Below are 230,686 nucleotides of genomic sequence, written 5' to 3' on the forward strand. Positions count from 1 at the left end.
GGGGGGGGGGGGGGGGAGGGGGTGGGGGAGGGGACTATCCCTTGCTTGGGGGGGGGGCGGGCGGGGAGGGGCCCGCGTCCCCCCCCCCCCCCCCCCCCCCCCCCCGCGGTGGTCGTGCTTCAGAGCCCCTGGGTGCTGGAGATGTCCGGGGCGACCACGCCAGAGCCGGCGCCGGGCATCGGCGGGGCATCCTCGCCCCACTGACCGGCGTCATCGACCATATCCAGAGCGCCCGCGGCGCGGTCGGGGCCCCTCACGTCCGCGGTGTCCGCTCCCTGAGGCGGGCTGATCGCGGCGATGACAGCCCCGGCGGCGAGAGAGGCAACGGCCAGTACGCTTCGCTTCTTCATACCGGGGTCAACTCCCCCACGCTCATAAGGGCACGGTCTGGCCCCCGACATCACTACAGCGGACGTCTAGGGTTCCGGTCCAGGACAGGGGTTGACGGAGCCTACGCTGTGCGGATGTTGCTCTACGCCCCCGCGGCACTCCTCTTTCTCGTCTTCTGCGTGCGCGTGGTGCGCGAGCGCAGGAAGTTCAGCAATGCCGTGATCCTGGGCCTCGCCGGGCTCTGTGCACTCGCGGCCTGGCTGTTCCAACTGGTCAGGTCCGGCTCGGCGTCGGGTCAGGCCGTGGCGTGGGCGCTGGTGGTCCTCGGCGCACTGAGCATCCTCGTGCTGACGTGCTTCCTGTTCTCCAACGGCCTGCAGATGGTGCGCAAGGAAGGCCGGAGCCCGACCAACCTGCTTTCGCTGGTCGCGGCGTTGGCGATCCTGTCGGTCGTGGCGCTGGTGGTCATGGCCGTGGTCGTACGGACTCCGGTGTGGATCGGGGTGGGAACGGCGGCCGGTGGCCTTGCCGCCTATCTCGCGTTCCTGTTCCTCTGCTTCGTCTGTTACGCATTCCTCTACGGGCGGCAGCGGGTGCGCCGCAAGGCCGACTTCGTGGTCGTACTCGGCTCGGGGCTCGTCGGTGGGTCCACCGTGCCGCCCCTCCTGGCCAGTCGCCTCAGGCGGGCGCAGTCGGTGCACGCGCGCCTGGCCGAGCGGGGCGATGCGCCGGTCCTCATCACCTCGGGGGGCCAGGGGCCGGACGAGGATCTGCCGGAGTCCCACGCGATGGCCGACGATCTGATCGCCCACGGGTTCCCCGCCGCCCTGATCGATCGGGAGGACCGCTCGACCACGACCGAGGAGAATCTGCGGTTCAGCAAGGCGATCATGGAGAAGACGAAGCCGGACTACCGGTGCGTCATCGTCACGAACAACTACCACGCCTTCCGTGCCGCCCTCACCGCCCGGCGGACCGGGATCAAGGGCCAGGTGGTGGGTTCGCCCACGGCCGCGTACTTCTGGCCCACCGCGACGATCCGCGAGTTCGCCGCTGTCCTCGTCGCCTACAAGCGGACCAACGCGGCCATCTGCCTGCTGCTCGTACTCGGCGGGGTGCTCGCCTGGTGGGCGCAGCGCAACGGCTCCGGGTGACCCGCTTCCGCAGGCCGGGCGGCCAGGGCTACGAGCGACGGCGGGGCTTGCCCCGCTTCGCCGCCTTCGGTGCGCCTCCGGAACCGCCGCGCGCGTTCTTGCCCGACTTTCCGGTGGGCTTGCCCGTCTTCGCTGCGGGCTTGCCCGTCGTCGGCTTCCGACGAGGGGCCCCCTTGTCGGGGCTCTTGCGCTTCGACTGGTCCGATGCCGACGCGGCCGCGGGAGTCTGGGAGCGGCCGCGGGAGCTGTTGACGGTGCGCCCGCGCACGATCCCGATGAAGTCCTCCACCAGGTCCGTGGTGGCGTCCTCCGGCCAGGACAGCGCGACCCGCGACTCGGGGGCGTCCGTGAGCGGCCGGTAGGTGAGGTCCTTGCGGTGGTGCAGACGGGCGAGCGACTGGGGGACGGCGAGGACCCCGATGCCCGCCGCCACCAGCTCGACGGCGTCCGGCGTCGTCGCGGGGCGCTCGTTCGCCGGCTGTCCGGGCAGCTTCTCCCACGCGAGGGTGTCGTCGAGGGGGTGCAGGATGATCTCGTCCGCCAGATCCTCGGCGGTCACTTCGTCGACCGCCGCGATCACGTGGTCCTTGGGGATCACCACGACCGTCGTCTCGGTGTAGAGGGGGATCGCACTGAGGTCCGTACGGTCGACGGGGAGCCGTACGAAACCGGCGTCGGCGCCGCCGCCGCGCAGGAGGTCGAAAGCCTCGCCCGGGTCCACGGCCACGAGGGTCAGCGGCACGTCGGGCAGCCGCTCGTTCCAGATCCGCACCCACTTGGTGGGTGTCACCCCCGGGACGTACGCGAGCCTGAAAGAAGGGGTCACCTGCGAGTCCGTCACTCCGCCAGGTTACCGGTCGTGGTCGGCGGTAGCTCACACGCTCGATACCCTGGGGAGCATGACGTCGCACCAGACCGCCCAGACCATGAAGCCCGCGACCGCGGCGAAGAAGCTGGGTGTGTACCTCGAGGCCACCCCCGCCGAGTTCCAGGAGGGTGTTGTCTCGCGCACCGAGCTGAACGCCCTGCAGACCGAGCCGCCCGAGTGGCTCCAGGAGCTGCGGCGCACCGGACCGCACCCCCGGCCGGTCGTCGCGTCGAAGCTCGGCGTGTCCATCGCCGGTCTCGCGCGTGGCGGGGTCACGGAGGCCCTCACCACGGAGCAGATCGAAGCGATCAAGACCGACAACCCGGAGTGGCTGCAGAAGGAGCGCGCCACCCAGGCCGAGGTCCGCAAGGAGACGGTACGCATCAAGGAGAAGAACGCCGCGGAGCAGGAGCGCCGGTCGCGTTCCTGACCTCACCCGGACTCCGAGCCCCCGGACACTGACGCGGTCAGCCCGGGGGTTCAGTCATGCCGCGCCGCGCCGCACCCCGCCCCGCCCCGGTGTCCGGACCCCGTGGCGGGCGCCGTCGGGGTTCCTGCGATGCTGATGGCGTGGTCCTCACCCCCGCAGTGCCGGAACCGATATCCGCCGATCCGCCCACTTCCACGGAGAACCCGCTGCTCACGCAGTCGTGGCTGGACCTTGCCTTCGTGCACTGGGCCGTGGACCCCGCGGATGTCGCGCCGCTCCTTCCGGCCGGTACGGTTCCCGATCTTCACGACGGGGTGACCTATGTGGGTCTTGTCGCGTTTCGCATGCACCGGGTCGGCTGGTTCCGGCTGCCGGGCGTCCCGTACCTGGGCACGTTTCCCGAGACCAACGTCCGCCTGTACTCGGTGGACGCCCATGGGCGCCGCGGCGTCGTCTTCCGCTCCCTCGACGCCTCTCGTCTGATCCCGGTGGCGGTCGCGCGCGGCGCCTTCCGGTTGCCGTACCAGTGGTCGCGGATGAGCATTCGACACAGCGGCGACACCGTCACGTACACCAGTGCGCGGCGCTGGCCGGGGCCGCGGGGCGCGCACAGCCGCATCGCCGTCCGGGTGGGCGAGCGGGTCGAGGAGCCCACCGATTTCGAGCACTTCCTGACGGCCCGCTGGGGCATGCACAACACGTTCTTCGGACGGCAGATGTTCCTGCCGAACGCGCATCCGCGGTGGCCGCTGCACCGGGCCGACCTGATCGAGTGCGACGAGGACCTGGTCGCGGCCGCGGGACTGCCGCGGCCGGTCGGTGACCCGGTGAGCGTGCTGTACTCGCCAGGTGTACCGGTCCGCTTCGGGCGCCCTGCCCGGCCCGGCGGCATCCCGACTCCCTGACGCCGGCCTTGGGGCGCGGCGACAACCTCCTTTACCGCAGGCCGAGTTCACTCACGGACCCGTGGCGCAGCGCCGGGTCCGCGGGGAGAAAAGGTGCGGCCGAGCCCGTCGCCCGGCCCTATGCTGAGCGGCCGACGCGGCTGCTCACCGCTTCAGCTCCCGGGAAGAGGACGCGCTGACCGCGTTTGCCGCGCAGCAAGCCCATGGCACGCCGTCATCGGTGGGCTCCCGGCTCGCGCGGATCGCGCAGGACACCGGCGCCGACGAACTGATGCTGGTCACGCCGGTCCATGACCTCGCCGATCGCGTGCGGTCGTTCGCGTTGGTACGTGAACTCTGCACGGCGCCCCGTGGAAAGGGGGCCGAGAAGGACGGACAAGCGCCGCAGTCTGATCGCGACTGCGGCGCTTGACGGTTGCCGGCCACCGGCCGGGGACTTGCTAGGCGGCGTGGAAGCCGGTGGTTCCCTTGCGGCGTCCGGCGTCCGCGTCGTGATGGATCGGCTCGCCCGTCCCGGTCAGCGGGGCCCCCGTCCCGCCCCTGCGCGCCGCGATGATCTCGGCCGCGATGGACAGGGCAGTCTCCTCCGGGGTGCGGGCCCCGAGGTCGAGACCGATCGGGGAGTGCAGACGGGCCAACTCCTCGTCGGTGACGCCGACTTCCCGCAGGCGTGCGTTGCGGTCCTCGTGGGTGCGGCGTGAGCCCATCGCGCCGACGAACGCGACCGGGAGCCGCAGGGCCACCTCGAGGAGCGGGATGTCGAACTTGGCGTCATGGGTGAGGACGGCAAGGACCGTGCGGCCGTCGGTCGCGGTGTCCCGGAGGTAGCGGTGCGGCCAGTCGACCACGATGTCATCGGCCTCGGGGAAGCGGGCCTTCGTGGCGAAGACCGGACGGGCGTCGCACACGGTCACGTGGTAGCCGAGGAACTTGCCCGTGCGTACCAGGGCCGCGGCGAAGTCGATCGCACCGAAGACGATCATGCGGGGCGGGGGCACGCACGACTCGACGAAGAGTGTCAGGGGCTCCCCGCAGCGCGATCCGCTCTCCGAGACGTCGAACTCGCCGGTGCGGCCCGCGTCCAGCATCGCGCGGGTCTCGCCGACCACCGTACGGTCGAGGTCGGGATGTTCGTCCAGGCCTCCTTCGTACGAGCCGTCGGGGTGGACGAGCACGACCCTGCCGAGGAGTTCGGCCGGGCCCCGGGCGACGCGGGCGATCGCCGCCGCGTCGCCGCGGGCGGCGGCCGAGAGCGCCGCCGTGAAGACCTGCCTGCCCGGCGCGTCCGCGCCGAGCGGCGTGACCAGGACCTCGATTACGCCGCCGCAGGTCAGACCGACGGCGAAGGCGTCCTCGTCGCTGTAGCCGAACCGCTCGCGCACGGTCGCGCCGTCCTGGAGGGCCTGCACGCACAGGTCGTACACCGCGCCCTCCACACAGCCGCCGGAGACCGAACCGATGACCGTGCCCTCGCTGTCGACGGCGAGGGCGGCGCCGGGCGGGCGCGGCGCGCTGCCGCCCACCGTCACGACGGTGGCGACGGCGAAGTCCCGGCCCTCCTGGACCCAGCGGTTCAGTGCTTCGGCGATGTCAAGCACCCGGGGCTCCTCCCGCGTTCAGGACACGGTCGGGGCGGATGGGCAGTTGGCGGTGGCGTACGCCGGTCGCGTGCCAGACCGCGTTGGCGATCGCCGCGGCGGCCCCCACGATGCCGATCTCGCCGATGCCCTTGATGCCGACCGGGTCGTCCGCGTCCGTGTCCTCCACCCAGTCCGCCTCGATGACCGGCACGTCGGCGTTGGCGGCGAAGTGGTAGCCGGCGAAGTCGGCGCCCACGTGGCCGCCCGTCGCCTGGTCGCGGTGGGCCTCCTCGTGCAGGGCCATGGACAGGCCCCAGGTCATGCCGCCGACGAACTGGCTGCGCGCGGTCAGGGGGTTGATGATGCGGCCCGCCGCGAAGATGCCGAGCATGCGCCGCACCCGCACTTCTCCGGTGGTGACGTCGACGGCCACCTCCGCGAACTGCGCGCCGAAGGAGTGACGTTCCTTCTGCGCGAGTGCTCCGACGGCCGCGCTGGTGTCGGACCGTACGGTGATTCCCTGCGGCGGGATGTCGCCGCCCAGGGCGAGTTGTTCCCGCAGGTCGGCCACCGCTGTCCTGACGGCCCAGCCCCAGGAGCGGGTACCCATCGAGCCGCCGGAGATCGCCGCCGGACCGAAGTCGCTGTCGCCGATGCGCACCCGGACGCGGTCCTGGGGAACTTCGAGGGCTTCCGCGGCGATCAGGGTCAGCGCGGTGCGTGCTCCCGTCCCGACGTCCGCCGCGTTGATCCGCACCGTGAAGGTGCCGTCGGCCTCCGCCGTCGCGGCCGCGGTGGACGGCGCGACGATCACCGGGAAGGTGGCGGCCGCCGTGCCGGTGCCGAGCAGCCAGCGCCCCTCGCGCCGCAGGCCGGGGCGCGGATCCCGGTCGGCCCAGCCGAACCTGCGGGCGCCCTCCTGGAAGGCGGACAGCAGATTGCGGCTGGCGAAGGGCAGCCCGGAGACGGGGCCCACGTCCGGTTCGTTGCGGGCGCGCAGCGCGATCGGGTCCACACCGCACCGCTCGGCGAGTTCGTCGAGCGCGGATTCCAGGGCGAACGAACCCGGCGCCTCGCCGGGAGCGCGCATGTAGGTCGGCGTGGGCACGTCGAGGCGCACCACGCGGTTGACGCTGCGGTGGGCGTCGGAGGCGTACATGGGGCGTCCGAACCCGGCGCTCGCCTCGACGAACTCGTGGACCGTCGAGGTGAGGCTGTGCCCCTGGTGGTCGACGGCGCGCAGCCGCCCGTCGGCGTCGGCGCCGAGCCTGACGCGCTGGGCGGTGGGGCTGCGGTAGCCGGTGAGCGTGAACAGCTGGCGACGGCTGAGGACGACCCGGACGGGGCGGTCGAGCATTGTCGCCGCCATCACGGCGAGGATCTGGTGGACGCGTACGCCCTTGGATCCGAAGGCGCCGCCGATGTGCTCGGACCGTACCCGTACCGATGCGGGGTCGAGCGAGAACAGTTTGGCCAGTTCGTCCGCGACCCAGGTGCTGCCCTGGTTGGAGTCGACGACTTCGAGGCGTCCGTTGTCCCAGCGCGCCATCGCGGCGTGCGGTTCCATCGAGCCGTGGTGTTCTTCGGGGGTGGTGTACTCCTGGTCCACGACGTGCGTGGACGCGGCTAGCTCGGCCTCCAGGTCGCCCTTCTCCACCAGGTGGCCGTCGCCGTCCGGCGTGTACGTGCCGGGGTGCTCGGCGGAGAACGCGACGTCGTGCGGCTCCTCCTCGTACCGCACCACCACCGCCTCGGCGGCCTCCCTGGCCTGCTCGGAGGTCTCGGCGACGACGAGCGCCACCGGCCAGCCGACGAAGGGCACCCGGTCGTGCTGGAAGACCTCCACGATCGGGTCGGGGACGCCGAGCATGCCGACGTAGTCCCCGTCGACGCGCGGCGCGTTGCCGTGGTGCAGGACGGCCAGGACACCGGGCATCGCGCGCACGGGGTCCGACTCGACCGCAAGGACCCGGCCGCGGGCGATGGTGGACAACACCAGCCAGCCGTGGGCGAGTTCGGCGAAGGGGATCTCGCCCGCGTACCGGGCCGCGCCGGTGACCTTGTCCAGGCCCTCCACGCGGGTGTACGAAGCGCCGGCGGCGCTCGTCGCCCCGGTGGACGCGGTCGTCGTGGTCTGCGCCGTCATCGGGTCGCCTCCTCGGTGAGCTCGGTCAGCAGGGCGACGACGAGGTTGCGCATCAGCGTCACCTTGTAGCCGTTGTCGGGCAGCGTCCTGGCGGCGGCGAGTTCGGCGTCCGCGGCGGCGGCGAACGCCTCGGCGGTCGCGGGACCGCCGGTCAGGACCCGCTCGGCCTCGCGGGCGCGCCACGGCCGGGACGCCACCGCGCCGAAGGCCAGGCGCACTTCGCGTACGACACCGTCCTGGACGTCGAGCGCCGCGGCGATCGAGCCGATGGCGAAGGCGTACGACGCGCGCTCGCGCACCTTGCGGTAGCGGGAGTGGAGGGCGACCGGGGCCGGCGGCAGGGTGATGCCGGTGATGAGCGCGCCGGGCGGCAGCGCGGTCTCCAGGTGCGGGGTGCTGCCGACGGACAAGTAGAAGTCGGCGAGCGGCAGTTCGCCGGTGCCCTGCGCCGTCTCGTACGAGATGACGGCGTCGAAGGCGGCGAGCGCCACGCCCATGTCGGAGGGGTGGACGGCCACGCAGTGCTCGGTGGCGCCGAGGATGGCGTGGTTGTGGTGTTCGCCCTCGACGGCGGGGCAACCGCTGCCGGGGGCGCGTTTGTTGCAGGGTTTGGACAGGTCGGCGAAGTACCCGCAGCGGGTGCGCTGGAGCAGGTTGCCGCCCACGGTGGCCATGTTGCGCAGCTGGCCCGAGGCGCCGGCCAGGACGGCTTCCGCCAACGCGGGGTAGCGGCGCCGCACTTCGGGGTCGGCGGCGAGATCGCTGTTGGTGACGGTCGCGCCGATCCGCAGCCCGCCGTCGTCCGTGGTCTCTATCCGGTCGAGAGGCAGCTCGCGTACGTCGATGAGCAGTCCGGGCCGCTCCACGCCGGTCTTCATCAGGTCGACGAGGTTCGTGCCGCCGCCCAGGACGCGCGCGTCGGGATCGGTGCCGAGCAGCGCGACCGTGCCGGGGATGTCGAGCGCCCGCTGGTAACCGAATTCCCTCATGCCACGGCCTCCGTACCCTTGTTCTCGGCGGCCGCCGCCTGCGCGACCGCCTGGACGATCGACACATACGCGCCGCAGCGGCACAGGTTGCCGCTCATGCGTTCCCTGATCTCGTCGGCGCTCAGCTCGGGAACGCCCGCTTCGGGCCGTACGTCCGTGGTCGCGGCGCTCGGCCAGCCCGCCGCGTGTTCCTCGATGACCGCGATGGCCGAACAGACCTGTCCCGGCGTGCAGTAGCCGCACTGGTAGCCGTCGAGATCGAGGAACGCCTGCTGTACCGGGTGCAGTTGGTCTCCCTGTGCCACACCTTCGATGGTGGTGATCTCGCGCCCCTCGGAGGCAACGGCGAGTTGCAGGCAGGAGACGGCACGGCGCCCGTCGATCAGCACCGTGCAGGCGCCGCACTGTCCTTGGTCACAGCCCTTCTTGGTGCCGGTCAGATCGAGGCGCTCGCGCAGGGCGTCGAGCAGGGTGGTGCGGTGGTCGACGGGCAGCGTGTGCTTTTCGCCGTTGATGTTCAGCGTGATGGCGCTGGACGTCGATGGGGCCACGATCAGCCTTCTTTCGCTTCTGTCATCTTGTGTCAGCTTGAGTCAGCTCGTGTCACGTAAAGGCGGGATCGTCGCGTGAGGCGGTCCCGACGGAGGCTCCGGGAGGTGGTGGCGCTGTGCGTAAGGGGGGTCTGCCGGTATGGTGACCCTAAGCGGACAGCTGTCCGTTAGCTTCAAAACTTAACGGACACCTGTCCGCTTAGCAAGAGTGGCCCGGGCCGCGATTCTCGGGAGGAGGACGAGTGCACCAGAAGAAGGACGCACAACTGCGCTCGGACGCACAACGGAATCGCGAGCGCATCCTGGAAGTGGCACTGACCGAACTGACGCGCTCGGCGGACGCCCCGCTCAGCGCGATCGCCAAGAAGGCGTGCGTCGGGCAGGGGACGTTCTACCGCAACTTCCCCAACCGTGAGGCCCTCGTCCTCGAGGTCTACCGCTACGAGGTCCAGCAGGTCGCCGACACCGCCTGTCAGCTCCTGGAGACCCGCCCGCCGGACCAGGCCCTGCGGGAGTGGATGGACCGCCTCGCCCAGTACGCCATGGCCAAGGCGGGCCTCGCCGACGCGATGCGCAAGGCCACCAGCACCCTGGGCACGCTTGCCGGGGTGGGCCACGGGCCGGTGACCTCGGCGGTCACGCTCCTCCTGAAGGCGAACGAGGAGGCGGGCACCATCCGGCCCGGCGTCACCCCCGACGACTTCCTGCTCGCCATCGCGGGTCTCTGGCAGATCGACCCGCACGGCGACTGGCAGACGCGCTCCGGACGCCTCCTCGACCTGGTCATGGCCGGACTGCGCGCAGGAGCGCCGCGCTGACACCTGCCGCGGCCAACAGGATCACGAAGGCGGCCATCAGCGCCGTGGTGTAGCCGTGCACGGAGGCCGCCGCGCGGGTGGCATCCGCGGTGGACGCCAGGTACGACGCGCCCGCGCCGGCCGCGACCGTGTTCAGCAGGGCGGTACCGAGCGCGGCGCCCAGTTGCTGGGAGGCGTTGTAGGCCGCCGCCGCGGCTCCGATGTCGTGCGGGGGCAGGCCCGCGGTGGCCAGGCTCGCGGTGGGCGGCAGGACGCAGCCGAGGCCGAGGCCGGTCAGGACCAGCGCGGGCACCAGATACAGGCCGAAGACATCCGTGCTCTGCGATGTCAGGCGAGTCAGCAGGAACATCCCCGCCGCCGCGGCAAGCAGCCCCGGCACGATCAGCGCGGCGGGCCTGACCCGAGCGTGCAGCCTCCCGGCGATGAGCGTCGCGCCGACCAGCGCGGCCAGCGCGTTGATGATCAGCGTCAGGCCCGCCTCGACGGGCGAGTAACCGAGGACCGTCTGCGTGTAGTAGCTCATGAACAGGTAGAAGCCGAACATCGCGACGAACAACAGGGTGACGGAGAGAAACGCCCCGGCGCGGGCGCGATGGTCGAGCACGCGCATCGGAAGCAGGGGCCGCGGCGCCCGGAACTCGACGGCGGCGAACGCGGCCAGCAGCAGGACACCGCCCACGAGCAGGACGAGGACCTTCGCCGAACTCCAGCCGAGCGGCTCGGCCTCGTTGAAGGCGTACACGATCGCGGCGAAGCCCGCCGCGCTGAGCAGGGCGCCCGCGACATCGAGCCGCCCCTCGCCCCGGACCGGCCGGTCCCGCGGCACGAACGTCGCGCCGAGCACGGCGAGCAGGGCCACGGGCACGTTGACGTAGAGGCACCAGCGCCAGCCTGCGTACTCGGTGAGCAGTCCCCCGGCGACCAGGCCGACCGCCGATCCGGCGGCCCCCACCGCGGCGAACACGCCGAAGGCCCGGCCGCGTTCGCCCGGCTCGGTGAAGGTGATCGTCAGCAGGGAGAGGCCCGCGGGTGCGAGGCCCGCGGCGAACACCCCTTGCAGGGCGCGCGCCCCGAACAGCATCTCGGGTTCACGGCCGCCCCGCCGAGCGCGGACGCGGCGGCGAAGCCCACGAGCCCGATGAGGAACGTACGCCGGTGGCCCAGCGCGCTGCTGACCCTCCCGCCGATGAGCAAGAGCCCGCCGAAGGCGAGCGCGTACGCGGTGATCGCCCACTGCCGGCTCGCGTCGGACATGCCGAGTGCGCTCTGCGCGGAGGGGAGCGCGATGTTCACGATGGTTCCGTCGAGGACCACGAGGAGCTGGGCCGCGCTCACCGCGAGCAGCGTCCACCAGCGCCGTCGGGAGGGGGTGAGGCTCCCGCCTGTTTCCTGGGTGTCAGGGGCGTCCGCGCACGGCTTCGCCCCGGTCAGTTCGTCATCCGCTGGATTCATGACTTCAAGTGTTTCGTTGAAGTCGCCCCGGAGACTTTGCCCCTCTTCCTGTCGGCTGCCCCGGCGTATCACGCTGTGAACCCTCAAGCCCCGGTTGTATCCCGACGTGACAGAATCTCCGCCTGAATAGCGGCGATGAGGGTGTGAGCGCAGTGAGACGGCGGACCAGGACCGGCACATGGGACCGCTTTGTGGCCTCGGACCCGGGGCTCCTGCGGTTGATGGCGGGGCTGCGGACGGTCGGTGCGATCGCGCTCACGCTCGTCGTCCTCGCGCTGTTCGGCACCGACGTCACCCACATGGTCGCGGGCGCCATGACCGCGATGGTCTCCACCTTCGCCATCAAGGAGAAGGAGGTGCGCGGGCAGGCGATCACACTCGCACTCGGGCTGCCCGTCGCGATCACGGCGATCTCCCTGGGGGCGCTGCTGCACGACCAGGTCGTCGCGGGTGACATCTTCTTCATCGCGCTGATCTTCGGTGCCGTCTACAGCCGCCGGTTCGGCGACAGGGGCACCGCACTCGGCCTGATCGGCTTTCAGGTCTACTTCGTCTCCCTGTTCGTGGGCGCAACGGCGTCCGCCCTGCCCAGCCTGTGCCTGGCCCTTGCCGTCGCCTTCGTGTGCAGCGCCGTCGTACGGTTCGCCGTCGTGCCGGAGACGCCGGGGCGTGATCTGGGGCGGCTGCGCGTCGCCTTCAGAGCGCGGCTCGCGCAGCTGGTGGCCACGCAGATCGAGCTTCTCGACGCCTCGCCCGAGCAGTTGGAGAAGGTCCTCACCGACCTGCGGCGCGGCACCTCCCGACTGCACGAGACCGCCCTGATGATCCAGGGCCGCCTCGAGGAGGGCACCCCCGACTCGGCCACGGCGACCCTCGTCCAACGCCGCGTGGCGGACGCGGAGATCGCCGCCGAACGCCTCGGCGTACTCCTCCTGAACGCCCGTAGCGCCGAACGCGCGGACACCCTCACCCTCCATCTGCCGTACGCCCCCGTACCGGCGACGGGGACGCGCATCCGTGCCGAGGACGACGCCACGGTCACCCTGCGCCGCGACCTGAACGCGCTGCACCTGCTGGTCGGCCGCCCGGTCGCCGACGACCGGGGCACTGCCCTGGCCCACGTACGCAACCGGCTGCTCGGCTACCGCGACGAGGACAACCTGCCGCGGGCCTCGACGGCCGTCCAGGACGTCTTCCGCGGCATCGGTGAGGCGGCCCGAGCCGTCCTCGGCCTGCGGATCGCCCTCGACGGTCCCCAGGACGAGTCCGACGACTCACCGGCGACGACCCGCTCCCGCGAGGAGTTCGACGCCGAGGACATCGCGATCGCCGGCGCCGAGGAGATTGCCGAACCCGAGGAGGACGACCGCACCGGGCTGCGGCGCCCCACCACCCGGGCCGCGTTCCAGGTCGCGGTGGGCTCGACCCTGGCCATCATCGGCGGCGAGTTCCTCTCCACCCAGCGCTGGTACTGGGCGGTGCTGACCTGCTGGGTGGTTTTCCTCAACACCGCCTCCACGGGCGAGATCCTGGTTAAGGGCTACCGGCGTCTCCTGGGCACGGTCCTCGGAGTGGTCGCAGGTGTGGCGCTCGCGGGTCTGGTCGGCAACCACACCTGGGTCGCGTTCGCGCTTGTCCTGCTCTTCATCTTCGCGATGTTCTTCACCGCACCCCTGTCGTACGCGCTCATGTCCTTCTTCGTCACGGCGATGCTGGGCCTGCTCTATACCCTCCTGAACACCTACAGCCTCGCCGTGCTCTGGCTGCGCATCGAGGAGACCGCGCTCGGGGCCGCCTGCGGCATCATCGCGGCGGTCCTCGTCCTGCCGGTGCACACCGACCGCCGCACCGACGACCTCCTGAACACGGTCCTGACCCGCCTCGCCGACGTCATCTCCGCCTCGGTCGAACAGCTCAGCGGCGGCCCGGCGGCCGATCTCCTGGACAAGGCGCGGGACCTGGACACCGCACTCGACGATCTGCGCGCCTCCATCCAGCCGCTCACCCACCCGATCACCCCGCTGCGCGGCCGCCGCAGGACCGCACGCTATCTGGTGGCGCTCCTGGAGACCTGCGCCTATCACGCCCGTTCCCTGGCGGCCACGGCCGAGCTCGTGCCGTACAGCAAGAACGTCGCGGCCGACCCGCGGCTCGAACGCGCCGGCCTGCGCATCGCCCACAACATCGAGGTCATCGCCGGGTACGTGGCGGACGACAAGGCCACCGGCGAGGTCGAGTCGGGCGCCAGCATCGCCTCGATGCTGGAGGCAGAGGGGTCCGGCGCCCCGCGTTCGGGCACCGTCACCTACCGCGTGCTGCGCCATCTGCAACGCCTGGACGAAGGCGTGGTGGGCCTCGCCCGGCCGCTGGATGTGCCGGTGGCGGGGCGGGGCACCTCGGCGGCGAAGGCCTCGCGGGTCTGACCCGGCGCAAGGACGCTCGTCCGTCAGCCGCGGTTCAGTCCAGCAGTTGCGTACGCAGACGGTCGATCAGGGAGTCGTCGACGCCGAGTTGCTTGACCGCGTAGTCGCGCACCGAGCCGTGGGCGGTGGTCAGGTCGGCGAGGAAGAGGCGCATGATCTCTTCCGGGGCGCGCCCATATCCGGGCCAGTTCAGGGGCCGGTCCGGATGGCCCGCCTTCCAGTCCGCGATCAGCCGGTCGGTGGCCAGTTCGGTGAGGGCGAAGTCCACGGCGATGACGTCCTCTTCGACGCCGAGCAGCGCGAGGACGAGCGCCGCCAGGAGCCCGGTGCGGTCCTTGCCCGATGCGCAGTGGAAGACCTGCGGTCCATCGCCACGAGCAATGACCTCCAGTGCCTGGCGGAGTTCCTCGGCGCCGTCGAGGGCGACCTCCGCGTACCGGTCGGCGAGATAGCGCCAGGGGTCGAGGCCGGGGTCGATCTCCGCCTGGTCGTACGGGCGGTGCTCCACGCTGAGGTTGACGTAGGCGAGCCCCTCGGTCTCGGGGACCCGCCCCTTGGCCTCGATCTCCCACGGGTAGCGCAGGTCGATCACGGTGCGGACGCCCAGCGAGAGGAAGAGGTCCCAGTCGGCGCCCCGCAGCTTGGCGAGCGAGTCGGAGCGGTACAGGCGACCCCAGCGCAGCATGCGCCCGTCAGAGGTCCGATAACCGCCCAGATCCCGGAAGTTGTGCAGGCGCTCGAAGTCTATGTGTCGTCTCACCGTCGGGATACTACGTCGTGGAGTTCGAGGGGAACCGGCGCCGGAAGGGGCTCGGCGGGGGCGGTGCGATCGGCGCGGAACGAGTCGAGGAGGTAGGCGACGAACCGCCGGGACGCGGCCAGGGCCGCCTCGGTGGAGTCCGCGGTGATGCCGCTGTTGGCCATGAGGATGAGCGGGAGGTCGGCTGGGTGGAAGTCGGCACGCAGTCGGCCGGCGGCCTTCGCACGGAGCACCAGTTGCTCGAAGCCGCGCTCGGCGCGCCGGCGTTCCCGAGCGAAATCCAGGACGTCCGGGAAGGCCGTCATGAACGCCGCGGTGAATCCGCGGTCGATCACGTGCATGGCGCACACCTTCTCGATGACCGTACGGAATCCGTGCCAGGGGTCGGGGTCCGCGAGGGCGTCGTCGACGGCGGACACGCACGCTTCGAGCTGGTCCGCGAAGACCTCCGTGACCAGGGAGTCCCGCGTGGGAAAGCGGCGGTAGAGCGTGGCCACCCCGACACCGGCGCGGCGGGCGATGGCGGCGATCGGCACGTCGAGGCCACGCGCGGCGAACAGTTCACGGGCGGCTTCGAGGACGCGCCGGCGATTGCGGAGCGCGTCCGCGCGCAGCCCCGCCCCGGCGGCCGGTGCGAGGTCCTCCGCGGCCGGTGCGAGGCCCGCCCCCGGCCGCATCCGAGACGAATCAGCAGGCATGTTTCTCACATTAGCTCAAGTGGACGACCCTCTCCGTTTAGCGGGTTAGCGTCGCTGACAGTGGCACCGAACGGCGTTGAAACCACGACGGGGACAGGAGAACGATGAGTGACATGCGCGCGGCTCTGTACGACAGGTACGGCTCGCCGGAGGTGCTGTACGAAGGGACGGTGCCGAAGCCGGTCGCGGGCCCCGGTGAGGTGCTGGTCCGCGTCCATGCCGCCAGCGTGAACGGCGGCGAGCTGACGGGCCGGGCGGGGAAGGTTCGGCTGGTGACGGGGCTCGCCGGGCGGGGTTTCCCCAAGCGTACCGGGATCGACTTCGCCGGTGAGGTGGCGGCCCTCGGTTCCCCCATGTCCGCTCTGGCGCCGGGTGACCGGGTGTGGGGCGCCTTGGCACGGTCCCAAGGCTTCGGCTCCGCCGCGGAGTTCGTGGTCGTGCGACCTCGCCAACTGGCCCTCGCGCCGGCCGGCCTCGATCTGGTCCAGGCCGCGGCCCTGCCCGGCGTCGGCACGACGGCGATCACTGCGCTGCGGGACAAGGCCCGGCTGGCGGCGGGCGAGCGGCTGTTGGTTCGCGGCGCCAGCGGCGGCGTCGGAAGTGCGGCCGTCCAGCTGGGGCGGGCGTACGGCGCCCATGTCACGGCGCTCGCGGGGGCCAAGAGGCTCGACTTCGTGCGGGACCTCGGAGCCGACGATGCCTTCGACTACGCGACCACCGACGCGGCCGGCCTCGGCCCCTTCGATGTCGTGCTCGACACGGTCGGCACGGAGCTCGGCGCGTACCGGCGACTGCTGGCGCCGGGAGGGCGCATGGTGTCGATCGCCTTCGACGCGAGTCGTATGGCTGCCTCGCTCTCGTACATCGTCGGGTCCGCGGTGTTCGGTCCGCGACGTGTGCGGTTCTTCAGCGGCAACCCCGGCCATCAACTCCTGGCGGAACTGACCCGGTTGACCGAGGGTGGGGCTATCCGGCCCGTCGTGGACACGGTGTACCCGCTGGCCGACATCGCCGGGGCGCACCGCGCGCTGGAGGCGGGCGGGATCCGCGGCAAGCTCGTGGTCGACGTCAGATCTTCGCAGGCGGTGAGTTCGGGCTGAGGGTTCGCGGCGTGGGCAGGTTCACCAGCAGGAATGCCGCCGCCTCCCGCACGGGCGCGGGGGCGTCGACCCTGCCGGCCACCAGGTGAGTCGCCGTGCGTCCGAGTGTCTGGGTCGTCCGTACGGAGCCGATGTGGGCAGCATGTGGAGCAAGCGCGGCCATGAGGTCCTCGGCCTCCCTCCAGGCTCCGGCCCGCGCCAGGGCGGAGAGGAGCTGCGCGGTGAAGAGGTTCCGGTAGGCGGGTCCGGGCGCGGTGGCCGCCTCGTGCAGGAGGGGGATGGCCTGGTCCCATCTGTGCAGCCTGGCCAGTACCCAGCCCCGGTGGCCGACCAGTTCGGTCCGGTCGATCCACCAGGCCCAGGGCGGATCGTGGCGCGAGACGCCGTCCAGGAACCGGCTGCGGGCGCGGGCCATCAGGTCCATGGATGCACGGCGGCCGCCGAGCATGGCGATCGCGTGCGCCCGGCGGATCAGGACGAGACTGCTGACCCTGGCGGGGAGCGCTCGGGCGCCCGGCACACGGTCCGCGCTCTCCAGGGCGGTGCGCGGCTCTCCCGTGTGGGCCAGGAGCATGCTGTCGTTCAGCAGCACGAACCGTGCCGTCCAGCGGTCGCCGCAGAGCTCCGCCAGGCCCAGCGCCCGTACGTTCATCCGGTGTGCCGCGCGGTAGAAGCCCGCGTCGAAGAGGATCCACCCGATGACCTCGCACAGCTCGGCGATGGCAGCGAGCGTGTCACTGTTCCGCGTACGCAGGCTTCCGGGATCAGCGGACAGCTCCGGGACGCGCCGCAGGGCCTCGCGCACGGCGGGCATCGCTGAGGTGGCCCCGGACGTGGCGTCGAGGGCCACGAGTCGCTCGATGGTGCGCAGGGCCGAGGAGATCACCCCGCAATGATCACGCATACGCGTACACATACACCGACGCGGTCACCGGTCAGCGATATACCTCGGCGGTGTGCGAGCGGCCCACATCGCGGACGACTTCCAGACCGAGTACGCGGTCGAGGTGGGCGAACGTCTCGAACTTGGCGCCGCCCGGCACGTCTTCGGCCGTCTCCAGAGCGCCGAGGAGCCTCAGCACGGCCGGGGTGTCGAGACCGTTGTCCAGGGAGGCCCGGGCCCTGTCGACGAAGTCGGCGGGCATCGCCTTGGACGGCTCATCCGCCCAAGCGGCCACGGACTTACGCCAGTTGGCCAGCTTCGCGACGGCGGCGTCGACGGCCTGCTCCGATACGTCGACGGGCTCGTGGTGCGGGCGGCCGAGCAGGAGCAGCCGCAGGGCGAGGGCGTCCTGGCCCGCCTCCTGGTCCGCGTCCGCCTTTGGGGACGCGCCGCCCGGCGTCACGGCCTCGCCGACATGGAGCGACAGGCCTACGGCGCCTTCGTACGTGCGGCTGGTGAGGTGCACGGTCGGCGGGCCGCCGAGAGCCTCGGTGAGCTCGTCGACGGTGCCGTGGGCGTCGGCCGGACGGATACCGGCGGCGTCGGCCGCCGCTGACGGCGGGCAGGTCCACCCGACCAGGACGGTCCGGCCGCGCAGCTCGGCGACTCGGGCCAGCACGTCCGCGACGAGGAGCACGCGCAGACCGGTCAGGTCGTCCGGGTCGTCGGCCGACTGCGCATGGGCGCACATCCGCAGCGGTCCGAACCCGGCCAGATCATCAACGATGCTCAGCACACCTCAGAGACTAGGCGTACGGCTCTCCGAAGGCACCCGGCAGGAGTCGCCGGGCAGGAGTTGCCGAGCAGGCAGTGGCTCCCCGCCCGGCCGCTCCCACCCGGCCACTCCGGACCGGATGCTCTCCCCCTAGGCCGGTCCGACCCCGCCCGTGCAGGCCGCACCGGGCTCGGGGGTCTGCGCCCCCTGGACGTATTTGTCCAGGAACTGCTCCACCCGCGAGTCGGATGCCTTGTCCACGGTGAGCTGGCGGCCCCACGCCGTGAGCGTGAGGGCCCCCTTCTGCTCCTTGACCGGGCTCATCAGCGTGTAGGGCGTCGTGCTGACCTTCTGGCTCAGCGTCTTGATGTCTCCGGACGCCGCCTTGTCGCTGTACGTGATCCAGACGGCGCCATGCTCCAGGGAGTGGACGGCGTTCTCCTCGGCCAGCGGCTTGTCGTACACGTTTCCCTGGCAGTTGGCCCACGCCTGGCTGTGATCGCCGCCCGCCGGCGGGGTCATCGGGTAGTCGACGTCCTTCTCGACGTGGTTGCGCCCGAGCTTCTTCGCGTCCCACTCTTTCTCCCCCTTGACGGGGGCCTGCGCGACAGCTTCTTCCTTGTCCTGCTTCTCCGACGCGTCGAGCAGGACGTACGAGCCGAATCCGGCGAGCCCGGTCAGTACGGCCACGCCCGCGGTGACGGCGATGACACGACTGCGGCGCTCTCGCGCCAGCTCGGCGCGGCGCAGCTCTTGTATGCGGGCCTTGCGTGCGGCGGTGGTCGCGGACTTCTTGCCTGTCTTGGAGGTGCCCATGTCCGGCTACGTCCTTGTCCCCGCCGTGCCCGGGGCACGGCGGTGGTGGCGGTGATGGTGTGAGGTGATCGGCACGAGCGCGCCGGAGCCGGGTCCGATGCCGGACGGGGTCCGCGGCGCGTTGATTCGGCCTACGTCCTCTGCACCTGCAGGACGTGGAGACTCGGAGCATGGCGGTGAACAGGCGCCTGCCGCGCGGGATGTACGTCGACCGGAGCCGCGGGCAGTCCGGCCTCCCCCAGCGTCGACGGCACCAATGGTTCGGGGGCCGGAAGCGCGATCCCCGCGGTGTGCGCGGCGGAGGCACACCGCTCGCCGGGCGGGCAACCGTGTCCCACGGAGGATTCCTCGGCGGCGGGGGCGGGGCTCCCGCCTGTGGTGGTGGGCGCGGCGGCGAGGGTGACCACATCACGGTCGGCCGCCTCGTCGTGATGTGCGGCGGAAGCGAAGCACACGCACAGGACGGCCAGCAGGGTCGCCAGGCCGATCACGGACACGACGCAGCGCGCGGCGTTCCGCCGTCCCCCGCACACCATGTCCCGCAGCCCTGACGCCATGGGCGCAGATAGTAGCCGCTGCCGGATCAGCTCCGGGGCGTAGGGCGGTAACGCGCAACCTCTGCGTGCGCCCCGCCCGGGGTCCGAGGTGAGCCCGCGGGATCGGCGTACTTCACCGCGTCGCTCGACTTCAGCCCTACCTGCTGCAGGGCATGCTCAGCGGCCAACGCCCCATCCGCACACCAACCTCGCGACTCACACCCCGTGATGCGCGAGCGCCGTATGGGGATCCGAACCTCCGGGCTCCACCGCCGGGTCCGCATGGACCAGCGCCGCGGTCAGCTTCGGCACCGCGTGCAGCAAGGCGTGCTCCGCGTCGACCGCCACCTCGTGTGCCTCCCGCACCGACAGCTCGCCGTCCACCACGACCGCCACCTCCGCGCGCAGGCTGTGGCCGATCCAGCGAAGGCGCAGCTCGCCCACGCCCCGTACACCAGGGACAGTCAGGAGCGCCTCCTCCGCCGCGTCGACCAGGGCCGGGTCCACGGCGTCCATCACCCGGCGGAACACCTCGCGCGCCGCGTCCCGCAGGACGAGCAGGATCGCCAGGGTGATCAGCAGGCCAACGATAGGGTCGGCGAGCCGCCAGCCCAGAGCGGCGCCGCCCGCGCTCAACAGGACGGCCAGCGAGGTGAATCCGTCCGTACGGGCGTGCAGACCGTCGGCCACCAGGGCGGCCGAGCCGATCTCGCGGCCGACGCGGATCCGGTAGCGGGCGACCCATTCGTTGCCGATGAAGCCGATGACCGCGGCGGCGGCCACCACCCAAAGGTGCTGCAAGGTACGGGGGTTGAGCATCCGGTCCACCGCCGCCCAGGCCGCGAAGGCCGCCGACGCCGCGATCGTCAGGAGGATGACGATGCCCGCGAGATCTTCCGCGCGTCCGTACCCGTAGGTGAAGCGGCGGGTGGCGGCGCGGCGGCCCAGGACGAAGGCGATGCCGAGCGGGACCGCGGTCAACGCGTCCGCCGCGTTGTGCACGGTGTCGCCAAGGAGCGCGACCGAACCGGTGAGCACGACGATCACTGCCTGGGCCGCAGCCGTCACCCCCAGAACCGCCAGCGAGATCCACAGCGCGCGCATGCCACGCGCGGACGATTCCAGCGCCGTGTCGACCTTGTCGGCTGCCTCGTGCGAGTGCGGCTTCACCAGGTGCACGAGCTTGTGCCGCCACCGAGCCGACCGGGCCGCACCACCGCGGCCATGCTGGCGATGAACGTGTCCGTGCTGCTCACCGACGTGTCCGTGCTGCTCACTCACGTGTACGGCCTTCCGACGCGGGACGGAGAGTGGACACCGCGAGGCGCCCGAGCCCATTATGTGCGTATGAGCGCACGCATGCACCTATCACCTGCGCACGATGCGCACCCGCAAGATCCGGGCGCCGAGCACTACACCCACGCGGCCGAGGTGCTTGGCCTCCTGGCGGACCGCACCCGCCTGGCCCTGCTGCACACCCTCGGCAAGGGCGAGGCGGACGTCACGACGCTGACCACCGCGTGCGGCGCGGCCCGCCCGGCGGTCAGCCAGCACCTGGCCCGACTGCGCCTCGCCGGACTCGTCTCCGTACGCAAGGAAGGGCGACGCATGGTCTACGGACCGCCCGACGGGCACCTGCGCCGCGTGGTCGACGAGGTCCTGAACCTCGCCGACCACCACCTCAGCGGTTCGGCCACCCACGACTGAGCCACGACTGAGCCGGAGTCAGGCGTAGGTGCGCCTGCCGCGCCGGTGGGCGATCTCCCCCAGCACGATGTCCAGGGCGAGAAACGCCGCCAGCGGGATGCCGAGCAGCGGCACGAAGTAGCCGAGCACGGCGATCGCCGCCATCAGCGGGACCAGGACGTACGCCGGAACGTGTCGCCACGCCCCGCGCGGCAGCGGACGCCCGAACGAGTTCCCGCGCCCGCGCTGCCACCACATGCGGTACCCCCACACGATCATCAGGATCAAGCAGAGGGCGAGCGCGACGAGGGCGATCTGGTTGGCGAGCCCGAAGAGCGTGCCGGTGTGCGCGTCGATGCCCCAGCGGGTCAGCTTGGCGAGCACGGGGTAGTCGGCGAACCGCAGCACCTCGGTCACCTCGCCGCTCGCGGGATCGATCGCGACGGAGTCCTGCTTCTCGGGCCAACTGCGCTGGATCTGCCGGACGACGTACGCGGACGACTCGTCGGCGGGCGGTACGACCTCCACCGGGTTGGAGAGCCCCTCGGCACGGGCCGCCTTCAGGACGGCATCGAGCCCCACCCCCTCGGCGGCGCCTCCCGAGCCCGATCCGCCGTGCCCGGCGTGCTCTCCGCCGCCCCCGGCGGTCGCCGTGAGCGCCGGTGTCGTCTGCCCGATGGCCTCACGCAGGTCGCTGACGCTCTGGCCCGCGTACGCCGACCAGGTCAGCCCCGTCGCCGACAGGAAGATCAGCCCGGCGGCGGCCCACAGGCCCACCGAGCCGTGCAGCGAGAGCGTGCGGCGACGGCCGGTGGCCCCGCGCAGCTTGCGCTGGGAGCGGCGGCGCGCGAACCACAGCACCAGACCGCCGCCCGCGATGACCCACAGCCAGCTGGCGGCGAGTTCGCTGTAGAGCCGGCCGGTCTCGCCCAGGTGCAGATCGCGGTGGAGCTCGTCGATCCAGGTGCGCAGCGGCAGAGCGCCGGTGGAGCCGTACTGCTCCAGGGCGCCGCGCACTTCGCCGTTGTAGGGGTTCACGAACACGGCGAGGGTGTGGTCGGCGTCCACGCCCGGGGTTCCGGCCAGCAGGACGCGGGTCGTGGCGCCGTCCTCGGGCGAGGGCCGCACCGCGCTGACCGTGCCCTCGGGATGCGCCTTGCGGGCTGCGGCCACCTGTTTCGATATCGGCAGCTCTGTCTTGTTCTCGCCGACGGGGACGCGCAGTTCGTGGGAGTACACGATCTTCTCGGCCTGGTAGGAGCAGGCGTACAAGAGTCCCGTGGTGGCGGCGACGAGCAGGAAGGGCGCGATGAGCACCCCGGCGTAGAAGTGCAGTCGCAGCACGAGCGGACGCAGCGACGCCCATCCGGACCGTCCTGCGGAGGGCGGTGCTGCCCCCTGGGTCTCCTGCCCGTCGTCCGGGGCGAGGAGTGTGGGTTCGGCGGACATGAGCTGCTCTCCTGGCTGAGGGTGGCGCGATTCGGCCGTAGTGGGCCGGTGCAGGAGTCGGTCGGCGGGGTGGAGTAGTTCCCGGCGATACGCGGGAGTTGCGTGATGCGCGCCACACGCGCAGGGGGACGCGGCGAGTCGGGAGCCGGTGGGCCGCCGTGCGCCGCGATCGGCGTGCACAGCGACTGGCGTGCGTCACGGTTGCCGTGTGCCGCGATTGGCCTGCGCCGCGCCCTTCGCCGACGGCAAGGGCGGGAGCAGCGTCGAGAGTCCGGGCGTCCTCAGGACCGGCCCCCCCCGACCGGGACCCCTCCACACTGCCCGTTGGAGACACGATGCTCCAGACACGCGAGTTGTTCGACAGCCTTGCCTCTCGTGCCGACCACCTCGACAACCAGACCCTGGCCACCGCCGTCGACACCCTCTCGGCGTGCGAACTGGCCGTCACCGCCTGCGCGGTCGGCATGCTCGCCGAGAAGGCGGCCGACGACCTGCGGGCCGCCATAAACCGCGACCTGAACTGCGCCGACGTGGCCGCCGCCACGCGGCTTGTCCTGACGCGCGGCACGGACGCACATCCCGCGCTCCTGATGGCCCAGTTGGAGGCGTGCGCGATCGCGTGCGAGCAGAGCCACGAGTTGTGCGCTCAGCACGCGCCGCGGCACGAGCACTGCCGCCTCTGCTCGGAGGCCACCGACAGCGCGGCATCGGCGTGTCACGGAGGTCCTGCGGAGCCTGCGGGCCTGACCCGACCCTGGCCCGGCCGGGAAGCCGCGTCCGCGAGCGGATCCGGGGGCACGCGCGCGGTTCGCCCCGCGGTCCTGGATCCGGCAAAATGCCCGGATGGACTATGAGTTCTGGAACGACATCCACACCCGCGGCGGCATCCCCGCGGTCAAGGGCGCACTGGAAGAGCTGGCCGAGCGCGGTTCCGCCGAGGACGTGGACGCAGCGATGGAGCTGGCCTGCCAGGTCATCGCCGACGACACCGCCCGCCTCCAGGCCCGCGCGGATCAGGCCGAGGCGCGACTGCGGATGCTGACCGACGAGGCACGTGAGGTGGAACGGCAGGTCGACGCGCACGCCGTGGCCGAGGGGTCCGCCGAGGCATCGGGGCGCGCGGAACGAGACTGACCGCCGCCGGGCGCCGGTCGGCTGAGCCTGAGAGCGGGAGGTGACGGCGTTCACCCGGATGTGGTCCTGTCCCCCGCTCCGCCCCTTCGCCACCCTCATCGACGAGGTCCAACAGGCAGGCTTCCGCGTGGAGTCCGTACGGGACATGACCGCGAACTCGGCGCCGTGCGGCGAGCTCATGCGCGTGCTCTACGAGGACCGGCGCAACGAGATCGAGGAGCGGTTCGGAAAGGAGGCCCGGCCTACACTGATCCGCTCATGGCCCCCTACCGCTCCTTCTGCCGCGACCACATGGACTACTACCTGCTCGTCGTGCGCGCGCCCGGGGCCTGACGCGCGGTCCCACACGATCCGCCGGCCCGCGTGGGGCCGGCGGATCCGCGCGTCACCTCACGGTCACCGTGACGACCGGCGAGACGGTGGCGCCGCTCGCGACGCGCAGTTCGTTCTTGCCCTTGAGGCCGAGCTTGACGCGCAAGCCGTAGCTCCCGGACTGGTTGGTGACCGTGTCGGCCGGCAGGGCCTTCCACGCCCCGTGCTGCTTCTGCTGCAGGGTCACCTTGCTGCCTGCCTTCAGCCCGGTGGCCTTGCCCATGATCCGCAGCTCCTGCCACGCGCGGACATGGGAGACGGACGCCTTCGCCGTCAGCGAGGCCGCGACGGGCGTGGCCGCGGCAGGCTGGGCCGGGACGGGCTCGGCCGCCGCGGGCTGCGCCGGCCGGGGCTCCGGGTCGGCACCTGCGGCGAGCGCGGCGGTCGTGGGAATCAACAGGACCGACCCGACGAGAGCGGAGACGGCGGTGGTACGCAGAAGGCTGCGACGGTTGTTTCGCATGGCGGCAGTGATCCCCTTGGCTGTCGGTCGGTACGCGTTCCTCGTCGTGCGACGAGCCGCACAATGAGGAACATAAACGTATGCACCCGACATTGCGATCACCCGGAGAGCGCGTAACGGAATCCGGCAGAATCAGCCACAGTGCCGCAACTGCCCGCACGGCCCCCGGCGTTGCCTCTCGGCCTCGCGGTCCGGGTCACCGCCGGACCAGGTAGGCGTGGGTCGCCGCCGCGGAACTCACCAAGTCGGTCACCCGGTAGCCGTCGATGCCGTCGCCGACGTTGTCGAGCAGCCGCTCGCCCCTGCCGACCAGCAGCGGCACGACGACCATGCAGTTCGTCGATCAGCCGCGCGCGCAGGTACTGCTGCACGAGGGCCGAACCGCCTCCGATGCGTACGTCCCGCCGCCGCCTCGAAGGCCCGTGCGAGGACCGCCTCGACAGGCTCGTCAGTGAAGTGGAAGGTGGCCCCGCCCTCCATCGTGAGCGAGGGCCGCAGGTGATGGGTGTGCACGAACACGTCCTGGTGGTAGGGCGGATTCCCTCCCCATCGGCCCCGCCACGACTCGTCCTGCCATGGCCCGCGCTGCGGTCCGAACATGTTGCGGCCCATGATCGTGGCGCCGATGTTCTCCTCGCTGCGCTCGATGCAGTCGACGTCGATCCCCGTCTTGCCTGCGGCGCGATCGCGCATCGCGGCGACCATCCAGTCGTGCAGCCCCATCAGATCTCCGGCTGAACGCTCTTGCCGGTCCGGCCTCGCATGAGTTCGATGAGTGAGGGGCCCCCGCGCAAGCACCAGAGCGCGATGACGGGGTCGCAGATGGCGCAGCCCAGCGACGAGTCGTGGGCGAAGGGGATGATCGGGGTGCCCTTCAAATGGTGGACCAGGTCCCATGCGGTGTGGAGCAGCCAGCCTATGCCGATGAAGGTCCAGGACTCCAGGCCGCGGTAGGCGCAGTAGGTGACGGCGGCGGTGAACACGAACTCCCAGCCACCGAGGCCGCCGCCGCTGAGGTAGGCCGCTCCCGCACCGGCCACCATGATCGCGTTGAAGCGGCGCCGGTGCGGTTCGCGGATCAGGGACATCACGAGGGCGTAGATGACGCCGATCAGGATCGGTGCGACGTACGGCATGACCTGCATGACCTGCATGGAGTTCCTTCGGGTGGCGGTGCGCGTCCCGGTCGTCGCCGGGATCTCGGGATCTCGGGATCACCGCCGAAGTTATCCGGGTCCGCGACCGCCTCCCAGTGGCATTAGTGACTGGATTCGACGGAATAGCGCCAGCCGCGGTGACACTTACCCTCTCGAACCATCACCGCCCCGCGCTCTCGCCGTGGCGCGCCTCCTCGGCGGCCAGGACCGACTCGATCCCGTGCCGCCTTTCGCCCAGTACACGACGGCTGTTGGCGGCTTCCGCAGCCGGTCCGAAGTAATCCGCGGCACGCCGCGCTGCCACCGCCGCCGCGGTGTCGGCGGTCACGAGATCGGCGTTGATGGCCGTGGCCGCCGTCATGCCGGCGGCTGCGGACACCATGACTCCCGCCACCAGGTCGGTGACGTTACCCGCCGCCCATACCCCCGCGACGCCCGTGAACCCGGCCGCGTCCGACTCCACGTAACTCCCCACGCCCATCGGGTGCTCGACCTTCGTCAGGCCGAGTTCCGCGAGCACCGAGCCGCGCGCCTCGAACCGCGGCGCCACGGCGAGAGCCCGTACCGCAATGCGCCTGCCCGAGGTCAGTCGTACGCCGGAGAGCCGGTCGTCCTCGACATCGAGGCCGGCCACCTCACCGTCGACCACCGCGATACCACGGGCGGCCAGTTGCTCCCACTGCTCCTCGGTCAGCTCGGGCGCGGTGTGCAGGAACAGCGTCACGTCCGACGACCACTGCCGGAACAGCAGTGCCTGGTGCGTCGCCATCGGGCCGGTCGCCAGGACGCCGATCGGCTCGTCGCGCACCTCCCAGCCGTGGCAGTAGGGACAGTGCAGGACGTCACGGCCCCACCGCTCGCGTACGCCGTTGACATCAGGCAGTTCATCGACGAGCCCCGTCGTCACCAGCAACCGCCGCGCGCGATGGCTGCGCCCGCCGGCGGTCTCCACGACGAAGCGCTCGCCGACTCGCCGGACTCGCGTCACCAGGTCCGACACGATCCGCCCGCCGTACCCCGCGACCTCCTCCCGGCCGGTCCGCAGCAGTTCTTCGGGCGCGAGGCCCTCGCTGGTGAGGAATCCGTGCACCCCGTCGGCGGGGGCGTTACGCGGCTCCCCGGAGTCCACCACCAGCACGGACCGCCTGGCCCGGGCCAGGGTCAGCGCTGCGGAGAGCCCGGCCGCGCCACCTCCGACCACCAGCACGTCCACGTCCACGTCCACGTCAGCTTGCATGTCAGTTTCCACGTCAGCGATGTCTCGCTCATGCGTCTCAGTCATGCCGACACCGTGCGCCCGACCACCACGGAACGGCAAGCTTCCTTGCCGTTCCAGCAAAGTTGCCGCATCGTCGGGCAACGATGCCCGCTGGCCCCCAGTGGATGATCGAATAACGGTGGCGGGCGACGCGGTCGCGGCAGCAGCATGTTCTCGACGCGCTTCCGAACGTGAGGATCCATGCCTGTGATCTCCTTCGCCCCTGAGACCGGCGTCTGGCTGCTCCGCACCCCGCGCACGTCCTACGCCCTCCGCATCGACGAGACGGGAGCTCCCTGCCATCTCGCGTGGGGCCCGCGGCTGACCTTGGCGCAGGCAAATGAACTCGCCGCTGCCCCGGCCCCGCCCGCCAGCAGTTTCGAGGGGCGGCCACCGGTCGGCGAGGAACTGCCCGTCGACGGCGGGGCGCGGTACGGGACCCCCTCGCTACAGGTGCGCTTCGCCGACGGCACCCGCGCCTTCGAGTGGGAGGCGTCGGGCCACCGCGTACAGGAGCCCGCTCCGGGATCCTCGGAACTTGCCCTGGAGTTCCGCGACCGCCACCACCCCCTGGAGGTCACCCTCCACTACCGCGTTCACGACGACAGCGACGTCATCGAGCGCTGGTGCGTGCTGCGCAACACCGGGGAGGAGACCATGGCGCTGCTGCGCGCCGACTCCGCCGCGTGGACCCTGCCTGCCAGGGACGACTACCGGCTCAGCCATGTCACGGGCCAGTGGTCCGCCGAGACCCAACTGCACCGGGACCGTCTGCCGTTCGGCGAAACGGTGCTGACCAGCCGCAGGGGCATCACCAGCCATCACGCGAACCCCCTGGTGATGCTCGACGCGGGCGAGGCGACCGAGGACCACGGCCAGGTCTGGAGCTCGGCCCTGGCCTGGAGCGGGAGTTGGCGCGTCACCGTACAGCGCACTCCCGACGGCAGGGCGGGATTCACCGGCGGCTCCGGACACGAGGGCCTGACCCAACCTCTGGCTCCCGGCGAGGAGTTCACCACGCCACGGCACGCAGGCCTGTACACGGACGGCGGCTTCGGCGCGACGAGCCGCGCCTGGCACGCGTACGTACGCGCCCATGTGCTGCCCCACCCAGATGAGATACGTCCGGTGCTCTACAACTCCTGGGAGGCCACCGGATTCGACGTCGACGAGACCGGCCAGCTGGCCCTGGCGACTCGCGCGGCGGCGCTCGGCGCGGAGCTCTACGTCATGGACGACGGCTGGTTCGGCGCGCGCCGCGACGAGACCGCGGGGCTCGGCGACTGGACGCCGTCGCCGGACCGCTTCCCACGCGGCCTCACGCCCCTGGTGGACGAGGTGCACCGGCTCGGGATGCGCTTCGGGCTGTGGGTGGAGCCCGAGATGGTCAACCCGGACAGTGATCTCCACCGCCGCCACCCTGACTGGGTGTTGCACTTCCCGCACCGCGCCCGCACCGAGCTGCGCAACCAGTTGGTGCTCAACTTCGCCCGCCGTGACGTCGCGGAGTGGGCCTACGGCTGGCTGACCCGCCTGGTGGGCGAGCACGGGATCGACTTCCTCAAGTGGGACATGAACCGGCCGTTCACGGAGGCGGGTTGGCCGGGCGGCGCGAATGGCGCGGACGGCGCGGAGCGCGTCTGGACCACGTACGTCCACCACCTCTACGAGGCCATCGACCGCCTCCGCGCCGACCACCCCGGCCTGCGGATCGAGGCGTGCAGCGGCGGTGGAGGCCGGGTCGACCTGGGGATGCTGTCCCGCACCGACCAGACGTGGACGTCGGACAACACCGACGCGGCGGACCGTGTCCTCATCCAGCACGGCTACGGCCAGATCTACCCGGCCGGGACGATGGCCGCCTGGGTGACCGATGTCCCCAACCAGCTGACCGCCCGTTCGGTGCCGCTCCGCTACCGCTTCCACGTCGCCATGGCCGGGGTCCTCGGCCTCGGCGGCGACCTCACCCGCTGGTCCGAGGACGAACTGGCCGAAGGGGCACGCCTGGTGGCCCAGTACAAACGCGTACGGCACCTGGTCCAGCACGGGACGCTCCACCGGCCACGCGGCCCGGTCGACGACGGCCCGACCGCGGTCCAGTACACGGCGACGAACGCCGACGAAACCCTGCTCCTGATCTGGCGCCGCGCCCCACGCCACGGCACAACGAGCCCACCCCTGCGCCTCGCCGGCCTGGCCCCCTCAGCCCACTACCGCGACACCCACACCGGCGCGGTGCATTCCGCGGCGGTCCTGAGCGACTACGGACTACGGCCCGAGCTGCCACAGGGTGATTGGGCGAGTGCGGCGGTGCACTTGGTGCGGGTTCCCTGACGAGGCCTTGGCTAAGGGCTGTCCCGTGAATGATCTCTGATGCCTCGGGCGTGGTGGGCCGCCGTGCTGCACGCTTGCCTATCCGGCGAGTGCGAGGTTGTACATCCTGGCAATACCGAACATGGCGTGGTGGAGCGGTCAGCTGCGTTATCCACGCCGGCTGCGTAGCCGTGATCACAGCAGTCACGGCTGCATGATTTCAAACACCGCCCTCGCCGTTGGAGATTGGCGTGCGGGTCAAGGTGCCAGCGCTGTGGCCACCCGAGCCAAGTGGTCAACTGGCAGGGCGAAGAGGTTGGTGGGGTTGCGGAAGGAGTATTCGCCATCGTTCACGGAGAATCCGTGCCCGGCTACCGTCCAGTGCGCGGGGCCGGGGACCCCTTGATCCTCCAGAAGAGCAGAGGCGAGGGTCTCGGGGTCTTCCACGCTCGTACGGGCGCGTAGCGCACCCGCCAGGCGGCCAACAGCCTCGTCAGGGACTGCATCGTCGCCGAACGCAGGCAGCAGGAGCAACAAACGGGAGTGGGGATCGGTGGTGCTGCCGCCGGGCAGCATGTTGTCCGCAGCTGCCACGACCTCGGGCCAGGACAGGCCCGGGCCCATGAAGTGCCCGTCATCCCGGGCGAGGATCTCGGCCTGGCCCCAGTCGGGGTGGTGGAGGAGGTAGTCGGTTCCGGTATCGTCCGCGACAGTCCGGTAGACCACGTGAAGACGGTGATCAGCAGCGAGCGGAACCGTGAATGCCGGCCACTCGGCTCGCTCCCAGAGCTGCCGCTGGAAGTCTCCGGCCGCGTCATAGTCCCCGCCAAACAGCAGTTCCTCCGCCTCCTCCCTCTGGATACACGAGGAGAGATGCCCCAGCCAGAAGAGCGGCTCGTCCAGGAGCCTGGCCTGGTACGTGAGGGGGCCACCGTCGTAACCCGCTATCCGGGCAGGCTGCAGGTCTGCACTGTTCATCACAAGGACATCATGCCGCCCTGGCTCCGCGCCCTTGAGGCCGGGCGCACCAGCCGATCATCGCGGGACAGCCCTTGGCCTCGACGTACGAGAGGGCGGACCATTCGCCGACCACGACGCCGACATCTCGGCGGGGCGATGGTCGGTCTTGCCGCTCACGTCAGGTCCGATCGCGCTCCACTCTGCCCTCGGGATCCACGGATCCGGACGGGCCAGCGTCTCCGTCAACGGCAGCCCGTCCCTCGCCGCAGCGACCTCACGCACCCGCAGTTCGGCACGCGTGCGCGGACGGTACTTGGGCTCCTTACCGCACCCGCAGGCCTCGCGCCCTTCGTACCGCAGCCCTGCGTCCAGGACCGCGGCCACGACCGACCATCCGCGGACATCGCGCCTGCGCGGCGGAGCGAAGTCGTGACCGGCACACACAAGGGGTCGGTCGCAGCTCGGGCACGGGTGCTGTTTCGGCGAGTTCGCATGCCGCTTGAAGCTGACACGACACGATGGACACGCGTAGTGCAGCTTGTAATAGGTCATCGCGTAGAAGCACACGAAGTGATCCTATTAAACGGCGGCAATTTTTTCGGGGCCGGTGTCGACCACGGGGTGAGTCGCTCATCGGAAACTCCCCGAAGGAGACGTTCCCATGAACATCCCCCGCTCCCCCATACCCGCCGGAGCACGACTGCGAGCCCGCGTACGGAGTTCGGTGCGCGCCAGGCGCCTTGCGTCAAACCCCGCCTACAAGGCGGCAGTTCAGGCGGCGGGCACCACCCCGCTGTCCACTGGTTCGCGGTACTCGACTCCAACGCGGGCGGCCGCGGCGAGGGGTACGTCGCGGACGGCACCCTGTGCAGCGCGGGCGACCGCAGCCCGTACGACTTCGCCCCGTACAACGCCACCCGCACCGACTGGCCCGTCACCCATCTCACGGGCGGCGCCACCATCGAGATGAATTACAGCAACTGGGCGCACCATCCGGGCGCGTTCAAGGTGTACGTCACCAAGGACGGCTACAACCCGGAACAGCCGCTGGGCTGGTCCGACCTGGAGAACGGCTTCTTCTCCTGCTCGGACGTGGTCTTCGACGGGGGCAACGGCGAGGTCACCGGACTGACCGGTGGCGAACGGTCCGGTGCCTCGGTGACCGCGCTCGGCGCCGGCAGGGGGAACACCAAGCAGGCCGAGGCGGCGCACCAGGCCCACGAGGAGCATGGCACCCCTGAAGGAGAGGACGGACACTCCTCGGCAGGGTCCCGCTCCGCGACCGACGCCACCCCGGACATCGAGAACGCCGCCTCCGGATCTCGCACGAACACGGAGCGGTAAGTGGCGAGGGGTGAGTAGTGAGTGATGAGCCGGAGCGTCTCGCCCGCAGCGTGAATTTCTGCCCAACCGCGCCTTACGGCGAATTGTCGCGCCCCGAATGAGCAAGCAAACTCCGCTGGCCAGCGGCCACTTGCGCCAATTGCTCCGCGAATCAGCGCACCCACCCACCACACACCGCATTACAACCAACCTCAAACCCCGTCGGTCACACGTAATTGCAAGGACCACGTATGCCTCACGGAGGTTTTGTCATGCCCTCTCACCTCAGCCGCCACCGGGTCATCCGCACAGCGTCGGCGGTGACGCTGGCTCTCGGAACGGGGCTGGCCGCGCCCTTCCTCCTGGCGGGCACCGCGGCTGCCGCGACATCGGAAGCGACGGCCGCGTTCGGCGCGAGCGATCACGCGATCGTCTACACCGCTGCCACCGGTCAGACCAACAAGGTCACGGTCACGGCGTCCATATCCGAAGGCTCCGAAGAGATCACCTACGTGATCGACGACGCCGTTGCGATCAAGGCGGGAGAAGGCTGCTCCTATCCCGACAGCGCGGACCGCACCAGCGTCTCCTGCACGGTCGCAACCCTGGAGACCCAGGACCCGTACGCCACCTTGAAGTTGAGCCTGGGCGACGGCGACGACACCTTCGCCTACGACAACACCACCGACCAGACGTACTACTTCGCTTCGGCGGACCTGGGAGGCGGCAAGGACACCGCGACCCACACCGGCAGCGTCGACGGCAACTCCGTCATCGGAGGAACGGGCGACGACGACCTGACCGTCGGTGAGGCCGGGGTGGTTCTCGGCGGTGACGGCAGCGACACCCTCCACGCCGCGGGCGGCAGCGTCGCGCAGGGCGGCAACCACAACGACACGATCTACTCGGAAGGCGACGAAGGCGCCGTCGACGGCGGCGCGGGCAACGACGTGATCCAGGGCGGTGCGGAGAGGCAGAACCTGTCCGGCGGCGACGGCAACGACACGATCCGCGCCGGAGCCGGCGACGACTTCGTTTACGGCGGCAAGGGCAACGACGTTCTGTACGGCGACAGCGGCAACGACACGATGTACGGAAACAGCGGCGACGACCAGCTGTACGGCGGCGTCGGCCAGGACACACTCTCCGGTGGTCCCGGCAGGAACGTCGTCCACCAGGACTGACACTTCTCGCCGTCGGCAGGGCACTGCGCCATCGACCGCGCCCAGTGCCCTGCCACGTCCACTTGGGTCTATGACAACGTCGAGGCGGTTTCCGTGTTTGTGGTGGTGATGCGCTCGACCGCTTGGCGCGTCAGCTCGCGACCGCGCGACGCACCGTTGCCGCCGCCACTCCCGCCATCGCAGTCGTTGCCGCCGTCGCCGCTGTCGACTCCGTCCAAGGCCCGGTGCAGCGTGAGCCCCTCGATGAGCGCGTCGAGCTGCCGGGCGGTGTCGGGATCGAAGTGCCGTTCCAGCAGGCGCCGACTGCCCCGCATCCACGCCCGAGTCAGCTCCCGGTACTCCGGGCGCCGGGCAGCGAGGGTGTAGAGCTCCTGCGTGAGGATCAGGTCGCGCCGAGGCCCCTCCGAAAGTGCGTGGATAAGGTCGGTGACAGCCTCACGTGCCTGCTCGGGGCTGTCCGCGTGGTCCAAGTGCCGTTCGAAGAGGGCCACGATGTGGTCGGCGAAGAGCGTGAAGGCTTCGCGGAGCAGGTCATCGATGCCGGTGAAGTGGTACGTCATCGAGCCGAGCGGAACAGCGGCACGCGTGGCGATCTTGCGGTGGGAGACACCGGCGACGCCTTCGTCGGCGATGTGATCGAGAGTGGCGGCGAGGATGCGCTCGCGACGCCGGGGGTCCGCGTGTCCGGTGGCCATCGCGACGCCTCCTAGAGGCTTCGGACGGGCCGGACGGGCCGGGCCGGGTTCCCGACGGCGATTACGTCGGCGGGTACGTCCTTCGTGACCACCGCACCGGCACCGATGACGCTGTTGTCCCCGATCGTCACGCCGGGGCAGACGATGACGCCACCGCCGAGCCAGACGTTGTCCCCGATGGTGATGGGGAGCGCGGCCTCCAGCTTGTCGCGCCGCGGCTGCGGCTCCACGGGGTGGGTGGGGGTGAGGAGTTGGACGTTGGGGCCGATCTGACAGTCCTCACCGATGGTGATCCGGGCGACGTCCAGTGCGGTGAGGTGATAGTTGACGAAGGTGCGAGCACCGATGGAGATGTTGCTGCCGTAGTCGACGTACAGCGGCGGCCGCACTTCCACCCCCTCGCCGACCGAGGCGAGGAGTTCGGCCAGGACCGCCCGCGCTTCGCCCGCGTCCTCGAGGAACACGGACTGATAGCGGGCGGCGAGCCGCATGGCGTGCTCTTGCCTGCGAGCGATGTCCGGGTCGTCGGCGATGTAGAGGTCGCCCGCGAGCATGCGTTCCAGGTTGCTGCGCGGGTCGTCCGCGAAGTAATCCGTATCCGTCGGCATGCGTACGATCGTACACTCCGGAAGGTACGGACGTACGCTCCCAATTCCCTTGGCAGCTCATGGGGTTGCCCGTGCGGGGTACTCGGTAGCGGCTGCGGTTTCCGTCGATTCCGAGGAGGTACGTTCCATGCGCGCCTTCAAGCGCTGGCTCGACCAAAGTCTGGCCGCACAGGCAGCCATGGTCTTCGTGCTGGGAGTGGGGATCACCGCTCTGTTCCGCCTGGACGAGCATCCGGTCGTGTGGATCGTCCAGAGCATGCTCTACACCGCCGTCGCGATGACGGTCGTGGCCGTACAGCGCCGCAAGGCCGGCCGGGCCGCCGGTACCGACGCTCGCGGGGTCGCCGAACTCAGCCGCAAGATCCGCCATCGCGAGGTACCGAGCGAACCCCAGGAGCAGGCTTCCATGAGGCGGCTCGTCGCCCAGCAGTTGGGGCAGATGGAACGGGCCCGCAAGTGGCTGCCGTACTGGCTGGGCTCCATGGTGTTCATCGCCGTCGGCATGCTGGCCCTCGGGGCGGCCACCGGCTCGTTGACCACTCCCCTGATAGTCGCGGTCGGCCTGATCGGGTTCTGTGGCTGGGTCGTCTGGATGCGTCGCCGCTCCATCGACCGCTTTCGCTACATGCGCTCCTCTCTGCAGAGCTAGGGCGCGGGCGGCGCCCCCTCTCGCAGAGCGATGGGCCGGGTCCGGGTCCGGGGTCGGGAGTGGGGGCGGGCGTCGGCGGCGAAACCCTCTGGGATAACGTCCCTCTCCTTTGCTCGAGTTGCTTGGGACAAACTGCTTTGCGCAGGTGAGAGGGATGTCGTGCACGTCGTGCAGATGCAGGTACGTGGGCGGGGCGCCCGTCGGTGGATCGCCTTCGGGGCGATCGCGTTCGGAACGCTGTTCACCGTCATCGGGTTGATCCTGGCGGGGGTGTCCATCTCGTTCCTGGCGGATGCCGAGCGGGCCAAGGGCACGGTGGTGGCGCTGGAGTGGCGCAGCGACAGCAGCGGCACGTCCCACAAGAACCGGGGGAATGACGAGCCTGCGGCGTACCCGGTGGTCGAGTTCACCGCGGCGGACGGCACGCCGAGGAAGTTCCAGAGCTCGACGGGCTCCAACCCTACGTCGTACGACCGAGGTGAGCAGGTCGAGGTGCTGTACCGCGCCGACGACCCCGAGGACGCACGGATCAACGGATTCGTCTCGCTTTGGCTGCTGCCGCTGATCTTCGGCGGGGTCGGCTTCGTGATCGCGGGGATCGGAACGGCCGTCGCGGTGGCGGGGCGAAGGCGTCCGTAGCGCGGTCGGACGCCTCTGAGTCACTCAGGCCCTCAGGCTTTCACGCCGCAATGCCGCAACGCCGCGCGATCGCCTTTAGGCGTTCCAGTTCGCGTCCGGCCGCCGCGGGGTGGGCGAGGTCCAGGGCCATCGCGGCGCGGGCGCTGATGTAGAGGATGTCCTGGCGGGTGGCGTCGTCGAGGCCGGGGGCAGCCATGAGGTTGCGGCTCGTGACGCTGAGGAAGAGGCCAACGTGGTCGAGGCGGTCCCGCAGGCGCAGAGGAAGCACCTGCCTCAGCGTGTCCTTCGCGTAGTCGCGCGTCTGCCGGTCCGCCTCACAAGGGCGAGGCCGCGAAGGAGCCCAGGGAAGGGCGGCTTCGCGGGCGTCGTCGTACATGTCCGCCACCAGGGCTCGTGCGGCGGCGAGGTCGCCTTCCGTGGCCGAGGCGCGGGCCGAGTCCAGCATGGAGCACAGTCGGGCACGAACCTGGGGATCCTCCTCAGTCCGGGCGTCCAGATATCCGGACCACACATCGAACGCCTTGCTCAACTCGGCGTCCAGCATGACCTCGTACGCGTCCGGCACTCTGCCGCCTCTCCGATCGGGCCACCTCGGTGTGGGCGGCAGCGGTCACGATAGGACGGATGGCGGCTGCATCGCCCGTGAATTATTCGGCCCGCCCGCTCGGTCACCTGCCCCTCGGCCACTTTCCTTCTGAGCGGCGGGGCGGTGAGGTGGCCAAGCGGGTGAGGCGACAACAAAGCAGCGGCACGGAAAGTGAAATCGCCCACCGGTGCGAATACTTGCTGATTGTGCGATCCATTGCCGCACATGCCCTAACGCGTATTCGATTCCGCCCCGTGAGCGCTCTGCGCTGCGAATCTTTCATCCGCCCGAGCAGATTCCCTGCCCCCGACGCCATGAGTAAACTATGCCGGAAACCGGCAGGTGCTTGCCGGAAACCGTCTTCGCATCTCCGCTAGCCGACTGTTCGGCCGGAAAAGACCGAAGGCGAGATCCCTGACCGCTTCCTCCGCCCCCCATTCGTTTTCGTAGCCCCGCAACGCGGGGCAGATCATGCGGAAAGGTTCCACTCGCACCTGGCACGAGGCTGACCCGCCACGGCTGAGGGTGCGGGTCCTGGCGGCCATGGACGGCAGTGACACGCTCACCTTCGAACTGGCCGGTGAACTCGATGTGCTCAGCGTCAACATGCTGTGCGATCTGGCCATCACCCACGTGGAGGATGGCCACCGGCATTTACACCTGGATGCGAGAGACGTGGCCTGGTGTGACAACGGCAGCCTCTACATGCTTCTCGGTCTGCGGCATGCGCTGGAGACCGCCCGGGGTAGCCTCGGCTTGATCGCCATCAGCGCCCCCGTCGAACAAGTGATCATGCGCAACGAGCACAGCCTGCACCTGCATCTGCACCCTCGACACGCTCCGCCATGCTGCCACGCCGCCGCGATCCTTCACGTGTGGTAGTTGCGGGCGTGGAGAGGCCGGCTGTTGCACTGCTGAGGAGACGCACATGAGCACTCCGCCCTCCGCTGCGGGCGCTCCCCGGCTGGAGCGACGGTTCGGAGTGGGCGACGCGGTGGTGATCGGCCTCGGATCGATGATCGGGGCGGGAATCTTCGCCGCGTTCGCTCCGGCTGCCCGCGCCGCGGGCTCGGGCCTGCTCGTCGGCCTCGCCATCGCTGCGGTGGTCGCGTACTGCAACGCCACCTCATCGGCACGGCTCGCGGCCCGTTACCCCGCCTCCGGAGGGACCTACGTCTACGGCCGCGAACGGCTCGGCGAGTTCTGGGGCTACCTCGCCGGGTGGGGATTCGTCATCGGCAAGACCGCCTCCTGTGCGGCCATGGCCCTCACCGTCGGCGCCTACGCCTGGCCCGGTCATGAACGTCCCGTCGCGATCGCCGCCGTGGTGGCACTGACCGCCGTCAACTACGCGGGAATCCAGAGGACCGTCTGGCTGACCCGCGGCGTCGTCGCCCTCGTCCTCGCGGTCCTCGCCGCGGTCGTCGTCGCCTCCTACGCGAGTGGCGCAGCCGATGCCGGCCGCTTGGAGCTGGGCGGGGACGCCGGTGTGGGTGGCGTGCTGGAGGCTGCCGGACTGTTGTTCTTCGCCTTCGCCGGTTACGCGCGCATCGCCACCCTCGGCGAGGAGGTGCGTGATCCGCGGCGCACCATTCCCCGCGCCATCCCCCTCGCCCTGGGCATCACCCTCTCGGTGTACGTCGCGGTCGCCGCCGCCGTCCTGGCCGTACTCGGCCCCGGCGGCCTTGCCGAGACCACCGCCCCGCTCACGGACACGGTGCGCGCGGCGGGGGTGCCCGAACTGGCGCCGTTGGTGCGTGTCGGCGCCGCCGTCGCCGCGCTCGGCTCCCTGCTCGCGCTGATCCTCGGCATCTCGCGCACCACGCTGGCGATGGCCCGCGACCATCATCTGCCGCACGCACTGGCGGCCGTCCACCCGCGGTTCCACGTTCCCCACCGGGCCGAACTCGCCGTCGGTGCGGTCGTGGTGGCCCTCGTGGCGTTCGCCGACCTGCGGGGAGCGATCGGCTTCTCCTCCTTCGGGGTACTCGCGTACTACGCCATCGCCAACGCCGCCGCCTGGACCCTGCCACTCTCCGAAGGCCGCCCGCCTCGCGCCGTCCCCGCCATCGGCCTGGCCGGCTGCCTGCTCCTCGCCCTCAGCCTCCCGCTCTGCTCGGTCATCTCCGGCGCCGTCGTCCTGGCGCTCGGGGCGGTCGCCTACTTCGTACGCCGGAGGATCGCGGGTCACGGGACGCGCTGACCGACGCTGAAGTACACAGCCGGGCGGGAATCGAACCGGTCAGCCGGCGCGTCCGGTGCGGCGGGCGCGGTCGGCGCGGGACAAGACCAGCGAGCGCGTCACCGCCCTCGGCGGCCGCCTGCGCGCGGAACCGCGTGCCGGGGGGCGGCTTCACCGTCCGCGCCGAACTCCACGTGGCGAGGATTTCATGATCCGTGTACTGCTTGCCGACGACTGCCCTTGCCGGGCAGAACCGAAAGGCTCTGGCCGGCCATGCTCGGGTCAGTGCTGCCCGGGTTCGCAGCAGCGCGGGGGGAGCGGCCCGACGATCCCAGGTGCCGGCCCGTCGCCCGGCGAAAATCGCGTGCCGTCAAGATCTGCGCGCGTTATCCTCGACCCTATGAACGTCACCGGCCTCTTCACCACCGCGACCGCGCGAGCGCCCAGCTCGCCGGTTGCCGCCGCCTGACGTACCTCCCCTTTCCACCGGCGACCGGACACGGTCCGCCGGTGGTTTTTCCGTGGCCCTACCGCCCCGGCTCCTGTGGCGGACCCGATGTCCGGCGCCTCCCCCCGCTGCACACGCGAAGGAGCCACTCATGAGCATCGACGGAATGACCACCGAGGACGTCGTCCGTACATTCGTCGACTACTACGAGGAGCGCGACCACCGCCGGATCACCGGCTCGACGCTGATGCCCCCGCCCGGCGATCCGGTGTTGTTCACCACCTCCGGCATGCATCCCCTCACGCCCTTCCTGGAGGGGCAGCCGCATCCGCTCGGCAGGCGGCTCGTCAACGTGCAGCGCTGCCTGCGGACCACGGACCTGGACGAGGTCGGTGACTCCACCCATCTGACCGTCTTCGAGATGCTCGGCACGTGGTCACTCGGCGACTACGAAGGGCAGCAGAGCCTTGACTGGGGATATGACCTGCTGACCGACGGGTTCGGCATCGACCCGCGGTTCCTGCACGCCACCGCCTTCGGCGGGGACGACCAGGTCGGGCCCGACATCGACTCCCTCACCCTGTGGCAGGACCGCGGAGTTCCGGTGGAGCTCACCGTCGAGGACAACTGGTGGTCGAACGGACCTACCGGCCCGTGCGGTCCCGACTCGGAGATCTTTCTGTGGACCGGCGACACCCCGCCCGAGTCCACGCCGACGGGTGACGACCGCTGGGTGGAGGTGTGGAACCACGTGATGATGCGCCACCGTCGGCTCGTCGACGGGTCACTCGTACCGCTCCCCCAACGCAACATCGACACCGGGCTCGGCCTTGATCGGCTGGCCTCGCTCCTTCAGGGAAAGACCTCGGTGTTCGAGTGTGACCTCTTCGACCCCTGGCGCGGTATCGTGCCGGGCCTGTGGCAGTTGGACGGGACATCACTGCGGGTGGTCTGCGACCACCTCCGCTCGGCCATGGTGGTGATCGGCGACGGGGTACGCCCCGCCAACACCGGCCGCGGCTACGTGCTGCGCCGACTCGTACGGCGTGCACTGACCGTGCTGTGGCGGGACGACCACTTGCGCCAGTTGGGAGATCTGCCACGCGAGTTGGTGGTGCACACCCTCGATCACTTCCGTCAGGACGTGGACCCGGGCGACGTGCACCGCGTGCTGGTCGAGGAGGAGCGGCGGTTCCGGCAGCTCCTGGAGCGGGGGCGGCAGGTACTGGCCCGGCCACGGTTTCGCGGCCCGCTCGGCGAGGAGGACTTCCACTACCTCCATGACACCCACGGTCTGCCGCGTGATCTGATCCTGGCCTTGCGCGAGGGGTGACGGGGGCCGGTCACGCGAGGGGTGACGTGGTCCGGTCAGGGGGCCACGCGGGTGCGGGCCTCGCGCCTGGGCGCAGGCCCTACGCGTGCGGCTCGCGCCGCTGGTCGGCCACCGTCCGCAACACCTCGACCAGGGCGGCCACCGCCGGGCGCCGTTCGGCGGACGCGCGGCACACCACGACGATGTTCCGCTCGACCCGCTCGCGCAGCCGCACCACGTCGAAGCGCGAGGCGCGCAGGCCGAGCATCAGCTCGGTCACCGTGCTCACGCCGATGCCCGCCTCGACGAGCGCCAGGGTCGCCGCGGTGTCGGTGACCTCGTGCCGCACGTCGGGTTCGAGGCCCGCGCGGCGGCACGCCGTGCGGATCGCTCTGCCGTAGTAGCTGTCGGCCGACGGCAGGATCCACGCCAGGTCCCGGGTGTCGGCGAGGGCGGCGCGCTCTCGGCCGTCCAACCAGCCGGCGGGCACCGCGAGGGCGAAGCGCTCGCGGTAGAGACGGGTCACGCGCAGGGCGGCGTCGCGCGGGATGGGCACGTCCGGGTAGTCGAGGCCGAGCGCCAGGTCGACGCCTCCCGAGGCGACGGCGTCGTACACCTCGTCCACGTCCATGTCGCGGCTGTGCACGACGAGTTCGGGGTGGGCCGCGTGCACCTGGCGCAGGGCCGGCGGCAGGATCTCGGCCGCGGCCGTGGCGAACAGGCCGACCAGCAGGGTGCCGCAGACCACACCGCTACCGCGCTCCAACTCCTCGACGGCTTCGGCCTCCGCGGCCAGGATCCGCTCGGCGTGCCGGGCCAGCGTGGCCCCGGCGTCGGTCAGCTCCACCCGGCGGCCCGCCCGGCGCAGCAGCGGCGTGCCCGCGGCCCTCTCCAGTGCGGCGATCTGCTGGGATACGCCGCCCGGGGTGTAGCCGAGGGCGTGCGCGACGGCGGTGATGGTGCCGCGCCGGGTCAGCTCGACCAGGGAGCGCAGCTGGGAACTCGTCCAGTCCATGAGGCGACCGTACAGAGACCGTCAAAGATCAGGAGCAGCATCTGTTCATGGACGTCAACGGTGGGGTTGCGTCACGATGGCGGGCAGCCGGCTGATCGGCGCCCCGTACGTCACTGAGTTTCTGCGCACGTTACTGACGGCCATGCCACGCCCGCGAACTGACGCCCCCTCACGTCATTCCCTCCGGGCGCCGGCCTCTGGAAAGGATCGGCCTCACGTGTCTCACTCACCGCGCCCGTCTTCCGCACCCCGCCCGTCCTCCGTACCCCGGCCCTCCACCACTCCCGCCTTCCGCTCCCTCCCGTCGACCGCCGATGTGGTGATCGTCGGCGGTGGCGTGATGGGCGCCTCCATCGCCTTCCATCTCGCCGAGGCGGGCGTGCGGGACATCCTCGTCGTCGAACGCGGCGAGCTCGCCTGTGGCAGCTCCGGCAAACCCATCGGCGGCGTGCGCGCCCACTTCTCCGACCCACTCAACATCGAGCTCGGCCGCCGGAGTCTGCGCGCCTATCAGGACTTCCCGCACCGGCCCGGCGCGGACATCCGGCTCGACACCGTGGGCTATCTTTTCCTGCTCACCAGCGAGCGCCAGGTCACGGAGTTCACCGAGAGCGTGCGGCTCCAGAACAGTCTGGGCGTGCCGAGCCGCATGATCGACGCCGACGAGGCCCGGCGTCTCTGCCCGTATCTGAGCACCGACGGCCTCATGGCCGCCGTGCACTCCCCCAACGACGGACACGCCCGCCCCGGCCTGGTCGTGCACGGCTACGCCGAGGCGGCGACCCGGGCGGGTGTCCGCCTCGCCACGCACACGCGCGTCACCGGCATGGACACCACCGGCGACCGCGTCAGTAGCGTGCACACCGATCGCGGCCATGTCGCCTGTTCCACCGTGATCTGCGCGGCGGGCGCGTGGTCCGCGCAGATCGGCGCCATGGTCGGCGTGGACCTGCCGGTGCGGCCCGTCCGCCGCCAACTCGCCTTCACTAAACGGCTGTCACCGACCGCCCCGCGCATCCCCTTCACCATCGACTTCACGTCGTCGGCGTACTTCCACAACAGCGACGACGGCCTGCTCCTCGGCCTCGCGGACCCCCGCCAGGCCGACGGTTTCGACACCACCTGGACCCCGGAGTGGCTCGACCTGTTCCGCGACGTCGTACGCCGGCGCGCCCCGGCCCTCGCCACCATGCCGACCGTCGGCGGCTGGGCGGGCCTCTACGAAGTCACACCCGACCACAACGCCTTGATCGGACGCTCCGGCGAACTCCCCAACTTCCTTTACGCCACCGGGTTCTCGGGGCACGGCTTCCTCCAGGCACCGGCGGTCGGCGAGATCGCACGCGACCTGCATCTGGGTCGTGAGCCATGCGTCGACATCGCGCCGATGAGCGCCGACCGCTTCCGGGCCGGGTCCGCGCCCCGCCCCGAGGCCCACGTCGTGTGAGCCACGCGCCTTTCGTACCCGCACCCGAACCCGGTCCCGCACACCCGCACCCGACAGTTCGAAAGGCAGACCTTCCATGATCAGCCAGTGGCAGTTGCGTGCCGCTTTCGCCGCGCGGCTCTCGGAGATGTACGGGCGTGAAGTCCCGGCCTACAACACGCTCGTGGACGTCTCGCGCGAAGTGAACGAGGACACGCTGCGCGCGCAGGGTGCCGATGGCGAACGGCTCGGCTCCATCAGCCGGGTCACCGCGGAGCGGCACGGCGCCATCCGCGTGGGGACCCCCTCCGAACTGCGCGAGGTGGCCCGGGTGTTCGGTGCGCTCGGCATGCGTCCGGTCGGCTTCTACGACCTGCGGGAGTCGGCTGCGAGTGCGGTGCCGGTCGTGTCGACGGCCTTTCGTCCGGTGGACGCCGGGGAGTTGGCGCGTAATCCCTTCCGGGTCTTCACCTCGTTGCTCACGACCGCGGACCCGCGCTTCTTCGATGCCGGACTGCGCTCCCGCCTTGAGACCTTCCTCGCCGGGCGCGAGCTCTTCCCGCCGGAGCTGCTCGCCCTGGCGGACCGGGCCGAGGCGGAGTGCGAACTGCCTGAGGCGGACGCCGCCCGTTTCCTCCATCTCGCGGTCAGGGCCTTCGAGTTGTCGGCCGAGCCGATCGACTCGGCCTGGTACGAGGAGCTGGAGAGGGTGTCGGCGGTCGCCGCGGACATCGGGGGCGTCCGCTCCACCCACATCAACCACCTCACCCCGCGCGTCCTGGACATCGACGAGCTGTACCGACGGATGACCGGCCGCGGGATCGAGATGATCGACGCCATCCAGGGTCCGCCCGGCTGGAAGGGGCCCGACCTGCTGCTGCGCCAGACGTCCTTCCGCGCCCTCGCCGAACCGCGTGCCCTGCGCCAGCCCGACGGCAGCGTCATCAGCGGCGCCCTGCGGGTGCGGTTCGGCGAGGTCGAGGCCCGCGGCATCGCTCTCACCCCGGCGGGCCGCGCGCTCTACGACCGCCTGCTCACCCTGGTCGACGACGAGACCGCCCGGCGTCCAGCGGCCGACCGCGCCGAAGTGGCCCGCAGCCTGTGGACCACACATGTGCCATCCACCGAGCGTGAGCTCGCCGCGCAAGGACTGGCCTACTTCACTTACCACGCCACGCCCGACCACCCGCGAAACGGTACGCAACCTCCCACCACCATCGGCGAGTTGGAGAGTCGAGGCTGGGTGCGGGCGGAACCCATCGTCTACGAGGACTTCCTGCCGCGTTCCGCCGCGGGCATCTTCCAGTCCAACCTCAGCGGAGAGGGCTCCCGGAACACCGGGCAGCAGGGCGCCGCGTACGACAGCGATTGGCTGTCCGGTGCCATCGCCCGCGAGGTTCTGGACCCGTACGCCCTGTACGCGCGTCAGCGGAGCCTCTCGATCGCCCAGGTGGGACGCGAACTGGCCATCAACATCGACGACACGCCCCGCTGAGACCGTCGTCCTCACCCCCACACCACACCACACCACACCACACCCAGGGAGCGTCATGACCGGGACCACCGCCCTGCCCACCACCGACGACCTGCGTACCCGTGCCCGCGCGAGCCTGCGGCGCGTCGGCGTGAACGTCCCGGAGGGCGGCGACTTCCAGGCGCGTACGCGCATCACGGGCGAGGGCCTCTTCGGCCTGACCGCGTCGACCCCCGCCGACGCGGAGGGTGCCGTCGCCGCCGCCCGCGAGGCGTTCCTCGTCTGGCGCACCACACCGGCCCCGCGCCGAGGTGAACTCGTGCGTCGCTTGGGTGAGTTGCTGCGCGACCACAAGAGCGATCTGGCCGACCTCATCACGATCGAGGCGGGCAAGATCCGCTCCGAGGCGCTCGGTGAGGTCCAGGAGATGATCGACATCTGTGACTTCGCGGTCGGACTCTCGCGTCAGCTCTACGGCCGCACCATCGCCTCCGAACGGCCCGGCCACCGGCTCGCCGAGACGTGGCATCCGCTGGGCGTGGTCGGAGTGATCTCCGCGTTCAACTTCCCCGCCGCGGTCTGGTCGTGGAACACCGCGGTGGCGTTGGCCTGCGGCGACACCGTGGTCTGGAAGCCTTCCGAGCTGACCCCGCTGATCTCGCTGGCCTGCGACCGACTGCTGGCGCGGGCCGCGGAGGAGACCGGCGCCCCCGCCGATGTGCACCGGCTCCTGCTCGGCGACCGTACGGTGGGCGCGCGGCTCGTCGACGACCCGCGCGTCGCGCTCGTCAGCGCCACCGGGTCCACCCGCATGGGCCGCGAGGTCGGCCCGCGCGTGGCGGCACGGTTCGGGCGCAGCCTGCTGGAACTCGGCGGCAACAACGCCGCGGTGGTGACGCCGTCGGCCGACCTCGACCTGGCGGTGCGGGGCATCGTCTTCGCCGCGGCGGGTACGGCGGGCCAGCGGTGCACCACGCTGCGCCGTCTCATCGTCCACCGCGACATCGCAGACCCCCTCGTCGCGCGCCTGACGGCCGCGTACACCAAGCTGCCGATCGGTGACCCGTTCGCCGAGAGCACTCTGGTCGGCCCGCTCATTTCCCCCGCCGCCCTCGACGGCATGCAGGACGCGCTGACCCGTGTACAGGCGCAAGGAGGCAAGATCCTCGCCGGCGGCAACCGGCGTCTGGCGGACGCGGCGCCGCTGGCCGCCTACGCCGAGCCGGTCCTCGTCCGTGTCGACGAGCAGACCGACGTCGTACGCGAGGAGACCTTCGCGCCCATCCTGTACGTGCTCACGTACGACACCCTGAAGGAGGCCATCGCGCTGCACAACGATGTGCCGCAGGGGTTGTCCTCCAGCATCTTCACCCGCGACCAGCAGGAGGCCGAGCTCTTCCTCTCCTGCGAGGGCTCCGACTGCGGAATCGCCAACGTCAACATCGGCACGTCCGGCGCCGAGATCGGGGGTGCGTTCGGCGGCGAGAAGGAGACGGGCGGCGGCCGCGAGTCAGGCTCCGACGCCTGGCGGGCATACATGCGTCCGGCCACCAACACCATCAACTACTCAGGGCAGCTGGCCCTGGCGCAGAACGTCAGCTTCCTCTGAGAGGAGCGTCAAGCGAGCCACCCCTCAACGCTTCGGTAGCGGCCAAGACCCACGGCGGTGAACTCATCCTCACCGCCGGCCGCCACTGCGCCCAGCCGTCGCAGCGCCTGGGAGATGGGGCTGCCGGGCGGGCTGAAGCGGCGGAACCCGTGGTCAGGGAGCGAAAGTGATGCCGGCGGAGATCGGAAGGTGGTCGCTGCCCGTGGTGGGCAGGGTCCGGATCTGGGTGACCGTCGCCGCGCGGGTCATGACGTGGTCGATCCGGGAGACGGGGAAGGAGGCCGGCCAGCTGAAGGCGAAGTCCCGCCCCGTCGAGTCCAGGCGTGTGGTGACCGGGTGCAGGCCGCGGTCGTCCGTCGTGCCGTTGAGGTCGCCCAGCAGGATCACCTTCTCCAGTTTCTCGGCGGCCAGCGCGGCGCCCAGCAGGCCCGCGCTCTCGTCCCGGCGCCCGGAACTGAAGCCGTGCCACTGGACACGCACCGAGGGCAGGTGGGCGACGTACACCGCGACAGCACCCCACCGCGTACGCGCCGTCGCCCGTACCCCGCGGTTCCAGCCCTTCCCGACGCCCTCCGGCCTGATGTCCACCGCCCTGACGTCCGTCAGCGGATGCTTCGACCAGAGTCCGACCGTGCCCCGCACGGCCCGGTGCGGATATTTCGGCGCCAGTTCCCTCTCGTACACCGGCAGCGCGGCCGGCGTCACCTCCTCCAGGGCGATCAGATCCGGCCCGGCGTCGCTCAGGGCACGTGCGGTGCCCGCGGGGTCGGCGTTCACGTCGCTGACGTTGTGCTGGACGGCCTTGATGTCGTGCGCGCCGCCGCCCCCGGCAGCCGCGCGCCCGCCGAAGAGCGTCCCCCACGCGGCCACGGGCAGCAGCAGGGCCACCAGCGCCAGGGCGGAGCGGCGCAGCAGGGCCAGGACCAGCAGGAGGGGAACGGTCAGGCCGAGCCACGGCAGGAACGTCTCCAGGAGGCTGCCGATGCGGCCGACGGTGTTGGGCACCGCCGAGTGGAAGACCAGCACGGCGGCGGTCAGGACGGCCAGCACGGCGAGAATCCGGCCGCGCGCCCAGGGCGACCGGCCCGTCGCGGCCTCTCCCCACCGCAGCCAGTCACCGCGCCCCAGCCTCCGCCGCGGGTGCGTACTCTCCGGCGCCGCCCCGCTGTCCACTCGCTCCACTCGGCTCCCCTGTCTCCCCCGCTCCCCGGCCGTGAGCGAAGCGTGGCTGGTAGGACGCCACCATCGGGTGATCAGGTTCCCGCCGCCGGATGCGGCCCACGCGGGCAAGGGGAACACTGGGGGACGCATGGCCGTACGGCGCGTACGCACGCGCCCGCGTCCGCATCGCACCCCGTACACCCGCACCCGCACCCGCGTCAGCGCTCCGTTGAAGGGATCTCCCGTGGCCGACCTCTACGCCCTCGTCGGCGAGCACCTCGAAAAGGCCCGCACCGCCGCACACGGGCGCAGCGCGGAGCTGCTCCTGCACGACGGTCCCCTGCGGCAGAGCCTGATCGTGCTCACCACCGGCACCGAGCTGAGCGAGCACGACACTCCCACGGCCGCGACCCTGTTCGTCCTGCGCGGCCGGGTCGGGCTCACCACGGGGAGCGACACCCTCGAACTGGGCGAGGGTGAGTTCGCGCCCATCCCGCACGAGCGCCACGGCCTGACCGCCCTTGACGACTCGGCCGTCGTGCTGACGGCCGTCACCGAGGTCTGAGCAGGCGGCAGCCAGGGGCCGCCGGGGGCAGTCGCGCTCACACGGCCTTGAGCCACTCCTCTACGGCGACGACCTCCGCCCACTGCGGGAAGACCTTGCCGATCAGGACTTCGTGCACCTCGGGGTCCAGGTCGAGGCAGGCGTCCGACAGGACGGTGAGTCCGAGGTCGTGGTCGTTGGCGTGACACGCGGTGTGCAGCACCACCCCGCTGGTGGCGATGCCGGTGAGGACGAGGTGGTCGATGTCGCGCGCCCTGAGCACCAGGTCCAGGTCACTGCCCGAGAACGCGCTCCCGCGCCGCTTGGTGATCACGGTGTCGCCCGGCTGCGGCGCGATGTCGGGGTGGATTTCGGTGCCGGGCCCGCCTTCTGCGTGCAGGCCCGCCCGTACCACTGCGGTGAGTGCCTTGTTGCGGGAGCTGACGCCCGACTGTCCCGGCCGTAACGCGATGGCCACGTAGATCACGGGGATGTCCGCCGCGCGGGCGCCGTCGATCGCCCGGCGCAGACGCGGCAGATACCCCGAGCCGTCGTCGGCGAGGTCCACGATCTCGCGCTGGACGTCCATCACGAGGAGAGCATTGTTCGCCATGCCAGAAGTCCCTTCCGCTCTTACGGCCGCGCCGCCACGGCGTCGACCTCGAACAGCATTCCCGGCAGCGCGAGCGAGGCCACACCGCTCAGCGTCTGCGCGGGAAGCCGGTCACCGAAGCGGGTGTGCAGTGCCTTGCCCAGGATCTCCAGCTTCTCCAGGTCGTGGGCGACGATGAACGTGCCGAGCCGGACCACGTGCTCGTATCCGAGGCCGACCCCCTCCAGGGCCGACGACAGCCTGTCGAAGGCGAGGTCCACCTGCGTGGCGAAGTCGCCGGGCACCGGGGCGCCGGTGGCGTCGGAGGCGTACTGGCCGCCGATGAAGACCAGTTCGCCGGGCGCCGACACGGCATGGCTGTAGCCGAACGGCGTCGGGTCGTGGAGGGTGGCGGGGTTCGTGATGGTGCGCTGATCGGTCGTCATGTCTGATCGAACTCCGGTGGGGGCCCGCCCATTCCGCCGGAACGCAGGCAATGCGCGCCCGGTGCGATCATTGCGCGTGATGAATGCCGAGAAAGAGTGTGCCGAGCGGGAGCCCGCGGGGGACGGGTGGCCGGACGCACCGGGTGACACCGCCCTCACGATCAAGGTCCCCGAGGCCGACCCGCTGGTCAGGGCGGGGGTCCCGGCCCATGTGACGGTGCTCTACCCCTTCGTGCACGAGAGCCGTCTCGACGCCAAGGCCCGCCGCGATCTCGCCGCTCTCTTCGCCGGGCACGACGCCTTCACCCTGACCTTCGCCGAGTTCGCCCGCTACCCCGGCGTGCTCTACCTCGACCCCTGGCCGCACGCCCCGGTCACAGCCCTCACCAAGGACCTCACCGGGCGCTGGCCGGAAGCCGTGCCCTACCGGGGGATATTCGACCCGCCGCTCGCCCCGCACCTGACGGTCGCGAACAACGAGGGCCCCGCGACCCAGGACGCCGCCTACGACGCCTTGCAGGCCGAACTGGAGCCCCTGTTGCCGCTGAGCTGCCACGTCCAGGCGGTCCACCTCATCGTCTTCGACGGCACACGCTGGCGGGACCGCGCCGAGTACCGCCTCGGCCGCTGCCAGGGGCACCCGCCATGGACGACTACCCGCTGCCAAGGAGAAGGTCCTGGCCTGAGCGGCGGAACGGGCCGTTGACCGGCGCTACGCCTGCCGGCCCCCCACGCGCACGGGAAGCTTCTGCACGCTGTTGCCCACGAAGGAGGCGTGCCGGGGCAGTTCGGGCTCCGGGACGGCCAGGTCGAGGTCAGGGAAGCGGCCGAAGAGCTGCTGCAGGGCGATGGTGGCCTCCATGCGAGCCAGCGGGGCGCCCATGCAGAAGTGCGCGCCGTGGCCGAGGGACAGGTGCCGGGTGGACGTGTTGTCGCGGGTGATGTCGAAGCGGTCGGCGTCGGGGCCGTGTGCCTGCTTGTCGCGGCCCGCCGCGGAGTAGCCGGCCAGCACCGGGGTGCCCTGGGGGATGACGGTGCCGTCGAGCGTGAGGTCCCGGGTCGGGTACCGGAAGGGGAAGTAGCTGACGGGGCTGTCCCAGCGCAGGGTCTCCTCCACCACGTCCGCCCAGCTCACCTTGCCGGCCTGGGCAAGGGCGAGCTGCTCAGGGTGGGTGCACAGGGCGCGTACGGCGTTGGTGATCAGGTTCAGCGTGGTCTCGTGCCCGGCGATGATCGTGAGCATCAGGGTGCCGAGCAGTTCGTGCGGGCTGAGCCGGTCGCCGTTCTCCTCGCGGGCCGCGATCAGGGCGGTGGTCAGGTCGTCGCCCGGGTTCGCGGCGCGTGCCGCGGCGACCGCGCCGAGCACCTCCACCATTTCCTTGTTGGCCGCCATCGCCTCCTGGGGGCCGATGTCGGTGGCGACGATCTGGTTCGACAGGTGGTGCAGACGGTCGTGGTATTCGGCGTCCACGCCCAGGAGTTCGCAGATGACGCCCATCGGCAGGGGCAGCGCGAAGTGCTTGCGCAGGTCCGCCACGCCGTCGCCCTCGGCGGCGGCGCGGTCCAGGCCGTCGAGCAGCTCGGTCGTCAGGGCCATGATCCGCGGCTGCAGCTCCGCCACCCTGCGGGCGGTGAACGCCTTGCCCATCAGGGAGCGCAGCCTGCGGTGGTCGGTGCCGTCGGCGGTGGTCATGCCCTGCACCGTCGCGAACGTCTTCAGCGGCCAGCCGTCGGGTATCTCCCCGGCCTGCAACGCGGCGAAGTGCGCGGCGTTCTTGGCGACGTCGGGGTGCGCGAGGAATTCCTTGAGCGCGTCGTGGCCGAGGACCGCCATGCCCTGTACGTCACCGGGCAGCACCACCGGTGCGACGGCGCCGCGGGCGAGCAGCCGGGCGTTGTCCGCGTGCGGGCAGCCGCCGGAGGGGTCGAAGCGGTGCGGCTGGCTTGCTGCGGCGTCGGTGTTCACCGGTGACGTGTTCAACGGGCTCTCCTGGTCCGGGGGCGGGCTGCTGCGGGGCTTGCGGGGTGTCCGGTCAGAGCACGGCGTGCGGCTCCGGCGACGGGGCGGGGTGCTGCGACAGGACCGGGGCGGTGAAGCGGACCGGCAGCGAGGCGAGTCCCTTGCTCCAGGGCGACTTGATCCACTCCAGGTCGGCCTGCGGGATGGCCAGTTCGAGGTCGGGCAGCCGGTGGCGGATCGTGTCCACGGCGGTACGGGTGATGAGCCGGGCCGGGTCCTGGGCGGGGCAGATGTGCGGGCCCGCGCCGAAGGCCAGGTGCGAGCGGTTGCCCACGACCGGGGTGCCGTCGTCCGGCAGGATCAGCGGGTCCGCGTTGGCACCGGCCAGGCCGAGGATGAGCATGTCGCCGGTGCGGATGGACTGCCCGCCGAAGGTCATGTCGCGGGTGGCGTAGCGGGCGGGGAAGTTCTGCGTGGGCGGGAAGCGCCACAGGACCAGGTCCAGTGCGTCGTCCACGCTGAGGTGGCCGCCGGTCAGCGACGAGCGGAACTGCGGGTCGCAGAGCAGGATGCGCAGGGTGGTGGCGATCCAGTTGACGGTGGTCTGGTTGCCCGCGACGAACATGACCACGAGGTTGTGCAGGACCTCTTCGTCGGTGAGCCGGGCCGGGTGGTGCAGCAGGGCCGAGGTGATGTCGTTGCCGCGGCGGCGCCGCTTCTCCTCGATCAGCTGGAGCAGGATCGCGCCCATGCGCTTGCTGGCGTCGGCGGAAGCGCTGGTGGCGGCGACCGTTCCGGCGACGGCCTCCACCAACTGTCGCCCTGTCTGGTCGTCCACGCCGAGCAGTGCGGTGATGACGCGCATCGGCAGCTTGCGGGCGTAGTCGGCGACCAGGTCGGCCTCGCTGCGTTCCGCGAACGACACGATCACCTGCTCGGCCTCGGCCCGTACGGTGCGCCGCAGTTCGTGGCCGTTGATCCCGGCGAGCGCGGCGGAGACGGCGGCGCGCATCCTGCGGTGCTGCTGTCCGTCGGCGAACAGCAGGGCGGGGCGCCAGCCGACCATGGGCAGGATCGGTGAGTCGGCGGGCACCCGGCCTTCCCGCAGCAGGCTCCAGCGGCGCGGATCGTGCGAGAAGTCCTGCTCGTCGCGGGTGAGTTGGAGCAGTTCGCGGTGGCCGATGACGAGCCAGGCGTCCACGCCGGGGGCGATGGACACGGGCGCCACCGGCCCGTGGGCGCCGCGCAGTTGCTCGTACAGGGCGGACATGGCGTCGCCGTCGAGGTGCGGTCCGTAGAGCGCGGTCGCCGGTGCCGGGGCTCCGGCGACCGGGCAGCGGGTCGGCGGCAGCCCGGCCGCGGCGTGGGGCGAGGTCATGAGGTCTCCGTGGCGATGTGGATGAGGTGCTGGACGAGGGCGATCAGCGCCCGGACCGAGGACGAGGGGTCGCGTGCGTCGCAGGTCACCACGGGGGTGCCGGGGAGCAGGTCGAGGGCCGAGCGCAGGTCGTCCACGCTGTGCTGGGGGCTGCCGGGGAAGATGTTGACGGCCACCGCGAAGGGCAGTCCGAGATCCTCCAGGTTGCCCAGGGCGTCGAAGGACGCCTCCAGGTCCCGCGTGTCCACCAGGGCCAGAGCGCCGAGCGCGCCCTTGGCCAGGTCCCGCCACGCGGGCAGGAAGCGCTGCTGTCCGGGGGTGCCGAACAGGTAGAGCACCAGCTCCCCGTCGATGGTCATCCGGCCGAAGTCCAGGGCCACGGTCGTGGTCGTCTTGCCGCCGGCCACGACGGTGTCCACCCGAGCGCCGGCCTGGGTCATGACGGCCTCGGTGGACAGGGGTTTGATCTCCGAGACGGTGCCGATCAGGGTGGTCTTGCCGACCCCGAGCGGTCCGACGACCAGGATCTTGGCGGCGCCCGCGACGCTGGAGGTGAGGTACTTCCCGGCCCCGGGCCCGGACCCGGTGGCGGCCTCGGCGGCCTCGGCGGAGCCAGGCGGTCGCGGGGCTCCGGGCGCGGGGGACGGCGCGTCAGAGGCGGCTTTCGAGACCATGGAGGACCTTTCTGAGCATGGTCACATCGGTGTATTCGGCCGGGGGCACCGGCGGGCGGGTCACGATGAGCCCCCATTCGAGGAGATCGCAGAGCAACGCCTGGACGACCGAGGGAGGCTGGCCGATGTGGGCGGCAACCTCGGCCACCGAGAGGAGCCCCTGGCAGTGCGCCAGGATGGTCTGGTGCTCGGGCTGGAGCGACGCCGGGAACGCCGCGTCCGTCGCCATCACCAGGGACTCCCAGGCCAGCGCCTCGGTGTCGGCGGCCGCCCGTCCGCGAGTGATCACGTACGGGCGGATCGCCGAGGCCGTCGGCTCCTCCGGCCGGGGGTCCGTCATGACGCCGCGGTGGCCGGATCCCGCGGCTGGCTGCTCAGGTGCGAGCCGATCTTCACCACGAGCAGCTGCATCTGCTGGGCCACCAGACCGACATCAGCCTGCAGGTCGGTGGCGACCCCCAGGTGCGCGCCGACACCGGCGTGGGTGAACAGCACGAACCCGTGGTCGGACTCCAGCATCAACTGCCGTACGCCCGCGCCGGAACCGAAGAGCAGCGAGGTCGTGGACCGGCCCGTCATGGTCATCGCCGCGCAGGCCGCGGAGAGGGACTCGGCTTCGGCGAGGCTCAGCTCGGACACCGGGCCCGAGAGGTTCTCGGCGGACGCGTGTCCGAGCCGCAGCCCGTCCTCGGACACCACCACGCTGTGCCGGACCCCGGGGATCTCGATCAGCGGGCGCAGCATCCAGCCCAGGTCGGGAAGGGGGGTGATGATTCCGGTCACTGCCGGCCTCCGTCATGCTCGTCAGGGGTGGGGGATTGGGTCGTTGGGGCCGCCTCACGCGGCGCCTGCTGTTCCGCGTCGAGGGCCGCGCGGCCACGCAGCGAACCGGACACCACGCTGGCGATCGACGCGCGTGCCGCCTCCGGTGTCCAAGGGGGCGCGGGCGGTCCCGGAGGTACCTGGTGGTGCTCCGGGACCGGCAGGCGGTGAGCTCCCGTGGCCGGCTGGCGGCGGTTGCGGCGCTTGGGCAGACCGGCCGGCGTCTCGCGCTCGGGAGGTACGGCCGGTGCGCTCCGAACGGGCAGCTCCGCCTGCTCGGCGGGGTCGTGCTGTTCGTGCGGCTCTTGCCGGGCGTGCTTCGCGTGCTGGGCGGGCTGGGCTTCGGCGAACTCGGCCGGCGGTCCGCCGGGGGCCGTCGGCTGCTGTGCGGAAACGGGAACGGGGGCGGGCTCCGGCTCGGCGGCCTGCTGCGGCGTCTGGCCGCCGAGGCGATGAGATCCGGTGAGCTGCGAAGGGGGCTCGGTCAGCAGGCGGAACGGCACGAACGTCACTGCACGCGTGCCGCCGTAGGCCGAGGCCCCGCTCAGTTCCACGTTGAAGCCGAGCTCCCGGCTCCAGCGGCCCACGCAGGCAAGGCCGAGGCGCGGCACCGCGCCGAGCCGTGCCAGGTCCTGGTCGTCGCGGAGTTGGCCCATCGCCCGGTGCAGGACGTCCGGGGGCATCCCGAGTCCGGCGTCGTCGATCTCCAGGACCGCGCCGGCTCCCACCTCGCGGATGGTGACGACGACTTGGGAGCGCGAGGGGGAGAACACCGTGGCGTTCTCCAGGAGTTCGGCGATGGCGTGCATCAGCCCTTCGACCGCGGGCGGCACGGCGTACAGCGTCTGGCCGCCGTGCACCTCGATCCGGCTGTACTCCACGATCCGCGACTGTGCGCCGCGTACGCAGTCGTAGAGCGAGACCGGCCGTGTCTCCCTGCGGGCGGGCCAGATCCCGCACATCACGAGGAGCGTCTGGGCCTTGCGGGTCATCTGCGCGGCCGCGTGATCGGCCTTCATCACCTCGCCCATGAGGTGCGGGTCGTCGATGGAGCGCTCGACCCGGTCGAGGACCTGCTGCTGCACGGTGGCCATCGCGTGCATGGTGCGTGCGACGGACTCGAAGGCGGCCTGCACCGAGTCGCGCAGACCGCGCTCGCGGCGCACCGCCTCGTCCGACCCGAGTGCGACGGCCACCGCGGACAGAGCCCGCGAGAACTCCTCACCGGTCTCCGTCGGCGGTGCCAACGGCCCCGGCACACCTTCCAGCCGCTGCCCGGCGCGCACGCGCTCCGCGATCGCCGGGAGCCGCACACCGGCGAGGTGCGCGACCTCGGCCTCCCGGGCCGCGGCAAGCCGCTCCTGGCCGGCCCGGTCGGCGCGCTCGGCCGACAACTGCCGGACGAGCACGAGGACCCAGGCGAGCAGCAGCACCGCGACCGCGGCACAGCCACCGGCAAGGACCTGCCGCCACTCCGCCGCGGCGTCCAGTGCGGCGAGCACCGCTCCCGCCACGGCGAGGATCACGGCCATCAGCCAGACCACGGCCTCGCGTCCCACGGACCCGCGCTTGAGACGGCTCACCACGGCCTGCTTGCCCCGGCAATCCTGCACACCTTCACCACGACGAACGAACCCTCCCCGAACGCACCGAACTCCCTTACGAATGGGGAGCGAGGCGATCTTAGGTCAACTCGGCGTTTTTTGGCTGGCCGTTGAGGAAGCCGGGCTTCCGGCGCCCGGGTTCCTGCCGGGGCCCGGCCGGAATTACCGCTTGGTAAGGGGGCAGTGGGCGAGCAGAGCCACCGGGTCGGCGGTGTCCGGGCGCGGGACGGTGCGGCTGGTCGGGGGGTGCGTGCCCCGGCCGGTCCAGTCCTCCATCGCCTCGAACGCCGAGCGGTGGCAGGGCACCAGGGGCCGCAGTCTGTCGGGGTAGGTGTCGACGAGCGAATCGACGTGTGTGCCGTCCTCGATGCGGTAGTAGCGGAACAGGTCGCCCCGGCCGGCGTCGCGCACCATCTTCGCGTAGACGTCCGAGTCCTTGCTGATGGGCAACTGGACGTCGAGGGTGCCGTGCACGGTGATCAGCGGCTTGCCGATGCGTCCGGTCAGGGCGATCTTCCGCACGGCCTCGCGCACTTCCCGTGGCCGGGTCGCGTACGCGTAGTCGGCGTCGCACGCCGGTGTCCCCGGTGCGCAGAAGGGAGTTCCGGCCTCGGTCGCTCCGTCGTATCCCGGGTCGAGTTCCTCGCGGTAGATCCGCTGGGTCAAGTCCCAGTAGACCTGGTGGTGATAGGGCCACAGGAACTCCGAACCGGCCGGGAAACCGGCGGCGACCATCTCCTGATGGGCCTGGTCCGCGCCCTCTCCTCCCTGCGCGTACGTCGGGTAGGCGCGCAGCGCGGGCGGCAGGAAGTCGAGCAGGTTCGGGCCCTCCGTCCGCCACAGCGTGCCTTCCCAGTCCACTCCCCCGTCGTAGAGCTCGGGATGGTTCTCCAGCTGCCAGCGCACCAGATAGCCGCCGTTGGACATGCCGGTGGCCAGCGTGCGCGCGGCGGGGCGGTGATAGCGCTGTGCGACCACGGCCTTGGCCGCGCGGGTGAGTTGGGTGACGCGCTCGTTCCATTCGGCGATCGCGTCGCCCGGCCTGGCTCCGTCCCGGTGGAAGGCGGCGCCGGTGTTGCCCTTGTCGGTCGAGGCGAAGGCGTACCCGCGGGAGAGCACCCAGTCGCCGATCGCCCGGTCGTTGGCGTACTGCTCACGGACCCCGGGTGTGCCCGCGACGACCAGGCCGCCGTTCCAGCGGTCGGGCAGGCGGATGACGAACTGCGCGTCGTGCTTCCAGCTGTGGTTGGTGTTGGTCGCCGAGCTGTCGGGGAAATAACCGTCGATCTGGATGCCGGGGACACCGCGTGGGGTCGTGAGCCCGACGGGGGTCAGTCCCGCGTAGTCCGCCGGGTCGGTGTGGCCGGATGCGACCGTTCCCGCGGTGGTCAACTCGGCCAGGCAGGAGGTCTTCTGGCGTGCGGCGCCCGGCACCCTCAGCTTCGCCGACGACGCGCAGTGTCCCGCGCCGCCGCCTCCGGCCACGGTTCCTTCGGGCCGTACGGCGGCGGCCGGCACCGCGGCGAGCGTGACGAGCAGCGTGGTCAGGGCGAGGGCGCCGCGGAACATGCGCGGCAAGCGGGGCATGCGTCCGGGCGGATCTACGGCGGGCACGGGTTCCTCCGGTGGGCGTGAGTGCGGACGGCGGCTGCGGGGAGCGGCGGTGGCGTCAGGGGCAGGTGCCGTCGGCGATGACGTAGTGGCCGGTCGGCGACTCCTTCAAGGTGTGCGTGACGGCGAGGTTGTAGAGGCCCATGTTCTGGTTCGAGCCCTTGGCGTAGGTGTAGCCGCCGCTGGTGGTGGCGCGTCCGGCCTGGACGTGCTGGTAGTTGTTCGCGGTCCAGCACTTGGCCGCGGAGCCCGTGGTGGAGGCGGTGACCTGGGACGACCGCGCCCCTTCCGTCCCGTTCGTGTCGCGGGCGGCCACGCTGTAGGTGTGGCTGCCGCCGGGGCTGAGGCCGGTGTCCGTGAACGGAGGGCCGGTCGGTGTGGCGACGCGGGTGCCGTCCCGGTACACGGCGTAGGAGGCGGCGTCGGGGACGCGGTTCCAGTTCAGGGTGACGGAGGTGTCGGTCGCGCCGGTTGCGGCCAGACCACCCGGGGCGGGCAGCCCGCCGGGGTCGGGGGCGGAGCCGTCCAGGCCGAAGAAGCCGGTGATCCAGTTGCTGGAGCAGATGGAGTCGATGAAGTTCGCCGTCCCGGTCGCACCGCACTGCGTCGCGCCCGTCCCGGGGTCGACCGGGGTGCCGTGGCCGATGGAGGGAACCCGGTCGACCTCCACGGCGACGGACCCGTCCGCCCCGAGGTACTGCTCCCTGCGGGTGGAGTTGGGGCCGATGGTGGAGGTGCGGTCGGGGCTCTGGTCAAGGCCGTGGACGGCCGTCCACTGGTCACGCAGTTCGTCGGCGTTCTTCTTGGCGACGGTGGGGTCGTTGTCCCCGTGCCAGATCGCCACCCTCGGCCAGGGGCCGGTGTAGCCGGGGTGGGCGTCACGCACGGCCCCCGCCCAGGCCGAGGGGGTCCGGTCGACGCCCGGGTTCATGCAGCTGTAGGCGGACACGACGTCTGCGGCGCAGCCGTACGGGAGGCCCGCGACGACGGCGCCCGCCTTGAACACGTCGGGGTAGGCGGCGAGCATCACCGACGTCATGGCGCCCCCGGCCGACAGGCCGGTGGCGTAGGTCTGTTCGGCATCGGCGCCGTACGCGGACGCGGCATGGCCGACCATCTGGCGGATCGAGGCGGCCTCGCCCTGTCCGCGTCGCGTGTCCCCGGCCTGGAACCAGTTGAAGCACTTGCTGCTGTTGTTGGCGGACGCCTGCTCGGGGAAGACGAGCAGGAAGCCGTGCCGGTCGGCGAACTTCGTCAGGCCCGCATTGTCGGCGTAGAGCTGCGCGCTCTGGCTGCAGCCGTGCATGGCCACCACCACGGCGGGGTCCGCCGCCAGGGTCGCCGGCCGGTACACGTACATGTTCAGGCTGCCGGGGTTGGCGCCGAAGTTGCCGACTTTCTCCAGGGCTGCGGCCGCCCGCGCAGAGGGCGAGGGCACGGTCACCGCTGCGGTCACGAGCAGGCCCACCACGGCCGTCACGCGTCCCAGGGCCCGGCGCCACCTCCCCCTCGCCGTCCTTCTCACGCGGGGAGGGTGTCCTGCGGAGGGCTGCGGGTTGAGGCGTTTCTCGTACGACGGCATAGCGGCTCCCGACGGCGGGCGGTGCGCGATCTCCGGGGCGGATCACGCGACCCCGGAGCCGGCCGCTCCTGCTGACGCGGGCCTGGACGCTGGGGTGCGGGCAACCGTAGGAGCCACCGTGACCGGGACAGAATGGCGGCGGACGCCACAAGGCCGTCAACTGCCGCTGGTGTCAGACCTGTTGTCGCCCGACCGCTTCCGTGCTATAGGCGTCGCCCTGACCTGATGGCTGTGCAGGCCCTGGTTGTCTACTTGTCTACCGGCCACTGTGGTCACCCGCACCGACCGGAAGTCGACGTGGTCATGGGAGGCCGTACGGCCAAGCCGTGACGCGGCAGTACGGCGATACGGCGATGTGGGACCTGCGGGGGCACGCCGGAGCTGGTGGCATGCGGGCGAGTGCGCCTCGTGGCCCGGCGGCCATGTTTGGCTCCGACCCGCCCGGGAACTTTTGCGTCTGCCCCACGACGGCACTGCCACCATGCCGTCCGCGCCGCTGCCGTCCGCCAGACCATGGCCGACACCCGCTCCCGCCACGCCCCGACCGCAACGCGGAGGTGCGCACCATGCCCCTGCAGCAGACCATAACCGCCGGCGTAGACGGCTCACCCGGGAGCCTGGGCGCCGCCGGCTGGGCGGCCCAGGAAGCCCTGCGCCGTGACCTGCCGCTCCATCTCGTCCACGCCAGCGCACCGTCGCCCGTGCGCAGCCGTCTGCCGGAGACCGACGCCCCGTACGACCGCGAGCGCGGCGCACTCGGCCGCGCCGTCCTGCATCTGTCGAACACCCATCCCACCCTGCGGATCCTCGACGAGCAGGTCACCGGGTCACCGGTGGGCGCGCTCCTCGCGGCGGCCAGTTCCTCGGCGCTGCTCGTGGTCGGCTCGCACGGCGCGGGCGCGATCACCGGGGCGCTGGTCGGCTCGGTCGCGCAGGCCGTCGCGGCACGCGCCTCCTGCCCGACCGCTCTGGTGGGGGCGCGGCACCACACCGGGAACACCGACCAGGGTCCACCGTGCGACCCGGAGCACCCGGTCGTGCTCGGCATCGACCTGTCACGCCCCGGCGACGAGCTGCTCGAGTACGCCTTCGAGGCGGCGGCGTCCCGCGAGGCGCCGCTCCATGTCGTGCACGTCTGGACCGCTCCCCTGGTCCCCTCGACCGACGCCATCGACCCCATGCCGGAGAAGGTGCAGCAGCTGGCGGCCGAACTCGCGCCATGGCGGCGGAAGTTCCCCCGGACGCAGGTCACCGACCTGCTCGTGCACGGTATGGCGGGCCACCACTTGGTCGAGGCGGCCTCGGTGGCCTGCCTGCTGGTCATCGGCCGCCGTGTCCCGGTCGGACCGAACCTCGGACGGACCGCGCACGCGGCGATCCACGACGCCAAATGCCCGGTCGTCGTCGTGCCGCACTACTGAGGGGATCTTTCACCGCGGGCGTCTCCCCGCGGCGGAGGCCTCAGGGCCTCGCGACGTCCATCGTCACAGGTCCGTACAGCGCGCTGGGGGCCTCCGTCGTCAGGGCCCAGTAGCGGTCGCCGTAGGACCAGTGCCACCACTCCGTGGGGTAGTTGACCAGGCCCGCGGTGGCGAGGGCCGCGGTGAGGGTGCGGCGATTGCGGCGGGCCGTCGGCGAGATCAGGGCGCTGTCCGTGTAGCAGGCGCCGTCGCTCTCCTCGGGGCTGGCGTTCACCGGGGTGCCGAGGTCGAGTTCGGCGCCGGACGCGGTGCGCAGGGTGAGGTCGACGGCGGCGCCCGCGACATGCGGACCCACGTCGGGCGGCGAGAGGGAGCGGCTCGTCTGCTGCTGGAGGTAGGCGTCCGACCAGTCGGGGTTGGCCTTTCTCAGCTCCGCGGCGTACTCATCGAAGTACTGGATCTGCAGGGCCAGCGGCCGGTATCCCTCGGTGACCAGGAGGCGCAGCCCCTCGGGCAGCAACCGGGCGGCGCGGGCCAGGCGCCAGGCGACGCCCTCTCGCAGTTGGGCGTAGGCCCCGTCGTCGTCGGCGAGGCGGTCGTCGACGTCGACGAAGGGCAGTTGGCGCAGGTCCACGAGGGCTTCGTCGCATTCGTGGACCGGTATGCCGACGACTCTGGGGTCGTTCATGAGGATGATCGACGACATGTCTGCCCCTTCGTGGCGACGACGGCGGGCACAGCTCCGGGGACGGGCTGCCGCCCGGCCCCGAAGTCCCCTCCGTGCCCTGGCAGGGGTGCTACGCGACGAGCGGCCCACACGACCGACGGTGTCGGTGGTGTGGGCCGTACGAGGCTTCAGTGGCCTTCCCCCGTGCTTCCCCCGATGAATTCCGCTGAGTCCCCCGTTGTTTCCTGCGATCCCCCGTTGCCGTCGGCGTGTTCACCCGCCGACAACCACAGCGTGACGCAGGCCGCTGCAAATTCTCTGCAAGTCCGGGGCAAGCGGATTGCAGGACCGTCATTTCGGGCGGCTCAGAGCCCCGGCTCGTTCCGTTCGCGCGCCTCGTACGCGGTGAAGACCTCCCGAGCTTCGGCCCGCAGCGCACCGGCCGCCGCCCGGTCCCCCGCGGCCTCGCGTGCCGCCGCGAGGTCACGCAGGGTGCGGGCGCGGGGCAGCGGAAGCCCCAGGTCGTTCCAGAGATCGGCGGCCGCGGTCAGGTGCTGTTCGGCGGCGGCAAGGCGGTCCGCGGCGAGCTCGCACTCGCCGAGGGTGCGCATGGCAAGGGCCTCGCCGAAGCGGTCGCGCTGGCCACGGCAGATGTCGAGGACCTCGCGGATCTCGGCCTCAGCCTCGCCCGAACGCCCCAGCCTGATACGGGACTTGGCGCGCGCCTGCCTGGCGTACGCGAGCATGAGCGGGTCCCCCAGGGTGCTCAGCAGGTCCACCGCGCGCCCCGACAGCTCCTCCGCGGTCGCGTACTCGCCGAGGGCGCGGTGCACCAGGCCGAGCGAGCGCAGCGTCAGCGATTCGCCGCGACGGCTGCCAAGCCTGCGGTAAGCCTGCAGCGATTCGTCGAGGAAGGAGCGGGACGCCGCGAAGTCGCCGAGTTCGAGCTGGACGGATCCGGCGTACCGGCAGGACAGGCCGAGGCCCGGATCGTCGTGGAGCTCCCGGAACCCCTCGACGGCGCGCACCAGCGTCTCCTGTGCGGCACGCAGTCGCCCCGCCTCCCGCAAGGCGCTGCCGAGCCCGGCGAAGGCGGCGGCCTGTCCGCGTACGTCACCGAGTTCGGCGCAGAGGCCGGCCGCCTGCTTGAAGTAGCCCTGCGACTCGGGGAACCGGTCCTGTTCGTAACGGAGTTGCCCCAGGCCGATGAGCAGCAGCGCCTCGCCCGCCCTGTCCTCGGCGCGGCGGGCCGCGGCCAGTGCCGCGTCGTGCGTGCGCCACCACGCCTCGAAACGGTTGCCGACGGTGTACGCGGAGGAGCACAGCGCCGCCGCGGCCTCGCAGGAAAGGGTGTGCAGGTCGAGGGCGGCCGCGCGCTCGACGGCGGCGGCTATAGCGTCGGCCTCGGCCTCGAACCAGGCGGCCGGGTCGGCGAGAGCCCGCTGGGTGGCTTCGGGTCCGACGGGGCGCACGAGCTGTCGCAGGGAGCGGGCGGAGCCGTTCGGGCTCGTGGAGTCCAGGAGTCCGCGGTGCAGCTCGACGGCGCCCGAGGGCGTGGCGGACGCGGCGAGGCCGGTGAGCCAGAGCCAGGCGCCCAGTGCGCGGCCGACGGCGGCGGCCCGTTCGGCAGGCGGGTCCTCGGCGTCGGCCCGTTCGGCGGCGTAGACGCGGACCAGGTCGTGCGGCCGGTAGCGGGGCTGGCCCGCGCGGTCGACGCCGGTGCAATGCAGGAGCTGGGCGTCGATGAGCTGCTCCACGACGCGGTCCGCCTCGGCTTCGGGCACGTCGAGCAGGGCGGTCACCACCCACGCGGCGACATCGGGTGCGGCGAGCAGGCCGAGGCGGCGCAGGGCGGTGCGGGCGGGGGCGTCCAGGGCCCGGTAGCTCATGCCGAGGCCGGCCCGGACCTCCAGGTCGCCGACGGCGAGTTCGTCCAGGCGGTGGTGTTCGTCGGCGAGCCGGTCGGCGAGCATGCGCGCGGTCCAGTGGCGGCGGGTGGCCAGGCGGGCGCCCGCGATGCGGATGGCGAGCGGGAGCCCGCCGCACAGCTCGACGATGCGCCGGACGGCCTCCGGCTCGTCCCTGACGTGCCGCTCTCCCGCGACACGGCCGAGAAGCTCGGTCCCCGGCTCGGTGTCGAGCACGTCCAGATCGGTGCGGTGCGTACAGGGCAGCGCGCCGAGGCGGGCCCGCGCGGTGATGAGCACCCCGCAGGTTGCGCTGCCGGGGAGCAGCGGGCGCACCTGGGACTCACTGGCCGCGTCGTCGAGCACGAGCAGGACGCGGCGTCCTGAGACCAGGCTGCGGAAGAGGTCGCGCCGTTCGGCGTCCCCGTCGGGCGGATCGGCTCCCAGGGCGTAGAGGAGCCGGCCGAGGACTTCGCCGGGCGCCACCGGGTCCGTGGCGCCCCGCAGTTCGGCGTACAGCTGCCCGTCCGGGTATGCCTCGGCGACCTGGTGCGCCGCCCGCACCCCCAGGGTCGACTTGCCGACGCCGCCGGGCCCGGAGAGGACGACGACAGGCATGGCCTCGCGGGGCCCGGACAGCGCGGCCCGCACATCGGCCAGTTGCGCGTCCCGGCCGGTGAAGTCGCCGATGATGGGCGGGAGGAGGGCCGCCACGGGGACAGCGGCGGCATCCCGGAAGCCGTTGGCCTGCTCGGGGTCGCCCGGACCTGCCGGCAGCAGCTCCTCGTCGGCCCGCAGTATCGCCTCGTGCATCCGCCTGAGGTCGGGGCCGGGATCGATGCCGAGCTCCTGGGCCAGGACGTCGCGGCCCTCGGCGTAGACCGCGAGCGCGTCGGCCTGCCGCCCCAACCGGTAGAGGGCCAGCATGAGTTGGCCGCGTGGCCGCTCCCGAGTGGGGTGCCTGGCGACCAGTGCGGTGAGTTCGGCCACCAGGTCCGTCTCACGGCCGGACTGGGCCAGCTGCGCGGCGATCCGCTCCTCCAGGGCCGCCTGCCGTGCCTCGTCCAGCTGGTCGGCCATGGCACGCAGTGTCTCGCCGATCCCGCCGAGCGCGGGGCCGCGCCACAGCGCCAGGGCGTCCCCCAACAGCCGCGCGGCGGCGCCGTGATCCCCTTCGGCGGCCGCCTGCCTGCCCTGCACGGCGAGGCGCTCGAACTCGACCCGATCGACGAGGGTGGCGTCCGCGTGGATCAGATAGCCGGGCGGCCGGGTCTCGATGACGTCGGCGGACAGCGCGCGGCGCAGCGCGGAGACATACGACTGGATCAGGGAACGTGCCGTGTCCGGCGGCCTCTCGCCCCAGATGGCGTCGATCAGGGCATCGACGGACACCACGCGCCCCGGCTCAAGGAGCAGCGCCGCAAGGAGTGCCCGCGGTTTGGGTCCGCCGAGACTCAGGCGGCGGCCCGCACGCCACGCCTCGACAGGGCCCAGTAAGCGGTAGTCGGTGTCCTTGTCCAAGCCCGTCTCCATGGGTCCTTGCCCCGCGCCGCCCCCACCCGCCCCGCCCCCGACCGGCTGGTCATACTACGTCTGCCCGCAATCAACTCGCGTGCACACCAAGGGAATCAGGCCATCCGTCGGCGGGGCGCCGCGCAGGCCCGTGCACGGGCCGTCTCAGCCGGGTGCGGAAGGGCCCTTGCGGGGAGAAGACCCCTCGCCCGCGTCCTGCTCCGGCGCGTCCGGGGCCGGCGCGAGCGGCATGCCGCCGCCACCCTGGAGGCGTTCCAGATCGGCGGGCCGCACCTGGATGACCAGCAGGGCGATCAACGCGGCGACGACGGCGAAGACGGCCGCGGCGATGAAGGAACTGGAGATGCCGGAGGCGAGGACCTGGTCACCCCAGCGCCCCGGCAGCTCCCCCGTCCTGCGGAACTGAAGCTGCTCGGCCGGGGTCGCCTCGGCCAGGAAGCGGGGGACCTGGTCCGTGGCCTCGTTGCGGCTGGCCGTGCCGAAGACCGTGACCAGGACGGACAGGCCGAGCGAACCACCCACCTGTTGCGTGGCGTTGAGGATCCCGGAGGCCGCTCCGGCGTCCCGCGACTCCACGCCCGACACCGCCATCAGCGTCAGCGACACGAACTGCATGCCCATGCCGAAGCCGAAGACGAGGACGGGGCCGAGCAGGCTTCCCGCGTACGTGCTGTCGACGTCGGTCAGCGTCAGCCAGCCGAGCCCCGCGGCGGCCAGCACCGCTCCCACCACCATGAAGGGCTTGGGCCCCCACTTGGGCAGCAGCTGCGAGGCGAGCCCCGCGCCGACCGCGATGATCGCACTCACCGGCAGAAAGGCCAGCCCGGCGCGCAGCGGGCTGAAGTTCAGGATGTTCTGCACGAAGAGCGTCAGGAAGAAGAACATGCCGAACATGGCTGCTGCCAGGCACAGCATCATCCCGTAGACACCGGCGCGGTTGCGGTCGCGGAACATCCACAGGGGCGTGATGGGCTGCTTCGAGCGGCGCTCGACGGCGAGGAACAGGCCCAGCAGAACGACGGCCGCCGCGAAGGCCGCGATGGTCACGCTGTCGCTCCAGCCGTCCTCGGAGGCACGGATGAAGCCGTACACGAGCAGCACCATGCCCACCGTGGAGGTGAGGGCGCCGAGGATGTCGAAGTGGCCCGGGTGCCGCTCGGACTCGCGGATGTAGCGGGGTGTGGCGAAGGCGATGAGCAGGCCGATGGGGATGTTCACGAACAGCACCCAGCGCCAGTCGAGCCACTCCACGAGCAGACCACCCGCGAGCAGTCCGATGGCGCTGCCGCCCGCCGAGACGGCCGCGAAAACGCCGAACGCCCTGTTGCGCTCGGGTCCTTCGCGGAAGGTCGTGGTGATCAGCGAGAGGGCGGTCGGCGAGGCGATGGCACCGCCGACGCCCTGCAGCGAGCGCGCCGCGAGCAACTGCCAGGATTCCTGGGAGAGTCCGCCGAGCAGCGAGGCGAACACGAAGAGCAGGACGCCGAACATGAAGACCCTGCGGCGCCCGAGGATGTCGCCGAGGCGCCCGCCGAGCAGGAGCAGACCACCGAACGTCAGCGTGTAGGCGTTGACCACCCAGGACAGGGTCTCGGTCGAGAAGCCGAGCGAGGTCTGGATGTGCGGGAGCGCGATGTTCACGATGGTGATGTCGAGGACCACCATCAGCTGGCACGAGGCGATGACGAGGAGTGCGATACCGCTGCCGCTGCCCCGCTTCGGGGAGGCGGCAGGCTCCGGGGGTGTCGTACGAGAGCCTGTCATGGGAGTGCCGTTGGGTCAGTCAGGCGGTGAACGGCGGCGTTCACCGCTCTCAGGCTAAGCCCGGCCCTCGGACCCCGCCAATCGCAGAAAGCTCCGGCCGGAGTGTGACCCACGACACCCCGGCCACGCGATGACTTGATCGCACCCTTCGGGTCCTACTGGCAACAACACTTCGCGAGACGGGACGGCGTCACCATGACCGAAGCCACCAAGGGCCCTGCCAGCTACTTCCCCTCGATCGAGAAGAAGTACGGGCGCCCGATCGCGGAGTGGAAGGACCTCATCCGTTCCTCGCCGCTGACCAAGCACATGGACCTCGTCGGCTGGCTCAAGACCGACCACGGCCTGGGACACGGACACGCCAACGCCCTGGTCGCGCACACCCTCGCCGAGGACCGCGCGAAGTGAGCCGTCCTACCGGCTCAGCACGGCGCTCCTCTTTCCGTTGCGGCGCCGGGCGAGCCGGTGGAAGGCCTTCGGGGCGCTCTGCCGGGCGGGCAGGGCGCCCGCGACCGCGTCGGCCAGGAGCGTGGTGACCGTCTCGGCGGCGCAGGTGCGGTTGGCGCCGATGCCACCGCTGGGCCCCCGCTTGATCCAGCCCACCACGTAGGTGCCGGGCCGTCCCGTCACCCGGCCGCCCTCGTGCGGGACGGTGCCGGTGGTTTCGTCGAAGGGCAGTCCGGCGACCGGCACCCCGCGGTAGCCGATCGCGCGCAGGACCATGCCCGTCCCGATCGTCCGCTCCCCCGACGCGTCCGCGACGCGCACGCCCTGGACGGTTTCGTCGCCGAGCATCTCCAGCGGGGCCGAGTGGAAGCGGAGCACGATGCGCCGGCCGGGGGCGGGCGCCTGCGCCCAGTCGACGGGCTCGCGCGTGACGCCGCGCAGGAGGGCCGCCCTGCCCTTGGGGTCGGTCGACCGGTCCGCTGCGTCGATGACGGCGGCGATCCGGGGGTCGTGGTCGTCCACGACCAGATCCAGGCCCGGTACGTGCTTGAGGGCGAGCAGTTCGGACTTGGTGTAGGCGGCGTCCTCGGGGCCCCGCCGTCCGAGCAGGACCACTTCGCGCACCTTCGCGGACCGCAGCGCCGCGAGCGCGTGGTCGGCGATGTCCGTGCGGGCGAGGCTGTCGGGGTCGGCGAGCAGGATGCGGGCGACGTCGAGGGCCACGTTGCCGTTGCCGACGACCACCACGCGCTCGGCGGACAGGTCGATCGCGTCCGGCGTCGCGTCCGGGTGGCCGTTGTACCAGGCGACGAAGGCCCTCGCGGAGATGCTGCCGGGCAGATCCTCGCCCGGCACGGACAGCGTGCGGTCGGCCGACGCGCCCACGGCGTAGATGACCGCGTCGTGGTGGGCGGCCAGCTCCTGCGCGGTGACGTCGGTGCCCACGTCGAGACCGAGATGCATCCGCACCCTGGGATGGGTGTGGAACCGCGTGAAGGTGTCGCCGACCTTCCTGGTGGCGGGGTGGTCCGGCGCGACCCCGAAGCGCACGAGGCCGCCGGTCACGGGCAGCCGGTCGATCAGGGTCACTTCGGCGCTGGTGTGCAGGAGCAGGTCCTGGACCGCGTACATCCCGGCCGGTCCCGTGCCGACGACGGCGACCTTGAGCGGCGCGAAGTCCGACGGCAGGACCCGCGGGAAGGACGGCTCGTCCCAGGTGTGGAAGTTCGGCCCGTCCGGGGCCGGTTCGGGCGCCCGGTCCGCGAAGTACGCCGCGTTGATCGCCTCGTACTCCCGCTGGGAGGCGGGCAGGCTGTCCACCGGGAAGATCGCCTCGACCGGGCAGGCGTCGGCGCAGGCGCCGCAGCCGATGCAGGTGGCCGGGTCGATGTGCAGCATCTCCGTGCTGCCGAACGCCCTTTCCTGCGGCGTCGGGTGGATGCAGTTGACCGGGCAGACGGCGACGCAGGTGGCGTCGTTGCAGCAGGTCTGGGTGATGGCGTAGGAGGTCATGTCGTCGGCTCGACTCGCTCGGGTCCGGTGAGACTGGCTCAGATGAGGTGGGCGCGCTTGTAGAAGGCGAGTGCCGGCTTGGTGAGCAGCCGGGAGGAAGCCAGGAACTCCATCAGGCCCGAACAGCTGGACCGCATCATGGACTTGTGGTGTTCGTTGGCCTTCGCCTCGGCGAGGGCACGCTTCTCGTCGAGCCCGGCGTTCTCGTACACCTTGGGGTTCACCATGCTGGTGACGATGTAGTACGAGGCGATGGCGACGACGAAGGCGTTGATCTGGCGGCGCAGCGGGCCTGCTCCGGAGAGCCGCTTGGTCGTCTGGTCGCGGGCGAACTTCATGTGCCGGGATTCCTCGACGACATGGATGTTGTTGATCGTGCGGACGAACGGCACGACACGCTCGTCGCGCATCCAGTCGCGCTGCATGACGTCGAGCACCTCTTCGGCCACGAGGATCGCGGCGTAGGCCGCCTCACCGAAGGCCACCGCCTTGAAGGCGCGTCCGAGTTCCATCGCGAACCGCTTGGGCCGGTAGGCGGGCGCGCCCAGCTTCCGGGCGCCGCGGGCGAACATGATCGAGTGCCGGCACTCCTCGGCTATCTCGGTGAGGGCCCACTGCACTTCGTCGCTGGCCGGGTCCTTCATGTAGACGTCGCGGAGCACCATTTGCTGGAGAATCATCTCGAACCAGATGCCCGTGCTGGCCACCGACGCGGCTTCCTGCCGCGTCAGCTCCTTGCGCTGCGCCTCGGTCATCTCCTGCCAGTAGGCCGTGCCGTACAGGGAGCACCATTCCGGGCTCGCGCCGTGGAAGTCGCGGTCGAGGGGGGTCTGCCAGTCCACTTCGGTGGCCGGGTCGTAGGCCAGCTCGGCGGCCGAGTCGAGCAACCGCCGGGCCACGTCGTCTTCTTCGGGGTGATCCTGCGCTGCCGGCCGAACAGTGCTGCTTGCCATGCTGCGGCTCCTTGACTCTGATGCGTACGTTCTCTTGTTCGCTCAGGCAACGGACCGGGGCGCCGTCCCGCAACGCGCCGCGGCCCGCTTGTTAGACAGACCGTATAACAAGGAAAGCGGCGAGCCTACCCCTGAGTAAGAAGTGAATCGACGCAAGTTCTTGCAGCAACAAACCCGGTCACATCCGGGGTAGTTGAAATATCTTGCAGAAAGCATTGACGCGTACATGGGTGCGAGGCAGGCTCCCCTTCGGAATCCCCCCACGGCAGCCTCCCCCACGAGTAGTTGCCTTCTTTGGGCACAGCTGTGCCCGGTCTCGAAGGAGCCGCAGCATGCAGTACCGTTCCCGCCTGCTTGGCGCGACGTCGGCCGGGGTCCTGGCCGCGGCCGGTCTCGCGACGTTCGCGCCCTGGCAGTCGCAGGCAACACCGCCCGGCGAGAAGACCGTCACCGCCACCATGTTCGAGCGGAAGTTCGCGGACGTGGGCAAGGCCTGCACGGAGCAGCTGGGCCCGTCGGGCTACGGCTACGTCCAGGTGTCGCCCGCCTCCGAGCACATACAGGGTGACCAGTGGTGGACCTCGTACCAGCCCGTCAGTTACAAGATCGCGGGCCGCCTCGGCGACCGCGCCGCCTTCAAGAGCATGGTCGACGCCTGTCATCAGGCGGGCGTCAAGGTCATCGCGGACGCGGTCATCAACCACATGGCAGCGGGCTCCGGCACGGGCACGGGTGGCACCGCGTACGGCAAATACGAGTATCCCGGCTCCTTCCGGGACGCGGACTTCCACACCTGCCGCACGAGCATCAACGACTACACCAGCCGTGACAACGTCCAGAACTGCGAGCTGGTGGGCCTGGCCGACCTCGACACCGGCAGCGACGCGGTACGGAGCACCATCGCCGCCTACCTGGACGACCTGCGGTCCCTCGGCGTGGACGGCTTCCGCATCGATGCCGCCAAACACATGGCCGCCGATGACGTCGCCGCCATCAAGGGCAAGATGAGCGACCCCGGGTTCTGGGTGTCGGAAGTCATCCACGGGGGCGGCGAGGCCGTCCAGCCCGACGAGTACACCGGGGTCGGCGACGTCGACGAGTTCCGCTACGGCGGGCACCTCAAGAGCGCCTTCCAGGGCGGCGACATAGCGCAGCTGAAATCGATCGCGGACGGCAAACTGGGCAGCGGATCGGCCCGTACGTTCGTCGACAACTGGGACACCGAGCGCAACGGCTCGACGCTCACCTACAAGGACGGTGCGACCTACGCCCTGGCCAACGTCTTCATGCTCGCGTCCCCCTACGGCTCACCGAACGTGTACTCCGGCTACGAGTGGTCCGAGAAGGACGCGGGCCCGCCCAGCGGCGCGGACGGCTGGACGAACACCCACACCCAGCAGGCGATCACCGGCCTCGTCGGGTTCCGCAACGAGGTGGGCACAGCTGAACTGACCGACTGGTGGGACAACGGCGGCAGCGCCCTCGCATTCGGCCGCGGCGCCAAGGGTTTCCTGGCCCTCAACAACGGCGACGGCGAGCTGACCCAGACCTTCGCGACGTCTCTGCCCGGCGGCACCTACTGCAATGTCGCCAAGGCGCCGGCGGACAACTGCGAGGGCAACACGGTCACCGTCGGGGACGACGGAAAGATCGAGACCACCCTGCCCGCCCGCAGCGCACTGGCCCTGCACACCGGGGCGAAGGCGGGCTGACCCTACGCCAGGCGGAACACCGGGTGACGTGGCGACTCGGCGGCGAACTCTTCGTCCGTCGAGTCGCCCGTCACGTCGAAGTAGGGGCGGGTGACGGGCACTTCGCGCCAGTACTGGCGAAGGACGGGGACGCTTTCCTCAGGGCCGAGCTCGATCACGCGCACGGTCTGCGACGTGCCGCCCCTGCTGAGCTCGATCTGCCCGGCCGCGCGGGCGTTGCGCACCCAGTTGCTCACCCCGTAGGCGCCGACGACCCAGCGCTCACCCCCGGCCGACATCACGTCGACCGGCGTGGAGAACAGGCGGCCCGACTTCCTGCCGCGCACGGTCAGGACGTACCGGTAGCTCTTGCCCATCCCTCGCCGGGTCATCGCCTGGAACACTCCGTTGATGAGACGCGTCCCGAATCCGACGCGATACGTCTTCGCCATCAGCCTTCTTCCTGTCGGGCCACGGCGGTCACCGCGCGGCCAGCAACTGAACCGCGCCTTGCCGGGCCTGGCGCGCCGGTTCGGGCGAGCCGGATATGGCGGCCGCGGTCATGGCCCCCTCCGCGAGCAGGACCAACGGGCCGACAGTACGCCCCGATTCGCCCGCCGCGGCCACAAGTCCCGACATGTAGTCATGGAAGGCGCGCTTGTGCGCCCGGACGGTGTCGGCCACCGCCGGGTCGACGGACCCGAGTTCACCGAAGGAGTTGATGAACGCACAACCCCGGAAGTCCGGCTCACGGAACCACTCGTAGAGCCAGTCATAGACCGCGAGGACACGCTCCGCGCCCGCGGGCCGGGCGTCGGCGTACTCGGCGAGCCGCGCCCTCCAGCGGCGGTCGCGCCGTTCGAGCCACGCGCGGACCAGCTCCGATTTCGACGGGAAGACCTGGTAGAGGCGCTTGAGCGACACTCCGGATGCCGTACGCACCTGATCCATGCCCACGGCCTGGACTCCTCGCTCGTAGAAGAGCTCGTCGGCGGCGTCGAGCAGCCTGACTTCCGCTTCGGCGCGATCCATGAGACTCCCGGGAAGGGTGAGAACGTACGTTCTCTCAGGCTACTACGGGATCGCACGCCACCGCACCGTTGCGCGAGAACGTCCGTTCTCCTATCGTGGGCGGCCTTGACGGAGAACGATCGTTCTCGCCGTCCCTCTCCCCCTCAACCCGAGGAGCCAGCCATGAGCACCCGTCCACCCGTTCCGCCGTTCACCCGGGAGACCGCGACCGAGAAGGTCCGCCTCGCCGAGGACGGCTGGAACTCCCGCGATCCCGAGAAGGTGGCCCTCGCCTACAGCAAGGACTCCCGCTGGCGGAACCGCGCGGAGTTCGTCACGGGGCGTACCGCCATCGCCGCCTTCCTCTCCCGCAAGTGGGACCGGGAGCTCGACTACCGCCTCATCAAGGAACTGTGGGCGCACGACGGCCACCGCATCGCGGTGCGCTTCGCCTACGAATGGCATGACGACTCCGGCCACTGGTACCGCTCGTACGGCAACGAGAACTGGGAGTTCGACGACGACGGCCTGATGCGGGCCCGGCACGCGTCCATCAACGACCTGCCCATCGAGGAGTCCGACCGCAAATACCACTGGCCGCTCGGCCGCCGCCCCGACGACCACCCCGGCCTCAGCGACCTCGGCCTCTGACCGCGACCCAGCGACTCAGAAGCAGCGGCAGCAGTACGCACTGCGCGGCCACCGCGGCCCAGAAGAGACCGGCGCTGCCGCCGCGTTCGGCCAGCTGGTAGCCCGCGCCTCCCATGATCCCGCTGGCGAAAGCCCCGATCCCGGCCGCGAGCCGCTGGTGGCCGAACACGACCGCCGGCGCGCGCGGCGAACGGTCGAGGGCCTCGAGGTCGTTCTTGAAGAAGAGGACGATCTCACCGAGGCATACGAGCAGGGCACCGGCCATGATCGCGGCGTGGTTGCCGACGGCGAGCGTGGCCATCCCCGCGGCCATCGCGCCGAACCCGAGCCACAGCGCCCGGACGTAGGGAAGGCGTGCGATCCGGTCCGATAGGAGCGGCTGCGCGACGACGAGCAGCAGGGCGTAGAGCGCGAGGACCAGTCCGTAGTACGTGGTCGATGTGCGGGGCACCGCGTACAGCGCGAGGTAGTGCTGGAAGAACATGAACACGTACAGGCTCAGCACGGTGGTGGTGAAGGGCAGCACGGCTAGACCGGCGAACGCCCTCTTCCGGCGTGGAGGCGGCTGTTCCTGTCCAGTTCCGGCACTCCGCCTGTGGTCCGGGCTCTCGGCCGGCAGCAGACCATGGCCCACGGTGATCACCGCGAACAGCACGGTCACCGCGGTGAACAGCCCGGCGGAGGCGCTGAGGACGAAGGGCGCCGCGGCCAGCGGCCCCAGGGCGATGCCCGCGTTCAGGGCCGAGCCGCTCGCGGACAGCAACAAGGGGCGCTGCCCGGCGTCGACCTCGTGGATCAAGTATGCCTTGTTGGCGGGCAGGTAGAGGGCGGCGCCGACCGACACCAGGAAGAGGGCGAAGACGGCGGCTACCGGGTGGCGCAGGCCGGGAAGGAAGCAGGCGAAGCCCGCCGTGCGGATCGTCAGGGCGAGCAGCATCGTGTGCCGCAGCCCGATGCGTTCGGCGACCGCGCCGCCCACCACTCCGCCCGAGAACTGCACCAGCGAGGCGACGGCCAGTACGACGCCGACCGTGCCGAGCCCCATGCCGAGCCGCTCGTGCAGCAGCACCGACATGAAGGGCAGGACGGCGAAACTGCCCAGCGGGATCAGGAACGACCCCGCGAGCAGGAAGCGTTGCGGCCCGGTGAGCCGCGCGATGCCCGATCGCAGGCGCCCGCGCGGCTTGCCCAGGAGTGTCACTCCTGGGCGTCGGCGGCGACGAGCGGACGTATGCTCCCGGCCGCGCTGAGCGCACGGTGCAGGGCGAGTTCGGCCGTCGCGCCCTCAGCCAGGACGATCCCGGTGCAGCCGCGTTGATCATTCATGTGTTCCAGGTGGTCGCCGGGGGCCGCGGTGGGGTACCACTCGGGCGAGCCGGGGAAGGCGGCGAGGCCGTCCAGGCCGGTCCATCCGGTGAGGGTGCCGGGCCGGTCGGGATAGACGAGGACGAAGCCCGTGGCGGGGCCGGTGGCCGCCGGTACGTCGAACAGGGCCGGACGCAGGCCGAGCGCGACGGCGATCACCGCGTCGTACACGTTGGTGCGCAAGGCGCGGCACAGCGCCTCGCCGACGAGCGCGCCGCCGATGCGGCGGTTGATCTCGACGAGCTCCGGTCCTTCGGTGGTGAGGACGAACTCGACGTGCGCGAAGCCCTCGTCGTGACCCGCGGTCGCGAGGACGCGCCCCACCCAGTCCTGGATCAGGTTGAACTCTCCTTCCGGCAGGGCGACGGGGAAGGAGGCGGCCTCCTCGCGGACGGACGGCTCGGCGGACATCTGGCGGCTGAGCACCCCCAGGAGCTTCGTCTCGCCCGCCCAGCCGAGCGTCTCCGCGCTGTAGACGGGCCCGGCGAAGAAGGGCTCCGCGAACAGCCGCCCGGAGAAGGCGCGTCGGGAGGCTTCACGGAGAGCGGCGTGCAGCTGCCGCTCGTCGCGGACCAGCCAGACGTTGCGGGACGAGGTGCCCGCCGAGTCCTTGAGGACCACCGGCAGGCCGATCTGCCGGAGCACCGCTTCGGCCGCCGCGGGCTCGGCCGGGATCGAGAGGGCGGAGCCTCGGCTCAGGTTCTGTTCGTGCAGGAGGTTGCGCACCCGGGACTTGTCCCGCAGGACGCGGACCGCTGCCGGGTCGGGTCCCGGCAGGCCGAGTCGGGCGGCGAGGTCCGCGCCGGGCACGCTCCAGGTGTCGGTCGAGTTGATGAGCCCCTTCAGGCCCGGTACGGCGGCAAGGGCCTCGGCGCACGCGGCCATGTCACGGGTGTCCACGTCGACGATGTCGAGTGCACCCGGTTCCAGGCGCTCCAGTTCATGCCGGTAGACGGCGCGGTCACCCGTGAGCAGGCAGAGCCGGTGCCCTGCGGCGTCGGCCGCCTCGACAAGCCGTCCGAGGCCGAAGGTGAGTGCTTCCAGGGCGGCGATCGTCACGATGCCTGTCCCTCCTTCTCGTGCTTGGCGTGCTTGGCGTGCTTGTCGGACTGCTTCGTGCGTACGTCGTAGCTCCGCCGGTTCCACTCCATCGACGACCACGGCAGCGCGAGATCGGCCAGGTCCGTGATCTGGTGCGGCTTGAGGGTCCGCGGGTCGAGCGCCTCCTGGTGCCGGGAGAAGACCCGCTCGGTGTAGCGGTGTCCGGTGTCGGCGCCGATCACCAGATGCGTCCGGTCCGGGTTGCGGGCCGCCTCCCAGGCCGTGACGAGGTGCGCCGCACCGGTGGAGAGACCGGCGAACACCGCGTGGGCGCGCAGCAGATCGACGGCTCCCGCCATGGCGTGCCGGAAGTCCACCCAGTGGAGGGCGTCGTACAGGTCGTGGCGGACGTTGTCGAAGGGGATGGAGCTGCCGATCCCGGCGATGATCGCCTCGGGATCGTGGAAGTCCTCGCTCCCGAACGTGACGCTGCCGAAGGGCTGAAGGCCCAACAGCCGTACCTCACGTCCGCGTTGACGCAAGGGCTGGACGAGCCCGCCGGTAGACGCCCCGGTGCCGACGGCGCCGACCACGGTGAGCGGGGCATCGGGCAGCGCCCCCTCGACGAGGTCCGCGAACTCCTCGTAACCCGCGTAGTGGACGCCGTCGTGATACTGGCGCATCCAGTGCAAGTCGCTTCGCTCGGCGAGCAGTTGGCGCACGCGGTGCACGCGTCGCTCCTGGTCGAGCCGCAGGCTGTCGGAGGGCGGCATCTGGTCCACCGTGGCGCCAAGGATCTCCAGCTGGGCCCGCATCGCCGCGTCGACGGTGGTGGAGGCCACGATGTGACAGCCGAGCCCGTAGCGGTGACAGGCCATGGCGAGGGCGAGTGCGTAGATGCCGCTGGAGCTGTCGACGAGGGTCTGGCCGGGCCGTACGGCCCCGCGTTCCAGGAGGGTGCGGACCGCGCCGAGCGCCGCGTACACCTTCATCGTCTCGAAGCGTGCGAGAACGACGTTGTCGGAGAGCCGCAGCAGGTCGGGGGTCTTCATCGCGTCGGTGATGTGTCCGTGCACGGTGGCGGCGGTGGACGCCGGGGGCGCGGCCGTGCGCAAGGGGGTCACCGTCCGACCGACCGGAGGTAGCCGCCCAGGTCTTCGGCGCCCTTGACGTTGCGCGGGCCGCTGACGGCGTCGCCGTAGGACATCACGAAGAAGCGGTTCCTCTTGACGGCCGGGACCGACTTCAGGCTGTCGAGCGACTTCAGGTACGCGATCTTCTCCCTGGCGGGCTGGTCGGCGTAGTCGATGATGACGATGACCTCGGTCTTCGCCTTGATCACCGGCTCCCAGCCCACCGTCGTCCAGCCCTTGTCCAGGTCGTCGAAGACGTTCGTGGCGCCCGCGGCCTTGATGATGTCGTTCGGTGCGGCATGCCGCCCGGCGGTGAAGGGCTGGTCGGTGCCCGAGTCGTAGACGAAGACCTTGGCCGGGTCGCCCTTCTCGGGCCAGGTCTTCTTCAGCGCGGTGACGCGTCCCTTGAGGTCGCTGACGAGCTTTTCGGCGCGCTTCTCCACGCCGAAGATCCGGCCCAGGTTGTCGAGGTCCGTGTAGAGCGCCTCCAGGGGTGTGACGTCGACGCTCTTGTCGCCGTAGTCCCAGCACGTCTCGGTGTGCAGATAGCTGGCGGACCCGACCTTCTTCAGGAGGGCGGGCGTGATGCCGCGCTCCTCGCTGAAGCCGGAGTTCCAGCCGGCGAGGACGAAGTCGGCCTTGGCGTCGGCCACGATCTCGCGGGTGATGCGCTCGGTGCCCAGGCGCTCCACGTCGTTGTAGTCCTCGCGCCAGGGCGAGCCCTTGATGGAGGGGTCGCCGAGCTTGTTCATGACGTAGCCGCGCATGCGGTCGGCGAGGCCCAGGGAGAACATCTTCTCGGCGCCACTGACGTCGTAGGCCACCGGCCGTTTCGGTTGGGTGTAGGTGACGTCCTTGCCGCAGTTGGAGACGGTGACCGTCTGCGCCTTGCTCTTCGCCGACGGCTCCACCTCGGCGCCGCAGCCGGTGGTCAGAAGCCCGGTCGCCAGGAGCGCGGCGGCTGCCAGGGTGCGGGGCAGTGGGGGTCGGATCATGAGTGCGGTCCTTCTGCCAGGGCGTCGGCGGGGGCCGGGGCGCCGGTGGGGGCGAGGTCGTAGACGAGTTGGGGCACCCCGGTACGGGGGTGGTGCACGACGGTGGCGTCGACGCCGAACACCTTGCGGATCAGCTCGGGGTTCAGGACGTCCGACGGGGTGCCGGTGGCGACCAGGGAGCCGGAACTGAGGACGGCGATGGTGTCGCAGGCCGCGGCCGCCAGGTTGAGGTCGTGCAGGGCCGTGAGCACCGTGAGGCCCGATCCGCGCAGGAAGGAGAGGAGCTCCACCTGGTGGCGGATGTCCAGGTGGTTGGTGGGCTCGTCGAGGACCAGGACGCGGGGTTCCTGGACGAGGGCGCGTGCCACGAGAACGCGCTGCCGCTCGCCCCCGGAGAGGGTGAGCACACTGCGGGCGGCGAGGTGGGTGACGTCCAAGCGGTCCATCGCCTCTCGGCACAGGGCTTGTTCGCGTGCGGTCAGGGGCTGGTTGCCGCTGGCGTGCGGGGCGCGGCCGAGGGCCACGACCTCCCCGACCGTGAAGTCGAGTTCGGTGTGGCTCTCCTGGGTGAGCGCGGCGATGGAGCGGGCGCTGTCGCGGAGCTTGAGGGATGTCAGGTCCGCGCCGTCCAGGAGCACGGCGCCTGACGTGGGCCTCAGCGCGCGGTAGACGCAGCGCAGGGCGGTGGACTTGCCGCTGCCGTTGGGACCGACGACTCCGACGATCCGCCCGGCCGCCACCTCGATGCTCAGCCGGTCGACCAGGGCACGCCCCGCCGCCTCGACCGTCAGATCCCGCAGTACGAGGGTCATTTACCGGCCTCCGAACAGATAGCCGCGGCGGCGCATCAGCACGATGAACACCGGTACGCCGATCAACGCGGTGATGACTCCGAGCGGCAGTTCCTCGGGGGCGAAGGCAGTGCGGGCGACGAGGTCGACCCAGACCAGGAAGCAGGCACCGGCGAGGGGCGCGACGGCGAGCACCCGGCGGTGCGTGGAGCCGACGAGGATGCGCACGACATGGGGCAGGACGAGCCCGACGAAGCCGATCGCGCCGCTGACCGCGACGATGAGCCCGGTGACCGCCGCCGTGAGGAGGAAGAGGCGGCGCCGCAGTGCCTCCGCGTCCACGCCCAGGCTGGCGGCGGTCTCGTCCCCCAGCGACAGCACGTCGAGGGACCTGCTCTGGCGCAGCAGCACCACGACCGTCACCAGGACGGCGCCGGCCGCGAGCGGCAGCGACTCCCAGGACGCCGAGCCGAGACTGCCGAGCAGCCAGAAGAGGACCGTGCGGGCGGCCTGGCCGTTCGGCGAGAGGAACACCAGCACGCTCATCAGCGCCTGGAACCCGTACGCCAGCGCGACACCGGTGAGGACCAGGCGCAACGGCGTCAGACCGAGCGGCCCACGCGCCGCCAGATACACAAGGACGGTGGCTCCGAGCGCCCCGAGGAACGCGGCGGCGGACAGCGCGTAGACACCGAGGCCGGCGAACACCCCGAACACCACGACCGCGGTGGCCCCGACGGAGGCGCCGGAGGAGATGCCGAGGACGAACGGGTCCGCGAGGGCGTTGCGCACCAGCGCCTGGATGGCGACGCCGACGACCGAGAGCCCCGCCCCCACCACGGCCGCGAGCAGCACCCGTGGGGTGCGCACGTGCCAGACGATGGAGTAGCCGGTGACGTCGTCGGCCCCGATGCTGCCGCCGGTGAGGGCGGCGGTCAGGAACCGTACGACGTCTCCGAGCGGCACGACGGTGGGCCCAAGGGCGATCCCGGCGAGGACGGAGACGACCAGGGTCACGGAGAGCACGGTCAGCGTGGTCAGTAGCCGGCCGCGGCCTGCTCTGCCGGTCGGTGTCCCGTCGGGGGCTGCCTCTGGGGAGGCGGTCCCCGTTGGGGCCTCGGATGTGGCCTCGGTCATGAAGTCCCTTCGCCCGCTGGGGTGTTCGCACTGACGCGGCCGCTCCTGCGCGGTGCGGCACGCTCCAGTAGTCGGCGGGCATCGCCGCGGAGTTCCCGGAGATTCACGGACTTCCCCGGTCACAGGCCGGGCTTGGTCCCACGGACGATCAGGCGTCGCGAATGCTGGTCGTAGGGCTCTTCGTCGAAGCCGCCGAAGCACTCCACGCCGGTGAATCCGGCGTCCTCGAAGAGCGTGCGCAGTTCGGCCGCGCTGTAGAGGAAGGAGGTGATCGAGGCCTCGCGCGCGATCCCGTCCCGCACGAGGGTCCAGTCGGTCCGCAGCCGCGTCCAGCTGTCCAGGATGGTGTCGCGCTGGACCACGTACGCGCCGTCGAGCTCGACGACTTGGGGGCGGCCGATCCAGCCGGCGAGCACTTCCTTGCCCATCACGTCGATCACCAGGTGCCCGCCGGGCAGCAGCGATTCGTAGGCGTTGCGCAGCACCTGGTAGTTGTCCCGCGCGTCGTCGAAGTAGCCGAAGGAGGTGAAGACGTTCAGCACCACGTCGTACGACCGGGGCTCGACGTGGGTGAGCATGTCGGCCCGGATCAGGCGTACATCGACCCCGGCGTCCGCACATGCCGCCTCGGCGCGCTTCAGCAGCGCGGCGCTGAGGTCCACCCCCGTGACCGTGTAGCCGCGGCGCGCCAGCGGCGCGAGGTAGAGGCCGGGACCGCAGCACAGGTCGAGGACGCGGCTGCCCGCCGGGAAGGCGAGCAGCGGCGAGCGGGCGACGATGTCCGCCGTCTCCGCCCGCCGCCGCTCGGAGAACATCGTCTCGGAGAAGTCGGACCAGAACCCGTCGTCCTCGTACCAGTGCATGCTGCCGCAACCTCGATCCAGTGAGCCGCTCGGAACGTGCTCACCAGTGGTCGGCCGCGAAACGCTTCTGGTTCCCGGTCAGCTCTGGTCGTTCAGTTGGGCCACCCAACTCGGCGCGCCCAGAGGCCGGCCACGTATCGGCCGTGCGACGACCGCGTCCCCGGCCTCCCGGGTCAGTGCGACTAGGCCCCGCTCGCCTTGAGCATGTCCTCGCGCTCGACGATCTTCACGCGCTCGCGTTCCTCGGCCGCGCCGAGTGCCTTTTCCGCGGCGTCCAGGCGGTACCAGCCCTCCCACGTGGTGAAGCGGACGTTCCGCTCACCGAGGAAGGCCTCGACGGCTGCCGGGTCGGGGGCGGTGGGCGTGTGGAGGCGGGCGTTCACGTGGTCGTCGATGAGGCTGGCGACCGTCTCGTTGGCGTCGCCCTTGGTGTGACCGATCAGGCCGACGGGGCCGCGGCGGATCCAGCCGGTGACGTACGTGGACCGCAGGTGCTCGCCGGTCTCCTCGATGACCCGGCCGCCCTTGTCGGGCACGGTGCCCGACGCGACGTCCCAGGGCAGCTTGGGCAGCTCGTCGGAGAGGTAGCCCACGGCGCGGTAGACGGCGCCGAGGTCCCAGTCCTTGAACTCGCCGGTGCCCTTGACGTTGCCGGTGCCGTCGAGGGCGGTGCGCTCGGTGCGCAGGCCGACGACCTTGCCGTCCTCGCCGAGGATCTCGGTCGGCGACTCGAAGAAGTGCAGGAACAGCTTGTGCGGGCGCTCGCCGATGTCGCGGATGGCCCAGTTCTCCAGCGTCTTGGCCACCATGTCGGCCTGCTTGTTGCCGCGCCGGGTCGCGATCGAGCCGTCGTCGTAGTCGATGTCCTCGGGGTCGACGATGACCTCGATGTTCGGGGAGTGGTCGAGCTCCCGCAGCTCCATCGGGCTGAATTTGGCCTGCGCGGGGCCGCGGCGCCCGAAGACGTGGACCTCCCGCGCCTTGTTGGCCTTGAGGCCCTCGTGGACGTTGGCCGGGATCTCGGTCGGCAGGAGCTCTTCGGCGGTCTTGGCCAGGATGCGGGCCACGTCCAGGGCCACGTTGCCGACGCCGAGGACGGCGACCTTCTCCGCGTCGAGCGGCCAGGTGCGCGGCACGTCGGGGTGTCCGTCGTACCAGGAGACGAAGTCAGCTGCGCCGTGCGAGCCGTCGAGGTCGATGCCGGGGATGTCGAGCGCCCGGTCGGCCGTCGCGCCGGTGGAGAAGATCACCGCGTCGTAGAAGCTGCGCAGGTCGTCGAGGTCGATGTCATTCGGGTAGTCGACATTGCCGAAGAAGCGGATCTGAGGCTTGTCCAGGACCTGATGCAGGGCCGTGATGATGCCCTTGATCCGGGGGTGGTCGGGGGCGACGCCATAGCGGATGAGGCCGAAGGGCGCGGGCATCCGCTCGAAAAGGTCGATCGACACACCGGGCTCGACCGCCACTGCGGATTTCAGCAGCGCGTCGGCGGCGTAGATGCCGGCCGGACCGGCTCCGACAACGGCTACCCGCAGAGGGCGAGACATGATCAGGTTTCCCTTCGAGCGAAGACATGGGGCTCGTGGGGAAGCCTAAACTAAGGCATCCTAAGTTAGTACCCGGCCTTGGCCTATGACCTCATAAGGACGGCTTATGGGGTCGCGAAGGCAGGGTTTGAGTCTCCCACCCGCCTTGCGCGCGGCACCGCGCCACCCACCGGAGCATGAAGAGGCCCCCGGGGCGCGAGGGAACTCCGGCGAGCGGCGTCTCGTTGTCAACTGGCCGGGGGTGCAACCGAGTTGGGGCCTTCGGTATCCATCCCCGCCCTTCCCGGAGGCCCGGAACCATGACCCGTGATCACCGGAACCACCCCCAGCCGTCCCGGCGCACCGTCCTCGGCGGCGCCACCCTCGCCGCCCTCACGGCGGCGACCGGCGCCGGAACGGCCGCTGCGACCACCACGCCGCGGGGCGCCGCATGGCCGACCGAGTTCCCCCTCCCCGACGGCTTCCTGCCCGAGGGGATCACCATCGGCAGAAAGCAGCCGTACGCCTACATGGGCTCGCGCGCCAACGGCGCCGTGTACCGCACCGACCTGCGCACCGGCCGGGGCGAGGTCTTCTACGCGGGGGCGGCCGGCACGGTCGCGGTCGGCCTGAAGGCGGACGACGACGGCCTCCTCTACATCGCCGGGAACACCGGGGTCGCCCGGGTCATCGACACCCGCACCCGCAAGCTCGTGCACACCTATCAGCTGACGGAAGCCGCCGGTCACTTCATCAACGACGTCACGCTGCTCGGCGACCGCGCCTGGTTCACCGACTCGCGCGACGGCGTGCTGTACGGGGTGCCGCGCGGCCGCAAGGGCAGGGTTCGCGCGCTGCCGCTCGGCGGCGACTGGGTGCAGACACCGGACGCGATCAACGCGAACGGCATCGTCGGCACACCGGACGGCCGCGGCCTGATCGTCGTCAGCAGCTCGCCGGGAAAGCTCTACCGCGTACGCCTCAAGACGGGGTACGCCACCGAGATCACGCTGGTCGGCGCGGACAACGTGGTCAACGGCGACGGCCTCCTCCGCCTCGGCCGCACCCTTTACGTCGTACAGAACCGGCTGAACCTGATCAGCGTCTTCCGCCTCGACGCCGCGGCGGGCACCGCCACCCTGCGCCGCACGATCACCGACCCCCGCTTCGACGTCCCCACCACCGCGGCCCGCTGGGGCGAGCGCCTCTATCTGGTCAACGCCCGCTTCACCAGCCCGCAGGAGCCCGGGACGACGTTCAACGCCGTCGCCGTTTCCCTCTGAATCCCCCCTGAAGCACGGGCAGGCGGCACCCATTGCAAGATCAAAGGAGGCATCGGGTTAGCATATGAGCGCCGCCTAGCTCGAAAGATACTCCTGTGACTGTCAATGACGACTCGTTCACCAATTGGAAGCACCGCGAGGAGATCGCGGAGTCGATGATCCCGATCATCGGGAAGCTGCACCGCGAGCGGGACGTGACCGTCCTGCTCCACAGCCGCTCCTTGGTGAACAAGTCGGTGGTCAGCCTCCTCAAGACCCACCGATTCGCGCGACAGATAGCCGGTGCGGAGCTCTCCGTCACCGAGACGCTGCCGTTCCTGCAGGCTCTCACCACGCTCGATCTCGGTCCTTCGCAGATCGATGTCGGACTGCTCGCCGAGGCGTACAGGACCGACGACCGCGGCATGTCGGTGGCGGAGTTCACCGCCGAGGCCGTCGCCGGTGCCACGGGCGCCAACAAGATCGAGAGCCGCGAGGGACGCGACGTCGTCCTGTACGGCTTCGGCCGCATCGGCCGCCTCGTCGCCCGCCTGCTCATCGAGAAGGCCGGCTCCGGCAACGGCCTGCGCCTGCGCGCCGTCGTCGTCCGCAAGGGCGGTGAACAGGACATCGTCAAGCGCGCCTCGCTGCTGCGCCGCGACTCCATCCACGGCCAGTTCCAGGGCACGATCACCGTCGACGAGGCGAAGAGCACGATCATCGCCAACGGCAACGAGATCAAGGTGATCTACGCCAACGACCCCTCCGAGGTCGACTACACGGCGTACGGCATCAAGGACGCCATCCTCATCGACAACACCGGCAAGTGGCGCGACCGCGAGGGGCTCTCCCAGCACCTGCGCCCCGGTATCGACAAGGTCGTCCTGACCGCGCCGGGCAAGGGCGATGTCCCGAACATCGTGCACGGCGTCAACCACGACACGATCAAGCCGGACGAGCAGATCCTGTCCTGCGCCTCCTGCACCACCAACGCGATCGTCCCGCCGCTCAAGGCGATGGCCGACGAGTACGGCGTGCTGCGCGGCCACGTGGAGACCGTCCACTCGTTCACCAACGACCAGAACCTCCTGGACAACTTCCACAAGGCCGACCGCCGCGGCCGCTCCGCGCCGCTGAACATGGTCATCACCGAGACCGGCGCCGCCTCCGCCGTCGCCAAGGCGCTGCCCGACCTCAAGGCGCCCATCACCGGCAGCTCGATCCGCGTCCCCGTCCCGGACGTCTCGATCGCCATCCTGAGCCTGCGCCTGGGCCGCGAGACCACCCGCGAAGAGGTCCTCGAGCACCTCCGCGACGTCTCGCTGCACTCGCCGCTGAAGCGCCAGATCGACTTCACGACCGCTCCCGACGCCGTCTCCATGGACTTCGTCGGTTCGCGGCACGCCTCGATCGTCGACGCGGGCGCCACCAAGGTCGACGGCGACAACGCGATCCTCTACCTCTGGTACGACAACGAGTTCGGCTACTCGTGCCAGGTCATCCGCGTCGTCCAGCACGTCTCCGGCGTGGAGTACCCGACGTACCCGGTGCCGGTGGTCTGATCCCGGCGGTACGACCCGGCGGGGGGGGCGGCAAGGGATTCCCTTGCCGCCCCACCGCTGTCTCGCGCTCACCCCCCGAGCAGTCTGCGTGCCCCCAGGGCGAGCGAGAGCTCCACGAGGTCGCCGACCCGGGTGAGGCTGCGGCCGGTCAACTGCTCGACGCGGCGCAGCCGGTTGAGGACGGTGTTGCGGTGGCAGTAGAGGCGGGTGCCCGCACGTTGCGCGGAGCCGTCGGCCTCCAGCCAGACGACGAGCGTGTCGAGGAGGAGGTCCCGGTCGGCGGGGTCGAGGGAGCGCAGCGGACCGAGGACCCGCTCGGCGAGCGCCTCCGCGAGCTCGGGCGATGAGACGACCAGCGCGTCCGGCAGGCGCTCGTCGAGGAGCACGGTGCCGCCGCTGCGGGGGCAGGCCCGCAACGCCGTGTCGGCGAGGCGGCGCGCGTGCGGGACGGCGGCAAGGCCCTCCACGGGTGAACCGATGCCGGCGCGGGCCCCGGGCGGCAGGGCGAGACCGGCGCCGAGCGCGGACAGTTCGGCCGCCGGGTCGCCCTCGGCGTCACCGAGCAGGACCAGGGCGTACTGGGCGTCGGGACCGGAGTGGCGCAGCGTCCGCGTCTCCGGCGGCAGGGTGAGGCGGCTGTCCTCCCCGGCCACGGCGATCACGGCGTACCACCCGTCCTCGGGCAGCCCCAGGATGTCGGCGGCGGTGGGCAGGTCGGTGAGACGGGCGCTGCCGTCCAGGAGGCTCGCGGTCAGCAGCCGCAGGCGGTTCTCGTGCCGCCAGGCCATGCGGCGTTCGGTGCGGCGGTAGGCGTCGGCGACCACACCGCAGTGTTCGTCGACGAAGTTCCAGACGTCGGTGGCGACATGGATGAGCAGCCCCATGTCCTCGGGGTTGCCGCGCGAGACCTCCTCGACCAGGCCCTGCCACACCATCGCGCCGCCGAGCCGGAAGGCGTGCAGGAGCGCGTCGAGCGGCAGGCCCCGTTCGGCGCGTACCCCGGCGATCTGGAGGGATGTGCGGTGGGCGGCCTCCCTGGTCTCCCCAGGCTGGAGGAGCGAGGTGATGCTGTACCGCAGCGAGCGGTGCACCTCCTTCCACACCTCGGTGGGGCGGGCCTCGATGTCCGCGCGGTAGGCGGGTTCCTGTTCGCGCAGCTCCGCCACGAGCCGGTCGGTCATCGTGGGCAGATCCCTCAGCAGGGCGCGGGCCGCACGGTGCAGTACGGCGACGGCCTCGGCGTCGAGCAGGGAGCGGGCGCCCGGTGCGAGCGGGGTGATGGCGGGCACTTCGTGCAGGGGCCCGACCCGTGACCGCAGGACGTGTGGCATGAGGCCTCCACGGGAAGTGTGCACACTGCCGGATCTGGTTGACGCCCGAAGAATGGCATACCGCCCAGTCGGTACCTAGAGGTTCGCGGCAATCTCCTCATCACGGTCCGGCAACCCTCCGTCGCCGGCGAGGAGCCGGGACAGCTCGACGCGGGAGCGCACGCCCAGCGCGGAGAACACATTGCGCAGGTGGTGGTCGACGGTGCGGTGGCTCACCGACAGGCGCACCGCCACCTCACGGTTGGTGGCGCCCTCCGCCACATGACGGGCGATGCGCTGCTGCTGCGGGGTCAGCGCCGCCAGCGGCCCCGGCCCCGGCTCCCCGGCCACCGCCTCGCCCGCGGCGCGGAGTTCACCGCGGCTGCGGTCCGCCCAGGCGCGCGCCCCGCACCGCTCGAAGCCGACCAGCGCGTCCCGCAACGGGCCGCGCGCCTCGCGGGTACGGCGCCTGCGGCGCAGCCACTGGCCGAACAGCAGCTGCGTGCGGGCGCGTTCGAACTCGCCGAGTGTGCGGTCGTGGTGCGCGAGCGCGCTCTCGTACGCCGCGGCCGTCTGCTGCGGCGGGGCCAGCAGGGCCCGGCAGCGAGCGAGTTGAGCCGGGGCGAGCCGGTCGGCGGTGGCCTCGGTCCAGCGGGTGAACTCGGCGGTGGCGCTGCGGGCCTCTGCCGTGCGCCCTGCCTGGACGGCCGCTTCCACGAAGCAGGGGACGGCCAGCATCCGTACGGCGAAGTGCCCGCGCCGCGGGCCCGGGGCGACCAGGGGTGCGAGGCGGGCGGCCGCGTCCCCCGGTCGCCCCGCCGCGAGGTCCGCGCGTGCGACCGCCCAGACGGCGAGGGTGGCGGCCTGGTTGAGACCGTGCGGGCCCGCGCCCGCCGCCGTGGCCTGCGCGTGCCCGGCGCAGGCCTCCGCGTCGCCCTCCACGGACGCGGCGAGCGCGAGGACGGCGTGCAGACAGGCCGCGACGTTGGGCTGCCCGGAGCGGTGCGCGGCCCTGAGCCCTTCCAGGGCGTGCGCCCGGGCCGTGGTGTGACGGCCCGCGCGCAGCTCTCCGTAGGCCAGGTGTTCCAGGGCGCGCGGCAGCAGGACCTCGGGGCCGTAGGCACGTACGGCGGCCAGCGCTCGGGCGCCGGCCCCGCAGGCGGTCTCGACCTCGCCGACGACCAGGGCCGCGGCCCCGGCGCGCAGCAGCCCGACCGGCTCGTCCGTCCCGGGTAATTCGTCCAGGCAGCGGCGCAGCAGTGCGTGGCCTTCGGCGATGTGGCCCGAGAGGACCGCGCACATCCCGGCGCGGTAGGCCTCCAGCAAGGGGTCGTCGGCGCACACGGGGACGCGCGCCATCGCCTCCTTGTAGGCGGCGGCGTCGCCCATCGCCCAGGCCGCCTCCGCCGCGCCGATCAGCGCGTGGCGGGCCGGTTCGGGCGGGAGCAGCACGGCCGCGGTGAGCAGGGCCTCCCTGGCGTCGGCGGCAGGACCGTCGGCGAGGGCAAGGAGTCCGCGCACCTGGTGGACGCCGCCGTGGGCGGGGGCACCGGCGGTGCGGGCGAGGAGGGCGCGGGCCCGCACCGGGTCACCTGCCTGCCGCGCCGCTTCCGCCGCTTCGGCGAGCCGGTCGGTGCGCAGCGCCATGTCGGCGGTGAGCGCCGCGGCCCGGGACAGGGCGGCGGACCGCTCGGCCTGCGGGCGTGGCGCGCTCGCCGCGGCGGCGAGGGCTGCGGCGAGCCGAGCGTCGTGGTCCTCCGCGGCGCAGGCGAGTTGCACCAGGCAGCAGAGGCGGTCGCGGCAGGCCGTGGCGAGGCTGGCGTGGGCGGCTCTGCGCCGGGCAAGTGGGGCGCGGTGCAGCACGGCCCGGCGCAGGAGGGGATGGGTGAAGTGGATGCGCCCGCCCGCTCCGACGACCGCACCGGCGGCCTCGGCGGGCGCCAGTCCCGCGGGGTCGCCGCCGGCCCTCAGCAGCAGGGCGAGGTCCGAGCCCGCGCCCTCGGGTTCGTGTTCCCCGGCCGCCGCGGCGAGCAGCAGCAGGGCGCGGGTGTCGCCGGGCAGCCCGTCGAGGCGGGCGGCGTAGTCGTGGAGTACGTCCTCCCCGCCGGGCAGCGGATCGGGCAGCGGGGTGCGGCCGGCCAGCTGGTCGGGGGTGAGGGCCGCGGCGAACGCGGAGAGCAGGCGCGGATTGCCCGCCGCCTCGCGGATCAGCCACGCTCCGACGACCGGGTCGGCCGAACCACGGGTCAGGCGGTCGAACAGGGCGGTGGCCCCACTTTCGTCGAGCGGGCCCAGTCGCAATGCCGTGAGCCCGTACAACTCCCTCGCCATGGCGGGGTGTTCGGCCACCGTGAGCAGCACGGCCACGGGTCTCTCGGCGGGCAGCCGCCGCAGGTCGGACAGGAGGGCGGCCCTGGCCGCCGGGTGCCAGGTGTGCGCGTCGTCGACGCACACAAGGAGCGGGCCCTCCTGCGGCAGCGGCAGCGCCGACCGGGCGGTGAGCTGAACCGACGGGACCGGGGCGCAGACCGCCAGCGCGTGCTCAACGAGCGCGGTGCGACCGAGGCCGGGCTGCGCGGTCAGGGCGAGTACGCCGCCCCGGCCGGCGCGCAGATGCCCCACCAGGGATTCCACCGCGGCGACTTCCGCACGGCGGCCGTGCAGTTCGGGGGCCCTGAGTACGCCGGGTTCGGTCGTCGAAAGGGTCACGCCGGCACGTTACTTCCGCGTAACACGGCCCGGAAGCCCTGCGTCCGGCGTACTGGGCACGCCACCAGCGGCAGCCGCCCGCGGGTGTGCGCGAGCACAATCCAGGTTCCTCGGCACGACACGCGTCGTCCGCCGCCGGCTGAGCGGCGACGGACGACGGGCCCCCATGACGGGTCGTCAGGATCAGGAGCTGTGCGGGCAGTTACCCCGGTACTCCTCGATCGTCGGGCTCGGGCTCGGCAGCGGACAGAGGAACTGCTCGTAGCGGGTGTCGTTGTCGATGAACCGCTTCAGCCAGGAGAGGCTGTACTTCGCGATCGTCGTGTTGGACGAGTTCGGGGTGAAGTGGGTGGCGCCGTTGAGCTCCAGGTACGCCTTGTCCAGGGTGCTGGGCAGCGACTGGTAGAACGGCTCGGAGTGGGAGGACACGGGGGCGACGGTGTCACCGTCGGCGCCCACGACGAGGGTGGGCGTGCGCAGCTCGGGCCAGGTCTTGTCGGTGTTCCAGCCGGTCAGCGGGATCGCCGCCTTCAGCGAGGTACGGCTCTTGGCGGCCTCCAGGGAGCCGCCACCGCCCATCGAGTGTCCCATCACGCCGAGCCGTGACGCGTCGACGCGCCCCCGCACCGAGCTGCTCGTCGTCAAGTAGTCGAGTGCGGACAGGAGTTGGCGGCCCCGGCTGTCGGGCTGGTCGAGCGTCGTGTTGGTGTCGATGGTGAAGACCACGAAGCCCTGTGAGGCGAGCCGCGGCCCGAGCCAGGCGATGCTCGACTGGGACGCGGTGAAGCCCGGGGAGATGACGACCGCGCCGAAGGTGCCGTCGGCGGTGGACGTCGGGTAGTAGATGGTGCCGCCGCCGAAGCCGGACACACTCAGCGACGAGACGCTGGTCTGCGACACGGCGTACGAGCCGCGCGAGGCCTCGATGCTGGAGACGGTGGGGGCGGGGCCCCGCTCGTACGGGTTGTCGGCGGCTGCCTGGGCGCCGGGCGCGAGGCCGGTGCCGAGGAGTCCCGCGGTGGCGACCGCGGCGGCCAGACAGGCCCGCACCACAGGGCGGGAGAAGACGTGCAGGCGCACGGAGGGGTCCTCTCGGTCGTGGCGGAGCCACTCGGGAGAGGGAGGTACGCCCCGGTGGAGACCGCCGTGTTCGTTGCGGTCCCCACCGTGGCGGTGCGATCAGGGTGTCGACATCGGCGAAATCACCGGTGTCGTACGGCTGTTGTCTTCCCGGAGAGGTCAGCCACGCAGGGGGCCCTCGCAGGTGTATGCGGACGTTCCGGCGCGGCCGTCGGTCCAGATGTCCACCTCGCCGAAGGCGCAGTTCATGTCTTTGAGGTTGTTGTCGCCGCCCGCGGCGCGGTCGAGGATGTAGGTGTCGACGGTCTCGGACATGTCCTTGAAGACGAGGTCGGGGTCGGCCGCTTCGCGGAGGTTGGCGGTGATCCGGCCGGTGCACACGAACCGCGGGCGGGCCGGTGCCTTGGTGGAGCGGCAGTCGGGTGTGATGCCGGTCGTCGCGATGAACGAGGAGCGGACCTGGCCGGCCGTGCTGTCACGCAGCCGGTCGACGGGGACGTAGGTGGTGTCGGGGACGAACAGGTCGTCGACGTGCGCGATCTGCTTGTCGAGGAAGGAGTCGTAGGCGCTCTGCAGCCCCGTGTCACGGCCCAGGCGGTCGCGCCAGGCGTCGAACGCACTCGGGTTGTCGGCGCGCAGGTGGCGGTACATCTCCTTGATCAGCGCGGGGCGCTCGGTCCACAGGAACTCGAAGAACGTGCCCGCGTAGTCGTAGAAGCGGAAGCCGTCCCCGTCATAGGTGGCGTGCAGCAGTTGGTCCACGGTCATGCGTGGCCCGCCGCCCGCGGTGTCGTCGATGATGCCCTGGATCAGGGACTTGCGGACCTTGATGCCGTCGTCGCGGGTGGCGCCGTCGAAGAACTCCGCCGTGCCCTCGTCCATCGCGGTCGTCCGGTCGCCCTCGTACCACGGGCCCTCGCCGAAGAAGCCGGGCACGGCCCAGCGGCCGTTGAGGTAGTGGGTGTACTCGTGGCGGAACAGCTCCTCGAGGGTCAGCGAGGAGTCCTGGGGGACGCGCCGCTGATAGGTGTAGAAGGTCGAGCCTCGCTCGATGTAGACGCCGCCGTTGTCGGTGCCCATGCCCGTCAGGAGCGGGTGGTAGTTCTCGTAGTCGGCGCGGGAGGCGTAGAGGACTGTGTTCAGGGTGGTGTTGGGGTCGCCTCTGAGCGGCTCCTGGGTGCCGACGACGCGGTGGAACTGGGCCTTGACCTGCTTGCTCGCGTAGTAGAGCTGGTCGACGGTGGCCCGGTCGAGGGCGGTGCGGACCTTCATCCCACCCGCGTCGTACGCGTAGGTCTGGGGGAAGAGGCGGCGCTCGATGTCGTTTCTGCACACCTTGTACGGCTCGCAGGCCTCGAACGCGATCAGCCAGGTGACGACCTTCGCCCAAGGGGCACTGCCGTCACCGAAGTTGCGGGCGGTGGTGTCCAGGAGCGGGCCGAGCCCGGCGATGGTCTCGGTGCGCAGGGCGTCGATCTGGCCGAACCTGCCGTACTCGCTCACCGCGTCGCGCACCACCCAGGCGTTGGGCCTGCCCTTGAGATGGGTGTGCCCGGCGAACGCCTTGAAGGCGGCGCGGTAGGAGGGGTCGGCGGCCACCGCGGCACGGAAGGCGGTGTCCTGGTTGCCGGGGTAGACGCCGAGGTAGTTCACGGTGAGCGCGGAGAGGGTGGCGCCGGCCCAGGCGGTGTCCTGCGCGGTGTCGGGGTGGGCAGCGTCCATCGTCGCCAGGACCCGCTTCACGAGCGGGAGTTGATGCTGCCGCAGCCCCGCGGCACTGGCCGCCGTCAGCGCCTCGCGGAGCGTCTCGGCGTTGGAGCGGGTCACGTCGAAGGCGTGGGCGGCCGTCCCGAAGGCGTCCACGGCGCGTCGCATGGCGGCCAGGGTCGCCGGGTCGGTGATGTCGACCTCGTCGTGTGAGAAGCCGTGGTAGGAGATGGCATGCAGGTAGGTGAACATCTCAAGCAGGTGGCTGCCGTTGGTGCCGTCGTGGGACGCGGCGAGCTGAGTGGCGCGCTGGGACACGGCCTGGATGTGTGCGCCCGACATGACCGGTGCGAGGCGCCGGTCCCAGGTCCAGATGAGTCCGCGCAGACAACCGTCGGCGGTGACGGCGGGATCGGCGAGGAACTCGACGAACCGGGCGGGTGTCAGGCCGGTGACCCCGTCGAGGGTGCACGGCACGGACGTCTTGCCGACGGTCGCGCGGGGCACAGAGGCCCTGGCTTTCGGCTTGTCCGTACGCGGGCCGGGGACGCGTCCGTCGGTGAGCCCGCCGGGCGCGGGGAGCTGCCAAGTGGCGGACTTCGGGGCCTTGGCGCGGCGGTCGACGTGGTCCCGGGGGCTCGGCTTCTCAGGCGCGGGGGCGGCGGTCGCGCGAGCTACCGCCCTCGGGGCGGGCTCGGGGGCTCCGGCATGGGCTGCCGGTGCGGCCGTGGCGCATAAGGCCACGGATATCGCCGCGGCAACCACGGATCTGCGCAGGGTACGGGGCTGGTGCACGACAGGCTCCTGATGTGTGGGAGGTGAGGCAAGCGGTGCGTGCGAACGACGCGAAGCCACGCGGACCCCAACAGCCATGCAGTCACGGCTACTTGAAGTGCGCGGCGCGCGCCATGTGATGCGTAACGTAGTAATGTGAAATGGCACTGACAACCCCTCAGACGCGGGCAGCTCCTGTGCCGCAACTCCCTTGCCCGGCCCGCGCGTTCAAGGGGCACACGTGCCGGGACGGCGTGCACCGGACGCCGGGGCGAGAGGCAGGTGACCTTGTACGCTGGTGAACCACTCGGGGCGGGCGCGTGGGCCACGACCTGCGGGGTCACGAAGGGATCACCACCATGGGTCACCTCACACAGCGCACCCTCGTCACTCCCCGGGAGCGGCTGCGCGATCAGGTCGCCCACCATCTGCGGGCCGCGCTGATATCCGGTGAACTTCGGCCCGGCCAGGTCTACTCGGCGCCCGTGCTCGCCGAGGACTTCGGGATCTCCGCGACGCCGGTACGCGAGGCGATGCTCGACCTTGCCAGCGAAGGTCTGGTGGAACCGGTCCGCAACAAGGGCTTCCGCGTCACCGAGGTCAACGAGCGGGACCTCGACCAGTACACCGAGATCCGCACCCTCATCGAGGTCCCGATGATCGGCCGCATCACCCGGTCCGCGTCACGCGCGGACCTGGAGGAGCTGCGCCCCGTGGCCGACGAGATCGTGCGCGCCGCCCGCGACCACGACCTCATCGGCTACCTGGAGGCCGACCGGCGGTTCCACCTCTCCCTGCTCGCGCTCGGCGGCAACGACCGGCTCGTCGAGACCGTCGGCGATTTGCGCAAGCGCTCCCGGCTCTACGGCCTCACGGCGCTGGACGAGCGCGGCCGCCTGATCCCCTCCGCGCAGGAGCACATCGAGCTCCTGGACCTGATGGTGGCCGGGGACGCCGAAGGGGCGGAACAGTGCATGGCCCGGCATCTCGGGCATGTCCGCTCACTCTGGGCGCACGACACCAAGGCATAGAGCCTGCTCACACAGTGGGATCTACTCGCTGGTTCATTCGATCCTTCAACACATCACGTGATTCATTGACGCGAACCGTTCACCTCTTTATGGTCGCCTGACGTTCCCCGGCGACCCCGCAACGGAGCACAATGAGGTCCCTCCCCCGCACGGCCCGGTTCATCGCACCCCTCCTCGTGGGTGTACTCGCCGCGGCTGTTCCCCCCACCGCGGCGGCCGACATCGCGTCCCAGAGAACCGGCGAGCCGACGACGCCCGGTCCCTCGCACGACGACGGCTGGACGCTGACATCCCACCGCATCGACCCGAAGGACACGCATCACGCCTTCGTCGGCAACGGCTATCTCGGCCAGCGCGTCGCGCCCAACGGATCCGGCTACGCCGCCTCCGAAGCCAAGACCGGATGGCCGCTCTTCAGCCGCCGCTACGACGGTTCCTTCGTCTCCGGGCTCTACGCGCACAACAAGGAGACCACCGAGAACCGTGAGGTCGCAGCGGCCATCCCCACCTGGAGTCCGCTCACGGTGTCCACCGGCGGGCCCGACCCCGAGACGTTCACGTCCGCCACTCCGGCCGCCCGGATCTCGCACTACCGGCAGAGCCTCGACCTGCGCCGCGGCCTGGTGCGCACCGAGCTCACGTGGACGGCCGCCGACGGCCGCGCCACCGACCTCGTCTACGACGTCCTCGCGGACCGCGCCAACCCCCACGTCGGCGCCGTACGCCTGCGCATGACCCCGCACTGGGACGGCGAGGCGAAGGTCACCGACCGCATCGACGGACGCGGCGCCCGGCGCATGTCCGCCACCGGAAGCGGCACCCGCCACGGGGGCACCACGGCCGTGGGGTTCCGCACGGACGGCACGAAGACCGAGGGAACGGTCGCCTCGACACTCCGCGCCGGACACGGCGTGCATACAGGAGATGAAGAAACCTCCGCCCCTGCCCGCAAGTTGAGCGCACATCGGTCCGTCGGCATGCCGGTCCGCTCCGGCCGGACGTACGAGCTGACGAAGTACGTCGGCGTCGACACCGCGCTGACCTCCCGCTCCCCCGAGCGCGACGCCGTAGCGGCCTCGCAGCGCGCCGCCGGGCGTGGCTGGGACGCACTGTTCGCCGGGCACACCGCCGCCTGGCGCGAGCTGTGGAGCAGCGACATCGAGGTGCCCGGCCGGGGCGAACTCCAGTCCTGGGTGCGGTCCGCCCAGTACGGTCTGCTCTCCAGCTCCCGCACCGGCTCGGCCAACAGCATCTCCCCCACCGGCCTGAGCAGCGACAACTACGCCGGCCTCGTCTTCTGGGACGCGGAGACCTGGATGTACCCGGCGCTGCTTGCCGCCCACCCCGACCTCGCCAAGTCCGTGGTGGAGTACCGCTACCGTGCCCGGACCGCCGCCCGCGCCAACGCGAAGAAGCTCGGCCACCCCGGCCTCTTCTACCCCTGGACCAGCGCGAGCAAGGGCGACCTCAAGGCCGAGTGCCACAGCGTGGACCCGCCGCACTGCCGCACCCAGAACCACCTGCAGAGCGATGTCGCCCTGGCGGCCTGGCAGTACTACCTCGCGACCAAGGACACCCACTGGCTGCGCACCCGCGGCTGGCCCGTGATCAAGGGCATCGCCGAGTTCTGGGCCGACCGCGCCACGCGCAACGCCGACGGCAGCTACTCCATCAAGGACGTCGCGGGCCCGGACGAGTACAGCAACGGAGTCGATGACGGCGTCTTCACCAACGCCGGCGCCGCGACCACCCTGCGCACCGCCGCCCGCGCGGCGAAGCTGCTCGGCAAGGCCGCCCCGGCGGGCTGGAACACCGTCGCCGACAAGCTACGCATCCCCTATGACAAGAAGAAGCAGGTCTTCCAGCAGTACGACGGCTACAAGGGTTCGGTGATCAAGCAGGCGGACACCGTGCTCCTGATGTACCCGCTGGAGTGGCCGATGTCGAAACAGGCCGCCACGAACACCCTCGACTACTACGCGGCCCGCACCGACCCCGACGGTCCTGCCATGACCGACTCGGTGCACGCCATCGACGCCGCCGCCATCGGCGAGCCCGGCTGCTCCGCGTACACCTACCTGACGCGCTCCATCCGTCCCTTCGTGCGGGGCCCGTTCGACCTGTTCTCGGAGGCGCGCGGCGAGAAGGCGGGGGCCTCGGACCCGCTGTCGGGCTCCCCCGCGCAGAACTTCACGACCGGCCAGGGCGGTTTCCTCCAGGTCTTCACCAACGGCCTGACCGGACAGCGGATGCGCGAGAACAGCGTGCACCTCGACCCGATGCTGCCGCCGCAGCTGTCGCAGGGCGTGAAACTGAACGGCCTGCACTGGCAGGGCCGTACGTACGACATCGCCATCGGCGCCCACGACACCACTGTGCGCCTCACCCACGGCGAGCCCTTCGAGATCGAGACGCCGCAGGGCAAGCAGATCGTCAGCCAGGGCGCGCCCGCGCACCTCAAGACGCGCCGCCCGGACCTGGAGCCGACCGACAACCTCGCCAGGTGCCGCGACGCGAAGGCGAGTTCGGAACAACCGGGCCAGTACGCGGACGCCGCGCTCGACGGCAGCACCGCCACCGCCTGGGTCCCCGAGACCACCCGTGCCACCCTCACCGCGGACCTCGGAAAGTCCGCCCGGTTCTCGAAGATCACCCCGCGCTGGACCGACGTGAAGCCGGTGAAGAAGACGGTGCGGACCTCGCTCGACGGGCGGCACTGGAAGACCGCCGACCCTGACGGGGACACGGCCCGCTACGTCCGCGTGACGTTCACGTCCAAGGACGCGAAGAAGCCGGCGGGAATCCGGGAGTTGACCGTCAACCGATAGACGACGGCGGAAGGACGGCGGCGACGGTGGGGCACGAATATCGAGTGCCCCACCGTCGCTCCCGTTGCTAGCCTCCCGGGCGTGGCAGACGAGGCGTACGAGAACCCGAGACTGGCTGCGCTCTACGATCCGCTTGACGCGGACCGCGGCGACCTGGACGTATACGCCGACATCGCAACAGAACTGAAAGCACGTCGGGTCCTGGACGTGGGGTGCGGCACGGGTACGTTCGCGCTGCTCCTCGCCGACCGCGGGCTGCGGGTGACCGGCGTCGACCCGGCCGCGGCCTCCCTCGACGTGGCGCGCTCCAAGCCCGGCAGCGAGCGCGTGTGCTGGATCCACGGCGACGCGAAGGCGCTCCCCCAGATGCGGGTGGACCTCGCCACCATGACGGCGAACGTCGCGCAGGCGATCGTGGACCGGCACGTGTGGGAGGACACCCTGCGCGCCGTCCACGCCGCGTTGCGGCCGGGCGGCCACCTGGTCTTCGAGACCCGCGACCCGGCCCGGCGGGCATGGGAGGAGTGGAACCGCGCCGCGACCCTGCGCACGGTCACCGTCGACGGCATCGGTGACGTCGAGACGTGGGTGGACGTCACCGACGTCAGCCTGCCGCTGGTGAGCTTCCGCCACACCTACGTCCTCACCGCGAGTGGCGAGACCCTCACCTCCGACTCCACCCTGCGCTTCCGCGAGCGCGACGAGGTGACCGCCTCACTCACCGCGCTCGGCTATGTGGTGAACGAGATCCGCGACGCCCCGGACCGCCCCGGCAGGGAATTCGTCTTCATCGCCCGCCGCCCGGAGCCGCGCGAGCACATCAGCGCAAGGTCATCCGATACGTCAGCGGTGAGCGGCCGGTGATCAGGACGCGGACGCCGTCCGGTGTGAGGGAGCCGTTCATCCAGGTGTACCGCTCCCCCGGGTCGACCACGGGAGGCTGCTTGCCGCCCTTGCCGTTGCCGGGGCCGAAGGTGATCCGGTCGTCGCCGACCGTGTAGCTCGCCTCACCGCTGACGAGCTGATAGGTGTCGTCGGCTCCTGCGACCGGCTCAAGGCCCTCCCCCGCCAGCTTCCCGCCACGGCGGAAGCACAGTTCCAGGGCGAGCGGCACCGCTGACTCCGACACGTCGAAGGCCAGCTCCCAGCCGCCGTCGGTCTCGCGCACCAGGATCTCGGTGCGCAGGGCCCGGTACTCCTTGGGCCGGTGCGGGAAGTCCATCGCCGACCAGAAGCGGCCGTCGTCGGTGAGCGGATAGAGCCCGTCCTTGCGCCGGTGACGCCGTGGCAGCGGTTGGTGAAACGCCGCTCGGACCTCCGCATGGAGCCGCCACGCGTCGCCACGAGGCTCAAGCCCTTCGGACCGGAAGGGGCCGAGCGAGAAGAACTGCGGGGCGAGTCGCAGCGAGTCGAGGATCGCGGCGCCGTTGCGCATCTTGAAGAACGTGGGGTTGGTGGACAGGCCCGACGAGATGGCGTGCAGCTCCGGCAGATCCGTACCGCCGAAGATGCTCGCCGTCCGCTCACCGCGGCGTACGCGCACCAGACGGCAGCTGTCGTCGTGGTGCTCGAAGTCGGTTGGCAGCTTCTTCACGGCGGGCAGTTCACGCGCGAGCTCGGGGCGGTCCAGGACCTCGGCGAGACGGTCACCCAGCGGGGTCTCGCCGAAGGTCTGCCCGGCGCCGCGCTCCCGCAGCAGCGCGGCGACCGCCGCGAACGTCCCGTTGCCGTCGCGGATGGCCAACTCCCGGTACTGGAGCCAGAACTCGGGCAGATGACGCAGTGCCGCCTGGTCCTGGCGGCGCGAATGGACGGACTCCACCTCGCCGTTGGGCTCGGTGACGTAGAGCGAGGCGGTGAGGTTGTCCCGTACGTGTGCGTACAGGTCGCGCCGGTCGTGGAAGCGGGCGATGGTCAGCAGGGCCGGGTTGGTCACCACCGCCGAGTAGGTGGGACTGCGCTCGCTGTACTCGCCGCCCGGGAGCTGGTCGATGCCCTCCGCGAGCCAGGCGTCGATGCGCCGGGGGTAGGAGGGGTCGGGCCACCGCCGGTGGATGCGGGAGAGCGCCGAGCACACCAGCCAGCGGTGGTTGGCGGTGTGCACGCCGCCGTTCGCGAGGCCGGGGCCCGCCTTGCGCAGGATCCGCTCGACCGTGGCCCGCAGCTTCGCGGTGGCCCGTTCGCCGTCCTTGTCGAGCAGGGCGTGGGCGATGTTGAGGTCGACGATGGAGAAGGCGGTGTCGGGCGGTGAGTGGACGGCGCCCTGGTCCCACAGTCCGTCGTCGTGCTGCTCGGCGGCGAGGGCGTCCGCGAGTTCGCCCAGCGGGCCGATGAGCGTGCCGTCGTGGTGGTGGGCGGATCCGCCGTGCACATAGACGGAGGTGAGAGTGCGCAGGCTACGGGCCGCGGCGCGGGCCTTGCCCAGGTCGCGCAGCTCGGTGATGGTGGCGGCGTACCCGTCGAGGACGGCCTCGGCGCGCGCGTCGGCGGCCTTGGTGAGGAAGTCGACGAAGTCCGCGTCCCGGGCGGGCTGTTCAGGTGCGGCGGCAGCCGTTCCTCCCGAGGTGGCTGCGATACCCACGGCTGCGGCCGTGGCGGAGGTGGCGATGAAGGTCCTGCGGGCTATCACGCGGTCTCCTCCTGCGGCAGGCGTACGGTGCGTAGATCGATGGCGGTGAGGGCCAGGGCCAGCGGGCCCGGTACCAGGAACGCGAGCGGCAGCATCATCCAGGCGCATAGCGCGGCCGCCGCGACGGCGAGCAGGAGCAGGGCGCTGCCGCCCACGTCCCCCGCCGCATCCCCGGCGGCTTCGCGCAGCGCGGTGCGCCAGTCGGTGAGCGACGCGGGCCGGGCGCAGGCGCGCAGGCCCACGATGACGGCGCACGCCCCGATCGCCGCTGCCGTCACGGCGAAGGCGCGGGCCCCCGGAAGCCCTGCTCCGGCAAGAGCCAAGTCCGCGGCGAACAGCAGCGCTCCGGCGAGAGCGACCGCGCCCGCCGCGAGGTCACCGGCACGGAAGCGTTCGCGCAGGACCGCCACGTACCGCCGGGCCGTGACCGGTTGGCCCTCCCCGGTCCCGCGCACGATCGCGCACGCGGTGGAGAGCGCCGCCGGAGCGGTGATCAGCGGCAGGCAGGCGAGCGCCGTGACCACGCCGAGTGCGAGGACGTCCGCGAACAGGGTCATCCGCGGCCCGAAGATCTCGCCCGTCTCGCGGGCCCGCGCGCTCATCCCTTGACCCCGGAGTTGGCCATGCCCTCGACCAGGAAGCGCTGGAAGGCCAGGAAGAACAGCACGATGGGCAGGAGCGCGATCACCGACATGGCGAACATCGGACCGAACGCCGACTGGCTGGAGGCGTCCACGAACGACCGCAGTGCCAGGGTCAGGGTGAACTTCTCCGGCGAGAAGAGATAGATCAGCTGGGTGAAGAAGTCGTTCCAGGTCCAGATGAAGGTGAAGATCGCGGTGGTGATCAGCGCGGGCCTGGTGAGCGGCAGGACGACCAGGAAGAAGCTCCGGAACGGCCCGCAGCCGTCGATCCTGGCCGCTTCCTCCAGCTCACGCGGCAGGCCACGCATGAACTGCACGATGAGGAAGACGAAGAAGGCCTCGGTGGCGAGGAATTTCGGCAGGATCAGCGGCCAGTAGGTGTTCACCATGCCGAGCTGGTTGAAGATGATGTACTGCGGGATCAGGACGGCGTGGTGCGGCAGCATGATCGTCGCGATCATGAAGGCGAAGAGCGGGCCACGGAAGCGGAAACGCAGCCGGGCGAAGGCGTAGGCAGCCAGGGAGCAGCTGATGACGTTGCCCAGGACCGCGCCGCCCGCGATCAGCAGGGAGTTGGAGAGCAGCCGCCCGACGGACACGTCGTCCACGCCGTCGAGGGCGGTCGAGTAGTTCGACCACTCCAGCTTGCTCGGCAGCAGGTTCAGGCTCGCGATCACCTCGTCTGCAGGCTTGAGTGATGTGGCGAGGAGCCAGGCCAGCGGATAGAGCATCACCAGGAGCGCGGCCAGGCAGCCGGCGTGCAGGGCGACGCGGCGCCAGGGAAAGGACCTGCGGCCCGCGGTGGTGGCAGTGGTGGTGGTCATCGCTCCCCCTCGTTCGCGTAGAAGACCCAGGAGCGCGACGTGCGGAAGAGCACCGCAGTGACCACTCCGATGGCGATCAGCAGGACCCAGGCCATGGCGGAGGCATAGCCCATGTGCGAGGCGACGAAGCCGCGGTCGTAGAGGTAGAGCGTGTAGAAGAGCGTCGAGTCGGCGGGGCCGCCCTTGCCGCCGCTGACCGCGAAGGCGGGGGTGAAGACCTGGAAGGCCTGGATGGTCTGCAGGACCAGGTTGAAGAAGAGCACCGGGGACAGCATCGGCAGCGTGATGGAGACGAACTGCCGCTTACGGCTCGCCCCGTCCACCGCCGCGGCTTCGTAGAGCTCAGTGGGGATCTGCTGGAGGCCCGCCAGGAAGATCACCATGGGGGCGCCGAACTGCCAGACGGTCAGGAGCGCCACGGCGAACAGCGCCCAGCCGGGCCTGTTGACCCAGCCGCCGGTGTGGATACCGATGTCGGAGAGGAGGTTGTCGACGGTGCCGCCGTCGTTGAAGACCGCCCGCCACACCAGGGCGATCGACATGGAGGCGCCGAGCAGCGAGGGAGCGTAGAAGGCCGAACGGTAGAAGGCCTTGCCGCGCCTCATCGACTTCAGGGCGAGTGCCACGGCCAGGGCGAGCGCCAGTTGCAGCGGTACGGCGATCACGACGTACATCAGGGTCGCGCCGACCGAGCGCCAGTAGCGCGGGTCCTCGGTGAACATCTGGACGTAGTTGCGCAGGCCCACCCAGCGCGGGGCGTTGAAGAGGTCGTAGTCGGTGAAGGACAGGTACAGCGAGACGGCCATCGGCAGCAGGGTCAGGACGACCGCGCCGAGCACCCAGGGTGAGAGGAACACCCAGGCGGCGCCCTCGCGTTCACGCTTGGTGCGCCGCTCGGCCGCGGGCTCGGGGCTCTTGGTGCGAGGGGCCTTGGCGGGTGTGTCGGTGGTGGTCATGACCTCAGCTCCGCCTTCGCCTCGGTGATGAAGTCCTCAGCGGCCTCACGGGGTGACATCTGCTCGAAGGACACCTGGTCGTAGTCACGCCCGAAGGTGGTCTGCAGGGAGGTGTCACCCGAGGGCGGCGCCTTGGGGGGAGCCTTGAGGTCACCGTCGACGGACTCCTGGTAGTCGGCGACGGTCTTGTCGAAGTCCTTCAGCTCGGGGCCGATGTCCTCTCGGATCGGCTCGTTGACCGGGATACCGCGGGAGGCGCCCAGGATGTCCGCCGCCTTCTCGTCGTTGATCATGAAGTCGATGAACTCGGCGGCTTCCTGGGGGTGTTCCGTGGTGGCCGCCGCGCCCATGAACATCGAGGGCTTGAAGTACTGGCCCGGCGTGCCGTCGGCGCCCGACGGCATCGGGGCCAGCGTCAGGCCCTCGCCGATGATGGGCGTGTAGCCGCTGGCGGGCGCGTCCCAGTTGAAGTCGGAGATCGCCTTGCCACGGGCCAGCGGCTGGTTCTCCACCGTCCCGTCGAGCTGGGTGGTCTGCTGGGCGGGCGACACCGCGCCCTCGTGCCGCAGCTTGTCTGCGAAGGTCCACCAGCGGGTCAGGTCATCGGCCGTGAAGCCGAGCTTGCGGTCCTTGGTGTAGAGGGTCTTGCCCTGGCCGCGCAGCCACACCTCGAAGCAGTCCTCGCTCTGGCCGGGGTCGACGGAGCCCGGCTTACCGGTCCTCTTCGCCAACTCCCGCATGGCGTCGGCCCATTCACCCCAGGTCCAGCCCTTGCGCGGGAGGGCCACTCCGGCCGCCTTCCACTGCTTGGCGTCGTACACGACGGTCTCGGTGCCGCGTCCCTGCGGGATCGCGTACTGGGTGCCGTCCACGACCCCGGTGGCAAGGAGGCCCGCGTCGATCTCGCCGGTGCGCAGGGCCTTCTTCTGCTTGCCGAGGTCGAGCAGGATGCCGCCGGTCGCGTACTGGTCGATCTGCCGGTAGTCGAGCTGCATCACGTCGGGGGCGTCGCCGCCCGCGGCCTGGGTGGCGAGCTTCTGCTTGTACGCCTCGTAGCCGGCGAACGAGGTCTGCACCGTGATCCCGGGGTGCTCCTTCTCGAACAGCGCGACGGCTTCCTGGGTGCGGGCCGCCCGGTCGGGGTTGCCCCACCAGGTGTAGCGCAGAACGGTCCCGCCGCCGCTCGATTCGTCCGAGCCGCCACAGCCGGTGAGCAGCGCGCCGAGCGTGAGCGCCGCGACCGTTGCGCAGGACCACTTTGTCCTGTTTCCGGGCATGCCGATGACACCTCTCCTCTCTGATTTCTTGACGAGTGCTCTTACGCTGCTTCTACGCCTGAGGGCGGTTACTCGCCGTGGTACGGCAGCGTCGTCCCCGGCAGTTCGTACTCGTCGCGGCGCCCGCACATGCCGTAGCCGCCGGTGCGCGAGGGACGGCTGTCGTACGAGCCCGAGCCCGCGAGGTAGTCGGGGCTGCCGGATGCGAGGGCGTCGAGTTGCGCGCCGGTGCGTTCGGCGGTGGCCAGAGCACCGGCCCGCCACAACTCGCGCCAGGTGGGGACCTTGTCCCGCACGAGCCGGGCCGCGGCCTGCTGGAACTCCAGGTAGGGGCCGTTGTCCCCGGCTTCGAGCGCGGCGCGCAACGGCAGGTAACCCTCGACGGCCAGGTCACGGCGTTTGCGGGCGGCGGCTTCCGCCTCCGGTCCGGTCTTCGCGGGGAGCCGTGCCGCGGCGGCGTACCGCTCGGGGTCGGCGAGCACGTCGGGCGGGAAGGTGAAGACGGCGTCCCCGGCCTCGGGCAGGCCGCTGTTCTGCATCAGGACCGTGATCCGCAGGTCGCCGCCCTGCACCATGCGGTGCACGGTTCCGGGTGTGAACCAGGCGACGGAGCCCGCTTCCAGGGGGACCTCGCGATAGCCCTCGGGGCTGAGGGTCTGGACGGCGCCGCGGCCACCGGTGACGACGTACGCCTCCGTGCAGACCAGGTGCAGATGCGGGCTGCCGCCGCAGACGCCGTCGGTGGCCTCCCACTCGTAGGCGCTCAGGTGGGAGAGGCCGACGGCGCCGGGCAGGGGGTGCGGAAGGCTCACCATGTCAGTCCCTTCAGGTGCGTGGCGACGCGGTCGCGGTCCCAGGCTCCGTCGGCGACCACGACGCGGTAGCGGTAGGCGAAGGACGCACCGGGTGCCAGCGTGAACTCGTCGAAGAACGCCCAGGAGAAGGCGACGGTGGGGATGGGTTCGGAGCGTACGAACCAGTGCGATTCGTTGATCGCGCTGCCGTCGAGGTTCTCGGGAGCGTGCGCGAAGACGAGCGTGGAGTGCGCGTCGACGTCGTCGTGCTCGGCGGTGAAGGCGAGCCAGGGGCCCTGGGTGCCCATGAGACCGGCCGCGTCCTTCTCGTCGTCGGGGCCGAAGGCGGTGCCGCCGGTGAAGTCGCGCGGACCGCGCCACTGCAGGCCCGTGTAGCCGGCCATGTCGCGGCCCGCGGTGGTCGGCGAGCCGAAGCGCAGGGGCTCGTCACGGATATTGGTCAGGCGGATCGACCAGTCGACGGCCCAGGACCCCGCGTCCTCGTCGACGGAATGGACAGTGACGTCGCGCTCCTCCCTGGCCCACTCCTGGCCGCCGTTCTCGATCCAGGTGAGCTCCTCCGTGAGGTGGAGGCGGTCCTCGTCGACGTCGAGTGCGGAGAAGCCGTCGTGGCGCATGGACCCGACGCGCTCCGGCAGGCGCAGATAGCCCTCGCCGTGGACATAGCTGTTGCCGCCCCAGAAGTTCTGCCCCGACAGATGGCTCGCGGTCATCTGGAGGCCCTTGTGCCAGCGGTGGTCGTTCGGGCGGTACCCGGAGACCTGGTGTCCGGCCAGGGTGCGCAGGGGGTGGATGTAGGGCTTGCGGGCCTCGAAGGCGTCCGGGTCCGGTGCGTAGACGTAGCTGAGCAGCTCGACACCGCCTGAGGTGACGGTGATCCGCTCGCCGTGGGTGTGGGTGACCTGGATCGTCATCGCGTGGGGCTCCAGTCGGGGTGGTTGCCGTGCATGGCGGGGTAGTAGGGGTCACCGGACGCGATCTCGCCCGCGAGCACCGGCCGTCCGGTGAACGCCGACTTGTAGAGCGCGGCGGCGAGTTCGAGGGTGCGCCGGGCGTCGGCGCCGCTGCCCGGCGGCCGTACGCCCCGCTCGTACGCGTCGAGGACCGCACCGAGCTGGGCGGCGTGCGAGCTGGGCACGTCGGCGGCGGGGGTACGCCAGGCATCGGCGCGTCCGCCGTCCACGTGCGGGGCCGGGGTGTAGACCCAGTCGTCGTTGGAGTGGCCGTAGAGGTGGGTGAGTTCGAGTGTCGCGTCGGCGCAGTCGACGCGGATGCGGCTGACCTCGTCCGGGGACAGGACGCTGTTGACGACGGTGGCGAGCGCGCCGTTCTCGAACCGCACCAGGGCGGTCGACACGTCCTCGCTCTCGGTGTCGTGCACAAGTCGGGCCGCCATGGCACGCACCTCGGCCCAGTCGCCGAGCAGGTGAAGCAGCAGGTCGAACTGGTGGATGCCGTGGCCCATGGTGGGGCCGCCGCCCTCGCTGTCCCAACGGCCGCGCCATGGCACCGCGTAGTAGGCGCTGTCGCGGTGCCAGGTGGTCTGGCAGTGCGCGACCCGGGGCGTGCCGAGTTCGCCGCTCGCGATCAGCTCGCGGGCGTGGACGGCGCCCGAGCCGTAGCGGTGCTGGAAGACCACCGAGGCGTACGCCCCCGATGCCTCCTCGGCGGCGGCGATCTCGTCGTACTCGGCGAGCGAGAGACACAGCGGCTTCTCGCACAGCACCCACGCGCCCGCCTTCAGGGCGGCCACGGTCTGTGCGCGGTGCAGGGACGGCGGCGTGCCGATCAGGACCAGGTCGGGGCGGGCCTCGTCGAGCATCGCGTCGAAGTCCGTGTAGCCCGCGACGTCCATGTCCAGCGCCGCGGCCTCCGCGCGGAACGCGGCGAGCCGTGCCGGGTCGACGTCCACGGCGGCTCTGAGGTCGATCCGGTCGGAGTGGGCCCGCAGGGCGGGCAGATGGCTGCCGGTGACGATGCCGCCGGTGCCGACGACGGCGGCCCGTGGACGCGTGGGGGTGGAGGACATACGGTCTCCTCGAACGAGCTTAGAAAGCGCTTGCACCGGGACCGACCCTAGGCACCGCGTGAATGTCAGGACAAGACCTCGGAGCCGAAATCTGAAACGACTCAATATGTGGACGCGCCTGTCCGGCGCGGCAGCTCGCGGCCGTCGTCGCGCGTTCACCGCCTCCTCACGACGCCCCCACCGGACACCCCACACCTCAGCCCCTCGAAGGGAGTCACGCATGACCATCGACGCCACGCGCCGTCGCCGCCGCTGTGCCGTGGTGGGACTCGGCGCCCGCGCCCAGCTCTTCACCGAGGCGCTCGCCGGTCCCTACGCGGACCGCATCGAGCTGGCCGGATTCTGCGATGTCAACGCGCACCGCATGGCCGTCCACAACACCTGGATCGCGACCGCCCACCCCGGCCGCCCGCCCGTACCCACGTACTCCGCGGACGACTTCGAGGAGATGCTCCGGCGTGAGCGTGTCGACCTGGTCGTGGTCTGCACCGTCGACCGCCTCCACGACCACTACATCGTGCGGGCCCTCGAAGCGGGCTGCGACGTGGTCACCGAGAAGCCGATGACCACGACCGCCGAGAGCGCCCGACGCGTCCTCGACGCCCAGATCCGCACGGGCCGCCAGGTCCGGGTCGCCTTCAACTACCGCTACAACCCGGTGCATTCAGCCGTACGCGAGCTCCTGGCGGACGGCGCGATCGGTGAGGTCGGCTCGGTGCACTTCGAGTGGCTGCTCGACCTGCGGCACGGCGCGGACTACTTCCGCCGCTGGCACCGCGACAAGGAAAACTCCGGCGGCCTGATGGTGCACAAGGCCACCCATCACTTCGACCTGGTCAACTGGTGGCTGGGCGCGCGGCCCGAGACCGTCTACGCGCAGGGTGGGCTCTTCTTCTACGGCGACGAGGCGGGCAAGCGGCGCGGCCTGGCCCGCGACTACACCCGGGCCCACAACTCCCCCGCCGCCCAGAGCGATCCGTTCGCCCTCCGTCTGGCCGACTCGTCCGTGCTCAGCGCCCTGTACCTGGACGCGGAGGGCGAGGACCGCTACCACCGCGACCAGAACGTGTTCGGACCCGGGGTGAGCATCGAGGACGACATGGCGGTCCTGGTGCGTTACTCCTCCGGCGCGACGCTCACGTACCACCTGACCGCGTACGCGCCCTGGGAGGGCTACCGGATCGCGTTCAACGGCAGCGAGGGACGCGTCGAGCTCCTCGTGGAGGAATCCACCTGGACACGCCCCGACGTACGCACCGGGGGCGGGGGTCCGGTGCTGCACGGAGCGGCGGTCGGGGACGAGGCAGGACGCACGCAACTCCTGCTGCGCCGCTTCTGGGAGGAGCCCCGGGAGGTGCAGGTGCCCACGGGTGAGGGCGGGCACGGTGGCGGCGACGTGCGCATGCTGGCCGATCTCTTCGGCGAGCGGCTGCCCGGTGACGCGGACCCCCTGGGCCGCGCCGCGGACGCCGGTGACGGAGCCCGCTCGCTGGCCACGGGCCTGGCCGCGAACCAGTCCTTCGCGACGGGACTTCCGGTCGACGCCCGGAAACTCATGGAGAGCTGAGACGACGTACGGGCCGGTCCGCGAGGACCGGCCCGTACGTCACCGTCAGAGAGCTCAGACCAGGTCGAACCGGTCGAGGTCCATGACCTTGCTCCACGCCGCGACGAAGTCCTTCACGAACTTCTCCTTGGCGTCATCGCTCGCGTAGACCTCGGCGAGCGCGCGCAGCTCGGAGTTCGAGCCGAAGACGAGGTCGGCGCGGGTGCCGGTCCACTTGACCGCGCCGCTCGCGTCACGGCCCTCGAACGCGTCCTGCGCCTCGGACGTCGACTTCCAGGTCGTGCCCATGTCGAGCAGGTTGACGAAGAAGTCGTTCGACAGGGTGCCCGGCTTGTCCGTGAGCACGCCGTGCTTCGAACCGGCGTGGTTGGCGCCGAGGACGCGCAGACCGCCGACGAGGACCGTCAGCTCGGGCGCGCTCAGGGTCAGCAGGTTCGCCTTGTCGAGCAGCAGGAACTCGGCCGGCAGGCGGTTGCCCTTGCCGACGAAGTTGCGGAAGCCGTCGTGGGTCGGCTCCAGCGCGGCGAACGACTCGACGTCCGTCTGCTCCTGCGCGGCGTCGACTCGGCCCGGCGTGAACGGCACCTCGACCTGGACGCCCGCATCCTTGGCCGCCTTCTCGACCGCCGCGGAGCCACCGAGAACGACCAGGTCGGCCAGCGAGACCTTCTTGGCACCGGAGTTGAAGGACGACTGGATGCCCTCGAGGGTACGCAGCACCTGCGCGAGGCTGTCCGGGTTGTTCACCTCCCAGCTGCGCTGCGGCTCCAGGCGGATACGGCCGCCGTTGGCGCCACCGCGCTTGTCGCTGCCGCGGAAGGAGGAGGCCGCCGCCCAGGCCGCGGAGACCAGCTGCGCGGTGGTGAGGTCCGAGGCGAGGATCTTCTCCTTGAGCGACGCGATGTCCGAGGCGTCGACCGGCTCGCCCTCGGCCGCCGGCAGCGGGTCCTGCCACAGCAGCACCTCGTCGGGCACCTCGGGGCCGAGGTAGCGCACGATCGGGCCCATGTCACGGTGCGTCAGCTTGTACCAGGCGCGGGCGAACGCGTCCGCGAACTGGTCCGGGTTCTCGTAGAAGCGCCGCGAGATCTGCTCGTAGACCGGGTCGAAGCGCAGCGACAGGTCGGTGGTGAGCATCTGCGGGCGGTGCTTCTTCGACGCGTCGAAGGCGTCGGGGATGATCGACTCGGCGTTCGTCGCCACCCACTGGTGGGCACCCGCCGGGCTCTGGGTGAGCTCGTAGTCGTACTCGAAGAGGTGCTTGAAGAAGTCGTGGCCCCACTTCGTGGGCGTGGTGGTCCAGATGACCTCGAGGCCGCTGGTGGTCGCGTCCTTGCCCACGCCGGTGCCGTGGGTGTTCTTCCAGCCGAAGCCCTGCTGCTCCATGAGCGCGGCCTCGGGGTCGTCGCCGACGGCCTCGCTCGGTCCCGCGCCGTGGGTCTTGCCGAAGGTGTGGCCGCCCGCGATGAGCGCGACGGTCTCCTCGTCGTTCATCGCCATGCGGCGGAACGTCTCACGGATGTCGCGGGCCGCGGCGACCGGGTCCGGGTTGCCGTTGGGGCCCTCGGGGTTGACGTAGATGAGACCCATCTGGACCGCGCCGAGCGGGTTCTCCAGCTCGCGGTCGCCGGTGTAGCGCTCGTCGTCGAGCCAGGTGGTCTCGGGACCCCAGTACACGTCCTCGTCGGGCTCCCAGACGTCGGCGCGGCCACCGGCGAAGCCGAAGGTCTTCAGGCCCATCGTCTCCAGGGCCACGTTGCCGGTGAGGACCATGAGGTCGGCCCAGGAGAGGTTCTGGCCGTACTTCTTCTTCACCGGCCAGAGGAGCCGGCGGGCCTTGTCGAGGCTGACGTTGTCCGGCCAGCTGTTGAGCGGGGCGAAGCGCTGCTGTCCGGCGCCCGCGCCGCCGCGGCCGTCGCTGATGCGGTAGGTGCCCGCGCTGTGCCAGGCCATGCGGATCATCAGCGGGCCGTAGTTGCCGAAGTCGGCGGGCCACCAGTCCTGCGAGGTGGTGAGGACCTCGGCGATGTCGCGTTTCACGGCCGGCAGGTCGAGGCTCTTGAACGCCTCGGCGTAGTCGAACTCCTCACCCAACGGGTTGGCCACCGCGGGGTTCTTGGCGAGGATCTTCAGGTTGAGCCGCTCCGGCCACCACTGGCGGTTTCCACCGCCCTGGGTCGGGTGCGGCGCGCGACCGTGCGCGACCGGGCAACCGCCGGTCTCTTCCGGCTTCGGGTCGGTGACGATCGCGTCATGGTTCTCAGTCATGGGAATCCTTCCGGACGGGGCGGATCACGGTGCTCTGGAACTGCGAACGGCGGAACAGTCTGGGGCGCCCAGAGGTGGTGCGGGCCCCGGCGGCCGGGAGGGCTCGCCGGATTGGATTTCCGCGAGCGGGGTACCGGATGCCGGGCCGAGCGGACCCGTCTCCTGAAGTCACGTGCTGTTCCCTGCTGTTGCCCTGTCCCTTGGCCGTCGGCCGGAACCGATCCTACGATGGACCAAGTCCAAGTCAATACGACAGACGGGTCCGTACGTATTCAGTTGTCAGACGAAGCACAGATAGGCTGGTAAGCATGAGCGATCTTCTGGGACGGCTTCGCGGACGTGGCTGGCGGATGACCGCGCAGCGCCGGGTGGTCGCCGAGGTACTGGACGGTGAACATGTCCACCTGACCGCGGACGAGGTCCTCGCGCGCGCCACCGACCGGCTGCCGGAGATCTCCCGTGCCACGGTCTACAACACCCTTGGCGAACTGGTCACCCTCGGCGAGGTCATCGAGGTCTCCACGGGCCGCGCGAAGCGGTACGACCCCAACGCCCACCGGCCCCACCAGCACTTGGTGTGCTCGGGCTGCGGCGCCATCCGTGACGTGCACCCCGGCGGCGACCCGCTGGCCGCCCTGCCGGACTCCGAGCGGTACGGCTTCACCGTGTCCGCGGCCGAGGTGACGTACCGGGGAATGTGCCCGGACTGCGCCCGCGGGTAATCGGGGCCCGTGCCAGGTCCGTCCGGACTCTCCCGTCACAGGAGGCAGTTCCATGACCGAACCCCACTCCCCCATCCCCCGGTTCCACCTGGCCATGCCGGTCGACGACCTCGCCGCGGCGCGTCTCTTCTACGGCGAGGTGCTCGGCCTGGAGGAGGGCCGCAGCGCCGACACCTGGGTGGACTGGAATCTGCACGGCCACCAGTTCGTCACCCACCTCGCGCCGAAGCGCGCCCAGCGCGTACACAACCCGGTCGACGGCCATGACGTCCCGGTACCGCACTTCGGACTGATCCTGCCGGTGCCCGAGTTCGAGAAGCTGGCCGAGCGACTGCGCACGGCAGGCATCGAGTTCGTCATCGAACCGTACCTACGCTTCGAGGGCGAGAAGGGCGAGCAACGGACGATGTTCCTGCTCGACCCGGCCGGAAACGCCCTGGAGTTCAAGGCGTTCGCCGACGACGCCCAGGTGTTCGCCGTCTGATCCGACCGGTCCCCCCGCGGTTCGTACGCCGACGGCCCGACTAGCCCTGCAGCAGATCGCCCAGCACGGACATCAGGAATCCGGTCAGGGGCCCCAGTGCCATGGCCGCGCCCAGCGCGCCGAGGAAGAGGCCCGCGCTCATGTGGGCGAGCGCCCGTCCGCCGCGGACCCTGCTGGGATCGTCCGGATCGTAGGTGACGTCCACGGCCGGATCGCGGTGCCGCATCAGCACGGTGACCGACGAGTCATGCGTCACCGTGACGCCCTTGGCCGTGGTGAACCGCAGGACGGGGTTCATGGCCTGCTGCTTGGACGACGTGCGGTACGTGAGGATCTCACCGGGGACCGTCACACCTCGGCGCCGCAGGATCCACGGGTCGCGGAGGTAGAACTTCCAGGCCAGCGCCAGCAGTCCGGCGCCACCGGGCGACAGGAACGCGGCGACCGTCAGCCACGCCACTTGCCCCGGTGTCTCCACGACCGTGAACAGCAGGACGAGCAGCAGCAGATAGCCGCACACGCCCATGCTCACCCGGGCCGCGCGTGAATTCAGGGAGAGGGGTGTCCGGGGCGTGGGCCCGGTCGTCACCAGTGCCGCACCGTCCGGCACCGGCGTGACGCCCTCCATGGCCCGCCGCAGCCCCTCGGTGAACGCGTCCACCGCGTTTCTGTTGCCGCTGCTCACCTGGAAACCGTCCCCCGAGGTGTCGCCGCTGATCCGCAGCCGCACCGAGGTCAGGCCATCACTCTCCACCGCGCCGACGGCGCGCAGCGGTATCCGCCACGTCGCGCGTCCCCGCACCACACGCACCTCTCCGCTCTCCAGTCGCATGGCGCCCCCGCGCCCCTTCAGCACAACCCTCATATCCCGCCCCATGGGCGGATGGTAAGGCCTGATCGCCTCCGCCACCCGCCCGAACCCCTACGTGGAGGAGGTCAGAGAGCCATCTCGTACTCCCCGGCCAGCGCCTCGACGCGCTCCCACACCCGTGCCGAACGCGCGTCGTCGACGACCGGGCGGCGTACGGCGCCAAGGGCCCAGTTCTGCTGCGCCTCGGTGGCGGAGTCCTTGCCGTGCAGCTCGACGGCGTGCGCGGAGAAGTCACGTACGAGGACGGCGAAGAGCTCGTCGAGCACGTCCTGGTCGAGGCCTGTCAGGCGCGCCTGCTCCAGGATCAGCTGGCCGTGCACGACGAGGGCGAACAGCTGGCCGACGGCCAGGAGAAGATCCAGGTCGCGGCTCTGCTCCTCGTCCGGCGCCGCGGTGGTGACGAACTCGCAGAGGGCGTCGGCCTGTTCGCGCAGGCGGGCGACGTTGGGCAGCTCGGCGTAGGCGTCGTAGGCGGTGCGCCAGTCGTGGAAGCGGATGGCGCCCAGGCCGCGGGCCGGTCCCTGCCGGAAGAGGAAGTCGTCGTCGGCCGCGTCCAGGCGGGTGGGCACGGGCTCGTACTCGGCGGGGTTCAGCAGGTGGTTGCCCATGAACTTGAGGATCAGGGCCAGGTTGACGTGGACCGTGCCCTCCAGCTTGGGCAGGCCGCGGATCTCGACGGCCGCCTGCGCGAAGTAGTTGTCCTTCTCGAAGCCCTTGGCCGCGATGACGTCCCACATCAGGTCGATGACCTTCTCGCCCTCCGTGGTCACCTTCATCTTCGTCATGGGGTTGAAGAGGAGGTAGCGGCGGTCGTCGGGGCCCGCGGAGCGGAAGTAGTCGACGGCGCGGTCGCTGAAGAGCTTCATCCCGACGAGGCGGACGTACGCGTCGGTCAGCTCGCGGCGCACGTGCGGGAAGGCGGTGACGGGGCGGCCGTAGAGGATGCGGCCGGTGGCGTGGGTGACGGCCTCGTACATCGCGTGCTCGCAGATGCCGATCGAGGCGGTGCAGAGGTTGAACTTGCCGACGTTGACGGTGTTGAGGGCGGCGTCGAAGGCCGCGCGGCCGGTGTGCAGGATGTCGGCGGGCGCGACCGGGTAGTTCTCCAGCCGGAACTCACTCACGTACTTCGACGAATCGACGACGTTCTTGACCAGGTGGTACGCCTCGTGGCGGCTGTCGGCGGCGAAGAAGACGTAGCCTTCGGGGCCCTCGATGTCGGTGCGGCGGCCGAAGACGGAAACGAGCCCGGCCGCGTTGCCGTTGCCGATGTAGTACTTGGAGCCGCTGGCCCTGAAGCCGCCCTCGCCGTCCGGCTCAAGGAGCATGTCGGTGGAGTAGATGTCGGCGCCGTGGGTCTTCTCGGACAGGCCGAAGGCGAACACCTCGCCCCGCTCGAGGAGTTCGGCCGCACGGGTACGGGCGGCCTCGTTCTCGCTCTGCCAGACCGGGCCGAGGCCGAGGATCGTGACCTGCCACGCGTACCAGTAGTCGAGCCCGTAGAAGCCGAAGATCTCGTTCAGGGCGGCGATCCGGGCGGTGTCCCAGCGCGCGTCCGGCTTGTCACCGGCGGCGGAGGCCGGGGTGAGGAAGGTCGCGAAGAGCCCCTCCTTGGCGGAGAACTCCAGGAAGTCCGCCAGCCAGGCGCGGTCGCGGTAGTCCTGGATCAGTCGGCGCTTGCCACGGGCCTCGAACCAGTCGACGGTGGCGCGCAGCAGCCTGCGGGTCTCGGGGTCGAACTGCTTCGGGTCGTAGGTGCGCGGGTTGAACAGCAGCGGGTCGGCCATGGGTGTTCGCCTTTCCGGCTCGGGAGGTTTCGGCGGATGTCGAAAGAAAGGAGGGGTGGTGAGGTGGAGCTTCGGGCCGGGTCAGCCTTGCGGGCCGAGCCGGTGGAGGGTGGCGAGCACGTCGTCGAGCCAGGCCAGCGTCATGCGTTCGTAGGCGATGCCTCCGCGCAGTACGACGTGCTGGAGCTCCTGCCCGGCGTCGGGCGTGGCGGGCGCGTCGGGTCCGGTGAAGTCACGCAGCTCCCCCGCGAGGTAGCGCGCGAGCCGGTCGGTGTGCGCCTGGCGGTGCCGCTCGACCTCGCGGATCAGCGCGGCCGGGTCGTCGAAGGCCGCGCCGCGGATCTTCACGGCCAGCTCGTGTCGCACGCTCTCGGGTTCGATCGGCTCGTGCAGCCACCGGGAGAGCGTGGTCCGCCCGAGGGCGGCGACGGAGTACTCCTTCTTGTCCGGGCGCGCTTGCTGCGCGACTTCCCGGACGTCGATGAGGCCGTCGCTCTCCATGCGCTTGAGCACGCGGTAGATCTGCTGGTGGGTGGCGGTCCAGAAATAGCCGATGGACCGCTCGAACCGCCGGGCCAGCTCGTAGCCGGAGCCCGGCTTCTCAAGGAGCGAGACGAGGATCGCGTGCTCTAGCGCCATGCCCCGATCCTGCTATGCAACTCGTTGCATAAACAAGTGGCGCCGCCCTGGTGAGACACGGCTCACCCGGGTGCCGGCACTTCCGCCCGGCGGCGGCCGACGATCAGTCCGGCACCGACGCCAGGATCGACTCCAGGAACGCGGCCGCCGCCGGTGAGGTCCGCGTCCGGCTCCACACAAGCCGCTCCTCACGGACCGGCCCGCCCTCGACCGGCACCACCGCAAGGCGGGGCAGCCCCGGCACCAGGCGGGAGGGCAGCAGCGCGATGCCGAGGCCGCCGCGCACCAGGTCGGCGAAGAACTCCAGGCCCTTGGCCTCGAACGCCACCTCGCGCCGCAGCCCCGCGGCCTGGAACGCCTCGTCGGTCTGTGCCCGCGCCGCGATGCCCGCGGGGAAGTCCACGAACACCTCGCCCGCCAGCCGTTCGAGCGGCAGCGGTTCACCGGATGCAGCGGCGGCCAGCGGGTGGCCTGGGGCGACCACCGCCACGTGGCGGTCGACCACGAGCGTCCGGCTCTCCAGACCGGGCTCGTCCGTACGGAACGACGGCGGCACCCCCAGGAACGCCAGATCCAGGGCCCCTTCCCGCACCCCGCGCACCAGAACCTCGCTCATGCCGTCGACCAGCCGCATCGTGACTTGTGGATACGTGGCGTGGTAGGCCCGCATCAGGCTCGGCACGCCAACCGCCGTCACCGTCGAGATCGCGCCGATGGCCAGGCGCCCCCGGATCTCACCGGTCGCCGCCGCCACTTCGGCCCGTGCCCGCTCCGACGCTTCCAGCGCCTGCCGCGCGGCGGGCAGGAACGCCTCGCCCGCCGACGTGAGCGCCACTCGTCGGCTCGTCCGCTCGAACAGCCGCGCCCCGAGCTCCTTCTCCAGCTTCCCGATCTGATGACTGAGCGCGGACTGCACCACCAGGCACCGCTCGGCGGCCCGGGTGAACCCGCCCGTCTCGGCGACCGCGACGACATAGCGCAACTGCTGCAACTCCATGCGATCCATCGTGCTGCGCGATCGTTCGCATGACAAGGATGTGTTGGACTCATCAATGGGACCGGCCGCAGGCTGACTGCCATGACACAGACGGGACTTGGCCACCACCGCGCGAGGCGTCCGGACGAGCGCGATGCCCCGGGCCGCGGCCTGCTGCTCCTCATGGCCGTCGCCACCGGCCTGTCCGCGGCGGGGAACTACATCGCCCAGCCGCTGCTCGACCTCATCTCCCACGACCTCCACCTCGGCAGCGTCCTCGCGGGGCTCGTCGTCACCGCCTCCCAAGGCGGGTACGCACTCGGTCTCCTGCTGCTCGTCCCGCTCGGTGACGTCATCGACCGGCGCCGCCTCGCGGTGACCCTGTTCCTGGCCACCGCCCTCTTCCTCGGCGTCTCGGCGCTGGCTCCCAGCGGCCCGGTCCTCCTCGCGGGCACCATTCTCGCCGCCCTCACCTCCGTCGGCGCCCAGGTGGTCGTCGCCCACGCCGCCGCTCTCGCCACCGCCGCGACACGGGGCCGTGCCGTCGCCACCGTCATGTCGGGCGTGCTGCTCGGCGGCCTGCTGGCCCGTACCGTCGCGGGAGGTCTGTCCGAACTGGGCGGCTGGCGCACCGTGTACTGGGTGCTCGCCGCCCTCATGACGGGCGCCGCCGTCGTCCTCCACCACCGGCTGCCGTACCTCGCGGTCGCCACCGACCTGCGCTACCCGGCCCTGCTCCGCTCCACGCTCTCCCTGTTGCGCAACGAGAGCGTGCTGCGCCGCCGCGCCCTCCTCGGGGCGCTTTCCTTCGCCTCGTACAGCGTTCAACTCACGGCGCTCACCTTCCTGCTGGCCGGTGAGCCCTTCCACTGGGCGGCCCCCGCGATCGGACTTTTCGGCCTGGTCGGCACCGTGGGCATCCTGTCGATGACGTTCGCGGCGCGCCTGAGCGACAGCGGCCACGCCCAGCAGGTGGCCGGTGTCGCGACGGCCCTGCTGCTCACGGGCTGGCTGATCCTGCTGGCGGGAGAGCGGTCGCTGGTCTGGCTCGCGGTCGGTGTCGTCGCCCTGAACACCGGCCAGCAGGCGGTCCTCAACAGCAGCCAGACCATCCTGTTCGCGCTCAACGCCGAGGCCCGCAACCGCATCAACTCGGCGTTCGCAACAAGCCTCTTCCTCGGCGGCGCCACCGGCTCCGCACTCGCCTCCGTCGTCTGGGCAACCGCGGGCTGGCCGGGCACCTGCGCACTGGGGGCGGCCTTGGCCACCGGGGCTCTCGCCGTCTGGGCGTGGGAACGCATGCGCCGATCCGCGTGACCCCTCCCCGAAGCTTGCGACTGCACCTCTGGAACGCCCACGCCTACGTCGCCGCCTCGCCCACGGTCACGGCGACTGCCTGCCGTTGAACACGGAACATTTCGGAACAGCACCAATAGGCACCTGCACAGACCTCACCACCGCCCTGCCGCACCGCCGGCGTCCTGGTGCTGCGGGAATCCGTTATGGAGGGCGTAATTCCGGCATGGAGTCCTGAATTCCGGCTTCGCCATCGTGCAGCGCTCTCAAATACTTCGGCCCTGCGGCCGGGTATTGACCACCAGGTTATGAGGGACTCGCCCGGCCGCTGACGCATGGGCGCTGGCCTGGGAGAATTCGCTGAGATGAGTACTGCCAGAAGTCGATCTCTTCACGGAAATCGCATCGATAGTTGACACCCCCTTTACTTGGACCCCATCGCCACTTACGATGGCCCGATAGCAGGGATAACGCAGGCGGGATACGAAGATCGAACCGAAGATCAAGAATTCGGCATCTTCTGATCAAGGCCACCAGATGGCGAGCGCGACCAGATCGTGCACAACCTGACCTTAGGTGGCGCGCCGGCCCTGCTAGGCGCTTTGGGGGACAAGGGCCAAACACAACACGGGGGTATGACAAACACGGGGGATAGTAGACACGGGGGATAGCGACTTCAGCGCAGGGGTACACCGCGTCAGCGACCGAGAGGCTTTGCCTTCCCGGGCCGTTGTGGTGCATTGACCTACCCTTTGAAGGTCTGTCGATCACAAAGGGGTATTCGACTGAGTCGCCTGTCGAGGCATCTTTCTCATTGGACGCGCAGTACCCGATGCGGTACTGGCCGACGTCACCGATGACTTACTGACTTGTTGCGCCATATTCCTTAGCATCCGCAGCGCACGTCTCATCACGGTCGGCCAAGATTGCGGGCTGCCATTGAGTCGTCGTGGCCGTTGCGTGTGCTTACCCATGAGGTAACGACTCAAGAGGTAATCGACATGTCTACGGTTGCAGTAATAGGCGCCGGCGTGATGGGCAAGGACGTTGCCCTTACCTGCGCCGCGCACGGGTATGACGTGGTCCTGTCCGACCGCGATCCCGAAGTCCTGGCGTCCGCCACGAGCCAGATGCGTCGACTCGTCAGCAAATACCGCTTCATGTCGTCCGACGTGGCCGAGTGGCATGCTGACGAAATTCTGAGCCGGATACGACTCAGCGCCGACCACGAGGATCTCACCAAAGCCGACTGGATCGTCGAGAACATCGTGGAGGATCTCGCTGCCAAGCAGGAGCTCTATCGCCACCTCCGCGACGTGTGCAAGAAGAATGTAAAGATCGCCGTGAACACGAGTTGTATCTCCATCACCCAGATCGCCTCTCTCCTACCGCACCCCGATCAAGTGATCGGCATGCACTTCATGAATCCGGTTCCCTTGATCGGATGCGTCGAGGTAATTCGCGGGCACCACACGTCCGATGACATGACGAGGGAGGCGCAAGCCTTCGCGGCCTCGCTGAACAAGCAGGCCATTGTCGTCAACGACATGCCTGGCTTCGTATCGAATCGCCTGTCCCACCTCTTCATGAACGAAGCGGTCTTCCTGGTACAGGACGACGTCGCTGAACCGGAGCAGATAGATGCTGTCTTCAAGCTCGGCTACGGACACAAAATGGGACCCCTTGAGACAGCGGACCTGATCGGCCTCGACACGGTGGCCAACTCTCTGGAGATCCTTTACCGAGAATTCCAGGACACCAAATTCCGTTGCTGTCCACTACTGAAGAAGATGGTGGCCGCAGGGCTGCTGGGACAAAAGAGCGGTCAGGGCTTCTACACCTACTCCGCCAACCGCCCATGAGGAGGCTCAAGCCGTGAAGATGGCCAAGTGCGTCGTCTGGGATCTCGACGACACGTTGTGGAACGGAACACTCTCGGCTGACGACGGCGTCATTCCGAAGCCCGGCGCCCTCGATCTGATCAAGACCCTGGACTCCCGCGGGATCCTTCTGTCGATAGCCAGCAAGAACAATCACGACGACGCGATGCGCAAGCTGGAAGAACTCCGTCTCGCGGAATACTTCCTCCACCCTCAGATCAACTGGAACAGCAAGTCAAGCTCGGTCGCCGAGATTCAGAGGAAGCTGAACATCGGACTCGACACGATCATGTTCATCGATGATCAGGCGTTCGAGCGCGATGAGGTCTCGTTCGTCCTCCCCGAGGTGGAAACCGTAGATGCCGCGGACTACCTCGGCCTTCGGTCGCTTCCACGGCTGTCCCCGGAGGTGGTGACCGAGGACGCCAGACGACGCCGGCACATGTACCTCGAGGACGAGATCCGCAGCGAGTCCGAACTGACCTACCAGGGACCGCGAGAGGACTTCCTCAAGAGCCTCGGCATGGTTTTCGGCATCTCCCGGGCCAGTGGCGATGACCTCCTGAGGCTGGAGGAGCTGACGAAGCGGACCAGTCAGCTGAACTCGACCGGCATCCACTACTCGCACGAGCAATTAGAACAGTTGATGTACCACCCAGAATACGACCTGTGGGTCTGTGAACTGATCGACCGCTACGGCTCGTACGGGAAGATCGGCATGGCGCTGGTCGAGAAGCGCCAGGACCGCTGGACGATCAAGTTGCTCCTTATGTCATGCAGAACGGTCTCCAAGGGGGTTGGGACGGTTCTCCTGAATTTCCTCATCAAGCGTGCCGACGACGAGGGTCGGCGTCTGTTCGCAGACTTCCGGCGCACGAACCGAAACCGTCAGATGCTCCTGACGTACCAACTGGCCAATTTCCGCGTGGCGTCGAACGACGGCGACGACTACGTGTACGAGAACGATCTCTCTGTTCGCCAGGACCATCCGGAATACATCAAGGTGGAAATAGATGCATAGTGAGACGGCCACGAACACAGGAAAGAGCGCGGCCGCGGACACGGCAGCCACTGTAAGGACTTATGTGCGGGCGAACATGACCGCATTGAGGGATGTAGAACTTCACGACGACGACAACATATTCGAGAAAGGTTTCGTCACGTCGATCTTCGCCATGCAGCTCCTGGACTTCATCGAGTCCACGTTCGGCGTGGCAGTCCCCGACGACCACATCACTCTGCGGAACTTCAGCTCGGTCGACCGAATGACCCAGATGGTAGGTGAGCTGAAGGATGCAACAGACGAGTGAGGAACTCCGGGGCGATATCTTGGCTCGTGGCAAGTCGTTTGCCGAGATCGACCTTGCGGCTCGTGCCGCGGATTTCGACCGTACGGCAAATCTGCCGAGGGACGTCATCGATCAGATGGCCGACGCGGGTTTTCTCGGCGCGGCGATCCCCCTCCGGTGGGGCGGTCAGGGTCTTGACCCCCTTCAGTACGGCGAGTTGACCGAGTCGATAGGCAAGGCGTGCGCGTCGACACGGGCACTTCTGACGGTCCACACCTCTCTGGTGTCCGAGACGCTCGCCGAACGGGCATCGAATCACCTCAAGGAAAAGTACCTGGCCGACCTCGCCCGGGGCACGAAGATCGCATGCTTCGCCCTCTCCGAGGCCGGATCCGGTTCCGATGCCGCATCGGTCACCACGACGTATGTCAAGAAGGGCAATACGTTCGTCCTCAACGGACAGAAGAAGTGGGTATCCTTCGCCGGCATCGCCGACCTGTTCCTTGTGATCGCGTCCGACAACGGTGCGATGAGTGCCTTCGTCGTCGAACGGGACATGGCAGGCGTGGACATCCATCCGATGTCCGGGTTCCTCGGCAATCGGGCGACACACATCGCGGAGGTCACCTTCACCGACGTGGAGATCCCTGCGGAGAATCTCGTGTCGGGCATCGGGGTGGGTTTCAGCTTCGTCGCGAACACGGCCCTGTTCTACGGCCGCTACAGCATCGCATGGGCGGGCGTCGCCATTGCCCAGGCCGCACTCGACGTCATGTGCACTTACGCCACCGGACGCGAGCAGTTCGGGGTGAAGATCGGCTCACATCAACTGGTGCAGAAGATGGTCGCGGATGCCGTCACCAATGTGGCTGCCGCCAGGGAGTTGTGCCGCAGGGCCGGCCGGCTGCGTATGGAGCGAAGCACCGACGCGGTCATGGAAACAAACGTCGCGAAGTATTTCTCGTCGACCATCGCCCAACAGGTGACCTCCGATGCGGTCCAGATTCTCGGCGGAAACGGGTGCTGGGACCAGTATCCGGCGGAACGCCTTTTCAGAGAGGCGAAAATCCTGGAGATCATCGAAGGTACTTCGCAACTGCAGCAACTGATGATCGCCGACTACGGCTACAAGAAGTTCGCCGGAACCGCGTCGGGTGGTTGAGATGAAGAAAATCGAAACCCATGGGAAGGCGCGCACCGCCTTCGTCTTTCCCGGGCAGGGTGCGGTCTGGCCTGGCATGGTGGCCGAGTTGTTGGACTCCTCACCGGTCTTCGCCGCTCGGATCGGCGAGTGCGCGGACGCCCTCGCGCCGCACGTGGACTGGTCACTCGTCGATGTCCTCCGGGCGGAGCACCCGTCGCCCGGATACGACCGGGCGGATGTATCCGAGCCCGTACTGTTCGCGATCCAGGTCGCCTTGGCGCACCTGTGGCAGTCCCACGGTGTCGAGCCGCAGGCCGTCGCCGGATACAGCCTCGGCGAGGTCGCAGCGGCATGCGTCGCCGGAGCGCTCTCCTTGGAGGAGGCCGCACGGGTCATCGCGCTCTGGAGCGAAGCACAGGCACGGCTGACGCGCCCCGGCGGCATGGCGCTCCTCGCGCTCCCGCCGGAGGAGGCACAGGTACGCCTGGCACCACTCGACGGCACCGTGAACATCGCCGGGATTCTCGCGCCGCGGTCAGTGGTGGTCTCCGGTGACCGCGAAGCCGTCGTGCGGGCGGTCGCGGAGCTGAGGGCCGAGGGGACGTACGCCCAGAAGCTCTCGCTCGACGTGGCGTGCCACTCGCCCCAGGCCGAGGAGCAACGAGAATGGTTGCTGGCCTCACTGGGGCAGGTCGCCCGGCGCAGCGTGGACATTCCGTTCTATTCCAGCGTGACCGGCGGACGGGTGGACACCCGCGACCTGGACGCCGGCTACTGGTACCGCAATATGCGTCAGGCCATGCTGTTCGAACGGGTCACGCGGGCGATGCTGGCCGACGGCTGCACGGCGCTGATCGAGCTGAGCCCCCACCCGGTGCTGACGACCGCGATGCGCTCGACCGTGGAGGCCCTCGGCGGCGGTGTGCCTGTGCTGAACTCGCTGCGCCGCGACCACCAGGGCATGAATCAGTTCCGGACTTCGTTGGCCGAGGCGTCCGAACATGGCATCGCGGTGGACCGGGAGCACGTGTCCTCCGCTGTGCCCTCGGTTCGGTCGGCTTCCGGCGGCGAGTTGGTTGAGGCCGTGTGCGCCCTGATCGTCGGAGAGCTGCGGGGCGGTTCGTCGCGGGAAGTGACCGTTGGCGACGTCACGTTGGGCAAGGCCGACTACGACACCAGCCTCTTCGACCTCGGCTTCGACTCGATGGAGCTCGTCACACTGCAGGACCGGCTCCAACGCCAGGTGCACGTCCGTCTGGAGAGCACGTTCACCATTGATCACCCCACTGTCGGTGCTCTGCTGCGTGAGTTGGGACGGAGGGGGGAACAGCCGGAGACCGAGCTCGAGGTCCCGGACCGGGCGAACCCCACCTCACCGTCGGAGCCCATCGCGGTGATCGGGATGTCCTTCCGGCTGCCGGGCGGTATCGAGAACCGAGACCAGCTCTGGGAGGTGTTGAGTCGACAGATCGACGTCGTCGAGGAGATACCGGCCGACCGGTGGCGGCAGAGCCCCCTCGACACCGGCGAGGTGACGACCACGCAGGGTGGATATCTCAAGGACGTCGACCGGTTCGACCCGCGCTTCTTCAACATCTCGCCGAACGAGGCCGAACTGCTCGATCCGCAGCAGCGGCTTGTCCTCGAACTGACGTGGGAAGCGTTCGAGGACGCCGGACTGGACCCCTTCGCCGTCGGGCGGAGCAACCGGGTCGGCACCTTCGTGGGGATCTACAACAACGACTACCAACAGGTCGGAGCGGACCTGGGGTACTCGCCCGAGGCGTACACCTACACCGGCAACATGGCCAACGCGGCGGCTGGGCGGGTTTCCTACGTCTACGGCTTCCGCGGTCCCAGCATGGCGATCGACACGGCCTGCTCCTCGTCCCTGTATGCCGTGCATCTGGGCATGCGGGAACTGCGGCAGGGCGGATGCGATGTGGTCGTGGCCGCGGGCGTGAACCTGATCCTCAGCCCCGAGGTCCACCTGTCTTGGTCACGGCTGCAAGCCCTCTCACCCTCCGGACGGTGCCGGAGCTTCGACGATGGTGCCGACGGTTACATCCGCAGCGAGGGCGGAGGGGTCGTCATCCTCAAGCGGCTCTCCGACGCCGAGCGCGACGGCGATCAGGTGCTCGCCGTCCTCAGCGGCTCCGCGGTCAACCACAACGGACGCAGCGGCGGTTTCACGGTGCCGAGCGGCACGGCCCAGGCAGAGGTGATCCGCAGCGCCCTGGCGGACGCGGATCTCGGGATCGACGACATCTCCTACGTGGAGACCCACGGGTCGGGCACGCCAATCGGGGATCCCCAGGAGGTGAACGCCCTCGCCCGCGTCTTCGAGGGTCGCGGGACCAAGCTTCGTATCAGCAGCGTCAAGTCGAACCTCGGGCACCTGGAGTCCGCGGCGGGGATGGCGGCGCTGTGCAAGGTGGTGCTCTCGCTCGAGCACCGCCGCCTGCCGGGCACGCTGCACTTCCGGACCGGCAACCGCCTGATCGACTGGGAGAAGATCCCGATCGAGGTGGTCGCCCAGGAGATCCCGTGGGAGCCACTCGGCGGCCGGCGGCGCGCCGGGATCACCTCCCTGGGGATCAGCGGCACCAACGCCCACGTCATCGTCGAGGAGCACCAGCCGCGACAGGAGGTCTCGGCGCCACGGCCGGCATCCGACGTGCCGCAGCTGCTCACCGTCTCGGCCATCTCCCAAGAGGCTCTGCGGACCGCCCTGCGGAACCTGGCCGAGTGGAGCAGAAACGCCTCCGCTCCCCTGGCCGATGTCGCCCACACGCTCGGCGGGCGACGCGCGCTGAAACACCGGGAAGCCTTGGTCTGCGGCTCTCTCGCCGACCTCCCGGTGGCGGTGGAGGCCGCGCTGGCCTCCGATGAGCCCCTGCGGTCCGACCCCGACGGCAGAGGCGAGGTCTTCGTCTTCTCCGGTCAGGGCACGCAGTACCCGGGCATGGCCCGCGAGTTGTACGGCCACGCCGACGTCTTCCGCCGCGAGATGGACGAGTTGGACCGCGCGTTCGAGCGGGTCGGCGGCATCTCCTTGCTGCAGGTCATGTTCGGGGACGACGAGGCGGAGTTCGCGTCTCCGCTCTACTCACAGCCGATGATCTTCGCCACCGAACTGGCACTCGCGCGGTACTGGCAAGAGCTCGGGGTCACACCCGCCGCGGTGCTCGGCCACAGCATCGGTGAGTATGCGGCGGCCTGCTTCGCCGGTGTCATGAGCCGTGAGCAGGCCGTCGACCTGGTGATGCGCCGCGCCCGTGTCATGGAGAGCACGCCGCGGAACGGTTCGATGGCGACGCTGCTCTGCTCCTTGGAGCGTGCCCAGGACCTGATGCGCGACTGTCCCGATGTCTCGGTGGCCGCCGTGAACGCGTCGGAGAACGTCACCGTCTCCGGACTGAGCGATGGTCTCGGCACGGTGCTCAAGAGGGCGCGCGAGCAGCGGATCTTCGTGGAGCGCCTTGCGGTGTCACACCCCTTCCACTCGGCACAGATGGCCCAGGGCGCCCAGGAGCTGTACGAACAGATCCGTGATCAGCGGTTCGGTACTCCTCGGATCCCGTGGATCTCCGCACAGACCGGCCAACTGGTGACGCGGGAGTCGGTGATCGACGCGGGGTACTGGAGCCGCCACCTGGTCGACCCCGTCCTGTTCGGGTCAGCAGTCGAAACCGCGGTCGGTGAAGGCTTCCGCGTGTTCGTCGAGGTCGCCCCCATGGCGACTCTCGGGGGTCTGATAGCGCAGGAATTCCGGGACGTCGTGACCCTTCCGAGCCTTCGCAAGGGACGCTCCGACATACGGCAGCTTCTGGAGAGCGCCGGCCGGCTGTGGAAGCTCGGCAAGGCGTTGGACTGGGAGCGACTGCCGGGGAGGCCCGGGAACCGCGTCCGTGACATTCCATACACGCCGTTCGACAAGCAGCGAATCTGGTACAGCGATCGCACTGGAGAGGGCGATGCTCCCATGTCCCCCGCCATCGACGAGGCAACTGCGACAGACGCCCGCCTGACGGCTGAACGGGAGACGATCCGGGATTTCCTGACGCACGCACTGGGCCAGATCACCGGTGCCGCCAGTCACACGATGGACGACTCGCTCGAGTTGTTCTCGCTCGGAGTCGACTCCCTCATGCTCGTCCAACTGGCCAAGAGGATCGACAAGCAGTGCTCCGTCGAGATTCCGATCAAGACGTTCTTCGAGTCGCTCCACACGCTGGGACAACTCACCGACTTCGTGCTGGAGAACCAGCCGGCCGCGCCGACTCCGCAGTCCGGCGCTCAGGTCGCCGAGGTGGTCACCGCACCCGAGCAGGCCCCCCGCGCCGCCGCCCATGCCGCCCAGGCGTCCGCGTCCGGTCTCGAGGCCATCGTCCAGTCGCAGTTGGCTCTCATGCAGCAACAGCTCAGCCTGCTCGGAGGTACACCCGCCCACGCGCTCGCGACGACCCGGAGCGGCACAGCGAAGACCTCCCGCAAGGTCGGCACGTACGACAACAACATCGCCTTGAACGACGGTCAGCTCACCGACGAACAGACCTATTTCATCCAGGAGTTCGTCAAGCGGTACGTCGCCAGGACCCGCAAGTCGAAGGAGTACGCCGACACATACCGCGGACGACTGGCGGACTGGATCGCGTCGCTGAACTTCAACCCGAGCGTGAAGGAGACGGTCTACCCGGTCGTTTCGGCTCGGTCGAGTGGAGCCACCTTCTGGGACCTGGACGACAACGAGTACGTCGACACCGCCATCGGTTACGGCGTCCATCTCTTCGGACACAACCCCGTCTTCGTCGTGGACGCCGTCACGAAGCAACTGCAGCACGGATACGAGCTCGGACCGCAGAGCCGTGTCGCCGGTGAGGTCGCGGAACTCATCCATGAGATGGTCGGCGCCGAGCGGATCGCCTTCTGCAATACCGGCACCGAAGCGGTGATGGTGTCCCTGCGACTGGCGAGGGCGGTCAGCGGACGCGACAAGATCGCCCGGTTCACCAACTCCTACCACGGGAGTTCCGACGGGGTCCTGGCCGAGACGGACGGCGTCGACACCGTCCCGCTGACCATCGGCGTCCCGCAGACGATGGTCGACGACACCCTGGTGCTCACCTACGGCAGCCACGAAGCGCTGGAGCAGATCCGGCGGCACGCGGACGAGCTGGCCGCTGTGCTGGTCGAGCCCGTGCAGTCGAGGAACCCCAGCCTGCAGCCCGCGGAGTTCCTGCGCGAACTGCGCGAGATCTGCACCGAACACGGGATCGCGTTGATCTTCGACGAGATGATCACCGGCTTCAGGGTGGGACTGGGTGGCGCCCAGGCGCACTTCGGCGTCAAGGCCGACATGGCGCTGTACGGAAAGCTTCTGGCGGGCGGCCTGCCGATCGGCATCGTCGCCGGCAGGAGCACGTACCTCGACGCGGTGGACGGAGGTGCCTGGACCGACGTCGACGATTCCAAGCCCGCCACTCGGACCACCTTCTTCGCCGGAACCTTCTGCAAGCATCCCTTGGCCATGGCGGCGTGCAAGGCCGTACTCACGCGGCTCAAGGAGTCCGGCGCCGAAAGGCTCGCCGAACTCAACCGCTTCACCGCCGAGTTCGCACACCGCGTGAACGAGTACTTCGATGCCGAGCAGGTGCCGCTGAAGGTGGCGCACTTCTCGTCGATGTACAAATGGGAGCCGGTGGCCCCGCGCGACGTGACGCACAGTTCCTTGACGCAGAACCTGTTCTTCAAGCTCCTGAACCACCACGGCGTGTATGTGTGGGAGAGAAGGACGGCCAACTTCTCCTTCGCACACACGCGTGAGCACCAGGACCGCATCCTGGAGGCGGTGCGCGCTGCCGTCGAGGAGCTGCGCGCGGGTGGGTTCGACTTCCGGCGGCGGCGGCCGACGACGGCGCCGGTGCTGCCCGAAGGCCCCGGCGCCTCCGTGACCGGCTCGGCGGTCGAGCCGCGGCCGACCGGGGCCGTGGAACTCACGTCCCTGGAGAAGCGGGTCTATGTCCTGTCGCGGATGCGCGGCGGGAACGAGGCCTATCAGATCGTCTTCAGCCTCCGCTTCGACGGCCCGCTCGATCAGGAGAAGGTCGGTGCCGCGTTCCGGGCGATCGCCCGACGGCATCCGAATCTCCGTCGCTTCTACGAGGTCGACTCGGCCGGCGTGCGGGCCGGCGAGGCGCCGGACGTCACTCCGGAGTTCCACCTCTTCGACCGCACGCAGAATCCCACGCTGCGTACCGAGGACGTCATGGCGGTGATGAACAAGCCGCTCGACCTGTCGAAGCCGCCGCTGTGGCGCTACGGAATCGTCATCGATCAGGACCGTACCCATCACCTGGTCGTCTGCTTCCACCACATAACCGTCGACGGCCGGTCGATCGAGATCATCTTCAAGGATCTGTCCGACTATCTGACACACGGCCAGTTCGACGACAACGGTGATTCGGACGGCTACGCCACGTTCGTACGGTCCCTGTCCGAGGCCGAGAAACGTCCGGAGTACGCGGAGCACCGGCAGTGGTGGCTGAAGCAGTTCGAAACGCTCCCCCGACCGCTGAGCCTCCCGACCGACTCGCCGCATCCCGTGGTGAACGATTTCGACGGACGTCGCCACTACTTCGAGGTCGACCGCGACCTGCACCAGGCGGCTACGGCGATGATCCGGCAGCTGAGGACCACGCCGTCCGTCTTCTATCTGTCGCTGTGGTCTCTCCTGCTGGCCAAGACCACCGGCGACGACGATCTGTGCATCGGCGTTCCCATGGATCAGCGCATGCTGGGGTCGTTCGAGAACACGGTGGGCATGTTCGCCGAGTCGCTTCCGCTCCGGATCCGGCCTACAGCCGGTACCCGGGTGCCGGACCTCTTCCGTGAGGTACGGGACACCAGCCTCGCGGCCATGAACCACGCGCTCTACCCGTACAACGTCCTGGTCCAGGAACTCGACCTGGTGCGTGACTACGGCCACAACGCACTGTTCGACACGCTGTTCATCTACACCAACGCCCGGGAACGCGCCCACCGGTTCGGCGAAGCCAACGCCACGACCGAGGACCTGGGCGCGCGGGGCTCGATGTTCGCGTTCACCTTCGAGCTCACCGAGCGGGACGGCGGACTGTTCGCGGACCTCTCCTACTCGAGTGTCTACAGCGAGCAGCGGATCGCCGGTCTGATGGATCAGTTCCGACTCCTCATGGCACAGGTGGTGCAGAACCCGGACCGGACGATCGGCGAGCTCTCCCTGCTCGACGACGACACCAGGGACCAGCTGGTGGCGTGGGGCACCGGGCCGGTCGTCCCGGACCTGCCCTCCTTGCAGGAGCTGTTCGAGGAGGCGTGCGAGAAGCACGCGCAGGAACCCGCGATCCGTTTCCGCGGCGAGGACGTCACCTACGAGCAGCTGGCCGAGCGGGTGGACCGGCACGCCGCCTTCCTCCAGGCGTCCGGCGCCGGCCGGGGAGACGTGATCGGACTCCTGCTGCCGCCATCGCCCGAACTGATCATCCTGATGTTGGCCGTCAACCGCATCGGCTGCTCCTGGCTGCCGATGGATGTCGAGACACCGCCGAAGCGCCTCGATTACATCATCGAGACCGCGGCTCCCGCGACGGTCGTCTGTCACGCGGGCCTCGGCGTGGCGCTGAACCCGGGTGTCCGGACCCTTCTTCTCGAGGAGGACGACCTGCCCGACGGACCGTCCGCAGCGGTGGACGCCGTCGCGGCGGACGACCTCGCGTATGTCATCTTCACCTCGGGGTCCACCGGCAGGCCCAAGGGCGTCACGCTGACGAACGGGGCGCTCGCCAACTTCCTCAACGGGATGCCGGATGCGCTCCGGTGGAGCGAGAACAAGGCGGTGGCATGCCTGACGACTCCGTCGTTCGACATCCACCTCCTGGAAACCCTGCTGACGCTCGTCAAGGGCGGCACGGTTGTCGTCGCCGAGGAAGAAGACGTCCGGACCCCGGCGAGCATCGCCGAGTTCCTCGTCCGAGGCGGCGTCGACTATGTCCAGCTGACGCCGACGCGGCTGCGGCTGCTCCACACGGATCATGACGCCGCCGTGAAGGCACTGGGGTCGCTGGAGAAGCTCATCGTGGGCGGCGAGGCCTTCCCCGGGGATCTGCTGGCCGATCTGCGCGCGCACGAGTCGCTGGAGATCTTCAACGTCTACGGCCCGACGGAGACCTGCATCTGGTCCAGCGTCAAGGACCTCACGGGCGACACGGACCTCAGCATCGGGACGCCCATCGCCAACACCACCTTCTATGTGCTGGACGCCAACCTGCAGATGGTGCCGGAGGGCACAGCGGGCAGCCTGTGGATCGGCGGGCGCGGGGTGTCGCCCGGCTACCTCAACCGGCCCGATCTGACCGGTGAGTCGTTCCGGGAGAACCCGTTCGGTGACGGACGGATCTATCTGAGCGGCGACCAGGCGGTGTGGAAGGACGGCGACGCCCATTGCCTGGGGCGCGTCGACAACCAGGTGAAGGTCCGTGGCTATCGGATCGAGCTGGAAGAGATCGAACGGACGATCGTCGACCACGAGTTGGTGACGGGGGCGGCCGCGGTCGTCCAGGAACTCTCGCCGGGCAACCAGATCATCCGTGGGTTCTACCGGACGAAGGAGGGCAAGCGCCTTGGTCCGGATGCACTGAAAGAGTTTCTCGCCGAGAGTCTGGCGGACTACATGATCCCCGCCACCTTGACGGAGGTCCCTGACATTCCCAGGACGACCAGCGGAAAGGTCGACCGCAAGGCGCTGGAGCAGCGGGTCGGCGAGCAGACGGGCCGGGAACACCGGGACGAGAATCCGTCGTCGGATCCGTCGGGCGTGAATCAGAAATTGATCGCCGCCTGGAGGAAGACGCTCGGGGACATACCGATCGGGTACGACGATAGCTTTTTCGACCTCGGTGGGAACTCTTTCAGTCTGGTCCTGTTGCTGAACGAGCTGGCCTCGGCGTTCCCCGGGCTGCTTGACGTGAGCGATCTGTTCGCCAACCCCACGGTCCGCAAGCTCCGGAAACACATCGGGGAGAAGTTGGCGCAACGTGACGCGGGTGAGCAGCGGACCGACACCGGTGTGCCACTCCCCTCCCTCTGGTTCGCGCGGGCCGGAGCGGGCGGCGGCCGAGTCGAGACCACCCTGCCGACGCGGATCCGGGACGGATTGGCGTGGCTGGGCGGGGAGGCGGGTCGGGGGACGGAGGCCCTGGTCCACGCCACGTTCGCGCTGGCCCTCGGCAAGGTGCTCGGCCGGGACGACCTCACCTTGTGCGTCGTGCGGGGACGCGACGGCGTCGCTCCCGTCCGGTTCGACTTGGCAGGGAAGACCGATCTGGTGGAGATCCTGGACGAGTACGGAAGCCGACTCGACCGGACCGACAGGGTGGACCTGGAGCGATTCACCGCAGGCCGCAACGCCGACGGCAAGGTCTCCATCGCGTGCTGTGACACCCGACAGGTCGATGCTTCCGATCTCCTGGGGCATTTCGACATCGTCCTGGGGATCGATTCTCCGGCCGCCCCGTCCACCGTTGATATCGCCTGCGCCCGAAAAATCGATGCCACGCCGGTGGAACAACTGCTGAGCAGTTTCGTCAAGCTCCTCGGAGTTCTGAGTGAGCCGTCCGGAACGGGACAACCGCACCCATCGAACGAAAAGGGCAACTCATGAGCGACCTTGTGATCGTATTTCCGGGCCAGGGGTCCCAGTTCACCGGAATGGGCAAGAACTGGTTCGACGCACACGCATGCGTCAGGGACCGCTTCGAGCAGGCGTCCGACATCGTCGGGTACTCGCTGGAAAACCTCTGTTTCACTGCGCAGCCGAGCGAACTGACGAAGACCATGTACGCGCAGGTTTCACTGCTCGTCCTGAGCTACTCGATGTACGAGGTGCTGGCAAAGGACCGCAAGTTGCCGGTATCGGCCATGGCAGGACACAGCCTGGGTGAGATCACCGCACTGCTCGCCGCCGGGGCGCTGACCTTTCAGGACGCCGTTCGTCTGGTCAAGGTCCGCGGCGAGGCCATGCAGACCTGCGCGACGCAGCACAGGACCGGAATGATCGCCGCCCTGGGGATATCGGCGTCCGACGTCGAGAAGTGCGTCGAGGACTTCAACGCCGGTGGCCGGGCCGTGCAGGTCTCCAATTACAACGCGGAGCAGCAGACCGTGCTTTCGGGTGCGCTCGACGACCTGAAGGGTATGACCGCGTACCTCGAGGACCACGGGTGCAAGGTCGCCAGGCTGAACGTGGCCGGGGCGTTCCACAGCACCTTCATGGAGCAGGCCGTTCCCGCTTATACGCGGGCGATCGAGGAGATCGAGTTCCGAGAACCGGCTGTTCCGGTGTACAGCACCGTCACCGGCGGGATGTACGAGAGCGCGCAGGAGATCAAGGACGCTCTCGCGATCCAGCTGACGAGCCCGGTCCGTTGGAGCACCGTCGTATCCGAGCTGGCGGACCAGGACGTGAGCCTGTGGATCGAGGTCGGGCCGAAGCGGGTGCTCAAGAAGCTGATCTCCGGCGCGGTCGACGCCGCCGCCGTCCACAGCCTCGACGAGGACTCCGAGGAGGCCTACGAAGCGATCGACCGGCTCATCGAGCGGAAGAAGCGCGAGCCCGGCCTCGTCGGTCTGTGCATGGGTGCCGCCGCCGCGACGAGGAACCGGAACTTCGACGAGGACGAGTACACCAAGGGTGTCGTTCACCCCTACCGCCGGCTCCAGGAGTTGAGCCAGGTGGACAAGGACGAGCTCTCCGACGATCAGAAGAGGACCGCCCTGGAGCTGCTGCGCACCCTCATGACGACGAAGCGGGTACCTGGGGCGGAACAGCGGGAGCGGATCACGTCGATCCTTCAGCGGACCGGCAACACCGACCTCCTGATGACCGCGGGAGTACCCACGTGACGAAACCGCTGCTCGGACTCGGCGATCTGGACCTGACGCAACTCCCGGAGGACGCCGGGCACCGGATCACCCACTCCAGCACACAGAAGAGCCAGGGACCCGTCGCGATCATCGGAATGAGCGGCCGGGCGGGTGAGGCGGAGAACCTCGACGAGTTCTGGACGCTGATCCTCCGCGGCGGGGAAGGGCATGCCGACCTGTCGGCGGAGCGGCGCGCCGATGTCGCGGCGTATCTCACCGCTCGCGGTGTCACGTCGCCGGTCGCGAAGGAGCGCTATCTCGGCGGAACGCGGATGCCGTCCGTCGCCGAATTCGACTACCGGTTCTTCTCGCTGTCCCCGCAAGAAGCCAAGACCATCGATCCGAACCAGCGGATCTTCCTGGAGACCTCGTGGGCGGCCCTGGAGGACGCCGGCTATCTGAACAAGGAGATCTACGGCGAGAAGGTCGGCGTCTATGCCGGGATATCCGGCGACTTCGGCGAGGACTACCGGACGGTCATCCAGGCGATCGCCCCTGACGCCCCGGAGATCTCCGTCGCGGGCAACGTCAAGTCGATCACCGGGAGCAGAATCGCGTATCTCCTGGATCTCAGGGGCCCGTCCATGGTGATCGACACTGCTTGCTCGTCCGGCCTGGTGGCGGCGTACACGGCGTACCGGGCCGTCCAGAGCGGCGAATGCACGATGGCACTCGTCGGCGCAGTGAACACCGACCTCCTCCCGATCGTGGCCGACGCGTCCGGCATCGGCTTCAAGGACATCGAGGACACCTCGTCGTGGGACGGCCGCACAAGGACCTTCGACCGGAAGGGCGACGGCACCCGCCCCGCCGAGGGCTGTTTCGTCTTCGTCCTCAAGTCCCTTGACCGCGCGCGGCAGGACGGCGATCACATCCATGCGGTCATCATGGGCGGCGCCGTCAACCAGGACGGCGCCTCCAACGGCATCACCGCCCCCAACTCGCAGGCTCAGGCCGATCTGATCGAGGCGGCTTTGAACGACGCCGGGGTCGGCGCCGACCGAATCAGCTTCATCGAGGCGCACGGCACGGCGACCAAGCTCGGTGATCCGATCGAGATCAGCGGCGTCGAGCGGGCCTTCTCCCGGCAGACGTCGCGCAAGCAGTTCTGCGGGATCGGCACGGTCAAGACCAACATCGGGCACATGGACAACGCGTCCGGCCTCGCGGGCCTGGCCAAGCTCGTGATGTCGCTCAAGCACCGCACCCTGCCGGCGAGCCTGCACTTCGAGGAGCCGAACCAGAACATCACCTTCCCGCAGACCCCCGTCTTCGTGAACGACGCCACGGTGCCCTGGTCCGACGATCTGGAAGAGACCCTCTACGCGGGCATCAACAGCTTTGGACTGAGCGGGACCAACTGCCACCTGGTACTGCGCAGCGCGGACCCCCCGCCCGCGGGGGAACGTACGGCAGCGACGTCGTCGGAGTGCTTCCTCTTGCCCTTGAGCGCCCGTGACGCGCGGGGCCTGCGGAGGCTCGCGGAGCGCTACCGCGACTTCCTGACCCAGAACGAGGTGGACCTCGCCGACCTCGGCTTCACCGCGTCGGCCGGACGTCTGCACCACCATGTGCGCGCCGCGTTCTCCTTCCGGAGCCACGCGGAGCTGCTGGCGCTGCTCGAACGCTTCGTCGCAGCGGGAGACGACGTGGAAGCCATGGGTGGTCAAGCGGACGTCGAGTACGGGGAGTTCCGGCTGGTGGTGGAGCGGGCTGCGACCGGCGATTCCCGGGCTCTCACCGAGGCCGAGCGCGACCAGCTGAGCAACCGAGCGGCGGCCCTGCTCGCGGGAGGAACGGTGGACCGGGACGCCCGGCGTCGGCTCGCCTCCCTCTATGTCCGAGGCGCCGAGATCGACTGGTGGCGTGCAGCACCCGCGGGTGCGCGGCGGATCTCCCTGCCCACCTATCCGTTCGAAAGGTCTCGGTGCTGGATCGAGTCCGACAGCAGGCGTCGCCGAGCCGGGCTGACCGATGGCTCGGACCTCCTGCGTGCCTGGGACCGTGACATCTGCGTGTGCCGGGTCAGCCCCGAGGAGATGTGGGAGCTGGCCGAACACCGCATTCACGGCGTCAGCGTCCTTCCCGGGACCGGCCTGGTCGAGATGATCGTGGAGGCTGCGCAGCTTCTCGGCCACGGCACGAGCCTGTCGCTGCGGAACGTGCGGTTCGAAGTGCCGCTCGCGGTTCCCGACGGTGAGGACGCCGCGGTGCACGTCATCTTCGAGCCCAGCGGCGACATCAGCCATGTCACCATCGCGACACTGCCGACGGACGGCGAGTGGGTGAGGAACGCGACCGCCGAGCTGGCGACCGGCATCGCTCCCGAGGCCCCCGCACCGTTCGACGTCGAGGACGTACGGCGCCGGATGACCCGCGAGATCCACCTGGACGGCAGTCTCGATCTTTCCAACGGCCTGGTCATCAGCGAGCGTTGGACCGGCAGTTTCCTGAAAGGCGCGGCGGACGACGACGCCACCGAAATCCTGTACGAGTTCGAGTTGCCGGCGTCCTACAGGAACGAGATCGGTGACTACGTCCTCCATCCGGCGCTGTTGGACCAACTGATCAACGCGCCCAACAATCTCTACGACAGGGACCGGCTGTACCTGCCGTTCTCCTACGGCCGGCTGACCGTCCACCGGCCGCTCCCGGCGCACGTGTTCACCCACTTCAGGAAGCGGCCGGAGTCCATCGACGGCGAGCTCTATGTCTTCGATGTGCGCGTGGTCGACCCGGAGGGACGGGTCGTGCTGACGGTGGAGAAGTACTGCGTCAAGTCGGCGGCAAACCTCGACCTGACGGGGGCCGGCGAGTTCGGCTACGTGCAGGCGTACCGGAAGACGAGCCCGCCGCCGGCCGGCGCCGTGGGACGGGGCACCGTCCTGCTCGCCGGAGACTTCGGCGACGCGCTGGACGGCGTACAGGGGGAGCTCGAAGCGGCAGGGTACGACTTCGTCCACGTCGAGAGCGCGAGGGCCACAGCCGCTGTTGAGCTGCTCGGCGCGAACCGCGAGTTCGCCTTCGGCCTGCTGTCGAACGTGCCGGCGGACACCGACAGGTCGCTCGCGGACCGGGTCGCCGGGCCGGTCGACGAGACCCTGGCCCTCCTCACGCTCATCTCGGAGAGGCGCCTCGCCTTCGCGGCCGGTCTTTCCGTCCTGACGCGAAACGCCCTCGCCGTCACGGGAGAGGAGACGGCCATCGACCCCGGCCAGGCCGGGGTGCTCGGAATGATGCGTGTCGCGGCGTTGGAGTACACGTGGCTCAGGATTCGCTGCCTCGACGGAGACGAACACACCGCGGCGGCACTCGTTGTGGCCGAGGCCCGGAGTGCGGACCGGCCACCGTTCCTCCTCTATCGCCGCGGGCAACCGTACGAGCCTTACGTGAAGAAGTGCGCGGTCCCGGTCCACGACGCCGCGGCCCTGCCGCTCTCCCCTGACGGCGTGACCATCCTCTCGGGCGGTACGGGCGGACTCGGCACCGCGGTGGCGCGGCACCTGGCACGGCAGGGGGTGCGCAAGCTCGTCCTCCTTGGCTCGGAGACCGCGGACGCGACGCAAGAGTCGCACCGGAGCGAGATCTGGTCCGAACTCGAGGCTGAGCTCGCGGTGTTCGAGGTCATCCGGCTGCGACTGGAGGACCGGGCGGCGGTCGAGCGGACCGTCCGTGACATCCGCGAGCGGCACGGCAGGATCTCCGGGGTCCTCCATCTCGCCGGTCGACCGGGCGTCGGATTCCTGCACACCAAGAGCGTCGACACGTTCCTGGGCGTCTACGGACCAAAGGCGTTGGGCGGTGTGTATCTCCACGAAGCCACGCTCGACGACGAGTTGGACTACTTCATCTCGTTCTCGAGCATCTCCGGACTCGACCTGAACCAGGGGCAGTCCGACTACACGGCCGCGAACCTGGTCCTGGACAGTCTGGCGCAGTACCGGAGCCGTGAGCACCTGCCGGCGCTGAGCATCCAGTGGCCCGCTTGGCGCGAGACCGGGATGGCGATGCGGTGGAACGCCGTGAACGAGGACGAACTCTTCACGCCACTGGACACCGACGAGGCGGTGAAGCTGCTCCAGGCTCTGATGGCGTGGGACGACTGCCCGACGGTGCTCATGCCCGGCCGGATGCGGAAACGGCCCACGGAAGCTCCCACGGACGGCAAGCGGCCGCCCAGGGCGGCGAGCAGGCGTGCGGTCGTGCTCTACGGACTGGACAGTGTCGGCGAAATCGAGCAGACCGTCGCGGACATCTGGGCGGAGACGCTCGATGTCGCCGAGGTCGACGCCCATGACGTATTCAGCGACGTCGGCGGCAATTCGCTGCTGACCTCGCAAATGCTGAAGCTCTACGGGGAGCGCTATCCGGAACTGATGGACGTCGCGGACCTGTTCAGGTACCGGACCATTGCCGAACAGGTGGCGTGTGTCAAGGAGAGGCTTGGTGTCGGGCCGGCCGCCGGCGTGACCGAACCGCCCGTCATCAGGCCGGACCACGGAGACATCGACCGGCTGCTGGACATGGCGGAGCAAGGCACGATCACAGCCGCAGAGGCTCAGGGTCTCCTTTAAGAATGGGAAGTCACATGGACAATGTGAAGGCTTATATCCTCTCGCAAGTCGCCAACAAACAGCTCGGCAGGGATGCGGCCAAGAAACTCCTGCTCGAACTGTCGGACGCCCATCTGCACCAGGACATCGCCATCGTCGGGCTGGCCGGACGCTTCGCAGCCGCCACGAGCGTCGACGCATTCTGGGAGTTACTGCAAGCGGGACAGGACTGCATCCGGGACTTTCCGCCGGCCCGCAAGGACGAGCTCTACGACATCCTCCGCAATCCCTCCTACTCGGAGTTGGTCATCGGGGCCGCGGTCGACGAGGCCGATTGGGACAGGATCAGTACCCCGAGTGGATACCTGGACCGGATCGACCACTTCGACGCGCGCTACTTCGGCATCCCCCCGGCCGAGGCCCTCTACATGGACCCCTATCAGCGGATCGCCCTGGAGGTAGCCCAGGAAGCACTGGAGAACGCGGGATACGGCGGCGACGCCCTCAAGGGCTCCCGGACCGGGGTGTTTCTGGGCAGGGACCAGACGAACTACTCGTACTACCGCATGCTCGCCGAGGATCACCCGATGCAGTTGTCGGGGTCCTGGGAGGGGCTGGTGGCCGGCCGGATCTCCTACCAGCTGGACCTCAAGGGCCCGTGCGTCATGACCGACACCGCCTGTTCGGCGGGCGCCGTATGCATTCACCAGGCAATCCAGTCGCTCCTGCTCGGCGAGTGCGACATGGCACTGGCCGGTGGCTTCAACCTTCAGCAGGGCGGTGAGGTGAAGACCGGCCACACCCCCGGGATGTCGCTGGGCAGCGTCGAGGCGGACGACAACGTCGTGCGCACATTCGACGCGGGGGCGAGCGGAACGATGTGGGGCGAGGGCGCGGGTGTCGTCGTGCTGAAGCCGCTCCGGCGTGCCCTGGCCGACCGCGACCACATCCGCGCCGTCATCAAGGCGACGGCCATCAACAACGACGGCGCCTCGACCGGCATCACCGCGCCCAGTGCGCTGACGCAGGAGCGAGTGATCCTCGACGCGTGGGCCAAGGCGGACGTCCCCCCAGAAACGATCACCTACGTGGAGGCGCACGGCACCGGCACGGTTCTCGGCGACCCGATCGAGATCAAGGGCCTGAGCAACGCGTTTCGACGGCACACGGCGCGCAAGCAGTTCTGCGGGATCGGCTCCCTCAAGACGACGATGGGTCATCTGGTGGCCGCGGCCGGCCCGGCGTCCGTGGCCAAGGTCGTGAAGTCGCTCGAGACCGGGATGCTGGCTCCGTCAGCCCACTTCGACGTGCCCAATCCCTACGTCGACTTCACCGGAAGTCCGCTGTACGTCAACGACCGTCTGACGCCCTGGGACTCCGGTGGCCTGCCCCGACGCGCCGCGATCAACTCGTTCGGCTTCATCCGGACCAACTGTCATCTGGTCCTCGAAGAGGCACCCCGGTACCGGAGCGAGGCCGCGCACCAGGACCGCTACTGCTTCACGGTCAGTGGCAAGTCCGAGGCTGCCCTCAACGAGCTCCTCGACGCGTATGCGGCGCTGCTGGCCGGTGAGTGTCCGTGGTCGCTCGCCGACATCTGCTACACGTCCTCCGTCGGGCGTGGTCACTACGAACAGCGCCTGCTGATCGTCGCGTCGGACAAGGAACAGCTCGCGGAGTCCGTCGACCGGCTCCGGCGCCGGGGCCTGGGCACTGCTGAGCAGAACGGGATCTTCCATGGCGTGCACGCCGTGGTCAGCAACAAGAAGACCGTGCTGGACCCCGGCGACGTCACGGTCCAGGCCGCCACACGTCTGTCGGACACGGCGAACGCGAGGCTCGACGAGTATCTCTCGCACGGCGACCCCGTCGACCTCGCGGAAATCGCCACGGCATACGTTCAGGGCGCCCGCGTCGACTTCGCGCGCTACTACGACGGAGAGGGCCGCAGGCGGGTGCCGCTGCCGTCGTACCCGTTCGAGAAGACCCGCCACTGGGCCAGGCCCAAGAAGACGCGCGTCCAAGGCATCAGCCGAGTCCGGGAGCACCCACTGCTCGGCGCCGAGGTCAGCCGCTCGGAGGCCTCGGTCGTGTTCGAGAACACGCTGTCCGTGGACCGGCACTGGGTGCTGTCGGACCATCGGATCGATCACCGTGCCGTGGTCCCGGGCACCACGTACCTCGAGATGGCCCGTGCCGCGTTCACCGCCGTGGAGAACTCGCCACGCGTCCGGTTCGAGAACGTCTTCTTCCTCCGCCCCCTCGCCGTCGAGGACGGGGTGGGAGTCTCGGTGCGAACCCGACTCGACCGGGCGGCCGACGGCTACTCGTTCCAGGTGGCGAGCCGTCAGGGTGCCGAGTGGGTCACACATGTCGAGGGCCGGGTGACCTCGTTCGACGGGGCGGCCCCGGCGACCGTTGTCGACACCGGCACGGCGAAACGCGCGGCGACCGAGGTCACGGACCCGTTCGTCACCGAGAGCGACACGGGGGTGTTCCAGTTCGGACCGAGGTGGGACTCCGTACGGGCGTTGTGGAAGAACGGCGCGCAGGCACTGGCGCTGCTCCGGCTCCCGGAGGGGGTCGACGCCGAGACCGCGGCCTACGGTCTGCACCCGGCCAAGCTCGACAACGCGGTCAACCTCATCTCCCAGACCGGCGGACACACGTTCCTGCCCTACCTGTACAAGAGCTTCGTCCTCCACCGTCCCATGCCCGAGACCTTCTACTCGCTGATTCGCACGGTGCGCGACGACAGTCGCGACGGCGAGACGATCACCTACGACGTGGACCTCGTCGACACGGACGGCCGGATCTTCGCCCAGGTCACCGACTACACCGTCAAAAAGGTCGACTGGGAGCGTTTCGCACTGGACGGCCCCCAGCGCTTCCTCGAGGTCGCCTGGGTGCCCGTTCCCGCCGTGGAGAAGACCGCGGACGAGAACTCCGTGTGGGCCGCGATCGTGCTGGACACCGCGGCAGGGCGGGGCGTGGTCGACGGGATCAGGGCCCACGGCCATCGTGCGGTGCCGTGCTACCTGGCCGAGACCACCGACCTCGGCCGGGACGCGTTCGCGCTCGATGAGGACGGCGTGCGACTCCTGTGTGAGCGGCTCCGTGAGGAGCGGATCCAGGGTGTCCTGTTCGCCACCGACTACTCCGCTGACGAGGGCCTCTCCCACCAGGAACGGCGAGCCTACGGCGTGGACGCTTTGTTCGGCCTCTACCACGGCCTGCTCGCCCATCGGGTCAAGCCGGCGCTCGGTCTGAGGGTGCTGGGCAAGGACACGTGGCAGGTCGAAGACGGGGTTTCCGGCACCGATCCGTACGCCGCCGCGACAGCCGCGCTCGCCCTCGTGATCGGTCAGGAGCACCTGCCGGTGGGCGTGCTGGACGCGGGTTCGGACACGGACATCGGCCTCGCCGTACGTGAGTGCCTCGGCGGCCACGGCACGCCGCCGCGAGCGCTCCGCGGATTGCGGACGTTCATGCGTGAGCTGCGCCATGCCGAGGCGAACGAGGCACCGGCCCGCGACCTGTACGAAGGCGGGACGTTCCTGATCACCGGCGGGACCGGCGGCCTCGGTCTCAGCATCGCCGAGGAGATGGCGCGAGCAGGCGCGGCCAGGATCCTTCTCGTCGGCCGACGGTCACTCGACGAGGACACCGCACGTCGCGTGCGGGACCTGGCCGTCGCGGAACACCTGCTCTGCGATGTCTCGCAGGCCGCCGAGGTGCGGAGCGCGGGCGAGCGCCTCCTCGCCGAGGGGGTCGCCCTCGACGGGATCATCCACGCCGCCGGCACAGCCGGTGACGGCTTCCTCGCCACGAAGGAGCGCGCGGTCTTCGACGCTGTTCTCGCTCCGAAGGTGGACGGGAGCGTCGCGCTGCTGGAGCTGGCGAAAGCTCACCCCGGCGCGTTCCTGGTGTTCTTCTCGTCGATCACCGCGATCACCGGCGGGCAGGGGCAGGGAGATTACTGCGCCGCCAACGCGTTCATGGATTCCCTCGCGGCCCGGGCGAAGGCCGAGGGGATCCGCGCGCTGTCCATCAACTGGCCGTCGTGGTCCGAGGTGGGCATGGCCGTCGCCTACGGCCTCGGGGCAACGGACGCCCCCTTCACGGCCGTGTCGGTGAAGGAAGGCCTGTCGTGGCTGGCCTACTTCATCGGCAGTCCGGCCACGGGCGTCATCCCGTCCGCTTTCAACCTGCCGGTGCTGAGGGACTTCCCGGGAGAGCTGCCCTTCCGGCTCCGGCCCGAGGTGCAAGCCGCCATGGAGAACGCCGGCGCGGAGGAGACGGCGGCGCGCGGCGACGGTGCCGATGTCCGCCTCACGGGAGAGTCGGACCCGACACCGACACAGCTGCGCGTGGGCGGAATCTACGGTGCCGTACTCGGCCTGGCCGAGGTCGACGCACACACAAGCTTCCAGGATCTGGGCGGGAACTCCCTGATGACCGCACAACTCCTCTCGATGGTCGACGAGGCGTTTCCAGGGGTGGTCGACATCGCGGACCTGTTCTCCTATGCGACGGCCGCCGATCTCGCCACCTACATCGACGAACAGATGACCCCCGAGAACGGCGACGACGTCGGCGACCGCCTTGAGCCACCGGCCGCCATGGAGGCGGACCAGTCGCTCAAAGAGGCCCTGGACGAGATCGGCGACGCGGAGCTGACCAGTCTCTTCGGCGAGGCCGACGGCAGCGGGGGGAACTGAGGATGCCATCGACCACGGACATCAAGAAGGATCTACTGAAGTACCTGCTCATGCAGGTCAAGCAGGAGACTCTCGACGTCGGCCGGGCCAAGGAATTCATCAAGGCGATCGGAGAGCCGGGACAGGCGAAGGACGAACCCATCGCCGTCGTGGGGATCGCCTGCCGCTTCCCCGGAGCACCCGACAAGGAGCGGTTCTGGACCAATCTGCTGGAAGGCCGGGAGCACATAGGCGACTTCCCGAAGATGCGCGAGGAGGACTTCCGGCGGGTCGACGGCACCTCCCCCCTTCGCAAGGGCGGATACCTGGACCGTGTCGACCTCTTCGATCCGGAGTACTTCGGTATCCCGCCGCAGGTAGCGGTGCAGACCGATCCGTACCACCGGAACCTGATGGAAGTCCTCGTCGAGACGGCGGAGGACGCCGGGTACTCCAAGAGCGAGCTGGGCGGGTCGAATGCCGGCATCTTCGTCGGCAATGACCACACCCACCGGATGGTCAGGTCGTATCTGCCGTTTCTCTCGGAGAACGACTTCTCGACCGTCACCGGTTCGTGGTCCGGCGTCCTGGCCAGCCGTCTTTCGTACCACCTGGATCTCCGAGGGCCGGCGACCGTCATCGACACCGGCTGCTCGTCCGGCCTGGTCGCGCTCGACGCGGCGATGAAATCCATCCGGCAGGGCGACTGCGACACGGCCTTCGTGGCTGCCATCAATCTCCTTCTCGCACCGACGAGCATCGCGGGCGAGACCGAATCCGACGACTGCCGCGTGCGGGCGTTCGACGTCGCCGCGAACGGCACGGTGTGGAGTGAAGGCGTGGCCGGGGTGTACATCAAGCCGCTGTCACGCGCCGTGGCGGACAAGGACCACGTATACGGCGTGATCATCGGCAACTCGGTCAACAACGACGGCCGCAGCAACGGCCTCACCGCACCGAACGCCCGGGCGCAGAAGGACCTGCTTGTCCACGCGTGGCAGCGGGCAGGCATCCCACCGGAGTCGCTCTCCTACATCGAGGCGCACGGTACAGGGACGCCGCTGGGCGACCCGATCGAGATCAAGGGACTCACCAGTGCGTTCGCCGAGTTCACGAGCAAGAAGCAGTTCTGTGCACTGGGCTCGGTGAAGACGAACATCGGCCACACGGTCGGCGCCGCCGGCCTGGCGTCACTGATCAAGGTGCTTCTGTGCCTCGAGCACAGGGTACTTACGCCGTCGCTCCACTTCGACGTACCGAACCGCTATCTCGATCTCGCCGAATCCCCGGTCTACGTGAGTGACCGGACCAGCGGGTGGGAACGGACAGAGACACCGCGCCGGGCGGGTGTGAGCAGTTTCAGCCTGAGCGGGACAAACTGTCATGTAGTGCTGGAGGAGTCTCCTCCCCAGCAGGAACGGCCGGACTCCCGCCGGGGCGTGCACCTTTACCCGATCTCCGCGCGGAATGCGGAACTCCTCGCTGAGACCGCGGCACTTCAGTTGGCCTTCCTGGAGGACCATCCCGAGTACCGCCTCGACGACATCTGCCTCACCATGCAGAGGGGCCGTGAACATCAGCCCGTGCGGGCGGTCATTCTCTGCGACAGCCGTGCCGATCTCCATGCCGGCCTGACGCGGTTGTTGCGCCCGCACAAGGAGCACGACGAGGCGTTCCCGGACAACCGTCCTGTCGTCCTGCGTGCCGAGGCCGACACACACCAGATGGCCGATCTCCCTGTTCGGTTCCGGCAGTTGACGGACTCTGTCACCGGATACCTCGCCGGCCGGCCACGGCCGTTCGTCGGCCTGTACCAGGACGCAGACGTCCGTCGGGTGTCGCTGCCGCCCCAGCTCTTCCACCATCTGCGTCTGTGGGACGAGAACGTCCGCCCGGCCGCAGACGTCGTGTCGGAGCAGGACACCGTCGAGCAGGACCGGAGCATCCTGGCGCAGCCCTCGCGCCTGCACGGGGTGGCGGATGCCCCATCGGCCCGCAAGGTGATCGCGTGGGTCTGGTCCGAGACCCTGGGGTATCCCGCGATCCGCGGCACGGATGACTTCTTCCTCCTGGGCGGAGACTCCATCTCGTCACTGAAGATCACGCAGACGCTCAACGCCGAGCTCGGCCTTGCCATCCCCCCGGCCACGTTGCTGACGGAACGGGTCTTCGACGATTTCGCGGACACGGTCAGCCAGGACTTCGGCCTCACCGACGCGCACGTCCAGTCGTTGCTGGGCGGGCCGGACCGCGGTCCTGCGTGCCGCCCGGACGTGAAGGAGATCGCCGAGGAGTACGAGCTGCCCCTGACCGCCGCCCAGCGGAGCGTGTTCTTCGCGAGCCAGCGCAACGAGGAGTCGGTGGCGTACAACGAGGGCGGTCTGACCATCCGACAGGACCCGTTCGACGTGGCCGGACTGGAGACGGGTCTGCGCGCGCTGGTCGAACGGCACGACAGCCTCCGCTCGACGTTCCACGTGATCAACGGGGAGCCGTTCCAGCGCGTCCACGCGAGTGTTCCGGTGACGGTCGAACACCGGCGGCTCGGGGCCCTAGCCCCAGGCGAGAGCCACGAGAGCCGGGCGCGCGAAGAGATGAAGGACTTCGTCCGGCCGTTCCGCATCGATACGGCGCCGCTGTTCCGTGCCGCGTGCTTCGCATTCGACGACGGTGTGACGTGCCTGGCGATCGATATGCACCACATCATCACCGATGGCGCGTCCATGGGGGTCCTGTTCCGGGAGCTCGCCGCGGTTTCGGAGGGTGCGGCGCTCCAGCCCTTGCCGAAGAGCTATCGGGCCGCACTCCGTGAACTCCTCGACCGACAGAACCGGATCGACCTTCTGCCACACCGGAACTACTGGGTCTCCACGTTCTCCGACGAGGTGCCGACGCTTCAGCTCACCACCGACTGGCGGCGGACCGACGCCCTGGCCGGAGAGGGAGCGACGCTCTTCACCACCCTCGACGGGCAGACGCTGCGAGCCGCCAAGCGCTGGGCCAGGGAGCACGACATCACGCCGTACATGCTCTTCCTCGGTGTGTTCCAGCAGCTGCTGTCCAGGATGAGCGGACAACGTGACCTGGTGATCGGCGCTCCGGTCATGGGACGGCCGGACCTGACCTACCAGGATTTCATCGGCATGTTCGTGAACACGCTTCCGCTCCGGATCGCCACCGAACCCGGGGCCGGCGTCGGGGAGTACTTCTCGGGGCTGAAGTCGACCGTCCTTGAGGCGTTCGAGCACCAGGACTATCCGCTGGAATTTCTGATCGAGGAGATCGAGCCGCCGCGCGAACCCGGGCGGCGACCGCTGTTCGATGTCTGTTTCGTGCACCAGAACGTCGACATGGGCATGGGACGCGAGAAGCTCGTCCTGTTCGACGACGGCAGCGCCAAGTACGACCTCACGCTGAGCACCCGTGAGACGGACGAGGGACTCCTGCTGAAGTGGGAGTACTCCACCGCGCTGTTCAGGAAGGAGACGATCGATCTCTATGCCGAGCGCTATGCGGAACTGCTCCGTTCTGTTCTCACGGCGGAGAACGAGGACCGGCTCGGTACTCTCCAGCTGATCCCCCCGCGGGAGGCTGAGCTGATCCAACGGCTCGCCGCGGGCCCCGCATCACCGCCGAAAACACCGAGCATCGTCCAGCTGTTCGAGCGACAAGTCGCGGCCGCCCCGCACAGGACGGCGCTGATCACGGACGACGAGCACCTGTCGTACGGCGAACTCAACGTGCGGGCGAACCTGGTCGCCCATGGCCTGATGCAGCGCGGAGTCGCGGCCGGAGCGCCGGTCGCCCTGCTCATGGACCGATCCTTCGACATGATCGCCGCCATTCTCGGCATCCTGAAGGCCCGTTGCTACTACATCCCGCTCAACACCGGCTTCCCGGCCGAACGCCTCCAGGTGATGCTGGACGACTCGGGGGCCGGCCTGCTGCTCGCGACCGCCGCACGGATGCAGGAAGCGACGCCACTCTCCTCCGACCGGCTACAGGTCCTGGAACTGAACGCCTGCATGGACACGACGCGGGAGGCGACGGACCCGGGCCTCCCGAGCAGCAGCGACGACGAGATCTACGTCATGTACACGTCCGGAACCACCGGGGCCCCGAAGGGTGCCCTGATCCGGCAGCGGGGCGTGCTGCGGGTGGCACACCGGGCGGCCTTCGCCGACGCGGACCGCGGCGACACCTTTCTCCTGCTCTCGGACTACTCGTTCGACGGGTCCGTCTACGACATGTACGCGGCGCTGACCAACGGCGCCTCGCTCGTGATCACCAGCCAGGAGACCGTCCTGGACGTGGAACAGCTCGGGGCCACGATCGAGCGTCACGGGGTGACGCGCTTCTTCATCACCACGTCGATGTTCAACACGCTGATCGACATCGCTCCTGACGCGCTCGCCGGCGTCCGCAGGGTCATCTGCGGTGGCGAGGCCGCCTCCCCCGTCCACCTGAGGAAGGCGTTCGACCTCCTGGGGCCCGGCCGCATCGCGAACGGCTACGGGCCGACGGAGACCACGGTCTTCGCGGCCGTGCACGTATTCGACGATCTCGAGGACCACGACACCGTCCCCATCGGCCGGGCCGTCGGCGGCACCTCGCTCTGGGTGCTCGACGAGCAGCTGCGCCCTCAGCCGATCGGCGCGGTCGGCGAGCTGTACATCGGCGGCTCCGGCCTGGCCGACGGATATCTGAATCAGCCGGGCCTGACAGCTGAACGGTTCGTCAGGTCACCGGCAGTTCCCGGCGAGAGGCTCTACCGGACGGGCGACCTGGTCGCCTTCAAGAGCAACGGCCTTCTCTACTACCACGCGCGCGCCGACCAGCAGGTCAAGCTGCGGGGCTACCGCATCGAACTCGCGGAGGTCATCAACGTCGCACTGGAGGAGCCTTACGTCCAATGGGCGCACGCCGCCGTGCGCGAGACAGGCGCGGGCGGCGGGAGTCTGTGCCTGTGGGTGCGGTACGAGGACGGCGCCGACCACGACGGCTCGCGCCTCCGCGCGGCGCTGCGGCGGCGCCTGCCGAGTTACATGGTGCCGTCGTTCATCGTCGCGACGGACGAGGTGCCGTTGAACAAGAACGGCAAGGTCGACGCCGCAGCGCTGCCCCCGCCGGCCGCCGCTCCCCACGCCTCGACGGCCCCGCCGGTGAGTGAACTCCAGCGGCAGATGGCGGCGGCGTGGTCCCACGTGCTCGGCATCGTCGTGGAGGACATCGACGCGAACCTCTTCGCACTGGGCGGCGATTCCATCAAGGCGATCCAGATCGTGGCCAAGCTCAAGCAGTTCGGCATCGGGGTCCGCGTCATGGACATCCTCGAGCACCAGACCATCCGCGTGCTGGCGGAGAAGGCGGCGGACACCTCCCACCTCCGGTCCGATGCTCAGGTCTACGATCAGGAGCCGCTGTCGGGACCGCTCACCGCAGGCCCCATCCAGCACGCGTTCCTCGCTCGCGCCGACAACCGGAAGCACCTGTTCAACCAGAGTCTGCTGCTCACGCTCGATGAGCCGCTGTCGCTCGACCGTCTGCTGCGCGCCGTGCGGCGGCTGGTGCGGTACCACGACATGCTGCGCGTGGAGATCGACGCGCAGGGCCGGCTGTGCCTCCGGGACGTCGACGCGCCTTCGTTGATCCATGCGGAGACGGCGCCGGACGACCTGCCCGAGACGGAACTCCCCGGATATCTGAAGGCACTGCAGGCCCGGGTGGACGTCCAGGGCGGACCGGTCGTCGCGGTGTCCGCCGGCCTCGGGGACGGGGGGCGAGGCTTCGCCGTCGCGATCCATCACCTGGCCGTGGACGTGGTCTCGTGGGGGATCCTGGTCGAGGACCTGATCACCTGTGTATCCGCCGTGGACGCCGACCTTCCGCCGAAGACCATGTCCTTCCCGGCGTGGACGGCGGACCTGAGGCGGTACACGGAGGACGGCGGCTTCCAGTCACAGCTCCCCTACTGGACGGACCTCGCACAGGGCGCGGCGGACGCCGGCCGGCTGTTCGGCGAGGACGACCTCGCGCGAGGCGAGAGCGTCGCCGAGCTGATTCGCCTGGAGGAGGCGGAAGGCAGCTGCTTCCTCGATGCCTCGCGCCAGAGCTACGGAGCGGGAGCGGCGGAGACACTTGTCGCCGTACTGGCCCGCGCGCTGGCCTCGGTGACCGGCCATGACCGGATCCTGGTCTCCATGGAGGGCCATGGCCGCGAACCCGTCGCCGGTGACCATGACGTGAGCCGTACGGTGGGCTGGTTCACCACCACGTTCCCGCACCTCGTCCAGGTCGAGGACGGTGTGGAGGACACCGTCGAATCCGTACGGCGCTCCTTCGACCGGCTGCCGGACAAGGGCCTCGGGTTCGGTGCTCTCCTGCGGTTCGGGTCGGCTCCGGGCGAGTGGCGTGAGGCACTCGAGGGGCTTCGTCCTCAAGTCAGCTTCAACTATCTGGGCAGCCAGGAGAGCGACGGAGATCTCTCGGTCACCCATCTTCCGATGGACATCACGACCGACGAGGCGCATCGATCGCCGTACGTCCTGGACATCACGGCGCACCGGACGAGGAACGACGTGGTCTTCGAGGTGCGCTGTCCGAAGACATGGCGGGACACCGGCGCCGTTCGTGAGATCACCGAGGCGATCAGAACGTCGTTCCGTGACGTACGCGAGGCGCTGACAGCCGGCGAACGACGGGGCTTCCGTACCTCGTCGATTCGTCAGCACGTCGTCGACGACATCCTGACCGACCTGGTCGACGAGATCTAGGCACTGAAAACCCGGACAGAGAGAGCCCTCTCATGGTGGACAAAGACAATATCGAGTCGATATCGGGCCTGGCCGCGATGCAGAAGGGGATGTTCTTCAATTACGCGATCGACACGGAATCCGACGCCTACGTCGAGCAGTTCGACTTCAGCGGCACCGGCGAGCTGAACGCAGACCGCATGCGAGCGGCGCTCGCCGCCCTTTCGCGGCACTACAGCGTCTTACGCTCCGTCCTCTCCTTCCGGAACACGGACGACCCGTACCAGGTGGTCCTCAAGGAGTGGGCACCCGAATTCGCTCGTGTGGACTGTGCCGGGAGCCCCGACACCGACGAGGCCGTCACCGCCTTCAAAGCGGCCGATCGCACCCGGGGTTTCGACCTGACCAAGGATGTCCTCCTGCGGGCGACCCTGATCGATACCGGCGAGAAGCAATGGCACTTGGTCTTCACCTTCCACCACATCATTCTGGACGGATGGTCGCTGGGACCGCTGTTCAAGACCTTGTTCGGCTACTACGACGAACTCGTCCGGACAGGATCGGTCCAGCAGCGGCACGAGGCCCGCCCGTACAGCGACTACATCGGGTGGTACGAGCGGCAACGCAGCGAGGACGCCCACCGGTACTGGGCGGACGAGCTCGACGGTTACGAGAAGCCGGCCGTGCTGCCCACGAGCCGCGGCGCCGACGGATACCACGGCGCCACTCACCGGTTCACGCTTCCCGGCGATCTGCACGACGGGTTGAAGCGGTTCGCGCAGCAGAACCAGGTGACGCAGAGCGCCGTGTTCCAAGCGGCCTGGGGCATCGTCCTGCAGAAATTCAACTACACCGACGATGTCGTGTTCGGCAGTGTGGTGTCGGGCCGGGGTGTCGACGTGGACGGCGTCGAGGACATGGTCGGCCTGTTCGTGAACACGCAGCCGGTTCGCGTGACGGCCCAGGAGGACACCGATTTCATCGGCCTGTGCAGGAGCGTGCAGGACGCGTACCGCCGGGCGAGTCCTTACCAGTACTACCCGCTCTACGAGATCCAGGGCGTCACACAGCTGAAGAATGACCTGCTGAATCATGTTCTCGCCTTCGAGAACTACCCGCTGTCGGAACAGTTGCAGAAATTCAGCACCGACGAAGAGGGCTTCCGCCTCGATGGCGTCGAGGTGTTCGAACGGACCGACTACGACTTCCACGTCGTGGTCAATCCCGGGCCGGACTTCGCCGTGACGTTCACGTACAACGCGAACGTGCACTCATCCGCTCTCATGGCAACGCTGGAGGACTGCCTGATCCGCGTCTTGACGGCAGGGGTCGACGATCCGCATATCCCGGTCAGGCGGATCGGGGCCCGGGATCACGACATCCACCGCGGTCCGGCCGGGACCGTCCCGCAAACGGCACCTTCGATCTCCTTGGATTCGTCTGTCGTCGACGTCTTCGACGGAATCGTCCGGACCCACGGTGACAAGACCGCCGTCGTGTGGCAGGGCAAGGAGTACTCCTACCGGACGATCGACTGCTGGTCCGACGCTGTCGCCTGGAAGTTGAAGAGCCTCGGTGTCGGCCCGGGCGTGGGTGTCGGCGTGCTGACCGACCGGCGTCCGGAGCTGCTCGTGGCGATGCTCGGCCTGCTGAAGAACGGAGACCACTACCTCCCGATCGACACGAAGGACGCGACCCCGAGGATCGACGACGTTCTCTCCGATGCAGGTGTGCAACACCTGTGCACGGTGGCGGAGTTCGCAGAGAAGGTGCCTGAGCGGGCCGAGATCGTTCTTGTCGACGAGCCCGCCGAGGACGTGGCGGAGTTTCCCCGGTACACGGGCACGAGCGACGCCGCCGCGTACTTGATGTACACCTCCGGCTCCACCGGCCGGCCCAAAGGCTGCTACATCACGCACCGGAACATCCTGAGTCTCTTCGCCGACCAGACGTTCTTCGACTTCAGCGACGAGCTGGTCCTCATGATGACCAGTTCGCCCGCCTTCGACGCCTGCACCTTCGAGATCTGGGGCTCGCTGCTCTTCGGGGGGACTCTGGTCCTGCCCGATGAGGTCGACGTCCTCGACGGCGGCCGCATGCACGACATGATCAGCCGGCACCAGGTGCGCGGCATCTGGCTCACGGCGCCTTTGTTCCACCAGCTGAGCGATCGCGATCCGGAGATCTTCGCCCCTCTTGAGCACCTCATCGTCGGCGGCAGCGTGCTCTCGGTGCCTCATCTGACCAAGGTGCTGAACGCGTGCCCGGGTCTGCGGATCACCAACGGCTACGGGCCCACCGAGAACACGGTGTTCTCGACGACCCACACCATCCGCACCGAAGACCTGCGCAGGGATCGGATCCCCATCGGGCGTGCACTGAACCATGCGACGGCGTACGTACTCGACAACGGCCTCAATCCCCTGCCACCTGGGGCGATCGGTGAACTCTGCCTCGGTGGGGAAGGCGTGTCCGCCGGATACCACAGCCGGCCGGAGCTGAATCGCGAGAAGTTCATCGCGGTTCCCCACCTGCCCGGTGAACGCCTCTACCGATCGGGCGACCTGGTCCGTGAGTTGCCGGACGGAAACTTGGACTACATCGGGCGCACGGACGACCAGGTCAAGATCAGTGGCTTCCGCGTCGAGTTGGGCGAGGTGCAGAGCATCCTGAAGTCGGTCGATCAGATCGACGACGCCGTCGTGATCGCGGTCGACAAGAACGGATCAAAAAGCCTTCACGGGTACTACCTCGCAGCAGGAGCGCTCTCGCCCGACACCGTTCGGGAAGCGCTGGCCGCCCAGGTGGCCGGGTACATGATTCCCTCCCTGTTGGTGCGGCTCGACGCGTTTCCCCTCAACAAGAACGGAAAGGTCGACCGTCACGGGCTGGAGGCGTACCGGGCGGAACCCGACGCAGGCCACCAGATGCCGGACCGGCGTCACCTGTCCGGCATGGAACGGGTCCTGCTCGACGTCGTGACAGGCGTCCTCCCCGAGGTGGACATCGACACCGAACGCAACTTCTTCGACCTCGGGATGAACTCCCTCAACCTGGTGGCCATCAGCAACCGGTTGCGCAAGGAACTGGGCCGCGACGTACCGCTCACGCTCTTCTTCGAGTACACGTCCATCGTGTCACTGGCCGCCCACCTCGAACCCACGCGCAAGGAAGAAGAAGCGCTGCCCGACACCTCATCGACCGAAGACCGGGAGGAGGAGCAGGCAGCCGCAAGCGCCGGCCACCTGCTGCGTCAACTCGGCGACGCGTGGGAAGGGGAGGCCGACAGTGTCTGAGGGCAAGCACATCGAGCGTCAGTACACGGGGCTTGAGCTGGCCGTCATCGGCATGGCAGGGCGGTTCCCGGCGGCCGAGAACCTCGACGACTTCTGGACCCATCTCGTCGAGGGAGTCGAGGGGATCTCCCGTTTCACCGACGACGAGTTGCTCGAGGCGGGCGTGTTCCCAGAGGAGCTCGCGCACGAGAACTACGTGCGGGCCAAGGGCGTGTTCCCGAACCTCGAGTTCTTCGACGCGCCGTTCTTCCACTACACGCCTGCCGATGCGGCGACGCTGGACCCTCAGGTCCGCGCACTGCACGAGGAGGTGTATCACGCCCTCGAGGACGCCGGTTATTCGGCGGACGGGCGGAGCGAACCCATCGGTCTCTTCCTCGGGGCGACCAACAACCTCCCCTGGGAGGCGCACACCCTGCGCACATCCATCGCGCGGTCAGGCGTGGCGTTCACCGATCTGCAACTGGGCGACAAGGACTTCACCGCCACGAGGATCGCCTACGCCCTCGGTCTCAAGGGGCCGGCGCTCTCCGTCCACACCGCGTGTTCGACCTCACTGATGGCCATTGACATGGCGTGCCGCTATCTCTGGACCGGGGCCTGCCATATCGCGGTGGCCGGCGGCAGCGGCCTGACCCTGCCGCACAAACGCGGCTATCTCCACCAGGAGAACATGGTCTATTCGCCGGACGGCTCCTGCAGGGCGTTCGACAAGGACGCCGCCGGCATCGTGGAAGGCAACGGCGCCGGTGTCGTGGTCCTCAAGCGCCTGGAGACCGCGCTTCGGGACGGGGACCGCGTCTACGCGGTGGTCAAAGGCTCGGCGGCGAACAACGACGGCAACCGCAAGATCGGCTACACGGCGCCCAGCATCGAAGGACAGGCCGAAGTCATCCGCAAGGCCCACCGTGTCGCGAACGTCACCCCTGCCGAGGTGTCGTATGTCGAGACCCACGGGACCGGCACCGCGCTCGGGGACCCCGTCGAAGTCGAAGCGCTGCGCAAGGCGTTCGGCCCCGGGGCCCCGGGAACGGTCGGTCTTGGTTCGCTGAAGCCGAGCATCGGGCATCTGGACACCGCCGCGGGCGTTGCCTCGCTCATCAAGGCCTGCAAGATCCTCGAGAGCCGTACGGTCCCGCGGAGTCTGCACTTCGGCGAGTTGAATCCGAACATCAGCCTGGACGGCAGTCCCTTCTACGTCGTGGCACAGAGGGAAGCGCTGCGCCGCAAGTCTTCGCAGGGTCAGGATTCCTTGCCGGTGCACGTGGGCGTCAGCGCGTTCGGGATCGGTGGGAGCAACGCCCATGTCGTCCTCGGAGAGGCACCCGTTGTCGCTCCCTCTTCGGCTGGGCGCGAGTACAACACATTTGCCGTCTCGGCATCCTCCGCGGACGCACTCGGGCGCATCAAGCAGAACTTCGTCGCCCATCTCGCCGCACATCCGGACGTGAACGGTGCCGACCTGGCCTGGACCCTCCAGAACCGCCAACGGCAGCTCGCCTACCGCTACGCGGTGGAGTTCCGGGACGCCGACCAGTTACGCGAACGTCTGCAGGAGTCGTTGGAGACGAACGAGGAGCCTGTGCGGCTCGGGAAGAACACCCGGAGGGAGGTCCACTTCCTCTTCAGCGGAACAGGCTCTCAGCACATCCGCATGGCGCGCGACCTCTACGCGACCGAGGAGTCCTTCCGGGGCCATCTCGACACGTGCTTCTCCATCAGCGAGGCGGCGGGCAACGCGGTGCCTCGCGAGGTCTTCTTCGGCGATTCCGTCGCGGCTGAGAAGCAGCTGAACTCCATGGAGACAGCGCAGGTCATCCTGTTCATGCTCGAGTACTCCCTGGCGCAGACGCTGATCGGATGGGGAGTGACGCCCCAGGGAATGGTCGGGCACAGCACCGGTGAACTGGCTGCCGCTTGCGTGTCCGGAGTGTTCTCGCTGGAGGACGGAATACGCCTCATGGAGGCCCGGGGCAGCCTCATCAAGGCGACGCCCGAAGGCGCGGTGACGTCGGTGCAGGCACCCGAGGACGTCGTCCGGTCGATGCTGACGGACGAGTTGACGGTCGCCGCGGTCAACAGCCCGGCGGACTGCACGGTCTCCGGGTCGCCGGCGGACGTCGCGGAGTTCGAGCGGCGCTGTGCGGAGCGGGGCATGCATGTCACCCGCGTCCAGGATCTCGCTCATGCCGCCCATTCCCGGTACATGGACAGCGTGCTCGACGCGTTCCGCGAAGTCGCCGAACAAGTGACCTTCCACGCACCGAAGATCCCGTACGTGTCGAATGTGACCGGTACGTGGATCACCGCGGACCAGGCCACGGATCCGGGTTACTACTGCGCGCACATCCGTCGGACGGTGCAGTTCAAGCGCGGCGTCGAGACGGTGCTCGCACGCGGCGACGCCGTCTTCGTCGAGGTCGGCCCGGGCAAGTCGTTGTCGTCCTTCGTACGGAACATCGGACGCGGCACGGGTGTCACCTCCGTCAACCTGCTGCGGCACCGGATGGAGGAGATCGGGGATCACGAGCACCTGGCGCGCGTCGTCAAGAAGCTCTGGCAGGCGGGAGTCGCCCTCGACTGGAAGGCGTTCCACCGCGGGCGCGATCCCCGCAAACTACACCTCCCGCTCTACCCGTTCGACAAGATCGAGTACCCGGTCGATGTCGACGAGTTCCATCGGATGCTCTCCGGCCTCGGCGACGCGGGAACACAGACGGCGACGGTTCAGCCGGGCCGTGCGGTCGTCACGGGCCCGGGGCCCGTCGCCGGCGGATCCTTGCCCGCACTCCGCCTGGCCTGGTCCCGGACCCTGCTTCCCCACTCCCTCGGGAAGGAGAAGGGGCGGGTGCTTGTCGTCTTCACCGACGACGCCCCGACGGTCCGACGCGTCCTGGCGGCCATCCCGCACTGGCGAGCGCTGTACGTCACCTTCGGCCAGGAGTACCGATTTCACGGGCAGTCGGGTGCCGTCATACGCGCGAGCCACGAAGGTGACCTGAAGCGGCTCGTCGGTGACTTGGAGGATCATGCACTCGCCGGTGACGCGTTTGTCGTCCACCGCGAGAACTACGCGTCGCTGACCCGGCTCGTGCGGGATCTCTCCGCGGTCGTGCCCGAGATGAGGGAACCGTGCGTGAGGGATCTGCTCGTGCTGGACACCGCGGACTTCCTGCGGAACAGGGTCGACTTCCTGCCCCGGCTCCTCGGCCTGAACTACGAGTTCCCCGGCGTGCGGGTGCGGGCCCTGCGGTGTGACGCGTCGATCACGGCCGGCGGGGAGCGGGCCGCATGGAGCGACTGCCTGCAGAAGGAACTGGAGGCGGAACGGCCTGACGAGACGGCAGTTCGCTACGCGGGCAGCAGGCGGTTCGCTCCGACGATGGTTCCCCTCCACGGCGACCGGCATCCGGCAGGGGGCCGGGCCGGGCGGACGGCGATCCTGTGCCACTCAGGCGATGTCGACCAGGTGCTCGGGGACATGGCTGACGGGCTCCCCAGGCGCATCATCGACGTCGTGCCCTTCGGGCTTGACGGGAAGGTCTCATCGGCTCGCGTGAACGCCGGAGGCGGACGCGTCACGGTACTGCCGACCGTGACGGGACCAACGTGGGGCGCGGTGGCCAGTGCGCTGGCCGGGCAGGTACGCGAACTTCCCGCGATCGACGAGATCGTCGTGTGGGACACGCCGGTCCGGGGCGCCACAAGTACCGGCGTGGACGCGGCCGGCATCGTCGCACGGCGCACGCTCGTCGACCGGCTCCGGGAAGCAGGACAGGAGCGGGGCATCCCCTGTCACGTCCTTTCCCGACCGAGGCTCGACCAGCACGGTTGGGACGCCGACGTCACCCGCTGGTTCGCCGAGAACGAGCTGATCGACATGGAAACAGGCGTGACGCGGCTCTACTCGTTCGCCCGTGTCACGGACGGTGATTGGTCGGTTCTGCAGCTGCTCTCGCAGCTGAACGGGTCCGGTATCCGCACGGCTTATCACGGGCTGGACATCCTGACGGTCCCGGCAGCGGACAGGCCGGGCACGTCGGAGGTCGCCCTCGCACCCGATGACGAACGGCACGCCGTCACCGCACTGATGGAGAGGGAACTGACCAACCTGCTCGGGTTCGACGGAATCGACACACGCGAGGACATCTTCGACCTCGGACTCGATTCGGTCAGGCTGGTGCGGTTCATCAGCATCCTGGAGCAGCAGGGCTACCCGGTCCTCGCAAGCGATGTCCACAATCACCCGACCGTCGACGGCCTGGTGAGATTCATCAGCCGGCCGGCGAACCGCGTCAACGAGGAAGCCGACTCGTGGGAGAGCATCGCTGCGCTGCTGGCGGCACGCCTGCACACGACCTGCAGCTTCCAGGAATTCCGAACGGGATCTGCAGACGATCCCCTGGTCATCCTTTTCGTCGGCGGGTTGAACGATGAACTCCGGCGGAGGGTCATCCGCGAGATCAGCGATCTCCGGTTGCCCGACGCGTTCGTACCGCACCACATTCTTTCCGGCACGGCGGAAGAGGGCTTCCTGACCAACCGCACGTTCGAGTCGCTGGGGATCAACGACGGCCCGACGCACCCCGAAGGTGGCCTCGCATCAGCCTTCGACGAGATCGACCGGTGCCAGCAAGAGCTGCGGAATCTGATCGGCTCTCAGCCGGTGAAATGGACCTACCCTCTCAGTGGGATGCAGAAGCATCACTTCGCCGGCGAAGCCCGACTTCAGCTCTACCTGATCCAGCTTCGTGAGTTGATCGACGTCGATGTGCTTCAGCGGGCATTGTGCGACGTCGTCGGACGCCACGGGCTCATGCGGAGTTTCCTGTCCCGGTCGTTCGGTCGGCTGCGGTGGAAGGAATTCGAGGCGCCCACGACGATCGCGTTGCCGCGGATCGATCTGTCCGCCCTGGAGCCGCGGCGGCAGGAGGAGTGGCGTGCGGAGCTGGTCAATCGCGAGTGGAGCCTGGACTCCGAGATCGTCGACAAGCCCATGTACGAGGTCGTGCTCATGAAGTACAACGAAAAGGCCTACGACCTCCTTTTCCGGTTCGACCACTCGGTCTTCGACGCGGCCTCCGGCCAGACCTTCCGCACCGACCTGCTGAGGAGGTACCAGGAACTGTCGGCCGGAACCAGCCGGGCGATGCCCGCAGCGAAGAGTTACCGGCATCTGCAGGGACAGCTCTTCAAGGACCCCGTGGACATCACCGCGGACGAGATCATAGAGAAGTTCGAACTTGGGAAGTACGTCCGCTGCGCCAAGGCCATCCAGGAGAAGTCCGCCCGCTACGCGAACGGCCGGATCCACCAGATCCGCTACTCCGTCGAGCTGAGCAAACTCCGAGGGGACAGCGACTCGGACGGCGGCGCGGACCCAGAACCGTTCTCGCTGGCCCTGCACCTGTATGCCCGCGTCGTCGCCCGCCTGATGAAGGTGGACGAGGTGGCGGCCGCGCTCGTCGTCCGGTCGCGGGTCTTCGAGGACAAGGACTACTCCGATGTCATGGGGATGTCCCTGGACAGCCTGCCTGTGGTGATATCCGCGGAGCACAACGCCCACACCTTTCTCGCGGAGACCATCGGGGCGAAGATCCGCATGCTGAACAAGAACAACATCAGCTTTCCCGATCTCGTCCACGATCTTCGTTCTCTCGTCAGGTATCGGAAGGTGCTCGCGGCGACGAAAGAGGTCATGAACCGTTCGCTCCGGCCGCCGTGCGTGTTCAACTTCGCCGGTACTTTGGAGAAGGAGTATGACGCGATCTGGGAGATGACGCTTGAGCAATTGACCGACGACCACGGCAAGTTGGACTACGCCGACTGCTATTGCGTGTCGAAGACCGGAAACGGAAGGCTGGACCTGGTCATCCTGTGCAAGTGGGTGGAGGAGCCCGACGACATCATCAGGATCCTGGACGAAGAGGTCGAACACCTGACGCGAGGTGTCGCCGTCAGTGCTGCGTCTCCGCGTATCGATGAGAAAGGTTGACCATGGCAGTAATCGAAATTGAGAACGTGACAAAGATCTTCAAATCCAGGGGTGGCCAGACCGTCGCCAACGACGACATCAGTCTTCGCGTCAACGAAGGTGACGTATTCGGCCTGTTCGGCCACAACGGAGCCGGCAAGACGACGATCGTGAACCAGATGCTGGGCTTACTGGTGCCCGATTCGGGCTCGATCGTCATTGCGGGCGAGGACATCGTGAAGAACCGCAGCCGGGGCCGCTATCTGTGCTCCGTCCAGCCACAGTCCAAGACGCCGCTCGGCGAGCTGACCCCTCGTAACGCCACGCGTCTCATGGGCAAGCTCCGCGGTGCGACCAACCGCGAGGTGGAGGAGGGCACGACGCAGCTGTTCGAGCGGCTCAACATCACGCAATGGGCCGATGTGCCGGGGAACAGGCTCTCCGGAGGCATCCTGCGGCTTACGGGCTTCTGCATGGCTGCCATCCGGCCGGGCCGGGCGGTGATTCTCGACGAGCCGACGAACGACGTGGATCCCGTGCGCCGACGTCATCTGTGGAGCGCGATCCGCGATCTGACGCGTGACGGCACCGCCGTGGTGCTGGTGACACACAGCATCGCGGAGGCTGAGAACGCGGTCGACGAAGTCGCCGTGCTGGACAAGGGCAAGGTGCTGATCCAAGGGAACGCGAGCAAGATCAAGGCAGAGACCTCCGGGAACCGGATGAAACTGAAGGCGATCGCGTCAGCGGACGAGAACACACTCGGCCGGCCGGCCTGGGCCCACAGCGTCAAGGTCGAGGACGCGGAGTTGACCCTCGTGTTCGACCGCGAGTTCGCCTCCGATGTACTGCGCTGGGCGGCGGATTGCCACGAACACGGAAAGCTCGGTGAGTACTTCATCAGCGAGGTCACGCTCGAAGACACCTACATCGAACTCGTCGGCAAGGCGGAAGCGGTTGAAGATGCAACTCGCTAATGAAGTCAAGTACGTCGTCGAACTCCAGGCCAAGAAGATGGGTAGTTACCTGGTCGTCTTCACCGTGCTCATGGTCGTCATCGCCCTGGGCGTGTGCATCGGGTTCTCCTACCTGATGGCGTCGCCGGACCAGAAGGACCTGCTGTATCTCGCCACCGGCGCCCCGACGATCGTGCTGATCCTCACCGCGCTCGTGATGTTGCCCTTCCAGAACGCCGGCGCGAAAATGGCCGGCTACATCGACTTCGTGAAGTCGCTCCCCGTCAGCCGGAAGTCGTTCCTGATCGCCGATGTCGGCATCTGGGCGTTGATTACGGTCCCGGGCATCGCGATCTCGATAGCCGTGGCGCACCTGATCTTCGAGCCCGGTTACAACGTGCCGTGGACGATCCTTCCCGTCTTCGTCCTCATGGTGGCGGCGTGCTTCGGCATCGGATACGGCTACTCCTTCCTCCTGCCGGCGGAGGCGACCATGGCGGTGTCGCAGTTGATCGGCTTCTCGGCACTGATGTTCTCGCCGATCAACTTCCCGATCGACCGCATGCCCGAATGGCTCCAGTTCGTGCATGAGCTGCTGCCCATCTACCACATGGCCGAAGTCATGAGGGCCTCGCTGGCGCACACGACGTTCGAGGCAGGGGCAGTGAGCTATGTCGTCCTGGGGGTGTGGTCGGTCCTCGGATTCTTCGGCGCCGCTCGAGCTCTCGAGAAGGCTTGAGGAGATCCCTGGTGGGTGCCATGAGGAAGATCCCGCTCGTATGCTTCCCCCATGCAGGCGCGGGCGAGCTGTATTACAGCAGGTGGAAATACGCATTCCAGGACGGAATCGATCTGCATATCGTTCGGTACCCGCTCCGCGAGCGCAAGATGAACACCCCGATGCCGACGTCCGCCTCGGAGCTGGCAAGGGAGGTCTTCACGGAGTGCCTCGACGTGTTCCGCGGACCGTATGCCATCTGGGGACACAGCATGGGAAGCATCATCGGCTACGAGGTGGCCAAGCTGTGCCAGGAGCGGCTGGACAACGCACCGCTGGTGTACTTCAGCTCCGCCTCGTCAGCACCGTGTGAGGCCCGCTTCAAGAAGGTGAAAGCCCTCGATACCGCTGAGGGCTTCAATGAAGTGCTGCTGCGTTACGGCGGGTTCAGTGAGGAACTTCTGCGGGATGCGACGTTCATGAAGTACTTCGGGCCCACCATAGAGGCCGATCTACGACTGATGGGGAGCTACGAGGACGACACCTTCGAGAAGCTACGGTGCCCCGTCGTACTCATGGAGGGGCGGGGCGACACGGTCACCACCGATGCGTGGGCGCGCTACACCGATCACCCGTTGCACGTCACGGAGTTCGACGGTGGACACTTCTTCCTGGAAGAGTACCGTGCCGAAATGGCTTCGCTGATGGGGTCCAAGATGCAGCTGCTGTGGCAGATGCACGACGCGTCGGTCGATCGAGGTGATCCCGACCACCGGCTGATGCACGAGCGACGGTGACGAGATGTCGGCGGTCGTGGCCTTTGACATCGACAGGCTGCCGGTCGTCGACATGGACCGCTTCCGGCAAGCCGTGCCGGCCGAGCGGCGAGCGCGCGCGGCAATGTTCCACTTCGTCGAGGACCAGAAGCGCTGTCTGACAGCAGGGGTCCTCTTGCGCTACGCGCTGGTCAGGAAACACGGCTTACCGGTCCGTGATCTGGCCATGGCGATAAATGAGTTCGGAAAGCCGTTCCTCCTTGAGTGCGCCGAAGTGCATTTCAACTTGGCGCACTCAGGCAACTGGGCCGTATGCGCCACGAGCACCTCAGAGATCGGGGTAGATATCGAGCACGCCGGTGCGGGCGCCGTCGACATTTCCCACCGGTTCGCGCCGGACGAGCATTCCTACGTCTCAGCGGCACCGGACGGTGAACGGCCACGACGCTTGGTCCAGATCTGGACACTCAAGGAGAGCTACGTGAAGTACCTCGGACGAGGCCTCACCGTGCCGTTGGATTCTTTCAGCGTGTCGGCGCTGGATCGACGTCCAAGAGTTCTTCGGGGCCAACTGGACACTCGCCCCTATCTCAAGCAGGTCACTCACGACAGCGACTACTACATCGCCGAATGCTGCGGGGACGACAGCAGGCTCATTGTTGAGGAGCCTACGCTGGAGGAACTTCTCGCCGTGTGCTGAAGGGGCCCGGCGGGATCAGAGGGCAGGAGCGTCAGCTGCAGCTCCGCCGTCATGCCGCCGGAGCCCACGGCCCTCCTCAGCTCACCGCGTTCCGCACCAGCGCCGCGATCCTCGCCTCACCCTCGGCGGTCAGCTCCGTCAAGGCGTACGAGGCCGGCCACATGGCGCCCTCGTCGAGGCCCGCCTTGTCGCTGAAGCCGAACGTCGCGTACCTCGCGCTGAACTTCTGCGCGCTCTGGAAGAAGCAGACGACCTTGCCGTCCTTGGCGTAGGAGGGCATCCCGTACCAGAGCTTCGGCGACAGCTCCGGCACGTTCTCCTTGATCACGGCGTGGATCCGCTCGGCCATGACACGGTCCGAATCCTGCATCTCGGCGATCTTCGCGACCACGGCGGCCTCCTCCTCCGCGGCTTTGTCGGCGCGCGACCCGCGGCGTGCGGACGCCTTGAGCTCCTGGGCGCGGGCCTTCATCGCGCCGCGCTCCTCGTCCGTGAATCCGTCGAACTTCGCAGCGGAAGCAGCGGTAGCAGTCATGGCAGGTGTCCTTACGTAGATAGGTGAGTGGGGAGCGGAGGTTGCCAAGAGAGGCCGCCGCGGCGGCTTCTCCCGGTGGCAGGTCAGCCCCAGGCTCCCGCGATCTGGCGGGTCGTGGCGTTGAGGCGGTTGAACAGGTTGGTGACACCGGTCATGAGGACGAGCGCGGCCAGCTGCTTCTCGTCGAAGTGGGTGGCGGCGGCGTCCCACACCTCGTCGCTCACCGCGTCGGCGCGGTCGGCGAGGCGCGTCGCGGCCTCGGCCAGCTCCAGTGCGGCCCGCTCCGGCTCGGTGAAGTACGGGGCCTCGCGCCAGGCGGCGACCGCCGCGAGCCGCTCGTCGCTGACGCCCGCCTTGCGGGCCGACTTGGCGCCGCCGTCGACGCAGGCGCTGCAGCCGTTGATCTGGCTGACCCGCAGGTGCACCAGCTCCAGGGTCTGTGCCTCCACCCCTCCGGAGTGCACGGCCTTGAAGAGGGCCTGGATGGCCGGCATGGCGTCGGACAGGACGACAGCGGGGTTCTGCATACGGGACTGCATCGCGGTGTGCTCCTTCTTCCGGGTCGGCCCCGTTCCCTCGGGGCGTGACTCCATATCAGCGGGAACCGCTCGCCACGACCACGGCGGTGGGACACCGTGGGACAGCTGAAACACCCTTGAGCAGCGACGACGTGGCCCGGTAGGTTTCTGGCGACACGGGACACGGGGGGTATCTGGTGGATGAGCCGCAACGCACGGCGAAGACGGATCCGCAGAACGAACTGGCGGCGCGGCTACGCCTGATCCAGGAACTGTCAGGACTCGGCGTACGGGCTCTCGCGCGCGACGCGGGCCTCAGTTCCTCGTCGCTGTCCCGCTACCTCAGCGGCCAGACCCTGCCGCCGTGGCCCGCGGTGGTGGCGCTCTGCCGTCTCGTCAAGCGCGACCCCCGCCCCCTGCGCCCCCTGTGGGAACGCTCCTCCAACCCCCTCCCCGCGCCCCCGAAGTCCAGCCGCCAGGGCAGACCGAGGCCCCGCAACGACCTGCCGCGCGACGCACCCGACTTCACCGGCCGCGAGGATCAACTCGCGGCCGTGCTCGACGCGGTGGGCAGCCACCGGGTGGTCGCCCTCGACGGCATGGCGGGGGTCGGCAAGACCTGTCTGGCGATACACGCCGCGCACCGGCTGGCCGCCGACTACCCGGACGCGCAGCTCTACGTGGATCTGCACGGGTTCACCGAGGGCCGGGAGCCGCTCGACCCCGACTCCGCGCTGCGGATGCTGCTCGGCGCGCTCGATGTGCCTTCCGAGAAGGTGCCCCGCGAGGGCGTGGAGCAACTGGCCGCCTGCTGGCGGTCCGAGCTGGCCGACCGGCGGGTCGTCGTGGTGATCGACAATGCCGCCGACGCCGACCAGGTCCGCCCGCTGCTGCCGGGCGCCGGTCCGTCCGTGGCCCTGATCACCAGCCGCAACCGGCTAATCGGCCTGGACGAGGTGCCGCCGGTTTCGCTCGACGTGCTGAGCCGACGGGAGAGCGCGGAGCTCCTTGCCCGGGCCAGCGGCGACCCGAGCGGTCCCGAGGGGCGGCTCGCCCGCGAGCCGGAGTCCGCCGCCGAGGTGCTGCGGCTGTGCGGCCACCTGCCGTTGGCGCTGCGTCTTGCCGCGGCCCGGCTGAGGCACCGGCCCGGCTGGACCGTGGGCGTCCTGGTCGAGCGGATGGCCGAGGGAGCGAGCGAGTTCGACACCGCTTTCGCCATGTCCGTACGGCAGTTGGACCGAGCCCAGGCCCGCCTGTTCCGGATGCTCGGCCTGCTGCCAGGAGGTTCCTTCGACGAGTACCTGGCGGCGTCCCTGGCGGACGTGCCGCTGAACAGCGCGCGGGCGATGCTGGAGGACCTGGTCGACGCGCACCTCGTACAGGAGTCGACGGCGGGCCGCTACCGCCTGCACGACCTGGTGCACCAGCACGCGCGACGGGCCGGGGAGGAGCAGGACTCACCGGCCGAACGGCAGCGGGCCCTCGGCCGCTTCCTCGACTACTACGTGCACGCTGCGGCGGCCGCCGATGCCGCGATGCCGTTCCTGTCCCCCGGCCGGGCACCCTCGGCGGGCCGGTCTCCGGCCGCCCTGCGCCAATTCCCGGACAAGCACGCGGCGTTCGCCTGGCTCGTCGCGGAGTACGAGAACCTGGTGGCCGCCTTCGAGACGGCGGCCGCCGTCGGTGCCGACGCGCACGTGTGCGAGCTGCCGCGTTTCCTGCGGGCGTACTTCGCGCGGCGGTGCGGCACCACGCATCTCAACGTTCTCTTCGAGCGGGCGCTGGCCGCCGCCGAGCGCCTCGGCGATCCGCTCCAACTGGCCGACGCCCACAGCGATCTGGGCTTCGCCCGCTACAACGCGGGCCGTATGGCGGAGGCCGCCGCGTCGTACGAGGCGGCGTCTCAGGCGGGGGGCCCGGGGTCGGAGGCAGAGCTGACCCTGCGGCGCGGCTACCTGAAGTGGGACGAGGGGTTCGTCGAAGAGCCCCTCGAACTCTTCCGGCAGGCAGGGAAGTTGTACGAGCAGGCCGACTGCCCGACGGGCAGGGCCGCCGCGGCGGCGTCCGAGGCCTGGGCGATGCTGCAACTGGGACACCGCGAGGAGGCGGCGCAGCGGGCCCGGGAGGTCCTGGACACCCCCCATGCGGACCCCGCGTCGCCGCCCGCGCTGACGGCCCGGATCACCCTCGGCGTGGCCATCGCCGACGAGGAGCCCGACGAGGCGTCGCAGCACCTGTATCAGGCGCTGGCGCATGCCCGCGAGGACGGGCACCTGCACAACGAGGCGTGGTGTCTCAACTGCCTGGGTGTCGCGCTCCGGCACATGGGCCGCCACGAAGAGGCGCTGGCCAGCCACCGGAAGGCGTTCGCGCTGCTCGACGAGCTCTTCGAGGAGCACTGGAAGATCCATTTCCTCAATGGCTACGCAGAGACCTGTCGCCTCGCGGGCCTGCCCGAAGAGGCTCTGCGCCTGCACCGCCAGGCTCTCGAACTCGCCCCGCGACTGGGCTTCCGCACCGAGGAAGCACTGGCCCACGAGGGCATCGCCACCATCCTCGACACAACGGACCCCACCACGGCAGCCGAACACCGCGCGGCAGGCCAGGCGGTCCTGGAGGAGCTCACCGCGTGAGGTGGCCGGACCCGCTTCCGGTGGGCGGCCGGAGCCGCCCACCGGAAGGTGCGGTCAGAAACGCACCGCGTAAGCAGCCCGTCGGCGCAAGGACTTGGTTCGCTGGGCTTCGTGGAAGCGGGCGTCCTGTTCCAGGATCTCGGTGGCCTGACGCACCTTCTCCCCGGCTCGTTCGATCGCTTCGTCGAGCGGCATCACCAGGGGCAGTTCGAAGATCTCGACGATCCTCTCCACGCGTTCACGGACACTGCCGCCCACCACGTGGTACGGGATCTCCAGCTCCTCCAGGGTCTCGATCAGCAGGTCGTCGGACATCTGGCGGAACTTCTCGGAGACCGGCCGGTGGCCGTCCGCCTTCATCTCGAACTCGACCGGCAGGTGCACATAGGCGTCGTAGATCCGCTTGGCACGCGCCTTGGCGACCGCGCCGTAGGCGTCCATGTACTGGCGGTAGAACCGCTTGACCGGGAGTCCGGCCATGTTCTTCACCGCCCGCAGGAACAGGTTCGCCCCGGGATTGATGCCGACCCGCATGCGGGCCTCGCCGTAGATCCACTCGTGGATCACGGAGCCGTCCGAGATGAACGGCCCCTCGCCCGCCTCGTGGTGGATCCGCTCCTCGAGCCGGCGTAATCCCAGCATCGTCAGTTCCATTGCGCTGAGCTCCTGGACCTGCTTGCCCGGAACGAGGTCGACGAGGATCTCCCGCGACGTCATCGCGTGCGTGCGCGGGATGCCCGTGGCCATCGACAGCGTCTCGGTGGTGGTGCTCTTGCCGCTGGAGTACGTCCCGGAGATCGCCAGGTGCAGACCGGTGTGTGAGGTGGGGGTGCGTGTGTTCCCCATGGTGTGTTCTCTTCCCGTGGTGGATGGCCCGGCCGGAGCCGGGTGTGGGTGATGTGGTCAGCCGTGGTCAGCCGCCCAGGCCCAGGCCTCCGCTGACCGGCAGGACCGCTCCCGTGACGAAGCGGCCTGATTCGCCGGTGAGGTAACGCACGGCGGCGGCGACGTCGGCCGCCTCCCCGACACGGCCGAGCGGAGTGATGGACAGCAGGTGTTCGCGGCGGTCGTCGGTGATCGCGCGGCTCATGTCCGTGTCGATCAGGCCCGGCGCGACGATGTTGACCGTGATGTTCCGCGGGCCGAGCTCCCAGGCCAGGGAGCGGGCCATGCCGAGCATCCCTGCCTTGGCTGCCGCGTAGTTGACCTGGCCGGGCGCTCCGTACGCGAACGTCATGGAGGACATCAGCACGATCCGGCCCCAGCGGGCCCGGACCATGCCGCGCACGGCACGTCGCACCGTACGGAACGCGCCGTGCAGGTTGACGTCGATGACGTCCGTGAAGTCCTGCTCGTCCATGCGCAGGAGCAGGGTGTCCCGGGTGATGCCCGCGTTGACGACGAGCACTTCGACCGGCCCGTGCACGGCCTCCGCCTCCTTGAAGGCGGCATCGATGCTCTGGGTGTCCGTCATCTCCGCGCGGACACCGAACAGTCCATCGGGCGGTGCGGTGTCCCGGTGGGTGACGGCGACCCGGTCACCGTCGGCCGCCAGGGCGGTGGCCACGGCGAGCCCTATGCCGCGGTTGCCGCCGGTGACCATGACCGAGCGACCCATCAGTGGCTCCCCGGGGTGGTGGCGTCTTGCACCCGACGAGTCCGCTGGGCCTGCCGACGGCGGAGTTCCGCCGCACGTCGGCCGGTGAGCGCCAGGTTCCGGGTGGCTGTCGTGACGATCAGGAGGCCGATCTCCCCCAGGCTGAGGTGCTCGTCCCTCACGTGCTCGTTCATCGGGATCACCTCGCCGAGCCGGTCGCCGCCACGCAGTACCGCGACGCGTCGGCGAACAGGTGCTCGACGGCTGCCGCGAGGCGGTCGGCCGTCAGGGCGTGGGGCAGCAGCCGCCGGGCGAAGCGCGGGTTCAGCGGTGATCCGCCACACGCTTCCTCGGTCATCAGCGGCGGCAGGAACGCCATCGGTGTACGGGCCAGTTCGGCGTCGGTCTGCGCGAGGAAGCGTGTCGCACGCTCCCTGTGTGCCTCGGGCAGCCAGTCGAGGAACGGCAAGCCGACCTCGACGACCTCGTCGTCCGCGGCCCCCTGGAAGCCGATGTCCCTCTGGTCCCGCAGCAGTTGACGGGGCGCGGCCCGCCACTCCTCGCGCAGCATGGGTACGCGGCATCGGGCCTCGTCCAGCAGGACGAGCAGCGGCCGTTGCCCGTCCAGGTGTTCGCGCACCTCGGTGCGCTGCTTCTCGTCCGGCCATAAGGCCGTCGGTGTCCAGTGCCTGGGTCCCATCCCGCGAGCGTGCTCTTCCCAGAGCAGGCGGGCCGGCCCTTCGAGCACGACGAGCACGTCTCCTAATCGGAGCGTGGGTGTACAGCGCATGATCTCTTTCCCCCGTTGTGTTTCTTGCGTTTCTTGCATTTCGTACGTGCCTTGTCCTTTGCGCCTGCCAGCGCGGCTACGCGGCGACGGCGGGCAGACGATGCGCCAGCCAGCAGCGGCCGTCGATCCCCGCGAAGTCGTCGACGGCCAGTTCCGCGGTGCGCCAGCGGGCGTCGCCCATGGACAGGAGCCGGGAGCTCGCGGTGCGCACGGTCGGCGTGAAGCTCTGCCCCAGGGGGCGCACCGGCGTGTCCGCGCTGATGACGAAGCGCCGCATCCAGAGCGTGTCGGTGCTGCCGCGGGACAGCCCGTCCTGTGCGTAGAGCAGGACCTGGGCCAGCTGGGCCACGCCCACGAGCGCGTCGACCAGGGAGACAGACGGCCCGTAAGCCGCTTCCGCCCCGCAGGTGTGCGCGTCCCCCCAGGTATGCGCGCCCTCGTCCGTGGCGACGACGCGCTGCAGCCCCTGGATCTCCTGCCGGTCGAGGTCGACGCGGACCTGCTCGGCGTACTGGTCGCGCTGCTTGTAGCCCACCCCGTAGTGGCGGGCTCGCGCCGGTCCGAGCGCCTGCTTCTCGTCGTCGTACGTGGCCGGGGTCCCCGCCCGGCTGCCCTGTTCGTGCACGAGTGTGCAGCGCACCTTCAGGCTCCCGACGCGGCAGTCGAACGTACTGGCCAGCGTGGCGTGTTCACCGGTCGGACCGTCGACGGCGACCAGCCTGCCGCGCACGGGAAAGTCCGCGAGGTCCTCGTGCGGCGAGCTGCCGGCCCGTACGTCCGCGCTGCGCAGCCAGATCCTGCGCCGCTCGGCGGCGCCGAGCCCAAAGGCCCGGCCGAGGTGCGTCTCCGCCAGGTTCGCGGCAAGCACCAGCGCGTCGATGCTGCTCAGATGCGGTCGCAGCTCACCGGCGCCCGATTTACGGGACCAGTCGCGCGGATAGGTGAGCGTGCCGCGGGCGGTGACCTGTGCACCCGGGTCGGCGGAGCCATCGGTGGTGATGCCCTTGAGGCCTTGGGTGACGCGTTTGTATCCGCTTCCGAAAAAGCGGGAGCTGCCGGGCCCGAGGCAACTCTCCAGAGATCCGTATACTAATTCCTTGTTGCTCATTCCCCGTTTACCTTCCCCCGTGTCGCGAGTCACGTGACCCGGACAGAAAAAACACTATCCGGCACATCAAGGGGAATGCAATTAGTCAAGGTAATCTGTGACGGCCTCCACAGATCGACCCAAAGTAAACCTCAAATAGGGATTCTTTAACTCCAGTTGCGCCGCAGAATTCGCAGAATTCCGGCGGACATCCGGAGATCACTCGCAGGCGATCACGCGCGGCCAGCGGTCGGCCAGCAGATCACCGAGCAGGGACCGCAGCCGTTCGCGATCCTGCGTGGGCACGGCGGAGAGAAAGTCCTGCTCCACGGCGTCGACGGCGCGCCCCGCGCGCTCGAGCGCCTCACGGCCGTCGTCGGTGAGGCGCAGGATGTAGCGCCTGCGGTCCGACGGGTTGCGCCGCCGCTCCACATGGCCGGCCCGCTCCATCTCGTCGATCAGGGCCACCATGGTCGTCGGATCGAGGTGGAGGAGTCTGCTCAGATCCTGCTGAGACAGGCTCAGATCACTTTCCAGCGCCGCGAGAACATAGAAATAGCGCAGGCGCATGCCCTGCGCCATGAGCGCCTTCTCCGCGTCCTCCATCAGGATCGATCCTGCTTTGTTCAGCAGATAGCCGGTCCTGCGGACGAGGGGAAAGTCGAGCCCGGCGGGTTGCGCCGGAATGGGCGTCGCCTCAGTCATCCGGGCCGCTCCCCTTTGCTGCTGACATCTCGGTGAAGGGACCGGACCAGGGGACGATGTTTCTCGGTCATGCCGCTATCTCTCGGTCATGCCGAACATCCACTGTGCCGATCGTCGATCACATCAAGAGTACTGGCGCCGACACCGGCCTCCAAGGGCCGGTGTCACGCAGGGTGCCGCGTGTGATCGGGGCGGGTAGCCCGGCCGTCTCCGACCGGGTTACCCATCTCCCCCGACCCGGTGGCTCACCCGTCTCCCCCGGCATGAACGGACTGGGCCACGACCGGCGCTTCGGCGCTCTCCCCCTCCAAGAGCCCCTGCGTCTCGGCTGCGTGCACGACAGTCCGGCTGCTCTGCACCTCCACGGTCTCGCCCCTGGCGCTTTCGTGCAGGTCACGCGTACGGATGAAGGCGAAGCCCACCACCGCACCGACGGCGGCGACGAGCGCGCACACGAACATCACATCCGTCAGCCCGTCCACAAAGGCGGCGCGGGCCGCCGCTTCGAGCGCGGGGGCCGTGCCCGAGGGCGCACGACCGACGGCTTCCGCGCCGCCGCCCGCCGCCACGGCCTCCCCGAACTCGTGCGCGGACGACCCCAGTTGCCGCCCCGCTTCGGACTGCGTGAAGAGGTCGGTCACCCTGCCCTGGAACGCCGCGCCGAATCCCGCGATGCCGATGGCGACGCCCACTTGCTGGAACGTCTCGTTGATCCCCGAGGCCATGCCCGCCTTGGACGGTTCCGCGACGGCGATGGACAGCGAGGCGCGCGGCGGATTGAAGAGACCCATGCCCAGGCCGATTCCGAACATGCTCGGCAGCAGCGCGGTCCAGGAGGTGCCCGGACCGGTGAGCGCGACCAGGAAGAGCCCGGCCGCGATGAGTGCGAGGGAGGTTCCCATCAGCAGCCTCTGCGGCACCCGGGTGGTCAGCGACCCGGAGATCGCGGCCGCCACGAAGAGCGTCCCGGTCAGCGGAAGGAACCGCAGGCCGGTCTCCCACGGCGAGTACGCGAGGACGTTCTGCACGTACGACACCAGGAGGAAGATCGCGGACATGGTCGCGGCGGCACAGAGCAGCGTCACCACCGACACCCCGTTGAACGTCCTGTTCCTGAACAACGACAGCTGGAACATGGCCCGTTCACCCCGTCGCCGCTCCACTGCACCGAACATCCCGAGCAGCAGCACAGCGACCACGAACATGCCGACGATGGGCGGGCTGCCCCAGCCTTCGGCCTCCCCTCGCAGCAGCGCCAACACCAACAGGGTCAGCGCGCCGGTGAACAGCACCATCCCCCACCAGTCCACCGCCGGGGCCGACTCCGCCCGGGACTCGCGCATCCTCAGCGCGCTCACGGCCATGGCGAGCAGCCCGACCGGCACGTTCACCAGGAAGATCCAGCGCCAGCTCAGCCCGTCGGTGAGCGCGCCGCCGATGAGCGGGCCGAAGGCGATGGACAGCCCGACCACTCCCCCGAAGATGCCGAAGGCCTTGCCCCGGTCCTTGCCCTGGTACTCCTGGCCGATCAGCGCGGGGCCGACGGCGAACAGGACCGCGCCCCCCAGCCCCTGGACCCCGCGGGCCACGGACAGGACGACGGCGTCGTTCGCCAGGCCGCAGGCGAGCGAGGCCACCAGGAACACGACGAAGCCGATGTTGAAGACGCGCTTGCGCCCCAGGCGGTCGGCCAGTGATCCGGCTGTCAGCAGCACGGCGGCGAGACCGAGGGCGTACGCGTCGAGCACCCATTGGAGCGAGGTGAAACTCGCGTCGAACGCATCCCGGATGTCGGGCAGCGCCACATTCACCACGGTCAGGTCGAGCAGCAGCATGAACGTGGCCACACACACCACGGCCAGGGTCCACCCCCGCCCGCCCACCGAAGTCGTTCGTCCGGACATCATTCCCCCGAGATCTAAATGATCTACTTCTCAAATCATCGATGTTTCCAACGATTTGAAAAGCTACGAAGGCCCCGGAAAGGTGTCAACGGAGCCTTCGGATCCCGGCCATGATCCGGCCGCAAACCGGCCGGAAACCGCTGGGGCCCTTGACCTTCACCCCAGGAACGACAACCGCACCTCGCGACGAGGGTTGTCCCGGTTGGTGTCCACCAGGCACACCGACTGCCACGTCCCCAGCTCAAGGCGGCCTCCCACCACCGGCAACGTCGCGTGCGGCGGCACCAGGGCAGGCAGGACGTGGTCGCGGCCGTGGCCGGGGCTGCCGTGACGGTGCTGCCAGCGGTCGTCGGCGGGGAGCAGGGTGTGCAGCGCGGCGAGCAAGTCGTCGTCGCTGCCCGCGCCAGTCTCCAGGATCGCCACCCCGGCGGTCGCGTGGGGCACGAAGACGTTGAGCAGACCGTCGCGGCCGGCCGCCGCCTCACTCAGGAAACCCTCGATGTCGCCGGTGAGGTCGAAGACCTTCTCGGACGACCCGGTCGTGACGTTCAGGATACGTGTGGTGAAAACATCGGACATGGGTCCATCCTCCCTCAGGGATCACCCTTTCGCTGATCTGCGGCGTCCGCCTTTCGAGACGGCATTGACCGTACGCGGACGACCTGGCTACGTTCTGCGGCATGTTGCGTTCAGCCCTGCTCACCACGCGCGGTCACATCGACCTGCTGCGGGTGGCCTCCGCCGCGTGTCGTCGCGGCTGCTGACGCCTTCTCACCTCTCTTCTTCCCTTTCGCTCTTCTCTGCCCTGATGCCTTCGCGCGGTTGATCTCCCCGCCCCGCGCGTAGGCCGTTCGGGCATCCCTCCCTCCTGCCGTGGAGCAGCCATGAGCATCAGCCATGCCCCGCCGGATTCACCGCCCGACATTTCGGGAATATCCAAGTCCGATCCCCCTGTCAAGGACGCGGGAGACGTCCGGTCGGGCGAACCGCATCTCGTTCCCATCGTCCCCTCCTCCACCCGCAGCGCCCGCGTCCCCCGCTGGCTGCGCCGCACCTCGGGCCCCCTCGCGCTTCTCGCCCTGTGGCAACTCCTCAGCTCCACCGGGGCGTTGAGCAAAGACATCCTCGCCTCGCCGGGAACCATCGCGGGCGTCGCCCGTGATCTCCTCGCCGACGGCTCGCTGACCTCCGCCATGGGGGTCTCCCTGCAACGGGTCGCGGTGGGGCTGCTGCTCGGCACCGTCGTCGGGACCTCGCTCGCGCTCATCTCCGGGCTGTTCCGCGTCGGCGAGGATCTCGTGGACGCCAGCGTGCAGATGCTGCGCACCGTGCCGTTCGTCGGGCTCATCCCGCTGTTCATCATCTGGTTCGGCATCGGCGAGGCGCCCAAGGTCGCCATCATCACGCTGGGCGTCTCGTTCCCGCTCTACCTGAACGTGTACGCGGGCATCCGCGGGGTCGACTCACAGCTCATCGAGGCCGGTGAGTCCCTCGGGCTCTCGCGGTGGGGACTCGTGCGGCACGTCATCCTGCCGGGCGCGCTGCCCGGTGCGATGACCGGGCTGCGCTACTCCCTGGGCATCGCCTGGCTCGCCCTCGTCTTCGCCGAGCAGATCAACGCGGACTCCGGGATCGGCTTCCTGATGGTCCAGGCGCGTGACTTCCTGCGGACCGACGTGATCGTCGTCTGCCTGATCGTCTACGCCTTCCTCGGCCTCATCGCCGACTTCATCGTCCGCACCCTCGAAAGGCTGCTGCTGCAATGGCGACCGACGTTCACCGGCCGGTGACCCCCAACACCCTTAGTACGGCGGCCACTTCGGCCGTACGAGTCGAAGGCCTGACCCGCTCCTTCGACGGGCGTGCCGTCATCGACCGCCTCGACCTCGACGTGCGTCCCGGCGAATTCGTGGCGCTGCTCGGACGCAGCGGCTGCGGCAAGTCGACCCTGCTGCGCATCCTCGCCGGGCTCGACCGGGACATCGAGGGCACGGTCCTCGTGCCGCGCCGCAAGGCCGTCGCGTTCCAGGCGCCCCGGCTCATGCCCTGGAAGCGGGTGTGGCGCAACGTCCTGCTCGGGCTGCCGGACAAGCCCGAACGCGGTGTCGCGGAGCGGGCGTTGGAGGAGGTCGGCCTCAAGCACCGTACGAACGCCTGGCCCAAGACGCTCTCGGGCGGCGAGGCCCAGCGCGCCTCGCTGGCCCGCGCCCTGGTGCGCGAGCCCGATCTGCTGCTGCTCGACGAGCCGTTCGGCGCCCTCGACGCGCTCACCCGCATCAAGGCCCAGCGCCTCGTCGACGAGCTGTGGCAGCGGCGCGGCTGCGCCGTCCTGCTGGTCACCCACGACGTGGAGGAAGCCGTGCTCCTCGCCGACCGGGTGCTCGTCATGGACGAGGGGGTCATCGCGTACGAGACCGAGATCGATCTGGACCGGCCGCGCGGCATCTCCGATCCGCGCTTCGGCGAACTGCGTGCCGAGCTGCTTCAGCGCCTTGGTGTCGACGCTCCCGACCACAGCGCGGAAGCCGTCGCGGCGTGAACGCCGCTCATTCCCGCCCCCTCATGACCGGCACGAACAGACCGAACAGATCAAACACATCGAAAAGCACGAACAGCCCGCCCAGAACGAACGGACTCACCATGCGACGACAGCTCGCCGCCCCCGCCCTGCTCCTCCCCCTGGCCCTGCTGCTCGCCGCCTGCTCCGGCTCCTCCTCCGCGAGCACCTCGTCCGCGGGCTCGGGTGGCGGGACCGACGGCCAGGGGTCGCTCACCCTCAACGTCGGGGACCAGAAGGGCGGTTCGGAGGCCGTGCTGCGCGCGGCCGGGGAGCTCGACGACCTGAAGTACAAGATCCGCTGGTCCACTTTCACCTCCGGGCCTCCCCTCCTGGAGGCCGTCAACGCCAAGGCCGTGGACATCGGCGCCGTCGGCAACACGCCGCCTGTCTTCGCCGCCGGAGCCGACTCGAAGATCTCCGTGGTGGCCGCGCACCACGGCACCGCCTCGGGTGAGGCGATCCTCGTCCCGAACAATTCTCCCCTGAAGGAGGCGGAGGACCTCAGGGGCAAGTCCGTCGCCGTGGCGCAGGGTTCGTCGGCTCACTACCAGCTGATCGCGTCCCTGAAGAAGGCCGGGCTCGGCATCAGGGACGTCAAGGTCAAGTATCTTCAGCCGGCTGACGCGCTGGCCGCGTACACCAGCGGCAAGGTGGACGCCTGGGCCGTCTGGGACCCGTACACCTCGCAGGTTCTGGAGAGCAAGAAGGGGCGCGTCCTGACCGACGGCGACGGTCTGGTGAATGGCCTGACCTTCCAGGTGGCGGCGCCGGGCGCGCTCAAAGATAAGAAGAAGTCCGCCGCGATCGACGACTACCTCAAGCGGCTGCGCAAGGCCCAGGACTGGGTCTACGACCACCCGGAGGCATGGGCGAAGGTCTGGGCGAAGGACACCGGCCTGCCCTACGAGGTCGCGCTCGCCGCCGTCAAGCGCAGCAACGGCACGCGCGTCCCGGTGGCCGTCGACAAGAACGTGATCGCCTCCGAGCAGGAGATCGCGGACACCTTCGCCGCCCAGAAGCTCATCCCGCGCCGCATCGACTTCGGTGACTTCGTCGACACCCGCTTCAACGGCGACCTGCCGCCCTCGACCAGCAAGCCGCGCACGTACCGCAAGGAGTCCTGACCATGACCGTCCATCTCAACTGGTTCCTGCCGACCGGCGGCGACGGCCGCACCCTCGTCGACCGGCACGCCTACACCGACGGCGGCATCAAGCGCTCCCGCGTCACGCCGGTCAGCGGGGTGCGGGCCCCCGACATCGACTACCTGATCCAGATCGCCAAGGCCGCCGAGCAGTTGGGCTTCGAGGCGGTGCTGACCCCGACCGGCACATGGTGCGAGGACGCCTGGCTCACGACGGTCGCCCTCGCCCAGCACACCGAGCGGCTCAAGTTCCTGGTGGCGTTCCGGCCCGGCGTCATCTCCCCGGTGCTCGCCGCGCAGATGGCGGCCACATATCAGCGCATCACGCGCGGACGCCTGCTCCTGAACGTCGTCACGGGCGGCGACTCGACCGAGCAGCGGCGCTTCGGCGACCATCTCGACCACGATCGACGCTATGCCCGCACGGACGAGTTCCTGTCCGTCGTACGGGGCGTGTGGGGCGGCAAGCCCTTCGACTTCCACGGCGAGCACTACGACGTGGAGGGCGGTCTCACCGCGCTGCCGCCGGACCCGCTGCCGGAGATCTTCTTCGGTGGTTCATCGGCGGCGGCAGGTCCTGTCGCGGCGCGGCACACGGATGTGTATCTCACCTGGGGCGAGCCTCCCGAGCAGGTCAAGCAGAAGATCGACTGGATTCGCGGTCTCGCCGATGAGCAGGGGCGCACGGTCCGGTTCGGGATCCGCCTGCACACCATCTCGCGCGACTCGGCCGCAGAGGCGTGGGCCACGGCGAACCGGCTCCTCGACGACCTCGACCCGGACACCATCGCCGCCGCCCAGCAGGCGCTCGGCCGCAGCGAGTCGGTCGGCCAGCAGCGAATGCTCGCGCTGCACGGCGGTTCCCGCGACGAGCTGGAGATCTCGCCGAACCTGTGGGCGGGCGTCGGTCTCGTGCGGGGCGGCGCGGGCACCGCGCTCGTCGGCAGCCACGCGGACGTCGCCGACCGGATCGAGGAGTATCACGCGCTGGGCGTCGAGCACTTCGTGCTTTCGGGCTATCCGCATCTGGAGGAGGCGTACTGGTTCGGCGAGGGCGTGATCCCGGACCTGGCGGCGCGCGGGCTGCTGCCCCGAATTCCGGCCTCCCAGCTGGCCGGGGTGCCCGCGGCGAACGGGCGTCCGGCCTCCGCTCCGGGCGGCGCCCCGCTCCTGGTGGCAGGCGGGCGCTGACCCGCGGGCCCGCGCGGGAAGATCCCGTACCCCGAGGGAGTTAGTAGAAGCGTGAACGACATCGGGGTACGGGACGCGGCGGCGCGGGATGCGTCCGCACATGCAGCGGTAGGCGACGAGGCGGCCCGCGAGGTGGACGTCGTCGTCATAGGCGCCGGGCAGGCGGGGCTCTCCAGCGCCCATCACCTGCGCAAGGCCGGTTTCGCGCCGGACCGGGACTTCGTCGTCCTGGACCACGCGCCCCGGCCTGGCGGCGCGTGGCAGTTCCGCTGGCCCTCGCTCACCTACGGGAAAGTGCATGGGATGCACTCGCTTCCCGGCATGGAACTGACGGGCGCCGACCCCGCGCGCCCCTCGTCGGAGGTCATCCAGGGGTACTTCGAGGAGTACGAGCGGCGCTTCGACCTGCGGGTGCACCGTCCCGTCGACGTCCACCGGGTGCGCGAGGGCGAGGGAGGGCGGCTGCTGGTCGAGACGTCGGCCGGGGTCTGGTCGACGCGCGCGCTGATCAACGCCACGGGGACGTGGGACCGGCCGTTCTGGCCGCGCTACCCAGGGCAGGAAACGTTCCGTGGACGGCAGTTGCACACGGCCGTCTATCCGGGGCCCGAGATGTTCAAAGGGCAGCGGGTCATCGTCGTGGGCGGCGGGGCCTCGGGCACCCAGCATCTGATGGAGATCGCCCCGTACGCCGCGGAGACCACCTGGGTCACCCGGCGCCCGCCCGTCTTCCGCGAGGGCCCCTTCGACGAGAACTGGGGGCGTTCGGCCGTCGCCATGGTCGAGGAGCGGGTGCGGCAGGGGCTCGCGCCGCAGAGCGTGGTGTCAGTGACCGGGCTGCCCGTGAACGACGCCATCCGCCGGGCCAGGGCCGATGGAGTACTCGACCGGCTGCCGATGTTCGACCGCATCACGCCGAGCGGCGTCGAGTGGGACGACGGGCGCCGTGTGGACGCCGACATCATTCTCTGGGCCACCGGATTCCGGGCGGCCATCGAACACCTCGCACCGCTGAGGCTGCGCGAGCCGGGCGGCGGCATTCGCGTCGAGGGCACCCGCGCCGCCGTCGACCCCCGTATCCATCTGGTGGGGTACGGCCCCTCGGCCAGCACGATCGGCGCGAACCGTGCGGGACGCGCGGCGGTACGTGACATCAAGCGACTGCTAGAGGACGTCCCGGTCACGGTGTGAAACCCGGGACCAGGACGTCCGGGACCTAGCCGGCCTGCTTGGCCTCGTCCTTGTTCTTGCTCTGGTTCTTGTTGAACTCCGCCACGTTCTTCTGCTGTTCCTCGAAGTTCGCGGTGAAGCGGGTGTCCCCCGGCTTCACCGTCACGAAGTACAGCCAGTTGCCCGGTGTCGGATTGATCGCCGCGCGCATCGCTTCCTCGCCGGGGTTGCCGATCGGGGTGGGGGGCAGGCCCATGCGCGTGTAGGTGTTGTACGGGCTGTTGATCTTCGTGTCGCTGTCGCGGGTGTTCAGCGTGGAGCGGTTCAGGGCGTAGTTGATCGTCGAGTCCATCTGCAGCGGCATGCCCTGCTCGAGGCGGTTGTGGATGACCCGGGCCACCTTGCCCATGTCGGCCTTGGAGCCGGCCTCGGCTTCGATCATGCTGGCGATGGTGACGGTCTGGTAGAGGTCCAGGGTGTTGCGGTCGGCGCCCGCCGTGACCTGATTGCCGCCGAACTTCTTGGCCGCCGTGTTCACCATGTACGAGAGCACGGATGCGGGGGTCGACTTCTCGTCGATGGGATACGTCGCGGGGAAGAGGTAACCCTCGGGATTGCCCCGTGCGTCGCCGGGGAGTTTGAGGTGCGCCTTGGGAAGGGCCTTCTTCGTGGTGCCCGCCGGTACCTCGAGGGCCTTGTCGACGGCCTCGTACACCTGGCTGGTGCGCCAGCCTTCCGGGATGGTCAGCGATTCGGGGCCTGCGTCGTCGTCCGGGAGCAGCAGCGGCACCGCCACGGCGGTGACCGCCACGACGGTTCCGGTCGCGATCAGGGCGATCCGGCCCCGACGCGTCAGTCGAATCGTGCCCCGGCGCGGAGTCTTGGTCTGCAGCATGCGGGCACATTATCGTGCGAATGCGGACATACCGAGCATATTTTCATGTCGCTGGCTCCAGTTGGGCGTCCCTGTGGACCAGAGCGGCGTAACGGCCGTCCTTAGCCAGGAGCTCCTCGTGCGTACCGCGCTCGGCGGTCCTGCCCGCGTCCAGGACCACGATCTGGTCGGCGCCGCGGACCGTGGAGAGCCGGTGGGCGATCGTGAGCGTCGTCCGGTCGGCGGACAGCGCGTCGATGGCGTCCTGCACGGCGTGCTCGGTGTGCGTGTCCAGGGCGCTGGTCGCCTCGTCCAGGATGAGCACGGGCGGATCGCGCAGGATCGTACGGGCGATGGCCAGGCGCTGCTTCTCGCCCCCGGAGAAGCGGTGGCCGCGCTCGCCGACGACCGTGTCGTACCCGTCGGGAAGGGACGCTATGTGGTCGTGGATCTGGGCGGCCCCGGCGGCGGCGATCAGTTCCTCGTCCGTGGCGTCGGGCTTGGCGAAGCGCAGGTTCTCGGCGACCGAGGCATGGAAGAGATACGTCTCCTGGGAGACGACGCCGACCGCGCGGGCCAGCGTGTCGAAGTCCAGGTCGCGCACGTCGACGCCGTCGATCGTGACGCGCCCGCCCGTGACGTCGTACAGCCGTGGCACCAGATAGCTGAGGGTCGACTTTCCCGAACCGGTGGGGCCCACGACGGCCAGGCTGCCGCCGGCGGGGACGGTGATGTCAATGCCGTCGAGGATCGGGCGGCTCTGGCCGTCCTCACCGTCGTAACGGAATTCGACGCCCTCGAAGCGGACTTCGCCCTTGATCGTGTCCAGGCGCACCGGGCGCTCGGGCTCGGTGATGTCGATGGGCAGGTCCAGATACTCGAAGATGCGCTGGAAGAGAGCGAGCGAGGTCTGGATCTGCACGCCGGTGGAGAGCAGGCTCACGGTGGGCCGGAACAGGCCCTGCTGGAGCGAGACGAAGGCGACGAGCGTGCCGATCGAGACCGTCGGGCCGCCCATCTGGAAGGCGAGGCCCGCGGTCCAGTAGATGACGGCGGGCATGGCGGCCATGACGATCGAGATGACGGCCATGCGCCAGCGCCCCGCCATGTTCGAGCGGACCTCCAGGTCGACGAGGCGGTCGGACTCGTCGGCGAAGGTCTTGGTGAGCGAGTCGGAGCGACCCATCGTGCGGCCGAGCAGGATGCCGCTGACGGAGAGCGACTCGGTGACCGTCGCCGCCATCGCGGCCATCTGCTTCTGCCGCTGCGTGGCGATCTTCTTGCGCTCGCGGCCGACCCTGCGGCTGATCCACACGAAGACCGGCAGCAGGAGCAGCGAGACGACCGTCAGGCGCCAGTCGAGGGCGAGCATCGCGACGATGGTGGCGATCACGCTGGTGAAATTCGAGACCAGGGAGGTGGCGGTGGAGGTGACCGTCGCCTGCATGCCGCCGATGTCGCTGGCGATGCGGGACTGGACCTCTCCGGTGCGGGTCCTGGTGAAGAAGGCGAGCGACATGCTCTGCAGCCGGCCATAGACAGCGGTGCGCAGGTCGTGCATGACGCGCTGCCCGACCGTCGTGCTGATCAGGGTCTGCAGGACGCCGAAGACGCTGGTGACGACGGCGCTGAGGATCATCCCGAGGGCGAGCAGGCTCAGCAGGCCCGTCCGTCCCTGCGGGATCGCGGTGTCGAGGATTTCCTTCAGGAGGAAGGGGGTGGCGACCGAGACCAGGGAGGCGGCGCCGACCAGCAGGCCGACGATCGCGAGGCGGGCGCGGTAGGGGCGGAAGAGGCGCAGGATGCGGCGGATCTGCCGCGGCTGTTCCTCCTGGCCGGGGGCAAGGGGCTGCGGAGTCCACTTGGGTTCGTCGTGAGGCATGGGCTCCTACGGGAGGTGGGACGGCCGCCGACAGAGATTCCGCCGACGATGACTGAGGGATCATAGCTCACTGTTACCTATGCTCACAATGTACAAGGTCCTGATAATGTTCCCGCATGAACACCCCGGACGCCGACGGCCTCCTCGCCGAACAGCTGCTGCGGCTGACCCGCAGGCTGCACCGCATCCAGAAGCGCCACCTGGTACCGATCGGCATCACCCCGGCCCAGTCACGCCTGCTGCGCACCCTCGTGCAGTACGACACCCCGCCGCGCATGGCCGACCTCGCCCAGCACCTCGAAGTGGTCCCGCGTGCCGTGACGAGCCTGGTCGACGGCCTGGAGGCCGGCGATCTCGTGCGGCGCGTCCCCGATCCCACCAACCGCCGGGTGATCCGCATCGAGCTCACGGACGCGGGCCGCAAGGCTCTCGGGGAGCTGCGCGGCGCGCGCCTGGCCGCCGCGGAGGACATCCTGGCTCCACTGGACGCCGAGCAGCGCAAGCAGCTCGGCGGCCTGCTGAACGCGCTGTTCGATGTGCGGGACGCCCCTGGCCGCTGACGCTGCCGGACGTCCGCCGCCGACCGACCGACCGTCCGACCCCGCCGAGGAGAGCTCATGCCGATCCTGGAGCCCAAGCCGGAAGCCCTGCGCCCCGTCTCGCACCCGGAGGCGCCGGCGCACGACCGGGTGCCGGACCGGCAGGCCAAGGGCACCCCCGAGCCCCTGCGCTCGGAGCTGTCCGCGCTGCTCGGCGAGGACAAGGTACTGACGAAGATCTCCGACCTCGTGCGGTACGCCTCCGACGCCAGCCCCTACCGCTTCGTGCCGCAGGTCGTGGTCGTCGCCGAGGACATCGACGACATCTCGGCCGTCCTGTCGTACGCGCACGGCAGGAGCCGCGAGGTCGTCTTCCGCGCGGCGGGCACCTCGCTCAACGGCCAGGCCCAGGGCGAGGACATCCTGGTCGACGTGCGCAAGCACTGGGCGGGCGTCGAGGTCATCGGTGACGGCGAGCAGGCCCGCATCGGCCCCGGGACGACCATCCTGCGGGCCAACGCCACACTCTCCCGGCACGGCCGTGTGCTCGGCCCCGACCCGGCGAGCGCCATCGCCTGCACGATCGGCGGGGTCGTCGCGAACAACGCCTCCGGGATGACGGCGGGCACCACCCGCAACTCGTACCGCACGGTGGCCTCACTCACCTTCGTCCTGCCGACGGGCACGGTCGTCGACACGGCGGACCCGGACGCCGACGCACAGCTCGCGCATGCCGAACCGGCCCTGTGCGAGGGCTTGTTGCAGATCAAGCGCGAGATCGAGGCGGACCAGGAACTCACGGCCCGCATCCGCGCCAAGTACGAGATCAAGAACACGAACGGCTACCGCCTGGACGCGTTCCTGGACGGTGCGACGCCCGTGCAGATCCTGCGCGGCCTGATGATCGGCTCCGAGGGCACCTTCGGGTTCATCTCGGAGGTCGTCTTCGACACGCTTCCGCTGGACCGGCGCATCACCACCGCCCTGTTGTTCTTCCCCTCCCTGCCGGCCGCCGCGGCGGCCGTCCCCCTGTTCAACGAAGCGGGCGCACTGGCCGTCGAGCTGATGGACGGCAACACCCTGCGCGCCTCGACCAGCGTCGCCGGAGTGCCCGCCGACTGGGCGCGGCTCCCGAAGTCGACTGCCGCGCTCCTGGTGGAGTTCCGCGCACCCGACGAGGCGAGGCAGGAGGCGTACGAAGCGGCGGCCGCCAAAGTCGTCGAAGGGCTCGAACTCGTCGCGCCCGTCGCCTCGGTGACCAACACCTTCACCCGCGACCCGAAGACGATCGGGGGCTACTGGAAGGCACGCAAGGCCTTCGTGACAGCGGTCGGCGGCTCTCGCCCCTCCGGGACGACACTGATCACCGAGGACTTCGCGGTGCCACCGTCGCGGCTCGCCGAAGCCTGCGGAGCCCTCCTTGAGCTACAGACACGGCACGGCTTCGACGCCGCCGTCGCGGGGCATGCCGCGCACGGCAACCTGCACTTCCTGCTCGCCTTCGACGCGGGCCTGCCCTCGGACGTGGAGCGCTATGCCGCGTTCATGGACGAGTTCTGCCGGCTTACCGTCGAGCGCTTCGACGGCTCGCTCAAGGCCGAGCACGCGACGGGGCGCAACATCGCCCCGTTCCTGGAGCTCGAATGGGGGCCGAAGGCCACGGAGTTGATGTGGCGCACCAAGCAGGTCATCGACCCGGACTGCGTGCTCGCGCCGCGCATCGTCCTGGACCGCGACCCCAAGGCCCACCTCCGCGGCCTGAAGACCATCCCCAAGGTGGAGCTGATCGCGGACCCCTGCATCGAGTGCGGCTTCTGCGAACCGACCTGCCCCAGCGAGGACTTGACCACCACCCCGCGCCAGCGCATCGTGCTGCGCCGCGAGATGATGCGCCAGGCACCCGGCTCACCGGTCGAGGACGGCCTGGTCGAGGCGTACGGGTACGACGCCGTGGACACCTGCGCCGGCGACTCCACGTGCAAGCTGGCCTGCCCGGTGGGCATCGACACCGGAGCCCTGATGAAGCACTTCCGGCACGCACGGCACTCGCCGCGCGAGGAGAGGGCGGCCGCCGTCGCCGCCAAGAACTTCAAGGCGGTCGAGGCCGCCGCGAGGCTCGCAGTGGCCGCCGCCGACCGCATCAGCGACCGGCTCCTGACCTCGGTCACGCGCGCCGCGCGCAAGGCCGTCCGCCCCGACCTGGTCCCCGAATGGCTGCCGGACATCCCGGGAGCCGCCGCCCGCAAACTGCCGCGCACGACACGCAGGGGCGCGAGCGCCGTGTACTACCCGGCGTGCGTCAACCGCATCTTCGGGAGCCCCGGTGACCGCTCCCTGCCGGAGGCGATGGTCGCCCTCGCCACCCGCGCGGGCAGGCCCGTCTGGATTCCGGACGACGTGGCGGGGACCTGCTGCGCCACGATCTGGCACTCCAAGGGCTATGACCAGGGCAACACGGTGATGGCCAATCGCATCGTCGAGGCGGCCTGGGCCTGGACGGCGGGCGGGAGGCTGCCGCTGGTGGTGGACGCCTCGTCCTGCACGCTCGGCATCGCGCACGAGGTCGTGCCCTATCTCACCGCCGAGAACCGCGAGTTGCACCGGGAGCTGACCGTCGTCGACTCCCTCGTCTGGGCCGCCGACGAGCTGCTCCCCCACCTGACCGTGCACCGCACGGTCGGCTCCGCCGTCCTGCACCCCACCTGTTCCATGAGCCATCTCAGCGACGAGGCGCAGCTCCGCGCCCTCGCCGAGGCCTGTGCGGACGAGGTGGTCGTCCCGGACGACGCGGGGTGCTGCGCCTTCGCGGGCGATCGCGGCATGCTGCACAAGGAACTGACGGAGTCGGCCACCCGCAAGGAAGCGGCCGAGGTCACCGCCCGGCCCTTCGACGCGCACCTCTCGGCGAACCGCATGTGCGAGGTGGGCATGGACCACGCCACGGGCCGCTCCTACTACTCCGTACTCCTGGAGCTGGAGCGTGCCACGCGTCCGTGAGCCCACACGCCGGATGACATAAGTCCAACTCCCTGGCCACTTCGGTCCCTTGCGCCACGCTCATCCCGCCATCAGGGTGGCATCCGTTCCAGCGCAGGCATCCAAGCCACGGAGGTCCGATGCACGACGAGCACGCCACCCCGAACCCCGACGAGTCCGCGACCCCTGAAGACTCCACGGACGGCGCCTCCCGCCGCGCCGTGCTCCGCACCGCCGGCCTCGCCGGAGCCGGGCTCGGTCTCGGCGCACTCACCGGCGGCACGGCGCACGCCGACGCCCTGCAGGCCGCGCCCGCGGGCGCGGCCACGGCCGCCGATGCGCCGCCGCGCAAGGGCAAGACCATGGTCGGCGTACCGTTCGAGCGGCGTTCGACGGTGCGGGTCGGCATCGTCGGCCTCGGCAACCGCGGCGGCAGCATGATCGACCTGTTCCTGGCGATCCCGGGAGTGAAGGTCGTCGCACTCTGCGACCCGGTCAAGGACAAGACGGCGGCCGCGGCGAAGAAGGTCACCGACGCGGGCCAGCCCGCCCCGGCGACGTACACCAAGGGCGATCACGACTTCGAGAACCTGTGCAAGCGTGGTGACATCGACTTCGTGTACGTGGCGACGCCCTGGGACTGGCACTTCGACATGGCCAAGTCGGCGATGCTGAACGGCAAGCACGTCGGCGTGGAGTGTCCGGTCGCCCTCCAGCTCGACCAGCTCTGGGATCTGGTCGACCTCTCCGAGCGGACCCGCAGACACTGCATGCAGTTGGAGAACTGCTGCTACGGCAAGAACGAGATGCGCGTCCTGCGCATGGCCCACGCGGGCAAGTTCGGTGATCTGCTGCATGGAGCGGGCGCCTACAACCACGATCTGCGCGGCCTGATGTTCGACCCGGATTACTACGAGGGCCCCTGGCGGCGCCTGTGGCACACGCGGCTGCGCGGCGACCTTTATCCCAACCACGGCTTCGGCCCGGTCTCCAACTACATGGACATCAACCGCGGCGACCGCGTCACGCACATCTCCAGCTTCGGCACGCCCGCCCTCGGTCTCGCCGAGTACCGCAAGGCGCACATGCCCGCGGGCGACCCGAGCTGGAAGGAGACGTACATCGAGAGTGACCGCACGATCAGTCTCGTCCAGACGGCGAAGGGACGGGTGATCCGCCTGGAGCACGACGTCTCGACCCCCCACCCCTACAGCCGCATCAACAGCCTCGGCGGCACGAAAGGTGTCTTTGAGGACTATCCCGAGCGCATCTACATCGAGCCGGACCACACGGACGACGAGTGGGGCGACTTCGGCAAGTACGCGGCCGAGTTCGACCACTGGCTGTGGAAGGAGCACTCCAACCCGCCGGGCGGGCACGGCGGCATGGACTACATCATGATCTTCCGTCTGATGCAGACCATGCAGCTCGGCCTCGTGCCTGACTTCGACGTCTACGACGCCGCGGTCTGGACGTCGCCCGTCCCCCTGAGCCATCTCTCGATCAAGGCGAAGGGCGCGCCGCAGGCCATCCCTGACTTCACTCGCGGGATGTGGAAGAAGGCCCGTCCGGGAGTGGACTCGGAGAAGCCGCAGGCGTAAGGGACTTGGGCCCGGCGGTGCGCGCGTCGGCACTGCCGGGCTCCGACGCCACGTCCGTCTGTTCCGGTACGAACGCGATCTCGCCGCCGAGCACCTTCTTCGCCCGTGCCGTGTCCAGTGCGCCTTCCCAGCGTGAGACCACGAAGACGGCGACGCAGTTGCCGAGCAGGTTCGTGGCGACGCGCATCGCGTCCATGATGCGGTCCACGCCGAGCAGCAGGGCGACCGCGCCGGCCGGGATGACCCCGAGCGCGGAAGCGGTCGCGGACAGCGCGAGGAACGCCGAACCGGGCACGCCCGCCATGCCCTTGCTGGTCAGCATCAGGACGAGGACGACCGTGATCTGCTGGCCCAGGCTCAGGTCCACGCCCACGGCCTGCGCGATGAACAGCGTACCGACGGACAGATAGATCGAGGCGCCGTCGAGGTTGAAGGAGTACCCCGTCGGCAGGACGAGGCCCACCGCGTCGTCGCGGCAGCCCGCCTGGCGCAGCTTCTGCATCATGCGCGGCATGACGGCCTCGCTGGAGGCCGTGCCGAGCGCGAGCAGCATCTCCTCGCGCGTGTAGCGGACGAACTTCCACAGGCTCAGGCCGGTCAGGGCCTTGAGGGCGACGGCCAGCAGGACGAGGAAGATCAGGGCCACCGCGTAACAGACGCCGATGAGTTTGCCGTACGTCGACAGGGCGCCGAGCCCGTACTCCCCCACCAAGTGCGCGGTCGCGCCGAAGACGGCGAGCGGCGCCAGTTTCATGATGAAGCCGACGATCGCGAAGACGACCTCCTGGGACTGCTCGATGGCGGGCAGGATCGCGGGGACCTTGGTGGTGCCCAGATGCAGCAGGGCGGCGCCCACCAGGCAGGACAGGACGAGGACTTGGAGCAGCGAGTTCTCCGCGAAGGCGCCGATCGCGCTGTCGGGAAGCGAGTGCAGGATGAACTCGCTGGTCGAGGGAAGTTCGCCGCCGCCGGTCTTCTCGTCGACCGCGGACGCGTCGAGCTTGGCGGGGTCGACGTTCATGCCGGTGCCGGGGCTGACGAGGTTTCCGGCGACCAGACCGACGACGAGGGCGACCGTGGTCGCGACCTCGAACCAGATGAGGGCCTTGATCCCGATGCGCCCGAAGGCCTTGAGGTCTCCGGCCTTGGTGATTCCGGCGACGACCACGCAGAAGACGAGCGGGGCGATCATCGCCTTGATGAGACGTACGAAGCCGTCGCCGAGCGGCTGGACGGCTGTCCCCGCGTCGGGCCACAGCCGGCCGACGAGGACTCCGAGCACCAACGCGCAGGCGACCTGCGCGAACAGTGAGGTTCGCAATGTGCGTGCTACGCGTCGCGACAGGGACGGTACGGACTGCGGCACGGGCACTCCTGTGGTGAGGCTTCAACCTTCTTCTGGCATGCGGAAGTTCGTTTCCGCGATGCGCCACTATGGCGGAGTGACCGCTTCCGCAAAAGACCTACGAATCACATCGGCGTAAATCTTGGATCTTGCTCCAAGACGCCGAACCGGAATGGTCCCCTCCGGGATGCGGGGTCACCTCTCCACCCCGGGGGTAGTCGCAGCCCGTCCCGGGGAGAAGTGATGTCGGACTAGTCCTTCAAGTTCGCCTTGTCGCCCATCAGCACGACCGGGTGCTGCTTCGGGTCAAGGTTCTTCAGGAGGTACCGCATGCCCTCCTTCGACAGGCTGACGCAGCCTGACGTGCCGCTGCCGTGGTCCATGTGCAGCCAGATGCTGCCGCCCTTGGACTGGCCCTGGGGGCGGGTCGGGTCGTTGGGCGGTGTGCCCTTGGCGCGGTTGTAGTCGATGGCGATGACGTAGTCGAAGTCGTGCCAGTGCGACTTGGCCCAGTAGTGCGGCGCCTGCATCGACGCGCTGCGGGTGTACGGGAGTCCGGCGCCCGGATCGGCGAGCACGCCGCCCGCGTCGGTGAGCGTGAAGACACCCACCGGGCTGCGCTTGTCGTTCTCGCGGTGGTCGGTCGTCCAGCCCTTCTTGCCGTTGTGCGCGGCCCAGCTGCGGGTCTTGTCCCATGTGGAGCCGGACTTCTCGTACAGGACGACCGTCGACTTCGCCGAGTCCACGCCCTCTCCGTAGACCGCGACGACCTGCCGGGAGCTCCCAGGGATCTTGCTCTGCAGACGCTCGCCCACGTCGGGGATGCGCTTGAGGTCGGTCGTCGGCGACGCCTCGGCTCTCTTGGCGCGGCCCGCGCCCTGGTCGTCCTTGGCCCCGGTGCCCGCCCCGCCGTCCGAACTGCCGCAGGACGTCAGAAGAACACCGCAGGCCGCGACGGCGGCCGCCGCTCGCACCGCACCGGCTATACGCATCCGTCCATGGTCGCACTCGGTTCACGCGAGCCGCGTCGGCGCCCGGCCCGGTGCCGAGAAGGGGCCGAATCTTTACTCACCGACGGAAAATCGTTTGCCTCGTGCCACCGTGCGAGGCGAACCTTTCACGGCCTGTTACCACCGTCCGTTCACGCCGGCACGCTCCGCCGAACCGACGGTTCCGTCTCTCCGACCCCGGGACGTCACACGTCATGCAGATTCGCGATCTTCCGTACACCGACCCGGGCATGCCGGATGCCCGCTCGGGCCCTCATTTCCTGCGCTGGCTCGGACGGAACCAACTCGACGGCCAGCTGAAGTCCCTCGCCTGGGGCCTGCTGCACTTCGGATCCATCGCGGTGCTGCCCTACCTGGTCGGCATCGCCGTGCAGGCCGTGGTCGACCGGTCGGGGGAGCGTCTCGCCGTCGCGGGCGCGGTGATGCTGGTGTGCGGCCTGGCCATCGCCCTGGGCGACACCATGCTGCACCGCACCGCGGTCACGAACTGGATCACCGCGGCCGCCCGTGTCCAGCAGCTCCTTGCCCGCAAGACCGCCCAGCTCGGCTCGGCGCTCACTCGGCGCGTGGCCGCCGGTGAGGTGGTCGCCGTGTCCACCGGTGACGTGGAGAAGATCGGGTGGTTCGTGGAGGCGGCCTCGCGCTTCGCGGCGGCCGCGCTCACGGTCGTCCTCGTCTGCGTGGGTTTGGTCGTGTACCAGCCCGCTCTCGGCGTCGTCGTCGCGGTGGGGGTCCCGGTGCTCGCGCTCGCCGTGCTCCCGCTGCTGCCGCGCGCCACCCGGCGGGCCGATCACCAGCGGGAGAAGGCCGGGCGCGCGACCGAACTTGCATCGGACACCGTGGCGGGTCTTCGGGTGCTGCGCGGTATCGGCGGCGAGGAGCTCTTCCTCGACCGCTACCGCCACGCCTCGCAGGAAGTGCGTACGGCCGCCGTGCGCAGCGCCCGCATGTGGGCGGCGATCTCGGCCGTGCAGGTGTTGCTTCCGGGGCTGCTCCTGATCGTGGTCGTCTGGCACGGCGTGCACCTGGCCCGCGAGGGCCGCATCACCATCGGCGAGCTGGTCACCGTCTACAGCACGGTCACGCTGCTGACCTACCCCTTGCGGCACTTCGAGGAGATCGCGATGGCCTACAGCTTCTCGCGCCCCTCGGCCAAACGAGCCGCCCGAGTGCTCTCCCTGCAGCGCACGACACACGCCGGTGACGAACCGCGTGACGAATCACATGACGACACCAGGACGCCCACGGGCGATCTCTACGACCCGGCGACCGGGCTCCTGGCGCCCTCGGGACGTCTCACCGCCGTGGTGTGCGGGGATCCGGACGAGGCGGGACGGCTCGCCGAACGCCTGGGCGGCCACGCCGCGTTCGACGACGCGGAGAAGCTGCCGTCCGTGCGGCTCGGCGGGGTATCGCTCGACGACGTGCCGCTGGCCACCGCCCGAACCGCCGTCCTCGTACAGGACAAGGACCCGGTGCTGCTCTCCGGCACGCTCCGCGGACTCCTCGACGTCCCGGCGTCGGGAGCCGTGAGCGCCGACGAGGCTCTTCAGGCCGCGCAGTGCGCCGACGTCCTGGACGCCCTCGCGCAGGCATCAGTGGACGAGGCCCCGCTGGACGCCCACGTCACCGAGCGCGGACGCTCCCTGTCGGGCGGCCAGCGGCAACGCCTCGCGCTGGCCCGCTCGCTGGTCACCGACCCCGGCGTCCTCGTGCTCGACGAGCCGACGTCCGCAGTCGACTCGCACACCGAGGCGCGGGTCGCCGACGGCGTCAAGGGGCTGCGCAAGGGCCGTACGACCGTGGTCCTCACCTCCTCACCCCTGCTCCTCGACCGGGCCGAGCGGGTCGTCTTCCTGCACGAGGGCGAGGTCGCGGCGGTGGGCGTGCACCGCGAACTGGTGCACACCGAGCCGCGCTACCGGGCGGTCGTCACACGCGAGACGGACGAGGAACGGGCGCCGAAGGCGCCGACCGACATCAAGACCGACATCGAGGAGACGGCATGATCGGCCTGGCGCCACCGGAGTACGACCCGGCGGCCCCGACCACCGCGGACACCCTGCCCGTGGGCGCGCCCGCGACGGTGGGGGCCTACGTACGCGAGCTGGTCAAGCGGCACCGCCGGGCCTTCGCCCTGCTCATCACGGTCAACACCTGCGCCGTGATCGCCTCTATGGCCGGCCCCTACTTGCTGGGTGATCTGGTCGAGAACGTCGCGGACAGCGCCCGTGACCTCCATCTGGGCCGCACCATCGGCCTCTTCGCCGTCGCTCTCGTCGTGCAGGCCCTCTTCGTCCATCAGGTGCGCCTGCGCGGCGCGATGCTCGGTGAGCGGATGCTGGCCGACCTGCGCGAGGACTTCCTCGTGCGGTCGGTCGGGCTCCCGCCCGGCGTGCTGGAGCGGGCCGGGACAGGCGACCTCCTGTCCCGGATCACCACGGACGTCGACCGGCTCGCGAACGCCATGCGGGAAGCGGTGCCTCAGCTGGCAATCGGCGTGGTGTGGGTCGCGCTGCTCATCGGCGGACTCGCCGTGACCGCGCCGCCGCTGGCACCCGCCCTCCTCGTCGCGGTACCGCTGCTCGTGGTCGGCTGCCGCTGGTACTTCAAGCGGGCACCCTCCGCCTACCGTTCGGAGGCCGCCGGGTACGCCGCTGTCGCCGCCGCTCTCGCCGAGACCATCGACGCGGGGCGGACGGTGGAAGCGCACCGGCTCGGGAAGCGCCGCGTGGACCTGTCGGAGCGTCGTATCCGTGAATGGACTGCGTGGGAACGGCACACCCTCTACCTGCGTTCCGTCCTCTTCCCGGTCATCAACTTCACCCACACCCTCGTGCTCTGCTCGGTCCTGATGATCGGCGGCGTGTTCGTCCTGCAGGGCTGGATCGGCGTCGGCCAGCTGGCCACGGGCGCCCTGATCGCGCAGATGCTCGTCGATCCGCTGGGGATCATCCTCAGGTGGTACGACGAACTGCAGGTCGCTCAGGTGTCGCTGGCCCGCCTGGTCGGCGTACGGGACATCGAACCGGACGCGGGCGACGGCTCCGTCACTCCCGAGGGACGCGACGTGCTCGCGGACGACGTGCACTTCGGCTACCGCGCGGGCGTCGACGTCCTGCGGGAGGTCTCCCTGGCCGTCGAGCCGGGCTCGCGGGTCGCCCTGGTCGGCCCCTCCGGCGCGGGCAAGTCCACGCTGGGCAGGCTGCTCGCCGGGATCTACGCACCGCGGGACGGTCATGTGACGCTGGGCGGCGCGGAGTTGTCGGCCATGCCCGCGGAGGATGTGCGGTCCCACGTCGCACTGGTCAACCAGGAGCACCACGTCTTCGTGGGTTCCCTGCGCGACAACCTCCTGCTCGCGAGGACCGGGGCACGGGACGCCGAACTGTGGGCGGCCCTCGGCGCGGTCGACGCGGACACCTGGGCGCAGGCCCTGAGCGAGGGCCTGGACACCGAGGTGGGCTCGGGCGGCTTCGCCCTCACCCCGGCGCAGGCCCAGCAGATCGCACTGGCCCGCCTGGTCCTCGCCGACCCGCACACCCTGGTCCTCGACGAGGCGACCTCACTCCTCGACCCGCGCGCGGCACGTCACCTGGAACGCTCCCTCGCGCGCGTCCTGGACGGCCGTACGGTCGTCGCCATCGCCCACCGGCTGCACACCGCGCACGACGCGGACGTCATCGCGGTGGTCGAGAACGGCCGGATCAGCGAGCTGGGCAGCCATGACGACCTGGTCGGGGCGGGCGGCGCGTACGCGGCACTGTGGCGGTCCTGGCACGGGTAGTGGGCACCCCCGCCCTACGCTCAGCTGCCCGCGGAATCAGGGCCGTTGTCGAGCACCTCGCACAGCCGGAGCGCGAACTCGTCCGGCTTGCCCGGGTATCCGGAACTGGCGTCCGTGAAGCCGCCGTGATGGCTGGGGAACACGACCGGCCGCTGCCCCAGCAGCGCGGCCGCAGCCTCCGCGGTACGCCCCGTGACCACGCCCTGCGACTCCTCCCCCACCGCGAGCACGATCCGCGTCGGCGCCGCGGCGAGCGCGCCGACGTCGAGCTGATGGCCGCTGACCGCCCAGGACCGGTCGGAGAGCAGCGGGTCGTCGCGTGAGCCGTCGTCCTGCGTCGGCAGGCCGAAGGCGGCAGGATCGGGTGTGGGCTGCGCGAAATAGGCGTCGGTGTATTCGCCCTGCCATGACGTCATGGCGATAAAGGCCGCCATACCGGCGCCCCAGCCGCTCTTGTCGTACGCCTCCAGGACACCCGCCCTGGCGCGCTCGGCGGCCCGGGCGTCGGGGAGAGCGGCGAGCAGCGGCGGCTCGTGCGCGACCAGGGTGGTCACGTCGTCGGGATACGCCGCCACCAGCGTCAGCGCGACCACGGCACCACCGCTGCTGCCGAACAGCTCGACGGGCCCGGCCCCCAGCGTGTGGATCAAGGCATGCACGTCACCGGCCTGGACCTCGGGGTCGTGGTCGTCCTTGCCATCGCTGCGGCTGCTGCGGCCGAGGCCGCGCGGGTCGTAGGTGACCACAGTGCGGTCGGGGAAACGGGCCGCCAGGGCCCCGAACCCGTCGGCGGTCATGGGCTGGCCGATCATGAACAGCGGGGGGCGCCCGTCCGCCGACGACACGAGACCGTGCACGTCGTAGGTGAGCTCGGCGCCAGGTGTCTTGAGCGTGTGTGTCGTGTGCGTCGTCATGGCCGTGTAGACCCGGCTCCCGGCCAGAACTCATCGCCGGGGCGGACCCGGATGAGAGAGCGCCCTCAGATGTAGTTCAGGGCGGCCGCCCCGCCCACTCCCCCGAGCAGCATGAAGGCCGGCATCAGGACCTTCAGCTCGATCCAGCTGCCCGCCCGGAACCGCATCAGCTTCGGCGGCCCGATGGGGTACCAGCGCTTGCGGCCGATGGGGATGGGCCACAGGATCGGGCAGCCGGAGACCGTGAGCGCGTCCCCGATGTCGTGCACCAGGGCGCCGAGCACGATCGGCAGACCCAGCCACACGTACTCCTGGCCCGGCGCGGTGAACAGCCAGTCCGCGCCGTTGCCTGGCTTGTCCAGGACTCCGGCGAGGATCCAGGCGCTCGTCGCGGCGAGCAGCCACACCAGCACATCGCTGCTTGACCCGCGCGCGGCCCGCCACAGCAGGCCCTCGATGGCGAGCACCATGTGGACGAAGAGCAGCGCGAGGACCGCCCAGCGGCCGCCGAAGACGGCGAGTGCGGAGGCGCCCGCCCCGATGAGGACGGCCCACAGCCAGGTGTGCGTGAGGGTGCGGTGCCCGCCGGCGCGGCGCGGGTCGCCCTGCTTGCGGGTCGCTTTGTAGACGGCGGCCGACAACTTGTCGACGATCTCGCACAGGCCTCGGGAGACGGGTCCGAAGGCGCGAGAGATGGTCGCCGACTTGTGGTCGAGGTCGGGTGCGAGCGCAGCCCCGGCGCAGATCAGGGCGCCGACGAGGAGGACCGGCCAGGGCATCGTGTGCCCCGCGGCTGCCGCGGCCGCTCCGACGCCGAGCCAGGCCGCTGCCCCCGACAGTGAGTGTGCCGGACCCATCATGGCTGTTGCCCGCCCCATTTCTGTTGTGCTGACGCCCCGTTGGCCACACAGCGTAGCGTTCGTGATCTTCGTACAGGCCGCCGGTTCCCGGATCGGGACAGAAGGAAGGCAAGATGGGGGTGTGACCCTTATTGATCAGCTGCCGCCGGATGCCGACCCCGATGCCCTCTTCGAAGCCTTCTCCTCGTGGGCCGAGGAGACGGGGATCACTCTCTATCCGGCTCAGGAGGAGGCGCTGATCGAGGTGGTCTCCGGAGCCAACGTGATCTTGTCCACGCCGACCGGTTCCGGAAAGAGCCTGGTCGCGGCGGGCGCGCACTTCACGGCGCTGGCCCAGGACAAGGTCACCTTCTACACGGCTCCGATCAAGGCACTCGTATCGGAGAAGTTCTTCGACCTGTGCAAGCTCTTCGGCACCGAGAACGTCGGCATGCTGACCGGCGACGCCTCCGTGAACTCCGACGCCCCGGTCATCTGCTGCACGGCCGAGGTCCTCGCGTCGATCGCGCTGCGGGACGGCAAGCACGCCGACATCGGCCAGGTCGTGATGGACGAGTTCCACTTCTACGCGGAGGGCGACCGCGGCTGGGCCTGGCAGATCCCGATCCTGGAGCTGCCGCAGGCCCAGTTCATCCTCATGTCCGCGACGCTCGGCGACGTCTCGATGTTCGAGAAGGACCTGACGCGCCGCACGGGACGCCCCACCTCCGTGGTCCGCTCCGCGACCCGCCCCGTCCCCCTGTCGTACGAGTACCGCCTGACGCCCATCACCGAGACGCTCACCGAGCTCCTGGAGACCAAGCAGGCGCCGGTCTACATCGTGCACTTCACGCAGGCACAGGCCGTCGAGCGCGCGCAGTCGCTGATGAGCATCAACATGTGCACCCGCGAGGAGAAGGACAAGATCGCCGAGTTGATCGGCAACTTCCGCTTCACCACCAAGTTCGGCCGCAACCTCTCGCGGTACGTGCGCCACGGCATCGGCGTGCACCACGCGGGCATGCTGCCCAAGTACCGGCGGCTCGTGGAGAAGCTGGCGCAGGCCGGTCTCCTGAAGGTCATCTGCGGCACGGACACGCTCGGTGTCGGCGTGAACGTCCCGATCCGTACGGTGCTTTTCACCGCCCTCACCAAGTACGACGGCACGCGCGTACGCACCCTGCGCGCCCGGGAGTTCCACCAGATCGCGGGCCGCGCGGGGCGTGCGGGCTTCGACACGGCGGGCCTGGTCGTGGCGCAGGCGCCCGAGCACGTCATCGAGAACGAGAAGGCGCTCAACAAGGCGGGCGACGACCCGAAGAAGCGCCGCAAGGTGGTGCGCAAGAAGGCCCCCGAGGGCTTCGTGGGATGGACCGAGTCCGGCTTCGAGAAGCTCATCGCCTCCGAGCCCGAGCCGCTGACCTCACGCTTCCGCGTCACGCACACCATGCTCCTGGCGGTGATCGCCCGTCCGGGCAACGCCTTCGAGGCGATGCGTCACCTCCTTGAGGACAACCACGAGCCGCGCAAGCAGCAGCTGCGGCACATCCGCCGCGCCATCGCCATCTACCGCTCGCTGCTCGACGGCGGAGTAGTGGAGAAGCTCGACGAGCCGGACGCCTCGGGCCGGATCGTGCGTCTGACGGTCGACCTCCAGCAGAACTTCGCGCTCAACCAGCCGCTGTCGACGTTCGCGCTCGCCGCCTTCGATCTGCTCGACCAGGAATCGCCTTCGTACGCCCTCGACATGGTGTCCGTCGTCGAGTCCACCCTGGACGACCCGCGCCAGATCCTCGCCGCCCAGCAGAACAAGGCGCGCGGCGAGGCCGTGGCCCTGATGAAGGCGGACGGCGTCGAGTACGAGGACCGCATGGAGCGGCTCCAGGACATCACGTACCCCAAGCCTCTGGAGGAGCTCCTCTTCCACGCCTACAACACCTACAGGACGAGCCACCCGTGGGTCGGAGACCACCCCCTCTCCCCCAAGTCCGTGATCCGCGACATGTACGAACGGGCGCTGACCTTCACGGAGTTCACCTCCTTCTACGAGCTCGCCCGCACCGAGGGCATCGTCCTTCGCTACCTCGCGAGCGCGTACAAGGCTTTTGAGCACACCATCCCGGACGACCTGAAATCCGAGGACCTGGAGGACCTCATCGCCTGGCTCGGCGAGATGGTGCGCCAGGTCGACTCCAGCCTCCTCGACGAGTGGGAGCAGCTCGCCAACCCCGAGGTGATGACCGCCGAGGAGGCCCAGGAGCGCGCCGACCAGGTCAAGCCGGTCACCGCCAACGCCCGCGCCTTCCGTGTCCTGGTCCGCAACGCGCTCTTCCGCCGCGTCGAGCTCGCCGCGCTCGACCACGTCGAGGAGCTGGGCGAGCTCGACGCCGATTCCGGCTGGGACGCGGATGCCTGGGGCGCGGCCATGGACAAGTACTGGGACGAGTACGAGGATCTCGGCACCGGTCCCGACGCGCGCGGCCCCAAGCTGCTGCTCATCGAGGAAGACCCGGAGCACGGTCTGTGGCGCGTCCGGCAGACGTTCGCCGACCCGAACGGCGACCATGACTGGGGCATCAGCGCGGAGGTCGATCTCGCGGCCTCCGACGAGGAGGGCCGCGCCGTCGTCCGCGTCACGGATGTCGGCCAACTCTGACCGCTGACCGCTGACCGCCCCGAGCTTCCCCCGGACAGGAGTCGAGGAACCTTCATGAACAACCCCGCCGACCGGCTTGTCGACGTGCTCGACCTGGAGCAGATCGAGGTCAACATCTTCCGTGGCCGCAGCCCGCAGGAGTCCCTGCAGCGGGTCTTCGGCGGGCAGGTCGCCGGGCAGGCCCTGGTGGCCGCGGGGCGCACCACCGAGGGCGAGCGCCCGGTGCACTCGCTGCACGCCTACTTCCTGCGGCCCGGCCGTCCCGGCGTACCGATCGTGTACCAGGTCGAGCGCGTGCGGGACGGGCGTTCCTTCACCACGCGCCGGGTGACCGCGGTCCAGCAGGGGCGCACCATCTTCAACCTCACGGCTTCCTTCCACCAGCCCGAGGAAGGGGCCTTCGAGCACCAGCTGCCGCCGCGCATCACGGCTCCCGACCCCGAGACGCTGCCGACGGTCGCCCAGGAGATCACCGAGCATCTGGGCGAGCTCCCCGAGCAGCTGGAGCGCATGGCCAGACGCCAGCCCTTCGACATCCGCTACGTGGACCGGCTGCGCTGGACCGCCGAAGAGATCAAGGACGCCGAGCCGCGCAGCGCGGTCTGGATGCGCGCGGTCGGCCCGCTCGGCGACGACCCGCTCGTCCACACCTGCGCACTCACGTACGCGAGCGACATGACGCTCCTGGACGCCGTCCGCATCCCGGTGGAACCCCTGTGGGGCCCGCGCGGCTTCGACATGGCCTCGCTGGACCACGCCATGTGGTTCCACCGTCCCTTCCGCGCGGACGAGTGGTTCCTGTACGACCAGGAGTCGCCGATCGCGACGGGCGGCCGCGGTCTGGCGCGCGGGCGCATCTACGACATCGAGGGCAGGCTGCTGGTCTCGGTCGTCCAGGAGGGTCTCTTCCGGCCGTACGGTGAGCGCCACATGGACGGCCGCCCCTCCACGGGAGCGTGAGCACCCACTTCAGTCCTGTTTGCTGACCGGTGATACGGCCCGGCTCTCGCCCTCGGCGTCGATGTGCGGGAGCAGCCGGTCCATCCAACGCGGCGCCCACCAGGCGGATTTGCCCAGGAGTGTCATCACCGCGGGCACAAGGAGCAGACGGACCACGGTGGCGTCGATGAGCACGCTGGCCGCGAGGCCGAGCCCCAGCATCTTCACCACGATGTTGTCGCTGATGATGAACGCGGCGAAGACGCTCACCATGATCAGCGCGGCACAGGTGATGACCCGTGCGGTGATCTCCAGGGCGTGGGCGACACTCGCCCTGGCGTCCCGGGTGCGCAGCCACGCCTCGTGGACCCGGGACAGCAGAAAGATCTCGTAGTCCATGCTCAGTCCGAAGACGATCGCGAACATCATCATCGGCACGTAGCTCTCGATCGGGACCTTCCCCGACACCCCGAGCGCCGGTCCGCCCCAGCCCCACTGGAAGACGGCCACCACGACCCCGTACGAGGCGGCGATCGACAGGACGTTGAGCACCGCGGCCTTGACCGCGACGAGCAGGCCTCGGAACACGACGAGGATGACGAGGAAGGCGAGCGCCACCACCACCGCGATGATCAGTGGCAGCTTCTTGGAGACGATCTCAAGGAAGTCGGCCTGCGCTGCGGTCGTCCCCGTGACGTAGGTGCTCGCCTTCGTCCCCGAGACCGCCTGCGGGAGCACGTCGTCGTTCAGGTTCTTGTGCAGGTCGTTGGTGCGTTCGTCCTGCGGGGCGGCCACGGAGTAGGCCGTGGAGATCAGGACGTCGCCGTCCGACGTGGCCGTGAGCGGCGTGATGGCGGCCGCGTCGGGCACGTCGGTGAAGGCCTTCTGCGCCTGGGTCTTCAGTGCCGCCCTGTCCGACTGCGCTACGTCGCTCTGGTCGATGACGAGGGTCATCGGGCCGTTCGAGCCGGGACCGAACGCGGAGGACATCAGGTCGTAGGCGCGCCGGTCGGTGAAGGACTTCGGGTCGGCGCCGTCGCCGATGTGCCCGAGCTGGATGGAGAAGACCGGGACGGACAGTACGGCGAGCACGACGGCGCCACCGACGAGGAACCACCAGGGCCGCCGCTCCACGCGCTGCGCGTAGCGATGCCAGCCGCCCTGCTCCGTGGCCCCCGGCGCGGTGCTCGTCTCGGCGATCGGGGTCCGCACCCGCAGCTTGTCGATGCGGCGCCCGATCAGGCCGAGGAGGGCGGGCACCAGGGTCAGCGCGCCGAGTACCGCCGTGACGACGGTGACCGCCGCGGCCAGGCCCAGCTTGCCGATGAACGAGATCCCGGAGACCCACAGGCCGGATAGGGCGATGATGACCGTGCATCCGGAGACCAGGACCGCCCGGCCGCTGGTCGCCGTCGCGTGCCCCGCCGCCGTGACGGGGTCCTTGGTGAGGAGGTTCTGCCGGTGGCGGGTGACCAGGAAGAGGGCGTAGTCGATCCCTACGCCGAGTCCGATCATCGTGGCCAGCGTCGGTGACACGGTGGCGAAGGTGAACGCGGCCGCGAGCAGACCCAGGCAGGCCAGGCCGCACAACACGCTGACCAGCGCCGTCACCAGAGGCAGCAGCGCGGCGAGCACGCTGCCGAATCCGATGAGCAGAACCACGATCGCCACACCGAATCCGATGGCCTCGCTCGTGCGGTCGTCCGCCTCGGGGCGGGCGAGCTCGCCCAGCGGGCCTCCGTACTCCACCTCAACACCGGCGGAACGCAGCGGCTGCACCGCCTTGTCGACGCCGTCCAGATAGGCGGCGCCGAGGGTGGAGGGCTGTATGTCGAAGCGGACGGTGATGTAGCCCGTCTTGCCGTCGGAGGACAGCGGTCCCAGGTTCGGAGTGCCGGCGGGCTGCTGCTGTGCGGGCAGCGGGCTCTGCGCGGACAGTACGTGGGGAAGCTTCTGCAGGCTGCTGACCGCCGAGCTGACCTGGTCGCTCTGGTCGCTGAGGGGCTCGGCAGCGTCGTGCAGGACGACCTGGGCGCTGTAGCCGCCGGCCGCGGGCTCGTGGGCCTTGAGTACGTCGAGGCCTTCCTGCGAGGCGGTGCCGGGCAGGGAGAAGTCGTCGGAGTACTGACCGCCGTAGGCGTGGTTCACGACCTGCAGCCCGATCAGCGCGGCAAGCCACACCACGATGACGGTCACACAGTGGCGGGCGCACCACTGCCCGATCCCATGGAGCCGTCCTCGCCGGGGCGGTGAGGCGCTCGGCCGCGACGGTGAGGCGCCCGGCCCCGGCGGTGAGGCGCTCGGCTGCGGCTCGCTCGGCCCGTGTGGCACAGACATGCTTGCTCCCGGAGGCATAGGTCACTCCGGATTCAACGCAACGTCGGCGCCCCTGGCACCCAGGGTCGGCGAAACGGGTGACGGCCCCTCGTTCCCCGCGGGAGGGGCTCTGAGGGGCCGCTTGCGCGCCGGGGCCGGGGCGCCGGCCTAGGCGGCCGGAAGCTTCACCTCACCTTGGTTGAGTACGCGCGGGTGGAAGTAGCAGGCCTGGATCTCGGCGTTGGTGTTGTTCCCCTTGAGCTGCTCCGACCAGATCATGAAGTACGACCAGCGGGTCTGGCTGTTGAGCAGTGCCGAGTTGGGGACCTTGCCCATTTCCGCGAGGGCGATCGGCTTGCTGCCCGCGATGCTCTGCAGCTGCTGGTAGTCGGAGGCGCTCGGGTAGTTCTTGTACCAGACGTCGAGCGAGGCGACGTCGACGTAGCTGTTCCCCGGGTAGTAGTTGGCCCAGCCGCCTTCCGGGTTGTCCTGGACGTTCCACACCCAGATGAGGTTGTCCAGGCCCTTGCCCGCGAGGTAGTCGTGGGTGATTTGGTAGAGCTTGGCCCCGCCGTTCGCGCCCGGACGCTTGCCCCACCAGTTCCACTGCTCGTTCATCTCGTGCAACGGCCGGAACAGCACGGGCACTCCGGCCGCCTTCAGCTGCTGCAAGTACGGGACGACCTCGTCGAGGCGACGCTTCCAGGCGTTGTTCAGCGCTGTTCCGTTGGTGACGACCTGCGAGAACTGGGCGTCGGTGATGCGCGACTTGACGCCGCCCTCGAACTCGCAGGAGCTGCCCATCGTCGGCGGACAGACATGCCAGGTAAGCGATACGAGCGAACCGTTGGCCCACTCCGTCTTCGCCTGGTCGATCACCCGCTGCCGGTTGGCGACGTCCTCGGCCCGGAACATCAGGTCCCCGCCCCACAGGCCCGGGTACTGCCCGGTGACGTCCTTGACCTGCTGGGTGTACTGGCCCGGATTGCTTGCGGGCTCCTTGTTGTGCTGGCCGGACACGATGTTCGAACCCGATACGGCACGCAGGTAATTGATCACCTGCTGCTTGGAACTGCTCGGGAACGCCTGGGCGTCGGGGGTGAGGCACAGCGCAAGGAGCGCCGCCGCGAGAAACGCGGTGATGCGTTTTCTGTGCATGGGAAAACCCCTCTGTCGGGGATGCGAGACCGGAGCGGCCCGCGGTCGACCGCACACTCTGCCCATCGGAGACAACGTTGTCTAGATGCGTGACTAATTAAGTAAACGTTCAGTAATGCGTCATGAATATGTTGATGTTCCAAGGAAAAGAAAACTGAACCGGTCTATGGACGGGGCCTGGAATTCCTGTCTAGGTTGTGCGCCAAGGTCAGCGGGCCGCGTCAGGGCCGCCCGCAACTCCCCTGAAGGACAAGGCAGATGACACGCAGAACCGCCATCGCCCTCGTCGGCACCCTTTCTCTGTTCGCCGTGGCGACCGGGTGCGGCAAGGGCGGCGATGCGAGCGCCGACGATCCCAAGCAACTGACCGTGCTCTCGCAGTATTTGAAGGCGACACCGGGCGGCAAGGTCTTCTACGACGAGGTCGACGCGTTCTCCAAGAAGTCCGGCATCAAGGTGAAGATCGTCGAGGCCGGTGAGGACCTCGACGAGTCGTACGAGACCTCGCTCGCCGCCGGCAAGGAGGCGGATGTCGTCTTCGTCAACCTCTTCGACAAGACCCTCGCCTGGACCAAGAACGACGCCACTGTCCCCGTCGACACATACCTCGACGACTGGGGACTCAGGGACAAGGCCGAACCGCAGGCGCTCAAGGAGTGGACCAACCCCGACGGCAAGGCCATGGGCTTTCCGTTCGCCGGCTTCTCCTGGCCGGTCTGGTACAACACCGCCCTGCTCAAGAACGCCGGCGTCGACGGCATCCCCTCCACCACCGACGAGTTGATCGCCGCGGCGAAGAAGCTGCGCAAAGCAGGCATCCAGCCGATGGCGGTGGGCGGCAACGACTGGAGCGGCCAGAAGCTTTTCCTGCAGATATCCCAGTCGTACGTGACAAAGCAGGCCGCGCAGAAACTCGACGCCAAGGGCGGCTACTGCGACTCGGCCGGAGCGATGAAGGGCATCAAGCTCTTCACCGAGCTGCGCGACGCGAGAGTCTTCGCCGACAAGGCCCAGGGCTTCACCTTCGACGCGATGCAGAACCAGTACTACACCGGTAAGGCCGCGATCATGTCGCAGGGTTCCTGGGCCTTCAGCGAAGTCCCGGACAAGGTCCGGGGGAACACGGAACTGGGCGGTCTGCCGCTGCCGCAGGGCGCGGCCTTCGACAAGCCGACCGTGTTCACCGGCTACACGAGCACCGGCTTCTGGATCAGCCCGAACGGCGACAAGAAGCAGGATGCGGTGAAGCAGTTCGTCAGCCACTTCTACAAGCCCGAGGTGGCCGGCCGCTTCGTCGCCGACGCCAGCATCTATCCGGCCGTCAAGCTGGATGCCAAGCACCGCAAGACCGACGACCCGTTGCTGAACAGCGCCATCAACGACATCCCGGGGACCACGACGGACGCCCAGTTGCCCGACCTGCACATCCCGGCCGCCGCGAACACCCCGCTCATCCAGGCCACCTCGCTCGCCTTCGGACCGGGCAAGGACGCCAAGCAGATCTGCGGCGCCCTCGACCAGGCGTACTCCGGAGCCCAGTGATGGCGGAAGCACTCACCCGATCCGGGCCCGCCACCGCGAAGTCGCCCTCTCAGCCGGCCTCCCCGCCGCCCGTCCGCGCCGCCGTCCGACGTCGGCGGCGCGGGCAGGGCCCCGCGCTCTTCGCGGTGCCCGCCCTGGCCTGGTACGGCGTGTTCATGCTCGGTCCGGTCGTGGCGATGTTCGTCATCAGCTTCAACGACTGGGCGAGCCTCATCTCACCGCACGAGTTCACCGGGACGGACAACTACCGGCGCATGTTCGACGACCCGGTCTTCTGGGACGCGGTGCACAACACCGGGATCCAACTGGCCGTCGCCCTGCCCCTGATGATCCCGCTCGCCTTCATGCTGGGCTACTACCTCCAGCTCAAACCGCCCGGCCACCGCACTCTGCGCGTCCTGTGCTTCACCCCCGGTCTGCTGTCGATCTCCGCCAAAGCGATGATCTTCGTGGGGATGTTCGCGCCGGACGGCGGCGTCAACGGCCTGCTGGAGTCCCTCGGCCTGGGCTCGGCGACCACTCCTTGGCTCGCCGATCCCTCGACGGCCCTGGCCACAGTGATCATCGTCGACGTGTGGGGCGGCATCGGCTACACCGCGGTTCTCTTCGCGGCCCGCCTCGCCAGCGTTCCCGAGGCCATGTACGAGGCGGCGGCCCTGGACGGAGCCGGACACTGGCGCCGGATGTGGCAGGTGGCGTATCCGATGTGCAAGGGGTTCGTGGGCGTCGCCACGATGCTGCAGTTCCTGTGGACGCTTTTCAGCTCCGCCGCGACGGTCCTGATGCTCACCAAGGGCGGCCCCGGCACCTCGTCCACCACCCTCTCCTACCTGATGTACCAACGAGCCTTCCTCCAGCAGGACGTCGGCTACAGCCAGGCCGTCGGCGTCTTCCTCTTCGTCGCCGGACTCATCGGCATGGTCGTCATCCGCCGCCTCCTGCGCCAGAACCACTAGCCGGCCCCCTGGCCGGAACCAACAAGCCCGAACGACTTGGGAAGGCTGCCCATGGCATCGCGCCGCAGCAGCGGCCTGCTGACCGGCCACATCCTGGCCTGGTTCTACGCCCTGCTCCTCATCCTGCCGCTGTACTACCTCCTCACCACCTCCCTCAAGCACAACCCCGAGGTCTTCGACCACCCCTTCGCGCTGCCCTCGCAGTGGCTCTTCGAGAACTTCACGAACGCCTGGGACCTGGCCTCGCTCGGCTCCGCCCTGGGCAACTCCGTCCTCGTCACCGCCGGCGCCGAGGCCATCACCCTGGCCCTCGCCTTCCCCGCCGCGTACGGCCTGGCCCGCAGCAGCGGACGCACCGCCGCCGTCGTGGAGAAGATCTTCGGACTCGGCTTCCTCGTCCCCGCCTTCGCCGCCCTGGTGCCGACCGTGCTGCTGGCCATCGAACTCGGCATGTTCCAGATGCAGGCGTTCCTCATCCTCTTCCTGCCCGCCACCGCCCTGCCGCTCTCAGTCATCCTGCTCACCCAGTTCATGCGCACCATCCCGCCGGAGCTGGAGGAGAGCGCCATGATGGACGGTGCCGGACGCTGGACGATCCTGTGGAAGATCTACGTCCCCATGTCGGCGCCCGGCGTGATCACCGTGGCCATCCTCAACTTCCTCGGCTTCTGGAACGAATACCTCTTCAGCCTCGTCATCCTCGGCCCGGACCCCGAACTGCGCACCGTGCAGGTCGCACTGCCCTCCCTCACCTCCGCGACGATGATCCAGTACGGCACCCTCGCCGCCGCCTGCCTGATCTCCCTCGCTCCGGTCTACGCCGTGTACATCGCCCTGCAGCGCCGCATGGAGAACGCCCTCGTGGACGGGGCCGTCAAGTCGTGACCGCACCGACCGTTCCGCACCCGGACGGGCGAGGCCCCTCACGGGATGTGCGAGACCCCTCAACTGCCTTGAATGGAGCACGGTTCATGAAGGACGTCACCACCCTTACCGAAGGCTGGACGCTGCGGCACGAGAACACCGCGATACCCGCCCAGGTCCCCGGGTGCGTCCACACCGACCTGCTGGCCGCGGGCCGGATCCCCGACCCCTTCCTCAGCCGGAACGAGCAGGAGGTCGCCTGGGTCGGCCACGCCGACTGGACCTACGTCACCGTGCTCGGCCCGCGCGACACCGCCCACGAGCGCACCGATCTGGTCTTCGACGGCCTGGATACGGTCGCCGAGATCGCGCTCGGCGACGAGACCATCGGCCGCACCCGCAACATGCATCGCGGCTATCGCTTCGATGTCACCCGTCGGCTCGCGGATGCGAGCCCGGACGCCGAGGTTCCGCTGTCGGTCCGCTTCACCTCCGCCTACACCGAGGCCCAAGCCGTGCGAACGGCCCTCGGCGAGCGCCCCAACTCCTATCCGGAGCCCTTCCAGTACATACGCAAGATGGCCTGCTCCTTCGGCTGGGACTGGGGGCCGACCCTGGTCACGGCCGGAATGTGGCGCCCCGTGCGCCTGGAGCACTGGTCGACGGCGCGGTTCGACCAGGTCCGCCCGCTGGTCACGGTCGACGGAACGACGGGCCGCGCCGAACTGCGCATCGAGGTCGAGCGCACCCGCAGCGGCCCGCTCACCGCCCGCGCCCGCATCGGTGAGCACACCGCGTCCGTCACCTTCTCCGAGGACAGCGCCACCCTTACCGTCGAGGTACCGGACGTGGCCCTCTGGTGGCCCCGGGGCTACGGCGAACAGATACTGCACGAGACCCAGCTCCAGCTCATCGACGAGGAGGGCAGGACCCTCGACCGCTGGGAGCGAAATCTCGGATTCCGCACGGTCACCCTCGACACCGAAGCCGACGAGCACGGCACCGGCTTCACCCTGGCCGTCAACGGCGAGCGCCTCTTCGCCCGCGGAGTCAACTGGATCCCGGACGACGTCTTCCCCTCCCGCGTCACCCCCGACCGCTACCGCACGCGCCTCACCCAGGCCGCCGAAGCGGGCATCGACCTCGTACGCATCTGGGGCGGCGGCATCTACGAGGCTGACGCCTTCTACGACCTCTGCGACGAACTGGGCCTCATGGTCTGGCAGGACTTCCTCTTCGCCTGCGCCGCCTACCCGGAGGAACAGCCCCTGCGCTCGGAGATCGAGGCCGAGGCCCGCGAGAACGTCACCCGGCTCATGCCACACCCCTCTCTGGTCCTGTGGAACGGCAACAACGAAAACCTCTGGGGCTTTCGCGACTGGCAGTGGGAGGAACAACTCGCCGGCGACTCCTGGGGCGAGGGCTACTACCTGGGCCTGCTCCCCCGCATCGTCGCCGAACTCGACCCCACCCGTCCTTACTGGGCCGGCAGCCCGTGGTCCGGCACCTGGGACCACCACCCGAACGACCCCGATCACGGCACGACCCACTCCTGGGAGGTGTGGAACCGCACCGACTACGCCGACTACCTCGACACGGTGCCCCGCTTCGTCGCCGAGTTCGGCTGGCAGGCACCGCCCGCCCACGCCACTCTCCGACGCGCCCTGCCCGGCGAACCCCTGCGGCCCGACTCGCCCGGCATGCTCCACCACCAGAAGGCCGAGGACGGAAACAGCAAGCTGGCACGGGGACTTGAGCATCACTTCACCCTCCCTGACGACTTCGACCGCTGGCACTACCTGACCCAGGTCAACCAAGCCCGCGCCATCGCCACCGGCATCGAGCACTGGCGCTCCCACTGGCCGCGCTGCGCGGGCACCGTCGTCTGGCAGCTCAACGACTGCTGGCCGGTCACCTCCTGGGCCGCCATCGACGGCGACGGCCGCCTCAAGCCCCTCTACCACGAGCTGCGCCGGCTCTACGCGGACCGCCTGCTCACCGTCCAGTCGCGTGACGGCCGTCTGGTCGTGGCCGCCGTCAACCAGTCGGCGACTGCCTGGGTCACCGACGTGCGGCTGCGGCGGATGACGGCGGACGGACGCACTCTGGCCCAGACGATCCTGCCGATACACGCCGCCGGGCGCTCGGTCGTGTGCGCGGAGGTCCCCGACGAGTTGCTTCCCGAGGCCGGTTCGGGCAAGGAACTCCTGATCGCCGACGCCGACGGACTGCGCGCCCTGCACCTTCCCGTGCCGGACAAGGACTTCGCGTATCCCGTTCCCTCGTACGAGGTGGACGTGGTCCGGCGCGAGGATAGGGTCGACGTCGTGGTGACTGCCCGCACGCTGCTGCGAGACCTGCTGCTGCAGGCCGACCGAATCGCGCCCACGGCCACAGCGGATCGAGGACTCGTGACGCTGCTGCCCGGTGAGAGCGTGACGATCGGTGTACGCGGCTGGAGTCCGGGCTCCGACGACGCTCGCACCCTCGCCACGGTCAAGGCGGCCCTGTTCGCGGTGGAGCCCGCATGACGGAGCAGAGACTTACCATCCGGGATGTTGCGGCTCGCGCCGGGGTCTCGCGAGCGGCCGTGTCGCTGGCGTTCAACAACAAACCAGGGGTGTCGGAGGCGACGCGCACCCGGATCATGGAGGTCGCCCGGTCGATGGGCTGGGAGCCGAACCGCTCGGCCCGGGCGCTCAACAAGCAGGGCACGGGCACGATCGGGCTCGCGATCAGCCGGCCCGCACGTCAACTCGGTCTCGAACCCTTCTACATGGAGTTCATCTCGGGCCTGGAGAGCGTCCTTTCCGAGCAGTCCAGCGCCTTGCTCCTGCGCTTGGTGAAGAGCCTGGACGAGGAGATCGAACTGCAGCGTCACTGGTGGCGGTCGGGGCAGATCGCCGGCTCCGTCCTGGTCGACTTCCGTGAGCACGACCCCCGCGTCCCCGTTCTCTCGCAACTCGGGATGCCCGTGGTCGCCGTCGCCCACCCCTCGCTGACGGGGCCGTTCACTTCGCTGTGGACCGACGACACCACGGCCGTCACCGAAGCAGTGCGCTACCTGGCGGCGTTGGGGCACCGATCCATCGCCCGGGTCGGCGGCACCGCCGAGTTGGGGCACAGCGTGATTCGCGGCACCGCGTTCACCTCGGCCATGGCCGACCTGGGGCTGCCGGAAGGCCGTCAGCTGGCCACGGACTTCTCCGGCGAGGCGGGGGCCCGAGCGACGCGTTCGCTGCTCGCCGCGGCGGAGCGGCCCACCGCGATCATCTACGACAACGACCTGATGGCCGTGGCCGGGCTGTCCGTCGCCGCCGAGATGGGCCTGCGGGTGCCCGCCGACATCTCCCTGCTTGCCTGGGACGACTCGCAGTTGTGCAAGCTGACCCACCCGACGCTCTCCGCGATGAGCCATGACATCTACGCCTTCGGGGCGGATGTGGCCCGTTCCCTCCATGAGGTCCTGTCCGGCCGGCGCGTCGCGCCTCACCAGGTGCCCACACCCACCCTCACGCCACGAGGGTCCACGGGCCCGCCACCGAAACGCCCATAGGCGACGCATCCACTTCCGGCAGAATGACATTGATGCCTCCGATCATTCGGTCAAGGCTCGGACAAGGCAGAGAGGGATGGGGATTTGACGAAGGACGGGGACCTGGCCGCGCACCGCGACCGCCTGCTCGCCGAAGCCGTCGGGCTGCGCGAGGACGGCCGTCGGGAGGAGGCCCGGGAACGACTGCTCGCCCTGTGCGAGCAGTTTCCCCTGGACGCGGAGGTGGCGTACCAGACCGCGTGGGTGCACGACACACTCGGTCTGGAGGCCGAGGCCGTGCCGCACTACGTGCGCGCGGTCGAGGAGCCGGGCCTTTCTCCCGATGACCGCCGGGGTGCGCTCCTGGGTCTGGGCAGCACCTACCGCGTCCTGGGCCGGTATGCGGAGGCCGTCGCGACCTTGGCGGACGCGGCAGCCGAATTCCCGGACGACTCCGCCCTCAAGACCTTCCTGGCCATGGCTCTCTACAACACCGGCCGGGCACACGACGCGATGGAGATCCTGCTGACCCTGCTCGCCTCCACGAGCCAGGACCCGGACATCGCCACATACCGCCCCGCGATCGAGCACTACGCCAAGGACCTCGACGCCACCACGTAGCGGCGCGATCCGCACGGGGGGAGCTGCCTTCACCTGCGGGAGTCGCCCTCCCCCGCGGCTGTGGCTACGCTCCCCTGCGGCGCATCCACTTCAGCAGGCCTCGTGGCTCCGACGCCCGCCCGCGCCTGCCTTCCTCGGGCAGCGTGGCGGGCGGAGCCTCGGGCTGTGGCGCGGGGTGCGGCGCGGGGTTGTTCGGGCTCGGCCCGGCAGCGTGCTCTGGTCGAGGGCCAGGGACGACACCGGCCGCCGCATCGGGCGTCGGCTTCGGCGCGGGCCGCGGCGCCGGACGCAGGCCCCGAGCCTGGGAGAGACCAATCGTGAGGTTGGCCCGCAGCCAACGGATCTCGTCCGGATGGTCCGCAGTCATGATCTTGCAGATGATCCGTCCCGCCGGCGACTCCGGCACGCTCTGGCCGAGGGGGTCAGGCATGAGCCTTCGTACGTAGGCGCGTTCGTAGGGATCGCGGATGATTTCCGCGATCTGGACCGGGTCGAGCAGCGAGGCCACGGCTGCGGCGCGCTCCCAGGGGTCGTCCGTCTGACGGAGCAGTGCTCCCGCGTGGCGGCCCCGCCAGTTCCGTGCCCGCAGGTCGACGCCCGCCTCCAGTTGAGCGCGGATCGTCCCGGGGGCTCGGCCGGTGAGCAGGCTTGCGTTGACCTCGGATTCGGCGAAGTGCTTCAGCTCTTCTGCCAGATACAGCCAGACCACCGCTCGATAGCGATTCAGGTAGAACTTCACCGGGGTGACGAAGCCCGCCCGTGTGAGCCGCGTGAACCGGGCCGTGGAGATGCCCATGAGAGACGCGCCCTCAGTGGTGCCCACGGCTCTGATGCGTTCGAGCCACGCCTCCGGGAAGCCGTCCCCGGCACGGACGCGCTCGATCTCCTCGCATGTGACCCGGCGCCGCCCACCGGCCGTGTCGGCGACGGTGCGGACGCGTCCCAGCATCACGGCGAGCTCGAACTCGCCGCGTTTCACCCCCAGTTCTCGTGCTGCTCGGCTCTGCGCGACCGAGGTCTGCGCTGCCGTGGCGGCGGTTTCGGCGGCTTCCTGCGTGATCGTGTGACCTGTCATGGTGGTTCTCCCCCGTGAGGCGTCTTTGCTCTCGGGAAAACCGTAGCGCGATCACCGCAATCCGCGCCGAGCCTGTGGATAACTCTCGGCGCGGCGACGTTTCAGCAGGTCAGGTGGGATATCAGAGGTCAACGATCGGTGTTCGCTCCGGCTGCCGGGCGCCTACGCCGAGGTGCTCGCCGACACGGTTGACGAGGAGTGTCATCTCGTACGCGACCTGGCCGATGTCCGCCTCCGCCGAGCTGAGGACGCACAGGCAACTGCCGTCGCCGGCCGCCGTCACGAACAGCACCGCGTCGTCGAACTCGATCATCGTCTGGCGCACGCTGCCCGCGCGGAAGTGCCGCCCCGAGCCCTTGGCCAAGCTGTGCAGACCCGACGAGACCGCAGCCAGATGTTCCGCGTCCTCGCGCTTGAGTTCCGAGCTCGCGCCGGTCACCAGACCGTCGTTGGACAGCACCAGCGCGTGCCGTACGTGCTCCATGCGCTTGGTCAAGTCATCGAGCAGCCAACCTAGGCCCGTGTTCTGCACCATGTTCCCGTCTCCCCGCCTTCTGTTCCCCCTGGCCGGAGGAACTGACCTGCCAGCCTTCCCCACCATCGGCCCTCCGGCAAGCATGATGAGGACATGGCACAGAAGATGACCGAGGACCAGTGGCGGGCTTTCGTATCGCAGGGCACCCGTACCGGCAAGCTGTCGACGGTCCGGGCGGACGGCAGCCCCCATATCGCACCGATCTGGTTCTTGTTGGACGGGGACGAGTTGGTGTTCAACACCGGGGCACAGACCGTCAAGGGGCGGAATCTGGCGCGAGACGGGCGTGTCGCTGTTTGTGTGGACGACGACAAGCCTCCCTTCACGTTCGTGATCCTGCAGGGACAGGCGCGGCTGAGCGACGATCCCGACGAGGTGCGGCACTGGGCCGGCCGGCTCGGCGCCCGCTACATGGGCGAGGGGCGCGCCGAGGAGTTCGGCGAGCGCAATGGCGTGCTCGGTGAGCTGCTCGTGCGCGTCAAGATCGACAAGGTGATCGCGCAGGGCGCGGTCGCCGACTGACGTCCTCTCGGCGCCCGACCTCAGCCCACCGTGTCGAGCAGCCGGGCGGTATGCATCCGCCCGGCGTACTCGACCAGGCGTATCAGCACCTCCTTCCCCGAATCGCGGTCCCGTGCGTCGCACAGCACCACGGGGGTGCCGCGGTCGAGGTCCAGGGCCCGTGACACTTCGTGCGCACCGTACGTACGCGCGGCCGCGAAGCAGTTGACGGCCACCACGAACGGGATGTGCCGGTGCTCGAAGTAGTCGACGGCGGGGAAGCAGTCCTCGAGCCGCCGGGTGTCCGCGAGGACGACGGCTCCGAGCGCGCCCTGGGACAACTCGTCCCACAGGAACCAGAAACGGTCCTGCCCCGGCGTACCGAAGAGGTACAGCGACAGGCCGGACCTGATGGTGATGCGGCCGAAGTCCATGGCGACGGTCGTCGTGGTCTTGCGGTCGACTCCGCCGGTGTCGTCCACCGACTGGCCCGCCTCGCTGAGGAGTTCCTCGGTGCGCAGCGGGCGGATCTCGCTGACCGCGCCGACCAGGGTGGTCTTGCCCACCCCGAAGCCGCCCGCGACCAGAATCTTCAACGCCATGGCGGTCGTGTCGCCGCCGTCGGCGTCAGAGTGCTCGGAGCCCATCGATCACCTCTCGCAGGATCTTCTCGTCGGGTAGCTGTGCGGGTGGCACGGGTCGGTTCACCTTCACGCAGCCCATTTCCAGCAGGTCGCCGAGCAGCACCCTGACCACGCCCACGGGCAGATCGGCGTCGGCCGCCAGTTCGGCCACCGACTGGGTCTCGGTGCGGCACAGTTCGATGAGCGACCGGTGTTCCGGGCCGAGCGCGGTGTCGTCCCCGGGGCTCGGAGCGTTCGCGTCCAGGGCGACGAGTGCGATCAGGTCGAAGCGCACTCCGCTGGGGCCCGGTTGGGTCCGCCCGCCGGTCATCGCGTAGGGACGGACAAGTGGTCCGGCCTCGTTGTCGTACCACTGGCTGCCCGCGTCGCGCGGGGCGGCGCTCTTGTCCTCGGTCATCCGCGTCGGCCGCCCTGTGTCATCCGACGGCCGGCGGCTGCGCCGCGAAGCGCGGAGGGGTGTGCAGATGCTCGCCGACGCGTTTGACCAGGCGCGCCATCTCGTAGGCGACGAGGCCGATGTCGGCGGTCACGGAGCTGAGTACGGCGAGGCACGAGCCGTCGCCCGCCGCTGCCACGAAGAGGAAGCCGTCGTCCATCTCCACCATGGTCTGACGCACTCCCCCGGCTCCGAAGTGCCGGCCCGCGCCTTTGGCGAGGCTGTGGAACCCGGAGGCGACGGCGGCGAGGTGTTCGGCGTCCTCGCGGGTGAGGGCGGTCGAGGCGCCGACGGCGAGTCCGTCGTTGGAGAGCACCACGGCGTGCCGTACCTCTCCGACGCGCAGCACCAAGTCATCGAGCAGCCAGTCGAGTTCGCCGGTCCTGCCGGCGGTGATGCTCTGATCCTGGATCATCTGTGATCTCCTTCGGTGCTGTCACTGGCCGGGGCGGGCCCTGGCATGTCGGGGACCGCGCCGACGATGCCGGGCCTGCGGCCGCCGCCGCGGGCCCAGCCGTCGCGGTAGGCGGACATGCGGTCCCGTACGTCTTCGGGGCTGCGTTCGGTGTCCTCGCGGACGCTCACGGATCCGGCGGCCACGTCGCGCGGGCGTTCGCGCAACTGGGGGGCCAGGCTGGCCTGGCGTACCCGGCGCGGGAGATCGTCCGAAGGCTCCGGGGCTGCCTCGGGTTCCGTTGCCGGCGGCTTGTGGGGGCGCAGGGCCGTCACGCCCGGGGGTGTCGCCGTCGAAGATTGCGTCGAGGGGGCCAGGGCGGGGCGGGCGGCCGGGGCCGGCACGGAGTTGCCGTTCAGCGGGGCGGCGTCGGGCACGCGTGCGTGCGCGTTCAGTTCGCGGTCACGTTCCATGGTGTGGTCTCCGGGACTCTCCGGCGTGGTGCTCTGCAATAGTGCGGTGGGCAGGAGAACGACCGCGGTGGTGCCGCCGTACGGTGACGTGCGCAGGTGCACTTTGATCCCGTGTCGCGCGGCGAGCCTGCTGACGACGAAGAGCCCCAGTTGGTCGCTGTCGAAGAGATCGAGCGCTTCGGACTGCTCGATGCGGCGGTTGGCCTCTGCCAGGGCCTCCGCGCCCATGCCCAGACCACGGTCCTCGATCTCCAGGGCGTAGCCGTTGCCGACCGGTTCGCCGTTGACGCGCACCTTGGTGTGGGGCGGCGAGAACTGAGCGGCGTTCTCGACGAGTTCGGCCAGGAGATGGGTGAGGTCGGCGACGGCCGTCCCGAGGACCGCAGCGGCGGGCAGCTGTCGTACCTCCACGCGCGCGTAGTCCTCGACTTCGGAGACGGCCGCTCGGACCACGTTCGTCAAGGACACGGGCAGGCGCCAGGCGCGCCCCGGCGCGGCCCCGGAGAGGATGATCAGGCTCTCGGCATGTCGCCTCATACGGGTGGTGAGGTGGTCGAGCCGGAAGAGGTCGCTGAGTTCGTTCGGGTCGTCCGCCCTGCGCTCCATGCCGTCGAGGAGGCTGAGCTGGCGGTGGACGAGAACCTGGCTCCTGCGGGCGAGGTTGACGAAGACGCCCGAGATGCCGCTGGCGAGTTCGGCGCGCTCGATGGCGGCGTGCAGGGCCGCCCGGTGCACCGTGCCGAGCGCTTCGTAGACCTGTCCCGTCTCATCCTCGGCGGGCGGTCCCGGGGGTGCTTCGGCGTGAATGTCGATCTCCTCGCCGGCGCGCAGCCTCCGCATGGCGTGCGGGAGTTTGTGGCGGGCGATCTCCAGGGCGCCGTTGCGCAGGCTCACCAGCTCGACGACCAGGCCACGCCCGATGCGTACGGAGATGACCAGTGAGGTGGCGACGGCCACGAGCCCGAGCAGCACGGCGGCACCTGCCGGGGTGAGCAGCCCGCGGGTCAGGGGGTCGGCCCGGCCCGCGGCGTCGCGGTTGGCGCCCGCGTCGATCGCGCGCAGCTCGTCGCGTACCACCGCGTGGGAGTTGTCCCACTTGGCGGCCGATGCCGCGTCGGCGGCTTTGCGGCCCGGTGGTGCGAGGAGCACCTTGTCCTCGACGGCCCGCACGTCGGCGTACGCGCTCCCCTCCGCGAGGTCCTGCCAGGCTGCTCGTTCGGACCCGCGCAGATCCACGACCGCTGCCTCGGTCAGGGTGCGCCGGGTGTCGACGGCTCCGGTGAACTGCCGCAGTCGCTCTCCGTCGAGGGAGCCGTCGAGCCGGGCGCTGGACAGGACGACGTCCTCGCGGGCCAGCATCTCGGCGGCCCGGGCGAATTCGAGCAGCACGCGCGCGTCGGAGCCGAGTTCGGCGTCCTGGACGCCGGTGAGTGCGCCGCCCACCCCGAAGGCGGCCGAGATGGTCTTCGTGTACTGACCGTAGGTCGCGTCCCAGCCCGTGCGCCCGTCGATCACATCGGCCCGCAAGGCGTTCAGGTCATCGGCGGCGGTGACGAAGGATGCGAGCCTGGTCGCCACGCCGGTGGGCAGACCGGCGCCGTCGGCGACCGTCCGGCCCCCACCGCGGCGCAGCTTCCCAATGGCACGGTCCGTGCGCTCCGCCCGCCTGTCGAGTTCGCTGCCGCCGTCGGGTGCGGGCCGGGTCGCGTAGCGCACCGCTGCCGCGCGCTCCGCCTGCAGTGCGGTGATGGCCGCGTCGACAGGACCGCGCACCTCTGTGTCGACGCGCTGCAACTGCCGCAGGTGCGCCACGTCTTGAGCCGTGCTGACCGTGGCGTACCCCCACAGTCCGATCAGGGAGACGACCGGCACCATCAGCAGGCAGACGATCTTGGCTCGTACGGTGCGAGGGCGTGGCCACCACGAACGGTCACGCGACGCCGGGACCGTCGCCGGACCGGACTCCAAGGGGACTTCCGAGTCGGGCCGTTCGTCGGCGGGCGGCCCTGCGTGCGCACGTCGACCGCGTGCCGGGGCGCCGGTCGACGGCGGCACTGTGCCGTCAGCCGGGTCAGGGGTCCTGCGGGGTGTAGGCATGGCCTCCTCGCTCGGAGAGATTTCGGGGTGTGTCCGCCCGTCCGTGACCGGCCCGGATGCGCCGCTATCCGGCGGCACCCTCCACCGGCCGCTGGGCCGCCACGGAGGCCTCGCGCTCCCCTGAGGTCGGGGAGAGCGCGACGAACGCCGAGGTCAGGAAGAGATAGGACCCGAGGCCGACCGCCAGGGGGAAGATGAAGTGCATGGTCGTCGCACCCGCCAGTGCGGCACCGGATTCGGTGACCCGCACGCTCACGGCCCACATGCCGGTGTAGTGCATGCTGCTCACCGCGCCGCCCATGACAAGTGACGCCACGGCGACGGCGAGAGGTGACTTGATGTTGAGCGCCGCCCACAGGGCCGCGGTCGCGGCGACGACGGCGATGACCACGGAGAGTCCGACCAGCACAGGGTCGTAGCGCACGTTGCCGTGCAACCGCAGCGCGGCCATGCCCAGGTAGTGCATGGACGCCACACCGAGCCCGGTGGTGAGCCCGCCGATCGCGAGCGCGCGTCCCCGGTTACGGCCGTAGCCGACGGCGAAGACCCCGACACCGACGACGACCATCGCCACGACGAGGCTGAGGATGGTCAGGGGCACGTGGTAGTGGATCTGCGTGCCGGTGACGCCGAAGCCGAGCATGGCCACGAAGTGCATCGTCCAGATGCCCGCGCCGATGGCGGAGGCCGCGGTGATGAGCCAGTTGCGGCGCGAAGTACCCGTGGCACCGAGCGCACGGACGGTGCAGCGCAGCCCGAGAGCGGCGCCGATACAGGCCATCGCGTACGACAGCACGGGGGTCAGCCAGCCGAAGGTGGCGTGGTCCAGGTGTCCCATGGCTCCGGGACGCTAGTCCGAACAGGGGCGCACAACGGGGGCGCAGTTCGAAAGGTGTTGGAATATGACTGAGAGAGGGTCCTGAACGATCGCGTGACGCTCGAACATGTGCCCCCGACGCGCATGCCGGTCGTTGAGCAATCATGGCCACATGAGCGATGACCACACGCGTGTCCGTGACTTCTTCTCCGCCCGAGCGGCCGACTGGGACAGCCGCTTCCCCGACGACGGCCCCGCCTATCGGGCCGCCGCGACCGAGCTCGGCCTGCGCCCCGGCGGCCGTGTCCTCGACGCCGGGTGCGGCACCGGACGCGCCCTGCCCGCCCTCAGGGAGGCCGTGGGGCCCTCCGGAGTCGTGCTCGGGGCCGATCTGACTCCCGCCATGCTGGAGGCCGCAACGCGGGCGGGCAGGGACCGCGAAGGGCAACTCCTGCTCGCGGACGTGTCCCGGCTCCCGGTGCGCGACGCGTCGCTCGATGCCGTGTTCGGCGCGGGCTTGATCTCTCATTTTGCCGATCCGGCCGAGAACCTGCGGGAGTTGAGGCGTGTCGTGCGTCCCGGAGGGGTCCTCGCCCTTTTCCATCCCATCGGCCGGGCGGCGCTCGCGGCGCGGCAGGGCCGCCAGATCACGCAGGACGATCTGCGTGCCGAGTCGAACCTCCGCCCGTTGCTCGCCGGTGCCGGGTGGCGGATGACCTCCTACGTCGACGAGGACGCGCGGTTTCTCGCCCTGGCCGTACGAGAGGACTAGGACCGAAGCGCCGGAGTATCACCGGAGTCCGGCGACGGCCGATGCGAAGACCTCCGGGTTGTCGAACATGACGTTGTGCCCCGCATTCGGCACGGTCACGACCGTCACCCCGGAAACCATCAGCTCCTTGGCCCCCGGGAGCTCCCCGCTCCGCGCGCCCTGCAAGAAGACACGCTCGACGGGCAGTTCCGTGAGCATCGCGCGCATCGTCGGCTGCGTTCCCCTCACCAGGCCCCTCGCACTGCGGTGCAGGGCGAGGGGGTCGGCCAGCCTCATGGTCGCTGCCCACAGGGGGCCGGACTTGTCGAGCACGCGCGCGTGGCCGTAGGCGACGTAATCCTCCTCCTCGTACGCCGCGATGCTGCTGCTGCCCGCCGTCACGGCCGGATTGGGGTCGAGGTTCGCCTCGGTGAGCACCAGCCGGGACACCAGGTCGTCGCGTCGGTGCGCGCGCACGATGGCGACGGAGCCGCCCATGCTGTGCGCGACGATCTCCGCACCGGTCACCTCGGCCGCGTCCAGCACCGCGGCCAAGGCGTCCGCGTGATCCTCCAGGGAGTACCCGAAATCCGCCGGGCGGTCGCTGATGCCATGGCCCGGCAGATCCACGAAGAGTGACCGGCGTCCGCTCAGCTCGGCTCTGGCCGCGATGTGAGCGTGGTAGACCGACGACGCCGCGCCGAGCCCGTGCACGAACACCCGGGCCGGGTCAGATCCCTCGCTCTCCGTCCAGCGGACACAGCTGCCCTGCGCGTCGAACCGTGCCTGTCGCATCGCCACTCCCTGGCTCGTCCACTCCTACTCCGGGAGGACAATACATCGCTACCGATGTATTACGCATAGGAGGTACAACGATGGTGCGGCAGAATGCACGGCATGCTCGAACTGGCCATCCTCGGATTCCTCTACGAAGCGCCCCTGCACGGCTATGAGCTGCGCAAGCGCATCACCGCCCTGACCGGGCACGTGCGACCGGTCGCGGAGAGCACGCTGTACCCCGCCATCAAACGGCTGGAGAAGGCGGGACTGCTGGCCCGCGAGACGCAGCCCGGCTCCGTGGCGGCCCCCCGCCATGTCCTGGACCTCACCGCGGAAGGCAGGAGCGAGCTGCACCGCAGGCTCACGCAGCCGCAGCAGACCGACATCACCGACGAAAACCGGTGGTTCACGGTCCTCGCCTTTCTTCGCCACGTCGACGACAAGGCGGCGCAGGCGGCGGTCCTCGAGCGCCGCCTGGCCTTCCTCGAGGAGCCGGCCAGCTTCTTCTACGACGGCGAGCTCCCGCTGCGCGCCGAGGATCTGGACGATCCGTTCCGACGCGGGATCCTCACCATCGCCCGCGCGACGAGCCGTGCCGAACTCGCATGGCTGCGCACGACGTTGGGCTCACTGCGCTGAGGTGGCCTCCGACCCGCCGCTGTGCGGCACCGGACAGCCTCGGACGCCGGGTACGGGGAAAGTGCCGAGCTCACCGACCCGGTACCCCTGCGGGTAACCCTTGATCTCCCAGTTCTGCCGGGCGTAATGCGGTGCGGTGCGGGGCGGCATCAGGCGCACGGCCCGGCCGCGCAATCGCACCGCGCGCCTGACCAGCGAGCGGGCGGCGGAGCTCGGCGGTTCGTAGCGGAAGGCGCGCAGGAGGGGCTCGTCGAGCAGGGCGACGGTCGAGGCGCGCAACAAGGGCGCCAGAGGGCGCGGGTACCAGGAGGCCATGAGGTCGAGGGTCGCGTCGGAGACCTTGCGTGCGCCCTCGTCCCACGCGAAGTGCGCCTCTTCGTAGGCATCCAGACACTTCTCGAAGGCTTCGTAGGAGTCCGGGATGTCCTGGATCCCCATGTGCCGCCCCAAGGTGCGGTAGTAGACGGCAGCCGCGGTCGTCTCGTGGCGCGAGAGCTTGCGCCAGCCGTAGGCGTCGATCCAGCGCTTGGGCATCACCACGAACGTGCACAGCACGTAGCGCATGTCTTCATTGCTTATGTCGTAGCTACGGTGCATCTGGTTGATGCGACGGAGAGCGGTGCGGCCCTCGTCCGTGCCGAAGCCGTGCTCCATGACGGTGTCCAGGAGCAGCGCCGTGTCGTCGTACCGCTTCTGCGTACGGTCCGTCAGTTCCGCGGTCTCGGCGAGGAGGCGGCCGATGCTGGGCACGGCATAGGTGCGGTACAGCGCGAGCTCGAGAGCGCGGGTGTAGTCCCAAGGGAACTCGTACGTCGCGGTGAGCCGGTAGATCGTCAGGGCGTCTTTCTCCGGATCGAGACGCCGAATCTCCTTGAGCCGGTCATAGCGCTTCACCGCACGGCCCCCCTTCTGTCGTCGGAGCTCCAACTCTACGTTGGAGTAACGCAGATGATTGATCATCAGCGACAACCACAACCGGGGGAAGGCGGCCCACATGTTCGACAAGCTCCGCAATTGGTGGCGCACGGACGAAGGTGTGCGCGGCAAGGAGGAGCGGCGCCGCCCGCACAACCTCTTCGAGGCGGCTGCCGTATACGTGGCCGCGTCCGCCGACGACGATCAGGACCGCGCGGACGAAGCCGCGGGCTGGGTGTCACCGGAGGCCCTGTCCTTCGGGGTCAGCGAACTCGCCTGCCGGGCGGTCATCGCCCTCGCCCGGGAGCGCGACGAGTCGCCGGCGGTCGTGGCGCGTACTCTCCTCGGCCTGCCTGCCGCCTGACATCCGTGTGCGTGGGATCGGGGCAGGCCAGTGCCTCATGGAGGGGGGTGCCTGTCTCGGCCGCGTGCGCGAGGCGCTCTCGGACCTCGCGCGGGGTGCGAGGGCGATAGCCGGGGCCGTCGCCGCAGCAGCCCTGCCGGAAGCGGAGTCCGGACAGCAGGACCACGCTCAAGGCGCGCCAGGCCGATTTGTCGCGGCGCTTCGGCGCCGCGAGCGCCGATCCCGCGTTGAGCAACTGGCCTTCGCATTGCGGGCATACGTCGGCACGCACGCGGCCGTAGTCGGCCGGTTTCTTGAAAGAAACGCGGCACGCCAGACAGACGTAGTGCGCACTGGCTCCAGGCATGACACGCACCCTAGGCGACCGGCGCGGGCCCCCACGAGCGAGTTTCACGGCGCCTGCGAGCACCCTTCCTGGTCACGCGCCCCTCGACGATCAACCCGGCCTGTGGTTAGGGTGCGCCGACAGATGAAGCGATGGGGAGGCTGGCATGGCCGGAACGGACGACGCTGTCGCCGCCGAGGACGACGCGCTGTACGTGCTGACCGCGGTGCTGCTGACACCCGCGAAGTTCCCGAGTGTGCTCGGCGACGACTACCCGGAGGCGTGCGCGGCCCTGGGGCTCGCACCACTCGCCACCGGGTACGGCCTGGTGCTCGGCCAGGATGGTGCGGGCGCCCGGTGGACCGTCGTCGTCGACGACGTGTCACTCGTGGCCGTCGCCATCGCTTCCTGGGACTGCGGCATGGAGTACGACCTGTCGCCCGACGAGCGTACGGTGGTCGCGGCACTGCCCGGCTGGCCGCTGGCTGTCGCCGTCGCGGCGCCCAACGTGCCTGCTCCGCACGATCCCGAGCCCGAGGAAGCGGACCAGAAGCCGCTCTCACCTCCGCAGTCCGACACCTGGGGTCCCGCTCAGCGCCGGCTGGGCGCCGACGAAATCGCGCTCCAGTGGGCGGCGTGGCGCGAGCAGATCGACGACGCCGACTTCTCGACCGGCAGCGCCGATGGCGACGCTACGCAGGAGGGCGGCGCCGACCCCGGGAGCGGCGAAGCCTCCGCGGCCGTTACGGACGCCGCTGTCGAGTCTGATGCCGCTCAGGCGCCCCTCACCGGCGTGCGTCGCGTGTTGGCCGAAGCACGCGCGTATGTGAGCAGCCCGCCGCCTCTGGGCCGCGTGCGCTCCTCGTTCGCCTCCGGCGAGGCACGCATCCTTCGTGCCGACGGTCCTGGCTGGTCGATGGTCGCCAGGACCGACGACATCGCGTTCGTGCTCCTCGACGAGGAGCCGGGCGAGGTGCTGCCGGTGGGCCGCGGCCCCGAACTCCCCTCGCTCCTCGACGCGCTCGACAAGATGGCCGTACGCCCCACCTGATCGGCCCGCCCCTCTGATCGCCGCGTCTTTTCGGGCAGCGCGACTTCTCAGCGGTTCCGTTCGGAGGCGAGGACGAACGCGCCCATCGCAGTGTCGTGGTCCGCGTGTTCGCGCAGCGCCACCAGTTCGGCGCGCCAGGTCTCGTCCCACGACGTCGCCCGGCCACCGGCCCGCACCAGCGCGAGGGCCATCACCCCGGCCACCGGGGTCCCCCGCTCGCGCAGCAGACGGGCGGCCGCGAGCAGGGCCGCACGCGCGCGTGGTGTCGGGACGTCGAGATGCAATGCGCTCGCCAGCGGCAGCCGTTCGGGGCGTTCCTCCACCAGTTCCAGCAGCCGCTCCCAGCGCGCCGCGCTATGTCGGCCATGGCCCACGGCGGCCAGCGACGTATCCCAGGTCAGGGCTGCCGCATCGGGGTACAGACCCACGGCGTGCAGGGACAGAGCCAAGGCGTCGGCGACGAGGAGCGTCCCGGCAGAGCCTCGCCGGACGCGCACGGCCTCTGCGACGCCGGAGAGCCGGCGGAGCGCGTCAGCGCGCGCCTTCAGGTCCGGCGCGGCGGCAAGCTCCTGAAGCCGCCGGATGACGCTCGTCAGGATGGGCCCTCCGACCGGCCCCGGAGGAAACCAGGCCAACTGCTGTGCTGCCGCGTCCCACTCCCGTCGGCTCCGCCCCGGATCCGTGGCTACGTCGGCGACGGCCCGCATGGCGCCGGCCGACCGGGGTGTGAACCAGGCGGGCAGGGCGCGGCACGCGGCGACCACGGTCTCTTCGTCGCCGTCCCTCACCAAGCGGGCCAGAAAGTCCGCGTAGGCCTCCCCGGCGGATTCGTTCACGAGCCCCACGCGCGCGTGGATCACCGCTTCCCGTACGGCGGGTTGATCCGCCACCCGGGCCAGGCGGTCCGCGATGGCGGGTCGGTCGATCGCGGCTAGGAGACGACGGGCCACTACGGCGCGCACGTCACGGTGTTGCCGCGGCGCGTCCCAGGCCGCCACCAGAGCGTCGAACGCCGCGTCCCCGGTGAGCGCGCCGAGGGCGCGGACGGCTTCCTTGCGGGAACCGACGGGGGCGTCAGCCGCGCAGGCCACGGGGCCGAGCAGGGCGGCCGCCTCCGGGTCCGGCACCTCCGCCAGGAGACGGCGTACGGATGCCATGGCGGCCCGCCCCCGGGCACCGCCCGTCGCGGCGTGCCGCAGCAGGGTGCCCAGCAGGGGCTCGGTGGCAGGTCGTACGCCGTCGTACGCCTCAAGGGTCTCGCCCAGCGCGCCGAGTGCCGCCGCGGCTACGGGTTGCGGCGCTGACTCTGCGAGTTCGGTCAGCAGCGCGGCTTCGCGCACCTGGGCCGCCGCGTCGGCACGGGTGCGCAGGGGAGCCAGCTCGTCGGCGGCCACGCGCGCGTGGTGCTCGTCCCACGCCCGGCGTTGCGCCGGCAGCCAGCGACCGGTGACGCCTGCGTGCAGGACCGCGGCCCAGGCGACGGCGCGGGGACGCACGCGGCCCGTGAGCCCGTCCTGAGCGGCGAGCAGCACCGGGTCCAGCAGGTCGGTGCGCCGGGTGACGACCGTGCGCAGGATGACCGGCACCGACGCGAACGATGCGTCATGGCCGATCAGTTCGGCACTGCGCCGCTCCCGCAGCTTCGCCGGGCCCACCCAGGCGGCCGCCGCGCGGGCGGCCAGGTCCGGGTCGTCGCCCTCCAGCGCCATGGTGCGCACCAGAGCGTCGAGTTCGGGCAGTGCGGTGAGGTGCGGCTCGAGGAGCTCCGCCAGGGCGGTGCGGAGGCCGGGAGGTGCGAGTGTCCGCTGCGATGCGGAGGACCAGACGGCACGCGCCGCTTCCTCACTGAGGCGCAGCGGCGCGACGGTCTTGCGGGAGCGCGGGTCGGACACGACGTGGCAGAGCAGTTCCCCCGCGTAGGCCGCGCGGTGGAACCTGCCGGTCGCAGCGGCGCTCTCGGCGGCGCGGCGGAGCAGTTGTTCCGCCGCGGTGAGGGTGTGGCTGGTCGAGTCGCGGGACTGGACGGTGGTCAGTGCCGCGTCACGCAGGACCCGGTCGGGCAGCGCCGCGAGCAGACGTGGGGGCGCCCCCGCGAGCTGCTGGAGGGCGGCCCTGCGTACCTCTTCCTGGTCGTGCCAGGCCCGCTCGCAGTCTTCCGCGATCCGCGCGAACTGGCCCGGGTGGCCTTCGAGTTCCGCGCAGGCGAGCAGCGCGGGCCAGGCCATCTGGCGCTGGTGTACGCGGTGTCGTCCGGCCATGTCGCGCAGCACCGGTTCTCCCAGGGCCAGCGGAAGGGCGACGGCGAGGCGGCTCGACGTCCACTCGCTACGCGAGAAGCGCTCCACCCAGGGCATGACGAGCTCCGCCCTGTCGGCGGGCTCGAGGGCCGTGAGCGTGGCCAGGGGCAGGCTCCGCATCGAACGGGGACGGGCGGTGCGTTCCTCGACGAGGCGGCGGCGTTCCGGTGCGGGCAGCATGGCCACCAGGCCGTCGGGGTCGGTGGCGTGACGTCCCGGCCCTCGATGTCGTGGCTGCGTCACGGGGCAGCGACGGGCGAGTTCCAGCAGATCCGAGGGTGGGAGTGCGTGCAGCGCCCGTCGGGTGGCGGGCGGCAGTGCTCCGGCGGAGATCCGCAGTTCGCGGGCAGAGCCGTCCTGGTCGGGCGGGGCGGCGCGCAGGATCTCAAGGACTCTGGAGGGGCGATGCAGCAGCGTTCGGGCCGCTCGTGGGGTCAGGAGATCGGGGGCCTGTGCCAGGACCAGGAGTCCGGCCTCCGGGTCGCGTTGCGCGGCCACGCTCGCGATCGCTTGGTTGCGGCTCACGAAGCGATGGCGGTCGCGGTTGGCGCGGCTCTCGCTGCGGGTGACCAGCAGTTGTGCCACAGCAAGTGGTGCGGTGCGGGTCAGGGCGCCAAGGACGCCGACGGGTGGATCGAGGCGGGCCAGCCATGCTCCGACCGTCTCGGCCGGGCAGGCGGCCAGCAGGTGGGCGGCGTCCCGTGCGCCGAACCGTTCGTGGACCTGCGGCAGCAGGCGTGCGGCGAGGGTGCGCCGCCGGCTCAGGCGCAGGACTTGGTAGGTCTCGCGGCGTACTGCCGCGACGTCACTCAACGCGAGCTTTTCCAGGGCCGTTTCGGGCACGGGAAGCCGGATGGCCGCCGCGAGCGCGCGGCGGCGCAGGAACGGATCGGCGAGGGCTTCGGCGATGGTGGTGAGGTCGCGCCGGGCCACGGCCAGGAAGAGGGCGGTGTGCCGTTCGTCAGGGGTGCCGACGGCGAGGGCCGCGCGGAGTGTGCCGTACGCGTCTTCGGTGAGCACCCGGGCGTAACGGGCGAGGGCGCTCATGCGGACCGGGAAGGGCAGTGGGTCGAAGTGGGCCGTGAGCCAGGCCGACGTCAGCGGCGCGGGAGTGGGCTGCGGCGGGAGGGACGGCGTCTGCGACGCCTCGTGTGCGGCCATCAGCGATCACCGTGGGATCGCTGGGCCCCCTTTCGGAAAGTCATGTACGCCATGGTCATCGCGCAACTGCCGGGACGCAACGGGTTTTCCGCTCGCGGTGCCGCACTGGGCGGGACCGCGAGCGGAGAAGCCGTCAGCCGCTGTTCGTCGGGCGACTTCTCACCGGTGTGCTGACCGCTGCGGGGCGCCGGATCAGTGCCCGATTTCCTTGCGTGAGACGCGGCGCAGCCTGCGCCGCTGTCCGGGGTCGAGGGTCAGATAAGCCGCGGCCGGGACTCCGAGCACGATCAGGAAGGCAACCCACCAGGGCAGCCAGATCAACAGGATGAGTCCGGCCGCCACGCCTCCTGCGGCGATCTTCGCGTTCTTCGACATGTGTCGCCTCCTTCGCGGCTGCTGCCGCTCTCTGTCTTGAGAAACGGGTTCTTGCTGCCCACGGTTCCGGATTGCTCCCCTGATAGACCCCTGAGGAGCGACCCTGACGTAACCCTGAGCCGCATCGCGGGTGCGTGCCTACTCGACCCGCAGCGGCTCGCCGACCTCGTACATGTGACGCAGTACCTGTCGGTAGGAGTCGATGAATCCGGCCTCTGTGTACGGCATGCCCAGTTCGGCGCAGTGGGCGCGGACCAGGGGCTGGGCGCGCCGCAGGCTGGGTCGGGGCATGCTCGGGAACAGATGGTGCTCGATCTGGTAGTTGAGTCCGCCCAGGAACCAGTCGGTCAGCGCGCTGCCTCGGATGTTGCGCGAGGTGAGGACCTGGCGGCTGAGGTGGCCCCAGCGCTCCCCGTCGGGGTCGGGCATCTCCATGCCCTTGTGGTTGGGCGCGAAGGCCAGGCCGAGGTGCAGGCCGAAGAGCGCTTGGTGGATGGCGGCGAAGGCGAGGGCGTGCCCCACCGGCATGGTGACGAGCAGCAGCGTCACGTAGCCGATGAGGTGGGCCACCAGGAGAAAGCCTTCGAGCAGCCGTTCGCGCGGGGCCTGGCGGCGCAGGTCCTGGAAGCCGTAGATCTTCATGGCAATGCCCTGGAGCAGCGTCAGCGGGAAGAAGAGCCAGGCCTGGTTGCGGGTGAGCCAGCGCCGGAAGCCCACACGGACCTTGGCCTGCTTGCTCGTCCAGACGAGGACGTCCGCGGCGACGTCGGGGTCCTTCTCGATGTGGTTGGGGTTGGCGTGATGGCGATTGTGCTTGTCGTTCCACCAGGCCGAGCTCATACCGAGGAGGAGGTTTCCGTGGATGAGCCCGATGGCGCGGCTCACACCGCGGTCGCCGGTGATCTGGGAGTGCCCGGCGTCATGGCCTATGAACGCCGTACGGGCACACAGTGCGGCAAGGACGGGCGCGAGGAGCAGCACCCACCAGGAGCCGCCGAGGAAGAACATTCCCGTCGCCACGGCGGCCAGGGCCATGGCGTTGATCGCGATGGTGCGGGCGTACCAGCCGGTGCGGCGGCCCAGGAGCCCCTGCTCCTTGACGGTGCGCAGGAGAGGCGCGAAATCGCTCCCGGCGGGCTGCCTCGTGGTGGTGCCTGGGGAACGTTCCGCGACTGCTGCGGCGGCCTGGGACATTGAGGTCTCCGGTCTCTGACTGGATCGGGCTGACGTGACACAACGTATGAGCCCGTGACCTGGGACAACCATGGCGCCTTCACCCGTCTCGGGAGGGGGACAGCACCGCCCGGAAGGGGGGTTAGCTACACCTTCGGCGCTTCGTGACGCGGATCACCCCGTGATCGCTCACGTCCAGGACCCGACGTGTTGTACTCTCGGCCGCTCCAGTCCCAGTAGTCAAGTTTGAGGAATGCGCCATCGCCGTGCCCAGGCCCCCTGCCGCGTCACCTTCCGAGATCTCTGAACTGTCCCGCTGCTCCGTCCTGTTCGTGTCCGCCGACCCGGCGCGCACCGGCCGGGTCGCCTTCTGGCACCCCGAGGGGGACGCGCCCCCCGCCTGCGCCGCGGGCACCGTCGAGGAACTGGCCATCGCGATTCCCGGCGACGAGGGAGCCCAGCTCAGCGACGTATCGGCAACAGTGCTTCCGATGCGCGCGGCACTGCCCGTCCTGACACGCGCGCGTGCCTCGGCGGGCGTTCACCCGACGGCCGCGTTCTGGGGCACGGCGGGCCTGCTCGCGCTGCAACTCGCCGCGCGCGGACTGCTGCTGCCCGGACTGACGCCGAGCGATCACGACGCATGGCGCTCGGGCCCGCTCGGCGCCGACGACCTGCGACGCCTGCGCGACCTCGCTGCGGCGATGCCCCCCGCCGCGCACGCCCTTCCGCTGGAGGGCGGCGCCGAACCCCTGCGGCTGCCCGAACCCGAACGGCTGCTGCGCCAGTTCCTGGACGCGGTGGCCGACACGCTGCCGCGCACCCCCGCCGCGTCGCTGGCCGCTGGCGCCGCACCCTTCACCTCGCCACAGCCCCAGCGGATCCCCGAGCAGCGTCCCTGGGCCGCCGATGTCGCCGCCGGGCACGACGCCGGCGTACGGATCTCGCTGCGCGTCGAAGTACCCGGCCTGGTGTCCGCCACCCCCGACGAAACCCGGTTGCCCTTCCGCGCCGTACTGCAGCTGCACAGCGTCAGCGACCCCTCGCTCGTCGCGGACGCAGCCGAGGCATGGGCCGGCTCGGGCGCCTCGGGGCAGGCTTTCGGGGCTCGGTCACGGATGGACGCCCTGCTCGCGCTGCGACGCGCCACGCGCGCGTGGCCGCCGCTGGCCCCGCTGTTGTCGGCCACCGTCCCCGATGCGATCGAGCTCGCGGACGAAGAGGTCACCTCGCTCCTCGGCGAGGGTTCCCGGATGCTCGCCACCGCGGGTGTCGAGGTGCACTGGCCCAGGGAGCTGGCGCGCAATCTGACCGCCCGTGCGGTCATCGGCCCACCCGACGAGGACGCCAAGGCCCCCGACAAGCCGTCGTCGGACACGCCGTCGTACCTCTCCGCCGACGCGTTGCTCGCCTTCAACTGGCGGTTCGCGCTGGGCGGCCAGCAACTGTCCCGCGCCGAGCTCGACCAGCTCGCCGAAGCCAACCGCCCCGTGGTGCGTCTGCGCGACCAGTGGGTGCTCATCGACCCCGAAGAGGCGCGGCGCGCTCGCGCGCACCAGGACCACAAGGTCACCCCGATCGACGCCCTGAGCGCCGTCCTGACGGGCACCACCGAACTGGCCGGGCAGCGCGTGGACGTCCAGCCGACGGGCTGGCTCGCCACGCTGCGCGAACGCCTCGCGGACCCCGAGGGCATGGAGCCCGTCGGCCAGCCCGAAGCGCTCGCCGCGAATCTGCGCGACTACCAACTGCGCGGCCTGAACTGGCTGGCCCGGATGACCTCCCTGGGTCTGGGCGGCTGCCTCGCGGACGACATGGGTCTCGGCAAGACGATCACGCTCATCTCCCTGCATCTGCACCGGCAGACCCACGACGACACCGCGGGGCCCACCCTTGTCGTGTGCCCCACCTCCCTCATGGGCAACTGGCAGCGCGAGATCGAAAAGTTCGCCCCCGGCACCCCTGTACGCCGCTTCCACGGCTCTCGGCGCAGCCTGGAGGGCCTCGCCGACGGGGAGTTCGTGCTCACGACGTACGGCACGATGCGGCTCGACGCGGACAGCCTGGCGCACACCCCTTGGGGCATGGTCGTCGCCGACGAGGCCCAGCACGTCAAGAATCCGTACTCGGCCACCGCCAAGCAGCTGCGCACCATCGGCGCACGCGCGCGCGTGGCGCTCACCGGCACCCCCGTGGAGAACAACCTCTCCGAACTGTGGGCCATCCTCGACTGGACGACACCGGGCCTGCTCGGCAAGCTCGGCACCTTCCGCACCCGCTACGCCCAGGCCGTCGAGAGCGGCAAGGATCCAGCGGCCGCCGAGCGGCTCGGCCAGCTCGTACGCCCCTTCCTGCTGCGCAGGCGCAAGTCCGACCCGGGCATCGCACCCGAACTGCCGCCCAAGACGGAGACCGACCGCGCCGTATCCCTCACCACGGAGCAGGCGGGCCTCTACGAAGCCGTGGTGCGCGAGACCCTCGCCGAGATCTCCGGCGCCGACGGCTTCACCCGACGCGGCCTGATCGTCAAGCTGCTCACCGGTCTCAAGCAGATCTGCAACCACCCCGCGCAGTACCTCAAGGAGGACAAGCCGCGGATCGAGGGCCGTTCCGGGAAGCTGGAACTCCTCGACGAACTGCTCGACACGATCCTCTCCGAAGACGCGAGCGTGCTCATCTTCACGCAGTACGTCCAGATGGCGCGTCTCATCGAGCAGCACCTGGCGGCCCGCGGCACTCCATCGCAGTTCCTGCACGGCGGCACGCCCATCGCGACGCGTGAGGCGATGGTGGAGCGCTTCCAGGACGGCGAAGTCCCGGTCTTCCTGCTGTCGTTGAAGGCTGCGGGTACCGGTCTGAACCTGACGCGTGCCGAGCACGTCGTGCACTACGACCGCTGGTGGAACCCCGCCGTGGAGGCGCAGGCCACCGACCGGGCGTACCGCATCGGGCAGACGCAGCCGGTGCAGGTGCACCGGCTGATCGCGGAGGGGACGATCGAGGACCGCATCGCCGACATGCTGGTGCGCAAGCGGGAGTTGGCGGATTCGGTGCTCGGTTCCGGCGAGGCCGCGCTGACGGAACTCACGGACGCCGAGCTGTCTGATCTGGTGGAGCTGCGAGGGGGGACTCGATGAGCGACGACACGTACGACGAGCCGAACGACGAAACGCGCGGGGACGGCCGTCACGGGGAGGGCGCGTCAGAGCACGAGCGCACCTTCGCCGCCCTGCCGGCCACACACGGCCGGGGGTTCGCACAGAGCTGGTGGGGCCAGGCCTGGCTCAAGGCCCTTGAGGACACGGCCCTGGACCTGCAGCAGTTGAAAGCCGGACGCAGGTTCGCGCGCGCGGGAGCCGTGGGCGCGGTCTCGGTGCGCCCCGGCCGGATCACCGCCGTCGTCCAGGACCGCGACGGCACCCCGCGCCGCTCCGACGTGCTGCTGCAGCGGCTCAGCGAGGACGAGTGGGACCGTTTCCTGGGCATGGCCGTCGAGCGGGCCGGGCACATCGCGGCGCTGCTCGACCGCGAGATGCCGCCGCACCTGGTGGAGGACGCCGCGGCGGCCGGAGTCGAACTCCTGCCCGGCATCGGCGACCTGGAGCCCGAGTGCGACTGCGACGCGTGGGACCACTGCGGGCACACCGCCGCGCTCTGCTACCAAGTGGCCCGGCTGCTCGACCAGGATCCGTTCGTGCTGTTCCTGATGCGCGGCCGTGCGGAACGCGAGCTGCTGGACGAGTTGCAGGTACGCAGCGTGGCGCATGCGGAGACCGATGAGGTGCCCGCGCAGGAGCAGGAGGGGGCCCAGGAGGGCGTGGACGCCGACGAGGCGTACGCGGAGGGGGCCATCCTGCCCCCGCTGCCCGAACTGCCTCCGCTGCCGCCTGAGCCGGGCCTGCCGCCTTCGCTCGACACCGAGGAAGAGCCCGCGCCCGGCCTCGATGTGGCCGCGCTCGAATTCCTGGCGGCGCAGGCGGCCGTGGAGGCGCACCGACTGCTGGCCGAAGCACTCTCCCTGGGGCACGAGAGCCATCCGGTCGCGGAGGAACTGACGCCGGACGAGGACGCCGTTCGCCTCGCCCTCTCGGCACCCGCACCGGTGGCCGAGCGCCTCGCGACCGCCGCGGGCCGCGGCAAGGACGGCCTCGCGCTGGCCGTACGGGCCTGGGAGTACGGCGGTCCGGCAGCTCTGTCCGTCCTGGAGGAGGAGTGGACTCCTGCGGCGGACGCGCTGGCACGCGCGCGTGCGGCGCTGGAGGCGGCGTGGGGCGACGAAGAGCGCCCCCAGCTGCGCGCCGCCCGCAATCGCTGGACCGTGGTCGGAAGCGACGTCCAACTGCGGCACGGCGCCGACGGCCGCTGGTGGCCCTACCGGAAGGAGCGTGGCCGCTGGACCCCGGCGGGCCCCGCGGCCCACGACCCCGCGACGGCATTGGCCGTGGCGACCGGCGGCGAATAAGCCGGGCAGGTTCGGTGCGGGCCTCTTCGCGTGCCCGCACCGGGGCTCGCCTTTCGCAGGGGCGTATCCGAGCCGCTCGCGTACGCGCCGCGAACACCGGCGCGAGCACTCCCCCTGACCAGCGATTGAGCGCGGGCATGACATCCGAGAGTGTGGATCACATCGGTTCAGGGGGTACTGACCGCGACTTGACTCCCCCGTTCCGTAGGGCCCCGCATGGTGCGGCACGTCAGCGCGATCCAGCCGAAGGGGGGCGACCAGGGCCAGGTGCCCAACTGCCGCTGACCGGCCCGTGCATGACGACGGCGCTTCCCGGCCCCTCGCGGGAGGCGCCGTCAGCGTGCCCCCTCCCGTTCACCTCCCTGCCTCCCTGTGTTCGCGGCGACGGCGAAGTCTGAGCGCTGTCACCGAACACTTGCGCCCCAGGAGGCACCCATGTCCCCGCACGCCGCCCGTAAGCGCCGCGTCCGCCGTTCCGTCGCCGCGGGGGTGCCGATAGCCGTCCTCGCCGCGATCGCGGTGACCGGGACCGCCACGGGCGCCCAGACCGGCGGCAAGGAGAAGGCGCCTCGAATCACCTCGACGGCGACACTCGGGGAGGTCCCCCTGGAGACGTTCAGCAACTCCCTGATGCCCGGCACGGTGAGCGACGACCGTGGTGTGCGGCTCGGCGGCATAGGCAGTGACATCTATCCGGCGGGCCGCGAGGGCGAGTTCTGGACGGTCACCGACCGCGGGCCCAACGGCCAGATCAAGGTGGACGGCAAGAAGCGTCGCACTTTCCCCGTTCCCGGCTTTGATCCGGCGATCGTGAAGATCCGCGTCTCCGGTGACACCGTGAAGGTCATCGACGCGCTCCCGCTGACGACCTCCTCCGGGAAGCCCGTCACCGGCCTGCCCAACCAGGAGGGGCGCGATGAGGCGCCGTACACCTACGACGCGAAGACGGCACTGACCTATGACCCGAACGGCCTCGACACCGAGGGCATCGTGCGGGCGCACGACGGCAGCTTCTGGCTGGTCGACGAGTACAGTCCCTCGCTCGTCCACGTCTCCGCACGCGGGAAGGTGCTCAAGCGCTATGTCCCCGAGGGTCTCAAGTTGTCGGGCGCCGATTACCCGGTCGCCGAGGCACTTCCGGGCATCCTGCTGCACCGCAAGGGCAACCGGGGCTTCGAGGGTCTCGCGCAACTCCCGGGCGGTGACCTGGTGATGGCGGTCCAGAGTCCCCTGTCCGTGCCGGACGAGGACTCGGGTGACGCATCGCGGACGACGCGACTGCTGCGCTTCTCGCCGAAGAAGCAGGCGGTCACCGCCGAGTACGCCTACCGCTTCGACGTGGTGGGTGTCGTCGACCCGGGCGAGGACGACACGTCCGAACTGAAGATCTCCTCCGTGGTGGCCGTCGGCCGTGAGCGGCTCATGATCGAGGAGCGCACCGACAAGGCCGCGCGACTGCACACGGTGAAGCTCGACCGCAGATCCGACATCCTCGGCGAAGCGTGGGACGACGACACCACGAAGCCCTCCTTGGAGCAGCTCGACGATCCTGCGGCCTCCGGAGTGCCCGTCCTGAAGAAGGGCCTGCTGGTCGACCTGGGCCGCATCGAGGGCGTACCCGGCAAGATCGAGGGCGTGGCCCGCGTGAACAGTCACACGCTCGCCCTGATCAATGACAACGACTTCGGGATGACGGACGGGGCGGAGGCGTTCGACGAGGAGGGCCGGCTCGTGGACAGCGACGTGGAGACCACGGTGACGTACGTGCGACTGCCGAAGGGCAGCTGAGCTGCCGACTCCGTGTGCGAGTGCGACGCAGGGTTCAGGACGCCTGTTCGGTGACGTTCACCTTCAGGAGTCGGTGACGTCCACGTTCAAGAAGTGGTAGCGCGCTTCGCTGTCCGCGCCTGAGGGCACCAGGGAGTCCAGGCCGCTCGGCAGTTCGCTTGGCAACTCCGACGGCAGGCCGCTCGGCAGGTTCGATGGGGCCTCCGTCGGCACCTCGGTCGGCAGCTGTGACGGCACTTCCGTCGGCAGCTCCGAGGGGATCTGAGACGGGATGCTCAGCGATGGCTCGGGCTTGCCGTCCGAGCTCTCGCTGCTCTCGGAAGGGTCCTTCTTGTCGCTCGAGCCGTCACCGCTCGTGGCCAACAGGACCACGGCCACGACGGCTACGATCGCGACGATCACCGCGAGCAGGATGAACATCCCGCCCCTTCGACCGGACGGCCCGCCCGGCGGCGGAGCAGGCGGCCACCCATCACTTCCAGGGGGCGCACCGCCACCGCCCGCGGGAGGCCACCCTCCGCCGCCCGGGGGCGGCCCGAATCCATCGCCCGGCGGCGGCCCGTAGCCACCCCCGGGCGGTCCGAAGCCCCCATCACCTGGAGGGGGTGGGTCACCCGGCGGAGGGGGAGGCGGCGGCGGTACGGGCGGCATGGCCATACCGTCAAGAGTCGCCTCGAATGGGTCAAGACGCGACCCTTGCGCGCAAGTTGATACCTGCCGAGCGAGAACGGAGCTGGAGCCTCCGGTCAGCCCCGCGCCCCCAGCAGGTGATCCATGGCCAGCTGGTCGAGGTACTCGAAGGCCATGCCACGGTCCGCCGCCGCGGTCACGTCGAAGTCCTCGAAGGCGCCGCGGTCGGCGAGCAGCCCGGACAGACCGTCCTCGGCGGTCGGCAGGGACAGCTCGTCCAGGCGGGATGCCCGCAGTGCCTCTTGGACCTCCGGGTCGGCGCGGAAGGCGGCCGCGCGCTCGCGAAGGATCAGGTAATTGCGCATGCAGCCGGCAGCCGACGCCCACACGCCGGTGTAGTCCTCGGTACGCGGCGGCTTGAAGTCGAAGTGCCGCGGCCCCTCGTAACCGCCCCTCTCCAGGAGGTCGACCAACCAGAAGGCGCTGCGCAGATCGCCCGCCCCGAAGCGCAGGTCCTGGTCGTACTTGATGCCGGTCTGGCCGTTGAGGTCGATGTGGAAGAGCTTGCCCGCCCACAGGGCCTGTGCGATGGAGTGCGGGAAGTTGAGGCCCGCCATCTGCTCGTGGCCCACTTCGGGGTTGACGCCGAACAATTCGGAACGCTCCAGGCGCTCGATGAAGGCGAGGGCGTGCCCGACGGTGGGCAGCAGAATGTCGCCGCGCGGCTCGTTCGGCTTGGGCTCGATCGCGAAGCGCAGGTCGTAACCCTGCTCCGTCACGTAGTCGCCGAGCAGGTCGAAGGCCTCCTTCATGCGGTCGAGAGCGACGCGCACGTCCTTCGCCCCACCAGATTCCGCACCTTCCCGGCCGCCCCACGCGACATAGGTGTGGGCGCCAAGCTCCACCGCGAGGTCGATGTTGCGGATCGTCTTGCGCAGCGCGTAACGGCGCACGTCGCGATCGTTGGCGGTGAAGCCACCGTCCTTGAAGACGGGGTGCGTGAAGAGGTTCGTGGTCGCCATCGGCACGACGAGGCCGGTCGCGTCGAGGGCCTGCCGGAAGCGCTTGATGTGCGACTCGCGCTCGGTGTCCGACGCGCCGAAGGGGATCAGGTCGTCGTCGTGGAAGGTCACTCCGTAGGCACCCAGTTCGGCCAGCTGCCGCACGGAGTCGGCCGGGTCGATGGCCGCCCTCGTCGCGTCGCCGAACGGGTCCCTCCCCTGCCAGCCGACGGTCCACAGGCCGAAGGTGAACTTGTCCTCAGGAGTGGGCTGGTACGTCATGTGCGGCTCCCTTGATGACTGGTGCACTGCGGTGAGGCCGAGCCGGGCACGGCTGCGCGCCCGCTCATGTGCGGCTGCCGCGACTATTTCGTCATGGCGCTTAACAAATTAGTATCCGAAGGCATCCCTGGGAAGGTCGGACGGAAAGAAGTCCGGGCGCGCCCGGAAAGAGCCGCGGGAACGGAGACCCCGATGTCCTCAGCACCAGCAGCCGACGGGCCCCTCGTCGTCGGCGTGGACAGCTCCACGCAGTCCACCAAGGTCCTGATCGTCGACGCCGCCACGGGCAGGGTGGTGGCAAGCGGTCAGGCCCCGCACAGCGTCAGCTCCGGCGCCGCCCGCGAGAGCGACCCCGAGGAGTGGTGGAACGCCCTCTGCGCGGCCCTCGACCAGTGCGGCGCCGCGGCGCGTGAAGCCGCCGCGGTGTCGGTCGGCGGCCAGCAGCACGGGCTCGTCACCCTGGACGCCCGGTCCAGGCCGGTGCGGCCCGCACTGCTGTGGAACGACGTGCGCTCGGCGGTGCAGGCCCGCACTCTGGTGGACCGTCTGGGCGGCCCCAAGGCGTGGGCCGAGCGCGTCGGCAGCGTGCCGGGGCCCTCCTTCACGGTGACCAAGTGGGCCTGGCTCAGCGAGCACGAACCCGAGGCAGCTCGCGCCACCGCAGCCGTGCGCCTCCCCCACGACTACCTCACCGAACGCCTCACAGGGATCGGCACGACCGACCGGGGCGACGCCTCCGGTACGGGATGGTGGGCATCGGCGACGGAAGCGTACGACGAGGACATCCTGGGGCTCGTGGGCCTCGATCCTGACTTGCTGCCGCGCGTGGTCCGGCCCGGCGAGGTGGCGGGCACCGTACGCGGGAGCGGCGAACTTCCCTTCTCCAAGGGCACCCTGGTCGCCCCCGGGACCGGCGACAATGCGGCGGCGGCGCTCGGGCTCGGCCTGCGCCCCGGTACTCCGGTGCTGAGCCTGGGAACGTCGGGCACCGTGTACGCGGTCTCCACGCGACGCCAGGCGGATCCGACCGGCACGGTGGCCGGCTTCGCCGACGCGCGCGGCGACTGGCTGCCGCTGGCCTGCACCCTCAACTGCACCTTGGCCGTGGACCGGGTGGCCGCACTGCTGAGCCTGGACCGTGAGGCGGTGGAGGCCGGTGGCGCCGTCACCTTGCTGCCCTACTTGGACGGCGAGCGCACCCCGGACCTGCCGCACGCCTCGGGGCTGCTCCACGGCCTTCGGCACGACACGACTCCGGGGCAGCTGCTCCAGGCGGCCTACGACGGGGCCGTGCACTCGCTGCTCGGCGCCCTCGATCTGGTCCTCGACGCGGAGGCGGACCGCTCGACTCCGTTGCTGCTCATCGGCGGCGGGGCACGGGGCAGGGCCTGGCAGGACACCGTGCGGCGGCTGTCCGGACGGGCCGTTCAGGTGCCCGAGGCCAAGGAACTGGTCGCGCTCGGTGCCGCCGCCCAGGCAGCGGGCCTCCTCACGGGCGAGGACCCGGCGGCCGTCGCGCGCCGCTGGGGCACGGCCGAGGGGCCCGTGCTGCCGCCCGTGGAGCTGGACGAATCGGCGCTCGTGCGGATCGCCGGGGTAGTCTCCGACGCGGCGCCGCTGCTCGGTGCCGGGGGCCACGAGGACGCACGGCCATGAGGACGGAAGAACAGGGACTGACGGGGGCATGACCGCACCACCGCACGACGCGCACCGGGGCACGTCCGGAGTTCCGCTGCCCGACACCCAACAAGGGATGCGCCGCCGCAACCTCTCGCGCGTCATGCACGCGGTCGCGGCGCACGGGCCGCTGTCCCGTGCCGCCGTGGCCACCCGGATCGGCCTGACGC

178 protein-coding genes and 2 pseudogenes (1 of these 180 cut by a window edge) are annotated in these 230,686 nt (G+C 69.8%); 80 read left to right on the plus strand and 100 right to left on the minus strand.

Annotation, left to right across the window (positions count from 1 at the left end; all coding sequences use genetic code 11):
* Nucleotides 1-119: 119 nt before the first annotated feature.
* On the minus strand, nt 120-350 hold the full coding sequence (locus ACZ5U5_RS01425; protein WP_469014870.1) for a hypothetical protein: 231 nt from the start codon (nt 348-350) through the stop codon (nt 120-122).
* Between the two features lie 114 nt (nt 351-464).
* On the opposite strand from ACZ5U5_RS01425, the gene ACZ5U5_RS01430 reads away from it, so the two are divergent.
* Nucleotides 465-1,484, plus strand: a complete 1,020-nt coding sequence (locus ACZ5U5_RS01430; RefSeq protein WP_469014872.1) for a YdcF family protein — start codon at nt 465-467, stop codon at nt 1,482-1,484.
* A gap of 28 nt (nt 1,485-1,512) precedes the next feature.
* On the opposite strand, the gene ACZ5U5_RS01435 is transcribed toward ACZ5U5_RS01430, so the two are convergent.
* Nucleotides 1,513-2,325 carry a LysR family substrate-binding domain-containing protein gene (locus ACZ5U5_RS01435; RefSeq protein WP_469014874.1) on the minus strand — a complete coding sequence of 271 codons (813 nt, stop codon included), beginning with the start codon at nt 2,323-2,325 and terminating at the stop codon, nt 1,513-1,515.
* A gap of 58 nt (nt 2,326-2,383) precedes the next feature.
* On the opposite strand from ACZ5U5_RS01435, the gene ACZ5U5_RS01440 reads away from it, so the two are divergent.
* Together ACZ5U5_RS01440 and ACZ5U5_RS01445 are read left to right on the plus strand one after the other, a co-directional pair.
* Nucleotides 2,384-2,782 (plus strand): DUF5997 family protein, encoded by a 399-nt coding sequence (locus ACZ5U5_RS01440; RefSeq protein ID WP_367038725.1) that lies wholly within the window; start codon nt 2,384-2,386, stop codon nt 2,780-2,782.
* Between the two features lie 140 nt (nt 2,783-2,922).
* Complete coding sequence (locus tag ACZ5U5_RS01445) at nt 2,923-3,687, plus strand: YqjF family protein (protein WP_469014876.1); 765 nt, start codon at nt 2,923-2,925, stop codon at nt 3,685-3,687.
* Between the two features lie 214 nt (nt 3,688-3,901).
* Here ACZ5U5_RS01445 and ACZ5U5_RS01450 read toward each other — a convergent pair whose 3' ends face one another.
* The 5 genes from ACZ5U5_RS01450 to ACZ5U5_RS01470 form a co-directional block, all read right to left on the minus strand.
* Entirely contained in the window at nt 3,902-4,066 is a 165-nt protein-coding gene (locus ACZ5U5_RS01450; RefSeq protein WP_469014878.1) for a hypothetical protein, read from the minus strand.
* 61 nt (nt 4,067-4,127) lie between these two features.
* Complete coding sequence (locus tag ACZ5U5_RS01455) at nt 4,128-5,285, minus strand: XdhC family protein (protein ID WP_469014880.1); 1,158 nt, start codon at nt 5,283-5,285, stop codon at nt 4,128-4,130.
* Entirely contained in the window at nt 5,278-7,413 is a 2,136-nt protein-coding gene (locus ACZ5U5_RS01460) for a xanthine dehydrogenase family protein molybdopterin-binding subunit (protein WP_469014881.1), read from the minus strand. Before ACZ5U5_RS01460 ends, ACZ5U5_RS01455 begins: the two co-directional genes overlap by 8 nt.
* Nucleotides 7,410-8,402: an FAD binding domain-containing protein gene (locus ACZ5U5_RS01465; RefSeq protein WP_469014883.1), complete on the minus strand. Its 993-nt coding sequence runs from the start codon at nt 8,400-8,402 to the stop codon at nt 7,410-7,412. The genes ACZ5U5_RS01460 and ACZ5U5_RS01465 overlap by 4 nt, the downstream gene beginning before the upstream one ends.
* Complete coding sequence (locus ACZ5U5_RS01470) at nt 8,399-8,953, minus strand: 2Fe-2S iron-sulfur cluster-binding protein (protein WP_469014885.1); 555 nt, start codon at nt 8,951-8,953, stop codon at nt 8,399-8,401. Before ACZ5U5_RS01470 ends, ACZ5U5_RS01465 begins: the two co-directional genes overlap by 4 nt.
* A gap of 242 nt (nt 8,954-9,195) precedes the next feature.
* Here ACZ5U5_RS01470 and ACZ5U5_RS01475 point away from each other — a divergent pair, with 242 nt between their 5' ends.
* Nucleotides 9,196-9,771: a TetR/AcrR family transcriptional regulator gene (locus ACZ5U5_RS01475; protein ID WP_469014888.1), complete on the plus strand. Its 576-nt coding sequence runs from the start codon at nt 9,196-9,198 to the stop codon at nt 9,769-9,771.
* Here ACZ5U5_RS01475 and ACZ5U5_RS01480 read toward each other — a convergent pair.
* Nucleotides 9,737-11,223, minus strand: a pseudogene (locus ACZ5U5_RS01480) (MFS transporter). The gene ACZ5U5_RS01475 and the pseudogene ACZ5U5_RS01480 sit on opposite strands and share 35 nt — an antisense overlap.
* Nucleotides 11,224-11,366: 143 nt before the next feature.
* On the opposite strand from ACZ5U5_RS01480, the gene ACZ5U5_RS01485 reads away from it, so the two are divergent.
* Complete coding sequence (locus ACZ5U5_RS01485; protein WP_469014890.1) at nt 11,367-13,646, plus strand: FUSC family protein; 2,280 nt, start codon at nt 11,367-11,369, stop codon at nt 13,644-13,646.
* Nucleotides 13,647-13,680: 34 nt separating this feature from the next.
* On the opposite strand, the gene ACZ5U5_RS01490 is transcribed toward ACZ5U5_RS01485, so the two are convergent.
* Together ACZ5U5_RS01490 and ACZ5U5_RS01495 are read right to left on the minus strand one after the other, a co-directional pair.
* Nucleotides 13,681-14,406 carry a tyrosine-protein phosphatase gene (locus tag ACZ5U5_RS01490; protein ID WP_469014893.1) on the minus strand — a complete coding sequence of 242 codons (726 nt, stop codon included), beginning with the start codon at nt 14,404-14,406 and terminating at the stop codon, nt 13,681-13,683.
* Nucleotides 14,403-15,104, minus strand: a complete 702-nt coding sequence (locus tag ACZ5U5_RS01495; protein WP_469014895.1) for a TetR/AcrR family transcriptional regulator — start codon at nt 15,102-15,104, stop codon at nt 14,403-14,405. The genes ACZ5U5_RS01490 and ACZ5U5_RS01495 overlap by 4 nt, the downstream gene beginning before the upstream one ends.
* 113 nt (nt 15,105-15,217) lie before the next feature.
* Here ACZ5U5_RS01495 and ACZ5U5_RS01500 point away from each other — a divergent pair, with 113 nt between their 5' ends.
* On the plus strand, nt 15,218-16,204 hold the full coding sequence (locus ACZ5U5_RS01500; protein WP_469016835.1) for an NAD(P)-dependent alcohol dehydrogenase: 987 nt from the start codon (nt 15,218-15,220) through the stop codon (nt 16,202-16,204).
* Here ACZ5U5_RS01500 and ACZ5U5_RS01505 read toward each other — a convergent pair.
* The 5 genes from ACZ5U5_RS01505 to ACZ5U5_RS01525 all read right to left on the minus strand — a co-directional run bounded on the left by ACZ5U5_RS01505 (nt 16,173) and on the right by ACZ5U5_RS01525 (nt 20,495).
* On the minus strand, nt 16,173-17,090 hold the full coding sequence (locus tag ACZ5U5_RS01505) for a DNA-binding protein (RefSeq protein WP_469014897.1): 918 nt from the start codon (nt 17,088-17,090) through the stop codon (nt 16,173-16,175). The genes ACZ5U5_RS01500 and ACZ5U5_RS01505 overlap by 32 nt on opposite strands.
* A 49-nt stretch (nt 17,091-17,139) precedes the next feature.
* Nucleotides 17,140-17,883: a hypothetical protein gene (locus ACZ5U5_RS01510; RefSeq protein WP_469014899.1), complete on the minus strand. Its 744-nt coding sequence runs from the start codon at nt 17,881-17,883 to the stop codon at nt 17,140-17,142.
* Between the two features lie 129 nt (nt 17,884-18,012).
* The gene (locus tag ACZ5U5_RS01515) at nt 18,013-18,678 is read right to left on the minus strand and encodes a DUF3105 domain-containing protein (protein WP_469014900.1); all 666 of its coding nucleotides are present in this window, start codon (nt 18,676-18,678) and stop codon (nt 18,013-18,015) included.
* Nucleotides 18,679-18,809: 131 nt separating this feature from the next.
* Nucleotides 18,810-19,235 carry a hypothetical protein gene (locus ACZ5U5_RS01520; protein WP_469014902.1) on the minus strand — a complete coding sequence of 142 codons (426 nt, stop codon included), beginning with the start codon at nt 19,233-19,235 and terminating at the stop codon, nt 18,810-18,812.
* A gap of 195 nt (nt 19,236-19,430) precedes the next feature.
* Complete coding sequence (locus tag ACZ5U5_RS01525; RefSeq protein ID WP_469014904.1) at nt 19,431-20,495, minus strand: cation diffusion facilitator family transporter; 1,065 nt, start codon at nt 20,493-20,495, stop codon at nt 19,431-19,433.
* Between the two features lie 78 nt (nt 20,496-20,573).
* Here ACZ5U5_RS01525 and ACZ5U5_RS01530 point away from each other — a divergent pair, with 78 nt between their 5' ends.
* Entirely contained in the window at nt 20,574-20,921 is a 348-nt protein-coding gene (locus tag ACZ5U5_RS01530; RefSeq protein WP_469014906.1) for an ArsR/SmtB family transcription factor, read from the plus strand.
* 18 nt (nt 20,922-20,939) lie between these two features.
* Here ACZ5U5_RS01530 and ACZ5U5_RS01535 read toward each other — a convergent pair whose 3' ends face one another.
* The gene (locus ACZ5U5_RS01535) at nt 20,940-22,349 is read right to left on the minus strand and encodes a PepSY-associated TM helix domain-containing protein (RefSeq protein WP_469014907.1); all 1,410 of its coding nucleotides are present in this window, start codon (nt 22,347-22,349) and stop codon (nt 20,940-20,942) included.
* A 335-nt stretch (nt 22,350-22,684) separates the two neighbouring features.
* Between ACZ5U5_RS01535 and ACZ5U5_RS01540 the strand changes: the two genes are divergently transcribed.
* Nucleotides 22,685-23,203: a four-helix bundle copper-binding protein gene (locus tag ACZ5U5_RS01540; protein ID WP_469014910.1), complete on the plus strand. Its 519-nt coding sequence runs from the start codon at nt 22,685-22,687 to the stop codon at nt 23,201-23,203.
* A complete protein-coding gene (locus ACZ5U5_RS01545) occupies nt 23,193-23,483 on the plus strand; it encodes a hypothetical protein (protein WP_469014911.1) in 291 nt (96 codons plus the stop codon). The genes ACZ5U5_RS01540 and ACZ5U5_RS01545 overlap by 11 nt, the downstream gene beginning before the upstream one ends.
* A gap of 385 nt (nt 23,484-23,868) precedes the next feature.
* Here the strand turns inward: ACZ5U5_RS01545 and ACZ5U5_RS01550 are convergent, their stop codons facing one another.
* From ACZ5U5_RS01550 to ACZ5U5_RS01565, 4 genes are all read right to left on the minus strand, one after another.
* Entirely contained in the window at nt 23,869-24,318 is a 450-nt protein-coding gene (locus tag ACZ5U5_RS01550) for a hypothetical protein (RefSeq protein WP_469014912.1), read from the minus strand.
* 196 nt (nt 24,319-24,514) lie between these two features.
* The gene (locus ACZ5U5_RS01555) at nt 24,515-24,649 is read right to left on the minus strand and encodes a hypothetical protein (RefSeq protein ID WP_469014914.1); all 135 of its coding nucleotides are present in this window, start codon (nt 24,647-24,649) and stop codon (nt 24,515-24,517) included.
* A gap of 391 nt (nt 24,650-25,040) precedes the next feature.
* Nucleotides 25,041-25,454: a DUF6010 family protein gene (locus ACZ5U5_RS01560; RefSeq protein WP_469016838.1), complete on the minus strand. Its 414-nt coding sequence runs from the start codon at nt 25,452-25,454 to the stop codon at nt 25,041-25,043.
* Nucleotides 25,455-25,635: 181 nt separating this feature from the next.
* Nucleotides 25,636-26,712, minus strand: coding sequence for an NAD(P)/FAD-dependent oxidoreductase (locus ACZ5U5_RS01565; protein ID WP_469016840.1), 1,077 nt, complete (start codon nt 26,710-26,712; stop codon nt 25,636-25,638).
* 222 nt (nt 26,713-26,934) lie between these two features.
* Between ACZ5U5_RS01565 and ACZ5U5_RS01570 the strand changes: the two genes are divergently transcribed.
* The gene (locus tag ACZ5U5_RS01570) at nt 26,935-29,067 is read left to right on the plus strand and encodes an alpha-galactosidase (protein ID WP_469014916.1); all 2,133 of its coding nucleotides are present in this window, start codon (nt 26,935-26,937) and stop codon (nt 29,065-29,067) included.
* Between the two features lie 237 nt (nt 29,068-29,304).
* On the opposite strand, the gene ACZ5U5_RS01575 is transcribed toward ACZ5U5_RS01570, so the two are convergent.
* The gene (locus ACZ5U5_RS01575; protein WP_469014919.1) at nt 29,305-30,024 is read right to left on the minus strand and encodes a hypothetical protein; all 720 of its coding nucleotides are present in this window, start codon (nt 30,022-30,024) and stop codon (nt 29,305-29,307) included.
* Between the two features lie 727 nt (nt 30,025-30,751).
* Here ACZ5U5_RS01575 and ACZ5U5_RS01580 point away from each other — a divergent pair.
* Both ACZ5U5_RS01580 and ACZ5U5_RS01585 read left to right on the plus strand, forming a co-directional pair.
* A pseudogene (locus tag ACZ5U5_RS01580) lies at nt 30,752-31,074 on the plus strand (lytic polysaccharide monooxygenase); the annotation flags it as partial.
* A 527-nt stretch (nt 31,075-31,601) separates the two neighbouring features.
* Nucleotides 31,602-32,513, plus strand: coding sequence for a calcium-binding protein (locus ACZ5U5_RS01585; protein WP_469014921.1), 912 nt, complete (start codon nt 31,602-31,604; stop codon nt 32,511-32,513).
* A 68-nt stretch (nt 32,514-32,581) separates the two neighbouring features.
* On the opposite strand, the gene ACZ5U5_RS01590 is transcribed toward ACZ5U5_RS01585, so the two are convergent.
* Both ACZ5U5_RS01590 and ACZ5U5_RS01595 read right to left on the minus strand, forming a co-directional pair.
* Nucleotides 32,582-33,208 carry a TetR/AcrR family transcriptional regulator gene (locus tag ACZ5U5_RS01590; protein ID WP_469014923.1) on the minus strand — a complete coding sequence of 209 codons (627 nt, stop codon included), beginning with the start codon at nt 33,206-33,208 and terminating at the stop codon, nt 32,582-32,584.
* Nucleotides 33,209-33,219: 11 nt separating this feature from the next.
* The gene (locus ACZ5U5_RS01595) at nt 33,220-33,816 is read right to left on the minus strand and encodes a sugar O-acetyltransferase (protein ID WP_469014925.1); all 597 of its coding nucleotides are present in this window, start codon (nt 33,814-33,816) and stop codon (nt 33,220-33,222) included.
* Nucleotides 33,817-33,943: 127 nt separating this feature from the next.
* Between ACZ5U5_RS01595 and ACZ5U5_RS01600 the strand changes: the two genes are divergently transcribed.
* A complete protein-coding gene (locus tag ACZ5U5_RS01600) occupies nt 33,944-34,465 on the plus strand; it encodes a hypothetical protein (RefSeq protein ID WP_469014927.1) in 522 nt (173 codons plus the stop codon).
* 159 nt (nt 34,466-34,624) lie between these two features.
* Nucleotides 34,625-35,104, plus strand: a complete 480-nt coding sequence (locus ACZ5U5_RS01605; protein ID WP_469014929.1) for a DUF3592 domain-containing protein — start codon at nt 34,625-34,627, stop codon at nt 35,102-35,104.
* Nucleotides 35,105-35,144: 40 nt separating this feature from the next.
* Here ACZ5U5_RS01605 and ACZ5U5_RS01610 read toward each other — a convergent pair whose 3' ends face one another.
* Nucleotides 35,145-35,669, minus strand: a complete 525-nt coding sequence (locus ACZ5U5_RS01610) for a hypothetical protein (RefSeq protein ID WP_469014931.1) — start codon at nt 35,667-35,669, stop codon at nt 35,145-35,147.
* Between the two features lie 564 nt (nt 35,670-36,233).
* Between ACZ5U5_RS01610 and ACZ5U5_RS01615 the strand changes: the two genes are divergently transcribed.
* The 3 genes from ACZ5U5_RS01615 (at nt 36,234) to ACZ5U5_RS01625 (ending at nt 39,653) form a co-directional block, all read left to right on the plus strand.
* A complete protein-coding gene (locus ACZ5U5_RS01615) occupies nt 36,234-36,572 on the plus strand; it encodes an STAS domain-containing protein (protein ID WP_469014934.1) in 339 nt (112 codons plus the stop codon).
* A gap of 46 nt (nt 36,573-36,618) precedes the next feature.
* Entirely contained in the window at nt 36,619-37,893 is a 1,275-nt protein-coding gene (locus ACZ5U5_RS01620; RefSeq protein WP_469014936.1) for an APC family permease, read from the plus strand.
* A 593-nt stretch (nt 37,894-38,486) separates the two neighbouring features.
* Nucleotides 38,487-39,653, plus strand: coding sequence for an alanine--tRNA ligase-related protein (locus ACZ5U5_RS01625; RefSeq protein ID WP_469016843.1), 1,167 nt, complete (start codon nt 38,487-38,489; stop codon nt 39,651-39,653).
* Between the two features lie 79 nt (nt 39,654-39,732).
* Here the strand turns inward: ACZ5U5_RS01625 and ACZ5U5_RS01630 are convergent, their stop codons facing one another.
* Nucleotides 39,733-40,647, minus strand: a complete 915-nt coding sequence (locus ACZ5U5_RS01630) for a LysR family transcriptional regulator (RefSeq protein WP_469014938.1) — start codon at nt 40,645-40,647, stop codon at nt 39,733-39,735.
* Between the two features lie 316 nt (nt 40,648-40,963).
* On the opposite strand from ACZ5U5_RS01630, the gene ACZ5U5_RS01635 reads away from it, so the two are divergent.
* The 3 genes from ACZ5U5_RS01635 to amaB all read left to right on the plus strand — a co-directional run bounded on the left by ACZ5U5_RS01635 (nt 40,964) and on the right by amaB (nt 45,156).
* Nucleotides 40,964-42,094: an NAD(P)/FAD-dependent oxidoreductase gene (locus ACZ5U5_RS01635; protein WP_469016846.1), complete on the plus strand. Its 1,131-nt coding sequence runs from the start codon at nt 40,964-40,966 to the stop codon at nt 42,092-42,094.
* 76 nt (nt 42,095-42,170) lie between these two features.
* Nucleotides 42,171-43,568 carry a 2-oxoadipate dioxygenase/decarboxylase gene (hglS, locus tag ACZ5U5_RS01640; protein WP_469014939.1) on the plus strand — a complete coding sequence of 466 codons (1,398 nt, stop codon included), beginning with the start codon at nt 42,171-42,173 and terminating at the stop codon, nt 43,566-43,568.
* Nucleotides 43,569-43,623: 55 nt separating this feature from the next.
* Entirely contained in the window at nt 43,624-45,156 is a 1,533-nt protein-coding gene (amaB, locus tag ACZ5U5_RS01645; protein ID WP_469014942.1) for an L-piperidine-6-carboxylate dehydrogenase, read from the plus strand.
* Nucleotides 45,157-45,309: 153 nt separating this feature from the next.
* Here amaB and ACZ5U5_RS01650 read toward each other — a convergent pair whose 3' ends face one another.
* Nucleotides 45,310-46,266, minus strand: coding sequence for an endonuclease/exonuclease/phosphatase family protein (locus ACZ5U5_RS01650; protein WP_469016848.1), 957 nt, complete (start codon nt 46,264-46,266; stop codon nt 45,310-45,312).
* 295 nt (nt 46,267-46,561) lie between these two features.
* On the opposite strand from ACZ5U5_RS01650, the gene ACZ5U5_RS01655 reads away from it, so the two are divergent.
* Nucleotides 46,562-46,882, plus strand: coding sequence for a cupin domain-containing protein (locus tag ACZ5U5_RS01655; protein ID WP_469016851.1), 321 nt, complete (start codon nt 46,562-46,564; stop codon nt 46,880-46,882).
* 37 nt (nt 46,883-46,919) lie between these two features.
* On the opposite strand, the gene ACZ5U5_RS01660 is transcribed toward ACZ5U5_RS01655, so the two are convergent.
* Together ACZ5U5_RS01660 and ACZ5U5_RS01665 are read right to left on the minus strand one after the other, a co-directional pair.
* Nucleotides 46,920-47,474, minus strand: coding sequence for a cysteine hydrolase family protein (locus ACZ5U5_RS01660; protein WP_469014943.1), 555 nt, complete (start codon nt 47,472-47,474; stop codon nt 46,920-46,922).
* A 20-nt stretch (nt 47,475-47,494) separates the two neighbouring features.
* Entirely contained in the window at nt 47,495-47,899 is a 405-nt protein-coding gene (locus tag ACZ5U5_RS01665) for a RidA family protein (protein ID WP_469014944.1), read from the minus strand.
* A 79-nt stretch (nt 47,900-47,978) separates the two neighbouring features.
* Between ACZ5U5_RS01665 and ACZ5U5_RS01670 the strand changes: the two genes are divergently transcribed.
* Nucleotides 47,979-48,605: a 2'-5' RNA ligase family protein gene (locus ACZ5U5_RS01670; protein WP_469014946.1), complete on the plus strand. Its 627-nt coding sequence runs from the start codon at nt 47,979-47,981 to the stop codon at nt 48,603-48,605.
* A gap of 6 nt (nt 48,606-48,611) precedes the next feature.
* Here the strand turns inward: ACZ5U5_RS01670 and ACZ5U5_RS01675 are convergent, their stop codons facing one another.
* From ACZ5U5_RS01675 to ACZ5U5_RS01710, 8 genes are all read right to left on the minus strand, one after another.
* The gene (locus tag ACZ5U5_RS01675; RefSeq protein ID WP_469014947.1) at nt 48,612-49,880 is read right to left on the minus strand and encodes a cytochrome P450 family protein; all 1,269 of its coding nucleotides are present in this window, start codon (nt 49,878-49,880) and stop codon (nt 48,612-48,614) included.
* Between the two features lie 52 nt (nt 49,881-49,932).
* On the minus strand, nt 49,933-51,237 hold the full coding sequence (locus tag ACZ5U5_RS01680) for a cytochrome P450 (protein ID WP_469014950.1): 1,305 nt from the start codon (nt 51,235-51,237) through the stop codon (nt 49,933-49,935).
* Nucleotides 51,234-51,911 (minus strand): GTP-binding protein, encoded by a 678-nt coding sequence (locus ACZ5U5_RS01685; protein ID WP_469014951.1) that lies wholly within the window; start codon nt 51,909-51,911, stop codon nt 51,234-51,236. Before ACZ5U5_RS01685 ends, ACZ5U5_RS01680 begins: the two co-directional genes overlap by 4 nt.
* The gene (locus ACZ5U5_RS01690; RefSeq protein ID WP_363205855.1) at nt 51,889-52,251 is read right to left on the minus strand and encodes a DUF742 domain-containing protein; all 363 of its coding nucleotides are present in this window, start codon (nt 52,249-52,251) and stop codon (nt 51,889-51,891) included. Before ACZ5U5_RS01690 ends, ACZ5U5_RS01685 begins: the two co-directional genes overlap by 23 nt.
* Nucleotides 52,248-52,694 carry a roadblock/LC7 domain-containing protein gene (locus ACZ5U5_RS01695; protein ID WP_469014953.1) on the minus strand — a complete coding sequence of 149 codons (447 nt, stop codon included), beginning with the start codon at nt 52,692-52,694 and terminating at the stop codon, nt 52,248-52,250. The genes ACZ5U5_RS01690 and ACZ5U5_RS01695 overlap by 4 nt, the downstream gene beginning before the upstream one ends.
* Nucleotides 52,691-54,265, minus strand: a complete 1,575-nt coding sequence (locus tag ACZ5U5_RS01700; RefSeq protein ID WP_469016853.1) for an ATP-binding protein — start codon at nt 54,263-54,265, stop codon at nt 52,691-52,693. Before ACZ5U5_RS01700 ends, ACZ5U5_RS01695 begins: the two co-directional genes overlap by 4 nt.
* 234 nt (nt 54,266-54,499) lie before the next feature.
* Nucleotides 54,500-55,924 carry a 3-hydroxybutyrate oligomer hydrolase family protein gene (locus ACZ5U5_RS01705; protein ID WP_469014956.1) on the minus strand — a complete coding sequence of 475 codons (1,425 nt, stop codon included), beginning with the start codon at nt 55,922-55,924 and terminating at the stop codon, nt 54,500-54,502.
* An 82-nt stretch (nt 55,925-56,006) separates the two neighbouring features.
* Nucleotides 56,007-57,428: an extracellular catalytic domain type 1 short-chain-length polyhydroxyalkanoate depolymerase gene (locus ACZ5U5_RS01710; RefSeq protein WP_469014958.1), complete on the minus strand. Its 1,422-nt coding sequence runs from the start codon at nt 57,426-57,428 to the stop codon at nt 56,007-56,009.
* A 668-nt stretch (nt 57,429-58,096) separates the two neighbouring features.
* Between ACZ5U5_RS01710 and ACZ5U5_RS01715 the strand changes: the two genes are divergently transcribed.
* Nucleotides 58,097-58,951, plus strand: a complete 855-nt coding sequence (locus tag ACZ5U5_RS01715) for a universal stress protein (RefSeq protein WP_469014960.1) — start codon at nt 58,097-58,099, stop codon at nt 58,949-58,951.
* A gap of 40 nt (nt 58,952-58,991) precedes the next feature.
* Here the strand turns inward: ACZ5U5_RS01715 and ACZ5U5_RS01720 are convergent, their stop codons facing one another.
* The 3 genes from ACZ5U5_RS01720 to ACZ5U5_RS01730 all read right to left on the minus strand — a co-directional run bounded on the left by ACZ5U5_RS01720 (nt 58,992) and on the right by ACZ5U5_RS01730 (nt 64,822).
* On the minus strand, nt 58,992-59,657 hold the full coding sequence (locus ACZ5U5_RS01720) for a M15 family metallopeptidase (RefSeq protein ID WP_469014961.1): 666 nt from the start codon (nt 59,655-59,657) through the stop codon (nt 58,992-58,994).
* Nucleotides 59,658-59,983: 326 nt separating this feature from the next.
* On the minus strand, nt 59,984-63,058 hold the full coding sequence (locus ACZ5U5_RS01725; RefSeq protein ID WP_469014964.1) for an AfsR/SARP family transcriptional regulator: 3,075 nt from the start codon (nt 63,056-63,058) through the stop codon (nt 59,984-59,986).
* Between the two features lie 144 nt (nt 63,059-63,202).
* Nucleotides 63,203-64,822, minus strand: coding sequence for an MFS transporter (locus tag ACZ5U5_RS01730; RefSeq protein ID WP_469014965.1), 1,620 nt, complete (start codon nt 64,820-64,822; stop codon nt 63,203-63,205).
* Nucleotides 64,823-65,017: 195 nt separating this feature from the next.
* Between ACZ5U5_RS01730 and ACZ5U5_RS01735 the strand changes: the two genes are divergently transcribed.
* On the plus strand, nt 65,018-65,230 hold the full coding sequence (locus ACZ5U5_RS01735) for a DUF4287 domain-containing protein (RefSeq protein ID WP_469014967.1): 213 nt from the start codon (nt 65,018-65,020) through the stop codon (nt 65,228-65,230).
* A 6-nt stretch (nt 65,231-65,236) separates the two neighbouring features.
* Here ACZ5U5_RS01735 and ACZ5U5_RS01740 read toward each other — a convergent pair whose 3' ends face one another.
* Both ACZ5U5_RS01740 and ACZ5U5_RS01745 read right to left on the minus strand, forming a co-directional pair.
* Nucleotides 65,237-66,781 (minus strand): FAD-dependent oxidoreductase, encoded by a 1,545-nt coding sequence (locus ACZ5U5_RS01740; RefSeq protein WP_469014970.1) that lies wholly within the window; start codon nt 66,779-66,781, stop codon nt 65,237-65,239.
* 38 nt (nt 66,782-66,819) lie between these two features.
* Nucleotides 66,820-67,734: an AurF N-oxygenase family protein gene (locus ACZ5U5_RS01745; protein ID WP_469014971.1), complete on the minus strand. Its 915-nt coding sequence runs from the start codon at nt 67,732-67,734 to the stop codon at nt 66,820-66,822.
* A gap of 332 nt (nt 67,735-68,066) precedes the next feature.
* On the opposite strand from ACZ5U5_RS01745, the gene ACZ5U5_RS01750 reads away from it, so the two are divergent.
* Nucleotides 68,067-69,446 carry an alpha-amylase gene (locus ACZ5U5_RS01750; protein ID WP_469014974.1) on the plus strand — a complete coding sequence of 460 codons (1,380 nt, stop codon included), beginning with the start codon at nt 68,067-68,069 and terminating at the stop codon, nt 69,444-69,446.
* 2 nt (nt 69,447-69,448) lie between these two features.
* Here the strand turns inward: ACZ5U5_RS01750 and ACZ5U5_RS01755 are convergent, their stop codons facing one another.
* The gene (locus tag ACZ5U5_RS01755) at nt 69,449-69,877 is read right to left on the minus strand and encodes a nitroreductase/quinone reductase family protein (RefSeq protein WP_469014975.1); all 429 of its coding nucleotides are present in this window, start codon (nt 69,875-69,877) and stop codon (nt 69,449-69,451) included.
* A 28-nt stretch (nt 69,878-69,905) separates the two neighbouring features.
* Entirely contained in the window at nt 69,906-70,457 is a 552-nt protein-coding gene (locus ACZ5U5_RS01760) for a TetR/AcrR family transcriptional regulator (protein ID WP_469014976.1), read from the minus strand.
* A 162-nt stretch (nt 70,458-70,619) separates the two neighbouring features.
* On the opposite strand from ACZ5U5_RS01760, the gene ACZ5U5_RS01765 reads away from it, so the two are divergent.
* Entirely contained in the window at nt 70,620-71,087 is a 468-nt protein-coding gene (locus tag ACZ5U5_RS01765; protein ID WP_469014979.1) for a nuclear transport factor 2 family protein, read from the plus strand.
* On the opposite strand, the gene ACZ5U5_RS01770 is transcribed toward ACZ5U5_RS01765, so the two are convergent.
* The 8 genes from ACZ5U5_RS01770 to ACZ5U5_RS01805 form a co-directional block, all read right to left on the minus strand.
* A complete protein-coding gene (locus tag ACZ5U5_RS01770; RefSeq protein WP_469014980.1) occupies nt 71,068-72,288 on the minus strand; it encodes an MFS transporter in 1,221 nt (406 codons plus the stop codon). The genes ACZ5U5_RS01765 and ACZ5U5_RS01770 overlap by 20 nt on opposite strands.
* On the minus strand, nt 72,285-73,511 hold the full coding sequence (locus ACZ5U5_RS01775; RefSeq protein WP_469014981.1) for an ATP-grasp domain-containing protein: 1,227 nt from the start codon (nt 73,509-73,511) through the stop codon (nt 72,285-72,287). Before ACZ5U5_RS01775 ends, ACZ5U5_RS01770 begins: the two co-directional genes overlap by 4 nt.
* On the minus strand, nt 73,508-74,545 hold the full coding sequence (locus ACZ5U5_RS01780) for a pyridoxal-phosphate dependent enzyme (RefSeq protein WP_469016856.1): 1,038 nt from the start codon (nt 74,543-74,545) through the stop codon (nt 73,508-73,510). The genes ACZ5U5_RS01775 and ACZ5U5_RS01780 overlap by 4 nt, the downstream gene beginning before the upstream one ends.
* Nucleotides 74,546-74,613: 68 nt before the next feature.
* Nucleotides 74,614-75,621, minus strand: coding sequence for an ABC transporter substrate-binding protein (locus tag ACZ5U5_RS01785; RefSeq protein WP_469014984.1), 1,008 nt, complete (start codon nt 75,619-75,621; stop codon nt 74,614-74,616).
* A complete protein-coding gene (locus ACZ5U5_RS01790) occupies nt 75,618-76,433 on the minus strand; it encodes an ABC transporter ATP-binding protein (protein ID WP_469014985.1) in 816 nt (271 codons plus the stop codon). The genes ACZ5U5_RS01785 and ACZ5U5_RS01790 overlap by 4 nt, the downstream gene beginning before the upstream one ends.
* Nucleotides 76,434-77,549, minus strand: coding sequence for a FecCD family ABC transporter permease (locus tag ACZ5U5_RS01795; protein ID WP_469014986.1), 1,116 nt, complete (start codon nt 77,547-77,549; stop codon nt 76,434-76,436). It abuts the gene before it with no gap.
* A gap of 119 nt (nt 77,550-77,668) precedes the next feature.
* Complete coding sequence (locus ACZ5U5_RS01800; protein ID WP_469014989.1) at nt 77,669-78,412, minus strand: class I SAM-dependent methyltransferase; 744 nt, start codon at nt 78,410-78,412, stop codon at nt 77,669-77,671.
* A gap of 182 nt (nt 78,413-78,594) precedes the next feature.
* Entirely contained in the window at nt 78,595-79,959 is a 1,365-nt protein-coding gene (locus tag ACZ5U5_RS01805) for an FAD-dependent oxidoreductase (RefSeq protein WP_469014991.1), read from the minus strand.
* A gap of 299 nt (nt 79,960-80,258) precedes the next feature.
* Here ACZ5U5_RS01805 and ACZ5U5_RS01810 point away from each other — a divergent pair, with 299 nt between their 5' ends.
* Together ACZ5U5_RS01810 and ACZ5U5_RS01815 are read left to right on the plus strand one after the other, a co-directional pair.
* Complete coding sequence (locus ACZ5U5_RS01810) at nt 80,259-81,221, plus strand: SMP-30/gluconolactonase/LRE family protein (RefSeq protein WP_469014993.1); 963 nt, start codon at nt 80,259-80,261, stop codon at nt 81,219-81,221.
* 95 nt (nt 81,222-81,316) lie between these two features.
* The gene (locus ACZ5U5_RS01815; protein WP_469014995.1) at nt 81,317-82,762 is read left to right on the plus strand and encodes a glyceraldehyde-3-phosphate dehydrogenase; all 1,446 of its coding nucleotides are present in this window, start codon (nt 81,317-81,319) and stop codon (nt 82,760-82,762) included.
* A gap of 68 nt (nt 82,763-82,830) precedes the next feature.
* On the opposite strand, the gene ACZ5U5_RS01820 is transcribed toward ACZ5U5_RS01815, so the two are convergent.
* From ACZ5U5_RS01820 to ACZ5U5_RS01835, 4 genes are all read right to left on the minus strand, one after another.
* A complete protein-coding gene (locus tag ACZ5U5_RS01820) occupies nt 82,831-84,093 on the minus strand; it encodes a PucR family transcriptional regulator (RefSeq protein ID WP_469014997.1) in 1,263 nt (420 codons plus the stop codon).
* Nucleotides 84,094-84,168: 75 nt separating this feature from the next.
* Nucleotides 84,169-86,781 (minus strand): helix-turn-helix transcriptional regulator, encoded by a 2,613-nt coding sequence (locus ACZ5U5_RS01825; RefSeq protein WP_469014999.1) that lies wholly within the window; start codon nt 86,779-86,781, stop codon nt 84,169-84,171.
* A 183-nt stretch (nt 86,782-86,964) separates the two neighbouring features.
* A complete protein-coding gene (gene bdeA, locus ACZ5U5_RS01830; protein WP_469015001.1) occupies nt 86,965-87,861 on the minus strand; it encodes a bis(hydroxyethyl) terephthalate hydrolase in 897 nt (298 codons plus the stop codon).
* A 159-nt stretch (nt 87,862-88,020) separates the two neighbouring features.
* The gene (locus ACZ5U5_RS01835) at nt 88,021-90,363 is read right to left on the minus strand and encodes a collagenase (RefSeq protein ID WP_469015003.1); all 2,343 of its coding nucleotides are present in this window, start codon (nt 90,361-90,363) and stop codon (nt 88,021-88,023) included.
* A 338-nt stretch (nt 90,364-90,701) separates the two neighbouring features.
* On the opposite strand from ACZ5U5_RS01835, the gene ACZ5U5_RS01840 reads away from it, so the two are divergent.
* The 3 genes from ACZ5U5_RS01840 to ACZ5U5_RS01850 all read left to right on the plus strand — a co-directional run bounded on the left by ACZ5U5_RS01840 (nt 90,702) and on the right by ACZ5U5_RS01850 (nt 95,065).
* On the plus strand, nt 90,702-91,373 hold the full coding sequence (locus ACZ5U5_RS01840; RefSeq protein ID WP_469015006.1) for a GntR family transcriptional regulator: 672 nt from the start codon (nt 90,702-90,704) through the stop codon (nt 91,371-91,373).
* Nucleotides 91,374-91,504: 131 nt separating this feature from the next.
* Complete coding sequence (locus ACZ5U5_RS01845; RefSeq protein WP_469015008.1) at nt 91,505-94,201, plus strand: discoidin domain-containing protein; 2,697 nt, start codon at nt 91,505-91,507, stop codon at nt 94,199-94,201.
* 81 nt (nt 94,202-94,282) lie between these two features.
* A complete protein-coding gene (locus ACZ5U5_RS01850) occupies nt 94,283-95,065 on the plus strand; it encodes a class I SAM-dependent methyltransferase (RefSeq protein ID WP_469015010.1) in 783 nt (260 codons plus the stop codon).
* Here the strand turns inward: ACZ5U5_RS01850 and ACZ5U5_RS01855 are convergent.
* The 8 genes from ACZ5U5_RS01855 to ACZ5U5_RS01890 all read right to left on the minus strand — a co-directional run bounded on the left by ACZ5U5_RS01855 (nt 95,022) and on the right by ACZ5U5_RS01890 (nt 103,375).
* Nucleotides 95,022-96,830 carry a hypothetical protein gene (locus ACZ5U5_RS01855; protein WP_469015013.1) on the minus strand — a complete coding sequence of 603 codons (1,809 nt, stop codon included), beginning with the start codon at nt 96,828-96,830 and terminating at the stop codon, nt 95,022-95,024. The two genes, ACZ5U5_RS01850 and ACZ5U5_RS01855, sit on opposite strands and share 44 nt — an antisense overlap.
* On the minus strand, nt 96,827-97,432 hold the full coding sequence (locus ACZ5U5_RS01860) for a hypothetical protein (RefSeq protein WP_469015015.1): 606 nt from the start codon (nt 97,430-97,432) through the stop codon (nt 96,827-96,829). The genes ACZ5U5_RS01855 and ACZ5U5_RS01860 overlap by 4 nt, the downstream gene beginning before the upstream one ends.
* Nucleotides 97,429-98,298, minus strand: coding sequence for a carbohydrate ABC transporter permease (locus ACZ5U5_RS01865; RefSeq protein ID WP_469015017.1), 870 nt, complete (start codon nt 98,296-98,298; stop codon nt 97,429-97,431). The genes ACZ5U5_RS01860 and ACZ5U5_RS01865 overlap by 4 nt, the downstream gene beginning before the upstream one ends.
* A complete protein-coding gene (locus ACZ5U5_RS01870) occupies nt 98,295-99,254 on the minus strand; it encodes a carbohydrate ABC transporter permease (RefSeq protein WP_469015020.1) in 960 nt (319 codons plus the stop codon). Before ACZ5U5_RS01870 ends, ACZ5U5_RS01865 begins: the two co-directional genes overlap by 4 nt.
* On the minus strand, nt 99,251-100,531 hold the full coding sequence (locus ACZ5U5_RS01875; RefSeq protein ID WP_469015023.1) for an ABC transporter substrate-binding protein: 1,281 nt from the start codon (nt 100,529-100,531) through the stop codon (nt 99,251-99,253). Before ACZ5U5_RS01875 ends, ACZ5U5_RS01870 begins: the two co-directional genes overlap by 4 nt.
* A 68-nt stretch (nt 100,532-100,599) precedes the next feature.
* Complete coding sequence (locus ACZ5U5_RS01880) at nt 100,600-101,346, minus strand: cupin domain-containing protein (protein WP_469015025.1); 747 nt, start codon at nt 101,344-101,346, stop codon at nt 100,600-100,602.
* Nucleotides 101,340-102,260 carry a DUF6807 domain-containing protein gene (locus ACZ5U5_RS01885; RefSeq protein WP_469015026.1) on the minus strand — a complete coding sequence of 307 codons (921 nt, stop codon included), beginning with the start codon at nt 102,258-102,260 and terminating at the stop codon, nt 101,340-101,342. The genes ACZ5U5_RS01880 and ACZ5U5_RS01885 overlap by 7 nt, the downstream gene beginning before the upstream one ends.
* Nucleotides 102,257-103,375, minus strand: a complete 1,119-nt coding sequence (locus tag ACZ5U5_RS01890; protein ID WP_469015029.1) for a Gfo/Idh/MocA family protein — start codon at nt 103,373-103,375, stop codon at nt 102,257-102,259. Before ACZ5U5_RS01890 ends, ACZ5U5_RS01885 begins: the two co-directional genes overlap by 4 nt.
* A gap of 220 nt (nt 103,376-103,595) precedes the next feature.
* On the opposite strand from ACZ5U5_RS01890, the gene ACZ5U5_RS01895 reads away from it, so the two are divergent.
* Nucleotides 103,596-104,942: a Gfo/Idh/MocA family protein gene (locus ACZ5U5_RS01895; RefSeq protein ID WP_469015031.1), complete on the plus strand. Its 1,347-nt coding sequence runs from the start codon at nt 103,596-103,598 to the stop codon at nt 104,940-104,942.
* Between the two features lie 54 nt (nt 104,943-104,996).
* Here ACZ5U5_RS01895 and katG read toward each other — a convergent pair whose 3' ends face one another.
* Nucleotides 104,997-107,210 (minus strand): catalase/peroxidase HPI, encoded by a 2,214-nt coding sequence (katG, locus tag ACZ5U5_RS01900; RefSeq protein ID WP_469015033.1) that lies wholly within the window; start codon nt 107,208-107,210, stop codon nt 104,997-104,999.
* 308 nt (nt 107,211-107,518) lie between these two features.
* Here katG and ACZ5U5_RS01905 point away from each other — a divergent pair, with 308 nt between their 5' ends.
* Nucleotides 107,519-107,932 (plus strand): Fur family transcriptional regulator, encoded by a 414-nt coding sequence (locus tag ACZ5U5_RS01905; protein WP_469015035.1) that lies wholly within the window; start codon nt 107,519-107,521, stop codon nt 107,930-107,932.
* 52 nt (nt 107,933-107,984) lie between these two features.
* Nucleotides 107,985-108,416, plus strand: a complete 432-nt coding sequence (locus tag ACZ5U5_RS01910) for a VOC family protein (protein ID WP_469015038.1) — start codon at nt 107,985-107,987, stop codon at nt 108,414-108,416.
* Between the two features lie 40 nt (nt 108,417-108,456).
* On the opposite strand, the gene ACZ5U5_RS01915 is transcribed toward ACZ5U5_RS01910, so the two are convergent.
* From ACZ5U5_RS01915 to ACZ5U5_RS01930, 4 genes are all read right to left on the minus strand, one after another.
* Nucleotides 108,457-109,248: a DUF3592 domain-containing protein gene (locus tag ACZ5U5_RS01915; protein ID WP_469015040.1), complete on the minus strand. Its 792-nt coding sequence runs from the start codon at nt 109,246-109,248 to the stop codon at nt 108,457-108,459.
* A 104-nt stretch (nt 109,249-109,352) separates the two neighbouring features.
* Entirely contained in the window at nt 109,353-111,074 is a 1,722-nt protein-coding gene (locus ACZ5U5_RS01920) for an acyl-CoA dehydrogenase family protein (protein ID WP_469015042.1), read from the minus strand.
* A gap of 81 nt (nt 111,075-111,155) precedes the next feature.
* Complete coding sequence (locus tag ACZ5U5_RS01925) at nt 111,156-111,713, minus strand: PadR family transcriptional regulator (protein WP_469015044.1); 558 nt, start codon at nt 111,711-111,713, stop codon at nt 111,156-111,158.
* Between the two features lie 103 nt (nt 111,714-111,816).
* The gene (locus ACZ5U5_RS01930) at nt 111,817-112,710 is read right to left on the minus strand and encodes a LysR family transcriptional regulator (protein WP_469015046.1); all 894 of its coding nucleotides are present in this window, start codon (nt 112,708-112,710) and stop codon (nt 111,817-111,819) included.
* Nucleotides 112,711-112,791: 81 nt separating this feature from the next.
* Between ACZ5U5_RS01930 and ACZ5U5_RS01935 the strand changes: the two genes are divergently transcribed.
* The 16 genes from ACZ5U5_RS01935 to ACZ5U5_RS02010 all read left to right on the plus strand — a co-directional run bounded on the left by ACZ5U5_RS01935 (nt 112,792) and on the right by ACZ5U5_RS02010 (nt 157,685).
* Entirely contained in the window at nt 112,792-114,006 is a 1,215-nt protein-coding gene (locus ACZ5U5_RS01935) for an MFS transporter (RefSeq protein WP_469015047.1), read from the plus strand.
* 980 nt (nt 114,007-114,986) lie between these two features.
* On the plus strand, nt 114,987-115,847 hold the full coding sequence (locus ACZ5U5_RS01940; protein ID WP_469015050.1) for a 3-hydroxyacyl-CoA dehydrogenase family protein: 861 nt from the start codon (nt 114,987-114,989) through the stop codon (nt 115,845-115,847).
* A 19-nt stretch (nt 115,848-115,866) separates the two neighbouring features.
* A complete protein-coding gene (locus ACZ5U5_RS01945) occupies nt 115,867-116,886 on the plus strand; it encodes an HAD-IIIC family phosphatase (RefSeq protein ID WP_469016858.1) in 1,020 nt (339 codons plus the stop codon).
* On the plus strand, nt 116,879-117,175 hold the full coding sequence (locus tag ACZ5U5_RS01950) for a phosphopantetheine-binding protein (protein ID WP_469015051.1): 297 nt from the start codon (nt 116,879-116,881) through the stop codon (nt 117,173-117,175). The genes ACZ5U5_RS01945 and ACZ5U5_RS01950 overlap by 8 nt, the downstream gene beginning before the upstream one ends.
* The gene (locus tag ACZ5U5_RS01955; RefSeq protein ID WP_469015054.1) at nt 117,159-118,316 is read left to right on the plus strand and encodes an acyl-CoA dehydrogenase family protein; all 1,158 of its coding nucleotides are present in this window, start codon (nt 117,159-117,161) and stop codon (nt 118,314-118,316) included. Before ACZ5U5_RS01950 ends, ACZ5U5_RS01955 begins: the two co-directional genes overlap by 17 nt.
* 1 nt (nt 118,317) lies before the next feature.
* Entirely contained in the window at nt 118,318-127,998 is a 9,681-nt protein-coding gene (locus tag ACZ5U5_RS01960) for an amino acid adenylation domain-containing protein (protein ID WP_469015055.1), read from the plus strand.
* Nucleotides 127,995-129,239 (plus strand): ACP S-malonyltransferase, encoded by a 1,245-nt coding sequence (gene fabD, locus ACZ5U5_RS01965; protein ID WP_469015056.1) that lies wholly within the window; start codon nt 127,995-127,997, stop codon nt 129,237-129,239. Before ACZ5U5_RS01960 ends, fabD begins: the two co-directional genes overlap by 4 nt.
* Nucleotides 129,236-133,834 (plus strand): SDR family NAD(P)-dependent oxidoreductase, encoded by a 4,599-nt coding sequence (locus ACZ5U5_RS01970; protein WP_469015058.1) that lies wholly within the window; start codon nt 129,236-129,238, stop codon nt 133,832-133,834. Before fabD ends, ACZ5U5_RS01970 begins: the two co-directional genes overlap by 4 nt.
* Before the next feature lie 14 nt (nt 133,835-133,848).
* Entirely contained in the window at nt 133,849-138,534 is a 4,686-nt protein-coding gene (locus ACZ5U5_RS01975) for an SDR family NAD(P)-dependent oxidoreductase (RefSeq protein WP_469015060.1), read from the plus strand.
* Between the two features lie 2 nt (nt 138,535-138,536).
* Nucleotides 138,537-145,286: a type I polyketide synthase gene (locus ACZ5U5_RS01980; RefSeq protein WP_469015062.1), complete on the plus strand. Its 6,750-nt coding sequence runs from the start codon at nt 138,537-138,539 to the stop codon at nt 145,284-145,286.
* A gap of 32 nt (nt 145,287-145,318) precedes the next feature.
* On the plus strand, nt 145,319-148,561 hold the full coding sequence (locus ACZ5U5_RS01985) for a non-ribosomal peptide synthetase (RefSeq protein WP_469015064.1): 3,243 nt from the start codon (nt 145,319-145,321) through the stop codon (nt 148,559-148,561).
* A complete protein-coding gene (locus tag ACZ5U5_RS01990) occupies nt 148,554-154,556 on the plus strand; it encodes a beta-ketoacyl synthase N-terminal-like domain-containing protein (RefSeq protein WP_469015066.1) in 6,003 nt (2,000 codons plus the stop codon). The genes ACZ5U5_RS01985 and ACZ5U5_RS01990 overlap by 8 nt, the downstream gene beginning before the upstream one ends.
* Before the next feature lie 2 nt (nt 154,557-154,558).
* A complete protein-coding gene (locus tag ACZ5U5_RS01995) occupies nt 154,559-155,512 on the plus strand; it encodes an ABC transporter ATP-binding protein (RefSeq protein ID WP_469015067.1) in 954 nt (317 codons plus the stop codon).
* Nucleotides 155,499-156,230: an ABC transporter permease gene (locus ACZ5U5_RS02000; RefSeq protein WP_469015069.1), complete on the plus strand. Its 732-nt coding sequence runs from the start codon at nt 155,499-155,501 to the stop codon at nt 156,228-156,230. The genes ACZ5U5_RS01995 and ACZ5U5_RS02000 overlap by 14 nt, the downstream gene beginning before the upstream one ends.
* Before the next feature lie 20 nt (nt 156,231-156,250).
* A complete protein-coding gene (locus ACZ5U5_RS02005; protein ID WP_469015071.1) occupies nt 156,251-157,006 on the plus strand; it encodes a thioesterase II family protein in 756 nt (251 codons plus the stop codon).
* 4 nt (nt 157,007-157,010) lie between these two features.
* Nucleotides 157,011-157,685, plus strand: a complete 675-nt coding sequence (locus tag ACZ5U5_RS02010) for a 4'-phosphopantetheinyl transferase family protein (protein WP_469015073.1) — start codon at nt 157,011-157,013, stop codon at nt 157,683-157,685.
* 76 nt (nt 157,686-157,761) lie between these two features.
* Here ACZ5U5_RS02010 and ACZ5U5_RS02015 read toward each other — a convergent pair whose 3' ends face one another.
* Nucleotides 157,762-158,220: an iron chaperone gene (locus ACZ5U5_RS02015; protein ID WP_469015074.1), complete on the minus strand. Its 459-nt coding sequence runs from the start codon at nt 158,218-158,220 to the stop codon at nt 157,762-157,764.
* Nucleotides 158,221-158,303: 83 nt separating this feature from the next.
* Nucleotides 158,304-158,759 (minus strand): carboxymuconolactone decarboxylase family protein, encoded by a 456-nt coding sequence (locus tag ACZ5U5_RS02020; RefSeq protein WP_469015076.1) that lies wholly within the window; start codon nt 158,757-158,759, stop codon nt 158,304-158,306.
* 176 nt (nt 158,760-158,935) lie between these two features.
* Between ACZ5U5_RS02020 and ACZ5U5_RS02025 the strand changes: the two genes are divergently transcribed.
* Entirely contained in the window at nt 158,936-161,371 is a 2,436-nt protein-coding gene (locus ACZ5U5_RS02025) for an ATP-binding protein (RefSeq protein WP_469015077.1), read from the plus strand.
* A 54-nt stretch (nt 161,372-161,425) separates the two neighbouring features.
* Here the strand turns inward: ACZ5U5_RS02025 and ACZ5U5_RS02030 are convergent, their stop codons facing one another.
* The 8 genes from ACZ5U5_RS02030 to ACZ5U5_RS02065 all read right to left on the minus strand — a co-directional run bounded on the left by ACZ5U5_RS02030 (nt 161,426) and on the right by ACZ5U5_RS02065 (nt 168,033).
* A complete protein-coding gene (locus ACZ5U5_RS02030; RefSeq protein ID WP_469015080.1) occupies nt 161,426-162,217 on the minus strand; it encodes an AAA family ATPase in 792 nt (263 codons plus the stop codon).
* Between the two features lie 67 nt (nt 162,218-162,284).
* Nucleotides 162,285-162,989, minus strand: coding sequence for a 3-oxoacyl-ACP reductase FabG (fabG, locus tag ACZ5U5_RS02035; protein ID WP_469015082.1), 705 nt, complete (start codon nt 162,987-162,989; stop codon nt 162,285-162,287).
* Nucleotides 162,989-163,162, minus strand: a complete 174-nt coding sequence (locus tag ACZ5U5_RS02040) for a hypothetical protein (protein ID WP_469015084.1) — start codon at nt 163,160-163,162, stop codon at nt 162,989-162,991. Before ACZ5U5_RS02040 ends, fabG begins: the two co-directional genes overlap by 1 nt.
* A gap of 5 nt (nt 163,163-163,167) precedes the next feature.
* Nucleotides 163,168-163,668: a hypothetical protein gene (locus tag ACZ5U5_RS02045; protein ID WP_469015087.1), complete on the minus strand. Its 501-nt coding sequence runs from the start codon at nt 163,666-163,668 to the stop codon at nt 163,168-163,170.
* Nucleotides 163,669-163,834: 166 nt separating this feature from the next.
* Nucleotides 163,835-164,866 (minus strand): AvrD family protein, encoded by a 1,032-nt coding sequence (locus ACZ5U5_RS02050; RefSeq protein ID WP_469015088.1) that lies wholly within the window; start codon nt 164,864-164,866, stop codon nt 163,835-163,837.
* Nucleotides 164,867-165,064: 198 nt separating this feature from the next.
* The gene (locus tag ACZ5U5_RS02055) at nt 165,065-165,550 is read right to left on the minus strand and encodes a MarR family winged helix-turn-helix transcriptional regulator (RefSeq protein WP_469015091.1); all 486 of its coding nucleotides are present in this window, start codon (nt 165,548-165,550) and stop codon (nt 165,065-165,067) included.
* Nucleotides 165,551-165,795: 245 nt separating this feature from the next.
* Complete coding sequence (locus ACZ5U5_RS02060) at nt 165,796-167,454, minus strand: MFS transporter (RefSeq protein WP_469015093.1); 1,659 nt, start codon at nt 167,452-167,454, stop codon at nt 165,796-165,798.
* A gap of 156 nt (nt 167,455-167,610) precedes the next feature.
* The gene (locus ACZ5U5_RS02065) at nt 167,611-168,033 is read right to left on the minus strand and encodes a secondary thiamine-phosphate synthase enzyme YjbQ (protein ID WP_469015095.1); all 423 of its coding nucleotides are present in this window, start codon (nt 168,031-168,033) and stop codon (nt 167,611-167,613) included.
* 101 nt (nt 168,034-168,134) lie between these two features.
* Between ACZ5U5_RS02065 and ACZ5U5_RS02070 the strand changes: the two genes are divergently transcribed.
* The 6 genes from ACZ5U5_RS02070 (at nt 168,135) to ACZ5U5_RS02095 (ending at nt 173,540) form a co-directional block, all read left to right on the plus strand.
* On the plus strand, nt 168,135-168,218 hold the full coding sequence (locus ACZ5U5_RS02070) for a putative leader peptide (protein ID WP_349817350.1): 84 nt from the start codon (nt 168,135-168,137) through the stop codon (nt 168,216-168,218).
* A 120-nt stretch (nt 168,219-168,338) separates the two neighbouring features.
* Nucleotides 168,339-169,244 carry an ABC transporter permease gene (locus ACZ5U5_RS02075; RefSeq protein WP_469015098.1) on the plus strand — a complete coding sequence of 302 codons (906 nt, stop codon included), beginning with the start codon at nt 168,339-168,341 and terminating at the stop codon, nt 169,242-169,244.
* Complete coding sequence (locus ACZ5U5_RS02080; protein WP_469015100.1) at nt 169,217-169,993, plus strand: ABC transporter ATP-binding protein; 777 nt, start codon at nt 169,217-169,219, stop codon at nt 169,991-169,993. The genes ACZ5U5_RS02075 and ACZ5U5_RS02080 overlap by 28 nt, the downstream gene beginning before the upstream one ends.
* A gap of 101 nt (nt 169,994-170,094) precedes the next feature.
* Nucleotides 170,095-171,138: an ABC transporter substrate-binding protein gene (locus ACZ5U5_RS02085; protein ID WP_469015102.1), complete on the plus strand. Its 1,044-nt coding sequence runs from the start codon at nt 170,095-170,097 to the stop codon at nt 171,136-171,138.
* 2 nt (nt 171,139-171,140) lie between these two features.
* A complete protein-coding gene (locus tag ACZ5U5_RS02090) occupies nt 171,141-172,349 on the plus strand; it encodes an LLM class flavin-dependent oxidoreductase (protein ID WP_469015104.1) in 1,209 nt (402 codons plus the stop codon).
* Nucleotides 172,350-172,481: 132 nt separating this feature from the next.
* Nucleotides 172,482-173,540, plus strand: a complete 1,059-nt coding sequence (locus ACZ5U5_RS02095) for an NAD(P)-binding domain-containing protein (protein WP_469016864.1) — start codon at nt 172,482-172,484, stop codon at nt 173,538-173,540.
* 25 nt (nt 173,541-173,565) lie between these two features.
* Here the strand turns inward: ACZ5U5_RS02095 and mltG are convergent, their stop codons facing one another.
* Nucleotides 173,566-174,411 (minus strand): endolytic transglycosylase MltG, encoded by an 846-nt coding sequence (gene mltG / locus ACZ5U5_RS02100; protein ID WP_469016867.1) that lies wholly within the window; start codon nt 174,409-174,411, stop codon nt 173,566-173,568.
* Nucleotides 174,412-174,457: 46 nt separating this feature from the next.
* Entirely contained in the window at nt 174,458-176,275 is a 1,818-nt protein-coding gene (locus ACZ5U5_RS02105; RefSeq protein WP_469015107.1) for an ABC transporter ATP-binding protein, read from the minus strand.
* A gap of 116 nt (nt 176,276-176,391) precedes the next feature.
* Here ACZ5U5_RS02105 and ACZ5U5_RS02110 point away from each other — a divergent pair, with 116 nt between their 5' ends.
* The 3 genes from ACZ5U5_RS02110 to ACZ5U5_RS02120 all read left to right on the plus strand — a co-directional run bounded on the left by ACZ5U5_RS02110 (nt 176,392) and on the right by ACZ5U5_RS02120 (nt 181,391).
* Complete coding sequence (locus ACZ5U5_RS02110) at nt 176,392-176,835, plus strand: MarR family winged helix-turn-helix transcriptional regulator (protein WP_453685086.1); 444 nt, start codon at nt 176,392-176,394, stop codon at nt 176,833-176,835.
* Nucleotides 176,836-176,892: 57 nt separating this feature from the next.
* The gene (locus tag ACZ5U5_RS02115; protein ID WP_469015109.1) at nt 176,893-179,811 is read left to right on the plus strand and encodes an FAD-binding and (Fe-S)-binding domain-containing protein; all 2,919 of its coding nucleotides are present in this window, start codon (nt 176,893-176,895) and stop codon (nt 179,809-179,811) included.
* Nucleotides 179,812-179,930: 119 nt separating this feature from the next.
* The gene (locus ACZ5U5_RS02120) at nt 179,931-181,391 is read left to right on the plus strand and encodes a Gfo/Idh/MocA family protein (RefSeq protein ID WP_469015111.1); all 1,461 of its coding nucleotides are present in this window, start codon (nt 179,931-179,933) and stop codon (nt 181,389-181,391) included.
* On the opposite strand, the gene ACZ5U5_RS02125 is transcribed toward ACZ5U5_RS02120, so the two are convergent.
* The gene (locus tag ACZ5U5_RS02125; RefSeq protein WP_469015113.1) at nt 181,330-182,757 is read right to left on the minus strand and encodes a cation:dicarboxylate symporter family transporter; all 1,428 of its coding nucleotides are present in this window, start codon (nt 182,755-182,757) and stop codon (nt 181,330-181,332) included. The two genes, ACZ5U5_RS02120 and ACZ5U5_RS02125, sit on opposite strands and share 62 nt — an antisense overlap.
* Nucleotides 182,758-182,987: 230 nt before the next feature.
* Nucleotides 182,988-183,728 carry a L,D-transpeptidase family protein gene (locus ACZ5U5_RS02130; protein ID WP_469015115.1) on the minus strand — a complete coding sequence of 247 codons (741 nt, stop codon included), beginning with the start codon at nt 183,726-183,728 and terminating at the stop codon, nt 182,988-182,990.
* 212 nt (nt 183,729-183,940) lie between these two features.
* Between ACZ5U5_RS02130 and ACZ5U5_RS02135 the strand changes: the two genes are divergently transcribed.
* Together ACZ5U5_RS02135 and ACZ5U5_RS02140 are read left to right on the plus strand one after the other, a co-directional pair.
* Nucleotides 183,941-185,755 (plus strand): ABC transporter transmembrane domain-containing protein, encoded by a 1,815-nt coding sequence (locus tag ACZ5U5_RS02135; RefSeq protein WP_469015118.1) that lies wholly within the window; start codon nt 183,941-183,943, stop codon nt 185,753-185,755.
* On the plus strand, nt 185,752-187,533 hold the full coding sequence (locus tag ACZ5U5_RS02140) for an ABC transporter ATP-binding protein (protein ID WP_469015120.1): 1,782 nt from the start codon (nt 185,752-185,754) through the stop codon (nt 187,531-187,533). Before ACZ5U5_RS02135 ends, ACZ5U5_RS02140 begins: the two co-directional genes overlap by 4 nt.
* Nucleotides 187,534-187,553: 20 nt before the next feature.
* Here the strand turns inward: ACZ5U5_RS02140 and ACZ5U5_RS02145 are convergent, their stop codons facing one another.
* Nucleotides 187,554-188,447 carry an alpha/beta fold hydrolase gene (locus ACZ5U5_RS02145; RefSeq protein ID WP_469015121.1) on the minus strand — a complete coding sequence of 298 codons (894 nt, stop codon included), beginning with the start codon at nt 188,445-188,447 and terminating at the stop codon, nt 187,554-187,556.
* 65 nt (nt 188,448-188,512) lie between these two features.
* The gene (locus tag ACZ5U5_RS02150; protein ID WP_469015123.1) at nt 188,513-189,307 is read right to left on the minus strand and encodes a metal-dependent hydrolase; all 795 of its coding nucleotides are present in this window, start codon (nt 189,305-189,307) and stop codon (nt 188,513-188,515) included.
* On the opposite strand from ACZ5U5_RS02150, the gene ACZ5U5_RS02155 reads away from it, so the two are divergent.
* Both ACZ5U5_RS02155 and ACZ5U5_RS02160 read left to right on the plus strand, forming a co-directional pair.
* Nucleotides 189,306-191,942 carry a DEAD/DEAH box helicase gene (locus tag ACZ5U5_RS02155; protein ID WP_469015125.1) on the plus strand — a complete coding sequence of 879 codons (2,637 nt, stop codon included), beginning with the start codon at nt 189,306-189,308 and terminating at the stop codon, nt 191,940-191,942. The two genes, ACZ5U5_RS02150 and ACZ5U5_RS02155, sit on opposite strands and share 2 nt — an antisense overlap.
* 54 nt (nt 191,943-191,996) lie before the next feature.
* Entirely contained in the window at nt 191,997-192,902 is a 906-nt protein-coding gene (locus tag ACZ5U5_RS02160; protein ID WP_469015126.1) for an acyl-CoA thioesterase, read from the plus strand.
* A gap of 9 nt (nt 192,903-192,911) precedes the next feature.
* Here the strand turns inward: ACZ5U5_RS02160 and ACZ5U5_RS02165 are convergent, their stop codons facing one another.
* Nucleotides 192,912-195,218 (minus strand): MMPL family transporter, encoded by a 2,307-nt coding sequence (locus tag ACZ5U5_RS02165; protein ID WP_469015128.1) that lies wholly within the window; start codon nt 195,216-195,218, stop codon nt 192,912-192,914.
* Nucleotides 195,219-195,365: 147 nt separating this feature from the next.
* A complete protein-coding gene (locus ACZ5U5_RS02170) occupies nt 195,366-196,355 on the minus strand; it encodes a glycosyl hydrolase (protein WP_469015129.1) in 990 nt (329 codons plus the stop codon).
* 258 nt (nt 196,356-196,613) lie between these two features.
* On the opposite strand from ACZ5U5_RS02170, the gene ACZ5U5_RS02175 reads away from it, so the two are divergent.
* From ACZ5U5_RS02175 to ACZ5U5_RS02200, 6 genes are all read left to right on the plus strand, one after another.
* On the plus strand, nt 196,614-197,897 hold the full coding sequence (locus tag ACZ5U5_RS02175; protein WP_469015132.1) for an ABC transporter substrate-binding protein: 1,284 nt from the start codon (nt 196,614-196,616) through the stop codon (nt 197,895-197,897).
* Entirely contained in the window at nt 197,897-198,853 is a 957-nt protein-coding gene (locus ACZ5U5_RS02180) for a carbohydrate ABC transporter permease (protein ID WP_469015134.1), read from the plus strand. The genes ACZ5U5_RS02175 and ACZ5U5_RS02180 overlap by 1 nt, the downstream gene beginning before the upstream one ends.
* 51 nt (nt 198,854-198,904) lie before the next feature.
* On the plus strand, nt 198,905-199,738 hold the full coding sequence (locus tag ACZ5U5_RS02185) for a carbohydrate ABC transporter permease (protein ID WP_469015136.1): 834 nt from the start codon (nt 198,905-198,907) through the stop codon (nt 199,736-199,738).
* 86 nt (nt 199,739-199,824) lie between these two features.
* Nucleotides 199,825-202,248, plus strand: coding sequence for a glycoside hydrolase family 2 protein (locus ACZ5U5_RS02190; protein ID WP_469015138.1), 2,424 nt, complete (start codon nt 199,825-199,827; stop codon nt 202,246-202,248).
* Nucleotides 202,245-203,273, plus strand: a complete 1,029-nt coding sequence (locus ACZ5U5_RS02195; RefSeq protein ID WP_469015141.1) for a LacI family DNA-binding transcriptional regulator — start codon at nt 202,245-202,247, stop codon at nt 203,271-203,273. Before ACZ5U5_RS02190 ends, ACZ5U5_RS02195 begins: the two co-directional genes overlap by 4 nt.
* 84 nt (nt 203,274-203,357) lie before the next feature.
* Complete coding sequence (locus tag ACZ5U5_RS02200) at nt 203,358-203,873, plus strand: tetratricopeptide repeat protein (protein WP_469015144.1); 516 nt, start codon at nt 203,358-203,360, stop codon at nt 203,871-203,873.
* A 64-nt stretch (nt 203,874-203,937) separates the two neighbouring features.
* On the opposite strand, the gene ACZ5U5_RS02205 is transcribed toward ACZ5U5_RS02200, so the two are convergent.
* The gene (locus ACZ5U5_RS02205; RefSeq protein WP_469015145.1) at nt 203,938-204,948 is read right to left on the minus strand and encodes a DUF6397 family protein; all 1,011 of its coding nucleotides are present in this window, start codon (nt 204,946-204,948) and stop codon (nt 203,938-203,940) included.
* A gap of 121 nt (nt 204,949-205,069) precedes the next feature.
* Nucleotides 205,070-205,483, minus strand: coding sequence for a roadblock/LC7 domain-containing protein (locus ACZ5U5_RS02210; protein WP_469015148.1), 414 nt, complete (start codon nt 205,481-205,483; stop codon nt 205,070-205,072).
* 93 nt (nt 205,484-205,576) lie between these two features.
* On the opposite strand from ACZ5U5_RS02210, the gene ACZ5U5_RS02215 reads away from it, so the two are divergent.
* Complete coding sequence (locus ACZ5U5_RS02215) at nt 205,577-206,005, plus strand: PPOX class F420-dependent oxidoreductase (RefSeq protein WP_469015150.1); 429 nt, start codon at nt 205,577-205,579, stop codon at nt 206,003-206,005.
* 20 nt (nt 206,006-206,025) lie between these two features.
* Here the strand turns inward: ACZ5U5_RS02215 and ACZ5U5_RS02220 are convergent, their stop codons facing one another.
* The 5 genes from ACZ5U5_RS02220 to ACZ5U5_RS02240 form a co-directional block, all read right to left on the minus strand.
* On the minus strand, nt 206,026-206,631 hold the full coding sequence (locus tag ACZ5U5_RS02220; protein ID WP_363205958.1) for a GTP-binding protein: 606 nt from the start codon (nt 206,629-206,631) through the stop codon (nt 206,026-206,028).
* Complete coding sequence (locus ACZ5U5_RS02225) at nt 206,612-207,025, minus strand: DUF742 domain-containing protein (RefSeq protein ID WP_363205959.1); 414 nt, start codon at nt 207,023-207,025, stop codon at nt 206,612-206,614. Before ACZ5U5_RS02225 ends, ACZ5U5_RS02220 begins: the two co-directional genes overlap by 20 nt.
* Nucleotides 207,026-207,044: 19 nt before the next feature.
* Nucleotides 207,045-207,479, minus strand: a complete 435-nt coding sequence (locus ACZ5U5_RS02230; protein WP_363205960.1) for a roadblock/LC7 domain-containing protein — start codon at nt 207,477-207,479, stop codon at nt 207,045-207,047.
* Nucleotides 207,476-210,028, minus strand: a complete 2,553-nt coding sequence (locus tag ACZ5U5_RS02235) for a sensor histidine kinase (RefSeq protein WP_469015153.1) — start codon at nt 210,026-210,028, stop codon at nt 207,476-207,478. The genes ACZ5U5_RS02230 and ACZ5U5_RS02235 overlap by 4 nt, the downstream gene beginning before the upstream one ends.
* Nucleotides 210,029-210,092: 64 nt before the next feature.
* Entirely contained in the window at nt 210,093-210,866 is a 774-nt protein-coding gene (locus ACZ5U5_RS02240) for an MHYT domain-containing protein (RefSeq protein WP_469015156.1), read from the minus strand.
* Between the two features lie 151 nt (nt 210,867-211,017).
* On the opposite strand from ACZ5U5_RS02240, the gene ACZ5U5_RS02245 reads away from it, so the two are divergent.
* Nucleotides 211,018-211,617, plus strand: coding sequence for a class I SAM-dependent methyltransferase (locus ACZ5U5_RS02245; RefSeq protein ID WP_469015158.1), 600 nt, complete (start codon nt 211,018-211,020; stop codon nt 211,615-211,617).
* 18 nt (nt 211,618-211,635) lie between these two features.
* Here ACZ5U5_RS02245 and ACZ5U5_RS02250 read toward each other — a convergent pair whose 3' ends face one another.
* On the minus strand, nt 211,636-212,391 hold the full coding sequence (locus ACZ5U5_RS02250) for an alpha/beta fold hydrolase (protein WP_469015161.1): 756 nt from the start codon (nt 212,389-212,391) through the stop codon (nt 211,636-211,638).
* A 102-nt stretch (nt 212,392-212,493) separates the two neighbouring features.
* Here ACZ5U5_RS02250 and ACZ5U5_RS02255 point away from each other — a divergent pair, with 102 nt between their 5' ends.
* Entirely contained in the window at nt 212,494-213,015 is a 522-nt protein-coding gene (locus ACZ5U5_RS02255; RefSeq protein ID WP_469015164.1) for a PadR family transcriptional regulator, read from the plus strand.
* Here ACZ5U5_RS02255 and ACZ5U5_RS02260 read toward each other — a convergent pair.
* Nucleotides 213,004-213,909, minus strand: coding sequence for an oxygenase MpaB family protein (locus ACZ5U5_RS02260; RefSeq protein WP_469015167.1), 906 nt, complete (start codon nt 213,907-213,909; stop codon nt 213,004-213,006). The genes ACZ5U5_RS02255 and ACZ5U5_RS02260 overlap by 12 nt on opposite strands.
* A 100-nt stretch (nt 213,910-214,009) precedes the next feature.
* Here ACZ5U5_RS02260 and ACZ5U5_RS02265 point away from each other — a divergent pair, with 100 nt between their 5' ends.
* Together ACZ5U5_RS02265 and ACZ5U5_RS02270 are read left to right on the plus strand one after the other, a co-directional pair.
* On the plus strand, nt 214,010-214,294 hold the full coding sequence (locus ACZ5U5_RS02265) for a hypothetical protein (RefSeq protein ID WP_469015170.1): 285 nt from the start codon (nt 214,010-214,012) through the stop codon (nt 214,292-214,294).
* Between the two features lie 491 nt (nt 214,295-214,785).
* Nucleotides 214,786-215,670, plus strand: coding sequence for a hypothetical protein (locus ACZ5U5_RS02270; protein WP_469015173.1), 885 nt, complete (start codon nt 214,786-214,788; stop codon nt 215,668-215,670).
* Between the two features lie 47 nt (nt 215,671-215,717).
* Here ACZ5U5_RS02270 and ACZ5U5_RS02275 read toward each other — a convergent pair whose 3' ends face one another.
* The 3 genes from ACZ5U5_RS02275 to ACZ5U5_RS02285 all read right to left on the minus strand — a co-directional run bounded on the left by ACZ5U5_RS02275 (nt 215,718) and on the right by ACZ5U5_RS02285 (nt 220,697).
* Nucleotides 215,718-219,128: a hypothetical protein gene (locus tag ACZ5U5_RS02275; protein ID WP_469015176.1), complete on the minus strand. Its 3,411-nt coding sequence runs from the start codon at nt 219,126-219,128 to the stop codon at nt 215,718-215,720.
* A 192-nt stretch (nt 219,129-219,320) separates the two neighbouring features.
* The gene (locus ACZ5U5_RS02280) at nt 219,321-219,503 is read right to left on the minus strand and encodes a hypothetical protein (RefSeq protein WP_469015177.1); all 183 of its coding nucleotides are present in this window, start codon (nt 219,501-219,503) and stop codon (nt 219,321-219,323) included.
* Nucleotides 219,504-219,641: 138 nt separating this feature from the next.
* A complete protein-coding gene (locus ACZ5U5_RS02285; protein ID WP_469015180.1) occupies nt 219,642-220,697 on the minus strand; it encodes a fatty acid desaturase family protein in 1,056 nt (351 codons plus the stop codon).
* A 245-nt stretch (nt 220,698-220,942) separates the two neighbouring features.
* On the opposite strand from ACZ5U5_RS02285, the gene ACZ5U5_RS02290 reads away from it, so the two are divergent.
* From ACZ5U5_RS02290 to ACZ5U5_RS02300, 3 genes are all read left to right on the plus strand, one after another.
* Nucleotides 220,943-223,813, plus strand: coding sequence for a DEAD/DEAH box helicase (locus tag ACZ5U5_RS02290; protein ID WP_469015182.1), 2,871 nt, complete (start codon nt 220,943-220,945; stop codon nt 223,811-223,813).
* Nucleotides 223,810-225,138, plus strand: coding sequence for an SWF or SNF family helicase (locus tag ACZ5U5_RS02295; RefSeq protein ID WP_469015185.1), 1,329 nt, complete (start codon nt 223,810-223,812; stop codon nt 225,136-225,138). The genes ACZ5U5_RS02290 and ACZ5U5_RS02295 overlap by 4 nt, the downstream gene beginning before the upstream one ends.
* Nucleotides 225,139-225,573: 435 nt before the next feature.
* On the plus strand, nt 225,574-226,926 hold the full coding sequence (locus ACZ5U5_RS02300; protein WP_469015187.1) for an esterase-like activity of phytase family protein: 1,353 nt from the start codon (nt 225,574-225,576) through the stop codon (nt 226,924-226,926).
* A 63-nt stretch (nt 226,927-226,989) separates the two neighbouring features.
* On the opposite strand, the gene ACZ5U5_RS02305 is transcribed toward ACZ5U5_RS02300, so the two are convergent.
* Nucleotides 226,990-227,346, minus strand: coding sequence for a hypothetical protein (locus ACZ5U5_RS02305; protein ID WP_469015190.1), 357 nt, complete (start codon nt 227,344-227,346; stop codon nt 226,990-226,992).
* A 326-nt stretch (nt 227,347-227,672) separates the two neighbouring features.
* Complete coding sequence (gene xylA, locus ACZ5U5_RS02310) at nt 227,673-228,839, minus strand: xylose isomerase (RefSeq protein ID WP_469015192.1); 1,167 nt, start codon at nt 228,837-228,839, stop codon at nt 227,673-227,675.
* A gap of 192 nt (nt 228,840-229,031) precedes the next feature.
* Between xylA and xylB the strand changes: the two genes are divergently transcribed.
* Nucleotides 229,032-230,495, plus strand: coding sequence for a xylulokinase (gene xylB / locus ACZ5U5_RS02315; protein WP_469015194.1), 1,464 nt, complete (start codon nt 229,032-229,034; stop codon nt 230,493-230,495).
* Nucleotides 230,496-230,523: 28 nt separating this feature from the next.
* On the plus strand, nt 230,524-230,686 hold the 5' end (the start) of the coding sequence (locus ACZ5U5_RS02320; protein ID WP_469015197.1) for an ROK family protein. The gene runs 1,040 nt beyond the window's last position; 163 of the gene's 1,203 nt are visible here — the first part of the coding sequence; it begins with the start codon at nt 230,524-230,526; the stop codon falls past the right edge of the window.

It is taken from the genome of Streptomyces sp. NPDC033177 (genome assembly GCF_055577715.1).

What these genes read in the sequence shown, in the direction of transcription:
- ACZ5U5_RS01425 (WP_469014870.1), bottom strand. Translation starts at nt 350, where the DNA reads ATGAAGAAGCGAAGCGTACTGGCCGTTGCCTCTCTCGCCGCCGGGGCT.
- ACZ5U5_RS01430 (WP_469014872.1), top strand. Translation starts at nt 465, where the DNA reads ATGTTGCTCTACGCCCCCGCGGCACTCCTCTTTCTCGTCTTCTGCGTG.
- ACZ5U5_RS01440 (WP_367038725.1), top strand. Translation starts at nt 2,384, where the DNA reads ATGACGTCGCACCAGACCGCCCAGACCATGAAGCCCGCGACCGCGGCG.
- ACZ5U5_RS01460 (WP_469014881.1), bottom strand. Translation starts at nt 7,413, where the DNA reads ATGACGGCGCAGACCACGACGACCGCGTCCACCGGGGCGACGAGCGCC.
- ACZ5U5_RS01465 (WP_469014883.1), bottom strand. Translation starts at nt 8,402, where the DNA reads ATGAGGGAATTCGGTTACCAGCGGGCGCTCGACATCCCCGGCACGGTC.
- ACZ5U5_RS01495 (WP_469014895.1), bottom strand. Translation starts at nt 15,104, where the DNA reads ATGCCTGCTGATTCGTCTCGGATGCGGCCGGGGGCGGGCCTCGCACCG.
- ACZ5U5_RS01500 (WP_469016835.1), top strand. Translation starts at nt 15,218, where the DNA reads ATGCGCGCGGCTCTGTACGACAGGTACGGCTCGCCGGAGGTGCTGTAC.
- ACZ5U5_RS01515 (WP_469014900.1), bottom strand. Translation starts at nt 18,678, where the DNA reads ATGGGCACCTCCAAGACAGGCAAGAAGTCCGCGACCACCGCCGCACGC.
- ACZ5U5_RS01520 (WP_469014902.1), bottom strand. Translation starts at nt 19,235, where the DNA reads ATGGCGTCAGGGCTGCGGGACATGGTGTGCGGGGGACGGCGGAACGCC.
- ACZ5U5_RS01530 (WP_469014906.1), top strand. Translation starts at nt 20,574, where the DNA reads ATGCACCTATCACCTGCGCACGATGCGCACCCGCAAGATCCGGGCGCC.
- ACZ5U5_RS01535 (WP_469014907.1), bottom strand. Translation starts at nt 22,349, where the DNA reads ATGTCCGCCGAACCCACACTCCTCGCCCCGGACGACGGGCAGGAGACC.
- ACZ5U5_RS01540 (WP_469014910.1), top strand. Translation starts at nt 22,685, where the DNA reads ATGCTCCAGACACGCGAGTTGTTCGACAGCCTTGCCTCTCGTGCCGAC.
- ACZ5U5_RS01545 (WP_469014911.1), top strand. Translation starts at nt 23,193, where the DNA reads ATGGACTATGAGTTCTGGAACGACATCCACACCCGCGGCGGCATCCCC.
- ACZ5U5_RS01550 (WP_469014912.1), bottom strand. Translation starts at nt 24,318, where the DNA reads ATGCGAAACAACCGTCGCAGCCTTCTGCGTACCACCGCCGTCTCCGCT.
- ACZ5U5_RS01555 (WP_469014914.1), bottom strand. Translation starts at nt 24,649, where the DNA reads ATGGTCGTCGTGCCGCTGCTGGTCGGCAGGGGCGAGCGGCTGCTCGAC.
- ACZ5U5_RS01560 (WP_469016838.1), bottom strand. Translation starts at nt 25,454, where the DNA reads ATGCCGTACGTCGCACCGATCCTGATCGGCGTCATCTACGCCCTCGTG.
- ACZ5U5_RS01565 (WP_469016840.1), bottom strand. Translation starts at nt 26,712, where the DNA reads ATGCAAGCTGACGTGGACGTGGACGTGGACGTGCTGGTGGTCGGAGGT.
- ACZ5U5_RS01570 (WP_469014916.1), top strand. Translation starts at nt 26,935, where the DNA reads ATGCCTGTGATCTCCTTCGCCCCTGAGACCGGCGTCTGGCTGCTCCGC.
- ACZ5U5_RS01575 (WP_469014919.1), bottom strand. Translation starts at nt 30,024, where the DNA reads ATGAACAGTGCAGACCTGCAGCCTGCCCGGATAGCGGGTTACGACGGT.
- ACZ5U5_RS01585 (WP_469014921.1), top strand. Translation starts at nt 31,602, where the DNA reads ATGCCCTCTCACCTCAGCCGCCACCGGGTCATCCGCACAGCGTCGGCG.
- ACZ5U5_RS01590 (WP_469014923.1), bottom strand. Translation starts at nt 33,208, where the DNA reads ATGGCCACCGGACACGCGGACCCCCGGCGTCGCGAGCGCATCCTCGCC.
- ACZ5U5_RS01595 (WP_469014925.1), bottom strand. Translation starts at nt 33,816, where the DNA reads ATGCCGACGGATACGGATTACTTCGCGGACGACCCGCGCAGCAACCTG.
- ACZ5U5_RS01600 (WP_469014927.1), top strand. Translation starts at nt 33,944, where the DNA reads ATGCGCGCCTTCAAGCGCTGGCTCGACCAAAGTCTGGCCGCACAGGCA.
- ACZ5U5_RS01615 (WP_469014934.1), top strand. Translation starts at nt 36,234, where the DNA reads ATGGACGGCAGTGACACGCTCACCTTCGAACTGGCCGGTGAACTCGAT.
- ACZ5U5_RS01620 (WP_469014936.1), top strand. Translation starts at nt 36,619, where the DNA reads ATGAGCACTCCGCCCTCCGCTGCGGGCGCTCCCCGGCTGGAGCGACGG.
- ACZ5U5_RS01625 (WP_469016843.1), top strand. Translation starts at nt 38,487, where the DNA reads ATGACCACCGAGGACGTCGTCCGTACATTCGTCGACTACTACGAGGAG.
- ACZ5U5_RS01630 (WP_469014938.1), bottom strand. Translation starts at nt 40,647, where the DNA reads ATGGACTGGACGAGTTCCCAGCTGCGCTCCCTGGTCGAGCTGACCCGG.
- hglS (WP_469014939.1), top strand. Translation starts at nt 42,171, where the DNA reads ATGATCAGCCAGTGGCAGTTGCGTGCCGCTTTCGCCGCGCGGCTCTCG.
- amaB (WP_469014942.1), top strand. Translation starts at nt 43,624, where the DNA reads ATGACCGGGACCACCGCCCTGCCCACCACCGACGACCTGCGTACCCGT.
- ACZ5U5_RS01660 (WP_469014943.1), bottom strand. Translation starts at nt 47,474, where the DNA reads ATGGCGAACAATGCTCTCCTCGTGATGGACGTCCAGCGCGAGATCGTG.
- ACZ5U5_RS01665 (WP_469014944.1), bottom strand. Translation starts at nt 47,899, where the DNA reads ATGACGACCGATCAGCGCACCATCACGAACCCCGCCACCCTCCACGAC.
- ACZ5U5_RS01670 (WP_469014946.1), top strand. Translation starts at nt 47,979, where the DNA reads ATGAATGCCGAGAAAGAGTGTGCCGAGCGGGAGCCCGCGGGGGACGGG.
- ACZ5U5_RS01680 (WP_469014950.1), bottom strand. Translation starts at nt 51,237, where the DNA reads ATGACCTCGCCCCACGCCGCGGCCGGGCTGCCGCCGACCCGCTGCCCG.
- ACZ5U5_RS01685 (WP_469014951.1), bottom strand. Translation starts at nt 51,911, where the DNA reads ATGGTCTCGAAAGCCGCCTCTGACGCGCCGTCCCCCGCGCCCGGAGCC.
- ACZ5U5_RS01690 (WP_363205855.1), bottom strand. Translation starts at nt 52,251, where the DNA reads ATGACGGACCCCCGGCCGGAGGAGCCGACGGCCTCGGCGATCCGCCCG.
- ACZ5U5_RS01700 (WP_469016853.1), bottom strand. Translation starts at nt 54,265, where the DNA reads ATGGCCGTGATCCTCGCCGTGGCGGGAGCGGTGCTCGCCGCACTGGAC.
- ACZ5U5_RS01705 (WP_469014956.1), bottom strand. Translation starts at nt 55,924, where the DNA reads ATGCCCCGCTTGCCGCGCATGTTCCGCGGCGCCCTCGCCCTGACCACG.
- ACZ5U5_RS01715 (WP_469014960.1), top strand. Translation starts at nt 58,097, where the DNA reads ATGCCCCTGCAGCAGACCATAACCGCCGGCGTAGACGGCTCACCCGGG.
- ACZ5U5_RS01720 (WP_469014961.1), bottom strand. Translation starts at nt 59,657, where the DNA reads ATGTCGTCGATCATCCTCATGAACGACCCCAGAGTCGTCGGCATACCG.
- ACZ5U5_RS01725 (WP_469014964.1), bottom strand. Translation starts at nt 63,058, where the DNA reads ATGGAGACGGGCTTGGACAAGGACACCGACTACCGCTTACTGGGCCCT.
- ACZ5U5_RS01730 (WP_469014965.1), bottom strand. Translation starts at nt 64,822, where the DNA reads ATGACAGGCTCTCGTACGACACCCCCGGAGCCTGCCGCCTCCCCGAAG.
- ACZ5U5_RS01735 (WP_469014967.1), top strand. Translation starts at nt 65,018, where the DNA reads ATGACCGAAGCCACCAAGGGCCCTGCCAGCTACTTCCCCTCGATCGAG.
- ACZ5U5_RS01740 (WP_469014970.1), bottom strand. Translation starts at nt 66,781, where the DNA reads ATGACCTCCTACGCCATCACCCAGACCTGCTGCAACGACGCCACCTGC.
- ACZ5U5_RS01745 (WP_469014971.1), bottom strand. Translation starts at nt 67,734, where the DNA reads ATGGCAAGCAGCACTGTTCGGCCGGCAGCGCAGGATCACCCCGAAGAA.
- ACZ5U5_RS01750 (WP_469014974.1), top strand. Translation starts at nt 68,067, where the DNA reads ATGCAGTACCGTTCCCGCCTGCTTGGCGCGACGTCGGCCGGGGTCCTG.
- ACZ5U5_RS01755 (WP_469014975.1), bottom strand. Translation starts at nt 69,877, where the DNA reads ATGGCGAAGACGTATCGCGTCGGATTCGGGACGCGTCTCATCAACGGA.
- ACZ5U5_RS01760 (WP_469014976.1), bottom strand. Translation starts at nt 70,457, where the DNA reads ATGGATCGCGCCGAAGCGGAAGTCAGGCTGCTCGACGCCGCCGACGAG.
- ACZ5U5_RS01765 (WP_469014979.1), top strand. Translation starts at nt 70,620, where the DNA reads ATGAGCACCCGTCCACCCGTTCCGCCGTTCACCCGGGAGACCGCGACC.
- ACZ5U5_RS01780 (WP_469016856.1), bottom strand. Translation starts at nt 74,545, where the DNA reads ATGAAGACCCCCGACCTGCTGCGGCTCTCCGACAACGTCGTTCTCGCA.
- ACZ5U5_RS01785 (WP_469014984.1), bottom strand. Translation starts at nt 75,621, where the DNA reads ATGATCCGACCCCCACTGCCCCGCACCCTGGCAGCCGCCGCGCTCCTG.
- ACZ5U5_RS01790 (WP_469014985.1), bottom strand. Translation starts at nt 76,433, where the DNA reads ATGACCCTCGTACTGCGGGATCTGACGGTCGAGGCGGCGGGGCGTGCC.
- ACZ5U5_RS01795 (WP_469014986.1), bottom strand. Translation starts at nt 77,549, where the DNA reads ATGACCGAGGCCACATCCGAGGCCCCAACGGGGACCGCCTCCCCAGAG.
- ACZ5U5_RS01800 (WP_469014989.1), bottom strand. Translation starts at nt 78,412, where the DNA reads ATGCACTGGTACGAGGACGACGGGTTCTGGTCCGACTTCTCCGAGACG.
- ACZ5U5_RS01805 (WP_469014991.1), bottom strand. Translation starts at nt 79,959, where the DNA reads ATGTCTCGCCCTCTGCGGGTAGCCGTTGTCGGAGCCGGTCCGGCCGGC.
- ACZ5U5_RS01810 (WP_469014993.1), top strand. Translation starts at nt 80,259, where the DNA reads ATGACCCGTGATCACCGGAACCACCCCCAGCCGTCCCGGCGCACCGTC.
- ACZ5U5_RS01820 (WP_469014997.1), bottom strand. Translation starts at nt 84,093, where the DNA reads ATGCCACACGTCCTGCGGTCACGGGTCGGGCCCCTGCACGAAGTGCCC.
- ACZ5U5_RS01840 (WP_469015006.1), top strand. Translation starts at nt 90,702, where the DNA reads ATGGGTCACCTCACACAGCGCACCCTCGTCACTCCCCGGGAGCGGCTG.
- ACZ5U5_RS01845 (WP_469015008.1), top strand. Translation starts at nt 91,505, where the DNA reads ATGAGGTCCCTCCCCCGCACGGCCCGGTTCATCGCACCCCTCCTCGTG.
- ACZ5U5_RS01860 (WP_469015015.1), bottom strand. Translation starts at nt 97,432, where the DNA reads ATGAGCGCGCGGGCCCGCGAGACGGGCGAGATCTTCGGGCCGCGGATG.
- ACZ5U5_RS01865 (WP_469015017.1), bottom strand. Translation starts at nt 98,298, where the DNA reads ATGACCACCACCACTGCCACCACCGCGGGCCGCAGGTCCTTTCCCTGG.
- ACZ5U5_RS01870 (WP_469015020.1), bottom strand. Translation starts at nt 99,254, where the DNA reads ATGACCACCACCGACACACCCGCCAAGGCCCCTCGCACCAAGAGCCCC.
- ACZ5U5_RS01875 (WP_469015023.1), bottom strand. Translation starts at nt 100,531, where the DNA reads ATGCCCGGAAACAGGACAAAGTGGTCCTGCGCAACGGTCGCGGCGCTC.
- ACZ5U5_RS01880 (WP_469015025.1), bottom strand. Translation starts at nt 101,346, where the DNA reads ATGGTGAGCCTTCCGCACCCCCTGCCCGGCGCCGTCGGCCTCTCCCAC.
- ACZ5U5_RS01885 (WP_469015026.1), bottom strand. Translation starts at nt 102,260, where the DNA reads ATGACGATCCAGGTCACCCACACCCACGGCGAGCGGATCACCGTCACC.
- ACZ5U5_RS01890 (WP_469015029.1), bottom strand. Translation starts at nt 103,375, where the DNA reads ATGTCCTCCACCCCCACGCGTCCACGGGCCGCCGTCGTCGGCACCGGC.
- ACZ5U5_RS01895 (WP_469015031.1), top strand. Translation starts at nt 103,596, where the DNA reads ATGACCATCGACGCCACGCGCCGTCGCCGCCGCTGTGCCGTGGTGGGA.
- katG (WP_469015033.1), bottom strand. Translation starts at nt 107,210, where the DNA reads ATGACTGAGAACCATGACGCGATCGTCACCGACCCGAAGCCGGAAGAG.
- ACZ5U5_RS01905 (WP_469015035.1), top strand. Translation starts at nt 107,519, where the DNA reads ATGAGCGATCTTCTGGGACGGCTTCGCGGACGTGGCTGGCGGATGACC.
- ACZ5U5_RS01910 (WP_469015038.1), top strand. Translation starts at nt 107,985, where the DNA reads ATGACCGAACCCCACTCCCCCATCCCCCGGTTCCACCTGGCCATGCCG.
- ACZ5U5_RS01915 (WP_469015040.1), bottom strand. Translation starts at nt 109,248, where the DNA reads ATGCGACTGGAGAGCGGAGAGGTGCGTGTGGTGCGGGGACGCGCGACG.
- ACZ5U5_RS01920 (WP_469015042.1), bottom strand. Translation starts at nt 111,074, where the DNA reads ATGGCCGACCCGCTGCTGTTCAACCCGCGCACCTACGACCCGAAGCAG.
- ACZ5U5_RS01925 (WP_469015044.1), bottom strand. Translation starts at nt 111,713, where the DNA reads ATGGCGCTAGAGCACGCGATCCTCGTCTCGCTCCTTGAGAAGCCGGGC.
- ACZ5U5_RS01930 (WP_469015046.1), bottom strand. Translation starts at nt 112,710, where the DNA reads ATGGAGTTGCAGCAGTTGCGCTATGTCGTCGCGGTCGCCGAGACGGGC.
- ACZ5U5_RS01935 (WP_469015047.1), top strand. Translation starts at nt 112,792, where the DNA reads ATGACACAGACGGGACTTGGCCACCACCGCGCGAGGCGTCCGGACGAG.
- ACZ5U5_RS01940 (WP_469015050.1), top strand. Translation starts at nt 114,987, where the DNA reads ATGTCTACGGTTGCAGTAATAGGCGCCGGCGTGATGGGCAAGGACGTT.
- ACZ5U5_RS01945 (WP_469016858.1), top strand. Translation starts at nt 115,867, where the DNA reads ATGGCCAAGTGCGTCGTCTGGGATCTCGACGACACGTTGTGGAACGGA.
- ACZ5U5_RS01950 (WP_469015051.1), top strand. Translation starts at nt 116,879, where the DNA reads ATGCATAGTGAGACGGCCACGAACACAGGAAAGAGCGCGGCCGCGGAC.
- ACZ5U5_RS01955 (WP_469015054.1), top strand. Translation starts at nt 117,159, where the DNA reads ATGCAACAGACGAGTGAGGAACTCCGGGGCGATATCTTGGCTCGTGGC.
- ACZ5U5_RS01960 (WP_469015055.1), top strand. Translation starts at nt 118,318, where the DNA reads ATGAAGAAAATCGAAACCCATGGGAAGGCGCGCACCGCCTTCGTCTTT.
- fabD (WP_469015056.1), top strand. Translation starts at nt 127,995, where the DNA reads ATGAGCGACCTTGTGATCGTATTTCCGGGCCAGGGGTCCCAGTTCACC.
- ACZ5U5_RS01975 (WP_469015060.1), top strand. Translation starts at nt 133,849, where the DNA reads ATGGACAATGTGAAGGCTTATATCCTCTCGCAAGTCGCCAACAAACAG.
- ACZ5U5_RS01980 (WP_469015062.1), top strand. Translation starts at nt 138,537, where the DNA reads ATGCCATCGACCACGGACATCAAGAAGGATCTACTGAAGTACCTGCTC.
- ACZ5U5_RS01985 (WP_469015064.1), top strand. Translation starts at nt 145,319, where the DNA reads ATGGTGGACAAAGACAATATCGAGTCGATATCGGGCCTGGCCGCGATG.
- ACZ5U5_RS01995 (WP_469015067.1), top strand. Translation starts at nt 154,559, where the DNA reads ATGGCAGTAATCGAAATTGAGAACGTGACAAAGATCTTCAAATCCAGG.
- ACZ5U5_RS02000 (WP_469015069.1), top strand. Translation starts at nt 155,499, where the DNA reads ATGCAACTCGCTAATGAAGTCAAGTACGTCGTCGAACTCCAGGCCAAG.
- ACZ5U5_RS02005 (WP_469015071.1), top strand. Translation starts at nt 156,251, where the DNA reads ATGAGGAAGATCCCGCTCGTATGCTTCCCCCATGCAGGCGCGGGCGAG.
- ACZ5U5_RS02010 (WP_469015073.1), top strand. Translation starts at nt 157,011, where the DNA reads ATGTCGGCGGTCGTGGCCTTTGACATCGACAGGCTGCCGGTCGTCGAC.
- ACZ5U5_RS02015 (WP_469015074.1), bottom strand. Translation starts at nt 158,220, where the DNA reads ATGACTGCTACCGCTGCTTCCGCTGCGAAGTTCGACGGATTCACGGAC.
- ACZ5U5_RS02020 (WP_469015076.1), bottom strand. Translation starts at nt 158,759, where the DNA reads ATGCAGTCCCGTATGCAGAACCCCGCTGTCGTCCTGTCCGACGCCATG.
- ACZ5U5_RS02030 (WP_469015080.1), bottom strand. Translation starts at nt 162,217, where the DNA reads ATGGGGAACACACGCACCCCCACCTCACACACCGGTCTGCACCTGGCG.
- fabG (WP_469015082.1), bottom strand. Translation starts at nt 162,989, where the DNA reads ATGGGTCGCTCGGTCATGGTCACCGGCGGCAACCGCGGCATAGGGCTC.
- ACZ5U5_RS02040 (WP_469015084.1), bottom strand. Translation starts at nt 163,162, where the DNA reads ATGAACGAGCACGTGAGGGACGAGCACCTCAGCCTGGGGGAGATCGGC.
- ACZ5U5_RS02045 (WP_469015087.1), bottom strand. Translation starts at nt 163,668, where the DNA reads ATGGGACCCAGGCACTGGACACCGACGGCCTTATGGCCGGACGAGAAG.
- ACZ5U5_RS02050 (WP_469015088.1), bottom strand. Translation starts at nt 164,866, where the DNA reads ATGAGCAACAAGGAATTAGTATACGGATCTCTGGAGAGTTGCCTCGGG.
- ACZ5U5_RS02055 (WP_469015091.1), bottom strand. Translation starts at nt 165,550, where the DNA reads ATGACTGAGGCGACGCCCATTCCGGCGCAACCCGCCGGGCTCGACTTT.
- ACZ5U5_RS02060 (WP_469015093.1), bottom strand. Translation starts at nt 167,454, where the DNA reads ATGTCCGGACGAACGACTTCGGTGGGCGGGCGGGGGTGGACCCTGGCC.
- ACZ5U5_RS02065 (WP_469015095.1), bottom strand. Translation starts at nt 168,033, where the DNA reads ATGTCCGATGTTTTCACCACACGTATCCTGAACGTCACGACCGGGTCG.
- ACZ5U5_RS02070 (WP_349817350.1), top strand. Translation starts at nt 168,135, where the DNA reads ATGTTGCGTTCAGCCCTGCTCACCACGCGCGGTCACATCGACCTGCTG.
- ACZ5U5_RS02075 (WP_469015098.1), top strand. Translation starts at nt 168,339, where the DNA reads ATGAGCATCAGCCATGCCCCGCCGGATTCACCGCCCGACATTTCGGGA.
- ACZ5U5_RS02080 (WP_469015100.1), top strand. Translation starts at nt 169,217, where the DNA reads ATGGCGACCGACGTTCACCGGCCGGTGACCCCCAACACCCTTAGTACG.
- ACZ5U5_RS02085 (WP_469015102.1), top strand. Translation starts at nt 170,095, where the DNA reads ATGCGACGACAGCTCGCCGCCCCCGCCCTGCTCCTCCCCCTGGCCCTG.
- ACZ5U5_RS02090 (WP_469015104.1), top strand. Translation starts at nt 171,141, where the DNA reads ATGACCGTCCATCTCAACTGGTTCCTGCCGACCGGCGGCGACGGCCGC.
- ACZ5U5_RS02105 (WP_469015107.1), bottom strand. Translation starts at nt 176,275, where the DNA reads ATGCCTCACGACGAACCCAAGTGGACTCCGCAGCCCCTTGCCCCCGGC.
- ACZ5U5_RS02110 (WP_453685086.1), top strand. Translation starts at nt 176,392, where the DNA reads ATGAACACCCCGGACGCCGACGGCCTCCTCGCCGAACAGCTGCTGCGG.
- ACZ5U5_RS02115 (WP_469015109.1), top strand. Translation starts at nt 176,893, where the DNA reads ATGCCGATCCTGGAGCCCAAGCCGGAAGCCCTGCGCCCCGTCTCGCAC.
- ACZ5U5_RS02120 (WP_469015111.1), top strand. Translation starts at nt 179,931, where the DNA reads ATGCACGACGAGCACGCCACCCCGAACCCCGACGAGTCCGCGACCCCT.
- ACZ5U5_RS02130 (WP_469015115.1), bottom strand. Translation starts at nt 183,728, where the DNA reads ATGCGTATAGCCGGTGCGGTGCGAGCGGCGGCCGCCGTCGCGGCCTGC.
- ACZ5U5_RS02135 (WP_469015118.1), top strand. Translation starts at nt 183,941, where the DNA reads ATGCAGATTCGCGATCTTCCGTACACCGACCCGGGCATGCCGGATGCC.
- ACZ5U5_RS02140 (WP_469015120.1), top strand. Translation starts at nt 185,752, where the DNA reads ATGATCGGCCTGGCGCCACCGGAGTACGACCCGGCGGCCCCGACCACC.
- ACZ5U5_RS02145 (WP_469015121.1), bottom strand. Translation starts at nt 188,447, where the DNA reads ATGACGACGCACACGACACACACGCTCAAGACACCTGGCGCCGAGCTC.
- ACZ5U5_RS02155 (WP_469015125.1), top strand. Translation starts at nt 189,306, where the DNA reads ATGGCTGTTGCCCGCCCCATTTCTGTTGTGCTGACGCCCCGTTGGCCA.
- ACZ5U5_RS02150 (WP_469015123.1), bottom strand. Translation starts at nt 189,307, where the DNA reads ATGATGGGTCCGGCACACTCACTGTCGGGGGCAGCGGCCTGGCTCGGC.
- ACZ5U5_RS02160 (WP_469015126.1), top strand. Translation starts at nt 191,997, where the DNA reads ATGAACAACCCCGCCGACCGGCTTGTCGACGTGCTCGACCTGGAGCAG.
- ACZ5U5_RS02165 (WP_469015128.1), bottom strand. Translation starts at nt 195,218, where the DNA reads ATGTCTGTGCCACACGGGCCGAGCGAGCCGCAGCCGAGCGCCTCACCG.
- ACZ5U5_RS02170 (WP_469015129.1), bottom strand. Translation starts at nt 196,355, where the DNA reads ATGCACAGAAAACGCATCACCGCGTTTCTCGCGGCGGCGCTCCTTGCG.
- ACZ5U5_RS02175 (WP_469015132.1), top strand. Translation starts at nt 196,614, where the DNA reads ATGACACGCAGAACCGCCATCGCCCTCGTCGGCACCCTTTCTCTGTTC.
- ACZ5U5_RS02180 (WP_469015134.1), top strand. Translation starts at nt 197,897, where the DNA reads ATGGCGGAAGCACTCACCCGATCCGGGCCCGCCACCGCGAAGTCGCCC.
- ACZ5U5_RS02185 (WP_469015136.1), top strand. Translation starts at nt 198,905, where the DNA reads ATGGCATCGCGCCGCAGCAGCGGCCTGCTGACCGGCCACATCCTGGCC.
- ACZ5U5_RS02190 (WP_469015138.1), top strand. Translation starts at nt 199,825, where the DNA reads ATGAAGGACGTCACCACCCTTACCGAAGGCTGGACGCTGCGGCACGAG.
- ACZ5U5_RS02195 (WP_469015141.1), top strand. Translation starts at nt 202,245, where the DNA reads ATGACGGAGCAGAGACTTACCATCCGGGATGTTGCGGCTCGCGCCGGG.
- ACZ5U5_RS02205 (WP_469015145.1), bottom strand. Translation starts at nt 204,948, where the DNA reads ATGACAGGTCACACGATCACGCAGGAAGCCGCCGAAACCGCCGCCACG.
- ACZ5U5_RS02210 (WP_469015148.1), bottom strand. Translation starts at nt 205,483, where the DNA reads ATGGTGCAGAACACGGGCCTAGGTTGGCTGCTCGATGACTTGACCAAG.
- ACZ5U5_RS02215 (WP_469015150.1), top strand. Translation starts at nt 205,577, where the DNA reads ATGGCACAGAAGATGACCGAGGACCAGTGGCGGGCTTTCGTATCGCAG.
- ACZ5U5_RS02220 (WP_363205958.1), bottom strand. Translation starts at nt 206,631, where the DNA reads ATGGGCTCCGAGCACTCTGACGCCGACGGCGGCGACACGACCGCCATG.
- ACZ5U5_RS02225 (WP_363205959.1), bottom strand. Translation starts at nt 207,025, where the DNA reads ATGACCGAGGACAAGAGCGCCGCCCCGCGCGACGCGGGCAGCCAGTGG.
- ACZ5U5_RS02230 (WP_363205960.1), bottom strand. Translation starts at nt 207,479, where the DNA reads ATGATCCAGGATCAGAGCATCACCGCCGGCAGGACCGGCGAACTCGAC.
- ACZ5U5_RS02235 (WP_469015153.1), bottom strand. Translation starts at nt 210,028, where the DNA reads ATGCCTACACCCCGCAGGACCCCTGACCCGGCTGACGGCACAGTGCCG.
- ACZ5U5_RS02240 (WP_469015156.1), bottom strand. Translation starts at nt 210,866, where the DNA reads ATGGGACACCTGGACCACGCCACCTTCGGCTGGCTGACCCCCGTGCTG.
- ACZ5U5_RS02245 (WP_469015158.1), top strand. Translation starts at nt 211,018, where the DNA reads ATGAGCGATGACCACACGCGTGTCCGTGACTTCTTCTCCGCCCGAGCG.
- ACZ5U5_RS02250 (WP_469015161.1), bottom strand. Translation starts at nt 212,391, where the DNA reads ATGCGACAGGCACGGTTCGACGCGCAGGGCAGCTGTGTCCGCTGGACG.
- ACZ5U5_RS02255 (WP_469015164.1), top strand. Translation starts at nt 212,494, where the DNA reads ATGCTCGAACTGGCCATCCTCGGATTCCTCTACGAAGCGCCCCTGCAC.
- ACZ5U5_RS02265 (WP_469015170.1), top strand. Translation starts at nt 214,010, where the DNA reads ATGTTCGACAAGCTCCGCAATTGGTGGCGCACGGACGAAGGTGTGCGC.
- ACZ5U5_RS02270 (WP_469015173.1), top strand. Translation starts at nt 214,786, where the DNA reads ATGGCCGGAACGGACGACGCTGTCGCCGCCGAGGACGACGCGCTGTAC.
- ACZ5U5_RS02275 (WP_469015176.1), bottom strand. Translation starts at nt 219,128, where the DNA reads ATGGCCGCACACGAGGCGTCGCAGACGCCGTCCCTCCCGCCGCAGCCC.
- ACZ5U5_RS02280 (WP_469015177.1), bottom strand. Translation starts at nt 219,503, where the DNA reads ATGTCGAAGAACGCGAAGATCGCCGCAGGAGGCGTGGCGGCCGGACTC.
- ACZ5U5_RS02285 (WP_469015180.1), bottom strand. Translation starts at nt 220,697, where the DNA reads ATGTCCCAGGCCGCCGCAGCAGTCGCGGAACGTTCCCCAGGCACCACC.
- ACZ5U5_RS02295 (WP_469015185.1), top strand. Translation starts at nt 223,810, where the DNA reads ATGAGCGACGACACGTACGACGAGCCGAACGACGAAACGCGCGGGGAC.
- ACZ5U5_RS02300 (WP_469015187.1), top strand. Translation starts at nt 225,574, where the DNA reads ATGTCCCCGCACGCCGCCCGTAAGCGCCGCGTCCGCCGTTCCGTCGCC.
- ACZ5U5_RS02305 (WP_469015190.1), bottom strand. Translation starts at nt 227,346, where the DNA reads ATGTTCATCCTGCTCGCGGTGATCGTCGCGATCGTAGCCGTCGTGGCC.
- xylA (WP_469015192.1), bottom strand. Translation starts at nt 228,839, where the DNA reads ATGACGTACCAGCCCACTCCTGAGGACAAGTTCACCTTCGGCCTGTGG.
- xylB (WP_469015194.1), top strand. Translation starts at nt 229,032, where the DNA reads ATGTCCTCAGCACCAGCAGCCGACGGGCCCCTCGTCGTCGGCGTGGAC.